General features: G+C 60.5%; 211 protein-coding genes (1 of these 211 running past the window's edge). 127 read left to right on the top strand and 84 right to left on the bottom strand.

Annotated elements, in window-relative coordinates:
• On the bottom strand, positions 1-1,407 hold the 5' portion of the coding sequence (locus LDN90_RS20090; protein WP_223946846.1) for a bifunctional 3'-5' exonuclease/DNA polymerase. 285 nt of this gene lie to the left of the window's left edge; the window shows 1,407 of its 1,692 coding nt (coding positions 1-1,407); its start codon is at positions 1,405-1,407; the stop codon falls past the left edge of the window.
• A gap of 124 nt (positions 1,408-1,531) precedes the next feature.
• Between LDN90_RS20090 and ssd the strand changes: the two genes are divergently transcribed.
• The 7 genes from ssd (at position 1,532) to LDN90_RS20055 (ending at position 6,879) form a co-directional block, all read left to right on the top strand.
• The gene (ssd, locus tag LDN90_RS20085) at positions 1,532-2,650 is read left to right on the top strand and encodes a septum site-determining protein Ssd (RefSeq protein ID WP_346346993.1); all 1,119 of its coding nucleotides are present in this window, start codon (positions 1,532-1,534) and stop codon (positions 2,648-2,650) included.
• Positions 2,647-3,942: a TadA family conjugal transfer-associated ATPase gene (locus LDN90_RS20080; protein WP_223946845.1), complete on the top strand. Its 1,296-nt coding sequence runs from the start codon at positions 2,647-2,649 to the stop codon at positions 3,940-3,942. Before ssd ends, LDN90_RS20080 begins: the two co-directional genes overlap by 4 nt.
• 167 nt (positions 3,943-4,109) lie before the next feature.
• Entirely contained in the window at positions 4,110-4,751 is a 642-nt protein-coding gene (locus tag LDN90_RS20075) for a hypothetical protein (protein ID WP_346346992.1), read from the top strand.
• Entirely contained in the window at positions 4,751-5,338 is a 588-nt protein-coding gene (locus LDN90_RS20070; protein ID WP_223949342.1) for a type II secretion system F family protein, read from the top strand. The genes LDN90_RS20075 and LDN90_RS20070 overlap by 1 nt, the downstream gene beginning before the upstream one ends.
• A 163-nt stretch (positions 5,339-5,501) precedes the next feature.
• A complete protein-coding gene (locus LDN90_RS20065; RefSeq protein ID WP_216927029.1) occupies positions 5,502-5,936 on the top strand; it encodes a DUF4244 domain-containing protein in 435 nt (144 codons plus the stop codon).
• A 98-nt stretch (positions 5,937-6,034) separates the two neighbouring features.
• Complete coding sequence (locus LDN90_RS20060) at positions 6,035-6,490, top strand: TadE family type IV pilus minor pilin (RefSeq protein ID WP_263426270.1); 456 nt, start codon at positions 6,035-6,037, stop codon at positions 6,488-6,490.
• Between the two features lie 26 nt (positions 6,491-6,516).
• Entirely contained in the window at positions 6,517-6,879 is a 363-nt protein-coding gene (locus LDN90_RS20055) for an Rv3654c family TadE-like protein (RefSeq protein WP_216927030.1), read from the top strand.
• 40 nt (positions 6,880-6,919) lie between these two features.
• Here LDN90_RS20055 and LDN90_RS20050 read toward each other — a convergent pair whose 3' ends face one another.
• Both LDN90_RS20050 and LDN90_RS20045 read right to left on the bottom strand, forming a co-directional pair.
• Entirely contained in the window at positions 6,920-9,262 is a 2,343-nt protein-coding gene (locus LDN90_RS20050; protein WP_223946843.1) for a DEAD/DEAH box helicase, read from the bottom strand.
• A gap of 83 nt (positions 9,263-9,345) precedes the next feature.
• Positions 9,346-10,041 (bottom strand): GNAT family N-acetyltransferase, encoded by a 696-nt coding sequence (locus LDN90_RS20045; protein WP_216927032.1) that lies wholly within the window; start codon positions 10,039-10,041, stop codon positions 9,346-9,348.
• 171 nt (positions 10,042-10,212) lie between these two features.
• On the opposite strand from LDN90_RS20045, the gene LDN90_RS20040 reads away from it, so the two are divergent.
• Positions 10,213-11,109, top strand: a complete 897-nt coding sequence (locus LDN90_RS20040; RefSeq protein WP_223946842.1) for a rhodanese-related sulfurtransferase — start codon at positions 10,213-10,215, stop codon at positions 11,107-11,109.
• 13 nt (positions 11,110-11,122) lie between these two features.
• Here the strand turns inward: LDN90_RS20040 and LDN90_RS20035 are convergent, their stop codons facing one another.
• Both LDN90_RS20035 and LDN90_RS20030 read right to left on the bottom strand, forming a co-directional pair.
• Positions 11,123-11,656, bottom strand: a complete 534-nt coding sequence (locus tag LDN90_RS20035) for a DUF6023 family protein (RefSeq protein WP_216927034.1) — start codon at positions 11,654-11,656, stop codon at positions 11,123-11,125.
• 52 nt (positions 11,657-11,708) lie between these two features.
• Positions 11,709-12,152, bottom strand: a complete 444-nt coding sequence (locus LDN90_RS20030) for a hypothetical protein (protein WP_223946841.1) — start codon at positions 12,150-12,152, stop codon at positions 11,709-11,711.
• Between the two features lie 93 nt (positions 12,153-12,245).
• Between LDN90_RS20030 and LDN90_RS20025 the strand changes: the two genes are divergently transcribed.
• The 7 genes from LDN90_RS20025 to proC all read left to right on the top strand — a co-directional run bounded on the left by LDN90_RS20025 (position 12,246) and on the right by proC (position 21,143).
• Positions 12,246-13,910: a methyltransferase gene (locus LDN90_RS20025; protein ID WP_223946840.1), complete on the top strand. Its 1,665-nt coding sequence runs from the start codon at positions 12,246-12,248 to the stop codon at positions 13,908-13,910.
• On the top strand, positions 13,907-14,617 hold the full coding sequence (locus tag LDN90_RS20020) for a helix-turn-helix domain-containing protein (RefSeq protein ID WP_346346991.1): 711 nt from the start codon (positions 13,907-13,909) through the stop codon (positions 14,615-14,617). Before LDN90_RS20025 ends, LDN90_RS20020 begins: the two co-directional genes overlap by 4 nt.
• 113 nt (positions 14,618-14,730) lie before the next feature.
• Complete coding sequence (gene topA, locus LDN90_RS20015) at positions 14,731-17,454, top strand: type I DNA topoisomerase (protein WP_223946838.1); 2,724 nt, start codon at positions 14,731-14,733, stop codon at positions 17,452-17,454.
• Between the two features lie 138 nt (positions 17,455-17,592).
• The gene (locus LDN90_RS20010) at positions 17,593-18,027 is read left to right on the top strand and encodes an SseB family protein (RefSeq protein WP_223949340.1); all 435 of its coding nucleotides are present in this window, start codon (positions 17,593-17,595) and stop codon (positions 18,025-18,027) included.
• 89 nt (positions 18,028-18,116) lie between these two features.
• The gene (locus tag LDN90_RS20005) at positions 18,117-19,238 is read left to right on the top strand and encodes a Ppx/GppA phosphatase family protein (protein WP_223946837.1); all 1,122 of its coding nucleotides are present in this window, start codon (positions 18,117-18,119) and stop codon (positions 19,236-19,238) included.
• A 1-nt stretch (position 19,239) separates the two neighbouring features.
• Positions 19,240-20,073, top strand: a complete 834-nt coding sequence (locus tag LDN90_RS20000; RefSeq protein ID WP_223946836.1) for a sugar phosphate isomerase/epimerase — start codon at positions 19,240-19,242, stop codon at positions 20,071-20,073.
• Between the two features lie 239 nt (positions 20,074-20,312).
• Positions 20,313-21,143: a pyrroline-5-carboxylate reductase gene (gene proC, locus LDN90_RS19995; RefSeq protein WP_223946835.1), complete on the top strand. Its 831-nt coding sequence runs from the start codon at positions 20,313-20,315 to the stop codon at positions 21,141-21,143.
• A 65-nt stretch (positions 21,144-21,208) separates the two neighbouring features.
• Here the strand turns inward: proC and LDN90_RS19990 are convergent, their stop codons facing one another.
• The 3 genes from LDN90_RS19990 to LDN90_RS19980 are packed head-to-tail and all read right to left on the bottom strand — an operon-like array spanning position 21,209 to position 23,502.
• Positions 21,209-21,895 carry a TrkA family potassium uptake protein gene (locus tag LDN90_RS19990; protein WP_223934424.1) on the bottom strand — a complete coding sequence of 229 codons (687 nt, stop codon included), beginning with the start codon at positions 21,893-21,895 and terminating at the stop codon, positions 21,209-21,211.
• On the bottom strand, positions 21,888-23,321 hold the full coding sequence (locus LDN90_RS19985; RefSeq protein WP_216927043.1) for a potassium transporter TrkG: 1,434 nt from the start codon (positions 23,319-23,321) through the stop codon (positions 21,888-21,890). Before LDN90_RS19985 ends, LDN90_RS19990 begins: the two co-directional genes overlap by 8 nt.
• A 43-nt stretch (positions 23,322-23,364) precedes the next feature.
• Positions 23,365-23,502: a hypothetical protein gene (locus LDN90_RS19980; RefSeq protein ID WP_223946834.1), complete on the bottom strand. Its 138-nt coding sequence runs from the start codon at positions 23,500-23,502 to the stop codon at positions 23,365-23,367.
• Between LDN90_RS19980 and LDN90_RS19975 the strand changes: the two genes are divergently transcribed.
• Positions 23,501-24,649 (top strand): acetoin utilization protein AcuC, encoded by a 1,149-nt coding sequence (locus tag LDN90_RS19975; RefSeq protein WP_223946833.1) that lies wholly within the window; start codon positions 23,501-23,503, stop codon positions 24,647-24,649. The two genes, LDN90_RS19980 and LDN90_RS19975, sit on opposite strands and share 2 nt — an antisense overlap.
• Positions 24,650-24,667: 18 nt before the next feature.
• Here the strand turns inward: LDN90_RS19975 and LDN90_RS19970 are convergent, their stop codons facing one another.
• Positions 24,668-25,144 (bottom strand): hypothetical protein, encoded by a 477-nt coding sequence (locus LDN90_RS19970; RefSeq protein ID WP_216927045.1) that lies wholly within the window; start codon positions 25,142-25,144, stop codon positions 24,668-24,670.
• Between the two features lie 156 nt (positions 25,145-25,300).
• Here LDN90_RS19970 and LDN90_RS19965 point away from each other — a divergent pair, with 156 nt between their 5' ends.
• Both LDN90_RS19965 and gdhA read left to right on the top strand, forming a co-directional pair.
• The gene (locus LDN90_RS19965) at positions 25,301-25,879 is read left to right on the top strand and encodes a metalloregulator ArsR/SmtB family transcription factor (RefSeq protein WP_216927046.1); all 579 of its coding nucleotides are present in this window, start codon (positions 25,301-25,303) and stop codon (positions 25,877-25,879) included.
• Positions 25,880-26,097: 218 nt separating this feature from the next.
• Entirely contained in the window at positions 26,098-27,435 is a 1,338-nt protein-coding gene (gene gdhA / locus LDN90_RS19960; RefSeq protein WP_223946832.1) for an NADP-specific glutamate dehydrogenase, read from the top strand.
• A 75-nt stretch (positions 27,436-27,510) separates the two neighbouring features.
• Here gdhA and LDN90_RS19955 read toward each other — a convergent pair whose 3' ends face one another.
• Complete coding sequence (locus tag LDN90_RS19955; protein ID WP_275963565.1) at positions 27,511-28,842, bottom strand: alpha-hydroxy acid oxidase; 1,332 nt, start codon at positions 28,840-28,842, stop codon at positions 27,511-27,513.
• A gap of 91 nt (positions 28,843-28,933) precedes the next feature.
• On the opposite strand from LDN90_RS19955, the gene LDN90_RS19950 reads away from it, so the two are divergent.
• Positions 28,934-29,632 carry an FCD domain-containing protein gene (locus LDN90_RS19950; RefSeq protein ID WP_223946831.1) on the top strand — a complete coding sequence of 233 codons (699 nt, stop codon included), beginning with the start codon at positions 28,934-28,936 and terminating at the stop codon, positions 29,630-29,632.
• 70 nt (positions 29,633-29,702) lie between these two features.
• Here LDN90_RS19950 and LDN90_RS19945 read toward each other — a convergent pair whose 3' ends face one another.
• Positions 29,703-30,731, bottom strand: coding sequence for a LacI family DNA-binding transcriptional regulator (locus LDN90_RS19945; RefSeq protein WP_216926809.1), 1,029 nt, complete (start codon positions 30,729-30,731; stop codon positions 29,703-29,705).
• Between the two features lie 179 nt (positions 30,732-30,910).
• Between LDN90_RS19945 and LDN90_RS19940 the strand changes: the two genes are divergently transcribed.
• Genes LDN90_RS19940 through LDN90_RS19920 form a run of 5 tightly spaced genes read left to right on the top strand, consistent with a single transcriptional unit; the run spans position 30,911 to position 36,827 of the window.
• Positions 30,911-32,332, top strand: coding sequence for a Gfo/Idh/MocA family oxidoreductase (locus tag LDN90_RS19940; protein WP_223946830.1), 1,422 nt, complete (start codon positions 30,911-30,913; stop codon positions 32,330-32,332).
• Positions 32,333-32,361: 29 nt separating this feature from the next.
• A complete protein-coding gene (locus LDN90_RS19935) occupies positions 32,362-33,360 on the top strand; it encodes an NAD(P)-dependent oxidoreductase (protein WP_223946829.1) in 999 nt (332 codons plus the stop codon).
• The gene (locus LDN90_RS19930; protein ID WP_223946828.1) at positions 33,357-34,262 is read left to right on the top strand and encodes a 5-dehydro-4-deoxyglucarate dehydratase; all 906 of its coding nucleotides are present in this window, start codon (positions 33,357-33,359) and stop codon (positions 34,260-34,262) included. Before LDN90_RS19935 ends, LDN90_RS19930 begins: the two co-directional genes overlap by 4 nt.
• Positions 34,262-35,395, top strand: coding sequence for a mandelate racemase/muconate lactonizing enzyme family protein (locus LDN90_RS19925; protein ID WP_223946827.1), 1,134 nt, complete (start codon positions 34,262-34,264; stop codon positions 35,393-35,395). The genes LDN90_RS19930 and LDN90_RS19925 overlap by 1 nt, the downstream gene beginning before the upstream one ends.
• Complete coding sequence (locus LDN90_RS19920; protein WP_223946826.1) at positions 35,376-36,827, top strand: aldehyde dehydrogenase (NADP(+)); 1,452 nt, start codon at positions 35,376-35,378, stop codon at positions 36,825-36,827. The genes LDN90_RS19925 and LDN90_RS19920 overlap by 20 nt, the downstream gene beginning before the upstream one ends.
• Positions 36,828-36,912: 85 nt before the next feature.
• Here LDN90_RS19920 and LDN90_RS19915 read toward each other — a convergent pair whose 3' ends face one another.
• The 3 genes from LDN90_RS19915 to LDN90_RS19905 are packed head-to-tail and all read right to left on the bottom strand — an operon-like array spanning position 36,913 to position 41,332.
• Entirely contained in the window at positions 36,913-38,043 is a 1,131-nt protein-coding gene (locus tag LDN90_RS19915; RefSeq protein ID WP_223946825.1) for a M24 family metallopeptidase, read from the bottom strand.
• The gene (locus LDN90_RS19910) at positions 38,040-40,112 is read right to left on the bottom strand and encodes a DUF6807 family protein (RefSeq protein WP_223946824.1); all 2,073 of its coding nucleotides are present in this window, start codon (positions 40,110-40,112) and stop codon (positions 38,040-38,042) included. The genes LDN90_RS19915 and LDN90_RS19910 overlap by 4 nt, the downstream gene beginning before the upstream one ends.
• A complete protein-coding gene (locus LDN90_RS19905) occupies positions 40,109-41,332 on the bottom strand; it encodes an acetylxylan esterase (protein WP_223946823.1) in 1,224 nt (407 codons plus the stop codon). The genes LDN90_RS19910 and LDN90_RS19905 overlap by 4 nt, the downstream gene beginning before the upstream one ends.
• A 374-nt stretch (positions 41,333-41,706) precedes the next feature.
• On the opposite strand from LDN90_RS19905, the gene LDN90_RS19900 reads away from it, so the two are divergent.
• The 3 genes from LDN90_RS19900 to LDN90_RS19890 all read left to right on the top strand — a co-directional run bounded on the left by LDN90_RS19900 (position 41,707) and on the right by LDN90_RS19890 (position 45,087).
• Positions 41,707-42,651, top strand: a complete 945-nt coding sequence (locus LDN90_RS19900) for a sugar ABC transporter permease (RefSeq protein WP_216926818.1) — start codon at positions 41,707-41,709, stop codon at positions 42,649-42,651.
• Positions 42,644-43,576: a carbohydrate ABC transporter permease gene (locus LDN90_RS19895; protein ID WP_216926819.1), complete on the top strand. Its 933-nt coding sequence runs from the start codon at positions 42,644-42,646 to the stop codon at positions 43,574-43,576. The genes LDN90_RS19900 and LDN90_RS19895 overlap by 8 nt, the downstream gene beginning before the upstream one ends.
• Positions 43,577-43,719: 143 nt before the next feature.
• Positions 43,720-45,087 (top strand): extracellular solute-binding protein, encoded by a 1,368-nt coding sequence (locus tag LDN90_RS19890; protein ID WP_216926820.1) that lies wholly within the window; start codon positions 43,720-43,722, stop codon positions 45,085-45,087.
• A gap of 190 nt (positions 45,088-45,277) precedes the next feature.
• On the opposite strand, the gene LDN90_RS19885 is transcribed toward LDN90_RS19890, so the two are convergent.
• On the bottom strand, positions 45,278-47,281 hold the full coding sequence (locus LDN90_RS19885; RefSeq protein WP_223949338.1) for a beta-galactosidase: 2,004 nt from the start codon (positions 47,279-47,281) through the stop codon (positions 45,278-45,280).
• 272 nt (positions 47,282-47,553) lie between these two features.
• Between LDN90_RS19885 and LDN90_RS19880 the strand changes: the two genes are divergently transcribed.
• The 5 genes from LDN90_RS19880 to LDN90_RS19860 all read left to right on the top strand — a co-directional run bounded on the left by LDN90_RS19880 (position 47,554) and on the right by LDN90_RS19860 (position 52,808).
• Entirely contained in the window at positions 47,554-48,840 is a 1,287-nt protein-coding gene (locus LDN90_RS19880; protein ID WP_223946822.1) for an ABC transporter substrate-binding protein, read from the top strand.
• Between the two features lie 48 nt (positions 48,841-48,888).
• Positions 48,889-49,842 carry a sugar ABC transporter permease gene (locus LDN90_RS19875; RefSeq protein ID WP_223946821.1) on the top strand — a complete coding sequence of 318 codons (954 nt, stop codon included), beginning with the start codon at positions 48,889-48,891 and terminating at the stop codon, positions 49,840-49,842.
• A complete protein-coding gene (locus LDN90_RS19870; RefSeq protein WP_216926824.1) occupies positions 49,839-50,756 on the top strand; it encodes a carbohydrate ABC transporter permease in 918 nt (305 codons plus the stop codon). Before LDN90_RS19875 ends, LDN90_RS19870 begins: the two co-directional genes overlap by 4 nt.
• A gap of 34 nt (positions 50,757-50,790) precedes the next feature.
• The gene (locus LDN90_RS19865; protein ID WP_223946820.1) at positions 50,791-51,450 is read left to right on the top strand and encodes a Poxvirus protein I5; all 660 of its coding nucleotides are present in this window, start codon (positions 50,791-50,793) and stop codon (positions 51,448-51,450) included.
• 131 nt (positions 51,451-51,581) lie between these two features.
• The gene (locus LDN90_RS19860; RefSeq protein ID WP_223949337.1) at positions 51,582-52,808 is read left to right on the top strand and encodes an MFS transporter; all 1,227 of its coding nucleotides are present in this window, start codon (positions 51,582-51,584) and stop codon (positions 52,806-52,808) included.
• A 17-nt stretch (positions 52,809-52,825) separates the two neighbouring features.
• Here LDN90_RS19860 and LDN90_RS19855 read toward each other — a convergent pair whose 3' ends face one another.
• Positions 52,826-54,859 (bottom strand): DUF6807 family protein, encoded by a 2,034-nt coding sequence (locus LDN90_RS19855; RefSeq protein WP_223946819.1) that lies wholly within the window; start codon positions 54,857-54,859, stop codon positions 52,826-52,828.
• Positions 54,860-55,213: 354 nt separating this feature from the next.
• Here LDN90_RS19855 and LDN90_RS19850 point away from each other — a divergent pair, with 354 nt between their 5' ends.
• From LDN90_RS19850 to LDN90_RS19800, 11 genes are all read left to right on the top strand, one after another.
• Positions 55,214-55,945 carry a DUF624 domain-containing protein gene (locus tag LDN90_RS19850; RefSeq protein WP_223946818.1) on the top strand — a complete coding sequence of 244 codons (732 nt, stop codon included), beginning with the start codon at positions 55,214-55,216 and terminating at the stop codon, positions 55,943-55,945.
• Positions 55,938-56,180 carry a hypothetical protein gene (locus tag LDN90_RS19845; protein WP_223946817.1) on the top strand — a complete coding sequence of 81 codons (243 nt, stop codon included), beginning with the start codon at positions 55,938-55,940 and terminating at the stop codon, positions 56,178-56,180. Before LDN90_RS19850 ends, LDN90_RS19845 begins: the two co-directional genes overlap by 8 nt.
• Positions 56,181-56,183: 3 nt before the next feature.
• Positions 56,184-57,713: an extracellular solute-binding protein gene (locus LDN90_RS19840; protein ID WP_223946816.1), complete on the top strand. Its 1,530-nt coding sequence runs from the start codon at positions 56,184-56,186 to the stop codon at positions 57,711-57,713.
• On the top strand, positions 57,692-58,684 hold the full coding sequence (locus LDN90_RS19835; RefSeq protein ID WP_223946815.1) for an ABC transporter permease subunit: 993 nt from the start codon (positions 57,692-57,694) through the stop codon (positions 58,682-58,684). Before LDN90_RS19840 ends, LDN90_RS19835 begins: the two co-directional genes overlap by 22 nt.
• Positions 58,684-59,556: a carbohydrate ABC transporter permease gene (locus tag LDN90_RS19830; protein ID WP_216926833.1), complete on the top strand. Its 873-nt coding sequence runs from the start codon at positions 58,684-58,686 to the stop codon at positions 59,554-59,556. Before LDN90_RS19835 ends, LDN90_RS19830 begins: the two co-directional genes overlap by 1 nt.
• Positions 59,557-59,579: 23 nt before the next feature.
• Positions 59,580-60,251 carry a rhamnogalacturonan acetylesterase gene (locus tag LDN90_RS19825; RefSeq protein WP_223946814.1) on the top strand — a complete coding sequence of 224 codons (672 nt, stop codon included), beginning with the start codon at positions 59,580-59,582 and terminating at the stop codon, positions 60,249-60,251.
• Positions 60,248-60,925, top strand: a complete 678-nt coding sequence (locus LDN90_RS19820) for a DUF1961 family protein (protein WP_223946813.1) — start codon at positions 60,248-60,250, stop codon at positions 60,923-60,925. The genes LDN90_RS19825 and LDN90_RS19820 overlap by 4 nt, the downstream gene beginning before the upstream one ends.
• 50 nt (positions 60,926-60,975) lie before the next feature.
• Positions 60,976-61,983 (top strand): acetylxylan esterase, encoded by a 1,008-nt coding sequence (locus tag LDN90_RS19815; RefSeq protein ID WP_223946812.1) that lies wholly within the window; start codon positions 60,976-60,978, stop codon positions 61,981-61,983.
• A 219-nt stretch (positions 61,984-62,202) separates the two neighbouring features.
• Positions 62,203-63,360 carry a 3-deoxy-7-phosphoheptulonate synthase gene (locus LDN90_RS19810; protein WP_223946811.1) on the top strand — a complete coding sequence of 386 codons (1,158 nt, stop codon included), beginning with the start codon at positions 62,203-62,205 and terminating at the stop codon, positions 63,358-63,360.
• Between the two features lie 151 nt (positions 63,361-63,511).
• Positions 63,512-63,724, top strand: coding sequence for a helix-turn-helix domain-containing protein (locus LDN90_RS19805; RefSeq protein WP_017199160.1), 213 nt, complete (start codon positions 63,512-63,514; stop codon positions 63,722-63,724).
• Between the two features lie 171 nt (positions 63,725-63,895).
• Positions 63,896-63,994 (top strand): AURKAIP1/COX24 domain-containing protein, encoded by a 99-nt coding sequence (locus LDN90_RS19800; RefSeq protein ID WP_003792170.1) that lies wholly within the window; start codon positions 63,896-63,898, stop codon positions 63,992-63,994.
• Positions 63,995-64,230: 236 nt separating this feature from the next.
• Here LDN90_RS19800 and LDN90_RS24305 read toward each other — a convergent pair whose 3' ends face one another.
• Positions 64,231-64,812 carry a DUF559 domain-containing protein gene (locus LDN90_RS24305; protein ID WP_346346990.1) on the bottom strand — a complete coding sequence of 194 codons (582 nt, stop codon included), beginning with the start codon at positions 64,810-64,812 and terminating at the stop codon, positions 64,231-64,233.
• Between the two features lie 535 nt (positions 64,813-65,347).
• Positions 65,348-66,163 carry an HAD-IB family hydrolase gene (locus LDN90_RS19790; RefSeq protein WP_223946809.1) on the bottom strand — a complete coding sequence of 272 codons (816 nt, stop codon included), beginning with the start codon at positions 66,161-66,163 and terminating at the stop codon, positions 65,348-65,350.
• A 229-nt stretch (positions 66,164-66,392) separates the two neighbouring features.
• On the opposite strand from LDN90_RS19790, the gene LDN90_RS19785 reads away from it, so the two are divergent.
• Positions 66,393-66,647, top strand: coding sequence for a glutaredoxin family protein (locus tag LDN90_RS19785; RefSeq protein ID WP_216926839.1), 255 nt, complete (start codon positions 66,393-66,395; stop codon positions 66,645-66,647).
• A gap of 83 nt (positions 66,648-66,730) precedes the next feature.
• Positions 66,731-67,438, top strand: coding sequence for a redox-sensing transcriptional repressor Rex (locus LDN90_RS19780; RefSeq protein ID WP_216926840.1), 708 nt, complete (start codon positions 66,731-66,733; stop codon positions 67,436-67,438).
• Positions 67,439-67,486: 48 nt separating this feature from the next.
• Here the strand turns inward: LDN90_RS19780 and LDN90_RS19775 are convergent, their stop codons facing one another.
• The 3 genes from LDN90_RS19775 to LDN90_RS19765 all read right to left on the bottom strand — a co-directional run bounded on the left by LDN90_RS19775 (position 67,487) and on the right by LDN90_RS19765 (position 70,057).
• Positions 67,487-68,251 (bottom strand): hypothetical protein, encoded by a 765-nt coding sequence (locus tag LDN90_RS19775; RefSeq protein ID WP_223949336.1) that lies wholly within the window; start codon positions 68,249-68,251, stop codon positions 67,487-67,489.
• Between the two features lie 380 nt (positions 68,252-68,631).
• Positions 68,632-69,312 carry a hypothetical protein gene (locus tag LDN90_RS19770; RefSeq protein ID WP_216926842.1) on the bottom strand — a complete coding sequence of 227 codons (681 nt, stop codon included), beginning with the start codon at positions 69,310-69,312 and terminating at the stop codon, positions 68,632-68,634.
• A gap of 193 nt (positions 69,313-69,505) precedes the next feature.
• Entirely contained in the window at positions 69,506-70,057 is a 552-nt protein-coding gene (locus LDN90_RS19765) for a YceI family protein (RefSeq protein ID WP_216926877.1), read from the bottom strand.
• A gap of 215 nt (positions 70,058-70,272) precedes the next feature.
• On the opposite strand from LDN90_RS19765, the gene LDN90_RS19760 reads away from it, so the two are divergent.
• From LDN90_RS19760 to ccsB, 5 genes are read left to right on the top strand one after another with little or no spacing between them, the layout of a single operon-like run.
• Entirely contained in the window at positions 70,273-70,938 is a 666-nt protein-coding gene (locus LDN90_RS19760; protein ID WP_223946808.1) for a histidine phosphatase family protein, read from the top strand.
• 4 nt (positions 70,939-70,942) lie between these two features.
• Positions 70,943-71,548, top strand: a complete 606-nt coding sequence (locus LDN90_RS19755; RefSeq protein WP_216926844.1) for a TlpA disulfide reductase family protein — start codon at positions 70,943-70,945, stop codon at positions 71,546-71,548.
• A gap of 5 nt (positions 71,549-71,553) precedes the next feature.
• Complete coding sequence (locus tag LDN90_RS19750) at positions 71,554-72,309, top strand: cytochrome c biogenesis CcdA family protein (protein WP_223946807.1); 756 nt, start codon at positions 71,554-71,556, stop codon at positions 72,307-72,309.
• On the top strand, positions 72,309-74,021 hold the full coding sequence (locus LDN90_RS19745) for a cytochrome c biogenesis protein ResB (protein WP_223946806.1): 1,713 nt from the start codon (positions 72,309-72,311) through the stop codon (positions 74,019-74,021). The genes LDN90_RS19750 and LDN90_RS19745 overlap by 1 nt, the downstream gene beginning before the upstream one ends.
• Positions 74,021-75,088 carry a c-type cytochrome biogenesis protein CcsB gene (gene ccsB / locus LDN90_RS19740; RefSeq protein ID WP_223946805.1) on the top strand — a complete coding sequence of 356 codons (1,068 nt, stop codon included), beginning with the start codon at positions 74,021-74,023 and terminating at the stop codon, positions 75,086-75,088. The genes LDN90_RS19745 and ccsB overlap by 1 nt, the downstream gene beginning before the upstream one ends.
• 79 nt (positions 75,089-75,167) lie before the next feature.
• On the opposite strand, the gene LDN90_RS19735 is transcribed toward ccsB, so the two are convergent.
• The gene (locus LDN90_RS19735; RefSeq protein WP_223946804.1) at positions 75,168-75,779 is read right to left on the bottom strand and encodes a hypothetical protein; all 612 of its coding nucleotides are present in this window, start codon (positions 75,777-75,779) and stop codon (positions 75,168-75,170) included.
• Positions 75,780-75,784: 5 nt separating this feature from the next.
• Positions 75,785-76,228, bottom strand: coding sequence for a PLD nuclease N-terminal domain-containing protein (locus tag LDN90_RS19730; RefSeq protein WP_216926849.1), 444 nt, complete (start codon positions 76,226-76,228; stop codon positions 75,785-75,787).
• 87 nt (positions 76,229-76,315) lie between these two features.
• Between LDN90_RS19730 and LDN90_RS19725 the strand changes: the two genes are divergently transcribed.
• A complete protein-coding gene (locus LDN90_RS19725) occupies positions 76,316-76,627 on the top strand; it encodes a DUF4229 domain-containing protein (RefSeq protein WP_223949335.1) in 312 nt (103 codons plus the stop codon).
• A gap of 6 nt (positions 76,628-76,633) precedes the next feature.
• Here the strand turns inward: LDN90_RS19725 and LDN90_RS19720 are convergent, their stop codons facing one another.
• The 4 genes from LDN90_RS19720 to LDN90_RS19705 all read right to left on the bottom strand — a co-directional run bounded on the left by LDN90_RS19720 (position 76,634) and on the right by LDN90_RS19705 (position 80,471).
• Positions 76,634-77,515, bottom strand: a complete 882-nt coding sequence (locus LDN90_RS19720) for a 1,4-dihydroxy-2-naphthoate polyprenyltransferase (protein ID WP_216926850.1) — start codon at positions 77,513-77,515, stop codon at positions 76,634-76,636.
• 60 nt (positions 77,516-77,575) lie between these two features.
• Positions 77,576-78,715 (bottom strand): AMP-binding protein, encoded by a 1,140-nt coding sequence (locus LDN90_RS19715; RefSeq protein WP_223946803.1) that lies wholly within the window; start codon positions 78,713-78,715, stop codon positions 77,576-77,578.
• A gap of 9 nt (positions 78,716-78,724) precedes the next feature.
• Positions 78,725-79,675 carry a 1,4-dihydroxy-2-naphthoyl-CoA synthase gene (locus LDN90_RS19710; protein WP_223946802.1) on the bottom strand — a complete coding sequence of 317 codons (951 nt, stop codon included), beginning with the start codon at positions 79,673-79,675 and terminating at the stop codon, positions 78,725-78,727.
• A gap of 67 nt (positions 79,676-79,742) precedes the next feature.
• A complete protein-coding gene (locus LDN90_RS19705) occupies positions 79,743-80,471 on the bottom strand; it encodes a CPBP family intramembrane glutamic endopeptidase (RefSeq protein WP_223946801.1) in 729 nt (242 codons plus the stop codon).
• 51 nt (positions 80,472-80,522) lie between these two features.
• Here LDN90_RS19705 and LDN90_RS19700 point away from each other — a divergent pair, with 51 nt between their 5' ends.
• The 16 genes from LDN90_RS19700 to LDN90_RS19625 all read left to right on the top strand — a co-directional run bounded on the left by LDN90_RS19700 (position 80,523) and on the right by LDN90_RS19625 (position 96,293).
• Entirely contained in the window at positions 80,523-81,467 is a 945-nt protein-coding gene (locus tag LDN90_RS19700; protein ID WP_223946800.1) for a metal ABC transporter substrate-binding protein, read from the top strand.
• A complete protein-coding gene (locus tag LDN90_RS19695) occupies positions 81,464-82,198 on the top strand; it encodes a metal ABC transporter ATP-binding protein (protein ID WP_223946799.1) in 735 nt (244 codons plus the stop codon). Before LDN90_RS19700 ends, LDN90_RS19695 begins: the two co-directional genes overlap by 4 nt.
• A 3-nt stretch (positions 82,199-82,201) precedes the next feature.
• Entirely contained in the window at positions 82,202-83,065 is an 864-nt protein-coding gene (locus LDN90_RS19690; protein ID WP_223946798.1) for a metal ABC transporter permease, read from the top strand.
• A gap of 164 nt (positions 83,066-83,229) precedes the next feature.
• Complete coding sequence (locus tag LDN90_RS19685; RefSeq protein ID WP_223946797.1) at positions 83,230-84,879, top strand: ABC-F family ATP-binding cassette domain-containing protein; 1,650 nt, start codon at positions 83,230-83,232, stop codon at positions 84,877-84,879.
• 142 nt (positions 84,880-85,021) lie between these two features.
• Positions 85,022-85,369, top strand: coding sequence for a molybdopterin oxidoreductase (locus LDN90_RS19680; RefSeq protein WP_216926857.1), 348 nt, complete (start codon positions 85,022-85,024; stop codon positions 85,367-85,369).
• Complete coding sequence (nirB, locus tag LDN90_RS19675; RefSeq protein ID WP_223946796.1) at positions 85,369-87,837, top strand: nitrite reductase large subunit NirB; 2,469 nt, start codon at positions 85,369-85,371, stop codon at positions 87,835-87,837. The genes LDN90_RS19680 and nirB overlap by 1 nt, the downstream gene beginning before the upstream one ends.
• Complete coding sequence (locus LDN90_RS19670) at positions 87,834-88,142, top strand: Rieske 2Fe-2S domain-containing protein (RefSeq protein WP_216926859.1); 309 nt, start codon at positions 87,834-87,836, stop codon at positions 88,140-88,142. Before nirB ends, LDN90_RS19670 begins: the two co-directional genes overlap by 4 nt.
• A 278-nt stretch (positions 88,143-88,420) precedes the next feature.
• Complete coding sequence (locus LDN90_RS19665) at positions 88,421-89,884, top strand: amino acid permease (RefSeq protein WP_216926860.1); 1,464 nt, start codon at positions 88,421-88,423, stop codon at positions 89,882-89,884.
• Between the two features lie 142 nt (positions 89,885-90,026).
• Positions 90,027-90,485, top strand: a complete 459-nt coding sequence (locus LDN90_RS19660) for an SRPBCC family protein (RefSeq protein WP_223946795.1) — start codon at positions 90,027-90,029, stop codon at positions 90,483-90,485.
• Positions 90,485-91,141: a pentapeptide repeat-containing protein gene (locus tag LDN90_RS19655; protein ID WP_223946794.1), complete on the top strand. Its 657-nt coding sequence runs from the start codon at positions 90,485-90,487 to the stop codon at positions 91,139-91,141. The genes LDN90_RS19660 and LDN90_RS19655 overlap by 1 nt, the downstream gene beginning before the upstream one ends.
• A 130-nt stretch (positions 91,142-91,271) precedes the next feature.
• Positions 91,272-92,498, top strand: coding sequence for an acetyl-CoA C-acyltransferase (locus LDN90_RS19650; RefSeq protein ID WP_223946793.1), 1,227 nt, complete (start codon positions 91,272-91,274; stop codon positions 92,496-92,498).
• Entirely contained in the window at positions 92,499-93,296 is a 798-nt protein-coding gene (locus tag LDN90_RS19645; RefSeq protein WP_223946792.1) for an enoyl-CoA hydratase/isomerase family protein, read from the top strand.
• On the top strand, positions 93,293-94,156 hold the full coding sequence (locus LDN90_RS19640) for a 3-hydroxyacyl-CoA dehydrogenase family protein (RefSeq protein WP_223946791.1): 864 nt from the start codon (positions 93,293-93,295) through the stop codon (positions 94,154-94,156). Before LDN90_RS19645 ends, LDN90_RS19640 begins: the two co-directional genes overlap by 4 nt.
• A gap of 22 nt (positions 94,157-94,178) precedes the next feature.
• Positions 94,179-94,775 carry a GNAT family protein gene (locus LDN90_RS19635; RefSeq protein ID WP_223946790.1) on the top strand — a complete coding sequence of 199 codons (597 nt, stop codon included), beginning with the start codon at positions 94,179-94,181 and terminating at the stop codon, positions 94,773-94,775.
• Between the two features lie 87 nt (positions 94,776-94,862).
• A complete protein-coding gene (locus LDN90_RS19630) occupies positions 94,863-95,243 on the top strand; it encodes a hypothetical protein (RefSeq protein WP_223946789.1) in 381 nt (126 codons plus the stop codon).
• 147 nt (positions 95,244-95,390) lie between these two features.
• Positions 95,391-96,293 carry an SGNH/GDSL hydrolase family protein gene (locus LDN90_RS19625; RefSeq protein ID WP_223946788.1) on the top strand — a complete coding sequence of 301 codons (903 nt, stop codon included), beginning with the start codon at positions 95,391-95,393 and terminating at the stop codon, positions 96,291-96,293.
• An 88-nt stretch (positions 96,294-96,381) separates the two neighbouring features.
• Here the strand turns inward: LDN90_RS19625 and LDN90_RS19620 are convergent, their stop codons facing one another.
• From LDN90_RS19620 to LDN90_RS19590, 7 genes are all read right to left on the bottom strand, one after another.
• On the bottom strand, positions 96,382-97,536 hold the full coding sequence (locus LDN90_RS19620; protein ID WP_223949334.1) for a Gfo/Idh/MocA family oxidoreductase: 1,155 nt from the start codon (positions 97,534-97,536) through the stop codon (positions 96,382-96,384).
• A gap of 20 nt (positions 97,537-97,556) precedes the next feature.
• Positions 97,557-98,705 (bottom strand): Gfo/Idh/MocA family oxidoreductase, encoded by a 1,149-nt coding sequence (locus LDN90_RS19615; RefSeq protein ID WP_223946787.1) that lies wholly within the window; start codon positions 98,703-98,705, stop codon positions 97,557-97,559.
• Positions 98,702-99,478, bottom strand: coding sequence for a ThuA domain-containing protein (locus tag LDN90_RS19610; protein WP_223946786.1), 777 nt, complete (start codon positions 99,476-99,478; stop codon positions 98,702-98,704). The genes LDN90_RS19615 and LDN90_RS19610 overlap by 4 nt, the downstream gene beginning before the upstream one ends.
• Positions 99,479-99,504: 26 nt before the next feature.
• Complete coding sequence (locus tag LDN90_RS19605; protein WP_223946785.1) at positions 99,505-100,368, bottom strand: carbohydrate ABC transporter permease; 864 nt, start codon at positions 100,366-100,368, stop codon at positions 99,505-99,507.
• A 7-nt stretch (positions 100,369-100,375) separates the two neighbouring features.
• A complete protein-coding gene (locus tag LDN90_RS19600) occupies positions 100,376-101,377 on the bottom strand; it encodes a sugar ABC transporter permease (protein WP_216926872.1) in 1,002 nt (333 codons plus the stop codon).
• A gap of 10 nt (positions 101,378-101,387) precedes the next feature.
• Complete coding sequence (locus LDN90_RS19595) at positions 101,388-102,626, bottom strand: extracellular solute-binding protein (protein WP_216926873.1); 1,239 nt, start codon at positions 102,624-102,626, stop codon at positions 101,388-101,390.
• Between the two features lie 115 nt (positions 102,627-102,741).
• Positions 102,742-103,764 carry a LacI family DNA-binding transcriptional regulator gene (locus LDN90_RS19590; RefSeq protein ID WP_216926874.1) on the bottom strand — a complete coding sequence of 341 codons (1,023 nt, stop codon included), beginning with the start codon at positions 103,762-103,764 and terminating at the stop codon, positions 102,742-102,744.
• A gap of 243 nt (positions 103,765-104,007) precedes the next feature.
• Between LDN90_RS19590 and LDN90_RS19585 the strand changes: the two genes are divergently transcribed.
• Together LDN90_RS19585 and paaZ are read left to right on the top strand one after the other, a co-directional pair.
• Positions 104,008-104,712, top strand: coding sequence for a tyrosine-protein phosphatase (locus tag LDN90_RS19585; RefSeq protein ID WP_223946784.1), 705 nt, complete (start codon positions 104,008-104,010; stop codon positions 104,710-104,712).
• A gap of 214 nt (positions 104,713-104,926) precedes the next feature.
• Positions 104,927-107,026, top strand: coding sequence for a phenylacetic acid degradation bifunctional protein PaaZ (gene paaZ, locus LDN90_RS19580; RefSeq protein WP_223946783.1), 2,100 nt, complete (start codon positions 104,927-104,929; stop codon positions 107,024-107,026).
• Positions 107,027-107,107: 81 nt separating this feature from the next.
• Here the strand turns inward: paaZ and LDN90_RS19575 are convergent, their stop codons facing one another.
• The 4 genes from LDN90_RS19575 to LDN90_RS19560 are packed head-to-tail and all read right to left on the bottom strand — an operon-like array spanning position 107,108 to position 112,704.
• On the bottom strand, positions 107,108-108,133 hold the full coding sequence (locus tag LDN90_RS19575) for a LacI family DNA-binding transcriptional regulator (RefSeq protein ID WP_223946782.1): 1,026 nt from the start codon (positions 108,131-108,133) through the stop codon (positions 107,108-107,110).
• Positions 108,120-109,091 carry a nucleoside hydrolase gene (locus LDN90_RS19570; protein WP_223946781.1) on the bottom strand — a complete coding sequence of 324 codons (972 nt, stop codon included), beginning with the start codon at positions 109,089-109,091 and terminating at the stop codon, positions 108,120-108,122. The genes LDN90_RS19575 and LDN90_RS19570 overlap by 14 nt, the downstream gene beginning before the upstream one ends.
• Positions 109,092-109,095: 4 nt before the next feature.
• Entirely contained in the window at positions 109,096-111,312 is a 2,217-nt protein-coding gene (locus LDN90_RS19565) for an arylsulfatase (protein WP_223946780.1), read from the bottom strand.
• Positions 111,313-111,348: 36 nt separating this feature from the next.
• Complete coding sequence (locus LDN90_RS19560) at positions 111,349-112,704, bottom strand: MFS transporter (protein WP_223946779.1); 1,356 nt, start codon at positions 112,702-112,704, stop codon at positions 111,349-111,351.
• Between the two features lie 318 nt (positions 112,705-113,022).
• Between LDN90_RS19560 and LDN90_RS19555 the strand changes: the two genes are divergently transcribed.
• A complete protein-coding gene (locus LDN90_RS19555; RefSeq protein ID WP_216926360.1) occupies positions 113,023-113,430 on the top strand; it encodes a VOC family protein in 408 nt (135 codons plus the stop codon).
• 244 nt (positions 113,431-113,674) lie between these two features.
• Here the strand turns inward: LDN90_RS19555 and LDN90_RS19550 are convergent, their stop codons facing one another.
• The 3 genes from LDN90_RS19550 to LDN90_RS19540 are packed head-to-tail and all read right to left on the bottom strand — an operon-like array spanning position 113,675 to position 116,136.
• Complete coding sequence (locus LDN90_RS19550; protein WP_223946778.1) at positions 113,675-114,277, bottom strand: TetR/AcrR family transcriptional regulator; 603 nt, start codon at positions 114,275-114,277, stop codon at positions 113,675-113,677.
• Between the two features lie 53 nt (positions 114,278-114,330).
• A complete protein-coding gene (gene paaK / locus LDN90_RS19545) occupies positions 114,331-115,659 on the bottom strand; it encodes a phenylacetate--CoA ligase PaaK (RefSeq protein ID WP_223946777.1) in 1,329 nt (442 codons plus the stop codon).
• A gap of 9 nt (positions 115,660-115,668) precedes the next feature.
• Positions 115,669-116,136 carry a hotdog fold thioesterase gene (locus tag LDN90_RS19540; RefSeq protein WP_216926363.1) on the bottom strand — a complete coding sequence of 156 codons (468 nt, stop codon included), beginning with the start codon at positions 116,134-116,136 and terminating at the stop codon, positions 115,669-115,671.
• Positions 116,137-116,255: 119 nt separating this feature from the next.
• On the opposite strand from LDN90_RS19540, the gene LDN90_RS19535 reads away from it, so the two are divergent.
• Entirely contained in the window at positions 116,256-116,819 is a 564-nt protein-coding gene (locus tag LDN90_RS19535; protein ID WP_216926364.1) for a GNAT family protein, read from the top strand.
• Positions 116,820-116,875: 56 nt separating this feature from the next.
• On the opposite strand, the gene LDN90_RS19530 is transcribed toward LDN90_RS19535, so the two are convergent.
• On the bottom strand, positions 116,876-118,432 hold the full coding sequence (locus LDN90_RS19530) for an EAL domain-containing protein (protein ID WP_223946776.1): 1,557 nt from the start codon (positions 118,430-118,432) through the stop codon (positions 116,876-116,878).
• 2 nt (positions 118,433-118,434) lie between these two features.
• Positions 118,435-119,487, bottom strand: a complete 1,053-nt coding sequence (locus LDN90_RS19525; RefSeq protein ID WP_223946775.1) for a hypothetical protein — start codon at positions 119,485-119,487, stop codon at positions 118,435-118,437.
• A 105-nt stretch (positions 119,488-119,592) separates the two neighbouring features.
• Between LDN90_RS19525 and LDN90_RS19520 the strand changes: the two genes are divergently transcribed.
• Positions 119,593-119,766, top strand: a complete 174-nt coding sequence (locus LDN90_RS19520) for a hypothetical protein (RefSeq protein ID WP_216926367.1) — start codon at positions 119,593-119,595, stop codon at positions 119,764-119,766.
• Positions 119,767-120,009: 243 nt separating this feature from the next.
• Here LDN90_RS19520 and LDN90_RS19515 read toward each other — a convergent pair whose 3' ends face one another.
• Positions 120,010-121,653 (bottom strand): ATP-binding protein, encoded by a 1,644-nt coding sequence (locus LDN90_RS19515; protein WP_223946774.1) that lies wholly within the window; start codon positions 121,651-121,653, stop codon positions 120,010-120,012.
• A 239-nt stretch (positions 121,654-121,892) separates the two neighbouring features.
• Between LDN90_RS19515 and LDN90_RS19510 the strand changes: the two genes are divergently transcribed.
• Positions 121,893-122,276: an STAS/SEC14 domain-containing protein gene (locus LDN90_RS19510; RefSeq protein ID WP_216926369.1), complete on the top strand. Its 384-nt coding sequence runs from the start codon at positions 121,893-121,895 to the stop codon at positions 122,274-122,276.
• 19 nt (positions 122,277-122,295) lie between these two features.
• Positions 122,296-123,099, top strand: a complete 804-nt coding sequence (locus tag LDN90_RS19505) for a class I SAM-dependent methyltransferase (protein WP_223946773.1) — start codon at positions 122,296-122,298, stop codon at positions 123,097-123,099.
• A 26-nt stretch (positions 123,100-123,125) separates the two neighbouring features.
• Here the strand turns inward: LDN90_RS19505 and LDN90_RS19500 are convergent, their stop codons facing one another.
• Complete coding sequence (locus tag LDN90_RS19500; RefSeq protein WP_223946772.1) at positions 123,126-124,049, bottom strand: nuclear transport factor 2 family protein; 924 nt, start codon at positions 124,047-124,049, stop codon at positions 123,126-123,128.
• Between the two features lie 51 nt (positions 124,050-124,100).
• On the opposite strand from LDN90_RS19500, the gene LDN90_RS19495 reads away from it, so the two are divergent.
• Positions 124,101-124,739 carry a TetR/AcrR family transcriptional regulator gene (locus LDN90_RS19495; RefSeq protein WP_223946771.1) on the top strand — a complete coding sequence of 213 codons (639 nt, stop codon included), beginning with the start codon at positions 124,101-124,103 and terminating at the stop codon, positions 124,737-124,739.
• A gap of 20 nt (positions 124,740-124,759) precedes the next feature.
• Here the strand turns inward: LDN90_RS19495 and LDN90_RS24230 are convergent, their stop codons facing one another.
• The 6 genes from LDN90_RS24230 to LDN90_RS19470 form a co-directional block, all read right to left on the bottom strand.
• Positions 124,760-124,894 carry a hypothetical protein gene (locus LDN90_RS24230; protein WP_263426269.1) on the bottom strand — a complete coding sequence of 45 codons (135 nt, stop codon included), beginning with the start codon at positions 124,892-124,894 and terminating at the stop codon, positions 124,760-124,762.
• A 200-nt stretch (positions 124,895-125,094) separates the two neighbouring features.
• Positions 125,095-125,565: a type II toxin-antitoxin system Phd/YefM family antitoxin gene (locus LDN90_RS19490; protein ID WP_223946770.1), complete on the bottom strand. Its 471-nt coding sequence runs from the start codon at positions 125,563-125,565 to the stop codon at positions 125,095-125,097.
• 62 nt (positions 125,566-125,627) lie between these two features.
• Positions 125,628-127,853, bottom strand: coding sequence for a S9 family peptidase (locus LDN90_RS19485; protein ID WP_223946769.1), 2,226 nt, complete (start codon positions 127,851-127,853; stop codon positions 125,628-125,630).
• A 63-nt stretch (positions 127,854-127,916) separates the two neighbouring features.
• Positions 127,917-128,846, bottom strand: a complete 930-nt coding sequence (locus tag LDN90_RS19480) for a diguanylate cyclase (protein ID WP_223946768.1) — start codon at positions 128,844-128,846, stop codon at positions 127,917-127,919.
• Positions 128,843-132,214 carry a response regulator gene (locus tag LDN90_RS19475; protein WP_223946767.1) on the bottom strand — a complete coding sequence of 1,124 codons (3,372 nt, stop codon included), beginning with the start codon at positions 132,212-132,214 and terminating at the stop codon, positions 128,843-128,845. The genes LDN90_RS19480 and LDN90_RS19475 overlap by 4 nt, the downstream gene beginning before the upstream one ends.
• 249 nt (positions 132,215-132,463) lie before the next feature.
• Positions 132,464-134,113: an alkaline phosphatase D family protein gene (locus LDN90_RS19470; protein ID WP_223946766.1), complete on the bottom strand. Its 1,650-nt coding sequence runs from the start codon at positions 134,111-134,113 to the stop codon at positions 132,464-132,466.
• 353 nt (positions 134,114-134,466) lie between these two features.
• On the opposite strand from LDN90_RS19470, the gene LDN90_RS19465 reads away from it, so the two are divergent.
• Positions 134,467-135,411, top strand: a complete 945-nt coding sequence (locus LDN90_RS19465) for a LysM domain-containing protein (protein ID WP_223946765.1) — start codon at positions 134,467-134,469, stop codon at positions 135,409-135,411.
• Between the two features lie 13 nt (positions 135,412-135,424).
• On the opposite strand, the gene LDN90_RS19460 is transcribed toward LDN90_RS19465, so the two are convergent.
• Positions 135,425-136,021, bottom strand: a complete 597-nt coding sequence (locus LDN90_RS19460) for a low molecular weight phosphatase family protein (protein WP_223946764.1) — start codon at positions 136,019-136,021, stop codon at positions 135,425-135,427.
• Between the two features lie 200 nt (positions 136,022-136,221).
• On the opposite strand from LDN90_RS19460, the gene paaA reads away from it, so the two are divergent.
• The 7 genes from paaA (at position 136,222) to LDN90_RS19425 (ending at position 142,653) form a co-directional block, all read left to right on the top strand.
• Positions 136,222-137,217, top strand: a complete 996-nt coding sequence (gene paaA, locus LDN90_RS19455; protein ID WP_216926377.1) for a 1,2-phenylacetyl-CoA epoxidase subunit PaaA — start codon at positions 136,222-136,224, stop codon at positions 137,215-137,217.
• Positions 137,214-137,600, top strand: coding sequence for a 1,2-phenylacetyl-CoA epoxidase subunit PaaB (gene paaB / locus LDN90_RS19450; protein WP_223946763.1), 387 nt, complete (start codon positions 137,214-137,216; stop codon positions 137,598-137,600). Before paaA ends, paaB begins: the two co-directional genes overlap by 4 nt.
• Positions 137,600-138,517, top strand: a complete 918-nt coding sequence (gene paaC, locus LDN90_RS19445) for a 1,2-phenylacetyl-CoA epoxidase subunit PaaC (protein ID WP_223946762.1) — start codon at positions 137,600-137,602, stop codon at positions 138,515-138,517. Before paaB ends, paaC begins: the two co-directional genes overlap by 1 nt.
• A gap of 5 nt (positions 138,518-138,522) precedes the next feature.
• A complete protein-coding gene (gene paaD / locus LDN90_RS19440; RefSeq protein ID WP_223946761.1) occupies positions 138,523-139,083 on the top strand; it encodes a 1,2-phenylacetyl-CoA epoxidase subunit PaaD in 561 nt (186 codons plus the stop codon).
• Positions 139,084-139,091: 8 nt separating this feature from the next.
• Complete coding sequence (gene paaE / locus LDN90_RS19435) at positions 139,092-140,297, top strand: 1,2-phenylacetyl-CoA epoxidase subunit PaaE (RefSeq protein ID WP_223946760.1); 1,206 nt, start codon at positions 139,092-139,094, stop codon at positions 140,295-140,297.
• Positions 140,298-140,305: 8 nt separating this feature from the next.
• Entirely contained in the window at positions 140,306-141,085 is a 780-nt protein-coding gene (locus LDN90_RS19430) for an enoyl-CoA hydratase-related protein (RefSeq protein WP_223946759.1), read from the top strand.
• Positions 141,086-141,189: 104 nt separating this feature from the next.
• The gene (locus LDN90_RS19425) at positions 141,190-142,653 is read left to right on the top strand and encodes a protein adenylyltransferase SelO (protein WP_223946758.1); all 1,464 of its coding nucleotides are present in this window, start codon (positions 141,190-141,192) and stop codon (positions 142,651-142,653) included.
• A gap of 30 nt (positions 142,654-142,683) precedes the next feature.
• Here LDN90_RS19425 and LDN90_RS19420 read toward each other — a convergent pair whose 3' ends face one another.
• Entirely contained in the window at positions 142,684-143,241 is a 558-nt protein-coding gene (locus tag LDN90_RS19420) for an NAD(P)H-dependent oxidoreductase (protein WP_223946757.1), read from the bottom strand.
• Positions 143,242-143,686: 445 nt separating this feature from the next.
• Here LDN90_RS19420 and LDN90_RS19415 point away from each other — a divergent pair, with 445 nt between their 5' ends.
• From LDN90_RS19415 to LDN90_RS19400, 4 genes are all read left to right on the top strand, one after another.
• Positions 143,687-144,160 carry an SRPBCC family protein gene (locus tag LDN90_RS19415; protein WP_223946756.1) on the top strand — a complete coding sequence of 158 codons (474 nt, stop codon included), beginning with the start codon at positions 143,687-143,689 and terminating at the stop codon, positions 144,158-144,160.
• Positions 144,161-144,195: 35 nt separating this feature from the next.
• Positions 144,196-145,074, top strand: coding sequence for a hypothetical protein (locus tag LDN90_RS19410; RefSeq protein WP_223946755.1), 879 nt, complete (start codon positions 144,196-144,198; stop codon positions 145,072-145,074).
• A 67-nt stretch (positions 145,075-145,141) separates the two neighbouring features.
• Positions 145,142-146,188, top strand: a complete 1,047-nt coding sequence (locus LDN90_RS19405) for a LacI family DNA-binding transcriptional regulator (protein ID WP_223946754.1) — start codon at positions 145,142-145,144, stop codon at positions 146,186-146,188.
• Positions 146,189-146,236: 48 nt separating this feature from the next.
• Positions 146,237-147,235 carry an aldo/keto reductase family protein gene (locus LDN90_RS19400; protein ID WP_223946753.1) on the top strand — a complete coding sequence of 333 codons (999 nt, stop codon included), beginning with the start codon at positions 146,237-146,239 and terminating at the stop codon, positions 147,233-147,235.
• A gap of 1 nt (position 147,236) precedes the next feature.
• Here the strand turns inward: LDN90_RS19400 and LDN90_RS19395 are convergent, their stop codons facing one another.
• Positions 147,237-147,449 (bottom strand): hypothetical protein, encoded by a 213-nt coding sequence (locus tag LDN90_RS19395; protein ID WP_223946752.1) that lies wholly within the window; start codon positions 147,447-147,449, stop codon positions 147,237-147,239.
• Positions 147,450-147,604: 155 nt separating this feature from the next.
• Positions 147,605-148,981, bottom strand: a complete 1,377-nt coding sequence (locus tag LDN90_RS19390; protein ID WP_223946751.1) for a HAMP domain-containing sensor histidine kinase — start codon at positions 148,979-148,981, stop codon at positions 147,605-147,607.
• 670 nt (positions 148,982-149,651) lie between these two features.
• Here LDN90_RS19390 and LDN90_RS19385 point away from each other — a divergent pair.
• The 10 genes from LDN90_RS19385 (at position 149,652) to LDN90_RS19340 (ending at position 157,755) form a co-directional block, all read left to right on the top strand.
• Complete coding sequence (locus LDN90_RS19385; protein ID WP_223946750.1) at positions 149,652-149,873, top strand: hypothetical protein; 222 nt, start codon at positions 149,652-149,654, stop codon at positions 149,871-149,873.
• A 218-nt stretch (positions 149,874-150,091) separates the two neighbouring features.
• The gene (locus LDN90_RS19380; RefSeq protein WP_223946749.1) at positions 150,092-150,337 is read left to right on the top strand and encodes a Flp family type IVb pilin; all 246 of its coding nucleotides are present in this window, start codon (positions 150,092-150,094) and stop codon (positions 150,335-150,337) included.
• An 88-nt stretch (positions 150,338-150,425) separates the two neighbouring features.
• Positions 150,426-150,800, top strand: coding sequence for a TadE family protein (locus tag LDN90_RS19375; protein WP_216926392.1), 375 nt, complete (start codon positions 150,426-150,428; stop codon positions 150,798-150,800).
• Positions 150,788-151,816: a Tad domain-containing protein gene (locus LDN90_RS19370; RefSeq protein WP_223946748.1), complete on the top strand. Its 1,029-nt coding sequence runs from the start codon at positions 150,788-150,790 to the stop codon at positions 151,814-151,816. Before LDN90_RS19375 ends, LDN90_RS19370 begins: the two co-directional genes overlap by 13 nt.
• A gap of 31 nt (positions 151,817-151,847) precedes the next feature.
• Positions 151,848-152,624, top strand: coding sequence for a Flp pilus assembly protein CpaB (cpaB, locus tag LDN90_RS19365; RefSeq protein WP_223946747.1), 777 nt, complete (start codon positions 151,848-151,850; stop codon positions 152,622-152,624).
• Complete coding sequence (locus LDN90_RS19360; RefSeq protein WP_223946746.1) at positions 152,621-153,817, top strand: AAA family ATPase; 1,197 nt, start codon at positions 152,621-152,623, stop codon at positions 153,815-153,817. Before cpaB ends, LDN90_RS19360 begins: the two co-directional genes overlap by 4 nt.
• 173 nt (positions 153,818-153,990) lie before the next feature.
• Positions 153,991-155,331 carry a CpaF family protein gene (locus LDN90_RS19355; RefSeq protein ID WP_223949333.1) on the top strand — a complete coding sequence of 447 codons (1,341 nt, stop codon included), beginning with the start codon at positions 153,991-153,993 and terminating at the stop codon, positions 155,329-155,331.
• A gap of 7 nt (positions 155,332-155,338) precedes the next feature.
• The gene (locus LDN90_RS19350) at positions 155,339-156,271 is read left to right on the top strand and encodes a type II secretion system F family protein (protein WP_223946745.1); all 933 of its coding nucleotides are present in this window, start codon (positions 155,339-155,341) and stop codon (positions 156,269-156,271) included.
• A gap of 8 nt (positions 156,272-156,279) precedes the next feature.
• Positions 156,280-157,164: a type II secretion system F family protein gene (locus LDN90_RS19345; protein ID WP_223946744.1), complete on the top strand. Its 885-nt coding sequence runs from the start codon at positions 156,280-156,282 to the stop codon at positions 157,162-157,164.
• A 117-nt stretch (positions 157,165-157,281) separates the two neighbouring features.
• Positions 157,282-157,755, top strand: a complete 474-nt coding sequence (locus LDN90_RS19340; protein ID WP_223946743.1) for an Hpt domain-containing protein — start codon at positions 157,282-157,284, stop codon at positions 157,753-157,755.
• On the opposite strand, the gene LDN90_RS19335 is transcribed toward LDN90_RS19340, so the two are convergent.
• Complete coding sequence (locus tag LDN90_RS19335) at positions 157,752-158,525, bottom strand: response regulator transcription factor (RefSeq protein ID WP_223946742.1); 774 nt, start codon at positions 158,523-158,525, stop codon at positions 157,752-157,754. The two genes, LDN90_RS19340 and LDN90_RS19335, sit on opposite strands and share 4 nt — an antisense overlap.
• Before the next feature lie 213 nt (positions 158,526-158,738).
• Between LDN90_RS19335 and LDN90_RS19330 the strand changes: the two genes are divergently transcribed.
• Together LDN90_RS19330 and LDN90_RS19325 are read left to right on the top strand one after the other, a co-directional pair.
• Positions 158,739-160,421, top strand: coding sequence for a HAMP domain-containing sensor histidine kinase (locus LDN90_RS19330; RefSeq protein ID WP_223946741.1), 1,683 nt, complete (start codon positions 158,739-158,741; stop codon positions 160,419-160,421).
• A gap of 378 nt (positions 160,422-160,799) precedes the next feature.
• A complete protein-coding gene (locus LDN90_RS19325) occupies positions 160,800-161,630 on the top strand; it encodes a hypothetical protein (protein WP_223946740.1) in 831 nt (276 codons plus the stop codon).
• A 48-nt stretch (positions 161,631-161,678) separates the two neighbouring features.
• Here LDN90_RS19325 and LDN90_RS19320 read toward each other — a convergent pair whose 3' ends face one another.
• The 3 genes from LDN90_RS19320 to LDN90_RS19310 all read right to left on the bottom strand — a co-directional run bounded on the left by LDN90_RS19320 (position 161,679) and on the right by LDN90_RS19310 (position 164,013).
• Complete coding sequence (locus LDN90_RS19320) at positions 161,679-162,122, bottom strand: SRPBCC family protein (protein WP_223946739.1); 444 nt, start codon at positions 162,120-162,122, stop codon at positions 161,679-161,681.
• Between the two features lie 104 nt (positions 162,123-162,226).
• Positions 162,227-163,015, bottom strand: coding sequence for a phosphatase PAP2 family protein (locus LDN90_RS19315; protein ID WP_223946738.1), 789 nt, complete (start codon positions 163,013-163,015; stop codon positions 162,227-162,229).
• A 59-nt stretch (positions 163,016-163,074) separates the two neighbouring features.
• Positions 163,075-164,013 carry a LysR family transcriptional regulator gene (locus LDN90_RS19310; RefSeq protein WP_223946737.1) on the bottom strand — a complete coding sequence of 313 codons (939 nt, stop codon included), beginning with the start codon at positions 164,011-164,013 and terminating at the stop codon, positions 163,075-163,077.
• 240 nt (positions 164,014-164,253) lie between these two features.
• On the opposite strand from LDN90_RS19310, the gene LDN90_RS19305 reads away from it, so the two are divergent.
• The 5 genes from LDN90_RS19305 (at position 164,254) to LDN90_RS19285 (ending at position 169,041) form a co-directional block, all read left to right on the top strand.
• The gene (locus LDN90_RS19305; protein ID WP_223946736.1) at positions 164,254-165,399 is read left to right on the top strand and encodes a PrpF domain-containing protein; all 1,146 of its coding nucleotides are present in this window, start codon (positions 164,254-164,256) and stop codon (positions 165,397-165,399) included.
• A gap of 30 nt (positions 165,400-165,429) precedes the next feature.
• Positions 165,430-166,878 (top strand): SLC13 family permease, encoded by a 1,449-nt coding sequence (locus tag LDN90_RS19300; RefSeq protein WP_223946735.1) that lies wholly within the window; start codon positions 165,430-165,432, stop codon positions 166,876-166,878.
• A gap of 283 nt (positions 166,879-167,161) precedes the next feature.
• A complete protein-coding gene (locus LDN90_RS19295; protein WP_223946734.1) occupies positions 167,162-167,488 on the top strand; it encodes a metalloregulator ArsR/SmtB family transcription factor in 327 nt (108 codons plus the stop codon).
• On the top strand, positions 167,485-168,201 hold the full coding sequence (locus tag LDN90_RS19290) for a cation transporter (protein WP_223946733.1): 717 nt from the start codon (positions 167,485-167,487) through the stop codon (positions 168,199-168,201). Before LDN90_RS19295 ends, LDN90_RS19290 begins: the two co-directional genes overlap by 4 nt.
• 24 nt (positions 168,202-168,225) lie before the next feature.
• Positions 168,226-169,041 (top strand): alpha/beta hydrolase, encoded by an 816-nt coding sequence (locus LDN90_RS19285; protein ID WP_223946732.1) that lies wholly within the window; start codon positions 168,226-168,228, stop codon positions 169,039-169,041.
• A gap of 25 nt (positions 169,042-169,066) precedes the next feature.
• On the opposite strand, the gene LDN90_RS19280 is transcribed toward LDN90_RS19285, so the two are convergent.
• Positions 169,067-169,768 carry a DUF6270 domain-containing protein gene (locus LDN90_RS19280; protein WP_223946731.1) on the bottom strand — a complete coding sequence of 234 codons (702 nt, stop codon included), beginning with the start codon at positions 169,766-169,768 and terminating at the stop codon, positions 169,067-169,069.
• A 353-nt stretch (positions 169,769-170,121) separates the two neighbouring features.
• On the opposite strand from LDN90_RS19280, the gene LDN90_RS19275 reads away from it, so the two are divergent.
• Together LDN90_RS19275 and galU are read left to right on the top strand one after the other, a co-directional pair.
• Complete coding sequence (locus tag LDN90_RS19275) at positions 170,122-170,691, top strand: hypothetical protein (protein WP_223946730.1); 570 nt, start codon at positions 170,122-170,124, stop codon at positions 170,689-170,691.
• 185 nt (positions 170,692-170,876) lie between these two features.
• A complete protein-coding gene (gene galU, locus LDN90_RS19270) occupies positions 170,877-171,770 on the top strand; it encodes a UTP--glucose-1-phosphate uridylyltransferase GalU (RefSeq protein WP_223946729.1) in 894 nt (297 codons plus the stop codon).
• On the opposite strand, the gene LDN90_RS19265 is transcribed toward galU, so the two are convergent.
• The 15 genes from LDN90_RS19265 to LDN90_RS19195 form a co-directional block, all read right to left on the bottom strand.
• Complete coding sequence (locus tag LDN90_RS19265; protein ID WP_223946728.1) at positions 171,767-172,213, bottom strand: VanZ family protein; 447 nt, start codon at positions 172,211-172,213, stop codon at positions 171,767-171,769. The two genes, galU and LDN90_RS19265, sit on opposite strands and share 4 nt — an antisense overlap.
• Before the next feature lie 276 nt (positions 172,214-172,489).
• Positions 172,490-173,110 (bottom strand): LPXTG cell wall anchor domain-containing protein, encoded by a 621-nt coding sequence (locus tag LDN90_RS19260; RefSeq protein WP_223946727.1) that lies wholly within the window; start codon positions 173,108-173,110, stop codon positions 172,490-172,492.
• 173 nt (positions 173,111-173,283) lie between these two features.
• Positions 173,284-174,924, bottom strand: coding sequence for a DUF4012 domain-containing protein (locus tag LDN90_RS19255; RefSeq protein WP_223946726.1), 1,641 nt, complete (start codon positions 174,922-174,924; stop codon positions 173,284-173,286).
• A gap of 228 nt (positions 174,925-175,152) precedes the next feature.
• Complete coding sequence (locus LDN90_RS19250; RefSeq protein ID WP_223946725.1) at positions 175,153-176,466, bottom strand: UDP-glucose/GDP-mannose dehydrogenase family protein; 1,314 nt, start codon at positions 176,464-176,466, stop codon at positions 175,153-175,155.
• Positions 176,467-176,527: 61 nt separating this feature from the next.
• The gene (locus LDN90_RS19245; RefSeq protein WP_223946724.1) at positions 176,528-177,916 is read right to left on the bottom strand and encodes a sugar transferase; all 1,389 of its coding nucleotides are present in this window, start codon (positions 177,914-177,916) and stop codon (positions 176,528-176,530) included.
• A gap of 112 nt (positions 177,917-178,028) precedes the next feature.
• Positions 178,029-179,003, bottom strand: a complete 975-nt coding sequence (locus LDN90_RS19240) for a GDP-L-fucose synthase (RefSeq protein WP_223946723.1) — start codon at positions 179,001-179,003, stop codon at positions 178,029-178,031.
• Positions 178,996-180,030: a GDP-mannose 4,6-dehydratase gene (gmd, locus tag LDN90_RS19235; RefSeq protein WP_223946722.1), complete on the bottom strand. Its 1,035-nt coding sequence runs from the start codon at positions 180,028-180,030 to the stop codon at positions 178,996-178,998. The genes LDN90_RS19240 and gmd overlap by 8 nt, the downstream gene beginning before the upstream one ends.
• A gap of 159 nt (positions 180,031-180,189) precedes the next feature.
• On the bottom strand, positions 180,190-180,810 hold the full coding sequence (locus LDN90_RS19230; protein ID WP_223946721.1) for an acyltransferase: 621 nt from the start codon (positions 180,808-180,810) through the stop codon (positions 180,190-180,192).
• 8 nt (positions 180,811-180,818) lie between these two features.
• Positions 180,819-182,171 (bottom strand): hypothetical protein, encoded by a 1,353-nt coding sequence (locus LDN90_RS19225; RefSeq protein WP_223946720.1) that lies wholly within the window; start codon positions 182,169-182,171, stop codon positions 180,819-180,821.
• Between the two features lie 9 nt (positions 182,172-182,180).
• Positions 182,181-183,062, bottom strand: coding sequence for a glycosyltransferase family 2 protein (locus tag LDN90_RS19220; protein ID WP_223946719.1), 882 nt, complete (start codon positions 183,060-183,062; stop codon positions 182,181-182,183).
• A complete protein-coding gene (locus LDN90_RS19215; protein WP_223946718.1) occupies positions 183,059-183,913 on the bottom strand; it encodes a glycosyltransferase family 2 protein in 855 nt (284 codons plus the stop codon). Before LDN90_RS19215 ends, LDN90_RS19220 begins: the two co-directional genes overlap by 4 nt.
• On the bottom strand, positions 183,843-184,373 hold the full coding sequence (locus LDN90_RS24225; RefSeq protein WP_263426302.1) for a glycosyltransferase: 531 nt from the start codon (positions 184,371-184,373) through the stop codon (positions 183,843-183,845). Before LDN90_RS24225 ends, LDN90_RS19215 begins: the two co-directional genes overlap by 71 nt.
• A gap of 555 nt (positions 184,374-184,928) precedes the next feature.
• Positions 184,929-186,074, bottom strand: coding sequence for a polysaccharide pyruvyl transferase family protein (locus LDN90_RS19205; RefSeq protein WP_223946717.1), 1,146 nt, complete (start codon positions 186,072-186,074; stop codon positions 184,929-184,931).
• Positions 186,052-187,137 (bottom strand): glycosyltransferase family 4 protein, encoded by a 1,086-nt coding sequence (locus LDN90_RS19200; RefSeq protein ID WP_223946716.1) that lies wholly within the window; start codon positions 187,135-187,137, stop codon positions 186,052-186,054. The genes LDN90_RS19205 and LDN90_RS19200 overlap by 23 nt, the downstream gene beginning before the upstream one ends.
• A gap of 100 nt (positions 187,138-187,237) precedes the next feature.
• The gene (locus LDN90_RS19195) at positions 187,238-188,767 is read right to left on the bottom strand and encodes a polysaccharide biosynthesis tyrosine autokinase (RefSeq protein ID WP_223946715.1); all 1,530 of its coding nucleotides are present in this window, start codon (positions 188,765-188,767) and stop codon (positions 187,238-187,240) included.
• Positions 188,768-189,566: 799 nt separating this feature from the next.
• Here LDN90_RS19195 and LDN90_RS19190 point away from each other — a divergent pair.
• Positions 189,567-189,758, top strand: a complete 192-nt coding sequence (locus LDN90_RS19190; RefSeq protein ID WP_223946714.1) for a hypothetical protein — start codon at positions 189,567-189,569, stop codon at positions 189,756-189,758.
• A complete protein-coding gene (locus LDN90_RS19185; RefSeq protein ID WP_223946713.1) occupies positions 189,758-191,023 on the top strand; it encodes a hypothetical protein in 1,266 nt (421 codons plus the stop codon). The genes LDN90_RS19190 and LDN90_RS19185 overlap by 1 nt, the downstream gene beginning before the upstream one ends.
• Before the next feature lie 449 nt (positions 191,024-191,472).
• Here LDN90_RS19185 and LDN90_RS19180 read toward each other — a convergent pair whose 3' ends face one another.
• Positions 191,473-191,658 (bottom strand): hypothetical protein, encoded by a 186-nt coding sequence (locus tag LDN90_RS19180; RefSeq protein WP_223946712.1) that lies wholly within the window; start codon positions 191,656-191,658, stop codon positions 191,473-191,475.
• 421 nt (positions 191,659-192,079) lie between these two features.
• On the opposite strand from LDN90_RS19180, the gene LDN90_RS19175 reads away from it, so the two are divergent.
• The 3 genes from LDN90_RS19175 to LDN90_RS19165 are packed head-to-tail and all read left to right on the top strand — an operon-like array spanning position 192,080 to position 196,846.
• Positions 192,080-194,104 (top strand): CDP-glycerol glycerophosphotransferase family protein, encoded by a 2,025-nt coding sequence (locus LDN90_RS19175; protein WP_223946711.1) that lies wholly within the window; start codon positions 192,080-192,082, stop codon positions 194,102-194,104.
• Positions 194,104-196,002, top strand: a complete 1,899-nt coding sequence (locus tag LDN90_RS19170; protein WP_223946710.1) for a hypothetical protein — start codon at positions 194,104-194,106, stop codon at positions 196,000-196,002. Before LDN90_RS19175 ends, LDN90_RS19170 begins: the two co-directional genes overlap by 1 nt.
• A complete protein-coding gene (locus tag LDN90_RS19165; protein WP_223946709.1) occupies positions 195,992-196,846 on the top strand; it encodes an acyltransferase in 855 nt (284 codons plus the stop codon). Before LDN90_RS19170 ends, LDN90_RS19165 begins: the two co-directional genes overlap by 11 nt.
• A 76-nt stretch (positions 196,847-196,922) precedes the next feature.
• Here the strand turns inward: LDN90_RS19165 and LDN90_RS19160 are convergent, their stop codons facing one another.
• Positions 196,923-197,978: an LCP family protein gene (locus LDN90_RS19160; RefSeq protein ID WP_223946708.1), complete on the bottom strand. Its 1,056-nt coding sequence runs from the start codon at positions 197,976-197,978 to the stop codon at positions 196,923-196,925.
• Between the two features lie 65 nt (positions 197,979-198,043).
• Positions 198,044-199,783 (bottom strand): DUF4434 domain-containing protein, encoded by a 1,740-nt coding sequence (locus LDN90_RS19155; protein ID WP_223946707.1) that lies wholly within the window; start codon positions 199,781-199,783, stop codon positions 198,044-198,046.
• A gap of 261 nt (positions 199,784-200,044) precedes the next feature.
• Here LDN90_RS19155 and LDN90_RS19150 point away from each other — a divergent pair, with 261 nt between their 5' ends.
• The 10 genes from LDN90_RS19150 (at position 200,045) to LDN90_RS19105 (ending at position 212,015) form a co-directional block, all read left to right on the top strand.
• Positions 200,045-200,608 carry a hypothetical protein gene (locus LDN90_RS19150; RefSeq protein WP_223946706.1) on the top strand — a complete coding sequence of 188 codons (564 nt, stop codon included), beginning with the start codon at positions 200,045-200,047 and terminating at the stop codon, positions 200,606-200,608.
• 3 nt (positions 200,609-200,611) lie between these two features.
• Positions 200,612-201,883 (top strand): glycosyltransferase family 4 protein, encoded by a 1,272-nt coding sequence (locus LDN90_RS19145; RefSeq protein ID WP_223946705.1) that lies wholly within the window; start codon positions 200,612-200,614, stop codon positions 201,881-201,883.
• A complete protein-coding gene (locus tag LDN90_RS19140) occupies positions 201,880-203,610 on the top strand; it encodes a glycosyltransferase family 4 protein (protein ID WP_223946704.1) in 1,731 nt (576 codons plus the stop codon). The genes LDN90_RS19145 and LDN90_RS19140 overlap by 4 nt, the downstream gene beginning before the upstream one ends.
• A gap of 21 nt (positions 203,611-203,631) precedes the next feature.
• On the top strand, positions 203,632-204,519 hold the full coding sequence (locus LDN90_RS19135; protein WP_223946703.1) for an ABC transporter permease: 888 nt from the start codon (positions 203,632-203,634) through the stop codon (positions 204,517-204,519).
• On the top strand, positions 204,506-205,399 hold the full coding sequence (locus LDN90_RS19130; RefSeq protein WP_216926430.1) for an ABC transporter ATP-binding protein: 894 nt from the start codon (positions 204,506-204,508) through the stop codon (positions 205,397-205,399). The genes LDN90_RS19135 and LDN90_RS19130 overlap by 14 nt, the downstream gene beginning before the upstream one ends.
• 1 nt (position 205,400) lies before the next feature.
• Entirely contained in the window at positions 205,401-207,290 is a 1,890-nt protein-coding gene (locus LDN90_RS19125; protein WP_223946702.1) for a glycosyltransferase, read from the top strand.
• A 15-nt stretch (positions 207,291-207,305) separates the two neighbouring features.
• Positions 207,306-208,598 carry a UDP-N-acetyl-D-mannosamine dehydrogenase gene (wecC, locus tag LDN90_RS19120; protein ID WP_223946701.1) on the top strand — a complete coding sequence of 431 codons (1,293 nt, stop codon included), beginning with the start codon at positions 207,306-207,308 and terminating at the stop codon, positions 208,596-208,598.
• Positions 208,599-208,732: 134 nt separating this feature from the next.
• Positions 208,733-209,686: an FkbM family methyltransferase gene (locus LDN90_RS19115; RefSeq protein WP_223946700.1), complete on the top strand. Its 954-nt coding sequence runs from the start codon at positions 208,733-208,735 to the stop codon at positions 209,684-209,686.
• Between the two features lie 98 nt (positions 209,687-209,784).
• Positions 209,785-210,648, top strand: coding sequence for an SGNH/GDSL hydrolase family protein (locus LDN90_RS19110; protein WP_223946699.1), 864 nt, complete (start codon positions 209,785-209,787; stop codon positions 210,646-210,648).
• 98 nt (positions 210,649-210,746) lie between these two features.
• Positions 210,747-212,015, top strand: a complete 1,269-nt coding sequence (locus LDN90_RS19105; protein WP_223946698.1) for a hypothetical protein — start codon at positions 210,747-210,749, stop codon at positions 212,013-212,015.
• Between the two features lie 99 nt (positions 212,016-212,114).
• On the opposite strand, the gene LDN90_RS19100 is transcribed toward LDN90_RS19105, so the two are convergent.
• From LDN90_RS19100 to LDN90_RS19075, 6 genes are all read right to left on the bottom strand, one after another.
• On the bottom strand, positions 212,115-214,049 hold the full coding sequence (locus LDN90_RS19100; protein ID WP_216926436.1) for a glycosyltransferase: 1,935 nt from the start codon (positions 214,047-214,049) through the stop codon (positions 212,115-212,117).
• Positions 214,050-214,091: 42 nt separating this feature from the next.
• On the bottom strand, positions 214,092-216,998 hold the full coding sequence (locus tag LDN90_RS19095; protein WP_223946697.1) for a glycosyltransferase: 2,907 nt from the start codon (positions 216,996-216,998) through the stop codon (positions 214,092-214,094).
• Positions 216,999-217,065: 67 nt separating this feature from the next.
• Entirely contained in the window at positions 217,066-218,226 is a 1,161-nt protein-coding gene (wecB, locus tag LDN90_RS19090; protein WP_223946696.1) for a UDP-N-acetylglucosamine 2-epimerase (non-hydrolyzing), read from the bottom strand.
• A gap of 630 nt (positions 218,227-218,856) precedes the next feature.
• Complete coding sequence (locus LDN90_RS19085) at positions 218,857-220,434, bottom strand: hypothetical protein (protein ID WP_223946695.1); 1,578 nt, start codon at positions 220,432-220,434, stop codon at positions 218,857-218,859.
• Positions 220,435-220,723: 289 nt separating this feature from the next.
• Complete coding sequence (locus LDN90_RS19080) at positions 220,724-221,293, bottom strand: YdcF family protein (protein ID WP_223946694.1); 570 nt, start codon at positions 221,291-221,293, stop codon at positions 220,724-220,726.
• Between the two features lie 59 nt (positions 221,294-221,352).
• Complete coding sequence (locus LDN90_RS19075) at positions 221,353-221,817, bottom strand: Lrp/AsnC family transcriptional regulator (protein ID WP_223946693.1); 465 nt, start codon at positions 221,815-221,817, stop codon at positions 221,353-221,355.
• Between the two features lie 171 nt (positions 221,818-221,988).
• On the opposite strand from LDN90_RS19075, the gene pdhA reads away from it, so the two are divergent.
• The 6 genes from pdhA to LDN90_RS19045 all read left to right on the top strand — a co-directional run bounded on the left by pdhA (position 221,989) and on the right by LDN90_RS19045 (position 230,681).
• Positions 221,989-223,206: a pyruvate dehydrogenase (acetyl-transferring) E1 component subunit alpha gene (pdhA, locus tag LDN90_RS19070; RefSeq protein WP_223946692.1), complete on the top strand. Its 1,218-nt coding sequence runs from the start codon at positions 221,989-221,991 to the stop codon at positions 223,204-223,206.
• Positions 223,203-224,291, top strand: coding sequence for an alpha-ketoacid dehydrogenase subunit beta (locus LDN90_RS19065; RefSeq protein WP_223946691.1), 1,089 nt, complete (start codon positions 223,203-223,205; stop codon positions 224,289-224,291). Before pdhA ends, LDN90_RS19065 begins: the two co-directional genes overlap by 4 nt.
• Before the next feature lie 2 nt (positions 224,292-224,293).
• On the top strand, positions 224,294-225,757 hold the full coding sequence (locus LDN90_RS19060; protein ID WP_223946690.1) for a dihydrolipoamide acetyltransferase family protein: 1,464 nt from the start codon (positions 224,294-224,296) through the stop codon (positions 225,755-225,757).
• A gap of 229 nt (positions 225,758-225,986) precedes the next feature.
• A complete protein-coding gene (locus tag LDN90_RS19055) occupies positions 225,987-228,398 on the top strand; it encodes a S8 family serine peptidase (RefSeq protein ID WP_223946689.1) in 2,412 nt (803 codons plus the stop codon).
• Positions 228,399-228,507: 109 nt separating this feature from the next.
• Positions 228,508-229,395, top strand: a complete 888-nt coding sequence (locus LDN90_RS19050) for an MBL fold metallo-hydrolase (protein ID WP_223946688.1) — start codon at positions 228,508-228,510, stop codon at positions 229,393-229,395.
• Positions 229,396-229,511: 116 nt separating this feature from the next.
• Positions 229,512-230,681, top strand: a complete 1,170-nt coding sequence (locus tag LDN90_RS19045; protein WP_223946687.1) for a hypothetical protein — start codon at positions 229,512-229,514, stop codon at positions 230,679-230,681.
• Positions 230,682-230,686: the final 5 nt, after the last annotated feature.

Here is a 230,686-nt window from a genome sequence, read left to right as displayed (position 1 = left end):
CGTGAACCGGCCACGAGAGCGCGCCAGGTTGTCGGCTCGCCGCTGCTCCTCGGCGGTGGTGGACTGTTGGCTTCGCAACCAGCCGTGGGACGGGGGTGGGCTGCTTCGCCCCAAACGGGTGGTGACGGTCCGGCCTGCCTCGCCTTCTCTGGCTGCTTGCTCCACAAAGCCCACCGCTCGCGGGTACGTGCGTGCCAGTTGCGGCATGAGCCTGCCCGATTCACCGGTGGTGGCGCCGTAAATGGCGCCGAGCAGCGCCACCTTCGCCTTGGACCGGTCCCCACCGAAACCTTGGGCCGCGATACCGGCGTAAAGGTCCTTATCGCGCGCGGCCTCGGCCATTTTTGTGTCCTGGGCGAGCGCTACAAGGACGCGCGGTTCCAGCTGGGAGGCATCGGCAACAATGAGCTTGTGGCCAGGGTCCGCACGAACTGCGGCACGGATGTTTTTGGGAATCTGCAGAGCACCTCCGCCGCGGGATGCCCACCTTCCGGACACCACGCCTCCCACTACATACTCGGGGTGGAACCGGCCATCCTGGACCCACGCATCCAGCCAGGCCCACCCATTCGCGGTATGCAGGCGGGAGAGCTTCTTGTACGCAAGCAGAGGCTGGATCGCAGGGTGTTTGGACTCCTGGAGCTCCCATTGGCGGGTGCTTTTGACTTCGATTCCGTTCCGATGGAGGGCCCGCATAAGGTCTTGAGGGGAGTCCGGGTTCAGGCTTGGTGAAGTGAGGATCTCCCGCAGCTCGTTGCACAGCATCTCAAGTGCCCGCGGCCTATGGCCAAGTGGCGGACGGGGCCCGAGTACGTCGGCAAGGATCTGCTCGTGCACCTCTTCCCGCCAGGGAACGCCGGAGTGTTGCATTTCCACCGCAACGATTGCACAGGCAGACTCGGCCGCGAGCAGCAATTGCAAGCGTTGCTTCCGTTGGTCGTCATCAGGTACCTGGGCGATCGCGTGCTGTTGCGCAGCAAACTGATCCCTCAGTTCAGCCAGCCCGGGACTTTTGGAGGCCGGGGTGAAGTCGTCAAAGAGTGCCCCTTGATCGGCTGGCGGGGGTGGGGGCTGCAGTGCCCGCGGCGGCGTTGAATCGTCGTCTTGCGTGAGCTTTTCTGCGTTCTTTGCGTAGTCTGTGTGCGCCGTGAAAGATGAGTGCGCCAGGATGGCTCCGCAGAGGGCGAGGTCGTGGCAGCGCTCCAGTTTCACGCCGCTCCTCAGGAGTTCCGGGTAGCAATCCTGCGCGCGATGCCACACCCAGCGGGGCCGCTGGCTTTCCAGTTCACGGACGACGCCGGGTAACTCAGCTCGCGCCACGACGCGAGGGTCCGTGGTGGCCTTCCCCGTCGGAGAGACTCTTTGTATGGCTGCGCCGTCCGGATGGGCGGCGAGCAGCAAATACATGGTTTCCATTCTGCCCTGTGGGAACACATCAACTGTTCCTCCACAACCCTCGTTTGGGCAGGGTTGTCCACATGGGGCGTTTGAGAGCTTATGTTGCAGGCTTCGACGCCGGGAAAGTGGCTTCATGAGCAAGCGACATTTTGGGCGCAGACGGTCCAGCAACGAACTCTTGGGGCAGGCTGCGGACGAATCATGGATGCCCGGGGAAGCTGCCGAAATCTTACTCGTCACCGGCGATGCCTACCTGCAGGAAGAGGCGCGAAGAATCGTCGCTGCCGCCGGTGGCAGCCTCGAGTTGGCCGCCGACGTCGGAGCGGCAATGCATGGCTGGGATGGCGCCGACGTTGTTCTGGTGGGCAGCGACATCCGCGAGCTGCCGCCTCGAAGGCAAGCGCCCACTGTCTTACTGGGCAGGTCTGTTGAGGGCGATGGGTTGTGGCGGCTGGCTGCTGTCCTGGGCGCAGAGCGTGTAGCTGTCCTTCCCGAGGCCGCAAATTGGTTGGCCGAGTACTTGAGCGTGTCCGGTTCGCCGGAACCTGGCGGTTTCGTTATCGGGATTGTGGGAGGCTGCGGTGGGGCTGGAGCCTCCACCACAGCAATTTGGCTTGCCCAGGCAGCGGCAGGCCACGGCATCAGCACTATCCTGATGGACGGCGATCCTTGGGGTGGTGGCCTGGAACTGGCGATCACCGTTCAAGATGTGGCTGGCTTGCGCTGGCCGGACTTCGCCGAAACGCGGGGAAGCATTGATCCCGTCCAATTCAGGGACTCCCTGCCGGTGGCTGGTGGCTTCGCGTTCCTGTCGTGGCCGGGTACGCGTGAAGCGTTCACCACACCGGATGCCGGTTCTGTGGCCGCTGTCATGGATGCCGCGCGACGAAGTTTCGAACTCGTCGTGGTGGACATTGGGCGCAGTGAGGAATGCCTGCGAACCTTCGCGTGGGACTGCGAGAGGATCCTGTTGATGACCACAGCCCACCTGAAACCGGCTGTTGCCGCGGCCCGCATCCTCAACGAGCTGCCACCCTTGGACACGGGATTGGTGGTCCGGGGCGGTGGCCCTTCGGCCGTTGATGCGCAACTCATTGCCGAGTCGTTGGGACTGCCGCTGTTGGGGATTCTTCCGGAGATTCGAGGAGCGGCCGCGGGGACCGAACTCGGTCGGCTCCTTGATCTGGGGCGTCGCAAGTCCGTGAACCGGTTCGCCCGGGGCGTGCTGGAATTGAACGGCACGATTGAATGAGCCGTCAGGACAGAAGCGCGCAAGCCTGGCCCCGGACATCCTTCACCGCTGGGCGCCGGAGTCAGAGCCGTCGGTTGGACTCCGTCCTTCTTGAAACCGTCCGGGAGTCTGTCCTCTCGGGAAACGGGCCAGTAACACCCTCCACTGTTGCGGCCGCCGTACAGGCCAGCGGCAAGCTGTTGGGTACGGCCGGAGCACTAGAGGCCGCGGAATCCATTAATGCGGAATTGAATGGTCTGGGGCCCCTGCAGCAGCTTGCACACGATCCCTCGGTCACAGACATCTTCGTCAATGGCCCCGGGTCCGTCTGGCTCGACCGCGGTCGGGGCCTGGAACGGTCCCCGGTGCAGTTCGATTCTGAACAGCAAGTCAGGGCGCTGGCCGCAAGGCTGGTCTCTGCAGGTGGTCGCCGGTTGGACGACGGCTCTCCCTGCGTAGATGTCAGGCTCAAAGGCGGCTATCGCGTACATGCAGTTCTGGCGCCTATATCAACTGCGGGGACTCTGTTGTCGATTCGAATTCGGCGCGAAGAAACCTTCACAATGGCTGAATTGCGCGACGGTGGCATGTTCGACCAGCACATCGAGGCTCTTCTCCGCGCAATTGTGGAGCAGCGCTTGAGCTTCCTGGTCAGCGGTGCCACGGGATCAGGGAAGACCACACTCCTGTCCACCATGCTCGGGCTGTGCAACCCGTCCGAACGATTGGTATTGATCGAAGATGCCGCTGAACTCAATCCGGTCCACCCGCATGTACTCACCCTTGAATCCCGCCATGGAAACCTTGAGGGAGGTGGAGCGCTGGACCTTGGCGAGTTGGTCCGTCAAGCCCTGCGTATGCGTCCGGACCGGCTCATTGTGGGAGAGTGTCGCGGCGCCGAAGTCCGCGAGTTACTCACCGCGCTCAATACCGGTCATACAGGCGGCGGAGGAACAATCCACGCCAACACGGCGGAAGCAGTTCCGGCGCGGCTGACGGCTCTCGGCGCGCTCGCAGGGTTGAACGCCGAGGCCGTTCGGTTGCAGGTCTCAAGTGCATTGGACGTTGTGATTCATGTGGAACGGACGCCGTTGGGGCGGAAAGTAGGCTCGATCGGTGTGCTGACTGACTCCTTGCACGGCCAACAAGTGGTGACCGCACTGCGATGGAGCCCCGAGGGCCTAGCGCAGGGACCAGCGTGGGCGGAGCTGAGTTCACGGCTTTCTCCTGGGGTATCCGGGGAGGCGGACGGATCTTTGCAGGGCCTACCCGTCGGCCCGGATGCACTCACTGTGATGGGCCTGGACTTGTGATCCCCACCCTGGTGCTAGCACTGGCGCTGGCGGCATTGCTCCAGCTCAAGCCGCCCCAAGCCGGCAGCCGACGAATGCGGGCAAGACTCGCCAAGCCCTCGTCCCTGAGTGGGACCGGTGTTCGGAAAGAGCATGCAATACCAGGAGTGGGCAAAAGGCCGTGGCGCATGTGGCGCGCAAAGGTAGAGCCCTTATCCCTCGTGGTGTTGGTGCAGCAACTCGCTGCACTTTTGCGAGGAGGACGCGGACAATCGCAGCTTTGGGAAGAATTATGGCTCGTCCATGGCTCCGGACCGGGCCTGGAGGCTTTGCCGAGGACCACAGCCCACCTGCCGACTCCAGGAATCTCAGTGGAATCCGTCAGGGTGCTGGCCTCCGCACGGGCAGCCTCAACCATTGGAAATTCCCCAGCAGAAGCTATTCGCAACAGCTCCGCGAAGGTCTATCCAGGCCGGGGAAGCACGGAACGCCGCATCTGGATGGAATTGGCCGCATGCCTTGATGTAGCCCAAACCAGTGGTTGTCCACTCGCAGAGCTCCTCACCAGGTTCGCAGCACAACTCGAAGCTGAGGAAGATTCTGAAGCAGCACGTCAAACTGCCCTCGCTGGACCCAAAGCCACGGTGAGGTTGCTGTCCTGGCTCCCGGTCTTTGGCTTGGTGCTCGGGATGGCCCTCGGAGTGGACCCGTTGGGAATCCTGCTGGGTAATGTCTTCGGAGTGGCCACTCTGATCATTGGCCTTCTGCTGACCGTCGCAGGGCGTGTGTGGTCCTCCCGGCTCGTCGCTTCGGCGGTAGGCTCCACATGATGTCTCTTGCGCTCGTGGCGGTACTGGCTCTGGCGGCCTTTGTGGGATTCGCCAGGCCAGCAGGGCTTCGCGGCCGGTTGTACACAAGTTTGGCCGAGGAGCGTAACTCCAGGGACGACTCCAGCCTTCGACCAGAGGCCGCCACTGCGGGGGACGGGCTTCGGGACACGGCGATGATGCTGGAACTCGTAGCTTCCATGCTGGATGCAGGCGCCGGAATCGGGCGGGCACTGGAACTGATTTCCCTTAGCGCCGCACCGAAAATCAGCCAGGATCTCCGTCCCGTCGTCGCTGCGCTTGCCATGGGGGCCGACTGGGACGCTGCCTGGCGAAACCCTGCCCAGCATCAGCCCGAGGTAGCGCGCTTGAAGGATGCTCTGGCTTTCGCCGCATTGACCGGTGCGCCCTCGGCTTCCATTCTTTATGCCCAAGCGGCCAGGGAGCGCCGCGAGCAATTCCGTGCCGCCGAGAAGCGAGCTGCCGCCCTGGGAGTGAAGCTTGTGGTTCCCCTGGGCCTTTGTTCCTTGCCCGCCTTCATTTGCCTGGGAATCGTGCCCGTCCTCATCGCCATGCTTCCGGCTGGATAGCGAACGTTATCAGCGCATGCCCGGCAGCCGTCTCTTCCTCCACAACCAGTCCCAGCGGGTGGTTATCCACTTGGCTGAACCAGGGGCTTCAGCGGCGGCCGGAGTCAGGGAAGAGTCGATTTCACCCCTGCAGACCTGTCGGCTTTCTTGAAAGGAACACACTATGGAAACTCCCTCCAGCACCCTCCCCGCCCGGCGCTCCGAGCGACGGAACGCCTCGCGTGCGCTGGCAGCAACTCTTGCCGGTCTTGCATCCGTGGGGCATGGCAGCGGCACGGATGAGGCCCGGCAACACAAGAGTGGCAACCGCGCGGTTGTGCAGTTCGGGATTGAACAGCATGGGACGGAGCAGCTGGAGATGGAGCTGTTCAACCGGGTAGAACCTCATGGCCCGGCCACAATCCAGCAGTTGAACAGGCAGATGACCCTCAGGCGAACCCCGCTCATGGGGTCCGAAGGCGGTATGGCAACAGCGGAATACGCCATAGCAACGCTCGCGGCCGTGGGGCTCGCTGGTTTGCTGGTGGTTATCCTGCGCAGCGAGGAAGTTCGAGGATTCCTGCTCAACCTGGTTCGCACCGCGTTGTCCTTGCCATGACCTCGCCGGTGCCTCTCCCCATCAAGCCCGTGCCTCTCCCAATCAAGCCGGCGCCTCTCCCCATCAAAGTGCCAGCAAGACAGAACCAATGTGGTGCCGTGACAGCCGAGTTCGCAGTTGCCCTGCCAGCGGTGATTTTGCTGTTCGCCTTCTTGTTGGCTGCCGGTGCAGCAGGGATAACACAGCTGCGGTTGGAGGAGGCGGCCAGGGCCGGTGCTCGCAGCCTTGCGCGGGGCGAGAATTCCGGCGAAGTGCAGGGCATCGTCAAGCGCTTGGCGGGCGAGGGAGTCACAACGGGGGTGGCAAGCGACGGCGATTGGGTGACTGTGACAGCCTCCGCAGCAGTAGGAGGTTCGTTGGGCTCACTGATCCCCTGGACTTTGACGGCTTCGGCGTCGGCCCGCGATGAGACACCCGGGGCATCTGTTCGGAGCGACGTGAGCCACGTGCCGGGTGCCTCGGTGGCCGGTGTAACGCAAGTGGCAACACGGCGGAACATGGCACCGGGGGATACCGCCTTTCGGGTTGCGGTGAACTCTTGGATTCCCTTGTGAGGGTTCGCTGCCTATGGCGGCGAACCGTGAAGCGTCCTCCTTTAGGGTCACACCCTGAGCAAGGATCCGGCACGGTTCTGGCGCTAACACTGGGGTTCGCTGTCCTGGCATTGCTTGGCGGGCTGCTAGTTCTGGCCCAAGCGGGGGTCATGGCGTCGCGGGCTGCGTCGGCAGCAGACCTGGCAGCCCTCGCGGCGGCCGATGCTGCGCGTGGAATAGCCTCGGGTGAGCCATGTGCCGTGGCGGCCGGCGTGGCAGGCCAGCAGGGCGCCACAGTGACAGCCTGCGACGTCGTCCGGGGCGAAGTCGTGGAGGTCGCCACGGAACTGGAACAACCGTTCCTCTTCGGCAGGGCCACGGGCAGGGCGCGGGCTGGGCCGCCTCCTTAGCCAATGGAGCTGGGGCGGTATTGGTTGGGACTGCCCCGGGCTAGACGGCGTCTTTCAGGAGGACATCCAGAAGTGTGATGGCGGCTGCCTTGTCCAGTGGGTTGTTCTTGTTGCCGCATTTTGGCGACTGCACACAGGACGGGCAGCCGGCTTCGCATTCGCACGCCTTGATGGCTTCCCGGGTGGCTGTAAGCCAGACCTTGGCCTTCTCAAAGCCGCGCTCGGCAAATCCGGCGCCACCGGGGTGCCCGTCGTAGACGAAGATCGTTGGTACCCCAGTGTCGGCATGCAGGGCGGTGGAGACGCCGCCAATGTCCCAACGATCACTGGAGGCCACCAACGGAAGGAGACCGATCGCCGCGTGTTCCGCCGCATGCAAAGCGCCGGGGAACTGCGCTTCCACCAGGCCGGCGCCATGTAGTGACCTGTTGTCCACAACGAACCACACCGCCTTGGTAAACAGATCCCTGGCCCCGAGATCGAGCGGCTCTTCGCCCAGAATCTCGTTCGATATCAATGCCTTGCGTTGGAAGGAAACCACTTGGGTTGTGACCTTTACGTCCCCAAAGTGCGCAGTGATGTCGCCCCACTGGACCGAGCGCAAGGTTTCCAGGACTTCGATCTGCGTTACATCCCGTGCTGTGGTGTAAAAATCAGGGTTCACGCGCCGCACCATGACGCAGTGGTCGGCCTCGTTGAGTTCCTCCACCAGGTAGCTGTCCCCTTGGTGGACGTAGATTGCACCGGTGTGGGCCTGATAGTGGGTTTGCGGTGAGTCCATCGTCCCCAAAAGGGAACCTGTCCCGGCGTCGACGATGCTCACGGGTCCACCACCGTCGGCCCGTAGATTTACCATCCCGGCTGCGCTCTCCGGGTGGGTCCAGAACCATCCGGCCGGGCGTTTTCGGAGATATCCCTGCAGGACCAGCCGGTCAAGGAGGCTTTCAGCTGTGGGCCCGAAGAGGTCGAGTTCAGCCGGACCCACAGGCAACTCCGCTGCCGCCGCGCACAAGTGAGGTCCCAGGACGTACGGGTTTCCCGGATCAAAGACTGTGGCCTCGACCGACACATCGAAGATGGCTTCCGGATGGTTCACAAGGTATGTATCCAAGGGGTCGTCGCTCGCCACGAACGCCGCTATGGCGTCCTGACCAGCCCTTCCTGCGCGTCCAATTTGCTGGAAGAGCGAGGCCCTGGTCCCAGGCCAACCGGCGACCAAAACCGCGTCAAGCCCGGAGATGTCGATGCCGAGTTCCAAGGCAGAGGTACTGGAAACCCCCAGCAGCTGTCCGGACCGCAACGCTTTTTCCAAGGCACGCCGTTCTTCAGGCAGGTATCCGGAACGGTAGGCCGCCACGCGGCTGGGCAAGCTGGGATCCACCTCGTCCAGGAGCCGCTTGGTGATGGACGAAATCGATTCAGCTCCGCGCCGGGACTTGATAAAGGCAATGGTCCGTACCCGGGAGGAAACAAGGTTTGCCAGGATGTCGGCTGTTTCGGCCACCGCAGTCCGCCGTTGCTTCGCTCCGTTTTCGCCCTTGACGTCTGTCAGGGCGGGCTCCCAGAAGGCCACGGTGGTAGAGCCATGCGGAGAACAGTCTTCGGAAACTTCCCTGACCGGAGCACCGATGAGCCGGCCGAAGGAGACGGCGGGCTCGGAAGCAGTGGCAGAAGCGGCGATGAATACGGGTTCAGGGAAGGAGCTCCCGGCGCCGTAGTAGGCACAGATCCGGCGAAGGCGCCGCATGAGGTTGGCTACGTGCGAGCCGAAAACACCCCGGTAACTATGCGCCTCATCCACGATCACATAGCGCAGCCTGCGGAAGAACCGTGCCCACCACGTGTGGTTGGGCAGAATGCCAAAGTGCAGCATGTCCGGGTTTGCCAGGATGAAATTGGCATGATCGCGGATCCAGCGGCGCGACGCAACGTCCGTGTCGCCGTCGTAGGTTTCTGCTCGAACGGTAGGGAGCTTCAGCGAACGGATAGCCGCCAATTGGTCCGCCGCCAGTGCCTTGGTGGGGGACAAATAGAGTGTCACGGCACCGTCGTCGTGGATCTTTCCAGGCTCGGACAATACCCGCAGCTCCGAGCGGTGGATCGCGTCCAGTGCGGGTAGTTGATATGCGAGCGATTTCCCTGAAGCGGTGCCCGTTGCGATCACCACATGCTGGCCTGCCTGGGCAAGATTGGCGGCCTGGACCTGGTGTCGGTACGGTTCGTGGATGCCCAGGGAGACGTAGGCCTGGACGATGTCCGGGTGCACCCATTCGGGCCACGGTTCGTTGACGGCCTTGCGGGCGGGGATCGTGTGGACATGGCGCAGCTGCTCCGGGTCCGGGGTCCGGCCCAGCAGAGAGATCAACGAATTCGGTGCTGCCACCAAATCATTCTGTCACTCTGCGGCGGCGCCAACGGCGGCACCCGAAGGGACCGCCGTCGACGATGGCCGCTAAGCAAGCGTTCTCACGCTACGGAGAGGTCGGAACCTTGGTTGCTGCTGATGGACATCATCAGAACGTGGCACACCACGTCCCACCCAAGGTGGGAGTAGAGCTTTTGGCCGTCCAAGGATGCCAAGAGAAGTCCGTTCTGGACATCGTGCTCGAACGCTTGGGCGGCGAGGGCCTTCATGATGAAACTCCCGAGGCCTCGGCGCTGGAATTGAGGCTCAGTGACGATCTTGTCGAAAACCGCGGTGCCGTTAACTACGAATACGCGGCCGCTGGCGGCCACGTTCTCGCCCGAGTGGACCACCGCATAATGGACGCCGTTGGTTTCGGAGGTAGCGAGTTCGAGGTCATCGTCAGGGAGCCAGGGGTCCTCGGAATCCTGGGTCTCCATATCCACGATCATCATTGTCTGTGAGGCGGAAGTGACGTTCAGCCCGTGCTGCTCGGCCAGGTACTTATACCGTTGGACGTCGTTGGTCAGCACGGTCAGAATCCGTGTCTCGGCTTCCGCGGTCTTCGCGGCGAGGTCGGCGAACTCTGCATCGGACGGATCGTGGGCGAAATACTCCCAGTCACCCGTCTTATCGGCGCGCAGCGCGGCGGGAAAGCGTCCCTCTTGACGTGACTCGTAGCCCCGGCAGCCGGACCAGCCGGCCACCCAGACTTCCAAGAGGTGCGCGATGTCTTCAACCAAGGCGTCTGGACTCATGTAGAGAGACTATGCCAGCGCCCCGGGAAGCAACAGAGCCCGGTCAGGGGAAGAATCCGTGCTTATGAAATTGTGACTTCGAAGCCTGGAGCGTGTCTGGTTTCCCCAGGGTCCTCGGTGCGTCTGTAAGCGGGGCACCGCAGATTTTAGTACACCCAGTACCCTTTAATAGTGGCTTTAAACCGAATTGTGCTTTTCTATGGCTTTACCCCGATCGCCGACCCCGACGCCGTGCGTCTGTGGCAGCGTGCCCTCTGCGAGAAACTGGGGCTCACCGGCCGGATCCTGATCTCCAAGGACGGTATTAACGCGACGGTTGGCGGCGAGCTTAACAACATGAAGCAGTACGTGAAAACCACGCGCGAATACAAGGGCTTCCACGACATCGACTTCAAGTGGTCCGAGGGCGGGGCTGCCGATTTCCCACGCCTGAGCGTTAAGGTCCGCGACGAAATAGTTTCCTTCGGAGCTCCCGGCGAGCTGAAGGTCGACGAAAAGGGCGTAGTGGGCGGAGGCAAGCATCTCCAGCCTGAGGAACTTCACTCCCTGGTGGACGCAAAGAAAGCGGACGGGGAAGACGTGGTGTTCTTCGATGGCCGCAACGCCTTCGAGGCGCAGATCGGCAAATTCAAGGACGCCATCGTTCCGGACGTCGCCACTACGCATGACTTCATCAAGGCACTCGAGTCCGGCAAGTATGACGCCCTCAAGGACAAGCCCATTGTCACTTACTGCACGGGCGGCATTCGCTGCGAGGTGCTTTCAAGCTTGATGGTCAACCGCGGTTTCAAAGAGGTGTACCAGCTCGATGGTGGCATTGTTCGCTATGGCGAAACCTTCAAGGACAAGGGACTCTGGGAGGGCTCGCTCTACGTTTTCGACAAACGCATGCACGTAGAGTTCAGCGACGAAGCAAAGACCATAGGCGAATGCGTTCGCTGTGCCGCTCCCACCAACAAGTTCGAGAACTGCTCCAACCTGAGCTGCCGGACGCTGACTCTCTACTGTGCAGAATGTGCCTCAAGTCCTGAAACCCTTCGCTGCCCCGAAGGCTGCGAAGCCGCCTGAGCGCCAACCCCCGTCAGAGCCTGCTGACCCGGTACGCGAAGTTCGCGTCTGATCTGGCGCCCACTGTGATGGCCAGGATGGCGTCTTTTTCCAACTGCACCACGCTCACCCGGGCATTGGCGCATCCCAAGGTCAGGTCAACCAAATCCGTCTCGCCTACGCTGACTGCGAATGAGACGCGGCGAGTGCCGCGGCACGCCAGCGTCACGGCGTAAGTTCCGCCCGGCAACTGCACAGTCTGCTCGGTTCTGGACTCGCCGGAATTCAGGAAGCCGCTGCTCGAATAGAACGACTGCCCCTGCGATTCCGGCAAAGCCGCTTTGGCCCACTCCTTCAGTGCCTCACCCGTAACGGTTTGCTCCAAGGCTGGGTCAGGAGGAAGCACGACATTGCTGCCGCTAGTGTCTGTGGGGCTGGAATCCGCACGGCCGCCATCGTCATAGGTGTACTCGCACGCCGTCAGCGCGCCACCCAGAACGAGCAAGAGCCCGACGGCGGCACTTGCCAGCCGTCTGGACACAACGGAGCCAGCCACCTTGCTGCCCATACGTTGACTTTACGCTGGCCTGGAAGCGCACCATAGTGCTGCCGGAAGGGGGTTAATTAGCGGCGGGCACCAGCTGGTAAGCAAAAATCAGCGGGGCATCCACGCTACTCGTGGAGATAGTGAGGGCGGCGGTGGCGGGGACTTTGATCTTCGCCACTTCGAGGCTGCCATTGCAGGCGGCTCCCGCATCGGCAATTTGCTTTCCACCGGAAGAAACGGCGAAGAACACCTTTCCTCCTCCATCGCAGGCCATCGTCAGTGTGTAATTCCCGGCGGGAACGCTCGGTGACTCCTTGACCAGCGGGTCCCGGTTCAGGATCTTGCCGGAATCCTCCATCGTCACGGTGTTGGCTGAGGGAAGAATTTTGTCTTTCCATGCCGGTACATCGGCATGTTCGACGCTGACCGGACCCTGGCAGGCTGAGGCCGCCAGTAGCGTCCCGGCAGCAATGACAACAAGGCCTGCGCGACGCCTTGTGGAGGAGAGGTTGAGCATGCTTCCACGCTACCGGGTCCCACAGCAAGGTTTTGTCCACATAGCCCAAACCACGGACCGCTGCCATGAAGCAGCCCCCCATAGACTTGCAATGTGACTCAAACCCCCGAAATAATTACCGAAGGCAATACTGACGGTGCTCCGCGCAGCGACCATCCTGAGCTCCTGGCGTCTCTCGCCTCTGACCTTCGCGCCATCTCATACACGGTCGACGGCGTGGCGGAACTTCTGGGGGAATCCGCCTATGCCGCACTGAACAGGGACCAGATAATTCCAGCGTTGTTGGTGAGCGAACGCTTGTCCAAGAGCGGAGTGGAAACCACCCGGGCGCTGTCCGTCATAGTGCGGCTGTGGTTGCTTGCCGTCCCACAGCCCCAGTCCGACGTTGACCTTGCGCTCCCCACTATCGGCGCCCAAGGCCTCGCCCGGCTCGGACTGATCACCCTCGAAGCTGGCGTTGCCACGGCCAAGGTGGATCTGCGTCCCTATGGCTGGGAGGCCAATGCAGACGGCAGCGGGGGAGCGGAGCTCTGGGTAGCCAGCGATCTCGCTGCCCACCAACAAGCGGGGGTCCTGAGGCACGATCACGTGCTGGGGATAGGACGGGCATCAACAACCTTGGTCCAAACAACCATCAGGCAGCACACGCACCGTGCCCTGGACCTCGGGACAGGCTGCGGCATCCAGACGTTCCACTTGCTGCATCACTGCGAACACGTAACGGCGACGGACATTTCTGAAAGGGCGCTCGCCTTCACTCGTTTTAACCTGCTCCTCAACGCTCCAGAACTGGACCTGGATCCGAACAACCTGGAAGCCCGCGTCAGCCTGCGCCTGGGCTCGCTCCTGGAACCCGTGGCAGGGGAACGTTTCGGCCTCGTCGTCTCCAACCCGCCCTTTGTCATTACCCCGCGTAGCGCTGGGGAGTCCAGGGCTGATCAATTTACATACCGCGACGGCGGTCTGCCCGGTGACGAGATCGTCGCCTCGTTGGCGCGGTCTCTGGCGGGCGTCCTTGAACCCGGCGGCACAGCCCAAATGCTCGGCAACTGGGAGATCCGCGAAGGGACACCATGGCATGACAGGCCTTCCTCATGGCTCAAAGGTTCCGGCCTGGACGTTTGGTTCATTCAACGTGAGCAGCTGAACCCGGAGCAGTACGCAGAGACCTGGCTCCAGGACGCCTCTGAGAACCGGGACCGCGGCCATTATCAGAAGTCGTACGCCGCGTACCTCGACGACTTCGCATCGAGGGATGTTGAAGGAATCGGCTTTGGCATGATCTGGCTACGCCGCCCGCAAACGTCAAACGAGGCACGCATCAGCCGGTTTGAGGAAATTACTTACCCCATTGAGCAACCTATCGGTCCCCATCTCGGAGCGGCAGTGGAGCGCGCCGACTGGCTTGCCGGCAGTACTTTGCCGGAAGCACACCTTGTTGTGGCCGAGGACGTCACCGAAGAGCGCCATCAGCGTCCCGGGGCTGTGCATCCAGGCGTGATCCTGCTCCGGCAGGGGGCAGGCCTTCGTCGAACAAACCTGCTCAGCACAGAACTGGCGGGCTTTGTGTCTGCTTGTGATGGCGAATTATCCGTACGGCAGATTGCCGGAGCCCTGGAAGCACTTCTGGGAGGCGCAGACGACTTCAATTCAGGATCCTTCCGCGAAGGGCTTCTTGCCGAAGTGCGGAATCTCGTCCTGGACGGGTTCCTCCTCCCGGATTCGCAGGAAGCGTCTACGCAAGAGGCGTCCGTATGAACGGTGCACGGCCGCCGCGCCCGCTCGGTAGCAACTCCCCGGTAAGTGACCCTGCTTACACTGATGAAGTGATTGCGAACAACGAGACATCCCAGGCGTCAGGCGATGCCCCCCGGCGCAAGAGGGCCGAGAAAACGGTTGAGATAACCGATCCCAAGGCTATCCGTGCATTGGCGCACGCCGCCCGTCTCGAGGTCATCTCCGAGCTCTACGCAACACAGGTAAGCCACACGGCTACTGAGCTCGCGGCCCGTACCGGCCTGACGCCCAGTGCCATGAGCTACCACCTCCGTGCGCTCCAGAAATGGGGGATCGTTGCTCCGGCGGAAAATGCGGGTGACGCAAGGGAACGCCGTTGGAAGGCTGCTGGAACGGACTTCAGGATTTCAGGCGGCAGCGTGGCCAGCCCGGAGATCGCAGTGGTCGATCTTGAGCTGGATGCCTTCCGGCGCAGGGCTTCGGCTTTTGCCAAGGCCCGGGGAGAACGCAGGCAACGTGGCGAAGCGGCGGAAGAGCCGGCGTCGGTGGTGCTGGCGAGCAATTTGCTGTACTTGACCAACCAGCAGCGCAAAGAGCTTTCTGAACGGATCCGGGAGGTCCTGCGGGAGTACGAACTGGAAGACCCTACCCAGATTCCGCAAGGTGCCGAGCGTGTTGCTACTCTGTGGTCAATGATGCCGGATGACCGCATGGCACCTGGGCACTAGGGGCCCGGCCAGCCCTTCGGATTTCCGCGCCAGAACGCAGGATTCTGCAATCTATGGTGAACTAGGCCAATATGGGCACCAGCCCAATTACACATTTTTTCTGTAGGAGCACCGTGCCCAGCAAGGCAAAAACCGGCAAGAAACTCGTGATCGTGGAGTCTCCGGCCAAGAGCAAGACCATCGCCAAGTATCTTGGCGAGGGCTTCATCGTCGAGGCTTCCATCGGCCATATCCGGGATCTCCCGCAGCCATCGGACCTCCCTGCAGAACTCAAGAAGACTTCGCTGGGTAAGTTCGCCGTGGACATCGAAAACGACTTCAAGCCGTATTACGTCGTATCCCCGGACAAGAAGAAGAAGGTCGCCGAGCTCAAGGCCCAGCTGAAAGACGCTGACGCGCTCTATCTCGCAACCGATGGGGACCGCGAGGGCGAAGCCATCGCGTGGCACCTGCTTGAGGTCCTTAAACCCAAAGTTCCCGTGTATCGCATGACTTTCGGTGAAATCACCAAGGAAGCGATTCACCGTGCCATGGATAACCTGCGGGACGTCGATACCGCCCTGGTTGATGCCCAGGAGACCCGGCGCATCCTGGACCGGCTCTATGGCTATGAAATCTCTCCGGTTCTGTGGCGCAAGGTCGCCAGGGGGCTTTCCGCGGGACGTGTGCAGTCCGTGGTTACCCGCATGGTGGTTGACCGCGAACGCGAACGCATGGCTTTCCGGGCCGCTTCCTACTGGGACCTGACCGGACAGTTCGGAGCCGACTCGGGATCTTTCAAGGCAAAGCTTGCCGCGGTGGACGGTTCCAAGGTGGCCAGTGGCCGTGACTTTAACGACAATGGCCAGCTCACATCCTCCAACGTGGTTCACCTCAACGAGGAACTCGCAACATCATTGGCCGCAGGTCTGCAGAACGCCGATTTCCGCGTCCGTTCTGTAGATACCAAGCCGTACACGCGCCGTCCTGCCGCACCGTTCACCACCTCCACGCTGCAGCAGGAAGCCGGACGAAAGCTCCGCTTCTCCTCGAAGAGCACCATGCAGGTTGCCCAGCGCCTGTACGAAAACGGCTACATCACTTATATGCGTACGGACTCCTCCGCCTTGAGCGATGAAGCTGTCACGGCAGCCCGGCGCCAGGCCGCGGAGCTCTACGGCCCCGAGTACGTTCCCCAAAGCCCACGCGTGTACGCCAACAAAGCTGCAAATGCGCAAGAGGCCCACGAGGCCATCCGCCCCGCAGGTGACTCCTTCCGCACGCCCGCGCAGGTGGCCAAACAGCTCAGTGGAGACGAATTCCGCTTGTACGAGCTCATTTGGAAGCGCACGGTCGCGTCCCAGATGGCCGACGCCAAGGGCTCCACAGCCACCATCCGGCTGGGTGCCGTGGCAGCTGACGGACGAGACGCTGAATTCTCTGCCTCGGGTACCGTCATCACCTTCCCCGGCTTCCTCGCCGCATATGAGGAGGGCAAGGACGAGAGCCGCGGAGATGAAGACTCCGATGAAGCGCGCCGTCTGCCCAACGTGGCCAAGGATGACTCCCTGAAGGCCTCGGACATCGTGGCAGTGGGCCACGAGACTTCACCGCCTCCGCGCTACACGGAAGCCTCGCTGACTGCTGAGCTGGAAAAGAAGGGCATCGGCCGTCCGTCGACCTATGCCTCCACGATTTCCACCATCCAGGATCGCGGCTATGTACGGAAACAAGGTTCTGCTCTGGTTCCCAGCTGGATCGCTTTCTCGGTGATTCGCTTGCTTGAGCAGCACTTCACGGATTACGTCGACTATGAATTCACCGCCGACATGGAAGGCGATTTGGATAAAATCGCCAACGGCCAAGCCGCGGGCGCAGCGTGGCTGAAGCACTTCTACTATGGTGAAGACGCTGATCCCGGGCTGTTGAGCATCGTGAACAACCTCGGCGAGATTGACGCCCGCGAGATCAACTCCGTGCCCATAGCAGAGGGCATCACCTTGCGTGTGGGTAAGTTCGGCCCCTACCTGGAAAGCAGCATCCCCACCGTTGATGAGAAGACCGGTGAAGTGGTGGAGTCCGCACGGGCCAACGTCCCGGAGGAACTCGCTCCGGACGAGTTGACAGCCGCCAAGGCAATCGAGCTCATGGAAACTGCCGCTCCCGAGGAACGTGTCCTGGGAACCGATCCACACACGGGCCATACCGTGGTTGCCAAGAACGGCCGATACGGCGCCTACGTCACCGAGATCATCCCCGAGATGACCGAGGAGCAGCTGGCAAACCAGCCCGTTGAGTACTACAAGAACGGCAAGCCCAAGCCTCCAAAGAAGCCGGTGAAAGCCAAGCCACGCACAGGTTCGCTGTTCAAGTCCATGACCGTGGACAGCGTTACCCTGGATGAGGCCCTGCAGCTCATGAGCCTGCCCCGGGTGCTTGGCGAGGACGCTGAAGGAAATGTCATCACCGTCCAGAACGGCCGGTTCGGACCTTACCTGAAGAAGGGTACGGACTCCCGTTCAATCGGGTCCGAAGAAGAAATCTTCACCATCACCCTGGAACAGGCCTTGGAGATCTACTCCCAGCCCAAGCAGCGTGGTGCCCGGGCCGCCGTGCCGCCTCTGGCCGAGTTCGGTCCGGACCCCGTGTCGGAGAAGAACATCGTGGTGAAGGAGGGCCGTTTCGGTCCGTACATCACTGACGGCGTCACGAACATCACGGTTCCGCGCTCAACTTCGCTTGAGGAGCTGACCCGGGAACGCGCCGTCGAACTTCTTGCCGAGAAGCGGGCCAAGGGCCCCGTCAAGCGGACGACTACGCGCAAGGCGCCAGCCAAAAAAGCCGCCGCCAAAAAGTAATGCCACAACAAGGCAGGGTGCCGTCCGGGAAGCAAGCGAATTGCGTCCCGGACGGCATCGTGGTCGAGTAGAACCATGACTGAACAGACGGCTTCACCGGACAACGGACCCTTGAACGACCTCGAAGCGAAGCTCGCCTTGGCTGAACAGACGGCTTCACCGGACAACGGACCCTTGAACGACCTCGAAGCGAAGCTCGCCTTGGCTGAACAGCCGGACGCCAACCCGGTAGACGTAATCCTTGCGTTCCTGAACAACGAGGTCTACCTCATCAGTTCCGAAGCAGTGGACGGACCGGATTCTGCCGTAGAGCCATTGGTCCTTTCGAACGCCGATGGACAGCCCGTTCTGGCGGTGTTCAGCCACCCGAGCCGCGTGGACGAGCGTTTCCTGGAAGCGGCCCCGCACATTCTGGGCACCATGGGCTCGGCGATCCTCGGCAACATCGGCGACGAACTGGGCATGGTCATCAACCCCGGAAGCGAATATGGCTTCGAAATCGATCCTGAGGGGATCGCCAACATCCGCCGCGACTTCAAACGGGCAGACGAAGTAGGGGAGCCAACGGAATAGCTGGCATCCTGGGCACGGGACGTCTGCCTGTCAGCGAAACGTGGACGCCAAGTTGCTTCCCCGGCTTCGAATCAGTGAATAATGGCAGAATGCGTCTTGGCGTTCTCGATATCGGTTCAAACACCGTCCACCTGCTGCTCGTGGACGCCCATCCCGGCGCCCGCCCAGTGGCTTTTGCCTCCCACAAACGGCCACTTTCCCTGGTCCAATACCTCGACGGTGATGGCAACATCAACGATGCTGGCCAGACTGAGCTGATTGAGTTCGTCCTGGAGGCATGGGAGTTCGCAGCACGCCACAAGGCCGAGGATTTGCTCGCGTTTTGCACCTCGGCTATCCGTGAGGCAACCAACGGTGCCGAGGTCCTGGCCCGGGTCAAACACGAGACCACGGTGACTCTCCAGGAGCTCACTGGAAGCGAAGAAGCGTCAATGACCTTCTTCGCCGTTCGTCGTTGGTATGGCTGGGGTGCCGGCCCGATCCTGGATCTGGACATTGGAGGAGGATCCTTCGAAATGGCCTACGGCACGGACGAACTCCCGGAATTGGCTACCTCCGTTCCGTTGGGAGCCAGCAGGCTGACGCGGGATTGGCTCCATGAAGATCCACCCAGCGCCAAGAGCGTCAAGGAGTTGAGGCGGTACATCCGCTCGACGCTCAAACCTGTTGTCCGCAATTTTCACGAGCTTGGCCGGGCCAACCTGGTGGCGGGTACCTCCAAGACGTTCCGCTCCCTTGCGCGGATCGCTGGTGCTGCCCCCAGCGGGGCCGGTCCCTATGTGAAACGGGAACTCCACGCCGCCGATCTTGGTCTGTGGGCCCAGCGCATATCCGCCATGAAAGTTGAGGACCGCCTATACCTCCCGGGTGTTTCAGATGCGCGTGCCCGCCAATTGTTGGCCGGGGCTTTGGTGGCGGAGGCCGCGTTGGAGCTCTTCGAATTCCCTAAGATGGAAATCTGTCCGTGGGCTTTGCGGGAAGGGCTGATCCTTCGACGCCTGGACCAGTTGGTCTTCGATGATGCCGTGGATCCCGCGCCGCACGTCGGAAAGCGCAAGAAGGACAAGTCCAAGAAAAAAGCAGTCAAGGAAGGCGACAAGAAGACGGACAACGTCGAGCCCCAATCCACGTTTGAGGAGTTCCCCGTGCCGGTGAACAACCCTGCCCCTGCACCAATTCCCGCCCCTGTGGCAGGCGGGCTGGCTTCCTGAGATGAGCGCCGACGTCGAGCCCTTTGCAAATAACCGCCACATCCCGGTGGCGCTGTCCAGTGCCTCCGTTTATCCGCTGAGCGTCCATGATGCTTTCGCGGTGGCCCAGGACCTTGGTTATGAAGGCGTTGAGGTCATGGTCACCAACAACGCCGTGAGCCAGAATCCTGACGCCCTCATCCAGCTGAGCCATCGTTACCACCAACAGATCGTCTCCATTCACGCGCCCACATTGCTGCTCACCCAGCAAGTCTGGGGAGCTGCATGGAACAAGATCGAGAAGTCCTGCCAGATGGCCAGGGAGGTCGGCTGCGACACCGTGGTGGTCCATCCGCCGTTCCGCTGGCAGTCGAACTACGCCGAGAACTTCGCTGCAGGTGTTCGGGAGATCGCTGCGATGTACGAAGTGCACATCGCGGTGGAGAACATGTACCCGTGGCGCGTCCGTGGACGGGAGGCTGTTGCCTACCTGCCGCACTGGGATCCCTTGGGACAGGATTACGACGACGTCACGTGGGACTTCTCGCATGCGGCAACCGCGGGGGCAAACAGTTTGGAAGCAATCCAGGCACTGGGCAGCAAACTCCGCCACGTTCACCTCACGGATGGTTCAGGTTCCGGGAAAGACGAGCACCTGGTGCCGGGCACGGGGACGCAGCAATGCGCGGACGCCCTCCAACACCTTGCTTCCAACGGCTTCAGTGGTGTTGTGGTGGCGGAGATTTCAACCCGCAAGGCCAAAGTGGCGGGTGAGCGCGAGGAAATGTTGGCGGAGACGCTTCGTTTCGCACGGCAGCACCTCAGCATCCCGCTGGTGCGGTCACACGATAATTAGAAACCAACGCAATTAAATGCGAAAGCACCGGCGGCCGAATCGGGAAATGGGGGAAAACCCGCCCCGGCCACCGGTGCTGTTGGCGGACATCCCCATGCCCGCCTCATCACTCGCACCCTCAATGAGGTAACTACTAAGTTACGGACCAAGGTTGGGTGCTGCCTGCAATATTCTTGGGAACAAGCTGTGAATCCGGACAGCGTTCGACCCCTCCATGGGCAAACTGCCATGATGGTGCAATGAGCAACCGAATCGCATTCCTTGGCTGTGGATCCATGAACGAGGCAATTCTGGCCGGTCTCCTTGCCGCCGGGACCGACCCATCCGATGTCGTCGCCACTGTCCGACGTGCCGAGCGTGCAGAAGAGCTTGCGCAGCGGTACGGCGTTATGGCGATCGCTGGCGAGGAAGAACCGGACAACAACAAGCTTGCCACCAAGGGTTCCCGCATCGTCATCCTTGGGGTCAAACCAGTTGGCATCACGGAACTCGCACGGGAAATCAGCCCGGCACTCGCTAAGGACACCGTCGTTGTGAGCGTGGCCGCTGCGGTTTCCATCGCGCAGATTGAGGCCGCCCTCCCGGAGGGGCAGCCGGTGATCCGCACCATGCCGAACACACCCGCAAAGCTGGGTCGCGGCGTCGTTTCCGTCTCGCCCGGGACGCACTGCACGCCGGAACAGTTGGAGAAGGTGAAGGCAGCGCTGGCAGGTGCCGGCAAGGTTGTGGAGGTGCCCGAGGAACAAGTGGACGCCTTGTCCGCGATCAGTGGATCCGGTCCCGCCTACGCGTTCTATTTGGCCGAGGCCATGGCCGCCGCTGGTGTCGAGCTGGGGTTGGACGCCGAACTGTCGGTCATGCTTGCCCGCGAAACGGTGGCGGGCGCCGGTTTCATGCTGGCGGAGCCAGGTGCGGACCCCACTGCACTTCGCGTTGCCGTAACCAGTCCCAACGGCACCACCGAGCGGGCGATCGCAGCATTCGACGACGGCGGGATCCCCAGGATCATCGCTGAGGGAGCCCGTGCGGCTGCTACGCGCGCGGCCGAGATCACCAAGCAGCTGGGCTAGTCCCCAACCGCTCCCTAACCTCGCAAGCTCGGCCAGGGAACCATGCGGTCGTGGGCCCAGGAATGCTACGGCCGCGCTGCGAAGCGCTCCAAGAGATCGACGTGTCCGGACACGATCAGCATGTCGTGTCCGGACACCTTGGTTTCCGGCCGCGCATACGTGAAGTCCTCTCCCGGGGTCTTCACGCCGACGATCGTCACGCCGTATTTGGACCGCACCTTGGATTCCTCCAAGGTGAAGCCCACAGTTTCCTTGGGCGGATACATCTTCACGATTGCGTAGTCGTCGTCGAACTCGATGAAGTCAAGCATGCGCCCTGACACCAGGTGCGCGGCACGCACGCCTGCGTCGGCTTCCGGGTAGATCACGTGGTTTGCGCCGATCCGGCTGAGGATCTTGCCGTGGGATGGGGTGATCGCCTTGACCCAGAGGTGTTGGATGCCCAGGTCCACAAGGTTCACTGTGATGAGCACCGAGGACTCGATGGACGTGCCCACGCCTACCACGGCGGAACTGAATTCCTGGGCCCCCAGCTGGCGCAAGGCATCGATGTTGGTGGCGTCCGCCTCCACCACGTGGGTGAGCACGGGCGCCCATTTCTGGACGAGCGTGCGGTCACGTTCAATCGCCAGGACTTCCCGGCCCTGCTTGACCAATTGCTCGGCCGTGGCCGACCCGAATCGGCCAAGGCCAATGACCAGCACTGGTGCGTTGTGGGCGGGACGGTTGGCCGCCCCAGTGGTACTAGCCAATGATTGGCCTCTCTTCCGGGTAGTGGTACAGCTGGCTGCGCTGGCGCAGGGCCAAGCCGGCAGCGAGGGTTACGGTGCCCACACGGCCTGCGAACATTAGTGCGGTCAGGACGTAAACGCCCGACGGCGGCAGCTCGGCGCTGAGGTTGGTGCTCAGTCCCACTGTGGCAAAGGCGGAGATGGTTTCAAAGAGCACCCTGTCCAGTGTCGCCCCGCTGATGGAGAGCAGCAGGAATGCCGCGACCGATACAAGGGTGGCACCGGCAACAATCACCGAGATGGCCACCCGCATGGTGCCTTGGGGAATCGTGCGTCCGTAGACTTTAACATCGGCATCGCCACGGGCCTCGGCAACGATGGCGAGGAACATGACCGCGATAGTAGTCACCTTGATGCCGCCCGCTGTGGACGCTGAGCCGCCGCCGGCAAACATGAGGGCATCGGTGAGCAGCATGGTGGTGGATTCCATGTGGTTTTGGTCCACCAGGTTGAACCCGCCTGAGCGCGTCATCACTGATGCAAAGAGGGAATGGATGAGCTTGTCGCCAAGGTCCATATGCGCGATTGTCCGCACGTTGTCCCATTCCATGAGCGCCCACAGGACCGTGCCGGCCAGGAGCAGGATGAAGGACACCTGGATGGTGAGCTTGGTGTGGAGGTTCCACTTCTTCCAGTTCAGGCCGTTCTGTTGCAGAACCATCACTACCGGGAAGCCGAGGCTGCCAAGGAACACGCCCAGCATGAGTGGAATAAGGATCCAGAGGTCGGTCTCGTAGGGGACGATTCCGTCTGAGTGCGGCGTAAATCCGGCATTGTTGAAGGAGGAGATCGAGTAGAAGACCCCGTGCCATACCGACTGCAAGAATGGCTCGCCGAGAAGCATGAAGCGGGGGATCAGGGCCAAGGCGAGTGCGCCCTCGATCACCACCGAGGTCACGATGACGATGCGGAGCAGCGTACCCACTTCACCAAGTCTGCCGGCGTTGTTCATGGCTTCCTGGGCGATGAGCTTGCCGCGGACACCAAGCCGCTTGCTGACCATGAGGGCCAACAGCGAAGCCAAGGTCAACGTGCCAAGGCCGCCCACAAAGATGCCCACCAAAATAATGAGCTGGCCAAGGAAGGACCAGTGGGTAGCGGTGGAAACCACGGTCAGGCCCGTCACGCAGACACTGGAAACTGCCGTGAACATGGCCTGGTGCAGAGGAGTAGGCTCGCCCGAAGCCGAGGAGAACGGCAAGGACAACAAGCCTGTGAAGAGCAGGATCACGGAGGCGAAAGCGACCAGGGCCAGACGGGCCGGGGACGTGTTGGCGATGTTGTCAATGAAGTCGCGCGCACGTGTGAAAATCCACAGACCTTCACGTTCCTGCTGGCCGGGTTGCCAGTGGGCCGGGCTCGCGGAGCGCGACTGGCTTTGAGACATGGGTTCTTCCTCGGTTGAACATGCTTTCCTGAGTAGTAAACCACTATTCCTGCGGCGTAACCGGGCGGTACAGCCCCGCGGCCTCAGGTAGCCTGTTCTGGATGAACTCCAGGCTTGGAACAACTGCTTCCAGCATTACGCGATCCGCACTGCCAACGACGGTGGTGTGGGATCCAGCCATGACTGCTTACAACTTTGGTCCCAGCCATCCTATGGCCCCGCAGCGGCTGGAGTTAACCGCGAGGCTCGCAGAATCCCTTGGTCTTTTCAACCACAGCCATGTGGCGGTGGAGTCGCCGGACGTGGCCACCGACGTCGAACTTTGCTCGGTGCATAGCGCCGACTATGTGGAGGCCGTGCGCCGCGTCAGCGAGGACCCGACCCAACCCGAAGAAGACCGCGGACTGGGTACGGAAGACGATCCCGCCTTTGCAGGCATGCATGAGGCCAGCGCCCGGCTGGCCGGTGGTTCTTTGTTGGCCGCGGAATCGATCCTGTCCGGCAAAGCCATTCGCGCAGTAAATTTCAGTGGTGGAATGCACCACGCGGCACGTGACCGCGCCAGCGGCTTTTGCGTCTACAACGACGTCGCCATTGCCATCCAGCGGCTTCTGGACGGCGGTGTGAGCCGCATAGTCAGCATCGACGTCGACGCCCACCACGGCGATGGAACGCAAAGCATTTTTTGGAATGACCCCCGCGTCATGACAATTTCCCTGCATGAGTCCGGACTTACCCTCTTTCCGGGAACGGGTTTCGCCAATGAAACCGGCGGCCCGGATGCGCACGGCACGGCTGTCAATGTCGCGTTACCGGCGTTCACGGGAGATGCCGCGTGGCTTCGCGCCTTTCATGCGGTGGTACCGCAGCTGGTTGGAGCCTTCAATCCCGAGGTGATTGTCAGCCAGCACGGCTGTGATTCGCACCGCCTGGATCCATTGACGCACCTCAACCTCAGCGTGGACGGTCAGCGGGAGGCGGCCAGCGCCGTCGCCAGCCTCGCCGCGAGGTATTGCGATAACCGGTGGGTGGCCACAGGCGGGGGCGGCTACGACGTTACGGGTGTTGTGCCACGTGCTTGGAGCCATCTGATCGGAATGGTGACGCAGCGGCCGGTGCCGTTGAGCACGCCCGTGCCAGAAGCCTGGCGCAACTATGTCAGGGAGGCTTACGGCGTGTGGGCTCCGGAGTCGATGAGCGATGACGTGGATGTCTGGTGGCGTTCCTGGGAAGTTGGCTACGACCCCGCGGACGAGGTGGACCGGACCGTCATTGCCACGCGCAAGGAGATCTTCCCTTTGTACGGGCTGGATCCCTGGTTCGACTAGCCGGTCTTGACCCACCACCTATGGTTCTGATTTCTCCGTCTGGAAGACCACGCCCGCCGCACCCACGAGCCAGCCCAGCAAGGACAACGCAAATGCTCCGATGAGGTCCGTGGACGCTTGGCCCTTGAACAGCCAGAGCACCAGGACCAGCAAGCCCATGGTGATGTAAACCATGATGGCAAAGATCACCCGTCCCGATAACCGCAGGGCAACCTCCGCCGGGCTGACAAGGGGACTGGATTCGCCAGCGTTCGCGCTGTCCCGCTTAACCTCCGAAATGGTGAACCCCAGTGCGGACGCCGTTAGCGAACTCAGGGACGTGGCAAGGACGCCCGCCGCGGTAACGAGGGCTCCGTTCAGCTCAGGGGCCGTCAGATCACCTGTCGGAACCCAGGTGCCGACCCGAAGGAGCACTGCACTCCACACGAAGACGAATACGGCAAGGAACACACCGGCGATGATGTTGAAGATTTGCCGCCGAAGGAAATCAGTCATTGCCCCGCACCCCGTGCTTTTGGCGGCCGGGGCCTCGAAGCCCGGACGGACCGTGAATCCGTTTTAGCATTGGCTCTGGAAAGGGTCAACGATCCAGCGCCGTCGCGGCGCGAAACAGGGATGCCATTTGGCGTATATGTCGCTAGGGTGGGAGGCATGGTGACTGACGACGTATTTGCCGTCATAGCTGAGGCAACCAGGCGCGACATCCTGGTTTCACTCCGCTCTGGGGATAAAGCTGTAGGCGAACTGGTGGAAGAACTGGCTGCAAGCCAGCCCACTATCTCCAAGCATCTGAAGGTGCTCCGCGAGGCTGACCTCGTCAGCATGCGCGCCCAGGGGCAGAAGCGCTACTACGCGCTGAACCCGAAGCCGCTGGCCGGTGTGGCCACCTGGCTGGAAACCTTCGACGTCGGACCCTCGGCTACTGCCGCCGTCGCACCTTCCGTGGAAGCAGCGCCGCAAACGGTGGCTCCCGCTGGCGTGGGCGCCGCAGCGTCGGTTGTGCAACCCGCCGAGACTGCGCCGGATCTCGTTGCAACTCGTGCCGAGGCCGTAAGCAAGGCCGTAAAAGTCCACTCAGATGGGATGCCCGTCTCGTTGGATCTGGCATCGGACGATACTGTCCCGCAGCAGATTGGCCGGACTGTTGGCCGCGCTGCCACTAAAGCGGCGGACCTGCTGGCCAACCTCCCGAACCTTCCCAACCTCCCGAAATTCGGTCGCAAGCGCTAGTGGGCTACGCCCGGATCAATCTAACGTGATCTTCAACACCTTGTGAGGTTTCGTTAAGGTCAAGGTTCCTTGCGTTTACGGGGTTTTTCTACGGTTGAGTTAACTCCGGGCCGATGGTCACAATCCCATCGGATGGAGATCCTACCTCCGTTGGTGCAACCATGAGCGGGACTGTATCGTCTCGCCGCTGGCCGGCGCACTGAGGGATAGGAAGACGCATGGATTCGAGGCTCGAAGCTGTCAGGAACACCGTGTTGGCGCGGAATCCCGGCGAGAAGGAGTTCCACCAGGCTGTCACCGAGGTCTTCGAAAGCCTGGGGCCCGTTCACGACCGGCATCCGGAATTTTTGGAGGGTGCCGTGTTGGAGCGTCTCTGCGAACCCGAACGGCAGATCATCTTCCGCGTACCGTGGACCGACGACTCTGGCTGCGTCCACGTAAACCGGGGTTTCCGTGTGGAGTTCAACTCGGCGCTTGGTCCCTACAAAGGTGGGCTGCGGTTCCACCCTTCCGTCTATCTGGGCATCGTCAAGTTTCTCGGCTTTGAGCAGATCTTCAAGAATGCCCTCACAGGCATGCCGATCGGCGGGGGCAAGGGCGGTTCCGACTTCGATCCGCGCGGACGCTCGGATGCCGAAATCATGCGGTTCTGCCAGTCGTTCATGACTGAGCTATACCGTCATATCGGTGAGTACACCGACGTCCCTGCCGGCGATATTGGCGTGGGCGGACGCGAAATCGGCTTCCTCTTCGGCCAGTACAAGCGCATCACCAACCGTTACGAATCCGGGGTCCTCACCGGCAAGGGGATTTCCTGGGGTGGCTCGTTGGTCCGGCCGGAAGCCACCGGCTACGGCACAGTGATCTTTGCCCAGGGGATGCTCAAGAGCCGTGGCGCCTCCTTTGACGGTCAGCGTGTTGTGGTGTCCGGTTCCGGAAACGTGGCCATCAATGCGATTGCCAAAGCGCAGTCTCTCGGTGCAACAGTGGTGGCCTGCTCCGACTCCGCCGGTTACATCGTGGACGAGGCGGGAATCGACGTCGAGCTCCTGCGCCGGATCAAGGAAGTGGAGCGCGCCCGGCTTACTGAATACGCGCTTCGACGGCCTGGATCCAGCTACGTAGCGGGTGGCTCGGTGTGGGACGTGAACGGCACGGTCGCACTGCCTTGCGCCACCCAAAACGAGCTCGACGGCGATGCTGCCGCGAAGTTGGTCAGCAACGGCCTGATCGCGGTGGCCGAGGGAGCCAACATGCCCTCCACGCGCTCGGCAGTGGCAGTGTTCCAGGAGGCGGGCGTTCTGTTCGGTCCGGGTAAAGCCGCCAACGCCGGAGGTGTTGCTACATCCGCGTTGGAAATGCAGCAGAACGCCAGCCGTGATTCGTGGTCATTCGAGCACACGGAACAGCGGCTTACCGAGATCATGGTGGGCATCCACGACCGTTGCGCAGCAACCGCCGAAGAATATGGTTCGCCCGGCAACTATGTGGTGGGCGCCAATATCGGCGGTTTCGTAAAAGTAGCCGACGCAATGCTGGCTCAGGGCCTGATCTAGCGTCCATTACCCAACTGAGTCGCAATAGTGCGCGTTTTGAACGTTCAAAACGCGCACTATTGCTACCTACATGGGTTAGCGCTGGAGCAGCCGCACGTGATCCGGGTTCAGTTCCGATACCTTGCTGACGCCCAGGAGCGCCATGGTGCGGGTCATGTCCTTCTCGAGGATCTGGATAGTGCGGTCCACGCCTTCGCGTCCGCCGGCCATGAGGCCGTAGAGGTAAGCCCGGCCGATCAAGGCAAAGTCCGCCCCCAAAGCCAGGGCTGCCACGATGTCGGCGCCGCTCATGATGCCTGTGTCCAGCATGACGGCAGCCTTGCTGTTGTCAGCCTTCAGCGCCGAAGTGACCTCGGGAAGCAGGCGGAACGGGATGGGTGCACGGTCCAGTTGGCGGCCGCCATGGTTGGACAGGACTATGCCGTCAGCGCCGTGGTCCACCACTTTACGGGCGTCCTCAACGGTCTGGATGCCCTTGACCACGAGCTTGCCCTTCCAGGTTTCGCGCAGCCAGTCCAGGTCCTCATAGGTCAGGGTGGGATCGAACATTGAGTTGATGAGGTCCGCCACGGTTCCGGTGTAGCGCGAGAGCGAGGCGAACGTCAGCGGCTCGTGGGTCAGGAAGTTGAACCACCAGGCGGGTCGGTAGGACGCATCCAGGACCGTCTTGAGCGTCAGGGCCGGCGGGATGGTCATGCCGTTGCGGACATCCCTCAAACGAGCCCCCGCTACGGCGGTATCCACGGTCACCATGAGGGTATCGTTGCCTGCTTTGGCGGCCCGCTCGATCAATTCGAGGGAACGGTCACGGTCTGTCCACAAGTACAGCTGGAACCAGTTGCGGCCGTTCGGAGCAGCCGTTGCGACGTCTTCGATCGATGCTGTGCCCATCGTGGAAAGCGTGTAGGGGATGCCGGCAGCTTCTGCGGCCTGCGAGCCAGCGTATTCACCTTCGGACTGCATCATGCGGGTGAATCCGGTGGGCGCGATGCCGAAGGGGAGGCGCGATTCCTTCCCCAAAATGTCGGTGCGGAGGTCAATCCTGGAAACATCGCGAAGGATCCCGGGGCGGAATTCGATGTCCTGGAACGCCTGGCGTGCCCTGCGCAGCGTGATTTCTTCCTCCGCGGCGCCGTCCGTGTAGTCGAAAGGTGCTTGTGGGGTGCGACGCTTCGCGATGTCGCGCAGTTCCCAGATGGTGCTCGCCCGTTTGAGGCGGGCGGCTTTGCTGAATTCGGGCTTCTTGAACTGCATCAAAGGAGCCAGATCGGCAACTTTGGGTATGCGCCGCTTCAGTGCCGGAGGTTGCACGACGGCGGGCGTCGGCTGCGGCGGCCGGCTGACGGTTTCGTCGCTGCCAGCATTGGCGGGGGCGGCGGTGATCTTCGGATCGAGGGTGTCGGTCATGCGGTTCTCCCTTGAAATTCTGTGGTCCTACCACTGTGGTCTAACCACACTGTAAGCCATGTGGTTGGACCACATCAACTAGTATTCCCGTATGCGTACCCACGAACTAGTCCTGCAGTGGATAGAAAAGCAGCTATCCGACGGCGACCTCGCCCTCGGCGGACGCCTCCCCGGAGAGCGGGCCATGGCCGAACAGCTCCAGGTATCGAGGACGTCTGTGCGGGAGGCAGTGCGGATCCTTGAAGCAATGGGTGTTGTGCGCGCGGGAGTTGGCTCGGGCAAGGACGCGGGAACTGTAGTGATCGCCGAGCCTGGCTCTGCGCTGGGCTCTACGTTGCGCCTCCACGTGGCAACCCGCCATCTTCCCGTGGCCGACATCGTGGAGACACGGGTGTTGCTCGAATCCTGGGCGGCTGCCCGGGCCAAGGTTGGCGCCCCGGCCCTTGATGAGGCGGCGGCGCTGCTCGAGCAAATGGACGACAGCCCGGACATCGAGACGTTCCTGGCGCTTGATGCCCGGTTCCATGTGGCGCTGGCACAGGCTGCCGGCAATACAGTGGTCAGTGCCATGATGGCGTCATTGCGGGGTGCAATTGAAAATTACGCCGGGAAACTCACCGGAAACCTACCTGATTGGAAGGCCACGTCGGACAGGCTTCGAGCGGAACACCGAGCGATTCTTGCAGCCGTCAACGCGGACGACGGCGGCCGGGCGGCAGATCTTGTGGCAGCCCACATCCAGGGCTTCTACAAAGAGGCCGGAGTGGGCTCGCAGGCTTCTGGAAGATAGAGCAACGCGGGGTCACTTATGGCCCATGATGGCCTTCCGGATGGGCCGTAAGTGACCCCGCGTTGCATTTCTAGGCGGGCTTCAGGGCCGGCGCCGCGGTGCTCTTCCGGATTTCCATCCGCGGCGAGAACTCATCCTGGGCTTGCGTGGTGGGTTCCCCCGCTTGCTGGATCTGCTCACGCATCCTGCGCCAGGCCAGGCTCCCAAGTTCATTAATGGGAACGGCGGCGGTGGTCAGCGGGGGAGTGGTGTACTTGGCGAACGGGATGTCGTCGAACCCCGTCACCGAGATGTCCTCTGGAACCCGTAATCCGTGCTCGTGCAGGCCGCTTAGCAAACCCATGGCCACGAGGTCATTGAAGGCCAGGATGCCCGTTGCGCCACTGGCGATGATGGCCTCTGTGGATTCATGTCCGGAGTCGAAGTTGGAGCCGCCATGGAGCATTTGGAGCTCAATCTCCGGGTGCTCCTTCCGGAATTTCTCCAGGCCCACCAAGCGCTGCCGGTTGGATGCACTGTGCTCCGGGCCGGAAAGGAAGGCCAGCCGCCGGTGACCCAGGCCCACCAGGTGCTGGGCGAGTTCCTGGATGCCTTGGCCGTAGTCCACGCTAAGGCTTGGGGTGTTGGTGGCCACCGTGGTGCGGTTGATGAGTACCAGCGGATGCAGGGTAGGTGCCAGCTCTTCAAGTTCGGCATCGCCCATTCGGGGTGCGCAGAGCACCACTCCATCGCAGCGGCGACGGGCTTCTCCGGCGAGGATTGCTTCCTCGCTGGTTACCTCGGATGAGTCCGCGATCAGGACGCGATACCCGTCCTGGGACGCCGCAATGCTGAGTCCGCGAAGGATGGCCTGGAAGGTGGGGTTGGCCAAGTCCGGGACAACGATGCCGATGGTGTCTGTCTTGCCCAAGGCCAGGCTTCGTCCAACGGGATTCGGCTGGTACTTGAGTTCGGAAGCTGCAGCCCTGACGCGGGCAGCGATGCCGGGATCCACGGCGGCGTTACCGTTCATGACGCGGGACACTGTGGCGTGCGAGACGCCTGCCTTCTCCGCGACATCGGCAATGCCAATCCGCCGATTGGTGTTCCTCCGTGCCATGTTGCCCCTTCCGGTTGGCTGTCCGCGTGCTGCCCCGGCGTTGGGGCAATGGTTGACGGAACCGCCACAGTCTTGATACAAAGCTTATAACGCTCTGAGAAAACGCTTTCTCATGATTCTTCCCAGATCACGCCGGGCCGTCAAGCGGTTCACTCCTGCCTTTTGAAAGGGGCATTCCCATGGTCAACGTTGACACCGCCAGGACCCATTCAACGGCGGCGGACACTTCCGGATCCGCCGCCGGAGGCACTGACCCTCATCGGACCCGCATTGCCCTCATCGGGACCGGGGGCCGCTCGGAAATGTACATTCGCGCAATCTATGGACAACACGCCGACGTAGCTGACCTCGTCGCTTTGTCCGACGTGAACCAAGGACGCGTGGAGTTTTACCAGGAACTCATCAAGGATTTGGGCGGCCCGGGGCCAGTGGCATCCTTTGAGCCAGCGAAGCTCACAGAGTTTATCCAGGCCAACGGCATCGAGCGCGTCATCGTCACAACGCCCGACTATACCCACGCGGACTACATCGTCGAGGCACTCGAGGCGGGCGCCGACGTCGTGGTTGAAAAGCCCCTGACCATCGATGTTGAGGGCTGCCGCCGCATTACCAACGCCGTGGCGGAAACCGGACGGAACGTCGTAGTCACCTTCAATTACCGTTACTCGCCGCGCAACACCGCGCTTAAGGAGATCATCCAGAACGGCGTGATCGGCAAGGTCACGTCCGTCGACTTCACCTGGGTGCTGGACACCGTGCACGGCGCGGACTACTTCCGCCGCTGGCATCGTGAGAAGAAGAACTCCGGTGGCCTGCTCATCCACAAGGCCTCGCACCACTTCGACCTCGTCAACTGGTGGATCAATGACGTCCCCGAGCGCGTTTTCGCCTCCGGAGGGCTCCGCTTTTATGGCGACAAGAATGCTGCCGAGCGCGGTCTGGGCGCCCGCCCCGAACGCGGCACGGTTGATGGCTTGGCGCGTGATCCGTTCCGCCTGGACATGCGGGAAGACGAACGCCTGAAGGCCCTGTACTACGACAATGAAAAGTTCGACGGCTACCTCAGGGACCAGGACGTCTTCACTGAAGGCATCACGATCGAGGACAACCTGGCCCTCGTAGTGGACTACCAGGGCGGTCCCACGCTGAGTTACTCGCTGAACGCCCACAGCCCGTGGGAGGGCTACAGGGTCAGCGTCAACGGTACGGAAGGCCGGGCCGAACTCGAAGTGGTTGAGCGCGCAGCGGTCCAATTCAGCACTGACAAGAAGACCGTGGTGGACCCAAGCGCGACGCCCATCGAAGAAGAAGACGCTGTTCGACGAAACGGGGAGCGCCTGGTGGTCCAGCGCCACTGGGAGGCGGCCTACGAGGTGCCGATCGTCAACGGGGAGGGAGGCCACGGAGGCGGCGACAACCTGCTGCTCTCGGACCTCTTCAACGGCCCGGGCGTAGACCCATTGGGCCGCCCGTCGGGGTACATCGACGGCCTCCGTTCCGTCTCAGTCGGCATCGCCGGCAACCAGTCCCTGGACACCGGATTCCCTGTCCGCATCAGTGAACTTGGCCTCGGCGTCGATCTCAGCCGCGGCCAGGCGTAGCGGCCCACCACTTACACAAGGACAACACCATGAGCAGGATTTTCGTCACCGGCGGTTCCGGCCGGCTAGGCCGCAGCGTCGTTGCCAGCCTTGCCCAGGCGGGCCACGAGGTGGTCTCGGTTGATCGCGACGCCATCCCGGCGGAGCAGTTGCCCACTGGCGCAGTGCAGCACACGGCGGACCTTTTGGCCCCGGGAGAAGCGGAGCGGCTCCTCCGGGAAACAAACCCCGACGCCGTCATCCACCTCGCTGCTATCGCCGTACCTTTCAGCGCTCCTGAGGAAGTCATCTTCAGTACCAATACCCGGCTCGCCTACGCGGTCATCAGTGCAGCCACTGATGCGGGTATTCCGAAGATTATTACGGCAAGCAGCCCCACCGCCCTGGGCTACGGCTCACCCGCAGGTTGGCTGCCGCCGTCGTTCCCGTTGGACGAGCAGACGCCGCCTAAGCCCTGGAATGCTTACGCGCTGTCCAAGCTGATCGCCGAGCAAACAGTGCAGATGTTTGCGGCGGCGCAGGGGGACAAGATCCGCTACGCGGCATTCCGGCCCTGCTTTGTCATCTCCCCGGAGGAGTGGCAAGGAGCGCCAACACAGCAAGGACACACTGTCCGCGAACGCCTTGCCGATCCGGCACTTTCAGCCCCGGCGCTGTTCAACTATGTCGATGCCAGGGACGTGGCCGACTTCCTGGACGTGCTGCTGGAGAAGATGGATGCAATCCCCAACGGGCAGGTCTTCTTCGTCGGAGCGAAGGATGCCTTGGCCACTGCTCCGCTCGCTGAGCTGTTCCCGCGTTTTTTGCCGGGCAGCGGCCTGCTTACCGAACACCTGTCCGGTACCAGCCCGGCGTTCTCCATCGGGAAAGCGCGTGACCTTCTTGGCTGGGAGCCCAAGCGCAGTTGGCGAACCGAACTTACGCCGCCATATGAAAGCGCAGATTCAGCAGCATCAGAGCAAGCACTACTCAACGACGAGAATCACGCCGGCCTGGTCCCGGCGGGAGCAACCAAGGAGACACCATGAACTTCGACGGCGTACTGTTTTTCCCCGTCACACCCTTTGCCGAAGACGGCTCGGTGGATGTGGCCCTTCTGAAGGAGCACATCACCTCGCGCCTTCCTTACGGCCCCGGAGGTGTTTTCCCAGCGTGTGGCACGGGTGAATTCCACGCCCTCTCCCTGGATGAGATCCGCACCGTGGTGGCTGCCGCCGTCGAAGCTGTTGCTGGAGCCGTCCCGGTAGTCGCAGGCGCCGGCGGCCCGTTGGGCCACGCCCTGGCTGCCGCCAGGGTTGCCGAGGAGGCAGGCGCCGACGCCCTGCTGGTTCTCCCGCCGTACCTCGTTACAGGGCCAACAGACGGCGTCGTTGCTTACGTCGAGGCCATCGCCGACGCCAGCAGTCTGCCCGTGATCGTTTATCACCGTGGCACGGCGAAGTTCACGGCCGCAGCCATGAGCCGCCTCACCGCGAACCCGAAAGTCATCGGCTTCAAGGATGGGATCGGGGACGTCGGCCTGGCGCAGGAAATCGTATCCGCCATCAACGCCAGCGGCCGAACCGACTTCGCACTTTTCAATGGACTCCTCACGGCAGAGCTGACCCAGGGTGCTTACCGCGGCCTCGGGATCCCGCTCTACTCCTCGGCAGCCTTTGCCATGGCTCCGGAGATCGCGAAGGCCTACTACGACGCATACGTCTCTGGTGATGAGGACCGTCGGAACGCCCTGCTTGAGGGCTTTTATGCTCCCCTCGTGAGGCTTCGGGACCAGACTCCCGGCTTCGGCGTTTCTCTCATCAAGGCCGGGCTACGATTGGCAGGGTTGCCGGTAGGCCCTGTCCGCCCGCCACTGGTGGACCCCACGGAGGAACAGCTGCTGGAGCTGAAGTCGATCCTGGCCAAGGGCCACGAGTTGGCGCTCAGCTGATGACAGCACGCATTACCGGCCTCACCACGCGTTTGATCACGGTTCCGTTGCTGCGTAGCTGGGGGGCTGAAGCTCCCGAGAACCACGTGATCGTCACCGAACTGAGTACTGACGGCGGCGGCGTGGGCCACGGTTTCTCGTGGACACCTACTATTGGTCCCCAGGCAGTCAAAGCACTTCTGGACTACGACATCGCCCCCTTCATCCTTGGGTTGGAACCGAATCCCGAAGCGGTGTGGGACCAACTCTGGAAGCGTCTGCACGAGGCAGGTGGGGGAGGCCTGACCACTATCGCAATGGCCGGTGTGGACCTCGCGCTGTGGGACCTTAAAGCCCGTCAGGCCGACACCTCCGTCACTGCTCTCCTGGGTCAACGCCAGGAATCAGTGGAGGTCTATGGCTCGGGCGTGAATCTGCACTACTCCTTGGAACAGCTCGTGGAGCAGGCACAGCGCTGGGTTGCCGCTGGCCATAAGGCTGTGAAGATCAAGGTGGGAAAGCCTGAGCTACGCGAAGACGCTGAACGGGTTGCCGCGGTCCGGCAGGTCATTGGCCCGGACCGCCTGCTCATGATTGATGCCAACCAACGCTGGGACCTGGCGCATACCTTCCGCGCCTTGGATGTTTTGGGGGAGTACGGATTGGAATGGCTTGAAGAGCCAATCCGTGCTGACGATTTGTGGGCCTACCGGCGCCTGCGCAAACACTCTCCCGTGCCGATCGCGCTTGGCGAGAACGTCCACACTATCTACCGTTTCCGCGACTTCATCGAAGCCGAAGCCGTGGATATCATCCAACCCAACATTGTCCGGGTGGGCGGCATTACGCCGTTCCGCAGGATCGTGGAGTTGGCCCGCGCGAACAGCATCAGGGTGGCTCCGCACCTTCTTTCGGAACTCTCCGGACAGTTGGCGCTCACCTTGGCCGAGGCCGTGAGCGTGGAAGAAGTGGAAGACGCTTCCTTCGAGCAGCTCGGCATCCTCGCCGAGCCCTCTCCCATCCGAATCCGCAACAGCAGGCTCAGCTCGGCAAGCCGTCCAGGCCTTGGCTTCGACTTTGCCCAAAAGCCGGCCGCACGTGAGAGCTCCGCCCCTGAGAGTAAAGGAAACCACATTGAGTACAGCAACTCTTGACCTGACCGCGGTGACGGGGGCTGCCGCCGCAGCCTTCAAAGTGACCGCCGCAGCGTCCGACGCCGAGCGCGCAGCCTGGCTGACCGCCGTCGCCGACGCCCTGGACGCCAACGTGACGGAACTGGTGGCCATAGCTGACTCCGAAACCAGCCTTGGTACGGTTCGGCTCACAGGTGAGGTGGCCCGGACGAGCGGCCAACTCCGACTGTTCGCGAAGGTGATCACCGAGGGCTCGTACTTGGAGGCAGTGATCGATCACGCGGATCCTGCCGCCACGCCGCCCAAACCTGACCTGCGCCGCATCCTGCGTCCGATTGGACCCGTGGCCGTGTTCTCGGCGTCGAACTTCCCGTTCGCGTTCTCGGTGGCCGGTGGCGACACTGCATCGGCGCTCGCTGTCGGTTGCCCGGTGATCGTCAAAGCACATTCCGGCCACCTACGCCTGTCCGAGCGGACTGCCGAGATCGTGACCGAAGCCTTGGCCAAGGCCGGAGCTCCGGACGGCATCTTCGCCCTCGTGAGCGGACGCGAGGCAGGTACCGCATTGGTGCAGGATCCCGCCATCAAGGCTGTGGGCTTCACCGGTTCCATCCCCGGCGGCCGCGCACTGTTCGACCTCGCAACTTCCCGCCCGGAACCGATCCCCTTTTATGGCGAACTGGGCAGCCTGAACCCCGTGGTCATCACGGATGGTGCTTTGGCCGAGCGCGCTAAGGAACTTGCTGCTGGCCTGGCTGGTTCGTTCACCCAGGGAGCGGGGCAGTTCTGCACAAAGCCCGGACTCGTTTTCATCCCCTCGGGCACCGACTTCGCTGCCCAAGTGGCAGAAGCGAGCAAGGACAAGCCGACCGCGGCCATGCTGACTGAGCGGATCGCGGAGGCCTACCCTTACGGCCTGCGCAGCGTCGCGGAGCAGCCGGGTGTTGCGGTGGTGAGCGGCACCGTGGATCAGGACAGCCTGGCCGACGGCGCAGCTCCGGTGGTGTTCTCGACAAGCGCCGCCAACGTGCTGGATTGTCCTGGTGAGTTGCTGGAAGAGTGCTTCGGCCCCACCACGCTCCTCATTGAGTACGCCAATGAGGAAGAGCTGTCACAGGCCCTCGCCAAGGTTCCAGGCAGCCTCACCGGCACCGTGCACGCGCAGCCAGGGGAGGACGTTTCAGCGCTTGTGGAGCAGCTGAGTGAGCTTGCAGGTCGCGTGTTGTTCGACGGTTGGCCCACTGGCGTTGCAGTGAATTGGTCGCAGCAGCACGGAGGACCGTACCCCGCCACGACATCGCTGTTCACCTCAGTGGGCGCTACCGCGGTTCGCCGCTTCCAGCGTCCCGTGGCTTACCAGGACGCTCCGGAGAACATCCTGCACCCTGCCCTGCGCGAGGCGAACCCGTTAGGCATCCCGCGCCGGGTGGACGGCGTGCTAACCCTGGGCTAAGGGCGCCAAGCAGGATTGCAGTACGCGAAGGGCGGGGTCACCGTGATGGTGACCCCGCCCTTGGCGTTTTGTGGTTGGTTACGCGTTACAGCCGCAGGGTGATTGGACGACGGCGGCCGTCCACTTCCGTCGTCGGCCAGCGCTCGTCGACGGTCAGCACCTTGACTCCGCCTTCTGTGAGCAGCACGGTGTCTTCGATTTTCACGCCCGGTCCGGAGGGGTTCCACGTGAACGGCTGGTCGAGGACGATCCTGTCCGTCACGTCCGCGGTGACGCGGGGATCACGGCCGGCGTAACCTGCCGGGCCACCCTGGTGATGCAGGGTCCATTGATCGGGACCAAACCGGTGGCGCACATAGGCATCCTGGATAGCGGCGAAGACCTCATTGAGCTTGGCACCCGGCACGGTGGCCCGGAAGATGTCCGCTTCAACAGCTGCGATGCGTGCTTCGGCGTCGAGCTCCTGTGGAGTGCCGGCGTCGAACGCTACCCAACGGGTCACGTTGGCCACCAAGCCATGACGGCGGGCGCAAACCACGGCCATTGCCCTGCGACCGATGGGAGCATGCGTTGCCAGCGGGTGGCGGAAACCGCTTCTGGAAGCACCGCTGCAGAGCAGGACAAGGGGCTCGGCGCCCACTGCCACAATCCGGGCTGCCAAGTCCGAGACAAGCTCAAATTCGGTTGTCCCGGGTGTTGCTGCCGTGAGGACGTCGGTCATCGCCTTGGCGGCATCTGCGGACAATTGGGCATAGCGAGCTGTTTCTGCGGGCAGGAGTTGTTGTCGCGCTGCCCGTAATTCCCCCGCGACAGCGGCTTCCATCAGAGGGTTTCCGTCGTCGGCCAGCCCGGCCGCAGATGCATGCAGTTGGCCGTGCCACGGAATACTGTGCAGGTTGACGCCCTGGGGAAGTTCCTCGGCCTCGATCCTGCCGGCTTCGTTGTTGAACGTCACAAGATGATCTCCGGCTCGATCCACCAGGAGGGCGGCGATGGGATCCCCTGCCAGGCTGATATGGACACGACTGCCGTCCAGATACCAGGTGAGTGCCGTGTTGCTCGTGAGCAGAAGCGAATCTCGACCCGAACGGTCCAGGATGTCCATTATGCGGCGGCGCTTCACCACACGGTCGGCGGCATTGCCGGGGGCCGGGGACGCAGCGCCGGATGTCCGTGCGGCGTCCGGCGTTACTGCAGATTGAGTCGGAGCGGTCATGCTGGGTCCCCCTGGGTTGAGATGAGCTGTTCAATGTCTTGAGTGGCTAGGAAGCCGTCAGCGATGAGCACCCTGACGGTGCGATGCACAGGGTTACCGGGTTCTGCGGGCACCGGCGACTCCCACGCCAAGGACAGCCCCACACCCGGATAGCCCGAGTGCCGAACGAACCAGGGGTCCGCTGCTTGGGGGGAAGCCAGGAAGACGAGCGTGGCCGGATGGCCCAAGCCCGGATCGCCCGCACTATGGCCGCCGCCCGTTCCGGCGTCGAAAGTTCCTGACCAAGCCAGCCAAGGCGCGACGCTGCCATGGACGGCATCTTCCCCGCGCGACTCAGGGGTCCAAATGGTCGCGTCACTGACCCTGGGCAGCCGCCAGAAGAAGCCACCATAACCGCCCTGCGACCGTCCGTTGGAACCGGGGCTGCCCAGCAGCACCGGGCGTCCCGTGGCGGATTCGAGCGTGAAGTGCAGCGTCAATTGCCAGACGGAATTTCCGACGGCGGCCCAGCGCCACTCGCGCTGTTCGCGGAGGACAAGGGAACCGTCAGGGCCCACCCAGCTCAATAGCTCGTTCCGCTGTCCATCCCTATGTTCCGCGGACGCAAGGACCACGCGGCCGTGGTCCTTGCGCCAGACGTACGCACCGGCGTCGCGCGTGTAGGTCCGGCCACCCCAGAAATTGATACCGTCCACGTCCTGGATGGCGACCCCCGCTCCAAGGTGCCACACATGGTCCTCCGGAATGTGGTCACTTACGATCGTGCCGGCAAGGGTGCGGACGGGGTGGAGGTACGGGCGCGGCGAGGAGGTTGGCCGGATGCGTGAGCCGTCCTGCATAGTGGCGACGGCTCTGCCGTTGACCTTCAGCTCTGGCTTGGTTGCTCCATCGGTAACCGCAGCTTTTTCAACCCACGGCGCCCCGAGTTCCGCGAACGTTGCTTGGCCCAGGGTGGCGCGGCGAATCCACCTTTCGATGTCCTGCACCACGGCATGGGCGTCCTCGCCTTCGCCCAGCCACGTCACATGGTCCGGATGGATGAGCCGGGGTGCGTCCGAGGTTCGGACCGCTTCCAACACGGACATGTAGGCGCCGGCTCCACTCAATGGGCTGAGCAGATCCTGTTCCGTCCGTGCTGAAATGAGGTTTTCCAACAGGTCCGTCCGCCCGAAAATCTCATTCCGGATCCCGTCCGGAGTAGTGATCTCCAGGCTGTCTTCGGTGTAGGAAAGCGTGATCTGCCCGAGCGTGCCGTAGACGGTCACCGATGGCGCCGACTGCACGGGCGCGCACAACGTCAGCCCGCAGGTCAGCACGGTGCCTGTCGCCGTCCGGACCCTGATCACGGAAGTGTCATCGCTTTCGGTGTCATTCGCCCGGTAAAGGTCGGTTTCGACCAATTCGACGTCGGCAACGCTCCTGGCACCTGCGAGTCGCAGCCCGGTAGCCACTGCGTGTGCCAAGGCGTTCGTCGCGACGCCGTCCACCACATCCGTACCGTTCAGGCTTCGCTTACCTGCCCAGCGGGAGCGCTTGAAGTACCCCTTTGTCCGGAGCCACTGGCCCGTCGCGCTGATGCCGCGGACCTCGCCGATCTCACCAGATGCCACAAGCTTTTCTGTGGCGGGAAGGGCACGCGAACCAAGGCTCTGGAAACCGACTTGTACCATCCGCCCGGCGCTCGCCGCCGTTGCGAGGACGCTTTCGTACTGCGCCATGGAAGCCACGGGAGGCTTCTCGAGGTAAACGTTGGCGCCGGCCCCCAGCGCGGTGAGGGCGAGCGGGGCGTGGGTTTGGATAGGAGTGGAAATAATGACGACGTCGGGGGCACTTCCCGCAGCCAAGAGGTCATCCAAGGAACTGTAGACGCCCACGTCAGGCGGCAACTGGCCTTGGGCTGGTGGCTGTGGATCGGCAACCGCCACCAGTTCAAGCATTCCGGCGGAACCGAGTCGATGGAGGTTTTCAAGGTGTCGTTCGCCGAATCCGTGAACGCCAACGAGTGCTACTCGTGGCAGTTGGTTGTGAATGCCCACGATTGTGTGTGGGGCCGTTGAAGGCAAAGTCATAGTGCTGTCCTAGCGGGATCAGTTGCGGGGAAACCAGGGGCTTCATTGGCCTGGAGGTTGGAGGAGAGAAAAGCTGCCGCCTCTTCTTGCATGCCGGTGGAAAAAACGTGGGGCCCGGGCCAAAAGCTGCCAGCGTACCGCCCAGCCGGCATCCGCTCCGAAAGGTGGGCATCGGCGTCGCGCATTCCTGCTTCCGGAAACAGCTGGTCAGCTAGTGCGTACTGGACCAGGACAGCGCCGGCAGTTGAACGCATTACCAGATCGGGCCAATCTCCCAGCCTTGACAGGCCAGGGGAGTGGAGCAACCAGGAATGGGCATCGAGGTAGGCAGGGAGGAGGGACGCGAAGGTGGTCATCATGCACGTGACCACATAGCTGCGGATCAGTGGACTGAGGGCGGCGAGCACCATGGCCCGGCCGCCTCCACCTGAAAATCCGGTGCATCCAAGGCGGTCCGGATCGACTCCGGGGAGGGACGCCAGGATGCCTAGCGCCGCGAGGTCGTCATGCGCCACCGTCCCGGCGATGCTGGTGCCAAGGAGCGTTGCGGCTTTCGCCACGGTTTCTTCATGATTGGACGCTGCTGCGTTGTAAAGATCCGCCGGGGAAGGCTCGACGCCGGCCTCCCGCCACAGTGCCTGCTGGCCGTTGACGGACTGGGCCGTCCGCCAAGGCTGGGTTTCCAGGCCGAAGCCGCGACTGCCCCACATGAAGGCGTCGTGTGCCAGGACGGCGAAACCCTGCTGGGCAAGCCATGTAGCCCAGTGGCGCCCGCTGTAGAGCTTTTCCCGTAATTGGACCGGTATACGACCGAAGCCAGCCGCAGTGGTGGTGGCCCCGGCGTCGTTCTCTTCTTCTCGTGGAAGTAAGACCAGCCGCTCCGCGCCATGGGATTTGATCCCGCCATGGCAGTGAAGAGCCAGTATCCCGGGCAGGGGGCCAGTGGAGCGGGCTGGCCGCACGAACCAGGCCGAGGTCCTTGGTCCGAAACCAAGCTGCCAGGACAAGCGGGAGGTGATGACGCCGTCGTGCTCTGTTTGGGTTTCCACCCTGTATTCAGTAACCGGCGCAGTGGCAGGGACCCCGAGCGTGTCCACCAGCTGCTGGGCACTTGGAGAGGTTGCCGCGAAGTGATGCCGGGCGGCGTAAGCGGGCCAATCCTCGTAGCGGCCAAGAGCGCTGGGGCGGATGGGCATTCCTGCCATGTCAGCAGTGGTCATGGCAGTCGCCGTGCTTGGGGAACAATGGTGTCCTGCCTTTTCGGTGCGGATGATGTGCGAAAGCGCACACCGGGCTTCTTCGGCGTGTGTAAATCGGGTATTGGCGGCTTCCTCAGAAAACGCTTTCTCAAAAATTAGCAAAAGGCTGTACATGGGTCAAGAAAGCGTTTACTTTGGTACGGAGCCGCTGATCACCAGGATCCACATCCCGGCGAGTCAAGGGGTGCCGCCGAGTGAACGGCGGCGTCCCGGAAGGCAAGCATCAACCACACTCGTACTCCGTGGATGGCCACGATGACCAAAGGAGACCACATGGCCGCTTATGAACATACGGGGACGCCGAAAGGCGTTCGCGGTCAGGCAGGAGGGAAGCGATGAGCGCCATCGGCGAACTCTCCACAATGACCCGCCGCAAGGGGCCCATGACCAAGGAGGAGAAGAAAGCGAACGGTCGCGACAACAAGGCCGCCTATGTTTTCCTGCTTCCGTGGCTGATCGGCCTCGTGGTCATCACCGTGGGTCCGATGCTGATGTCGTTGTACCTGTCCTTTACGGACTACAACCTTCTGCAACCACCGCAGTGGGTGGGAATCGACAACTTCGTCCGCATGTTCGGCGATGCTCGACTCCATAATTCCTTGCGCGTTACCTTCACATATGTGCTGGTAGGCGTGCCGCTCCAGCTGGCTGTGGCCCTGGTGATCGCGCTGGTCCTGGACAAAGGGCTTCGTGGCCTTCCGTTCTACCGTTCCATCTTCTATTTGCCGTCGCTGCTGGGCGGATCTGTGGCTGTCGCGATTCTTTGGAAGCAGATCTTCGGCACCACCGGCCTGGTGAACCAGGTCCTCGCCATGATCGGCATCCAGGGGCCTGGATGGATCTCGGATCCAAACACGGCGCTCGGCTCCATCATCCTGCTGCACGTCTGGACATTCGGCAGCCCGATGATCATCTTCCTGGCGGGCCTGCGCCAGATCCCGAACATGTACTACGAGGCCGCCGAAGTTGACGGCGCCACCACTTTGCAGAAGTTCTGGCGGATCACGCTGCCGATGCTGAGCCCCATCATCTTCTTCAACCTGGTGCTGCAAATCATTGGTTCGTTCCAGTCGTTCACGCAGGCGTTTATCGTCTCCGGCGGAAACGGCGGACCATCCGACTCCACCATGTTCTTCACGCTGTATCTGTACCAGAAGGGCTTCGGTCAGTTCGATATGGGCTACGCCTCGGCGATGGCCTGGTTCCTGCTGGTCATTATCGGCGCCTTCACTGCCATCAACTTCATCGCTTCAAAGTATTGGGTGTTCTACGATGACTAAAATCCAGACCCTGCCGCCCGCAGCTGAGGGCCAAAGCAGCAAGACCAGCAAAAGCCCGCGCCGCCGCGAATCGCCAGGAAACCTGGCCTTCAGCCGCAACGCCCGCATCAAAGGACTCATCAAGCACGCCATCCTGATCCTGGTTGGCGGGATCATGATCTATCCGCTGCTATGGATGGTTGTTTCCTCGCTGCGGCCCAATGACCTCATTTTCCGCGAACCCGGCCTTTGGCTGAACAACCTGGAAATGAGCAATTACACCGATGGCTGGTCTGCGCTGACGCACCCCTTCGGGCATTACATGATCAACTCTGCGATCGTCGTACTCGGCTCGATCGTCGGAAACCTGATCTCATGCTCCATGGCCGCCTATGCCTTCGCCCGGCTGCAGTTCAGCGGCAAAAAGCTGTTCTTCGGAATCATGCTGCTGACCATCATGCTGCCCTTCCATGTTGTGATCGTGCCGCAGTACATCCTGTTTTCGCAGATCGGTTGGGTGAACACGTTCTGGCCGCTGATCGTGCCGAAGCTCCTGGCAACGGACGCGTTCTTTGTGTTCCTCATGGTGCAGTTCATCCGTGGCATTCCGAAGGAATTGGATGAGGCTGCCCGCATTGACGGCGCCGGGCATCCGAGGATTTTCCTCCGGGTCATTCTGCCTTTGATGGTTCCGGCCCTCGCCACCACCACGATCTTCACATTCATCTGGACGTGGAACGACTTCTTCGGTGCACTCATCTACCTGACTGATCCGGACATGTTTACTGTCCCCGTAGCGCTTCGCGCTTTCGTTGACTCGCAGTCCGCTACCAGTTGGGGATCACTCTTCGCGATGTCCATCGTGTCCCTGTTCCCCGTCTTCCTTGTCTTCCTGTTCGGCCAGCGGTTCCTCATCAAGGGCATCGCAACTACCGGCATCAAATAGGGCAGTTGGGAGTCCCAGGGCTTTCGCCCGACAAGTTATACAAGCTGAGATCTTGTAATACAAGATTGTGGCTTGTAGCATAAAATCCACGCAAGAAAACGCTTTCTCATTCGCATCAAGATCAAAGAGGATCGGAGACAACAGTGCCGGTATTTCCAAAGGGTGAAGGAATCGCCCCTGCAGGTGCTTCCAAAGCCCGCGCAACGGCCGCGCGGTCCAAGCGGCGGCTTCGCGCCTCGGCCATTATCGCTGCCACAGCTGCAGCCGTTCTGGCGCTGAGCGCTTGTGGCGGCGGAGCAGAACAAAAGAGTGCCGACGGCAAGGTGGAGCTCCGCTTCTCCTGGTGGGGTGGCGACAAGCGTGCGCAATTGACGCAGCAAGCCATCGCGGCTTTTGAGGCCGAGAACCCCAACATCAAGATCAAGGCCGAGTATGGCGACTGGAGCGGCTACTGGGACAAACTGGCCACTCAAGTTGCTGCCAACGATGCTCCGGATATCATCCAGATGGACGAAAAGTACATCACCGAGTACTCCACTCGTGGGGCGCTCCTGGACTTGTCCAAGTATAAGATCGACACCTCCAAGATGGACGAAGCCGCGTTGAATGCCGGCAAGGGTTCCAAGGGGCTCACTGGCATTGCAGCTGGCATCAACGCTGCCACCATCCTGGCCAACCCGGCGGTCTTCAAGGCTGCGGGCGTCGCACTTCCGGACGACAAGACCTGGACGTGGGAAGACTTCGAACGCATCGCGGCTGAGGTCACCAGCAAGTCGCCGAAGGGAACCTATGGCGCTGCTGCATACGGCACCGACGAGGCGTCCCTGGGTGTGTGGCTGCGCCAGAACGGCAAGTCCCTTTACACCCAGGATGGCAAGCTTGGCTTCGAACCCTCGGACATCGCGGGCTACTGGGACTTCCTGAAGGAACTCAGCGAGAAGAAGGCCGTTCCGTCGGCATCCGAAATTGTTGAGGCCGAAGCTGCGCCGCTGGATCAGAGTGGCCTGGCAACCGGCAAGAACGGCATGGCGTTCTGGTGGTCCAACCAGTTGCCGGCGCTCGAGAAAGCTGCGGGCGGCGAACTGCAGATCCTCCGCTTCCCGTCCAAGACTGGCAAGGCCGCTGATACGCAGCTTTGGTACAAGGCTTCCCAGTTCTGGTCTGCATCCTCCAGGACCAAGCACCCTGAAGAGACGGCTAAGTTCATCGACTTCCTGACGAACAACGTCAAGGCCGGAGAAATTCTGCTGGCTGACCGGGGCGTATACCCCAACTCGGACGTCCGCGAAGCAATCGCTCCCAAGCTGGCGGCGCCGGACACCAAGGTGGTCAACTTCATCAGCGAGATCCAGCCCGAACTCGGCGAAGCCCCGGCCGCACCGCCGAAGGGCGCAGGTGCCATCCAGGAAATCATCAAGCGCTACTCCTCGGAAGTCCTGTTCAACAGGCTCTCCACAGAGGAAGCCGGTAAGAAGGCCGTGGACGAGATGAAGTCCGCGATCGGAGCCTAGCTTTCCGGAAGCAACTCACCAAGAGAACCGCTGCACCAAGAGAACCGTCGCACCAAGAGAACCGCGCCCCGGGCGAATCATTCGTGATCCGCCTGGGGCGCGGTTTTTGCGCGCGCGCACCCAACTGGGTAGCAGCAGTGCGCGTTTTGAGGGGTCTAAACGCGCACTGCTGCTACCCAGTTGGGTTGGGTTAGTCTTCCGCGATAACTGCCACGGCTCCGGCGGGGACCACACAGCTGAAGCGCGCTCCGCTCAGCAGCTCGTCGCCGTCGGCCTTCACCGTCACGTCCGCGCGGCTGTGGTTGATGGCGAAGAGGAAGCTACTGCCATCCGCGGATCGCCGCCGGGCGAGTTCGACGCCGGCAGAAGCCTCGGCAACGGCCGTCACCCCAGCTTCCTCCAGCAGCCGGGCAGTGAGTGAATCGATGCCGTCGGCGTCGGGTAGTGTCGCAAGGTACCAAGCCGCCCCTGCCCCGGTGGGTCTGCGCGTGACGGCGGGGACGCCGTCGAGCGGGTAGTCCGTAAAAGTAGCCAAGACCTCGGCTGGTCCGCCGCCAGATTCAGCTACGTGAACGTGCTCGCTCCACACGGAACCAACTGTTCCATCGCTGAGGGTGACTGTGCTGCCGGGGAAGAGCGGATGGAATTCCTCGGTTCGGATGCCCAGTAGTTCGCGGAAAGCGCCGGGGTAGCCACACAACCGAATGTGGTCCTGCTCATCCACGATGCCGCTGAAGTAGCTGATGAGGACCGTTGCACCGCCTTCTGCTGCGGCGGCGATAGAGGCGGCCGCGGAATCCGTGACGGCGTAGAGGGTGCAGACCAGAATGAGATCGTAGCCGGAGAGGTCGGCGGAGGGGTGGACGAAGTCCGTACTGACACCACGCAGGTACAGAGATCGGTGGAAAGCCCGCATGGTATCCAGGTACTTCAGGTCCTGGCTTGGGTGCGAGTCCAGCTCGGAGGCCCACCATGCTTCGTAGTCAAAGACGAAAGCAACCCTCGACTCCACGCGGGAACCCTTCACGGATTCCATCTTGGACAGGGCATCGCCGAGCTCCACCACGTTGCGCCAGACCTGGGTGTCGCGTCCGCCGTGCGGAACCATGGCTGAGTGGAATTTTTCAGATCCAGCCTTGCTCTGGCGCCACTGGAAGAACATGACGGCGTCGGCGCCGCGAGCCACATGGGCCAGCGAGTTGCGGAGCATTTCCCCGGGCATCTTTGGCTGGTTACGGGGCTGCCAGTTGACCGCCGATGTGGAGTGTTCCATTAGGATCCACGGTTCACCCCCGGCCACGCCGCGCGTGAGATCAGCGCTGAAGGCGAGTTCGATTTCCCGTTCAGGATCGGCAGCCACCAGGTAATGGTCGTTCGCGATCACGTCCATGTCCTTGGACCAATCGAAGTAGTCCAAGGTTTTGGTGGCACTGGAAACCATGAAGTTGGTGGTGGCCGGGACGTTCGGTGTAACTTCACGGATTACTGCCAGTAGGGCGCGGTAGTAATCGATGAACGCCCACGAGTTGAACCGTGCAAAGTCCAGTTGCTGTCCGGGGTTGAGGGTGGTGGGTGCGGCACCGGGCGGGATGATTTCCTCGAACGAAGCGTAGTGCTGGGACCAGAACGCGGTTCCCCATGCGTCGTTGAGGGCTTCGATGGATCCGTACCGGCGTTCCAGCCAGGCTCGGAATGCGGCAGCGTCTTCTTCACCGTGGAACTCGCCAACATGGCAGCCGAGCTCATTGTCCACATGCCACAATGCCAGCGCAGGGTGGTTCTTGTAGCGTTCGGCGATGACCCTGGTCATCGTGGTTGCGTACCTGCGGTACACCGAGGACGATGGCGTGTAGTGCCGTCGCGAGCCGCGTTCCAGCCTTGTTCCTTCCGCTGTCACAGGAAGGATTTCGGGGTGTTTCCTGGCCAGCCAGGCCGGCGGTGATGCGGTGGCCGTAGCCAATGCCACTTTGATGCCGGCTTGGTGGAGGTTGTCCATGACGTCGTCCAGCCAGCCGAAATCGTACTGGCCTTCCACCGGTTCCAGCAGGCCCCAGGAGAAGATGGCGACGCTCAGGAAATTGACCCCCGCTTCCTTCATCAGCTCGATATCTTCACGGCGGACGTCTTCGGGCCATTGCTCAGGGTTGTAGTCGCCGCCGTAGGCCAGGCCATTGATGCTGTCCCATACGGACAGGGTTCCGAACGGGCTTTCCGAGGGGGTTTCGGACGGGCCTTCGGATGGGCCTCGGGAGAGTTCAGGGGAGGGCAAAGGGACTCCTTGGTCAGGTTCGGCAGTGCGGGATAACTGTGGAGCTTGGCTGCTATCAGGTTAGGCGAGGATCTTGGAAAACGCTTGCCCAGATTCCCGATTGAGGATATTGTATCGATTCAGAACGAGTGTAAGCGAGGTCACTCTCCCTGTGGGAGAACCGAACAGGCTTGCACCAACTGAGCAAGGAGGCTCTCATGATCAACAGAAGGAATTTCCTCACCACGGTGGCCCTTGGCACTGCATCTGCGGCGTTCCTCTCCGCCTGCGGCCAGTCTTCATCGTCCAGCAAGACGGGTTCTGCCGAGAATCCCGTGACCATCACGTACACCTGGTGGGGCAACGATGACCGCGCCGAACGCACACGCAAGGCCATTGCACTTTTTGAGTCCAAGAATCCGGATGTCAAGGTCAACGGCAACTTCACGGACTTCGCTGGGTACTGGCAGAAGCGCGCCACGGAAGCTGCCGGTGGTGGCCTGCCGGACGTTATGCAGTGGGACCTGTCCTACCTGCGCGACTATGGCCAGCGGAACCAACTACTGGACCTGGGCACGGTAAAGATCAACACGGATGCCTTCGACAAGTCACTCCTGCCTTCGGGCCAGATCCGTGGAAAAACTTACGGTATCCCCACCAGCACCAATGCGTTCGCTGTCTACTACGATCCCGCCAAGCTCAAGGCCATGGGCATCGCCGAGCCTGACGGAACGTGGAACTACAAGGAGTTCAACTCTTTCCTTGCCGAGGTGGGGCAGAAGGGCAACGGAACGTTGTTCGGCGGCACGGACTACACCGGTGTCTGGTGGATGTTCAACATCTGGCTGCGCCAGAACAACATTCAAGCCTTTACGGACGAAGGCAAGCTCGGGTTCTCCAAGGACGACCTCAAGAAGTGGTGGAACACCACCGCCCAGCTTCGGGGAACCTCGGCGATCGTTGGCGAAGACAAGACGACGCAGCTGCTGCCGAAGTCCCCGTTCGGCTCAAACGTCACTGCCACGGAAGTCACGTGGGACAACTTCATGGCCGGTTACCTCGGCGATAGTGGTGCCAAGGAACTCAAGCTTGTGCCGGTTCCCTCCGATAACTCCGACAACTTGGGACTCTTCCTCAAGCCGTCCATGCTGATGGTGGCCAGCGCCAAGACCAAATACAAGGATGCTGCTGCCCGTTTCATCGACTTCATGGTCAACGATCCCGAGGTAGGCCAGATCTTCAAGACCTCCCGTGGTGTTCCTGCGTCCAAGACCCAGCGCGACGGAACCACCTTTGAAGGCACAGACAAGCTGGTGGTGGACTACGAAAAGTCGATCGAGAAGTACCTCAAGGATGCTCCGGAGCCGCCCATCGTTGGTTTCGGCACGCTTGAATCCTCATTCAAGCGCGTCAGCTCGGACCTTAACTACGGCAAACTCACCATCGACGGTGCTGCAGATGCCTGGTTCAAGGAAGCCGAAGACCTTATCAAGCAGAATGCCTGATCAGACATTCGTGTCTGGCCCAGGCTGCCCAACCGACGGACTGATCTCGTGACTCAAAGCCCAACCCTGAGCAGGCGCTCCCAGTCGACCGCTCCCTTGCAGCAGCGCCCATCGCGGCGGCGAGGGGCGGACGCCCGCGCCGGCTACACCTTCCTGCTTCCTTGGCTGCTCGGATTCATTGCCCTGACCGTGGGTCCGATGATTTCCTCGCTGTACCTCTCCTTTACCAACTACAACCTCTTCGATCCCCCCAAGTGGATAGGCCTGGACAACTACGCCACGCTCTTCCAAGACGAACGTTTCCTGCAGTCCGTGGGAGTAACCCTCAGCTATGTAGTGTTCGGTACCCCTTTGAAGCTCGCTGCGGCCCTGGCGATCGCCATGCTGCTGAACAGCAAGCGAAAGGGACAGGGGTTCTACCGTTCCGCGTTCTACGCTCCCTCCCTGATCGGTGCCAGTGTTTCCATCGCCATTGTCTGGAAGGCGATGTTCGGCGATTCCGGCCCCGTGGATGAGGGCCTGTCCTTCTTCGGGATCAACCTCGGCGGTTGGGTGGGCAATCCATCCATGACGATGCCCATGATGATCCTTCTGACGGTCTGGCAGTTCGGCGCTCCGATGGTGATTTTCCTGGCCGGGCTCAAGCAGATTCCTGCCGATCTCTACGAGGCAGCCTCGATGGACGGCGCCGGTCCGGTCCGTAAGTTCTTCAACATCACCTGGCCCATGCTTTCCCCGGTGATTTTCTTCAACCTGCTGATGGAAACCATCCACGCGTTCCAGATCTTCGCCTCTGCGTACATCATCTCCAATGGTGAAGGCGGCCCAGCAGGCTCCACCCTCTTCTACACCCTCTACCTGTACTTGCGCGGTTTCAGCGACTTCCGGATGGGCTACGCCTCGGCCATGGCCTGGCTCCTGGTGATCGTGGTCGGCATCATCACGCTGATCTTCTTCAAGACCTCCAAGTCCTGGGTCCACTACAGCGGTGATTCAAAATGACAACAATGGCAACCCCTACCCAGTCCACGCCCGCCACTCCAGCCCCGGTGTACAACCCGAAGTCCGAGTCGGGCACGGCCAAGCGCATCAAAAGCATCATCTTCCACATCGTTGCCTTGGCGCTGGTAGGGGTAGTCCTCTACCCGGCTCTGTGGATGGTGGCCTCGTCCTTCAAACCGAACTCCGAAATCGGTGGTTCCACCACCCAGCTATGGTCCAACAACTTCAGCTTCGACAACTTCGTCACGGCCATGGACGGCATCGGCGGAGTGTCCACCCTGACGTTCTTCACCAACTCCCTGATTCTGGCCGTCGGCGCAGTAGTCGGCACCATCCTTTCAGCGAGTGTCTCAGCGTACGCTTTTGCCCGCATCAACTTCCCTGGCCGCGGAATCTTCTTCGGCATGATGATTGCCACCTTGCTGCTCCCGTTCCACGTGGTGATCATCCCGCAGTACATCGTGTTCCAGCAGCTTGGCCTGGTAGACACCTATGTGCCGCTGTTGATCGGTAAATTCCTGGCCGCCGACGCGTTCTTTGTCTTCCTGATGGTCCAGTTCATGCGCAACCTTCCGGCAGAACTGGACGAGGCCGCCCGCATCGACGGCGCCGGACACGTCCGCATCTTCGGCTCGATCATGCTCCCGCTCATGAAACCGGCATTGATCTCGACCTCGATCTTCTCCTTCATCTGGAGCTGGAACGACTTCCTGGGCCCGCTTCTTTACCTGAACACCCCCGAAAAATACCCGCTGCCACTGGCTTTGCGGCTCTTCGTGGACCAGACCCAGAGCTCGGATTATGGGGCGATGATCGCGATGTCGGTTCTTGCGCTCCTGCCCGTGTTGGTCTTCTTCCTGGTCTTCCAGCGCTACATCGTAGAAGGCGTTTCAACACAGGGCCTCAAGGGCTGACGGACACGGAAGGCTGAAGAACAGAATGAGCGTCATGGACACAACAGGAAAGTCCTCCTCGGAGAAGCCGGCCATCTCGGTCAACCGATTTGCCCTCTTCTCCGAGACCATCCTCGCGGGAGTCATTGTGCTCCTCCTATCCGTCCCGTTGGTAACGGCGCCAGCCGCCTATGCCGCCGGCGTCGCGCATCTTGAACGGCACCTCAGTGGCAGGGATGATTCCCTTCGGAGCCTTTGGGGCAACTTCCGCCGCGCGCTTCCCGGCAGTTGGAAGATCGGAATCACGACGGCGGCAGCCGCCGTCGTGATTGTCCTGAACCTGTTGCTCGCACTGGTGGGGCAACTGCCCGGGCGGGCACTGATCCTGCCCGCGACCTTGATCCTGGCGGCCGCAGCCGCCGTGCTCCTGCTCAGGATCGCCGGCAACTGGAGCGGCGGAGTGATCTGGGCGGGGGACGCCGGCGGCAAGTCCACGGATCTTCCCGGTCCACAGCAGCGGTGGCGGCTTGCCTACTCGCAAGCCAAAGCTGATTCGTTCCGTGATGGGAGCGGTTCGCTGTTGCTCCTCGCCGCGGTTTTCGTGGCAGTCGTTTTTGTGTGGATGCTGCAGGCGCTCTTCGTCATTGTTCCCGGCATGCTGATCCTTGCCGCGGCTGCCGTCAAGATCAGGGCCGCCAGCCGCACCCAAATCTGAGAGTGCATCCGACAACCTGCTGAATCGAGCTGACCACCCCCGTGTCACCGCGTCCGTTGCCACCGCGCCGTCCCTCTGACCAGACCTCGAACTCCGCCGGCAAAGACGCCGCCTCGCCAAGGCCCCGCTCCATCGAAGCGTGGCACTACCCACTCCGCCACCACAATTACCGGATCTTCGTGACGTTGTCGCTCGTCGGCAGCGGCGGTGTGTGGATGCAACGACTCGCCCAGGACTGGCTTGTCCTGCAGCTCACAGGAAGCCCGGCTGCGGTGGGATTGGCTGTGGCACTTCAATTCCTGCCCATGCTGGTGGTTGGTCCTATCAGTGGTGTGCTGGTAGATCTCTTTCCGAAGCGCCGAATCCTCATGGTGTGCCAGTCCGTAGCTGCACTGCTGGCCGCTGGACTAGCTGCTTGGAATGCCATGGGCGGCACGGACGTGTGGGTTGTCTATGGCTCCTGCATTGCTTTAGGAATTACCAGCTCCATTGATGGGCCCGCCCGGCAAGTCTTCGTCAATGAGGTAGTAGGTGATGCCGGACTACCGGCGGCGATTGGCCTCAACAGTGCGATAGGTCAGCTCGGTGCCATGCTCGGTCCCGCCTTGGCCGGCGTCCTCATTGCCCAAGCTGGCCCAGCCGCTGCGTTTGCGACGAACGCGGGGATCGGGCTGGCCGTTTTGGTGATGATCGCTCTTATCCGGCCAGCTGAGCTTCATCACGCACACGACCCCGACGGCCCACCCCGGGGTAAGCGTGGACAAATCCTGGCCGGCTTCAAGTATGTGAGTGCCAGGCCGCAGCTTCTTCTCATCATGCTGTTGGCCGGCCTCTTGGGAGCATTCGGGATGAACGGTCCCGTGGTCCTCGCAGCATTCGCTGACCGTGTGTGGCACAGCGGTCCCGCCGGATTTGGGCTCTTCAACATGGTCAGCGCCTTGGGAGCCTTGGTGGGCGCGTTGGTGGCCAGCCGTATCAAGCGCTTTGGGCGCAAGGGCATTGTTGCCAGCGCCGGGCTCTTTGGCCTGGCCCAGTTACTCGCTGCTCTGATGCCCACGCAGGAGTCATTCGTGGTGATGCTCATTGTGGTTGGCTTCATGACGCTCATGTTCCTCACTAGTGCAGCCACCAGCGTCCAACTCGAAGCCGGTGCAAGCGTGAGGGGCAGGGTCTTGGCCCTTTACTTTCCACTTCTCTTGGGTGGGCACGCCCTGGGAGGCTTGCTCGCCGGCTGGCTCACGGAAGAATTCGGCGTCCGGGCGGGCCTTGTGGTGACGGGAGCTCTGGGTATGGTGTCAGCGGCAGTGGTAGGTGCGATCCTGTGGCGCCAGCGCGTTGCTGCGCGAGATGACAGTTGAGACGGGAAACATTGCCATCAAACGCCATCTCGGCGAACCAACTCCTCAATAGCCTCCACGCCCAGGGTTCCGTCACTGATCCAGACCGTGTTTGTACGCGTGAGTGACGTACCGGCAGCAAGTTCCACTGCGGTGTCCCACGCCAGGGCGGAACCCACGGCGGGGTACTCACGGCAGCGAACAAACCACGGGTCCGCCGCTTCGGCAGGTGCGGCAAACACCAAAGTGGCCGGGCCGCCGTCGAACTCTCCAGTCCACGCAAGCCACGGCGCAACCGAACCATGCACAGCAGCCTCACCTTCCGCAGCGGCGGAGAAGACGCGTGGGGAATCGTTGGTGGGGAGGCGCCAGAAGAAGCCGCCATAACCACTGCCCGCGGCACCATGCGAACCAGGACTGCCCAGTGAGACATCCACGACGGCGGTGAATTGCGTCTGGATATCGAGTCGCCAGGTGTTGGAGTCCAGAAGCGTTCGCTGGTAGCTCCGTTGCTCTTCGAGGAGGAGGGGGCCGTCGGCCGCGAGCCAGTGGAGGTCAAGCGTGGTCTTTTCATCTTCGCGGCGCAGGCCACTGACCTCGATGCGGCCGTGGTTCCGCAGATCCATGTATTTGCCAGCGGCGCGCCGATAGCTTCGACCACCCCAGAAGTTGTTTCCGTTGACATCCTGAAGGGCGAACCCGGCACCGAGATGCCATACGTGATCCACAGGCATATGTTCAGTCACTACGATCCCTGATGGCGTCGTAACAGGGTGGAGATAGGGACGCGGCGAAAGCTCTGGCTCCAAGGCGTCGCCAGCGCGGAAGACTGCAGAGGGAGAGTCGCTACGTGCGCCGAAGAGGGGCTCAGCGGTAGCGTCCTTCCGCGCCCAGGGAAGCCCGAGCTCGGAGAAGGTTGCATGAGCGCGGGCTGCCCGCTCCAGGATTTCTTCTATCCCATGAATCACGGCATGCGCTTGTTCGCCTACGCCTACCCATTCCACGTATTGCGGAGGAATGAGTGCCGGTGCCTCAGCGGTGCGGATGGCCTCAAGGACGCGCATGAAAGCGCCGCTTTCATCCAAGGGACTCAGCAGCGCAGTGCCGTGGGACAAATGGTGGAGCAGGTTTTCGGTGAGGTCTTCACGTCCGAACGTGTGCGCCATTTCGCCCGCTTCGGTGCGGACGGTCACCCGGTCTTCGGTGTAGTGGAACACGGCCGTTCCTTCAGTCCCATGAAGCGTGACGTAGGGTTCAACGGACTCTGTGGCGCACAGCGTCAGGGCGCACGTGATGGGCAGCCCGTCCACTGTCCGCATGCGAATCACCGAGGTATCGTCTGCCTCGATGTCGTTGGCCCGGTAGAGATCCGTCTCCACGGTGGCGAGGTCTTTTGCAGTCCGGGCTCCGGCTATCCGGAGGGCAGTGGCTATCGCGTGGGCCAAGGGATTGGTGGCGACGCCGTCCACTACGTCAACTCCGCCGAGGCTGCGCCTTCCGGCCCACCTCGAGCGTTTGTAATATGCGCGGTCCCGGACCCAGCGCCCTGTGGCCGTAATGCCTTTGAGCGACCCAATGCTGGGGAGTTCTGCCGAAGCCTCCCCGCTGGCCAGTTTTTCCAGCCCGATCAGTGCATGGGAGCCCAGGCTTTGGAACCCGATCTGCACGCTCCGGCCAGCTGTTGCGGCTGCCTCCTGGAGCCGGATGAAGTCGCTCATGGAAGCGACGGGAGGCTTTTCGAGATAAAGGTCTGCGGAGGAAGCCAGCACGGAAAGAGCCAACGGGGCGTGTGTCTGGATCGGAGTTGCCACAATGATCACGTCCGGCTGATGGCCTCCTCCAAGCAGCTCATCCAGATCGGAGTGGACGGCCGTGGAAGGCGGCAACGTGCCTGGGGCTGGGGGATTCGGGTCTGCGACTGCAACGAGATCCACCACGCCCTCCGAACTGAGCCTTTCCAGGTTCTGGAGGTGATGGGCGCCGAAGCCATGAACGCCTACCAGGGCGATCCTTGCCGGTGCAGTCCTGAGGGTGCCGGGACTTTTGGCGGACCCGGCGGAAGTGGTTTCCATGATTCTCCTCTGCTGGCTGGCAACTGCTGGCGACTACCTCAAGGCGTGCTCGATAAGGCGTTTCTCAAGAGGCCCGGCGCTTCAGGCTATCTCCCGCAAGGTACACTCGGCAAGCGCTTTCCGATAGCTGGTTCTGCAAGTGTAGCGCGATCCTTCCTTGAATGTAACGATTCAAATCAAACCTTGACCGGACGCGGCCGGTCAGTCTAGATTGCGGTGAAACCGTTTACTTGTGATGTGGCGCACCCGGTCAAGTCCCGATTGGCTGGGATCGGTGACCGAGGCGAGATTGCAAGGTGATCGCCGGCGCCAGATATTTGGGTGAGTTCTGCAACGATGGAGATAGGGAGCGCCATGACTTCTGGGGGATTTGGCTTTAGGGCCTACACGTTCTTCGACACACTCCTGTGGATCGCCTGCCTGAATATGCTCTGGATCGTCTTCACACTGCTGGGTGGCGTGGTGCTGGGTATAGGACCGAGTACCGCAGCGGCCCACATCCTGGTTCGTGAGAAGGTGCAGGGAAACGCCACGCCTTTGATGCGTCGCTATGCCAAGGAGTACTTCAAGAACTTTGCGAAGGGCAATGCCCTCGGCGTTCCGGTCTTGGTAGTTGCAGCGGCCTTGGCCCTGAACTGGGGCTATTTTTCTGCTGGCTGGGATCTGGGTTCGCAAGTGGCATCGGCCGCGATCCTCCTGGCTGTCCTCTTTGCGGCCGGAACGTTGTGCTACCTCTTTCCGATGTTTGCCAGATACGAACTCACGCTTCCCCAGTACTTTGTGATGTCGTCCCGGTTTGCCATGCGCCACCTCGCGGGGACCGTCATACTCCTGTTCGTAACGGCGGCCGCCGTATTCGCCTGCCGCTCACTTCCCGGCCTGGTGCCGTTCTTCGGTGTTGGTGCCTGGCTCTATCTCACCGGCTGGTTGTGCGACCGGTTCTTTGCTGCCAATGACGACGCCATGGCTGCCAAGGAAACGGACCCTGCGGCAGCAGTTGTCCTCGTCTCTGGCGATCAAGCGACCATCACGGCAGCCAGCTCCCTGACCGCCCCTTCCACTGACAAGGAGACCAGTCTTGTTTGAGGCCAGTCGCCAAGGTCCGCCCGCAGGCGCGGGCCGTGTCCTCCATCGATCCCTTGATATCCAAGGGCATGCCGAACTTGTCCAAGGAGGCCCCGAGCTGGGCGTAGATTCTCCTGGCGTGAGCATTAATGAAACGTATCAAGACGCGAACGGCCGTCACCTGTGGAGCCTGAAACGCTTCCCCGGCGTGGCCCCGGAATCGTCAATCGACAACAACCCCGAAGAAGTGGAGTAGGAAATGATCCGTAGAAAACCAACCCTGGCGGCCGCCGTCGTTGTCTCTGCCGCCTTGGCCCTGACCGCCTGCGGTGGCGAAGCGCCGGCGTCGGACCTCTCATCCGTCAAGATCATGGCGCCCTTCCTGGAAGCGCAGCCGCCAACCCCGGACGGCGCTGTGCAGAAGAAGCTTGAAGAGCTCACAGGCAAGGACATCAACATCTCCTGGGCGCCCAACGCCTCCTACGAGGACAAGATGAACATCACCTTGGCTTCCTCCGACATCCCGCACGTCCTGGTGGTGCAGGGCAAGTCGCCGGGCTTCGTGAAGAACGCCGAAGCCGGGGCGTTCTGGGACCTTACCGACAAACTCAAGGACTACCCGAACCTCAAGACGACCTTTCCCGAAGTCCAGCAAAACGCCAGCGTCAACGGCAAGGTTTACGGGGTTTTCCGGGCTCGTAATCCGATCCGCGCCGCCGTGATGTTCCGCCAGGATTGGCTGGACAAGTTGGGCCTGAAAGCGCCGCAGACCACAGAAGACCTCTACAAGGTGGCCAAGGCATTCACCGAGCAGGATCCGGATGGCAACGGCCAGAACGATACCTACGGCATCACGATTCCCAAATGGGGCGCACTGGGCACCAACAGCCCCTACGACATGATCGAGACCTGGTTCGGCGCCGGAAACCGCTGGACCGAGCGGGACGGCAAGCTGGTGCCGAGCTTCGAAACCGAGGAATTCCTGCAGGCTGATCGCTTCATCAAGAAGATGGTGGACGAGAAACTCATCAACCCCGACTTCGCCACCTTCGATCCCACCAAATGGAATGAGCCCTTCTTCAACGGCAAGGGCGGCATTATTGTCGACGTCGACTCCCGGGTCAGCGTGCTGATCAACCTTTTCAAGCAGGCCAACCCGAGCGACTTCCAGAACAAAGTGGGCTTCGTGGGCAGCCTGAAGGGCCCGGATGGTGAGCTGCACGCCCACCCGACCGATGGTTACTCCGGCTTCCTTGCCATCCCCAAGTCCAGCGTCAAAACCGAAGCCGACCTGAAGAACGTCCTGACATTCCTGGACAAACTCAACAGCAAGGAAGTTGCCGTCCTGATGAACAACGGCATCGAGGGAGTCAACTTCACGGTTGAGGAGGGGCTGGCGGCCACCATCAAGCCGGAAACGCCGGAGGGCAAGGTAGTCAACACCGACATCAAGAGCTACGCACAACTTGGAACCAACGTCACGGGGAACAACTTCTACCCAGTGAAGCAGGCGTCCGAGTACGAGCAGAAGGTCTTTGACGATCGCGTTGCAGTGATGGCGAACGACCTCAAGAGTGCCGTGTACAACCCGGCCGCAGCCTTCGTTTCGCCCACGTATGTGGCCAAGGGCGCGCAGCTGGACAACATCGTGGCCGACGCCCGCATCAAGTACCTGGCTGGCCAGCTGGACGAGCAGGGCTTAAAGGATGCCATCAAGCTGTGGAACACCAGCGGCGGTGACAAGGTCAAAGAAGAGATAAACAAGCTGTGGCAGGACACCAAGAAGTGACCGCCCCGGTCGTCGAAGCCAAGGCCCCGGGGCGGGCGGCAAGCACGCCGCCCGCCCCGGCGCGGCGACGCAGCTTTGCAGTCCACTTCGCGCATTACAAATGGTTGTATCTACTGCTCCTGCCCGGCGTGGCGTACTTCGCAGTGTTCCGGTACGGTCCCATGTACGGTGTTTCCATCGCCTTCAAGGACTACGTTCCGTTCCTGGGCGTCAACGGCAGTCCTTGGGTGGGTCTAACCAACTTCACCGACTTCTTCGCCAACCCGGACTTTCCGCGGTTGCTGGGGAACACACTGATCCTGGCGTTCCTGAACCTGGGGATCGCCTTTCCGCTGACCATCGTCCTGGCATTGCTGCTCAACGAGGTCCGGCTTTCGGTGCTGAAGCGAACCGTCCAGACACTCGTCTACATCCCACACTTCCTGTCCTGGACCATCGTGGCGTCGCTGAGCTTCCTCCTCTTCGCCTTGGACATCGGACCGTTGTTCCAGTTCGTCAACGGGTTGTTTGGCACCAATGTGGACATCCTGTCCGATCCCAACTGGTTCCGGCCGCTGATTGTGCTTCAAGAGATCTGGAAGAACACCGGTTGGGGAACCATCATCTTCCTGGCCGCACTGGCTACCGTGGACCAGGACCAGTATGAGGCCGCAATTATCGACGGCGCCGGCAGGTTCCGGCGCGTCTGGCACATCACCTTGCCCGGCATTCGGTCCACCATCATCGTGATGCTCATCCTGGCCATCGGGCAGATGCTCAACACAGGCTTTGAGCAGATCTACCTCATGACCAACGCACTCAACCGCAGCGTGGCCGACGTCTTCGATACTTACGTGTACTTCGTAGGCATCACCCAAGGCGCCTACAGCTACAGCACCGCCGTCGGGCTTTTCAAGTCTTTGGTGGGCATAGTACTGATCTTCGGCACCAACTGGCTGTCCAAGCGGTTCAACCAGAGCGGACTTTTCTAATGAAGATTCACAACACGCGTGGCGGTCGGATTTTCGATGCCGCCAACTACGTCTTCCTGACACTGATCGGCATCATCACACTGTTGCCTTTCGTCTACGTCCTGGCAGGATCCTTCGCCAACGAAGCGGAAATTACCCGGCGGGCGTTCTTCGTTTGGCCCGAGCAATTCACGCTGGGGGCGTATGAGTACATCTTCTCCACGCCGTCCTTTACCAAAGCCCTGATCACCACCGTGCTGGTCACGCTGGTTGGGACGCTGGTGCAACTGGTCCTCACGGTCACCATGGCCTACCCGCTGGCGAAACGTGGACTTCGTGGCCGGAAACTGATCCTGTCCCTGGTGGTTTTTGCCATGGTCTTCTCAGGCGGCATGATTCCAACGTTCCTGCTGGTCAAGGACCTGGGCTTGCTGAACAGTTACTGGGCTCTTATCCTGCCTGCGGCCATCAACCCGTTCAGCCTGATCATCATCAAGAACTTCTTCCAGGAGCTCCCTGCCGAGCTCGAGGAATCAGCCAAGATGGACGGAGCTACGGAGATTGGAATCCTCTGGCGGATCCTGCTGCCGCTGTCCAAGCCGGTATTGGCCACGTTTGCGCTTTTCTACGCTGTGGGTATTTGGAACGACTTCATGTCCCCGCTTTTGTACCTCAGCGACAACAACATGTGGACGCTTCAGATGTACCTGCGTCAGGTCACCGCTGCATCGGATCTCCTTGGCACCGGCAATGTGGATCCGTCATACATCCCGCCCGAGCAAGGCATCAAGTTCGCCGTGATCGTGGTGGCAACCTTGCCCATCCTCATCTTCTACCCCTTCCTGCAGAAGCACTTTGCCAAAGGAATGCTGATCGGTTCGGTTAAGGGGTAGCAGCTCCTGATGAAAGGAAACTCATGAAAATACTCCTCGCGGGCGACTCCACCGTGGCAGCCTGCCCGAGTTACGAATACCCGATGAGTGGTTGGGGAGCCCACCTCGCCTCCGAAACCTATTGGTGGGCTGCCGTCCACAATTACGCGAAGGGTGGTGCCACCACGGAGTCGTTCCGCGATGAAGGCCTTTGGCATCAGCTGCTGGACCAGACCGTTAAGGGCGACTTCGTGCTGGTCCAGTTCGGGCACAACGACCAGAAGCGGGAGCACCTCGCCGCGCGAACGGGCTACACCGACAACCTGAAGCGGATGGTGGCCGATGTCCGTTCCAAGGGTGGTGTTCCCATTCTTTGCACGTCGGTGGAGCGCCGGAACTTCCTCGATGGAACGCTGCAGGAGACGCTGGGTGACTATCCCGCCGTCGTGCGTGAACTTGGCGTGGAGCTGGGGTTGGACGTCTTCGACCTCAACCAATGGACCCGTGCGCTGTACGAGGAGCTGGGGGAGGAGGGGTCCAAGGAGTTGTTCTTCCACTTCGCTCCCGGCGAGCATGCGCATTGGGCCGGGGGCCTTGAGGACAACACGCATTTCCACGAGACGGGTGCGCGCCGGATTGCGGTTTACGTCGCGGAGCAGCTCGAAGCGCTCGGCTACGGGCTGGCCGCTACCCTCAAAGCTGGAGTGGGCGCTTGATCTACTCCAACCCTTTGCGGGGTCCTTCGGATATCGCTGGTTGGGTCGCCGAAGGGCCGGTCCAGTATGGAACGTACGACGACGGCGGGCCGGCCTGGGGCGGCGACGGAACCAGCGCGCTTCTCCTTTCCGGTACCCTCGACCCGGAGGAACATGGAGACCACGCGCACTGGACCCTCTGGTGCCCTGAGGAACTCCCGGACCATGTCCGGATCAGGTGGGAGTTCCTTCCGATTGAGGAACCAGGCCTGGCCATGGTGTTCTTCTCCGCGCGGGGGCACGACGGCGAGGATCTGTTCTCCACTTCGCTGGCTCCGCGGACCGGTTACTACCCGCAGTACCACTCAGGGGATATCAATGCCCTCCACATCTCCTACTTCCGCCACAAATACGCCACGGAGCGGGCCTTCAGGACGTGCAACCTGCGCAAAAGTGCCGGCTTCGAACTCGTAGCGCAGGGAGCGGACCCGCTTCCTCCAGCCGATGACGCTGACGGCTTTTACAGGATGGAAGTCATCAAAGATGGCCGCCGTGTTGCCTTCTCGATCAATGGATTGCCCCTATTCGATTGGTTGGACGCGGGCCAGGAACCCTTGGCTGGCGGCTACTTCGGAATCCGCCAAATGGCCCCTCTACGGGCGGCTTACCGAAACCTGTCCATTACTCCCTTGTAGTTCCCCGTCCTGGTGACCGGCGACACAACCCTATGACGTAGGATGTCCTCATGCCTCTCTTTGACCTGCCCCTTGAGCAGCTCCGTAACTACACCTCCAGCGCAGTTCCGCCTACTGATTTCGAAGCCTTCTGGGACCGCACCATCGCCGAGGCCAGGGCCTTGCCGCTGGACGCCGTCTTCGAACCCGTCGACAACTATCTCGCCGTGATCGACACCTTCGATGTCACCTTCTCCGGCTTCGGGGGAGATCGCATCAAGGGCTGGCTGCACGTTCCCTCACACCTGGAAGCAGGGCAGCAGATTCCTGTCGTCGTGGAGTACATCGGTTACTCCGGCGGACGCGGGCTGGCCAACCAGAACACCCGGTGGGCGCAGGCTGGATATGCCCACTTCATCATGGACACCCGCGGTCAGGGCTACGGCGGCGTCTCCGGTGACACCCCGGATCCGCATCCATCAGCTGGTGAAGTCAACTATGCCGGGCTCATGACCCGCGGTTCGGGGCACCAGGACGATTACTACTTCCGCCGGGTCTACGTGGACGCCTTCCGTGCGGTAGAAGCGGCGCAGAGCCATCCCGCCGTCGACCCCTCCAAGGTGGTGCTGACCGGCGTCAGCCAGGGTGGCGGCATCACGGTGGCGGCTGCCGGGCTGGCCGGCGGAAGGCTCGACGGCGTGATCGCCGCGCTGCCCGACGTCCCCTTCCTGCAGGACTTTCCCCGTGCGATCGACATCGCGCCCCGCGGGCCCTACCCCGAAATTGCCGGCTTCCTTGGGCGGCACCGCGAAAAGTACGAGCCCATGCTTGCCGTGCTGAACTACTTCGATGGCGTGCATCTCGGCCGGGCTGCCACGGTGCCTGCGCTCTTCTCGGCAGCGCAAATGGACGATATTTGCCCGCCGTCAACGGTCTTTGCAAGCTTCAACAATTACGGTGTTGCAGGAGGTGCGCCCGCTAAGGACATCGAGGTATACCGCTTCAACAACCACGAGGGCGGCCAAGAACACCACTGGATCAAGCAGCTCCAGTTTCTCCGCAAACTTTTGTCATCATGACGGACCCAATTTGCCCGGTTTGACGAACCGCGGTTATGGTGTGGCTATGACTAACCGTTGGTATGCGTATTTTTCGTTGGCTCTGGAGGGGCCCGCGTCTAACTGACACGCATCCAACTTTCCTTCAGAGCCAGCAGGGCAGAGATCATTCTCTGCCCTTCGCCATATCCGGCGGGTTCTGAAAAGGGGCCCGCTCCGCATCCGGAACAGGACCCAGAAATGACCAGCATCGCTGCAGAATCCACCGAGACACTCGATAACGAGGCACTCCCCGCTGCCGGGAAAGCTTCCCAGCCCGCCACCTCCAACCTGCGGGTGGCCCGCTTCGAGCCGCTTCCGGCCCCTCAGGACCTCATCGCCGAGCTGCCGCTGGACGCCCGCTCAGCTGCCGTCGTCGACCGTGGCCGGGATGAAGTCCGGGCCATCATGGACGGCGTGGACGACCGCCTGCTGGTAATCGTCGGGCCTTGCTCCATCCACGATCCCAAGGCCGGTCTGGAATACGCGCGCCGGCTGGTCAGCCAGGCGGAGAAGCACAAGGAAGACCTGCTGATCGTCATGCGGACCTACTTCGAGAAGCCGCGCACCACGGTCGGTTGGAAGGGCCTCATCAACGATCCCCACCTGGACGGCAGCCACGATATCGCCGCCGGCCTGCGCGCCGCCCGCGGCTTCCTCAAGCAGGTCACGGCGCTGGGCCTGCCCACCGCCACCGAATTCCTGGAGCCCATCAGCCCCCAGTACATGGCGGACCTCGTCTCCTGGGGTGCCATCGGCGCCCGCACCACCGAAAGCCAGATCCACCGGCAGCTCGCCTCCGGGCTGTCCATGCCCATCGGCTTCAAGAACGGAACCGACGGCGACCTCCAGGTGGCGATTGACGCATGCGGCGCATCCGCCGCTGAGCAAGCCTTCCTGGGAATCGACGACGACGGACGCGCGGCTCTCGTGGCCACGTCCGGCAACCCGGACACCCACGTGATCCTGCGCGGCGGACGCAAAGGCCCCAACTACTCGCAGGAAGACGTTGCCGCTGCCTCATCCAAGCTCGCCGCCAAGGGACTGAACCCACGCCTGATCGTGGACGCCAGCCACGCCAACAGCGGCAAAAGCCACCACCGCCAGGCCGAGGTTGCCTTGGAAATCGGTGCGCAGCTCGAAACCGGTACCTCTTCTCCTGTTGCCGGCGTGATGCTGGAGAGCTTCCTGGTAGGCGGGGCGCAGAACCTCGACGTGGCCAAGCAGCTGGCTGGTGAGCAGGAACTCGTCTACGGCCAGAGCGTGACCGATGCCTGCATGGAATGGGATGTCACCGCTTCAGTCCTGGAGCAGCTCGCTGCATCGGCTCGGAAGCGCCGGCTGGTTTCGGGGGAGTAGCCGGGGAGTAGAGTCCCACTTAGCCGAAATGCTTTCACATTAGTCACTTCAGCCTCTAGAGTATCTAGCACATGGTTGTTTGATGGCTCAGCATCGGCACACCGTTCTACTGGGGGTGTCCTGTCCGGCTGAGAGCAAAGGAATATGGGAAATGTCCGCGGAGACTAACTTCTCGAATGCGCGTTTCATGACTGTGGCTGAAGTAGCCGACGTCCTGCGTGTTTCCAAAATGACTGTGTATCGCCTGGTTCACTCAGGGGAAATGCCTGCCGTTAGGTTTGGCCGCTCCTTCCGGGTGCCTGAGGAAGCCGTGGCCCAGTACCTCAAGGGTGCTGTGGTCGACGGACAATCGGAGACCGCCTGAGGGCGCCGCAGTCCGTCCCGCGGACCGTGGTCACGGGGTGCCCCTTTGAAGCGGTACTCTGTTAAGGAACGTTTTACGTCAATGTAAGAATCTGTCAGTTGTACTGTCTGCTGCTAGTCCGCGGATCCGTTCCAACAGACAGGACCTTCATCTAGTTTGTAAGGAACTTTCGTGGGTTCAGTTATTAAGAAGCGCCGCAAGCGTATGGCCAAGAAGAAGCACCGCAAGCTGCTTCGCAAGACTCGCCACCAGCGCCGCAATAAGAAGTAGAGATACTTCACCAAGCGTGAATGCCCGTTGCCCTCCAAGGCGGCGGGCATTTTTGCATCCCAACGCTCTCTCACATCCTGCGGCATTTTGGCTGTTCCTCTCTCACATCGGGACGCTTCTGGCCGGATCTTCTCTCACATCCTGCAGGGGGTGTGGCCGGATCTTCTCTCACGTCCTGCGGGACGCTTCTGGCCGGATCTTCTCTCACATCCTGCGGGGTGTGGCCGGATCTTCTCTCACGTCGTGTTCCTGGCAAACCCGGATGCAACGGATGGATCTACCCATGCAGTCCGTAGCGCCCTCTTGATCTGCCGAACAGCGTTGCCAAAATTGTCCGCCTGGTCCTCTTTTCCAAAGACAAGGACAGTCCAACCGGCTGCCCTAAATGCTTTATCCCTGCGCCGATCGCTATGCATCTGCTCCTCCTCAAGGTGATGGCCGCCGTCGTACTGGATCGCGAGGCGACGGCTCTTGAAACCCAAGTCCGCTGAAGGCGAGAAGGGGTCGTTCGGACGGAGCATCACCTGGAGCTGAGGTTCCGGCAAGTTGGCATCAAACATGGCCAAACGAAGCAAAGTCTCGGGAGCCGAGTCGGCCCCGACGCGCATAAGGTCCAGGGCTTCCCGTGCCCGGACGACGCCTTGGCGGTTTTTGTGCCGTTCGACCATGCACCGAAGCTCCTCGGCAGTAGCGAACGGCGCATCGCGCCCCTCAAAGTCGGGCCGTGGAATGCGAATCAACTGATCTGCCACGCATACGAGGTCATGAAGGGGAAGGCGACGCGCCAAATCCAGCCATGTTCGGGCTCGAGTGCTCATCCAAATCCCTTGGACTTGCTCAATCTCTCCCTCGAAGAGCGTTTGGGTGTGCCCGATGATGCCTTTGCGCCGGACCGACGGCAGACGTCGCGGTTTGCTCAAGTGCAATTCGTTTGAATCCGATAGCCACGCTGGCAAGACCAAGCCATGGAGCCTGGCGGCAGTTGTGTGGGAGATCCAAGCGCCAGGGCTGGCTGAGGAGAGGGAACGGGCCGCTGACGCAAGGTCGAAATCCCAATCACTTGGCCGGTATAAGCCACGGCTAACGGGAACGATGTTGCTATTGCGCCAAATGACTGAGGGATCGATGCCCGCTGCTTTGGCTTCGTTCAGGCTGAAGGGCCCCAAGACCGGGCTTGATGGGTTGAGTAGCGAATTCTGCATACCCGCATTGTTCCTTGGAAGCAGCTGAGCGTGCAGAAGTTATCCACAGGCCTCCGACTGGCGGGTCGGGATGTGAGAGAAGAACGGTGGAAACGGGTCGGGATGTGAGAGAAGAACGGTGGAGACGGGGCGGGATGTGAGAGAAGAACGGTTAGCGGGGGCCTCGGAACTTTGAGAATCCACGCCACAGCCCATAAATGGCGCCACCCACAGTTGCCGCCTTCAGCCCGAGCGTTGCTGCACGGCGTCCGGACCGGAAATCGTAGACCGGCCAGTTGTTGTCGCGGGCATGCCGGCGCAGCTTGGAGTCGGGGTTGATCACCACGGGGTGACCCACCATGGTGAGCAGCGGGATGTCGTTGGCGGAGTCGCTGTAAGCCCAGCAGTGATCCAAGTCCAAGCCTTCCTGCTCAGCCACTAGTTGGACCGCGATGGCCTTAGCCGGCCCGTGCAGGATGTCGCCTACTAGCTTTCCGGTATACATTCCGTCATGGACCTCACCCACGGTTCCCAGCGCGCCTGTCAGACCGAGCCTCGTGGAAATGACTGTGGCAACCTCAATCGGCGTGGCGGTCACTAGCCACACCCTCCGGCCGACACGAAGGTGCTGCTCCGCAAGGGCCTTCGTCCCAGGCCAGATCCGGGACTCGATCATTTCGTCATAAACTTCTTCGCCCAGGGCTTTGATGTCCTCGACGGTGATCCCGGCCGCCAGGGTCAGAGCGGAATCGCGCACGGCATGGACGTCGTCCATGTTCTCGCCACGCATCACAAACTTGAACTGCTTCCAAGCGAAGCCAGCCGCCTGGGACAGTGTGAAGGCCTTGCGTTCGTACATCTTGCGAGCCACGTGGAAGAGGCTGGCGCCCTTCATCAGCGTGTTATCGACGTCGAAGAAAGCGGCTTCGCCTGTGTGCTGCTGCACTTTGGCGTCAGCGAGCACAGCGGCGTTCTTCTCGTCGGGCATGCCTTGAGTCTAGTCAATCGCCAGAGTCCAGCGTTGAGGGCGCACGGTGGGCGCTGCCCTAGAGGATGTGAGAGAAGGATGGCGGGGAGGGGGTTGGGATGTGAGAGAAGGATGGCCGGGAGGGGGTGGGATGTGAGAGAAGGATGGCCGGGAGGGGGTGGGATGTGAGAGAAGGATGGCCCGGAGGGGGTGGGATGTGAGAGAGCGTTCGGGCGGTTACCGTTGTGACATGGCTATTCCCGACGTCGTTCTCCTCACCAAAGCTGACTGCCACCTATGCACGGAGGCGCGTGCCGCCGTCGAGCGCGTTACCTCGGAACTGGGCGTCCCGTGGACCGAGCAGGCAATCGACGGTAACGCAGAACTGCAGCAGCGTTACGCGGAGGAAATTCCAGTGGTGCTGGTGGATGGGGTCCAGCGCGACTTTTGGAAGATCGACGAGCAGCGCTTGACCCGTACTTTGAAAAGAGTCCTCGAAGGCTGAGGGCCAGAGGACTCTGTTACCCGGAAGTACCGGCTTTTGTTGAGTCCGGCCAAGGGCCATAGAGTGGAACAACAAGCGACGCAATGGAGAAAACCGTGACTGCGCTGGAACCGTCCCCGGGGGCAACAAGCGGGGACCACGAACCTGCCGCCAAGCAGATCCCGCCCGCGGCTGTGGCCCGGATGACTCTCTATTTGCGCGCGCTCAACTCGCTCCTGGCAGAAGGCGTGGAACGCGTGTCATCGGATGCGTTGGCCGAGGCTTCAGGCGTCAGCTCCTCCACACTGCGTAAGGATCTCTCCTACGTCGGTTCGTACGGGACCCGCGGCGTGGGCTATGAAGTCCAGTACCTCAGCCGTCACATTGCCGCCGCTCTTGGCCTGACGCACGACTGGAAGGTCGCGATTGTCGGTGCCGGTAACCTCGGCAAGGCGCTGGCGCGGTACGGCGGCTTCGAGTCCCGGGGCTTCGACGTCGTGGCTATTTTCGATGCAGACCCCATGGTGATCGGCAACGAGGTGGGTTGGTTGCGGGTCAGCGATTCAGCGGAACTTGAACGTGTGCTGGAGCGCACCCATACCAACATGGTGGTGCTGGCTTTGCCCGCCACAGTGGCCCAGGAAGTCTGTGATCGCGTCATCGCTGCCGGAATCCGGAGCATCCTGAGCTTTGCTCCGGTTCTCCTGCAGGTTCCGCCGCACGTGAACCTCCGCAAGGTGGACATGGCCACCGAGCTGCAGATCCTGGCGTACCACGCACAACGGGCGCAAACACCGGGTCAGGCTGTCTAGCCTTACCGGGTCCGCGCCCGCTGACGTTATGACAGGAAGCTTGTTGGCTTAGCGGCCGTAAGGGTTCTGGTAAGGGTTGCCGAAAGGCTGCGGCTTGCGGAAGTACGGAGCCGACGCCGGCAGGTACAGCAGGACGATTGCGGCAACTCCCAGCAGGATCACCAAGAGCTGCAGGATGCCGTACGTGGCACCGAACTGGAACAGTCCGGCGAGGCCAAGGACAGAGATCGCCGCGAAGACGGTGCCCAGGATCCTCGCCCAGTTCTTGCCCTTGCGGACTGGGAACGCAACCAAGGCGTATAGGCCAAGGGACACGATGGCCCCAACGATGGCGGCAACGACAAGACCGCCACGCATGCCTTCCAGGGAGCCTGGGGGGAATTCCGTTCCCTGCTGTGCGGCCTGCCGCATCATCGAGTTGATGAAGGCATCCGAGCCGGTGGTGGCCAGGATCAGCGAGCTGATGGCGGAGAGGATGCCCGCCGCGATGATCATCCAGAAGGAGATGTTGACCATCTGGGGAACGGTGGTAGGCCCTGGCTGCTGGCTGGGCCAGTTGGTGTCCTGGCCGTATTGCGGGGCCTGCTGACCGTAGGGAGACGGCTGCTGACCGTAGGGAGATGGCTGCTGGCCAAACTGGGGAGCCTGCTGACCATATTGGGGAGTCTGCTGGCCGTACTGGGGAGCCGGGGGCTGACCATATTGCGGGGCAGCCGGGGACTGCTGACCGTACTGCGGAGCGCTCGGCTGCTGACCATATTGGGGAGTCTGCTGACCGTACTGCGGTGCCGAGGGCTGACCGTACTGTGGCATGGATGGCTGGCCCGGCTGCTCAGGCTTGTTGGCGTCGCCCTTGTTGGCATCACCGGTGTTGGCATCGCCGGGATTGGCGTCCCCGGCATTGGACGGCGGGTAGGGAGGGTTGCTCATGGCATTCCTTTGCTTGTTCGACTGCTGGTACGGCTGCCGGGATCAGCAAAAAGACCCTGCCCCCAGCCTGGTTCTGCTTCCACCGTACCTCCGGGGTCCGGTGCTGCGGATGATCACACGCAGGAATTTCCTGCTTGAGCTGAAATCATCACGATGGCGTACGCCTTCATGATGAAAGCCGTGGTGGTCCAATGGACCACCACGGCCTTGTTCACCTGTCAGGGCGGCTTGGATGAGAGCCCGACGCCGGTACTTCAGGAGGGTTAGACGGCGCCCTTTACTGCCTTGAACCACAGCTGCGAGTTCGGCAACCACATCAGCACAACGGCGACTGCGCTGACCAGGAAACCAAACCAGTTGCCACCCAGGCCCGCACCGGGTCCGCCGGCGTTGATGGAGCCAAAGATGGCGAGCAACAGGGAAACCGCGGCAAGGACGGTGAGGGCAAGGCGTGCCCATTCCTTGCCTTCCTTCATCTTCATGGCGAGGACTATCTGGGCGGCTGCAACAGCAAGGCTGATGATCAGGAGAACCAGAAGGAGTGCCGCAACTCCTGGCATGAAAGCGAACGCAGCGATGATGGCGAAAAGTCCAATGAGGCCAAAGAGGAGGCCCAGGAGTCCCGAGATGACCCAAATGAAGTAGGACACTTTGAGCTCGGTGGGCAGGCCCATGGTCTTGAAGATGCCCGAGAAACCACCTTGCGGAAGGACATCGTTGAAGTTGCGGGGTCCGTCGGTGGGCATTTCGAAGTGGAAACCACCTGGCTGGCCCTGCTGACCCGGTCCGGGCTGCGAATACTGGCCAGGTTGCGACGGCGGCTGGTAGCCCTGCGGTGGTTGGTAACCCTGCGGTGGTTGGTAACCCGCAGGAGGAACATTGCCGGGCTGCGGAGGCTGGGAGCCGGGCTGCTGAGGCTGTGGTGCTTCGTCTGGGTTACTCATGGCATCACTTTAGACCGCAGGTTGAAGGATGCATAGGAGATTTGGAGCCGGTTCGCAGCTAACTACAGGGTGTTTGCCGAATAATCGCAGGGTGACTTCTGAGTACGCGAAACGGCGCCCCCACAGCGGAACTGTGACGGGGCGCCGTTTACTCGGGACTGCCGTGCAAGCTCCCGTGCAAGCTGTTGTGGATCTAGGCAGCTGCCGGAGCGATGAACGCGAGTTCCAGGTTGATGACAACCTTGTCGCTGACCAGGACGCCGCCGGCCTCGAGCACTGCGTTCCATGTCAGGCCGAAGTCCTTGCGGCTGATGGTGGTTTCGCCGGAGACGCCTGCACGGGTGTTGCCGAAAGGATCCACGGCGACACCGTTGAATTCGGTCTCGATGGAAACTTCCCTGGTGATTCCCTTGATGGTGAGATCGCCCACAAGATCGAAGCCGTCGCCGTTTGCCTTGACGTGGCGGGAGACGAAGGTGATCTCCGGGAACTTCTCCACATCGAAGAAGTCTTCGCCCTTGACGTGGCCATCGCGGTTGACATCGCCGGAGTCAAAGCTGGCCGTCCGGATGGTTGCGGTGACCTTCGAGTCAGTCAGCGTCTCGCCAACTTCGAGGGTAGCGTCGGCGTCCTTGAAGACACCGCGGACCTTGCTGATACCTGCGTGGCGGACCGTGAAGCCGATCTCGCTGTGGGAAGCGTCGAGGGTCCAGATGCCGGTGGTGACGTTGGCGGGAAGGGTCATCATGATGTTGCTCCTGTATGTAGTGGAAGGTACCGCTTGCTTGCCCGGCCGACTGGTTGATGCATTTACTTGAAACGTCAACCGAGCTTCGTGTCTAGTATAAACATGCATATGCATCTTTTATTCCAACTCCACGGAACATTTTGAGAAAACTTTGAGTTCTACTAGCGGTAGAAGATTTCGGATCGCCCCGCTTCTTTGAGAAACTGGTAAACATGCCCCAAGCAACTGTCCATCTGCTTCGCCATGGCGAGGTCCATAATCCCGATGGCGTCCTCTATGGCCGGCTGCCTGAATTCCATCTTTCCGAGCGGGGCCGGGAGATGGCCCGCATGCTGGCCGAGCACTTCGCTGTCCGTGCGAGCGAGGGTGCCAAGATTGTCCACTTGGTCGCCTCGCCGCTCACGCGCGCCCAGGAAACGGCACAGCCCACTGCTGAGGCGCTCCATCTCGACATCCACACGGACCCCAGGATCATCGAAGCAGAGAACCACTTCGAGGGACTCCACCCCACGCGCAGCGAATTCCTGAAACCCAAGCACTGGCTCTACTTCCGGAACCCCCTGCGGCCGTCCTGGGGCGAGCCCTATAAAGAGCAAGCAGCGCGGGTCCTGGCTGCCGTTGAAGACGCACGCGTCAAGGCCATCGAACTGGGTGGCGACGGCGCTGAAGCGATCCTCGTCAGCCATCAGCTTCCCATCTGGTCCACCCGCCGGTCCGCCGAGGGCCGTCGGCTAGCGCACGACCCCCGTAAGCGTGAGTGCACTTTGACCTCCCTGACATCCCTGGTCCTGGACGACGACGGCAAGATTGTGCGGGTCGAATACAGCGAACCTGCTGCGGTGCTCCTTCCCGGTGCAGCAAGCACCCCGGGGGCGTAGGCACATGGACAACAACCTTTCGCGTCGTGGCGTCCTTACAGCCGGTGGTGTCCTGTTGGCAGGACTTACCATGGGCCTGTCAGCCTGCGCCCAGAAGGACTCCCTCGCAGAGCAGGCCCGAAAAGGCGACAACAAGAACTATGTGGCCGGGGACGGTTCCGTCACGGAGTTCGCCAAAGCGGACCGCGCCGCACCCGTGGCGCTCAAGGGGACACTCTTCAATGGAGACACGGTCAAGCCCGAAGACCTTAAGGGTAAAGTCACGGTCTTGAACTTCTGGTTCGCGGCCTGCGCCCCGTGCCGCGTCGAAGCTCCCCAGCTTGAAGCCCTCCACCAGGACTTCAAGGACCAAGGCGTTCAATTCTTCGGCGTTAACCTGCGTGACGAGAAAGCCACCGCTGACGCCTTCGACAAGACCTTCAACCTCACCTACCCGAGCTTCAACGACAAGGACGGGGCCGTGCTCCTGTCTGTGTCCGGGATCGTGCCTCCGGGTGCGGTGCCCACCACCTTGGTCCTGGACAAGGAGGGCAAAGTTGCCTCCCGCGTCCTGGGCGAAATTGAGAAGAGCACTTTGAAGGCCCTCATTACGTCCGCAGTGGCTGAGTAGTACCAATGAACAGTCCTTTCGCCGAGACGATCCTGAATGGATCACTGCTGCTTGCCGTGCCGGTTGCGCTGCTGGCCGGACTCGTCTCATTCCTTTCGCCGTGCGTGCTGCCGCTCGTCCCCGGTTACCTTGGCTACGTCACGGGACTGACCGGGGTCGACCTCCAAAAGCAGCGGCGGGGCCGCATGCTGGCAGGTATCGGGCTGTTTGTGCTGGGCTTCTCGGTGATCTTCGTCCTCCTGGGCGGTGCGTTCGGCCAACTCGGGACCCTCCTGACAGGCCCGCAGAACGCCTGGATCACCCAGGTGCTGGGCATCCTGGTCATCCTCATGGGCATCGTCTTCATGGGTGGCTTTGCTTGGCTGCAGCGCGACGCCAAGATCCATGCCAAGCCTCCGGCCGGCCTGTGGGGCGCGCCGCTGCTGGGGCTGACGTTCGGCCTGGGGTGGGCTCCATGCATCGGGCCCACATACTCCGCGGTACAGTTGCTGAGCCTGTCCGGCGGATCCTCGGCGACAAAGGGTGCGCTTTTGGCCTTCGTTTACAGCCTTGGCCTGGGTATCCCGTTCCTCCTGATCGCCCTTGCCGTCCGGCGGGGCATGGGTGTCATGTCCTTCTTCCGGACGCACCGCCTGGCGATCCAGCGGTTTGGCGGAGGCATCCTGATTTTGCTCGGCATCCTGATGGCCACCGGTGTGTGGGGAACCTGGGTGACCGAGTTGCAGTACTGGTTCCAAACCGATGTGAAGTTGCCAATCTGATGAGCGAGTCCGTGAAAGCCAAGAAGAAGTCACCAGCCGCTGAAAGCACCAAGACAGCGGAAGGAAAACTCCAGCAGGCCAAGTCCGAGGCCGCGCTGCCCTCCTTGGGCATCCTGGGCATGCTTCGGTGGGCCTGGACCCAGCTGACGAGCATGCGGACGGCGCTGTTCCTGCTGCTCCTGTTGGCTGTGGGCGCGGTGCCGGGGTCCCTGTTCCCGCAACGCCCTGCGAACCCTGCGGTTGTCACCCAGTACATTAAGGACAACCCGTCTTACGGCCAGCTACTCGATGCCCTGCAGCTTTATGACGTCTACTCGTCGGCCTGGTTCTCGGCCATTTACATCCTGCTGTTCATCTCCCTGATCGGCTGCGTCACCCCGCGGGCCATTGCCCACTACAAGGCCATGAAGTCACAGCCCCCGCGCACCCCCAAGCGCCTTTCGCGCCTGCCTGAGTACGGCACCCTGGCGCTGCCCGCCGACGCCGGGATCCCGGCGTCGAAGGCCATCAACGATGCCGCTGGACTGCTCAAAAGGCGCGGCTACCGCGTGGAAGTCAGGGACGTCGACGGCGACCTCCCGTCCCTGGGTGCCGAGCGCGGTTTCCTGAAGGAAGTCGGCAACCTGGTCTTCCACACTTCACTGATCGGCGTGTTGGTTTCCGTGGCTATCGGCGGCCTGTTCGGATACAGCGGCCAGCGGATCCTGGTGGAGGGTGAGACGTTCGTCAATACCTTGGTGGGCTACGACCAATTCACCCCGGGCACCAACTTCCAGAGCAGTTGGCTCCAGCCTTACTCCATCCAGTTGGACAAGTTTGAGGCCACCTTCGATCGCGAATCGCCAAAGAAGATCGGTCAGCCCATCGACTACACCGCCGAGGTCACCACCAAGGAAAATCCGGATTCGCCGGCGAAGAAGGAAATCCTCAAGGTCAACGATCCCATCACTCTGGGTGGCACCAGCCTGTACCTCACCGGAAACGGCTATGCCCCCGTGGTGACGGTCCGCGACGGCGAGGGCAACATTGCTTTCCAAGGCCCGGTCACGGCCAAGGTCCAGGGCGATAACTACTACTCATCCGTGGTCATCAAGGTGCCGGACGGCAAACCGGACCAGCTGGCATTCCAAGGCTTCTTCCTGCCCACCGCCTTCAAGTCCGAGGAGGGCATCTCCTTCAGCGCAAGTCCCGAACTCTTCAACCCACAGTTGAGCCTGGATTCCTACTTTGGGGACCTCGGCCTGGACAAGGGCGTACCCCAGAACGTGTTCGAGCTGGATGTCAGGAACCTCCAACAGCTCAATGGCCGAAAACTTGAAGCCGGCGGAATCACGCTGGCCCCGGGGATGACCAAAACACTGCCGGACGGCAAAGGCAGCATCAGCTTCGACGGCGTCAAGAAATACATCGGCGTGGACGTCCACCACAACCCAGGCCAGCTGTACGCCTTGATCTTCGGCCTCCTGGCTGTTGCCGGCCTGGTGACTTCGCTCTACGTCAACCGTCGCCGTGTCTGGGTCCGCACGGGGACCCACCAGGACGGCCGCACCATGGTGGAATATGGCCTGCTGGCCCGAGGCGAAGACCACCGGCTCGCGGGCGAAGCAGCAGCCCTCCGCGAACTCCTTACCCGGGAATGGCAGATCCCCTCTGACTCCGGTAACCCGTCAGCAAACCCCACAGTCTCTTCCCCAACCTCGAAGGACCAGTAATGCCCGTCATCAACGAAACCCTGGGCCAGTACAGCGAGCTGTTCATGCTGCTGGCCGCCGGCACGTACACCGTGGCGTTCATCGCGTTTGCCTGGGACCTGGCCAAGAGCAGCAAGGCGCTGCGTGCCATCGACGAGAAGGCTGCTGCCAGCTCCCCGGCACAGAAGGTGGCTGTGGCGGCTGGTCGCGGCGGCGGGGGCTTGGGGGTCGTCGACGCCGGTGGGCCGGCTGGCCGTGCCGAGCGTCCGACGTCGGGCCTCACCGTTGAGGGTGGCACCGCCGCCGGCGACATGAAGTACTCCGCCGAACGCCGCGTGCCTGCGCGGGTGGCTGTGGCACTCACAGTCCTGGGCGTGCTCATTCATGGTGCGGGCGTTGTGACCCGTGCACTGGGCGCAGGCCGGGTGCCGTGGGGCAACATGTACGAGTTCCTCACCACCGGCGCATTCGTCGCCGTGGCAGTCTTCCTGATCGTGCTCATCCGCCGTGACCTGCGGTTCCTTGGTACGTTCGTCATCGGCCTGGCCATCATCATGCTGGTGGCTGCCTCGGTATCGTTTTGGACGCCGGTTGGCCACCTGGTTCCGGCCCTCCAGAGTTACTGGCTGATCATCCACGTCTCCATCGCGGTCCTGTCCTCGGCCCTGTTTACTTTGACGTTCGCCATGTCCGCGTTGCAGTTGGTGCAGTCGTACCGGCAGAAGAACCTGGCCGCGGGCCGCGCGGACAATCTTGGCTTCATGCGGGTGGTTCCGAATGCGCTGAGCCTGGAAAACCTGTCCTACCGCATCAACGCGATCGCCTTCATCGGCTGGACGTTCACCCTCATGTTCGGTGCCATCTGGGCTGAGAAGGCCTGGGGCAGGTTCTGGGGCTGGGACCCGAAGGAAGTGTGGACGTTCGTTATTTGGGTGGTCTACGCCGGATACCTTCACGCCCGGGCCACCCGTGGTTGGACCGGAACCCGCGCAGCGTGGTTGTCGATCGTTGGCTACGCGTGCGTGATCATCAACTTCACACTCGTGAACACCGTTTTCAACGGCCTGCACTCATACTCCGGGCTCTAATACTCGGGACTCTGACCAGGCCGCTTTACAGGCGCCAGGCACTCACGGCCTCGCTGGCGTTTAGCCGCGGTGGACGCGGCTAGATTTCCGTCGCGCGCCGTCGTCCGCTCATCAGCCACGCCGTGGTGGAGGGCAGGAACAACAGGATCAGGCCTGCTGCAGCCAAGACGTACTGCACGGCTAGCAGCATTGTGGATAGGAGACCTTCGCCTCCCGGCGCCACGACGAAATCGGCTGTGATCACTGTGACCACGGCGTGCAGGAGGGCCACCGGTGCCAGCAGCCAGCGCGCCCAGCTGCGGCGCTTGAAGGCCACAGCCAGCAGGACCGCTTCCATCGCGACCACCAGCGCAAGCATGGCCAGGCTTCCCAGGAACACGACGGCGGTTGCACCCTCGATTGCCTGGGCGTCGCCATCGGGGAGCTTGTTCGCGATAACGCCCTTCAGACGGTCCAGGTGCGAGTCGCGGGCAAGGAAAGTGGTGACGACTACTGCGATTCCTGCGACAAAGCTGGCTACCCACAGCCACCTGGACAGCAGTGCCGGGCCCGGTGGCCGCACGACGCCGTCAAGGGACGGTGGAGGAGACAGGGAAATGCCGGAGCTCGAAGGCGGCGTAGACCTGGGTGGCCCGCCGATGGGTGACGCGGTAGCAGACGACTGCCGTGATCCATCAGCTTGCTGGGCCATGTTCCCTACTTCAGTTCGTCGGTGCCATGGGTATCGGGCTCGCCGCGCTTGGCATCGCCGGACTTGTACCCAGGGGCTTTATTGCCCTGGCTGCCCTGCGCTCCATCAGTACCATTGAGCTTTCGCTCTTTGGCTTCCAGTTCTGCCTTGAGCTTCTTGAGGCGCTCTTCCTCGGCGGCGTTCCGGCGGCGGGATTCGAGATTGCGGAGAAACTCGGGATCGTCGTCCGGGGCGGTGGGGTGGCGGCGGATCGGCTGCGCCGAGGCCTTGCCGTAGGGCCTGCCGAAGATGAACCAAAGGACGGCACCGAGGAGGGGCAGGAGGATCATGACCACGATCCACGCGGGCTTGGAGATGCCGCGTGTGTACCTGCCATCGGTACGTATCACGTCCACGAGGGCGTAGACGAAGATAACAAGGACGACGACGACGCCAACAACCCGGAGCATGCACCAAGTCTAGTCGCCGGAAGGCATTCACTGGACGCCCGGTTCCGGCTGTGATCAGAGTGCAACCATCCGGGCGGCTAAACTTGGATAGTGGCTTTCCTGAAGTATTCCCTCATCCGTATGGCGCTGTTCGTGCCGTTGTTCATCCTTTTCGCCCTTTTGCAGGTGGGCTGGATCCTGGCGGTGGTCTTCGCGGGGCTGATCGCGTTCGCCATCAGTTACCTCTTCTTCCAGAAACAGCGCGACGCCGCCACTGCGGCCATGCGGGAACGCTTTTCCGGCCGGGCCAAGCCCATCCGCACCGCTGGTGAGGTTGAGGACGCCGAGGCAGAGGATGGCCTGGTGGAGCAGAACCCGGACATCGCCGTCAACAACGACAAACGCCCGGGTTCCAAGTAGGAAAACCTAGAAGCCGCGGTTCAGGATCAGGCCGAGCGAGAACAGCAGGCTGTAGCCGAGGTTGATCAGGCCGGTCTGCTTGAGCACGGGAATGAGGCTCTTGCGCTTCTTGCCGTTGACCATGAGCCAGGCAGGCATCAGGCAGGCGGGGATCAGCAGGAGAACGATCAACATCCATGGCTTGGTGGGTGCCAGAACAATCACCAGCAGGATGGCGACGGCCAGCATCAACACGTAGCTCTCGCGGGCATGCCTGTCTCCAAGACGCACCGCCAAGGTCCGTTTTCCGGCCGCCGTGTCCGTGGGAATATCCCGGACATTGTTGGCCATGAGCAGGGCGCAGGCGATGAGTCCGGTGCCGATCGCGCCGATGACCGCTGCAAGGCTAACCTGCCCGGCTTGGGTGTAGGTTGTGCCGAGCGTTGCCACCAGGCCGAAGAACACGAAAACGAAGACGTCGCCCAAGCCAAGGTAGCCGTAAGGGTTCTTGCCGCCCGTGTAGCCCCAAGCTGCCAGGACGCAACCGAGGCCCACCAGGATCAGCCACCAGGTTTGGGTGATGATGACCAGGATCAACCCGCACACCATGGCAGCGCCGAACAGACCGAAGGCCGCCCACTTCACTTGCTCGGGCTTGGCGAGTCCGGAACCAACCAGGCGCAGCGGCCCCACCCGGTCCTCGTCCGTCCCGCGGATGCCGTCCGAGTAGTCATTGGCATAGTTGACGCCCACTTGGAGAAGAAGCGCCACGAGCGCCGCCAGGATCGCATTCGGCAGCCGGAAAGCATGGAGCTCGTACGCCGCTGCCGAACCGATCAGTACGGGCGCGATTGCCGCGGGCAGTGTGCGGAGCCGGGCTCCTTGAATCCATTGTGCAGCTGTCGCCACGTGTAGTACCTCGTGTATTTCGCGTTGATCTTTGGTCGGAGTCATGAGGGCAGAACGTGTCTATTGTCCCTGATGCGCGGCGGAAAGCTGTTCGATCATGGCCAGCCGGTCAGGTTTTCCGTTTGGCAGCATGAGCAAGTCTTTCTCGGCAACCACAGTCTTGGGGGCCAAAACCCCCAACGCTGCTTCGTGGCGGGCCGTGAATCCCTTCAGCTCTTCCGGCGAGGGATCAGTCATGGCCACGTACGCTGCCACGGCCTGGCCCCATTCACGCGACGGGACACCCGCGACGAAAGCCGCGGTGACGCCGTCGAGCTCTTCCAGTTTGCTTTGGATATATCCGGCGGAGGCCTTCAGGCCCCCGGTGATGATGACGTCGTCGGCCCGGCCCAGGACGGTGAGCTTGCCGTCGTCGGTAACTTCCCCGAGGTCGCCGGTGACGTACCAACGGACGCCGTCCTCCTCGAGGAACGCGGCATTTGTGGCCCGCGGGGCGTCAAGGTAGCCCCCCGCCACGGTGTCGCCGCCCAGCAGGATGCGGCCTTCCAGTTCGCCCTCACCGATGCGGACCTCGACGCCGTCCAGCGGCTCGCCGTCGTACACGCACCCGCCGCACGTCTCGGCTGAGCCGTAGGTGGTGACCACGTGCAGCCCTTCCGCCTGGGCGTTTGCCAGCAGCTCATCCGACGCCGGCGCGCCGCCCAGCAGGATCGTATTGAAGCGGCGCAACACGGCAAGGGTCTCCGGTGCGGGGGAGTCCAGGAGCCGCTGCAGCTGGGTGGGGACCAGCGACGTAAAGCGGATCTTGTCCGTCAGTTCCTCGGCCGCAGCTGTGAATGCCTCAGGCGTGAAGCCGTTTGACTGGTCCATCACCCAGGGCCGCGTCCCAGCGTAGAGGGAGCGAACCAGGACCTGGACACCGGCCACATACTGCAAGGGGAGCGCCAGCAACCATTGGCCTTCGCCGCGCAATGCCATTGCCGTCGCCACAGAGGACGCCGCCAAGGCATCCACAGTGAGGACAGTCGCTTTTGGCGTGCCGGTGGAGCCGGAGGTTCGGACCACCACTGCGGCTTCTTCCACGCCGGTCTCTACCGGGACTGCTTCCGGCTGGCCGTCCTGGTGAACCACAATTTCGACGGCGGGACCCTCGCCATGCAGGGCAGCGGCCAGGGCTTTGAGTACGGGATCGATGTCCACGGGGGAGTCCTAGAAGTAGTAGGGGAAGTTGGACCAGTCGGGGTCGCGTTTCTGGAGGAAGGCTTCCTTGCCCTCCACGGCCTCGTCCGTCATGTAGGCCAGCCGCGTGGCTTCACCGGCGAAGACCTGCTGCCCGGCAAGGCCGTCGTCGGCCAGGTTGAAGGCGAACTTCAGCATGCGGATGGCCTGGGGGGACTGGCGGGCGATATCAGCCGCGTACTCCAGCGCGACTTCCTCCAGCCGCGCGTGGTCCACGGCCTCGTTCACGGCTCCCATCTTCACCATGTCCTCCGCCGAGTATTCGCGGGCCAGGAAGAAGATCTCCCTCGCGGCTTTCTGCCCTATCTGGCGGGCCAGCAGCGCAGAGCCATATCCGGCGTCGAAACTTCCCACCGTGGCGTCAGTCTGCTTGAACTTGCCATGTTCGCGCGAGGCGATGGTGAGGTCGCTGACCACGTGGAGGGAATGTCCGCCGCCGGCCGCCCAACCATTGACGACGGCGATGACCACCTTGGGCATGGTCCGCATCAGGCGCTGGACTTCCAGGATGTGGAGGCGGCCTGCCCGGGCGGGATCGATGGTTTCCTGGGTGTCGCCTTCGGCGTAGCGGTAGCCGTCCCTGCCGCGGATCCGCTGGTCGCCGCCCGAGCAGAACGAGTGCCCGCCGTCCTTTTCCGACGGTCCGTTGCCGGTGAGCAGCACTGTGGCGACGTCCGGAGTCATGCGGGCGTGATCCATGGCCCGGTACAGCTCGTCCACAGTGCCCGGACGGAACGCATTGCGGACCTCGGGGCGGTTGAAGGCGATGCGGACAGTGGGGAGGTCCTTGACTGTGCCGTCTGCGGAACGCTCAACCTGCCGGTGGTACGTCATGTCCTTGAAGTCGTCGAAGCCGGAAACGGTACGCCAGCGCGAGGGGTCAAAGATGTCGGAAACCTTGGCAGGGAGTTGGTTGTTCACAGTCCGAGTCTAGTAATGGCCTTGGCTGATGCAGAACTCGTGGTCTTGGCGGCAGGTCCCGTCTTGCCTAGTGGGGGAGGAAGTCCGGCGGGATCGCATATATGAGAACCACGGCCAGGAGGTTCTTGGCCGCATGGACGAAGTAGGAGAACATCAGGTTCTTTCCCGTCCACACATAGACCGCCACCAGCACAAGGGCCATGCCGAGATACGGCGCAAGGGCGGACAACACCAACCCCTCCCTGCCCACAACATGGATCGACGCGAAAACTCCTACCGAAATGGCACAGCAGATCCAAATGTTCACGTACTGCGACAACTTGCCGATCAGTAGGTGCCGGAACAAGTACTCCTCCACGAATGGCCCCAGAACCACCAGCAGGGGCACCATGAGCCAAGCCGGCACACGCTGCAGGAGGCCTTGGATGCCCAACTGGTTTTCGGAAGTCTGCGCCGTACCGAGCGCCCCAACCAGGAGAGCCGTGATGATCAGCATGACCACCACCGCAAGGGGCACCATGCCAAGAGTGAACCAAGGGCGGGTACCCAGGATCTTGACGTCGCGGCCAACTATGCGCCAAGCGGACGCCAAGGCAAAGACCCCGACGGCGGCATAAAAGAGCGCATTAACGGCATATGAGGCGGTGGCAGGGTCAGAAAAAAGCTGGAGCATCATTCGCTCCACCGATTCGCCCGCAAACGTGAAGTAGACCGTGAAACCCACGTAGGCGGCCACGGCCACGGCGTCCAAGGCATTGAATCGGTAAAGCCTCGCCCGCGTCGAAATGGTGCCCATATGACCAGACTATCTTTGCTGGGTGGCCCCCGCTTCGCTACAATTTTCGGTATGCCTAACATTTCGTTTCGGTGCGCCAAAGTTGTCCGCCGATTCGCTGCCCTACTGACCGCATCCGCTCTGGTGCTCGGGGTCTCCGCTTGCGGAGGGAATTCCTCCGCCGGAGGTGATGACAAGCCCGTTGTCCTGACCACCTTTACCGTGTTGGCCGACGTCGCCAAAAACGTCGCCGGTGACAAGCTCCGGGTGGAATCCATCACCAAGGCCGGGGCCGAAATCCACGGCTACGAGCCCACTCCCGGAGACATTCGCAAGGCTGCCCAGGCCGACCTCATCCTGGATAACGGTCTGAACCTTGAAGCATGGTTCTCCCAATTCGTGGAGGGGCTCGATGTGCCCCACGCCGTGGTGAGCGACGGCGTGAAGGTCATGCCCATCGCAGAAGACTCCTACCAGGGCAAACCGAACCCGCACGCATGGATGTCCCCCAGCAACGTCCAGATCTACGCCAACAACATGGCCAAGGCTTTCGCCAAGCTGGACCCGGCCCACGCCAGCGAGTTTGAAGCCAATGCCAAGGCTTACAACGCCAAACTGCAGACCGTCCAGGATGAGATGGTCTCCAAGCTCTCCGTGCTGCCGGAAGCACACCGGGCGCTGGTGACCTGCGAGGGTGCATTCTCATACCTCGCCCGGGATGCCGGACTCAAAGAGGTCTACATCTGGGCCGTGAACGCGGAGCAGCAGGCCACGCCCCAGCAGATTGCGCGGGCCATCGAATTCGTCAAGGACAACCAGGTGCCTGCCGTGTTCTGCGAATCCACCGTCTCCGATGCCCCCATGCGCCAAGTCGTCGGTGCTACCGGGGCCGCATTCGGTGGCGTCCTCTACGTGGACTCGCTATCAGAAGCAGACGGTCCTGTTCCCACGTATTTGGACCTTATCCGCCACGATGCGAAAACCATCACCACAGCACTGGCAGGAGGAGCGTCATGACCAGTCCCGCGATCGTCGTTGAGAATGTCACTGTCCACTACGGCGAGGTGCTGGCGCTGGACTCCGCATCCCTCACCCTGGACCACTCCAGAATCTGCGGTTTGGTCGGCATGAACGGCTCGGGCAAATCCACCCTGTTCAAGACCATCATGGGTATGGTCAAGCCCGATTCAGGCAGGGTCCTCATCAACGGTCACCCGCCCATGAAGACCCGAAAAGAGGCCGGCATCGGCTACGTCCCGCAAAGCGAGGATGTGGACTGGGCCTTCCCCTTGTCCGTCCGGGACGTAGTGATGATGGGCCGTTATGGGCACCTCGGTTTCACCCGCCGTCCACGGAAGGCAGACAGGGACGCCGTCGAACAGGCCCTGGAACGGGTGGAGCTTGGCGAGTTTGCCGACCGCCAAATTGGCCAGCTGTCCGGCGGGCAGAAGAAGCGTGCCTTCGTAGCCCGCGGCATCGCCCAAGGGGCCACCATGATGCTCCTGGATGAACCCTTCGCCGGAGTGGACAAGCGGTCCGAAGCCACTATTACCAGGCTGTTGCGCGAACTTGCCGCTGACGGCGCCACCATCCTCATCTCCACCCACGACCTCCACGCGCTGCCGCAGCTCTGCGACGAAGCCGTGCTCCTGATGCGGAAGGTGCTGATGCATGGCAGCCCGGACGTGGTGCTGCAACCCGAAAATCTGGCCATGGCATTCGGCCTCGACGTCATGAACAGGGGCTAAGCCGTGGAATTCCTGCTTGAACCATTGAGCTACGACTTCATGGTGCGCGCGCTTGCCACCACGGCGATCGCCGCCGTCGTTTGCGCCGTCCTTAGCTGCTGGCTCGTTCTGATCGGCTGGTCCCTCATGGGCGACGCCGTATCGCACGCGGTGCTTCCCGGCGTCGTGCTCGCCTACATTGTGGGTGCGCCTTTCGCACTCGGTGCGTTGGTGTTCGCCCTGATCGCGGTGACGTTGATTGGGGTGGTGCGGAACACGAGCCGGGTCAAGGAAGATGCGGCCATCGGCATCGTGTTTACTTCGCTCTTTGCGCTGGGCCTGGTGCTGATCTCCGTAACGCCGAGCCAGACCGACCTGAACCACATCATCTTCGGCAACCTGCTGGGCGTCAGCGTCCCTGACCTCATCCAGGTTGTGGTCCTTGGCGTAGTGGCTTTCGCAATCCTGATCCTCAAGCGCCGGGACCTCACGCTCTACGCGTTCGATCCCACGCATGCCCACGCCATTGGCCTGTCGCCCCGGCGGCTTGGAGCCCTGCTGCTCGGCCTGCTGGCGCTGACATCCGTGGTGGCTTTGCAAACCGTGGGCGTGGTGCTGGTGGTGGCCATGCTGATCATTCCCGGCGCCACCGCGCACCTGCTGACGGACCGGTTCTCCCGGATGCTGCTGATCGCCCCTGTCATCTCGGTAGTGTGCTCCATGACCGGCATCTACCTCAGCTACTACCTGGACACGGCATCAGGTGCCATGGTGGTGGTCACCCAAGGCGCCGTGTTCGCCGTCGTCTATCTGTTCAGTCCCAGGCAAGGACTAATTGGTACGCGCCTGGCGAAGGCCCGGCGCAAGCGGGCGGTGGCCGCGGCCTGACACTTGACGGGCGCCTGTTCTTGACGTGCAAGCGTTCGCCGGGCAGTCTGGAGCGATGAAGTCTTGAGAGCAGCCCTTCCATCCGGCTGCATCCCCAGTACCCCACAACGGCAGTACCCCAAGCGGTTTCCTGCCATTCACTGCGGACTTTGCGAGGACACCTCTTGACTGACCACCTTCACCTTTCCGGCGTTTCCCATGGCTACGGGGACCGCGAACTTTTCCACGGCGCTGATCTCACCATCGATCACGGCGAGCACGTTGCCATTGTCGGAGAAAACGGGGCGGGCAAATCCACCCTTCTCCGCTTGCTGGCCGGCGTAGAAACGCCCGACGACGGCACGGCAGGTTTGGTGGGCAATGCCGGCTATCGCGTGGGTTATCTCGCCCAGACACACGGACTTCCGGCCTCGCTCACTGTGGGGGACGCCATTGACGCGTCGCTTACTGCGTTGCGGGCGCTCGAGGCCAGCATCACTGAACTGGAGCGGGACCTTGCGGATGCCGACTCCGAAACCTTGGAACGCTATGGAAGCCTGCAGACCCAGTACCAACTCCGTGAGGGGTATGCCGCCGAATCCCGGGTGGAAGCAGCGCTGGACCGGCTGGGGCTGGGAGGCTTGGACCGGCGTCGAACGCTTGGATCTTTGTCCGGCGGCGAGCAGGAGCGCGTGGCCCTTGCGTGCCTACTGGCCGATCCCGCCGAAGCCCTGCTCCTTGACGAGCCCACCAACCACCTGGACGCCAACGGCACGGCGTGGCTGGAGTCGAGGTTGGCTGCGCACCGAGGGACCGTTGTGGTGGTTTCGCACGACCGTGTCTTGCTGCGGAAGGTAGCCAGCACCGTCATCGAAGTCGACGCTGAACGCCGTTCGGTCAATCGGTACGGCAATGGTTACGAAGGTTACCTGCGCGAGAAAGCCGCCCAGCGAGCCCGTTGGGTGCAGCAATACGAGGAATGGCTCGACGCCATGGCCGCTGAGAGGTTCCAGGCCGCCACGGTTTCGGGCGGCATGGGCTATGGCAGAGTGCGCGACAACGACAAATTTGCCACCGGCTTCAAAAAGGGCACCTGGCAGCGCGCAGCCACCAGCAAAGTTCGCAACGCCCAGGAACGCCTGCGACGGCTCGAAGAGAACCCCATTGACCGGCCACCCGTGCCGCTGAAGCTAGCCGCGCAACTTGACGTTCAGCTGGAGGAAGCTGCTGGACCGGCCATCGAAGCACACGGCATTAGCGTGCCCGGGCGCCTCAAACCAACGGACTTCCGCGTCGAAACCGGGGAAAAGGTCCTCATCACCGGTCCCAACGGTGCAGGAAAATCAACGCTGGTTTCTGTGTTGGCCGGGACGCTGGAGCCAGCAGCCGGGACCGTGGCCGTTCAGGGCACGGTGGGGTACCTGCAACAGGAACTCGACGTACCGCCCCGTCCAGGCCTTCGGCTGCTTCCCGCTTTTGCCGCGGGACTGGGCGGAAACATCGACGAACACGCCGAGGCCCTGCTGCGCCTGGGCTTGTTTCGGCCTGCTGAATTTCATGTTCCTGTGGGCAGCCTCTCGGCCGGACAGCAACGCAGGCTCGCTTTGGCCAGACTGCTTCTGGGCAGTTACGACACCATGATCGTGGACGAACCCACCAACCACCTTGCGCCAGTGCTCGTGGAGCAGTTGGAAGCTGCGCTCGCAGGCTTCGCCGGGACGCTGGTCATCGTGAGCCACGACCGCGCACTGGGGGAGTGGTTCGATCGCTGTGCCGCGGCCGGCTCGGTGGGTAGCTGGGTCCGGTACGGAATGCAGGATGGCGAGTTGCTCTAACCCCCGCCGCCGCCCCTGCCGCCGGGGTGAGTTGTTCGCAAAGCGATCGTTACGCTGTGTCCTGCGAATGGAAACACGGCACCAAGCGTCCTGAAACATCGGCGGAGCACCATGGAGGGAAGCCGGCCGAAAGGATCTTTCCGTGATTTCCAAGAACCTCTTCCTCCAAGGCATTTTCCCGTTTGAGGGCATCGGTATGGAAAAGCCGGTTCCCCTTCATGGCGAGCTCGCGCACTTTGTCCCGGACGGCGTCGTGAACCAGACGCTCTACTTCCGCGGCGGTAATTCCAGCTCCGAACTCATCGCGGTTGTCCTCATGCGCGACGGCGTCCCGATGCGGTATTTCCCCATTGGGGCCAAAGGCGACGTGCACGTCCCGCTGCGGGTTGTGGAAGATATCGAGGGCGGCTCGATGATCGAGTTGTTCATCGCAGCGCCGGCCGGCGTCCGCGGTTCCGTGGTGGTGGACCTGGGCATGGTGGAGCACTGATGGCCAGGCGGCTGGTGGTCATCGGCAACGGCATGGCCGGTGCCCGCGCTGTGGAGGAGATCCTGGCCCGCAGTGGCGGAGACGCTTTCGACATCACCATGTTCGGCGATGAGCCGTACGGAAACTACAACCGCATCATGCTCAGCCACGTCCTGTCCGGCGAGGAAAGCGATGCGGACATCTTCCTCAACGCCCTGCCGTGGTACCGGGAAAACAACATCACCCTGCACGCCGGGGTCCGGGTGGAGCGCATAGATAAGTACAGCAAACACGTCTTCGCGGCAGATGGCAGGGTGGTTCCCTACGATGTCCTGGTCATCGCCACCGGAAGCCACTCATTCCTTCCGCCGATGGATGGCTTGTACACGCCCAGCGGGTCCGTGCGTCACGGGGTCTTCACGTTCCGGACCATGGATGACACCCGCAAGATGGTCCAGTTCGCCCAGCAGGAACATCACCGGCGGGCTCTGGTGATTGGCGGTGGACTGCTGGGGCTGGAAGCTGCCCGCGGCTTGCAGGCCTACGGACTTGACGTGGCGGTGGTCCACTCCGGCGGTCACCTCATGAATGCGCAATTAGGGCCCGACGGCGGCGCAATACTGCGGCGAAGCGTGGAGGCGCTGGGCATCGAGGTCCATACAGGAAGCCGGACCACCGCGGTGTTGGGCAAGGACCGGATCACCGGTGTGCGACTTCGCGATGACACAGAGCTGGGCTGCGACATGGTGGTTGTTACAGCCGGTATCCGGCCCAACGTGGATGTGGCGGTGGTGAGTGGACTGGCGGTTGAACGGGCCATCGTGGTGGATGACCACCTGCGCGTCATGGACGAAGAGGACATTTATGCCGTGGGGGAATGCGTTCAACACCGGGGCGAGGTTTATGGGCTCGTTGCTCCTTTGTGGGAGCAGGCCGCTGTTCTGGCAGACCAGATCACCGGCGTGGATCGTTCATCGGTTTACCTTGGATCCCGGACCGCCACCAAACTGAAGGTGGCCGGCGTCGACGTCGCTTCCATGGGCCTGCCGGGCCCGGAACTCGACACGGATGAGCATATTGTTTTCTCGGAACCGAGCCGGGGCGTGTTCAAGTCGATCGTGATCCGGGACAACAAGATGGTGGGCGCTACCCTGCTTGGTGACAGCCGCAAGGTTGCCTACTTGACGCAGGCCTTTGACCAGGGATTGCCGCTGCCGGAGGAGCGGCTCTCGCTGATGTTCGATCTCGGTTCGCCTGCAGAGGAGGAGGGCGTGGCAGAACTGGCTGACTCGGCGCAGGTCTGCAACTGCAACGGAGTCTCCAAAGGGGCACTTGTCTCGGCCGTGCAGGGTGGGTGCCGTTCGGTACCGGCCGCCATGGATGCCACCCGTGCAGGCAAGGGGTGTGGTGCATGCAAATTGCTGGTCACGCAGGTGGTGGAGTGGGCCGCCGATGGTGCCGTGGAAGATGACCCCGCAGCCAGCTACTACGTCCCAGGAATCCCGTTGGACAAGCCCGCGTTGATGTCCCGGATCCGGGAGCTTGGGCTGCGCTCGGTTTCGCAGGTCTTCGCGGCCCTGGCGCCGGACAGCGTGGAGGACGCCAAATCCAAGATGGGCCTGGCCTCGCTCATGAAGATGATGCTGGCGGAGAAGTACATTGACGAGCGCGACGCCCGCTTCATCAATGACCGCGTCCATGCGAACATCCAGCGCGATGGCACGTTCTCCGTGGTACCCCAGATGAAGGGTGGGGTGACCTCCGTGCAGCAGCTCCGGAGGATCGCCGACGTCGCGGAGAAGCACAAAATTCCCATGATCAAGCTGACCGGTGGTCAACGCATTGACCTCCTGGGCGTTGCCAAGGAAGACCTCCCCACAGTCTGGGCTGACCTGGACATGCCGTCCGGCTATGCCTATGGCAAGAGCTTCCGCACGGTAAAGACCTGTGTGGGGAAGGATTACTGCCGTTTTGGGACGGGTGATTCCACTGGTTTGGGCATTTCGCTTGAGTCCCGCTTCCAAGGAATTGAGTCGCCGGCAAAACTGAAGCTCGCAGTTTCCGGGTGTCCGCGGAACTGTGCGGAGTCTTTGGTCAAGGACGTTGGCGTGGTGGCCGTGGAGGGTGGCCGCTGGGAAATCTACATCGGGGGAGCTGCCGGCGCCCACATCCGGAAGGGGGACTTGCTGGTCGCAGTGGATACGCCTGAGGAAGTCACACTGCTGGCGGGCCGTTTCATGCAGTACTACCGGGAAAACGCGAACTGGCTGGAACGGACATACGCGTTTGTTCCCCGGGTAGGGATTGAACGTATTCGCAGCGTCATCCTGGATGACTCCGAGGGCATCGCTGCCCGCTTGGATGCGGCGATGCAGGAGTCCGTGGACAACTACGTTGATCCGTGGAGTGAGCGCGATGATCCACCCACCCCTGGCCAATTCCGGACCTCGCTGCCCTTGACGGTGCTCCCGCAGGTGCCGGTCCGATGAAGATTCCACACGTCGTAGGTCCGGTGGACCAAATTCCGTTCGGCGAAGGCAGGGCGTTCGGGATCGACGGCGAGCAGGTCGCGGTCTTCCGGCTTCGGGATGGAACCTTGCGGGCTGTGTCGGCAGTGTGCCCCCACAAAGGAGGACCCATCGCGGACGGAACCATCGATCAGCGCGTGGTGATGTGCCCGCTCCACCAGCACTCGTTTGAGCTGGAAACCGGGTGTTCCACCACAGGCGCCAAGCCCCTGCGGACGTACGAAGTCTTCGCAGATGAGGGGCAAAACATCGTCGTCATTCCCTGAAGCAACCCGGGGTCACTTACGGCCCATCTGAGCGGCCAACATGGGCCGTAAGTGACCCCGCGTTGCTGTATTCAGGAAGGGTGCTGTTGCCTGCGTCACGGGCATTCCCGTTAATCCCGTAAGATAGACGGGTTGCGCGAACCTTCGGCGTTCTGCGTTCTTTGTCACACTTCGGGGTCCTCAAGCGAGGAAAGCTCGAATTTTGTGTGGCAAAGGTGCCCATGTTCCGGCATGGGCGTAAACACCTACAGCAATACCCCAACCCACAAGGAACAGCTGTGCCGCAAAGTACCCCCACAGATCTCCAGAACCCCACGGCCACACCCACCGCCGTCGGTTCCACCCTCAGCGCTGAGGGTTACCAGAAGACCCTGAGCCGGCGCCACGTCACCATGATCGCCATGGGTGGCGCAATCGGCGTCGGCCTGTTCATGGGCGCCGGCGGCCGCTTGGCCTCCACCGGTCCGGCCCTGATCTTCTCCTACGCAATCGCCGGCGTCATCGCTTACCTGCTGATGCGCGCGCTCGGTGAACTCATCATGTACCGCCAGACCTCGGGCTCGTTCGTGAGCTACGCCGGTGAGATGTTCGGCAAAAAGGGCGCCTTCCTTTCCGGTTGGATGTACTTCATCAACTGGGCCATGACAGGCATTGCCGAGCTCATCGCGATCGGCCTGTACTTCCAGTTCTTCTTCCCCAACGTTCCGGTTGAACTCTCCGCGATTGCAGCGCTGGTGCTGCTCGTGGCCGTGAATCTGTTCAGCGTCAAGGCGTTCGGCGAGTTCGAATTCTGGGCCTCCTGCCTCAAGGTCGCAGCCATCCTGATCTTCCTTGCAGTTGGCACCTTCATGGTTGTCACCAACGCGCAGGTAGGCACCGGCCACGCCTCGGTGGGCAACCTGTTCCACGAAGACGGCGGCATGTTCCCCAAGGGCGGCCTGGTCATGATCCTGGTCCTCAACGCCGTGATCTTCGCCTACAACGCAATCGAACTCGTTGGTATTACCGCTGGTGAGATGGAGAACCCGGAACGCGAAGTTCCCAAGGCGATCCGCGCCGTCGTGATCCGAATTATTGTCTTCTATGTCGGTTCCGTGATGCTGCTTGCGATGTTGCTGCCGTCGGACCAGTACAAGGCGGGCACCTCGCCGTTCGTAACCGTGTTTGGCCAGATGGGCCTCGGTTGGATGGGCGACGTCATGAACATGATCGTCATCACCGCCGCACTGTCCTCGTGCAACTCGGGCCTGTACTCGATCGGCCGCATCTTCCGGACCATGGCCAACAACGGACACGCCCCGCAGTGGCTCACCAAAATGTCCTCCCGCCACGTGCCGTACGCGGCCATCCTGGCGATCGGCGGTGTGTACCTGGCGGGTATCCTGCTCAACATCTGGCTGGGTGGCTCCCACGCGTTCGACCTCGCGCTGAACACGGCCTCCATCGGTGTGATCTTCACCTGGGGTTCCATCTTCGCGAGCCAGATTGCCCTGCGGAAGAAGCGCGGCAACGTCTCCAGCCTGCCGATGCCCGGTTCGCCGTGGACCAGCTGGCTTGGCCTCGTTGCCTTGCTGGCCATCACCGTACTGATCGGCTTCGACACCATGACCGATAAGGCAACCGGCGAGGTCTTCCTGCTGGGTCTCTGGACCCTGGCGACCATCCCGTTCTTCGCCCTGGTCCTGTGGCTTGGCTGGCAGAAGGTCAAGAACAACGAGCCCAAGAGCGAGCTGTTCAGCTAAGGCTCTCTTACCAACGCTCGACGGCGGGTGCCTCCTTTCCGGGGGCACCCGTCGTTCGCGTGTCCCCGACCAACCGCCGGCTGAGAACAACCACTAATGCCAGTCAGTTGGGAGTGTCAGTGCCCCGGTCTAGGCTCGATGTATGGATCACACCACCACCCTGACGCAGCACATCAACGCCAGCCCGGAGAAAGTTTGGGCGGTCCTCTCGGACATTCCGGGCTCGGCCGGCACCCTTTCGGGCATCAACGCAATCCAGATGCTCAGTGAGGGTCCCTATGGGGAAGGCACCCGCTGGAAGGAAACCCGCACCATGATGGGCCGGCAAGAAACCGTGGAGATGTGGGTGTCAGAGACCGACCCGCCCCGCAGCACCACGGTTAAAGCACTTCAGGGCGGCGCCGACTACACCACCCGCTTCAGCCTGAACGAGCGCGACGGCGGCACTGACCTCACGCTGACATTCGGCGCCGAGGTCCTTAAACCCACGCTCGTGAGCAAGGTCGCCATGGCCTTGTTCGGGAAGATAGGCATGAGTATTACCCGAAAGGCCCTCAGCAAGGACCTCGCCGAGATCGCTGCAAAGGCGGAATCCCTCTGATGGCGGCTGCAAAGGTGGCGGCCCCCAAGATCTCGCCGGTGCGGTTGGAAGAACTGCGCGACGACGACGCCCCGGACTTCCAGCGTGGCGAAAGGTATGACGGCATCAGGTTTACCCGCGTGTCCGCCGATGGGGAGGAACTGAGCGGTGCTGACTTCATTGAGTGTGAGTTCACGGGAGTCTCGTTCAATGAGGCCCAGTTGCGTGGTGCCACGTTCCGGGAGTGCATCCTTGCGGAGCCGTATGCGCCAGTCTTCACTGCGGCACGGACTTCGTGGCAGGACGTGGAGATCAGCAATCCGAGGTGGGGGTCAGCCGAGCTGTACGAGGGCACGTGGCGTTCGGTGCGGATCGAGGGCGGCAAGCTGGACTACGTGAACTTGCGCGGTTCCAAGTTGATGGATGTCCAGATTTCCGACTGCATCATCAACGAGCTCGATCTGGGCGGCTGCACCGGTACCCGGGTGTCGTTGAAGAACTGCACCATCGGCACCCTGGACGTCACAGGTGCCAAGCTCAAGGACGTGGACCTGCGGAGCTCGGAATTCCGGGGGATCAACGGTTTGGCCGGGCTTGCCGGAGTTGTTATTGACGAATACCAGTTGAGTCTGATGGCCCCGTTGCTGGCTGGTCATTTGGGCATCCGGGTGGTCTGAGGCCCTGGCTGGGCTGCGGGGGAGATGACTTCATCTGTTGACCCGGACGGCAGGCCGTGTAATCTTTATAGAACGAACGGTCGGTATATTATTCCGTGCCGGTCCCTTTCACTTCGCGAAGGATGTTCTCATGGTCGAGGCTTTTCTTGTTGGCGGCGCACGGACGCCGGTTGGTCGTTACGGCGGGGCATTGTCCTCCGTCCGTCCTGACGACCTCGCCGCGCTGGTGGTCCGTGAGGCAGTGGCGCGTGCCGGCGTCGATCCTGACTCCATTGATGAGGTAATCCTCGGCAATGCCAACGGCGCTGGCGAGGAGAACCGCAACGTGGCCCGCATGGCGACCATCCTCGCAGGACTTCCCCTCCACATTCCGGGCATCACTGTTAACAGGCTCTGTGCCTCAGGCCTGAGTGCCATCATCATGGCGAGCCAGATGATCAAGTCCGGCGCCGCGGACATCGTGGTGGCCGGTGGCGTCGAATCCATGAGCCGGGCACCCTGGGTCCAGGAGAAGCCCACCACTGCATTCGCCAAGCCGGGCCAGATCTTCGATACGTCCATCGGTTGGCGCTTCGTCAACCCGCTCTTCACCAAGGGCGAGCTCTCCCGTGACGGCAAGATGACCTACTCCATGCCTGAAACGGCCGAGGAAGTGGGCCGCGTGGACAACATCTCCCGCGAGGATGCAGATGCTTTCGCTGTCCGCTCGCACGAGCTCGCGCTGGCAGCCATTGCAGGCGGCCGGTTCAAGGATGAGATCGTTCCGGTCACCGTCAAGACCCGTAAATCCGAGACCGTGGTGGACACCGATGAGGGTCCCCGCGAAGGCACCACCATGGATGTCCTGGCTGGGCTTCGGCCCGTAGTCCCGGGTGGCTCCGTCGTCACTGCGGGCAACTCCTCCAGCCTCAATGACGGTGCCTCTGCGATCATCGTCGCCTCCGAAGCAGCCATCAAGAAGTTCGGCCTGACGCCTCGCGCCCGCATCATCGATGGCGCTTCGGCGGGCTGTGAGCCGGAAATCATGGGCATCGGTCCTGTCCCGGCAACGCAGAAGGTCCTTGCCCGCACTGGCCTTACCGTGGACCAGCTCGGCGCAGTGGAACTCAACGAAGCTTTTGCCACCCAGTCCCTTGCCAGCATGCGGCGCCTGGGGCTGGACCCGGGAATCGTCAATAACGACGGCGGTGCCATCAGTTTGGGGCACCCGCTGGGTTCCAGCGGGTCACGTCTGGCCATTACCCTTCTGGGCCGCATGGAGCGGGAGCTTGCCAGCAACAATGGACCGAAGCTTGGCCTTGCCACGATGTGCATCGGCGTGGGCCAGGGCACGGCAATGCTGCTGGAAGGCGTGTAAATGGCACTGAACCAGAAAGACTTCAGCACCCTTCTCCTCGAGGAACGTGACGACAGGCTCACTGTTCTTCTTAATCGTCCCGAAGTACGCAACGCGATAGACCAGGCCATGGTGGACGAGCTTCACCTCGTCTGTGCCGAACTGGAGCGCAACCCCAAGGTCCTGATCATCGCGGGCACGGACGGTGTCTTCGCCTCGGGCGCGGACATTGGACAACTCCGGGAACGCCGGCGCGATGACGCACTGCGGGGGATCAACTCAACTATCTTCATGCGCATCGCCAAGCTGCCGATGCCCGTCATCGCAGCTTTGGACGGCTATTGCCTGGGCGGCGGTGCGGAGCTTGCCTATGCCGCAGATTTCCGCATCGGGACCCCAAGTGTCCGGATCGGCAACCCCGAAACAGGACTCGGAATCCTTGCTGCAGCCGGTGCCAGTTGGCGGCTCAAGGAGCTTGTGGGTGAACCAAAAGCCAAGGAGATCCTCCTCGCCGGCGCTGTGTTGCGGGCCGAGGAAGCGCTACGGATCAGCTTGATTACCGAGATTCACGAGGCCCCTGAGCTCATGGAGGCCGCGCACAATCTGGCTGACCGGATCGGCCGCCAGGACCCCCTTGCTGTCCGCATTACCAAGTCGGTGTTCCACGCTCCAGCGGAAGCACACCCACTGATCGACACCCTCGCCCAGGGGATTCTGTTCGAATCCCAGGCCAAATTTGACAGGATGCAGGCTTTCCTGGACAAGAAGAACACAGGCAATTCATCCGCGACTGCCAACGACGACAGGATTCAGAAATGACAGCAGTTCCCGCGATTCCCCACGTTGTTGGAGTCCTTGGCGGTGGCCGGATGGGGGCGGGAATCGCGCATGCTTTCCTGATCAAGGGGGCCACCGTGATCGTGGTGGAGAGGGATCATGAGGCAGCCGCCGGAGCGCAGGGCCGGGTGGCAGACGCGGTGGCCAAGTCCGCTGCCCGCGGCACCCTGGGCGAAACCCCTGAAGAAGCCATGGCCAGGTTCAGCACGTCGACAGACTACGAATCCTTCATCCACTGCGGCCTGGTGGTAGAAGCTGTGCCCGAGGATTACGATCTCAAGGTCGCTGCGTTGAAAGCGGTGGAGGACCACCTTTCCGCGGATGCATTCCTTGCCTCAAACACGTCGTCCTTGTCCGTGACGGGCTTGGCGGATGAACTTCGCAGGCCAGCCAACTTCATCGGGCTGCACTTCTTCAACCCGGTGCCCGCCTCCACCCTCATCGAAGTGGTGCTGGCCAAAAAAACCTCGCCCGAACTCGCCCAAGCGGCGAAGAACTGGACCGAGGCACTCGGCAAGACCGCCGTCGTCGTTAATGACGCACCCGGCTTTGCGTCCTCAAGGCTGGGCGTCGCTATTGCCTTGGAGGCAATGCGCATGGTTGAGGAGGGTGTGGCATCAGCGGAGGACATCGACGCCGCCATGGTACTTGGGTACAAACACCCCACGGGGCCGCTCAAGACCACCGACATCGTGGGTTTGGATGTTCGTCTGGGCATCGCGGAGTACCTGCATTCCACGTTGGGTGACCGCTTCGCTCCGCCGCAAATCCTGAGGGACAAGGTGGCACGCGGGGAGCTTGGCCGCAAAACAGGCAAGGGCTTCTTCGACTGGAACGACTGACCACACCGGTTAGGCTAACCGGGTGACCTCGATTGAACCCATAACCCTGACCGGCAAATTCGTGACACTGGAGCCCTTGCGGCCAGATCACCACGACGACCTTGTGGAGGCGGCCAAGGACGGCGAGCTCTGGAAGCTCTGGTACACCTCCGTACCCACGCCGGAGGGCATGGCTGCCGAGATTGAGCGCAGGCTGGGCCTGCAAAGCCAAGGTTCCATGCTGCCCTTCGCCACCAGGCTCAACAGCACTGGCAAGGTCATCGGAATGACGACGTACATGAACATCGATGCAGCCACCCCGCGCGTGGAGATCGGTTCCACCTGGAACGCAGCGTCCGTGCACGGCACAGGCACCAACCCCGACTCGAAGCTGCTGCTTCTTCAGTATGCCTTTGAAACCCTGGGCTGCCCTGCCGTCGAATTCCGCACGCACTGGCTCAACCACCAGTCCCGCGACGCGATCGCACGCCTCGGCGCCAAGCAGGACGGCGTGTTGCGGAACCACTCGCGCACCAAGGACGGAGTGCTTCGCGACACCGTTGTGTTCTCCATACTGGAGCACGAGTGGCCAGCGGTGCGGAACGGCTTGGAGTTCAGGCTGGCCAGGTACGGCGCGTAGCTGGCCAACAAGATGACGCTCTTACCGGCAAACCAGGAAATACCCCGCAGGCCCCGGTTCAGTCTTCGCACGGCCATTATTGCAATCGTGCTTGGAATTCTTTGGCTGCTCCTCTTCCATAACGCACCGCCGCGGGAGAGCACTGTGGCAGGGCACGGAATCGTGGTTGACCAAAAAATCAGTACAAAAGGCCTCTGCGAGCCTATAGCCGACGTCGTGATCGATGGTGCCACTTACCGAACTCCTCCGGGGACCAGCGATGAACCCTGCGCGTACGGGATCGGCGACTCCATCGATGTCACCTACCACCCTGATGACGTTGCCGGCACGCTGGAGATTCCTTTGGAAGGACCATCTAAGAAGGCTGTGGCGCTCCTTCCCTTGATAGGCGTCGCGCTGCTTATTGGCGGCACAATCTCGCTCGCGGGAAACATCAATTACCGCCGGAAAGTGAACGCCCAAAAATAGCTTGGCCATGGGTCTGTACCGCGTTGGCTGCCGGGCGTAATCTGGCCAACACATTGCCCCGGACGCGGCCGACGGGTGGGCGAGCCGCAAAGTGATCCTTTTGACGGACCACCGGAGCCCCAAACAGCTGTACGAAGGGGAAGCATCATGGCAACTCATCGAGCACGACGCCGGAACTTGGCTTTCGCAGGCGGACTCGCCGCCTTGGCGCTCACGTTAGGATTCACGGCCAGTCCGGCGACCGCCGCACCGCCATCACCTGTCAATTATGTGGCCCTCGGTGATTCGTATACGGCGGGGACCGGTGCCGGGGACTTGTACCGTCCACCGGTAGCCTGTTGGCAGAGTAGTCCGGGCTATGTCGATGATGTCGCCGAGACAGGGCGGGTCGCTCTAGTGGCCAATTTGGCCTGTCACGGAGCCGTCCTGTTCCCGGCCGGACCCTTTTATGACGGAGTGACGCCGTCCGTATTTCAACAGATCACCAGCAGTGCAGGGCAATCCGCGCTCCAGAATGCCGGGTTGGTGAGCATTACCGCTGGTGCCGTAGACGCCGGCAGTTTGCTCGCTTTGCAGAACTGCTCGACGCCGGACACACAGCTTTGTGAGGGCACCGTAAGCGGGATCATCGCCAATCTTCCCGTGATTGAGTCCGGACTTGAGATCATCTATCAAAACATCCGAGCCTCGGCTCCGGAGGCGACCCTCACTGTCATGGGCTATCCTCGGCTTTTTGATCCCGCCAATGGTCTCCCGGTGATCCCACCGGCGAACCAATCCCAGGTGAATCTGGCCGTCGATGCCCTCAACGCGACAATTGCCAAGGCGGTGGCTGACAGCCGGACCAACGCCAAGTTCATCGATGTCACCAAGAAGTTCCTCGGGCATGCAGCGAATTCTGCAGATCCGTGGCTTGTGATGATCCTGGCGCCCGTACCCCCGTTTGATCGGCTGCCCGACGCCAACTTCCATCCGAACGAGGCAGGGCATCTTGCCTACGCCGCAGCCCTACTGTCCGCCGTCAAACCTGCGCAGCTCGCCAAGCGTTAGACCACTAGGACGTTGCGAACCCGCTGTTTCGTTGTTGCCCAACAACGAAACAGCGGGTTCACAACGTTCATGCAAGCCGGCTGCACGCTCACACCTTCTGCCAACGGCTCTCAGCCTCGGCGCTGGCCTCCACTGCCGCCAGCACCTTCTGTACCTGCAAGGCATCGGAGAACGACGGCGCGGGCTGCTCCCCGGCGCTGATGGCGTTAACGAGGTCCACCACCTGATGCGTGAATCCGTGCTCATAGCCCAGGCCATGTCCGGTGGGCCACCAGTTTCCGACGTAGGGGTGCGATGGTTCCGTCACGATGATCCGCCGGAAACCGGCGTCCTCGTGGGCGGCATCGTAGAAGGACAGCGAATTCATGTCCTCGAAGTCGAAAGCCAACGATCCGAGCGTGCCATTGAGTTCCAGCCGCATGGCGTTCTTCCGTCCCAAGGCAAACCGCGTCGCCTCGAACACGCCGATCGGGCCGCCGTCGGATGTCTTTCCGCCGAAACGTGCCGTGAAGATCGCTGCGTCGTCTACCGTTACTGGACCGCGCGGACCGTCGGTACCACCATGCCCACCGAGCCCTATGAAGTCACCGCCGATCGGCCGCTCCTTCACGAACGTCTCCATGAGGGCCGAAACCCCTGTGATGCTGGACCCGGTGATCCACTGGGCGGCGTCGATACTGTGGGCACCGATATCACCCAGCGAACCAGAGCCGGACTTTGACTTGTCCAGCCGCCACGTCAGCGGAGCGTCTGCGTCGGACAACCAGTCCTGGAGATACTGGGCCCTGACGTGTCGGAGTTCGCCCAACCGGCCGTCGTCCACCATCCGCTTTGCCAGGGCCAGTGCGGGAGTTCGCCGATACGTGAAACCGCACATCGAGTACACGCCCCGCTCGGCAGCCGAGGATGCGACAGCGGTCATCTTCTCGGCCTCAGCCACACTGTTGGCCAAGGGCTTCTCGCAGAGTACGTGTTTGCCGGCTTCCAGGGCGGCAATCGCAATCTCGGCGTGCGTGTCTCCGGGGGAACAGATATCGATCAGGTCAATGTCATCGCGCTCGATCAGGCGACGCCAATCCGTCTCCACGGAATCCCAACCGAACTTGTCCGCGGCTACCTGAACGCCGGCAGCATTTCTGCCAGCCAGCGCCGTCAGCTCGGGCGCAAATGGGAGATCGAAGAAGCGTGGCGCCGTTCGCCAGGCATGCGAGTGGACGGCGCCCATGAAGGAGTAGCCCACCATGCCTACCCGCAGCTTCCGCGTCACCGCCGAATGCCTTCCCCCGCAAGCGCACTGCCTCCCGAAAGCGCACTGCGAACCGAGGTCCAGGACTTCAAGACCTCCAACACGGCGGGGTCCCGCTCGGCAAGGAGTGCTTGCTGGTACGAGTCCTCAAGCAGTGCGTCTACGGAAGCCCTGGCCCCGGTCGAGGCACTCAGTATGGCCGACTCCACCATGGCAAGGCTCATGATGTTTTGGTGCACCTGGCCCATTGGGGTGCTTCCCGTGCGGACCGCGGATACAAAGTCGCGCAGGGAGCCGGCGATTTCCTGGCCCGGATCCGGAGCGTCGGATCCCAAGGGAATGGCTGCCGAGGAAACAGGTTCATTATCGCCATCCCACAAGACCGTGCCGTGCTCGCCGCTGATCCGCCACGAGGCGTTCCATGAGGTTTCCTGGCCCGGGCTGCACCAGCTTCCGTTGAACACGAAGCGCTCGCCGCCGGTCATTTCGAACACGGCCGTGGCCCCGGCATCACCGCGATACCAACTCCACGAGGGGTTGTACTCCTCGCAGAAAACAGAGACGGGATCGGCGTCCAGCAGGAACCGGGCCATGTCGAATTGATGGATCGCCATGTCCAACAGCAGGGGATGGTCCATGGCATCGCGGAAGCCGCCAAAGTGGGGCGCCTTGAAGAACTCGGCAGAGACAATGCCCACAGCACCCAAGGACCCGGACAGCCGCTTGGCTTCAAAGAGCTGCCGGTTGTAGCGCCGGGATTGACTGACCATGAACAGCTGGCCGTGAAGCTCAGCAGCCGCTGCCAAAGAAAGCCCTTGAGCCACGGTGGAGGCCACGGGCTTTTCGCCAAGGACCGGCAGGCCCGCAGCAAGCGCCTCGGTAGTGACCGGATGATGCGCGGCAGGAACCGTGACGTTGATGACCGCTTGGGCTCCGACGTCGGAGGCCAGTGACGCTGTACCGGCACCTACCGGAAGGTCGGGACGGCCCAGCGAGGCTGCCGCTTCAGAGGCCGTGGCAAGGTCCAGGTCCACGATGCCTGCAAGCTCAACCAATGGTGACGACTCAACGGTTCGAAGCCAGGCGCGGCCCATGCCCCCAGCGCCGACCACGACGACGCGAAGGGGAGTGCCGTCGTCGGGGATTGTGGCGAAAGGTGTGCTCACGCGTTTGCTCCTTGGTAGCTCTTGCCGTTGAAGAAGTCGTTGGTTTCATAGCGGAGCAGCTCTGGGACGGCGCGCTCGGGACGGTCTGTGACGGCCCACTCCACGGCGTTGGCGATGACCCGGCGGATGTCTTTGTGGTGATAGACGGGGTAGTCCTGGTCGCCGGGGCTGAAGAAGAAGATCTTGCCGTGTCCGCGCCGGAACGTGCAGCCCGAACGGAAGACTTCGCCTCCGCTGAACGAGCTGATGAACACCAGTTCCTCCGGCGTGGGGATGTCAAAAAATTCGCCGTACATTTCCTGCTCAGGGATCACGATGGGGTGCGGCACGCCCTTGGCAATGGGGTGGGTCGGTTCAACTGTCCACACGAGCTCGCGGTCATGTTCCGAGCGCCAGCGCAGGGTGCAGGTGGTGCCCATGAGCTTGGTGAAGATCTTGGACCAGTGCCCGGAGTGGAGCACAATCAGGCCCATGCCCGCGAGAACGTGGCGGTGGACGCGCTCCACGATTTCGTCCTCAACATCGGCGTGGGACATGTGTCCCCACCAAGTGAGGACGTCGGTGTTGGCGAGGACTTCCTCGGTGAGGCCATGCTCGGGTTCGTCCAGTGTCGCGGTGCGGACCTCGACGGCGGAACCCAGGTTCTCCTCGATGCCCGCCTTGACGGCGCCGTGCATTCCTTCCGGGTACAGGCGAGCCACGAGTTCGTCCCGCTTCTCGTGCCGGTTTTCGCTCCAGACGGTGACGCGAATGGGCTTGCTTGTTTCAGGCATGATTTTTCCTTCTGATGAGTGACGGTCTACTTGACCGCGCCGCCGGTGGTGCCCGCGGCGATGTATTTTTGGGCCGCGACCAACAGGACGATGGCCGGGATCGAGGCGAGTACCGCCGTCGCCATCACTGAACTCCAGTCGTTCACGTAGGCGCCGATGTACTGGAAGATGCCCAGGGTGACGGGACGGACCGCTTCCGTGGTGGTCAAGGTCAGGGCGAACAGGAAGTCGCTCCAGGCGAACAGGAACGTAAAGAGTCCTGCGGTGATCAACGAGTTCCGGCTCAGCGGAATCACGATCGACCAGAACGCCCGGACGTGCCCCGCCCCATCCACCCGCGCTGCCTCGATCACGGATGCCGGCATACCGTTCATGAACGCCCGGATGATGAGGATGGCAAAGGGAATTCCGTGAGCCGAGTCCGCGAGGATCAGGCCTGGAATGGAGTTGAGCAGTCCGAGGTCGTTGTATGCCGTGTACAGGGCGTTGGCCACCACGATGCCCGGGATCATCTGGCTGATCAGGATGGCGAAGAGGACAATGCCTGCGCCGCGGACCTTGAAGTAGGCCAGCGCGTAGGCCGCCGGTGCTGCGATTGCCAGGCTCAATGCCACGCTGCCCAGGGAGATGATCAGGCTGGTGCCAAGGTTCCGGGCTTGCTCTGTGATGGCTGTGGCATAGCCTGTGAAATCGGGCTTCAAGGGCAGCCACGAGGTTTCCAAGGTAGTGCCGTTTGGCTGCAGGGAGGCGTTGATCATCCAGTAGACCGGGAACAGCATGATGGCCAGGAAGAAGATAGCCAGCGCAGTGTAGCCCCAGTTCTTGCGGTTGCTTGCCGGTGCATTTGCCCTGCTGGGCCGGAGTGTGGGTGCTTTCAGTACGGTTGTCATGGTTTCCTCACTCATCCACAGCGCGTCGGCTTGCCCGCAGGTACAACACTGCGAACACCAGGGAAATGATCACCAGCACGTTGCCCAGGGCCGCGCCTTCGCCGAATTTGAATTCGTGGAAGGAGAGATCGTAGGACTGGGTGGCGATGGTCTGGGTCGAGTTCGCCGGGCCACCGTTGGTCAGGCCCAGGATGATGTCCAGCACTTTGAGGGTGTAGACGACGCCGAGCACCAACACCACGCTCACCACGGGACGGAGCATCGGCCACGTGATGTGCCGGAACGCCTTCCAACCCGTGGCGCCATCCAGGGACCCGGCCTCGTAAAGCTCGTCCGGGATCTCCTGCAGGCCGCCATAGAGGATGGTCAGATTGAACGGGATGCCAATCCAGATGTTCACGCCCACCACTGCGATCAAAGCCAACGAGGTACTGGTCAGCCACGGAACACCAGTGTTGATGACGCCCAGATCGCCCAGGAAACGGTTGAGGGCTCCGCTGTCCTTGTCCAGGATCCAACGCCACACGGCACTCGAAACGATCAGCGGCAGTAACCAAGGCAGCAGTAGCAGCGACCGCAGGATTCCGTTGAGCGGGAACTTGCGCTGGAAGAAGATCGCCAACGCCAGCCCGATCACGAACTGGCCCAGGATGGAACCTATCGTGAACAGTGCGGTGTTCAGCAGCGAGGTGGAAAACAACGACGACGACAATACAGTTACGTAGTTGGCCAGCCCTACCCATGGGGCTTCTCCGGTGAAGAAGGTAGCCGTGGTGTAGTCCTGGAAACTCATGACGACGTTCTTGACCACCGGGTAGCCAAAGAACAACGCCATGTAGACCACGGCAGGAACCAAGAAGAGCCACTGGAAGATGCGCTCGCGGCGTTGGCGGGTGCGCCGTCGTGGTGCTTGCGCCTCTGTAGGCGGGCCAGCCGGACGGCCGTGCTTGCGGCTGGCCTTTCCGCTGGAAGGAGCCGCTGTTTGCGACAAATCTGTTGTCAATGACATGGTTCGCTGCTTACTGGCCTTGCGCTTGCTTGAGGGCATCGGCCGGAGAGGCGTTACCGGTCAGGGCTGTCTGGATAGCGGTGTAGATCTTGGTTGCCTGGGCCGGCCAATCTGCACCGAGCTCGCCGGTGCGGGCACGGGCGGTCTTGATCAGCTCAGTGAACGTAGCGAGCTTGGGGTTTTCGGCCGCGAACTTCTCCGCCAACGTGGTCTTGGAAGGAATGGTGTTACGGACCTTGGCCATGGACATCTGGTTCTCGTCGCTGTTCAGGCAGGCAATCACTTCCGCGGCCTTGGCCTGGCGTGCCTTGTTTCCGGTTTGAGGGACTGTCCATACTTCGCCGCCCAGCGGGGCAACGGACGTCTGGCCGGCTTCACGGACGGGGATCTTGACCACGCCGTACTGCAGAGTGGGCTGCTTATCCAGGGCCGGGATCTGCCAAGGGCCGTTGACCATCATGGCTGCTTTGCCGGCCATGAACTGGTCCTTGACATCGGCCTGGGTCCAGTTCAGGGCCGAGGAAGAGACGGAGCCGCTCTTTACCAGGTCGGTCCAGAGCTGGAGTGCCTGCTCGGTCTCCTTGGTGTCGATCTTCTTCTCGTCACCGCCGTTGGACCACATGACCGGGAGGAACTGCCAGGTGCCTTCATACGTGGGGTTGGCATTGAACGCGAGTCCGTACTGCTCGCCGGCGGTGAGCTTGGCGGCTGCTGCCTTCAGTTCGTCCCAGGTGGTGGGCGGGGTTACTCCAGCCTTGTCCAGGATGTCCTTGTTGTAGAACAGGGCAATGGTGTTCACGGTTGGAGCCAGGCCGTACACCTTGTCCTTGTAGGTGCCCGCGCTCAGCACGCCCTCGGCAAAGTTGTCAGTGCTGATCTTGAAGTCTGACAAGGGAGCCAACGCGCCGGTGGCGGCAATCTGCTGCAGGTCCGGATTATCCAGCATGAGCACGTCCGGAAGCGTCTTGGAGGAGGACTGCTGGAGCACCTTGGAGATCAGGGACTTGCCTGGGACGGTCTCCCGCTTGATGGTGACACCTGCCTGGGTGCCGCACTTGGTCAGGGCGTCGCCGATGAAGGACTTATCCGGCTCGTTGTTGTAGTAGTCCATCACGGAGATTTCCGTGACAGCCTCCGACGACGAAGCCGCAGTGGAGGTCCCGCAGGCTGAGAGGGCCAAGGGAAGGCCGACCAATGCAGCGACGGCGAGGGCAAGAGGACGACGGGTTGTCCTTTGTGCTGACTTCATTGTCTGTTCCTTTTTCTGGGTGTGATTATCGATTTTCTGGGTGTGATTATCGATGCGTATCGACGATGCGTATCGATAAATTCGGAAACTGTAATGCAGGGTGCTTTGAGAGGGTTTAGCTGCCGTGGGGTGGACGGAGCGTGCTGGCACGGTGCGTAATGACCGTGGGTACCAATTCCAGGGATTCGGTTGGTCCCTGGTTCTCGGCTTCGAGGAGATCGCAAATAATCTTCACCGCACGGCGGGATACTTCGGCCGGGCGGAGGTCAATGGTGGAAAGTGGGATGGGCTGTAGCTCAGCCAGGGTGGGGGAGGCACTACCGATGACAGAGACATCCGTACCGGGCGTCAGGCCGCGGCTGGTGAGGACGCGTCGAAGAACGTCCTGAACGGTGCCGTCCGGAGCGATAAAGGCAGGTACTCCAGTGGTCTCCGCCAAGGCTTTGTCCACGGATTCGCCGATAACCTCGCGATCAGTTCCGCCGGGCAGGTGCAGCACTTTTACGCCGAGGGTCTCCGCGGCCTTGTTGGTGCCGGACATGAAGCGCTCCACGTAGTTCACGTGGCGGTCGACCACTTCCGGCTGCCAATCCAGGACGGAGATTACGGTGTGGCCAGCGGCTGCCAGGTCCTGCACGCACTGTTCGCCGGCCATTTCAAAGTCGGCATCAATGCAAACCAACCCGGAAGGATCATGCGGGATGCCGATCAGCACCACTGGAACGTGAAGGCTGCGGACTACCGGGAGGCGTTCGTCGTCGCCTTCCACTTGCATAAGGATCAGGCCGTCGCAGATTTGCTGTCCCACAACACGCTGCAGCCCCGGTGCGCCCTCGTCCTCGGTGACCAGCAGGATGTCGTGGTCATAGAGGCGGGCGGTGTTGGCGATCACGGAGACGAACTCCATGATCGATGCCATGTGCAGCTCCGGGATGAACGGGATGACGAGGCCGATCACGCGAGTCCGGCGACTGGCAAGCGCGCGGGCTCCGGCATTTGGCTGGTAGGTCAGCTGCTGGATGGCGTCCTCTACCTTTTTCCGCGTCTTCTCGGAGATGGGTCGCTTGCCGCTAAGAACATAGGAAACCGTGCTCTGCGCAACGCCGGCGGCCTGGGCAACGTCCTTGCTGGTGGGCATGTCCTGGCCTCCTTGCGCTCTCTGCTGAAGGGGTACTTTTTGACGGCTTCTGCCAATCGTCGATACGTATCGTCGATGCGCATCGAGAACGAGTATGACATGAGTCACTTGCGCCGCGCAATACCACCAATCCGTCCCTCTCTCACATCCACCGGCTTTTGGGCGGTTCCTCTCTCACGTCCAGCGGCTTTTGGGCGGTTCTTCTCTCACATCACTGCGGACGAATGTGCTTAGCTGGCTCCTATGGATGGGACAGCTCCGCAGTTAGGCGTCCACTGGGATGGCGCTGTGAACGCTTGGCGGATCGCGGGGGACGTGTACAGGATGGGTCGCCACGAGTGGGTTACCGAAGTCGGCTGGCGCCAAATGTACGACGACGGCGTCCGCACTGTCATCGATCTGCGCGCCTCGGGCGAGCGGCGGCAACGCGACACCGATCCCGAGGTGCCGGACGACGTGAAGGCTCGGATCGACGTCGTACATTGCCCCACGGAGGACCCTGGCCATAGCCATTTCGGCGAGCTCTTCGGCCCGTATCTGAAGGATCCGGCACAGTATGGCGACTATGTGAGGCTGTTTGCGGGAAAGGTTGCGGCGGTCTTCAAAGCCATCGCGGCCGCGCCTGGCAAGGTTGTGATTCACTGCTCGGCCGGCAGGGATCGCAGCGGGGTGATCGCACTCATGTTGCAACGTTTAGCCGGTATAGGTGATGACGAAATCCTGCGCGGCTACGAACTTGCGGCCCGGGGGATTAATGAACGGCACCGAACCCACGGGGCACCGCATGCGCACGATCCCTACCTTTCGGACGATGAGTTTGAGGCCTGGTTGGAGCACAAACGTGCGGGCGTGCGGACATTCTTGGGTTCGCTGGATGTCGAATCGTTCCTGGCGCGGAATGGAGTCACGGACGCAGAAGTGGCGGCGATCCGCGCCAAGCTGCGGTGATGTGAGAGAAGGATGGCCCGAACCGGGCGGTATGTGAGAGAACGATGGCCCAAATGGGGCGGTATGTGAGAGAGCGTCGCGAAAATTGCTGCTGTACTCCTCCGGGCATTCATGTACCCTGTATATATTACCGAACGGCCGGTCAGTAATGTTTGCGGTCCCGCAGACCCAATGACCGAGCCGATTTCACGTGCCTTGGAAGGACCCGTCGACGATGACCACTACCGCAGTCGCCCCGGAAACCACAGCCGTTGCAACCGTCCCCAGCTATGTCCAGGATGCCTGGTGGACGCCCGCTCCTGATGCCAAAACCGTCCCGGTCCGTGATGCCAGCACCGGAGAAGTCCTGGCCAACGTCAGCACCGACGGACTGGACTTTGCCGCCGTCGTAAATCATGGCCGCACCACGGGCCAAGCGGAACTTGGCAAGCTGACTTTCCACCAGCGCGCGCTCAGGCTCAAAGAGCTTGCCATGTACCTCAACGGCCAGCGTGAAGAGCTGTATGAGTCCTCGTCGCAGTCCGGCGCCACCAAGATCGACAACATGATCGACATCGACGGCGGCATCGGTGTGCTCTTCACCTTCGGATCCAAGGGGCGCCGTGAACTGCCCAACTCGCAGGTTGTGGTGGACGGCCCAATGGAGGTGCTGTCCAAGGACGGATCATTCGCCGGTGAGCACATCTACACGCGTATTCCTGGTGTTGCGGTCCAGATCAACGCCTTCAATTTCCCGGTCTGGGGCATGTTGGAGAAGTTCGCGCCCGCCTTCCTGGCCGGCGTTCCAACCATCGTCAAGCCGGCCACGCCGACGGGTTACGTTGCAGCTGCCGCCGTCAAGGCGATCGTCGAGTCCGGCATCCTGCCCGCGGGCTCCCTTCAGCTGATTTCCGGGTCTGCCCGGACCATCCTGGACGAACTGGATTACCGCGACCTCGTCTCCTTCACGGGCTCGGCGTCTACTGCCAACTCCTTGAAGGGCCATCGCAACGTGGTCCAGGGTGGCGTCCGTTTCACGTGCGAAACCGACTCGCTGAACGCCGCGATCCTTGGCCCCGACGCCGTTCCCGGCACTCCGGAGTTCGACGCGTTTGTCCGGGCTGTCGTCACCGAAATGACCGTCAAAGCCGGCCAGAAGTGCACCGCCATCCGCCGCGTGCTCGTCCCCAAGGAACTCACCTCCGAGGTCGCCGCAGCCATCGGAGCGCGCATCAACGAGCGCGTGGTGGTTGGTGATCCTCGTGCCGAGGGCGTCACCATGGGCGCGTTGGCTTCGCTGGAGCAGCTCGCGGACGTTCGTGCGGCCGTTCAGTCAATGCTCGACGCCGGTGGTGAGCTTGCGTACGGATCCCTCGATTCGCCGTCGGTCACCTCGGTTGGCGGCACAGTGGGGGTCGTGGAGGACGGAGCGTTCATGTCTCCTGTGCTCCTCAGCTGGGCCGACGCGGAAGCCGAAGAAGTCCACTCGCTTGAAGCTTTCGGCCCCGTCTCCTCGGTGATCGGATACTCGGATCTCGCCGACGCCATCCGCCTCGCTGCCAAGGGCTCGGGCTCGTTGGTGGCGTCCGTGTGCACCAACGATCCTTCCGTGGCACAGCAGCTGGTACTCGGAATCGCAGCGCATCACGGTCGCGTCCACATGCTCAACCGCGAGGACGCCCGTTCCTCCACCGGCCACGGCTCGCCCGTACCGCACCTGGTCCACGGCGGTCCCGGCCGCGCAGGTGGCGGCGAAGAATTGGGCGGTATCCGCTCGGTCCTGCACCACATGCAGCGCACTGCCATCCAGGGCTCGCCGAACATGCTCACCGCCGTCACCGGTCAATGGCACACGGGCGCCGACCGCAACTTCACGGTGGAAACCGAAGGCGAGCACCCTTTCCGGAAGCACCTCTCGACGCTGAGGATCGGCGACGCCGTTCGTTCCGATCTGCGCCAGGTGACCCTCGAGGACATCACGGCCTTCGCCAACTCCACGGGCGATACGTTCTACGCCCACACCAACCAGGAAGCAGCCGAGGCCAACCCGTTCTTCCCGGGCATCGTCGCGCATGGCTACCTGCTCCTGAGCTGGGCTGCCGGGTTGTTCGTTGAGCCCGCGCCGGGTCCCGTTCTGGCCAACTACGGCCTGGAGAACCTGCGCTTCATCACCCCAGTGGCTGCCGGCGACTCCATCCGCGTCACGTTGACCGCGAAGAAGATCACTCCCCGCGAGACTGACGAATACGGCGAGGTTGCCTGGGACGCCGTGCTCACCAACCAGAACGATGAAATCGTAGCAACGTACGACGTCCTGACCCTCGTGGAAAAGTAACCCCAACTTAGAAGCAACGCGGGGTCACTTGCGGCCCATGTTCACAGCAAACATGGGCCGTAAGTGACCCCGCGTTGCTGTTTAGCGGGCGCTGGATTCCCGGAGATTCAACTGGGGCACCCAATCACGGCTCTCGGCGGAATTGCCCTGGATGGCATCGATCAACGCGTCCGCCATTGCAGCGCCCTGAAGGTCGAGTTTGGTGCCCACAGTCGTCAGCCTGGGCCGCAATTGCTCAGCCAGCAGGACTTCTTCGCAGGCCACCAGACCGATTTGCCCCGGGGTTCCCAAGCCGGCGTCGGCCAGTGCGGACATTGCCCCCAAAGCTACGGATACGCTGGAGGCCACAATGCCTTCCGGGCGGACGGGGCCGGAGAGCAAGCCCTGTGTCGCAGCGCGGGCGGCGTCCGTGCTGTACTCCGTCACGGCGAGTATGGCGTCGGCCTCTGAGCGCCCGGCCTCTGAACAGGCCCGCAGATAGCCCTGCTTCAGGAGCGGAGAAAGGACCGACGACGCACCCCCGCCCAGCAGGGCAACCGGCCATCGTTCCTGGTCCAGCAGGTGCTTGGTGGCTTGATAGGCCACGGATTCGTAATCCGTGGTCATGACCAGTGTCGCGATCCCGGCCAGCTGGGGAGTGCCGAGCAGGACCTTCGTATCGCGCTCCTCGGCTTCGCGGATCGCAGCCCGCACGGCGTCGGTATCGATGTCGTCACCCGTTGCCAGAATGACCCCGTCAACACCCTGCAGAGGCAGGGATTCGAGAAGCCGCTCCAGACGGGTGATGCTGTGGTCCAGGTCGCAGAGAAGGACGCTGTATCCGCGCCCTTCAGCGGCGTGGGCAACAGCCTTGGCGAGCTGGCTGTGGAAGGGCTGGGCGATGTCGCCCACCAACAGCGCGATGGTGTTGGAACGACCGCTGCGTAGGCTGCGGGCCGCGCTGTTCAGCACATAGTTCAGCTGCGCGACGGCGTCCATCACCTTGGTGCGCGTCTCCTCTGCAACAGAAGATGGCGCTGTAAAAACACGCGAAACTGTAGCGCGGGAGACGCCGGCCGCCCGCGCCACATCGAGCATGGTTGCTGGCGCCGCGCTACTTACCGTCATGGGATCTGATGGTATCGAGAAACAGCGACGCGTAGCGACGTCCGTCAACACCGAGAGCGACGTCAATGCTGTCCCGGCTGAGGTAGCCGTGCGCGAGCGTTGCCTCCGAGGCCTTCGTCCTGCGGTCCACCACGGTCTGCCCCCGGGTCAGAGGGTTTGAAAGGCTGACCTCAACCCGGTGGCGATGGGTCACCAATCCTTCAGGATCAATCACAGCGCACACAGCACCAGCGTCGCCGATGCCCGCCGACCCGGGCGAGGTCAGCCGGAAGTCATCCGCATTGACCTTCGCCAGATGGGTCAGAAGGTGACCGCTCAGGCGGCATCCGGCGTCGTCCGATTCCCTCAGCAGCTCAATGTCAAGTGCCTCGATCGCCACGGAATAGAACACGTCCAGTCCGTACATGGTGATCGGCAGGCCGCTGCTGATCACGATCTGGGCAGCCTCGGGATCGTGCCACACGTTGAACTCGGCTACCGGCGAGGCATTGCCCACGGCCGCTGAACCGCCCATGAAAACGATCTGCCCGATGTTCGCCGCGACTTCGGGGTACGTCCGCAGCAACAGCGCGATGTTCGTCATCGGGGCCAACGGCACCAAGACAACAGGCTCAGGACTCGCCAGAATCTCGCGGCGTAAAAGCTCGACGGCGTGAATCGCCTCGGGCTTTCTGGCCGACGGTACCCAGCCAAGATCGGCCAGCCCGTCCCCACCATGGACGTGGCCGGCGTCGCGGGTTTCTTCGAGCAGGGGCCTGGCGGCCCCTGCTGCCACTGGAACACTGGTTGCGCCGACGGCTTCGAGGACCGTCAGGGTGTTGCGGACTACGCCTTCCAGGCTGGTGTTACCCGCCACGCAGGTGACGGCCCGGAGGTTCCAGCCCGGGTGACGAGCGGCCAGCATCAGGGCAAGGGCGTCGTCCACTCCGGTGTCCACATCAAGAATCAGTTGTCCCATATTTCTACTCCGTGGATTCAATGAGTTCGGCGAGGTCCTCGAGGTCCGGGGTGTCCCTGAACCGCAACACTACGCGGTCCATCGCTGCCTCGGGGAAGGCGAACGGTGCCTCGTACTCCGCGGAAACCGTACTGACCGGGTCTGAGCCGATGTCCATTCCCCAGAATGACAGGTGGCTGGATGTGGCGCTGATGGTTGTAGCAGCAACCACCTCGTCCTCGTGAAGCAGCTCCGCCAGCGCGGCTTTGTCGTCCCCTGGAGTGAGGCGTAGGCCCACGGTCTGCGGTCCGGTGGGCAACACAGTGTCCGACTTCACCACATCCCGGACGCCCAAAGCATGGTGCTCGAAGATCAGGACATCGTTGCGAACGTAGAGCACGTAGCCGCCTTGCTGGTTGCCGCTGGAAACCAGGACTCCCTCCATGCCCGGGCTGAAGTCGTCCAGGTGGATGGTGAACTGAAGGGCGCGGTCGCTGCCTGTGATCGCGCTGGCCAAGGGAATGTGGCTCTGCCCCGGCCGGAAGACGATCTCCTTGCGATTGACCAAGCCAGCGGGACCCCGGGCGGTGAGCAGTTCCACCAAGGTACGGTCATCCAAGGGGAAGGCCCCCACCCGCTCGGCTTGCTGCCACCACAGTTCCTGCAAGGCCTGCAGCTGTTCCGGTTCAGTGGCTGCGAGGTCGTGCGCCTCGGCGAAGTCTTCCCGGGTGTTGTACAGGCGCCAGTCGTCCCGGCTGTAGTCCTCGCCATGAACGTGGGCTGTGACGGCTTTCCAGTTGCCTTGGCGGATGGCCCGGTGGCCGAGCATCTCCCAGAATTGCGTTTCGCGGGGTTCCTTCGCCTTGGCGTCGACGAACGTCGCAACTGCCGATCCGCCGTCGAACGTTGTATCCGTTTCTATGCCCGCGGCCTCCAGCAAGGTGGGCATGATGTCAATGGCGTGCAGGAACTGGCCTCTGACTTCTCCGGCCTTCTTGATCCCCGCGGGCCAGGAAACGACCAGCGGCGAACGCACGCCGCCAAGGTCAACGAACTGCTTGTAGCGGCGGAACGGCGTGTTGCCAGCCATGGCCCAACCCTCGGGATAGTGGGCGCCCCCCAGGGGACCGCCGAGCTTCGGCAGCAAGCTGACTTGCTCGACGGCGGGCCTGCGGACACCCGAGTACGGCGCGTTGCAATCGACGTCGCCTGTGGGGCCGCCTTCGCGGGAAGCTCCGTTGTCCGACATCACCAGGACGATGGTGTTCTGGTAAAGGTCCATGGCCTTCAGCGCCTCAACAACGCGCCCAATCTGGGCATCAGCGTGCTCCAGGAAGCCAGCGAAAGCCGCCTGTAGGTGGGTGAAGACGTCCTGTTCGGTGCTGTCCAAGTCCTCCCATGCCCGGACCTCTGCCAAGCGTTCCGTCAGCGCTGTACCGTCCGGCACCACGCCCAGTTCCACTTGCCGCTTCAGCCGATCGCTGCGGGTGGCGTCCCAGCCTTTGGTGAAGACGTCGATGTACTTTTCGATGTACTCCTTGGGCGCCTGGAAAGGAGCGTGTGTGGCCCCCAGCGCGAGCTGCAGGTAGAAGGGAGCGTGTGGCCGGTAGGTGGTGTGGTCCTTGAGGAAGCGGATTGATTGCTCGGCCAGGTCCTCGCTGAGGTGGTAACCGTCCCGGTCGGGCGGCTGGATGCTGTGGTTGTCGGCAATCAGTTCGGGGGAGTATTGGTCAGTGCAGCCGTCGAGGAACCCGTAGAAGCGGTCGAACCCGCGGCTCAGGGGCCAGTTGTGGAAAGGGCCGGCGGGGGTGAGCTCGTTCAGGGGCGCCAAGTGCCACTTGCCGGCAAGGAAGGTGCCGTAGCCGTTGCTTCGGAGGAGCTCCGGGAGCATCGGCACGTCGGGACGAACGCAGCCACGGGAGTTGGGGAAGCCGGTATCCGCATCGGCCAGGAAGCGCATGCCCACGGAGTGGTTGTTGCGGCCCGTGAGCAGGCTGGCCCTTGTGGGAGAGCACAGCGGCGTGACGTGGAAATTGGTGTACCTGAGTCCCTGCCCGGCCAGTCCATCGATTGCGGGAGTGTTGATTTCCGAGCCGAAGCAGCCAAAATCGGACCATCCCGTGTCATCAAGGATGACCATGAGAATGTTGGGTTGTGAGCTGTTGGCTCCGTGCTGCTCGGGCCACCAAGCCTCGGATTCGGCAACTGTGGTGCCGATGCGGCCGAGAAATTCGTGCTGCATTACTGCGGTTCCGTTCTGTTTCGGGACGAGATTGCTTTAGAGCTGGGAAGCAGCCACGGACTCGGGGGACGGCTGGGAAACGTTGGCCAGCCGGGTCTTGCGGGATGTCAGGTACAGCGCACAACCGAGGGCGATCAGCGCCACGAGCATGAGATATCCGGAGATGCTCCAGGTGGCGCCGCCAGCGTTGTTCTGGAGGGCTTGGGCGATCAGCGGACCAAAGCCGCCGCCGATCACAGTGGCTACCTGGAATCCAATGGACATGCCCGTGTAGCGGACCTTCGGATCCAGCACCGCGGCAAAGAGCGTGGCCTGCTGGCTAAAGAGCATTCCAACGATCAGGCCGTTGGCGGACATCACCAGGAACAGTGCCAGGACGCTCTTGGTCTCCATGAGCCAGAACATGGGGAAGGCCCAGAGTGCCAAGGCCGCGGTGGCGGTGACCAGGACCCGTCGTGGGCCGAAACGGTCGGAAATGATGCCTGAAATTGGCGTGATGATCAGATTGGTAATGGAGGACGCAATGTTGGCCATCAAGGCCACGGTGGGACTGATGCCCAGGGTAGTTGTGGCGAAACCGATGATGAAGACGCCCTGCATGAAGCCGAGTGTTGTATCGCTGACGTGCACGCCGATCATGGCGAGGATCTGCTTGGGATACCGGCGCAGCGCCACAATCAGTGGCAGCTTTTCCTTGGCGGCGGGAACCGCCACGGTCTTCTCAAAGTCCGGGGTCTCCGTGATCTTCAGACGCAGGATGAGTCCAAAAATCACCAGAACGACGCTCAGCAGGAACGGGATGCGCCAGCCCCAGGCGAGCAGGTCTGCCCGGGATAGTGTGCCCGTGAGGATGGCTACGACGCCGCTGGAGAGAATGACGCCAATGGGAGCACCCGCCTGGACGAGGCTGCCAAAGAAGCCGCGCTTGGCTTCGGGTGCATGCTCGACGGCGAGCAGTGCTGCACCGCCCCACTCACCGCCGAGGCCAATTCCTTGGAGGAAACGGAGCGAGACCAGCATGATCGGTGCCCAAACGCCCACTTGCGCGTAAGTGGGCAGGAACCCGATGCCTACAGTAACCAGGCCCGTGAGGAAGAAGGTGAAGAGGAGCATCTTCTTACGACCAACGCGATCGCCCAGGTGGCCGATGACGATGCCGCCAAGCGGCCTTGCAACGAATCCGACGGCGAACGTGCTCAGTGAGAGGACTGAGGCAAGGCCGGGATCGCCACTGGGGAAGAAGACTGCTCCGAAGACGAGCGCAGCCATAGGGCCGTAGACGAAAAAGTCGTAGTACTCCAGCACCGAACCGATAGTGCTGGCGGTGGCGGCGGTCCATGGCGATGTCTTGCGTGGAGCCGTGGACGGGTGCTTCGAATGTGGGGCGTTCATGTTAGTCCTCGTCGATTAACAGTATCTTTGGGATCGATCTCATTCATGTCCCCAACGAAAGCAATGTATGGATGGGATCGATCTCATAAAGATAGGTGACGCCCGTCACGCGTGTCAAGGGGTGTGCGTGAGGCTTAAAACCGGTCCTCTCTCACATCCTGCGGGTTTTTCCCGGTTCCTCTCTCACATCCCGACGTGTTCCGGCGCTTCTTCTCTCACATCCCGACGCGTTTTGGCGGTTCCTCTCTCACATCCCGGTTCTGTAAGGTCCCAGGGGTCCTTCCAGGCGTAAAATTTTCTGCGTAGGAGGTGGCCCAAATGCATCTAGCCCTCAACACAGCCACTACTGTCCTGCCCGTCGATGACATGAGCCGTGCCCGCATGTTCTATGCGGAGAAGCTCGGCTTGCCGCACCGCGGCAGAACCTGGGATGGAAATGATTTGTTCGGCTACGACGGCGGTCCCATGCTGCAGTTGTTGCCAGTTACGGACGGTAAGCACTCCGGTCACACCGCCCTCAGTTTCGAGGTACACGACATCGAGCGTCTGGTTCAGGAGATGGAAGGAAAAGGCGTAGTTTTCCAGGACTACGACGAAGCCGACATCAAAACGGAGAACCATATCTGCACCACGGACGCCGAAAAGTGTGCCTGGTTCATGGATACCGAGAACAACGTGCTCTGCATCCATGAAACTCTTGGCCAGCAGGCCGAATACCAGCTCTGAACGTCAAGTCAACAAACGCGAAACGCTTTCCCGCATTGGGCGGGGAAGCGTTTCGCGTTTATGGGCTTGGATGTGAGAGAAGAACCGGGAAAAGACGTCGGGACGTGCGAGAGGAACCGGGAAAAGACCCGCGGGATGTGAGAGAGGAACCGGGAAAAGACGTCGGGATGTGAGAGAAGAACCGGGAAAAGGCGTCGGGATGTGAGAGAGGAACCGGGAAAAGACGTCGGGATGTGAGAGAGCGTCAGGCGGCGGTGTGGAGGCCCTCGAATGCCATGCTGATGACGTCGTCGGCTAGTTTCTCGGGGGAGAGTGAGCCGCCCGGCTTGTACCACTCCACGATCGAGTTGATCGTGCCGAACAAAAGCCGGGTGACCGTGCGGGGATCGATGTCCTGTCGCAGGGAGCCGTCTTGCCGGGCAGCGGCTATGAGCGCAGCAACTTTGTGGTCGAAGGCGCGCCGGCGTTCAAGGGCATCGCGTTCGATCTCGGTATTTCCCCGCAAGCGCAGCAGCAAGGTGACGAACGGCAGCCTGTCCACCAGCACCGCGATGGTCTGCCGGAGCACGAACTCGAGTCTCGCATCGGCCGGCCCGGAAGTTGCGGCCGGCTCGTCCAGGATGGCCTCCAAACCGCCCAGGGCGTGGTCCAGGGCGAGCTTCAGCAGATCGCCCTTGGACGGCACGTGGTGGTAGATGGCTGACTTGGAGATTCCGAGGTTCTCGGCCAGGATGCCCATGGACGTTGCATCGTACCCGTGGCGGTTGAAGACGTCGACGGCGATGCGGAGCACCGACTGCTGGTCGTAACCGGGCCGTCCGCGCTTGGTGGTTGTCTCAGTAGGCATGGTGGCATTTTCTCACGATCTCTAGACGGGCTGCCGTTCAGCGACGCTGCATGTCAGCCCTTTGGCCGCAGGTCGTAGATCCGGCGGAGCTTCCCGTTGGAACGCTCAAGGGAACCGGGGTCTACAACTTCAACTACGCAAGAAGACCCCACGTGAATCTTGATCTGTTCGCGCAAGGTGCGGGCCGCCGTCGTGCTTGTCTCTGCGGGGACGTTTTCGCGCCGCTCGATTTTCACAGTTAGCGAATCCATGCGCTTGCCTTCGGGGCGGGTGATTTCGAGCTGGAAGTGCGGGCTGAGCTCGGGGATGCGCAGGGCGATTTCCTCGATCTGGGAGGGGAAGAGGTTCACGCCGCGCAGGATGATCATGTCGTCGCTGCGGCCGGTGATGCGGCCCATCCGACGGTGGGCCGGGCGGGCGGTTCCGGGGAGCAGGCGTGTGAGGTCCTTGGTGCGGTAGCGGATGATCGGCAGCGCTTCTTTTGTGAGGGACGTGAAGACCAGTTCGCCGGGTTCGCCATCGCCCAGGACCGTGGAGTGATCGAACGGATCGATGATTTCGGGCCGGAAATGGTCCTCCCAGATGTGGCAACCGTCTTGCGTTTCAACAGCTTCGCCAGCCACTCCCGGGCCCATGACTTCGGAGAGTCCGTAAATGTCCGAGGCCTTGATGTTCATGGTGGTTTCGAGTTCGTGGCGCATCTCTTCGGTCCACGGCTCGGCGCCTAGCACGGCGAATTTGAGTGAGGTGGAGGTGGGGTCGATGCCCTGGTGCGCCATCGCGTCGGCAATGGTCAGCAAGTAGGTGGGCGTGGCCAGGATGGCGTCAGGCTTGAAGTCCTGGATGAGCTGGATCTGGCGTTCGGTCTGGCCGCCGGACATCGGGATGACCGTGCAACCGAGCGCTTCAGCTCCAGCGTGTGCCCCGAGGCCGCCGGTGAAGAGGCCGTAACCGTAGGCATTGTGGACCTTCATGCCTGGACGGACGCCGGAGGCGCGCAGGGAACGGGCCATCAGGGTTGCCCAGTTGGCGAGGTCGTTTTTGGTGTAGCCCACCACGGTGGGGCGTCCGGTGGTGCCGGAGCTCGCGTGGATGCGCGCCACCTGGTCCTGCGGGACGGCGAACATGCCAAACGGGTACTCCAGGCGGAGGTCTTCTTTAGTGGTGTACGGGAACTTGCCGAGGTCGCTCAGCTCGCGGAGGTCGGTCGGGTGCACGCCGGCTTCATCGAACTTGCGCTTGTACAGCGGCACGCGATCGTAGGCGTAGGCCACCGTGTGCTGTAGGCGGCTGAGCTGAAGTGCTTCAAGCTCGTCGCGGGACATCGTTTCTTCGCGGTCCAAGATGGGGGAGGCGGGCGCGGCGACGGTGTTCTGGGTCATCTGGAGTTCCTACTTCTTGGAGATGGTGCGGCTGCGGCCCCGGAACTCTGCAATGAGTTCTCCGGGATCTTGATCGGGGGTGGCGCCCGCGGCGCCGGGTGAAGCCGCGTAGATCTGGATGTCGTAGAGGCCGCTGCGGCCGGTACTCGCGCGACGGTTTGCGACGGCGGTAATCACCTGGCCTTCGAACGCGGGCTTGATGAAGTTGATGTCGACGCCGGACGCCACCGTGATGTTGGCGGCTTGCTTTGGCGTGGGGTTGGCCGGGTTGCAGGCCAATGCGAAGGCTGTGTCCGCGAAGGCGAAGATCATTCCGCCATGGGCCATCCCGAATCCATTGAGCATTTCCTGGCGGAGGTGCATGCGGATGGTGGCATGGCCGTCGTCGATCTTGAGGACCTCAATGCCCATCCATTCAGACGCGTAGTCGTTCGTCAGGATGTGGTGCGTTGCACCGGAGAGGGTTGTTTCAACCATGCGTCATTGCCTCCAGCTTTATTTACCGAATGTTCATTAGGTAATCCCAGATCGGCCCAACTGTCAAGACTGGACAAGCTCGGGGCGAGGATTTGGTCGAGGCTAGTAGCCTCGTAGACATGCCCGAAATTGAGCTTCCGATCACGACCGAACGACTCATTCTGCGGCGTTTCGAGGCCGAGGACCTTGAGCGGTTCCACGCCTATCAGTCGCTGCCGGAAACCGCCCGGTACCTGTTCCGAAACGAACTGAGCAAGACGCAATCCATGGAGGTCCTGGGCCGCTACGCGAATGCAAAGTTCATGCATGAAGGCGACTGGGCCTGCCTCGCCATCGAACGCCAGGACCGCCCGGGACTCATGGGCGAGATCGTGCTGAAATGGCTGGAGGGAACAGGCCAGGCTGAGCTTGGCTGGATCCTCCACCCCGAGGGCAGGGGGCAGGGAATCGCCACGGAGGCGGCGGAGGCCGTCATGAAGTTGGCTTTCGGCCAGTTGAACTTCCACCGCATAGACGCGAAACTCGACGCGCTAAATACGGGGTCCGCCGGAATATGCAAACGCTTGGGGATGCGGCTGGAGGCCACGCTTGTGGACAACTGGCACTACAAAGGCCAGTGGGCCACCGAGAACATTTATGCGATCCTCGACTCCGAATGGCGGGCGCGCCAAAAGGGCGCCTGACACGGCCGAAACAGCCACCAGGCCGCAGACCCAAGCCAGCCCACCGCCGTCGTGCGTTAATCCTGGATCGGCCAGGTCTTGTGGTGCTTCAGCTGTTCGGTAAGTTGTGCTTCCGGTAACGGCCGGCTGAAGTAGTAGCCCTGCCCGCTGGTGCACCCGATGCTGAGCAGGAAGTCTGCCTGCTCGGCGGTTTCGATCCCCTCCCACACAGCACCGAGGCCGCATGCACGAATGAGTTGCAGGACTGCCGCGAGGAGGGCGGGCTGCGCGGGGTCGCTACCGAGTGCCGAGAGGAGCGTTCGGTCCACCTTGACGGCGTGCACGGGCAAGCGGCGGAGGTAGTCAATGGAGGAGTAGCCGGTGCCGAAGTCGTCGATCTCCATCTCGATGCCCAGCCGTCGGAGGCTGTTCAGCGTGTAGCGGTCAAGGTCGTTGCCTTGAATGACAGCGCTTTCTGTCAGCTCCAGAACCAGCAGCGAGGGGTCCAGCCCGGCCGAGGTCAGGGCTTCGCGGACGTCCTCCACGAACTCCAGCCGCTGGAGGTCTGCGGCGGACACGTTGATGCGCATGTTGAAGTCGTGGCGCCCCGTCAGGGGGTCGCTGCGCCACCGCTGCAACTGCTCGACGGCGGTGCGCAGCACCCAACCGCCGAGATCGGAAATCATCCCCGTTTCCTCGGCAATGGGGATGAATTCATCGGGCATGATCATGCCGCGAGTGGGGTGGTTCCAACGGACCAGGGCCTCGACGCCTTCAATTCCCCGGGTGTCCAAGCGGATGATTGGCTGGTAGTAGAGCACCAGCTGCGAACCGGCGATCGCTTCCTTGAGCTCACCCACGAGTTGGTTGCGCAGTTGCCGGGCAAGGAGCATGTCCGCGTCAAAAACCTTCAGTTTTCCGCGCCCATCCGCCTTGGATTCATACATGGCGATGTCCGCTTCCATCATCAGTTCCTCGGCGCTCTTGCCGGGATCTGCCATCCGAAGGCCCATGCTGGCGCCGCATCGTACGTGCTGGCCGTCGATCTCCATCGGATCGTCCATGGCAGCGAGGATCCGATTACCGATGGAAGCCGCCTTGGCCGGGGTAACGTCCTGCAGCAGGACCGCGAATTCGTCGCCGCCCATGCGGGCCACCATGTCCTCCTCGCGGACGGCAGCGCTGATGCGGGCTGCCACCGTTTCCAGCACTTTGTCTCCGATGCTGTGGCCAAGGGAGTCATTGACGCCCTTGAAGCCGTTCATGTCCATCAGCAGGATGCCTGGCCGTTGGTTGCCATTGGGGTCCCGGTCGAGGGATTCGGCTAGCGCGGCGGCGAAGGCGGAGCGGTTGTGAAGGCCTGTGAGGGGATCGGTCATGGCCATATGCTGCATTTCGCGGTGGGCCTCGTGCAGCTGCCGGGTGCGGGCTGCCACCCGCTGCTCCAGCTCTTCATAGACAATCTGGAGGTCCTCGGCAAGGAGGTTGGTACCCATGATCACGGCGTCGATCTCGTCGCGGGCATCAGAAATTTCAATCCTGGTGTTCAGGTCTCCCGCGGCAAGCCTGACGATGCCATCAAGCAGCCACCCCAGGCGTGGATCTGATGCGGCATTCGACTTTTCCTCGGACATGGTTACTCCCCGTGCGGTTCGCCTCGCTGATCAACCATATCCCGGAGGTACTCGCGAACGGCCGAGCTTCGATCAGGCAGCGCTGCCTGATCGAAAAGGCTTGCGGTTTCGCTGAAGGTCGCCACGGCTTCTTCCCTACGGCCCAAGGCAAGCAAGGTTCTGGCCAGAAGGAAGTGCGACTCCGCGGAGGTTTGGGTGGCGAGGATGGAAGACCTCGCGCACAAGGGCTCAAGGATGGTGAGGGCTTCCTGCATGTCGCCGTTGAGATAGTTCCAGTGGGCGCGGACCAGGGACATTTCCAAATGGTCCCGCTCGGAACCGCCCACGATGTCTGTGGCGAGCTCGGCCCGCTCAATGCAGCGAAGCGTGGCGGCATCACTCAGCCGGGCCTGAAGACGCATTTCCGCCGAGGCGCGATTGAAGCGGGCCCACAAGTCCACGTCCTTGGATGGAGACAGCCGTTCTGACGCAAGATCGTGGTACCGGCTGCCATCCTCAACCCGGTTTGCCAGGAAGGCGACATTGCCGATCACCCAATAGCCCTTGCCCGCGGTGTCTTCGTCAATGTCTTCCGTCAGTAGGGATTCGAGCTCCAAGCACTCACGCCAGGCATCGTCCAGCAAGCGGCTTTCGGCAAGGGAGGCAATGAGTGCACGCTGTGCCAGGATCTGCACGTACACCAGGTCCGCGTCCCGGGCCGCCAGTTTGGCAGCGTCCGCGGCCATGGCAGCAGCCTCCGCCAGACGCCCCAGCCCCTGCAGGGCGACGGCGACCATGGTCCCGGCTTTGGCCCCAAGCTCAGGCGAGGACTCCGTGAGCTCGTGCTCGTTCAGTTCCAGTGCCAATGCCAGGTATTCATCGATCCGGCCTTGGTCCCGGAGGCATTCCGCCTGCAAGTAACGCATGTTCCACCAGGCCACTTCATCCCCGGCATCAGCTGCAAGCTCTGCAGCTTCACCGGCTAAGCGAAAGGCCTCGTCAAAGTGCCGTTCTTTCCATTTTGTGCGCGCATTGAGTCCGGCTACAAGATGGGGGGTTAATTGTGGACTCTGCATGTGCCCATTATCCATGTCCTTGGAGAAGAAAAGCTCGTATAGTTTGTCTCGTGACTTTATTCAAGTCACACCGGTAATTCGCATCAGTATGAAAGGGCATAGCGGATGAAGAAATTTGCGGCAACACTGCTCATGGCAGCAGTCCTGGCAGTAACGGGGCTCGCTGCTCCGGCTAATGCCGAGCCTTCGCAGGACAGCAACAGCACGGCAATCGGCTGGTGGCCGAACAGCACTACCACCAAGACGGAAACCACCACCATAGGTTGGTGGCCGAACTAAATTGGGGGAGCGCCTTTCAAGGCCACATGACTCAAACTGATGCCTCGGGCCATTGCTCGGGGCATCAGTTTTGTTGCGGACTGTGTCGCGGATTAGTGACTTTGCGGGTCAGGTTCCGGCCAACGGTTGACCGGCCTGTCATGGCAGGGTTCATGGCGTCACGAGGCCGTCAAGTGGCAAGGAATGCGCAGTCAACTGGCAATTTGAGGGCGTCAAGGGCCCTTCGGGGACCGTTCAGGGCCCCTAGGGACCGCCTACCGGCAACTCGACCGACACCGTAGTCCCGGAGCCCAAGGTTGAGTCGAAGACCATCCGCCCCATATGCCGGCTGATGATGTCCTGGGCGATCGCCAGCCCCAGGCCACTTCCGGGAACAGCAGCTGCCGTGGCGTTGGAGGCACGGTAGAACCGCGTGAAGATGTGGGGAAGATCGTGTTCGGGGATGCCCAAGCCTGTATCCGCCACTTTGACCAATGCTGCACGGCCACCATCTGCCGAGGCAAACATCGAACTCGTGATGCCAACCCGCCCACCTGCCGGGGTGAACTTGATGGCATTGGCGACGATGTTGGTGAAGACCTGTTCCAGCTTGGCTTCATCGGCGGTGACCTCGACGTCCTCGGTTCCCTCGGTGAAGGACACAGCAACGTGCCGGGACTCTGCCAGAGGCTGCAGGGTGGCCACCACCACCTGGAGGAGCTTGGCAATGTCCACAGGTTTGAGGTCCAGGTTGCTTCCGTCCTGCATGGACACCGTCAACATGTCCTCGATGAGCCGGCGGAGCCTGTCGGAGTTCCTGGCGATCACGTCCAGCATCTTGCTGATGCCCTCAGGAACTGGGCCGCCCGAACCGTCCCTGATCATGTCCAGGTAGGCCGTGATCGAGGTCAGGGGTGTCCGGAGTTCATGGTTCACCGTCGCGAGGAAGTCCGTCTTGGCCTTGTCCAACTGCCTGAGCTGGTGCAGTACGCGTTGCTGGGCGCTGATGAGGTGGCCCTGAATGAGTCCGTGCGCCACGTTGCCGGCGACGTGCTGCATCAATGCGATCTCAGGCCGGGTCCACTCGTGCCGTTCCTCCACCGTGGTGAGAAGGATGATTCCCAAAGCTGCCCCACCTTCGCCCACAGGTAGGAGCACGGACGAGACCGGGTTGAGCTCGCAGGACCATTCCTTGAGCGCCTGGGTAATCCTGGATTCCGGCTGGGTTCGGTGGTCTGTCACAGCAAGAACGTCAGCTTCGGCCCATAGCCTGTTGGCTGCCTCGACGATCAGCTTCTCGCTGTCACCCAATCTGGCGGGGAGCATCGGCGTGCCGGGGCGGTTCCATTGGGCGCGGATCGAGGGAACGCGTTCGTCCCGGAAGGTCGCAAACCAGACGTGGTCCACGCCGAGGGCTTCGCCGAAACCTCTCACCACGTGGTCAGCAATGAGCTGGGGATCGTTGGTTTGCCGGATGGCGGATGACACGTTCCGGAGGCTTTCGCGGAGTGCTTCTACTTCTCCCCGGGACCGGGCACGCTCCCGGGATCTGCCAATCAAGGTTTCTACGCGGTAGACAAGTTCATCGGCACGCACCGGGTTGATCACATAGTCCACGACGCCCCACGCCTGGGCTTCTTCGAGGTCCAGGGATTCGCCGGCATTGAGGAGCAGTAGCACTGGAACGCCAGGACTACGAAGACCATGTGCCAGCGAGTTCTCCAGCACCAGTACAGCGGGACTACCGGCTTCCAGCCGCGCGGCGATCGAGGCGGCGTCTGCCGTGGCGAAAACTTCGAACCCTGCAGCGTTAAGCGCAGCCGTTGTTAAGGCCAAACGACCAGCGTCTGAATCCGCCACAACGGCGGAGCGGGAAACGTGCTGCACATCGGCCCCGTTCTTAGCCACTGAGCCCCCTCCGTTACAACGTTCGTTCACCGTAATTCCAGATTTGGCAACACACTATCAGCGCCACCGCGGGCTTCGGCCCCGCAGGGGCAATTCGTGCTCATTTACGTCGCCGTACGGGGCATTGCGTCAGGGAAGGGAGCCTTTACATTCGGAGCCGGATTCGACAGCCTAGAGGGTGAAAGCCCATGGGGAGGCTTCGTCCTCCTGCCGTCCGCGAGGAAACGCCAAGGAGATCAGTGAGCCAGCCAGCAGCACCGCAAGACCACCAAGAGGTGACGTTCGAGCTGGAACTCGAAGACTCAGGAATCCTCCGGCTAACGTGGCCACGCGGTTCCAGGATCCAGCAGGCGGACGCGCAACGGGCGATGGACCGGGTCAACGAGATCTGCGGTGAGGCGCGCCACCCGATGATTGTGGACATGGCCACAACGGCAGACGTCACCAGGGGCGCCCGTTCCGTGTTCGCCAAACCCTGCCAGGCCTCACGGATCGCCCTCTGGGGTTCGTCTCCCGTGGACAGGGTCATCGCCAATTTCTTCATTGGGATCATGAAACCGCCGTGCCCCACCAGATTCTTCACGTCCGAAACAGAAGCCCTGCTTTGGTTGAAAGAGCAGTAGCGCCACCTATATTTGGAGCATGCTCTCCGCGCTCCGGAAATACCTGCTTATTCCTCGCCTGATCAGGCTTTCCTCGGCCGCGCCCAAGGACCCACTCACAGCATGGGATCGCTATTGGGGCAACGTCCGCTCCACCGGGGCAACCGGGGATGTGTTGTGGGACTCCGGCAGCTCTCATGAACTTGAGGGTTACCTGCCCAAATTTGCCCGGATGGATCAGTCCCTCCCGGTGGTGGACGTGGGGTGTGGCAACGGCAGCTTCACACGCCTGCTGGCCCAGCATTTCCCCCACGCCCTTGGGCTCGATTACTCCGCGAACGCCGTAGACCGCGCACGGCAAGAGTCAGGGGAGATCACGACGGCGTCATTCGCCGTGTGCGACATGACGGCACCTGACGCTGCGCGGACTGTCGTGACGGCCCTTGAAACTGCGGGCTGGACAGGTGATGCCAACGTGTTCATCCGGGGCGTACTGCACGTCCTGGACTCCAAAGGAAGGGCAGCGCTGGCCGCAAACCTGCTGCCCGTCGTCGGATCGCGCGGCAGCGTGTTCCTGGCAGAAACCAACTTTCCCGGCACCCCCGTAGATTACGTTAGCCACCTCGGTGCCACGCGCGACTCCATTCCTGCCCCCTTGGAGTGGGCCATCAAGGGCTTGCCGATGCCGGGCCGCTTCGGCGCCGCCCAGCGCGCCAAGGCGTTCCCGACGGCGGACTGGAACCTTCTGGAGGAGGGCGCGACGAGCATCGAGACCCGGCCGCTGAGCAACCCTTCAGACCCAGACCTCATTCCGGGATACTTCGCCCTGCTCCGCGCCCGGTAACACCGGGCGCTTGGGCACCACGCCCGCTAACAACGCTCCCGCGAGCAACGCGCGCCGCCGCAAGGAGCGGCACTGGGGTCACCGGGGATGTTGAACTGGAATAGATCCGAGTGCCGGTGAACGATCCGCCAGGCGCCGTCCTCGCGGCGGTAGACGTGCGTCGTTCGCATCGTGTAGTCGGCCGGAACGCCATCAACAACGGCGTGGCTGTGCTCCAACCCAACGGTGTAGGCGAGGCTACCGCTGGTACCGGCCGCGACGACCTCGAACTCGAACCCGGTGGCGCCGGCGAACCGGGTGGCCTCCTGGCGGAACTTGGGCTCGAGATCGGTCCAGCCCACTCCGGAGATGTGCGCACCGAACAGGGTGGTGGGGTCCGTGTGCGACCACAGAGCGATGCGTGCTGTCACGTCGCCCTTGTGCAGGGCAACCGTCATGTCCCGCTGCTTCGGCAGGATCTCGGAAAGGAAGGCCTCGGTCTCCGTTCCCATGGCCTGTCGCTCGCCCAACATGGGGCCAGTCCGGCCAGAGGGCAACGGAACGCTGGCCTCTTCAGCCGGAAAATCCGCGTGACGATGCACAATCCGCCAAGTGCCGTCTTCACGACGATAGACGTGGGTCACCCGCAAGTTGTATTTCCTCGGTGTGCCATCGACAGTGGTGGTGGTGTGCTCGTAGCCGACCGTGTAAGCGAGGTCCGCGCTAGCACCGGCTGCGATGATCTCAAGATCGAACGAATCCGAGTGCGAGAACCACGAGGCGACGTTGTGGAACATGGGCTCAAGCTCTGCCCGGCCGCTACCGCTGAGGCTCGCACCGAAGAGCGTGAGCGGATCGTGCTGCGACCACAGCGCGAGACGCGGGCCGGCGTCGCCATCGTGGATTGCGCCGTCCGCGGCTCGCTGCTTCGGAACCATTTCGGCGAGGAAAACATCGGTCTCAGTAGACATGACCAACTCCATTACAGTGAGACTGTTTTGAATACTGTTAGAATGCATCCAATGGGCGCAAAAATCAAGAGGCCGTACGACTCCACCCGCCGCCAGCAGCAGGCTGCGGAGACACGGCGAAGCATCATCGCGGCGGCGAACGAGCTGTTTATCTCGCAGGGATACGGGCAGACCACGGTCAAGCAGGTGGCTGAGCGGGCGGGCGTCGCCGTCGAAACCGTCTACGCAGCGTTTCGCACGAAGGCTGCGCTGCTCCGGCACGTTTGGTACGTCGATTTCCGCGGCGACGAGGCAGAGGTGACCCTATATGACAGGGCGGAGATGCAGGCCATCCTGGCCGAGCCGGACCTGCGCGCCCGGATCCGACGCCACGCCGCATTCGTGACAGCGAGCAATCGGCGGATTGCCCCGCTCCTTGAAGCCCTCACGGGAGCAGCTGCGAGCGAGCCCGACGCCGTCGCCATGCTCACCGAATGGGCCGACCGCCGCTTGGATGTGGCGACGCGTTACGCACACGCCGCGGCCGCCACCGGGCAGCTTGGCGTTGCGGAAGAGGAATGCCGCGATGTGCTGTTCGCGACCATGGACGGAACGCTCTGGAGCCGGATCGTAGGGCAGCGCGGCTGGAGCGATGAACGGTTCTCGGACTGGCTAGCTGCGATGTGGATCAGCATGCTCGTCCGGGAGTAGCCACTAATCCCTCAGGTGTTCTACTTCGTGGCGTTGGGGTGGTGGGTGTGGACGTCGAGCAGGATGACGTTCCCTGCCTCAACGTAGAACCAGATTCTCGCGCCATGTGAAAGCTCGTACTGCCTTCGGCGGTGGCTCACACCCTTGTGTGTCACGAACTCGAGATCACCTTTCATGCCATGGCATGTGGGGTCATCTGCCAACGGATCGGAAGTAAGCCGTTCCCAGGCCTGTACGACGATGTTTCGTTGCACAGCGAGAACGTCAATCCAGCCCTTCCGGGCGTTTGTCGTTCCAAAGATAATTTCGTGTTCGGAGCGGCGCAGTGGGCGAGGGACTGCTTCCTTCCCCGGCGTCACTCGCTGGCTCGGGGATCGTCGACAGCTTCGGACTCGTCCAGCCAGTCAAGCTGGTCATCGGGCGTGTATCCGGAAGCGACAGCCTCAGCCGTTGACCTCCACTCAGCCAGAACGACGAACAACCTTTCAAAGCTCGAAATAGCAGCACAGGCGCGAGCTACTTCCACAATTTCAGCTGCAAATTGCTCTCGCTGGCTATGCGGCAGGAATCCCAGCCAAGGGAACGGAACGAGGAGCCTTTCAGCGAAACTCAAAGCGCCAGGGGCAAGGGAGGCGGCAACGAGGCTCGCTGCCAAGCGCAGCGCCTCATGTTCCCGTTCCACTGTGCTGGACCTGATCAGCGTCAATGGCTCACCGTCACGACGCGTAATCGTGACGGGCCCCTCTTCCGCTGCCCGGAACACCTGAGCGGGGTTCCGGGAAAGGTCCGAGGAGCTAGCTGTGCGGCTGTGCGCGATGGCGGTCATAGACCCATTATTCTGATTATGTTCAGAAGTTGCAATGTGCAGGGTCTCCAGGGAGCGGAGCGCTACTTGAGCCCCGCCCCAGAAAGAAGTTCCGTGGCGTCCAGGGAGTCGGCGACGAACGCGTAGTCCCAAGCCCGCTCCCGCCACTGAACGTACCGGCCTGACGCTCCGCCGTGGCCTCCGTCCATCTCAATCTTCATGACGATCGGTTCCGAGCCAGTGGATGCCGAGCGCAGTGCCTGCACCCACTTGGCCGGTTCCACATACAGCACGCGGGTGTCGTTGAAGGACGTCACGGCGGCGATCTTGGGGTAGGGCACGCTCCGCACGTTCTCGTACGGAGCGTAGGACTTCATGTAGGCATAGGCCTCGGGATCGGTGATCGGGTTGCCCCACTCTTCCCATTCCAGGGCCGACAGGGGAAGCTCGGGGTCCAGGATGCTGGTCAGTGGGTCCACGAACGGCACCTGCGCCACCACTGCCGCATACTTTTCCGGAGCCATGTTGGCAATGGCACCCATGAGGAGGCCGCCAGCGGAACCACCCATGGCAGCAATCCGGGAAGGTTCCACCCAGCCCGAGCCGGCCAGCCAGTCGGTGGCTGCGATGAAGTCGGTGAAGGTGTTCTTCTTGGTGAGCTTCTTCCCATCCTCGTACCAATGGCGGCCCAGCTCCCCGCCACCGCGAATGTGCGCAATGACCATGACGATCCCGCGGTCCAGCAGCGACAACCGCGAAACCCCGAAGCTCGGGTCCATGCTCAACTCGTACGAGCCATAGCCGTACACCAAGCCAGCGGCCGTGCCGTCCTGCTGTACCGAAGCGTGGCGCAGCACGGACAGCGGAATCCGGGTGCCGTCGTCGGCGATTGCCCACTCACGGGCCGCCACATAATCCTGTGGGGAGTAGCCGCCCAGGACCGGGCTTTCCTTGCGCAGCAGTAACTGGCCCGCGGGCTTCCCGGCAGTGGGCAGAACGAAGTCGTAGACGCGGGACGGTGTGAAGTACGAGGTGTAGCCCATGCGAATCACGGGGGCCTCGTAATCGGAACTGGAAACACCGGCCGTGTAGAGCTCTTCGTCGAAGGCCGGCTCCACCGGCGCCTGCTGCTCCGGCGTGCCCAGCCCCGCGAGCGGCAGCACCTGAACACGCTCGATGGTGTCCTTCCGGATGGACAGCACCAAGTGCGTGGACGTGACACCCGCGCCATTGACCCTCACGTCGTCGGAATGCTCGACGACGGTCCGCCAGTGCTGCTCTGCCAGCGGCTTGTTGAGCTCGGCCGGGTCAACCAGGCTCACCATCGAATTGATGGCGTCCTTGTTGTGGGTCAGGAGCAGGGTTTCCTGGCCATCCAGGAGGAAAGGCTCGGCCTCGTAAAGAATGTGCTCCTCGCGAGGGATGACTGTGCTGAGACCGGCGTCGTAATCGTCAAAGCGGAGCAGCCGGGTCTCGCTGAACTCCGAGCAGCCGATGCTGAGCACAAGGTGCCGGCGGTCCGAGGCGAGATCGAAGCCCAGCCACATGGCGACGTCGTCCTCCTGGTAAAGAACCTCATCCTCGGCAACCGGCGTGCCTAATACATGGGCCTTGACTTGGTAAGGGCGCCAGGAATCGTCCACCACGGTGTAGAAGAGGCGGGTGCCGTCCGGGGAGAACGCCACCCCATAGAAGATGTTCTCGATGACGTCCGGCAGTAGTTCGCCCGTGCGGAGGTCCTTGATGCGCAGGGTGAAGCGTTCGTCGCCGGAGTTATCCACCGCATATGCGTAGAGGTTGCCGTCGATGGTCACGGCAGCGCCACCGACGCTGAAGAACGGCTTGCCCTCGGCTTCCACGTTTCCGTCCAGAAGCACCTGCTCACCCGGGATCTCCACGCCCGGCTCAACGGACGGCGGAGTCCAGTCGGCTACGGGGTCACCCGTATTCTGTGCCACCACGCGGCAGTGGATGCTGTATTCCTTGCCCTCCACCGAACGGCTGTAATACCACCAGCCATCCTTGCGATTGGGCACTGACAGGTCGGTTTCCTGGGTGCGGCCCTTGATCTCCTGGAAGATTGCTTCGCGGAGCGGTTCCTGATGGGCCGTCACAGCTTCCTGATAGGCGTTCTCTGCCTTGAGGTGATCCACTACCTCTGCGGATTCCTTGTCCCGGAGCCACTCGTAATTGTCCACGAAGACATCGCCGTGGTGTTCGCGGCGGCTGGGGACATGTTTGGCAACAGGCGGCCGGGGTGCTGAACCGTTGGCAGGGGCAGCGGCAGGCGCGGAGGAAGTGTGGCTCATATGGCAACTCTATAGACGGCGTCTGACACGTAACCAGCGATTTCGCTCAGAGCGCCCAGACGCTCAGTCCACGCCCTGCGAAAGCGTGCTGGCCAGCGTCACACGGTTCCGGCCCGAAGCCTTTGCCGCGTACAGGGCAAGGTCCGCTTCGCGCAGCAACTGCTCCGTCCCCGCGCGGTGCCCATCGGCGAAAGCAGACACGCCCGCGCTGATCGTGAGTATGCCATCGGGGTCGCCGGAGTGCTCGATCTGCAGCGCATGCACAGCTGCCCGGACCCGTTCCATGACAACTTCGGCCCCGGCCGCTGTTTGCTCCCGAAGGACCAGGAGGAACTCCTCGCCACCGAACCTGTACACGCCATCGGACTGACGGACCTCACCGGCAAGGGTCGTGGCGATTGCCACCAGTGCGGCGTCTCCCGCCTGGTGGCCGTAAATGTCGTTGTAGCTCTTGAAATTGTCCACATCCACCATCGCCAGGCAGTAATCCCGCGAGTAGCGGTCACTCCTGCTGTGCAGCTGGCCCAGGTCTTCCGTCAGCTTAAGCCTGTTGTGCAGCTTGGTCAGGGGATCTGTGCGGGCCTGTTTGGTCAGCGCTGTCCGGTACTTTGCGAGGTCAGCATGCAACGAGGTGATGCGTTGCGCGGCCAGTAGGCGGATGTGCAGGTTGAAGGGGTCCAACGGTTTAGTGACGTAATCGTCCGCGCCCGCCTCCATGCCCGCCAGGACGTCCTTACGCGAACCGTGGGAGGTCACCAGGATGACGTACGTATAGGTGTCCTGCTCGCGCTCGCGGATGGCCCGGCAAAGATCCAAGCCGTTCAGGCCCGGCATCATCAGGTCCGTCACCACCGCTGCGGGGGCATGTTCCTGGTATAGATCCCAGGCCGAATCGCCATCCACTGCCACGATGCAATCATGACCGGATTGCTCGACGGCGGCCTTGGTGATCATGCGTGAGATCTGGTCATCGTCGGCGATGAGTACTTTCATGGGGCTCCCATTAATGTGCGCTCGAGTGCCCCATCCACCCGTGCGAGTTCCGAATTTAGTTGGTCGAGTACATGCGTTCCCTGCGCTGCAACATCTGGGCCCGCCTCACGGCCCAGCCGTTCCAAGTCCTTGGCCAAGGCTGCGGCACCTGTAGCGCCGATGTTGGCTGCGGCGCCCGCCAATTTGTGCGCGGCCGCCTCCAGCGCGTTGGCCTGTCCGCTCTCCAGGGCCGAACGCAGCTTCTCCTGGGCGCGCTGGGCTTCCTCGCGGAACGCCCTGACGGCGTCAGGCAACAGGCCCATACCGTCCGCCGGTCCAAGGTCGCGCAGGATCTGCAGCCTGTCCTCATCGAGGACGGTGGCGTCAGGGTCAGCAACGTCAGCGTCATCAGGACCGGCAGCGTCCAGAACAACAACGTTCGACGGCGGTGCTTCCGCCCGCTGCTCCTGGGGCACCCACCGAGCCAGGATGTCACGGAGCTTGTCCAGATCCACGGGCTTGCTGATGTAGTCGTCCATGCCGGCCGCGAAACAGCGCTCGCGGTCCTCGTTCAGGGCCCCGGCCGTCATGGCAATGATGGGGATCCTCACGGTTTTGGAGTCACGCAATCGAATGGTTTTCGTCGCTTCAAAACCGTCCATCACAGGCATGTGGCAGTCCATAAGAACGGCAGCATAGTTTCCGGTGAGTGTCGCGGCAACGGCTTGCGCGCCGTCGTCGACGATGTCTACTTCGTAGCCGAGCCTGTTCGCCATCCCGCGCGCCACCAGCTGGTTGACTTCATTGTCTTCGGCCACCAGAAGCTTGCCCAACAAGAGTTCCGGATCCCGGGGTGGCAGCTCGGGCTGGGTTCCAAGGGGCGTTGGCTTACCCATCGTTTTTGTTGCCACGAGCCGTAGGAGCCGGTTGTAGAACTCGGAGCTCCGCACGGGCTTGGTGAGGTATTCGCGGATTCCCGCGGAGGTGAGATCGGCCTTGTCCACTTGCATGGTGGAGGTCAGGAGAATGATCCCCGGGCCGCCCGAGCCGTTGCTCTCTTCCTTGATTTGGCGGGCCAATTCCAAGCCGTCGACGTCGGGCATGCACATGTCCACCACAGCGATGTCGTAAGGGTGGCTCTCCGAAACAGCCAAACGGTACTCGTCCATTGCAGTGTGCGCATCTGCGACTGCCACGGGCTGCATTCCCCAGCTTGCAAGCTGGGTCTCCAGTACCAAACGGTTGGTGGCGTTGTCGTCCACCACGAGGACTTTGCGGCCGGCGAGGGAGGCGGGCAGGATTCCAGTGTCCGTGGCTGGTGGGCCGACAGGTAGTTCCAGGACAAACCAGAATTTGCTGCCCACTCCCACTTCGCTGTCGAGTCCGATCTCGCCGCCCATGACTTCGGTCAGGCGCCGCGAGATAGCCAGGCCGAGGCCTGTTCCGCCGTAACGGCGTGTGGTGGAAGCGTCTGCCTGGGCGAAGGATTCGAACAACCTGTGGTGGTCTTCGGCGCTAATGCCGATGCCCGTGTCACGGACTTCAAAGCGCAAGGAAGCTTTGTTCGAATCCTGGCTGACCACTGAAACCTGTATTTCCACCTCGCCGGCTGGAGTGAACTTGACCGCGTTGGATGACAGGTTCAGCAGGATCTGGCGAATCCGCCCGGAATCTCCCATGAGCCGTTCCGGCACATTCGGGTGGCAGTAGGAGATCAGCTCCAGTTCCTTGCTTTGGGCTTGCTCGGCTACCAGTCCAGCTACCTCTTCCACGAGCACCCGGGGATCGAAGGCTGTAATGTCCAGGTCCACTTTCCCGGCTTCCAGCTTGGAGAAGTCCAGGATGTCGTTGATGAGCGTCAGGAGGACCTCGCCGGCGCCCTTGACTCCCTGGGCGTACTGCCGCTGGACATCGTTCAGGCGTGTGTCCATCATGAGCGACGTCAGGCCGATCACGGCATTGAGAGGGGTCCGGATCTCGTGGCTCATGGTCGCCAGGAACTCGGACTTGAGCCTACTTGATTCCAGCGCTGCTTCCCGGGCAGCCAGGAGTTCGGCCTCAGACGCTTTGCGTTCGGTGATGTCCCGGGAAATCGTGGCCACGCCCCTGATGCCTGATTCGCCCCGGACGGGGGAAAGCGTTACGGAAACCGGAATGATGGTGCCGTCTCCACGTTGGCGAAGGGTCTCAAAGTTCTGTACGGCACCACTTTCGGCCGTCGTTCTGAGAGCCTCGTGTTCGTCCTCCCGAAACTCCTCGGGGATAAAGAAGTCGCTGTTCCTGCCTATGGCCTCCGCCGCCGTGTAACCAAAAATCCGTTCCGCCCCCGGATTCCAACTGAGGATCTCGCCCTCAGGCGTCTTGCCAATGATTGCATCGCCGGAGGAGTTGACGATTGCGCCCAAGCCCTCCAGCTCCACCGTGCGGGCGGCCACCTTGGACTCGAGGTCCCGCGTAAGCGTCACATTCTCGACGACGATCAGCACCTGCCGCACGATCACGAAGACCAGGACAGTCAGGCCCGTGATCAGCAGGATCGGGTCTGTCATGTTGATGGCTCGGCTGCGGTTGAACAGGACTGCGCCGAAGACGGGAACGTATGGAAGGAGCTCCAGGGCGGCAGCATACGTGCGTCCGTCCTTCTTGCTGCTGCTGGTCTCCGGAGCCAGAGGGCTGAATCCGACGAGGAGGAAGGCTGCTACCCAGCCGAGTGCCAAGGGGGAGCCCGTCACACCTGTGACGCCTTCGGTGGTGAGCCGCACGTAAGTGAGGTCGGTCAAAGCGAGCACCAGGAAGCCCAAGCCAAGGCACAACCACGGAAGGCGCCGGCCCCGGGCGGCCCGCATTGTCAGGACGATGAGCAGGGAGACCATCACCACGTCCACGAACGGGTAAGCCAACGTGGTCAGGAAGGCAAGGGTGTCCTCGTTGCCCGCCTCGATCACCGGCCCCAAGACTGCGCCCCATGCGATGAAGAGAACGGCGCTGGCCACCGTTCCGACGTCCAGGATGGTCCGGAGGACTGATATGCGGACACTGCCGCCCTTGGAGAGCAGGACAAGCCCGACGGCGACTGGCAGCGCATAACCGACGAACCCAATGTCGGAAGCCGATGGGAAGGGGTAGGCGTGGTCCAGCACTATGCCGTTGAAGGTCCAAAATGCTTGGCCACAGGACCAAAGAGCCAACCCAGCAACAACGAACCATCGGGCGGTTGTGTTGCCATGGCCGCGTAGGGCCGCACCTGTGTGTGTCATCAGCGCAGTCAGTGCGGCGGTAAGTATCGCCAAGTCGCCTGCCAGCTGCGCTGTGGGTGTGCCGAAACCGCTGCCGAGCCCGACGGCCAAAAGGACCGCGCACACTCCGACTGCTACGAGGAAAAGCGGCATTCCCTGCCTTGACCATGAGCGCACCGGAAGAACCTCGTGCTTCACTCCTGCCACTGAACCCCTGCCTTCAAAAGTGGCCCCACCAAAAGCGAACAACGCATCTTGCCTTTGCGCTGAGGAGAGCATACGCCGAAAGCGGGCTTAAGTGACCGGCAACACACAAAGGTGACGTCCCGTGAAACCCCATCTGATTGGCAGTAGTGGTTGTTCTGAGGGCTTCGAACAACCACTACTGCGAGCTGGTTGGGCTCAGCGCTCCGGGGTGAGGGTCTTTGAGAACAGCACAGCTCCGTTGGCGTTGCGCAGGCTCGCGGTGAAGGTGCCGTCTACGGCGAGGTCCACGTGCCCGAAATATTGGTTCTCGCCATCCCTCGGGGACTCACCCGGGAAGCGCCCGGCCTTTGAGAACACGACTTCGGGTCCAAACGTTCCGTCCATGTCATTCGGACCGAACGAGCCCGCGTTGATAGGGCCAGCCACGAACTCCCAGAAGGGATCGAAATCAGTGAAGGATGCACGTTCGGGGGAGTAGTTATGGGCTGCGCAGTAGTGCACGTCCGCCGTTAGCCACACCGTGTTCTTCACGCCGTACCGTTTGAAGGCACTCAATACGCCCGCGATTTCCAGTTCGCGGCCGAGGGGAGCACCGTTGTCCCGGTTGGAGAGGCTCTCTTGGTTCACAGGCCCATCCGGAACGATGATGCCCAGCGGCAGATCGGCTGCGATCACCTTCCACGTTGCCTTGGATTGGCGTACTTCCTTGATGAGCCAGTCCACCTGTTCCTGGCCCAGGATGTTGGTGGCGTACGGCTCCTTGCCGTCTGTGTTGGGGGACTTGTAGGTCCTCATGTCCAGGCAGAAGATATCCAGCTGCGGGCCGCGCGCAATCTTCCGGTAGATGCGCGCAGGTTGGTACTGCCCGGCGTCGAACGTTCCTGGGCGCCATAGCGCCGCGGAGTCTGCGATCGGCATGTTCTCCTGCCAGGCCTGGCGCCCGCGGGCGGCCAGGACGTTCACGTTGCGTTCGGTGTAACGGGAGTCGTCCAGGATCTGGCCGGGGTACCAGTTGTTGTGTGTCTCGTGGTCATCCCACTGGGCGATCACGGGAACCTCGGCGAACATGCTGCGCATATTCACGTCCAGTGAGTTGTAACGGTGACGACCCCGGTATTCCGTGAGTGTCTCGGCGACCTTGGAGACTTCCTCGGTGACGATGTTCCCCCACACTTGGCCGTCTTTCTCCGTGACCGTGGCGGCAATGGGGCCGTCGGCGTAGATGGTGTCGCCGGAGTGGATGAAGAAATCCGGGCGCGTTGCGTGCATTGCCTGGTAGCCACGCATGCCGCCGATCTCCTCGTTGATGCCCCAGCCCTGCCCTGCAGTGTCGCCGGTCCACACGAAGGACTGGGAGGCCGACGATGGCCTGCCGCCCCCGCGCGGGTCTTCGGGGCCGCCGTTCCCGGATGAGTCCGGCGCCGTAGTGAACGTTCCCTTGACTGAGTCGCCGAGGCCGTTCTCGTCCTCGAAGTTCAGTTCCAGGGCGAAGCGGGTCCCCGCAGGAAGTCCTTTGGCGTGGATCTTGGCGGTGAAGTCGCTGGCTTCGGTAGCGAGGGGGCCTTGGATGGTGCGGCTGAATCCGTAGCGTCCACGGAGGATTTCGCCCGCGCTATCCACTGCCTGCAGCCGGGCGCTCAAGCGGCCCGGGCCCGAAGCACGTGACCAGAGGACAGCGGAATCGGTGGTGACATCCCCGGTGGCGATTCCAGTCGGGAGTGTGAGGCGGTTGCGGACCAAGGGGATAGCAGCGGGGGCAGGCGCGGCGGTACCGGTCGCCAGGCCAGCCAATGCCAAGCCGGTTAAGGATGTTTTGACGAGGGTGCGGCGTGAGAGATCAGTCATGGCTCCACTGTTAACGGCTGCCGTGAACAGAGTGTGAGCCTCAGGTGAAGGAAACGGAACGAGTACCGGTGCTCGCCTAAACAAGTGGCTTATCCCGGAAAATTGCGTACTACCTAGTGCTAATTCAGGACATCAAAGAAAAAGACGAGTATCTGCTACTCGTGCGGTGCCAATGGCCGATTCTTAGCATTAAGTTCCCTAGGGTTTCTGAAATTCTGTTCCGCCGGCTCAGCGGTGGTTCGCTCCCTCGCACGTGACGAGTGGGGCTCCCATCACACTTCTGTGCTATCGCATACGCCCCTCCCTTGGGACTTCTGCGTGCTCAGACAACAGCCACGGATCTGGGACATCTAATGAACATTTACAATGACGAGCTTCAAACTACTCTGTCAAAGAACGCGCCCCGCGGTACCTTGCTGCCGGGGTCCCGCAAAAATAAAGTCCTGCTGATCGCAATTGCCATCATTGTTGTTATAGGACTAATTCCGTTGATTTTTGGGGTTCTTTCACAGGCAAACAACCCCGCAGCCGATGCGGGCCAGAATGTGTCCAGTGAACAACTGGCGACCCCCCAGGCCTCAGACTCCAGCCCGGCCACGCCCGCTGCGAGTGAAGCAGCAGCGACACCCGCAACCGAAGCCAAGGTTCCCGCCGTCGAACCGGCCGTGGCCGCGGCGCCGGCTGCAGAACCTGCACCGGCCGCACCCGCGCCGCCAGCGGTGGATACCAACCTCTATACGGTTGTCGCCGGAGATACCGTGGGCTCCATAGCTGCCCGGTTCGGGGTGAACATGAACGAGATGTTGGCTGCCAATGGATTGAGCGGCTACTCCGTCATCGTGCCCGGCCAAGTCCTGAAGCTTACTGGACCAGCGGTTCCACTGATCGAGCCGGCACCGGCGCCCGCTGCCGCCCCAGCCCAGGCCGCCGCGCAGGCCGCTCCGGCGCAAGCCCCTGCTCCCGTAGCCGCGGGCTGGACGATCTACGTGGCTGGATCGGGAGGCCAGAGCCTGGTGGACGCGTGCATAGGGCCGATCCATTACACTCCCACGGACGCCTACGCACTGTTCATCACCGAGCACGACTTCTGTGGAGGTTGGGCACGCTTCTCCGGCATCGGTGTGGGACAGACGGTGAACATCCCAGGCTACGGCACGTACACAGTGACCGGAAGGGGCCAAGTCCCCAACCCCGGAACCACCAACAATGTGGCGGCTGTCTTCGGCGGCTTCCCCGCGGTTGTCCTGCAGACCTGCATTCCCGGCACGAGCCAGATGTTGGTGATCGGACTTAACTAGTAAGGCAGCTAACCTAGGCCGGCGCCGTAAGGCGTGCAAAGCGGAGGATGCCCAGGATGGCCGGGGCCAACTCATCCTCCATCTGGTGGTAGACCTCTTCCGCTCGGCGGTAGGGGTCTACCACGTCGTTGTCGGCAGGATCGGCGGCGAGGGCAAGATGACGGACGGAAGCGGCACGGGCGGGAAGAGCCCGCCAGAATTCCACGATGTCGCCCTCCGGAACAACATCACCACGCGTCTCCAGGACGGCAAGCATCCTCGCAAATTCACGGATGGTGAACGTTCGCTTCAACAAGGAGGCATCCAGCTGAAGGACTTCGCCCCGGTGCCTGGACGTCATTGCCAGCACAAGGTCGGTTTCCCGGAGGATCTTCTGGTTGAGCTGCCTGGCCGCGAAGTTGTCGGGGCTGCCCCGGAAGGTGCTGATCATCTTGGCCGAGAGGGGTTGAATCGGCTCTCCGACCATGGCGCGTGTGCCGGCGCTGCGAACCTCGAATGATCCTGGGCTTGCGTGGTTGAGGCCCGCCTGCAGCAGCCGTTCCGCCACAGGGGAACGGCAGATGTTCCCTGTGCAGACAGTGAGGATCCTGAAGGGCTGGGGCGATTCCACGTGAGGCTCTTTTCTTGCGGGGGCTTGGGACGGCTCAGGTCCCATCCCAAGTTAACACGGGCAGCAAAGACCACCTTGTCACAACGCCCAGCTGCACCCATGCCCTCGTCATCAGCCCTTGATGTCTCACTGAACGCTTGACTGAAAACGTCCGCTCCGCATATTCTGAACGAACGGTCGGTAATTTATTAGGAGCAACCATGGCATCGCAGAATCTGCAATCAGTGCCCGCTGAGCTGTCCCCGGAAGAGCAGGAGCGGGAGGCAGCCGGGAAGGCGTACTTTGATCGCATCATTTCGGAAGACTCGCGCATCGAACCGCGCGACTGGATGCCGGAGGCTTACCGCAAGACTTTGCTGCGTCAGATCTCGCAGCACGCGCACTCGGAAATCATCGGCATGCAGCCGGAAGCCAACTGGATCACCCGCGCTCCCAGCCTGAAGCGCAAGTCCATCCTTATGGCCAAGGTCCAGGACGAGGCAGGCCACGGCCTGTATCTCTACTCGGCAGCTGAGACCCTGGGCCAGACCCGGGACAAGATGATGGAAGACCTCATTGCCGGCAAGGCCCGGTACTCGTCGATCTTCAACTACCCGGCGATTTCCTGGGCGGACATGGGAGCCATCGGTTGGCTCGTGGATGGCGCGGCGATCTGCAACCAGGTACCGCTGTGCCGGGCCTCGTTCGGTCCTTATGGACGCGCGATGGTGCGCATCTGCAAGGAAGAGTCCTTCCACCAGCGCCAGGGTTTCGAGATCCTGCTGGAACTGTCCAACGGCACGCCTGAGCAGAAGCAGATGGCCCAGGAGGCCGTAAACCGCTGGTACGCGCCGTCGCTGATGATGTTTGGCCCGCCGGATGATGACTCACCCAACTCCAAGCAATCCATGGCCTGGAACATCAAGAGGTTCAGCAACGATGAACTGCGCAGCCGGTTCGTCGGCATGATGGTGGAGCAGGTCAAGGTCCTCGGCCTGACCCTGCCTGACAAGGACATCCGTTTCAACGAAGAAACCAAGAAGTGGGAGCACGGACCCCTGGACTGGAACGAGTTCAAGGAAGTCTTGGCCGGCCGAGGCCCCTGCAACTCGCAGCGCATCGAGCGCCGCCGTGAGGCACACGAAAACGGTGCCTGGGTTCGCGAAGCCGCCGTTGCCTACGCCCGCAAGCAAGCACAGAAGGAACACGCAGCATGAGTCCTCACGGTAACCCGGAAGAACCGGCAAGCTCGGCCAGCGAGATCAAGCGCGAGGCCCCCAAGGTCGCGGCGACTACGCCGGCGGAACAGCAGCACCACGAGGCCCCGTGGTCCTTGTGGGAGGTCTTCGTGCGCTCCAGCCGTGGCCTGTCCCACGTGCACGCCGGGTCCTTGCACGCTCCTGACGCCGCGATGGCCCTCAGGAATGCCCGCGACCTTTACACGCGTCGTAATGAAGGCGTCTCTATCTGGGTGGTCCCGGCCGAGGCTATCTCCTCCAGCGATCCCGATTCCAAGGGCGCCTTCTTCGAGTCCCCCCAGGGCAAGGACTACCGCCACGCCACGTATTACACCAAGAGCGAAGGCGTGAAGCACCTGTGATGACTGACAAAGACACTGACTTCGCCATTGAAGGCCACGGCGACATCTCCGTGGGCGTCCAGGGAGCCGGAGCTTCCGGTGACGGTTCAGCCAGCGCTACCCGCATCACGCCGGGCAATGCCCTCCGCCCGGAGGACATCGCCCTCGAAGTACGGCGTGGACAGGTCAAGCCAAGCGAGGACGTGGCGGAATTTGCCCTGAGGATCGGCGACGACGGACTGATCCTGGCGCAGCGCCTGGGCCACTGGATTTCCCGTGCTCCTGAGCTTGAGGAAGACATCGCGCTCGGCAACATCGCGCTGGACCAGTTGGGCCACGCGCGCTCGTTCCTGACCTATGCGGGTGCCGCGTGGGACAAGTCCGAGGACGATCTGGCCTATTTCCGCCGTGAGCACGAGTTCCGTTCTGCGCACCTGTTCGAGCAGCCCAACGGGGACTTCGCGGTGACCATCGCCCGCCAGTTCATCGTGAGCTACTACCAGTACGAGCTCTACACGGCCCTCACCGCATCCAAGGACGCCACCCTGGCAGCCATCTCCGCGAAGGCCGTGAAGGAAGTGGATTACCACCGCGACCACAGTGCCCAGTGGGTACTGCGCCTGGCTGGCGGCACGGACGAATCCCGCGCCCGCATCATCCAGGGCTTCAAGCTCGTATGGCCGTACGTGGACGAACTCTTCGAAGACGATGAGCTGACCACCCGCTTGGCCGAGGCCGGCGTGGCTGTCCAGCCCTCAAGCCTGCGCGCTGGGTTTGACCGGCTCACCGGCGAGATCATGGCCGAAGCCGAACTGGACATCCCTGCGGTTCCGCAAGCACTGGGAGGCGGCCGCCGCGGCAAGCATTCCGAATTCCTGGGTTACATCATTGCTGAAATGCAGGTCCTGGCCCGCGAGCACCCTGGCGCGAGCTGGTGACCATCATGGCAACGCAGGTAAGGACACAAGAGCAGCGGGCGTGGGACATTGCGTCCACGGTCTGCGATCCGGAGATCCCGGTCCTCACCATCGAGGACCTCGGCATCCTCCGCGGCGTTCACGTCGTCGAGGCGACGGACGGGCAGCAGCTCACGGACAAAGCGGACGACGGCGGCACCTCACGTACCGCCGTCGAGGTCACCATCACGCCCACGTACTCGGGCTGCCCGGCGATGGACGCGATTGGTGACGACCTGCGGAGGGCCTTCGAGAAGGAGGGCTACGCAAGCGTGCACATCAACCTGGTGCTGTCCCCAGCCTGGACCACCGACTGGATGACGGAGTCCGGCAAGGCCAAGCTGCAGGAATATGGGATCGCGCCCCCTACGGGCCGTGCTGCCGCCGGCGGGCATTCAGGTCCCGTTCGTTTGAACCTGGCCGTGAAATGCCCACAGTGTTCTTCGCTGAACACCAAGGAGCTCACCCGCTTTGGTTCCACGTCCTGCAAGGCGTTGTTCGTCTGCCAGGACTGCAAGGAACCGTTCGACTACTTCAAAGTCCTCTAAGGAATTCCATGACCACCGAAACCCAGACGGCCAGCCGCCGTCGTGCGTCTTTCCATACCCTGACCGTCTCGGACGTCCGGCGCCTTACGGACGACGCAATCGAGGTGACGTTCGCTGTTCCTGCCGAGCTGGCCGGTCAGTATGACTACCTCCCTGGCCAGTACGTCGCGCTGCGCACCACGCTGCCCGATGAGCAAGGTCAGCCGCACGAGGTCCGCCGCAGCTACTCGATCTGCGCAGAGCCGCGCACTTTCGCGGATGGCAGCAGCGAGATTCGGGTGGCCGTCAAGAAAGACCTTGGCGGTGTCTTCTCCACGTGGGCCAATGCCGAGCTGAAGGCCGGCGACGTCCTTGACGTCATGAGCCCGCAGGGCGCGTTCATTTCACGGCACGGCAAGGACGGCTCGTCAGTCCAGCACAACGTCATGAACTCCATGAACCACCCGGAGGAGTTGGCGGGAGAGCCCGGGAACTTCGTTGCGATCGCTGCGGGTTCAGGCATCACGCCCGTCATGGCGATTGCGCGGACGCTGCTGGCCGCCAATCCCGAGACCACGTTTGACCTGATCTATGCCAACAAGGCCGCAATGGACGTCATGTTCCTTGAGGAGCTGGCGGACCTGAAGGACAAGTACCCGTCGCGCCTGGCGCTGCACCACGTTTTGTCCCGCGAGCAGCGGATCGCCCCGTTGATGACCGGCCGCATTGATTCGGAGAAGCTGCAGGCCTTGCTGAGCAGCGCCATCCATGCCGAGGATGTGGACGAATGGTTCCTCTGCGGACCGTTCGAGCTGGTCCAACTGTGCCGCGACACGCTTGCTGCCCGCGGTGTGAAGCCCGAGCACGTGCGCTTCGAGCTGTTCACCACTGGTCGTCCGGACCGTCCTGAGGGTAACGCCGGCCGTCCCGTTGTGGAGGACGAGTCGAAGGAAACCTACAAGATCACGTTCAAGCTGGATGGTTTGACCGGCGATGTCGCCAGTCCCACGCACGCCCGCGAGTCCATCCTCAACGCTGCGCTGCGTGTCCGCCCAGACGTTCCGTTCGCATGTGCAGGCGGGGTCTGCGGCACCTGCCGCGCCAAGCTTGTGAGCGGTACGGTTTCCATGGATGAGAACTACGCCCTAGAGCAGGATGAGCTGGACAAGGGCTACGTCCTCACCTGCCAGTCACACCCCACCAGCGAAGAAGTTACCGTCGACTTCGACGTCTAAGGAGTCCCATGATCGAGCTCTCCATTGCCAACGGCATTGCCGAAATTGTCCTCAATGCCCCCGAAAAGCTGAACTCGCTCAACGAGGACGCGCTTGCTGAACTGGATAAGGCGTACGACGACGCCGCTGCCGCCGCCTCGCGCGGTGAGGTGCGGGCGCTGCTGCTTCGCGGAGAGGGACGGGCCTTTTGCGCAGGCCGCGACATTGCTGGCGTCACCCCCGAAACCGACGACGCGCAGGCGTACCTCGGCGGGCTGGTGGAACCGCTGTTGAAGAAGATGGCCGCGTTCCCGGCGCCCACTTTTGCTGCCGCACACGGAGCTTGCCTGGGTGTTGGTTTGGGGCTCTTGCTGGCCACTGACGTGGTGTACGTGGCGGAGAATGCCAAGTTCGGTTCGCCCTTTGCCAAGCTCGGCGCCACCTTGGATTCCGGCGGGCACTGGTACTTTACCGAGCGTCTGGGCATGCACCGGACACTGGACCTGATCTATACGGCCGACCTCATCTCTGGATCGGAGGCCGTGGAGCGCGGAATGTTCAGCCGGGCGATGCCGGATGATTCGTTGCTTGCCATGACCCGGGCGATCGTCGAACGCGTGGCTACCGGTGCGACCGGTGCTTTTGTTGCCTCCAAGGAACTTGTGGCCCACATCCGCGATCAGCGACTGGGCCTCTGGGCGTCAATGGCCGAGGAAAACACCGAGCAGGCGCGCCTCTGCAAGACCGACGACTACGCCGAGGGCTTCCGGGCCTTCCAGGAGAAACGGGCGCCGGTTTTCAAGGGGTAATCCCGAGCCCCTGCCATGGATCCCACACTTGTTCGCCCTACTCAGCGTTGCACGGGGAGTAGGGCGAACAAGGGCATCATCGGTCAGCGCCGTATCCTTGAACAATGAGCGAAATTGCGCATCCCACCGTCGCGCTTGAGGGCTATTTCGCCCGGGACTTCCCGGAGCTGGCTATTCCTTGGCGGGCGGAGGAGGCTCCTGAGCCGCAGCTTTTGGCACTGAACGAGCCCCTCGCCGTCGAACTCGGTTTTGACCCTGATTTTCTCCGCAGCCCGGAGGGCGTTCGGCTGCTGATCGGCAATGCCCTCCCGGAAGAGGCAACCCCGGTGGCCCAAGCATATTCGGGCCACCAGTTCGGCTGGTACTCACCCCGTTTGGGGGATGGCCGTGCTCTTTTGCTGGGGGAGATCGCCGGCGCTGACGGGAAGCTCCGCGACGTCCACCTTAAGGGCTCGGGGCGGACGCCCTTTGCCCGCAATGGTGATGGCCAGGCAGTGGTGGGTCCCATGCTTCGCGAGTACATCGTGAGCGAAGCGATGCATGCGTTGAACATTCCCACCACAAGGTCCCTGGCAGTCGTCGCGACGGGCCGTCCGGTTCAGCGTGAGACTCTCCTGCCGGGCGCCGTTCTGACCCGGGTTGCCAGCAGTCACCTGCGAGTGGGCAGTTTCCAATACGCCAGGGCCACCAATGACATGGATCTGTTGCGCCGTCTTGCCGATCACGCGATCGAACGCCACCACCCGTCCGCGGCGGAGGACGTCAACCGCTACCTCGGGCTTCTAAAAGGCGTCATTGCCGTCCAAGCGAAACTGGTGGCCCAGTGGATGCTCGTCGGTTTCGTGCATGGTGTCATGAATACCGACAACATGACCGTGTCTGGCGAAACCATCGATTACGGGCCGTGCGCCTTCATGGATGGCTTCGATCCGGGAGCGGTATACAGCTCCATCGATGAAACCGGACGCTACGCCTACCGCAACCAGCCGCCGGTTGCGGAGTGGAACCTTGCCCGTTTCGCCGAATCACTCGCTCCCCTTATCCACGAGGATGAAGAGCAAGCGGTGGCCCTTGCCGTCGAGGCACTGAATGGGTTCCGCCAGCAGTACAGCGCTACCTGGTTCGACGGCATGAAGGCCAAACTTGGGCTACCCGAGGGAATCGACGACGACGTTGCCTCACCTTTGGTGGATGACCTGCTTGAGCTGGTTCAAGAGTCACGTGCGGATTACACCTCGTTTTTCCGGAGCCTCGGCAAGGCAGCCCGTGGGGAGGTTGAACCCGCGCGCGGCCAGATCCTGGACCTGGCAGCGTTCGATGCCTGGCTGGAACGCTGGCGCGCTGTGACGCCGGAAGCTGACGCCATGGACCGGGTCAACCCGATCTACATCCCTCGCAACCACTTGGTGGAGGAAGCTCTTTCGGCCGCCACGCAGGGGGAGATAGGGCCAGTCGAGCGTTTGCTTGAAGCACTGGGTTCTCCGTACTGCGAAAGGCCGGGGCTGGAACTCTATGCATCGCCGGCACCGGAGAGCTTCGGGCCCTACCGGACGTTCTGCGGCACTTAGGTCTGTATTCATCTCCTTCTAACCGACGTGTTAGCGACGGATGGTTTTTAGGGCCGTTGACCAGGCAACGATTTGCTCAATGAGGACGTCCAGGTTTTCTTCCGCCGTTGCACTCGGGGTGAACGTCGTGAAACCTTCAAATTCTGTAGCAAAGGGCAGCGCCACTTGTGCCCTGACGTCTGCCATTTGGAGTTCGCCGGATATCAGGCGGAGGTTTTCCACCGCGCGCACCCCACCGGCACTTCCGTAGGAGACAAAGCCGGCAGCCTTGTTGTTCCATTCGGCGTAGAGGAAGTCGAGTGCATTCTTCAATGCCCCGGGAACGGAGTGGTTGTATTCGGCCGTGACAAAGATATAGCCATCGAATTCGGCTACGGCCCGTGCCCACGTCTTGGTGTGCTCGTGTTGATAATTCCCCATTGATGGAGGCATTGGCTCATCCAGCAGCGGCAGTTTGTAATCGGCCACGTCAAGCAGTTCGTATTCGGCACCCCCTTTGGCCGCCGCACGTTCAAGCACCCAATCGGCCACCTGCTTGCTTCGCCGTCCCGGACGGGTGCTCCCGACAACAACCGCGATCTTGACCATTTCGATCACATCCTTCAAAAGGGACTTTGAATGGACTTTTAAGTTCTCAACAATGGGGCAGGCCTCTTTCATCCATCGGAGCCGCAGTTGGAAACCTGTTCCGCAGTGAACTGAAAATTGCTGCTGAAGAAGGGACTTCTGCCTCCGCGCGCCAGGCCTCGTCGGGTCCTTGCCCCACAACATATCGAGGTCTAGCCTAAAAGCGGAAGCACGGTCCAGAGGTGGGCAGCAGCCTCCCTTTCTCGAGGAAACAGTCGATGTCGATCATCTCTGATCCCTACGTTACCGGCGATTTTCCATCGCCCGGACGAAGTCCATCCGACTATCCTCAGGCGCTCCACTTCCCGGAGATCACACCCATTCTGAACCGACACGTACTCCAGCGCGCCTCGCAAAGCCTACTGCTGTCCGCTGTTTGCGGGCCGCCCCAACAATAGGAGGAAAAATGGAAACCGTTGAAGAAACCATTGATGTCGCTGTCCCAGTGCACACTGCCTATAACCAATGGACCCAGTTTGAGTCCTTTCCCCAGTTCATGTCCGGTGTGGAGGCCGTGACGCAGCTGAGTGACACCACCAATCACTGGGTCACCAAAATCGCTGGCGTAGAGCGCGAATTCGATACGGAAATCGTGGACCAAGAGCCTGATGACCGGATCGCCTGGCGCAGTACGGACGGGAAGTCCCATGCCGGCGTCGTGCGGTTCACCCGGATGGATGATAACCACACCAAAGTTGACGTCCATTTCGAGTGGGCACCGGAAACGTTCACGGAGAAGGCAGGCGCCGCCCTGAAGATCGACGAGATGCAGGTTAAAGCCGATCTGCGGAAATTCAAGGACTTTATCGAGTCCCGGGGAACGGAAACAGGTGCCTGGCGCGGTGAAGTGGAGGATAGCGGTCCGGGCGGACAGATTTAGAAATCCCTTTCCAAAGCCGAGGAAGGCAGCATCTGATGCGAAGAGTTCCAGCGCTTGCAGTATTTGCAGTTGCCACAGTGGCTTTGGCGGGGTGTAGCGGAGGCGGGGGCAGCGCAGCAAGTCCTTCATCTGCCGCTACCTCGTCAGCCTCCGCGTCGACGCCGGCCCAGGAGAAGGTCTACAGCGAGGATCAGTTGCGCGAGCTAATCTCCGGTATGAGGGATGGAGATGGCAACGAGTTCAAGCTCTATTCCAAGTCGCAGGTAGACCAGGGTGGCAAGATCGCAGACCTCCTTTTGAGCACGGCCAGCGTGGATCCTGGGGATTGCAAGGACATCGCCACGGCGGGGCTGGTAGACAAGGTTGCACACGGAGATGTTGCTGTGGCCCTGTCTGACAGTGACCAGCCCAGGTCCCTGTCCGCGCAATCCGGTAGCGAAGGTCCGGACGCGGAAAAAGTTCTCAAGGACATCAGCGGCAAAATGGACAAATGCGCAAAGTTCACTGTGAAAGCCGTGGGCCAGGCATATGAAGTCTCCAGTGAGAAATTAGACGCGAAGACGAAGGCAAACGAAACGTTCGGAACAATCAGCACCCGTTCCGGTGAGAGCCAGAAGAAGCTCATGCAGGTCTCCGCGGCCGACGGGAGGTTGCTGGTTGTCGCCACTAAGAGTGGGCCAAGCCTGGGCGATCCCGACCAGAAGGAACTCGAAGACCTGATCAACAAAGTGCTTGAGAAAGCCGCGGGCGGTAGCGAAACTCCCAGTGAAATGATGACCAGTTCGTCTAGCAGCATGACCAGTACGGCCACTTCGTCCAGCAGCATGACGAGTTCGCCGTCGACATCGACACCCAGCATGAACACCTCGGAGGGCAGCGTTACTTCCTCATCGTCGCCAAGCACATCTCCTTAAACCGTCCAGTTAGGATCCGGTTCGCAAGCGCTTGCGTTAATCTTGCGTCGCGGCTACCGTCGTTCACATGTCGTCAACAGTGGATGCGGTTGCGGAACGCGCAAATGTCTCGGTATCAACAGTCTCGCGTGCCTTGCGGGATATGCCAGGTGTTTCGCAAGAGACGCGCAAGCGCGTGCATCGAATTGCCCAAGAGCTGGGTTATGTTCCCTCGCTGGCTGGTTCCCGCTTGGCAACTGGCCGCACGGGAGCCATCGCGATTGTCACTCCCAACCTCTCCAAATGGTTCTTTGGGCAGGTGCTGGCATCAGCGGGGCGGGTGCTTCGCCTAGCAGGCTTTGACGTCCTGTTGTACGAACTTGCGGATACTGCCGCGCGGGAGCGTTTCTTCGCCGGGTCGAGCCTCGCAGGGCGGGCTGATGGCGTGTTGGTCTTTGCCTTGCAGCCGACTCCGGAGGAGTTGGCCACCCTTGAATCCCAGAACTTGCCGCTCGCGTTTTTGGGGTCGGGAACTCCTGGAAGGTCTGGAGTTCGGGTAGACGATCACGCGGCGGGGCGGGCAGCAGCCCGGCACCTCATCAATTTGGGGCACGAACGCATCGCCTTCATCGGAATTCGCGAGGCTGCGGACAGCACCTTGGGTGGCGTCCCGCCAGCAAACCGTTTGAAGGGCTACCGCGAGGCCCTGGCTGAAGCTGGGCTGGAGCCCGGCCAGGAGCTTGAGGTCCACGAGGAGAATTCAATGGCTGGCGGCTCAAGGGCCATGTCCCGGTTGTTGTGTGCGGAAGTCGCCCCTACCGCAGTCTTCGTAGCGTCCGACGAAATGGCTTTTGGCGTGTTGCGGACCCTGAAGGCGGGCGGAATCGATGTTCCGGGCGACATGTCGGTCATTGGCTTCGATAACCACGAACTCTCCGAGATTCTTGACCTGACCACCATGGACCACTCGGTCGCCCTGCAGGGGTCCGAAACCGCGCGTCGCTTGCTGGCTTTGATAACGCCCGACGCCGGTGCGGAGCCGGATTTGGTGCTGTCCGCCCAACTGATTGTTCGCGGCACTACAGCGCCGCCATTTCCCTTGCGAGGCAGGCGCACTGTCACACCACCTGCCTAAATCAAACCCCGAAGCCAACAATCACACTTTTTGAAAGGGACCTACCCCATGGAATATCGCAAGCTCGGCGCCTCCGGCATGTACATCAGCGAACTGGCCTACGGGAACTGGGTCACCCACGGCGAACAGATCGACCAGGAGGCGGCAACATCCTGCGTACGGCAAGCACTGGATCTTGGGATCACTACGTTCGATACTGCCGACGCTTACGCGGGAACCCGTGCAGAATCTGCCTTGGGCGAAGCCCTGAAAGGGGTCAGGCGTGAAGGCTTGGAGATCTTCACCAAGGTCTACTTTCCCACTGGCGAGGGAAAGAACGATCGTGGGCTCTCGCGTAAACACATGATGGAGTCAATCAACGGCTCGTTGCGCAGGCTCGGTACGGATTACGTTGACCTTTACCAAGCCCACCGCTACGACTATGAAACGCCGCTTGAGGAGACGATGGAGGCATTTGCAGACATCGTCCGGGCCGGCAAAGCACTCTACATCGGTGTATCGGAATGGACCCCGGACGAGATCCGGACCGGCGCCAGACTCGCCAAAGACCTTGGTATCGGCCTGATTTCGAACCAACCCCAGTACTCAATGCTGTGGCGGGTCATCGAGGAGGAAGTCGTTCCCGCCAGCGAGGAGCTGGGCTTGGGACAGATTTGCTGGTCCCCGTTGGCCCAGGGCGTCCTTACAGGCAAGTACATTCCCGGCAAGGGTGCGCCCACCGATTCGCGCTTCACCTCCGAGGAAGGGACTCTGAAAGACGACCACAAGTTCATGCGTCCGGAGGTGCTGGAGAAGGTCCAGGAATTGCAGCCGATCGCCAAGGAAGCAGGACTATCCATGGCAGCCTTGGCGGTGGCCTGGGTGTTGCAGAACAGGAACGTCTCGGCAGCGATCGTGGGAGCGTCCAAGCCAGAGCAACTGGTGGACAACGCCACGGCGTCGGGCGTGAAGATTGATGCTGAACTGCTCCAAAGGATTGACCAGGTCTTGGAGCCGGTTATCGAGCGCGATCCGGGCAAAGTCGAATCGTTCCTGACCCGCCCCTAAGCTACATGCCCTTCAGCTTCTCTTGAATCGCCGTTCGGAGCGATTCCAGATCCGGCAAGCCTCGGGGGCCGTCGCTGGTTGGATAGATCCGGCAGCTCAGCGCGGCGTCTCCGAGGACCGGAAAGAGGTCCTGTTCGTCGATCTGGAACGTGGGTGAGCCGTGGAAACCGAGCGAGGCTGCTTCCTCCTCGGAGTCCACCACTAAGTGCACCATGCTGGAAATCCCGGCTAGCCTCAGTGCCCTCTCGAAGAGCTGCTGAGCGGCCGCAGCATGGGGACATTCAGGAATTGTAAGCAGCTCAGCGCCCATACTCGATTATCCAACGTGCGGCCCGCACGGGAGCCTGCGGATCAGGAGCAAGTCTGCAGCTAGCGCGGAACGGTGACCGTCACGGTGGTGCCGGCCCCTGGCCGGCTGTTCAACCCGATCGTTCCACCGTGGGCTTCGATGATTGCTTTGCTGAGGGGCAACCCCAGGCCGGCCCCGGGTATTGCTGATTCCATTGCCTGATCGGCCCTGAAAAACTTGGTGAAGGCCTCGTCTTGTTCTTCTTCGGTCATGCCGATTCCGTGATCCATGACAGAGAGTTCTACCTCGCCGTTATTTCCCCGCAGACCGATGACCACCTGGGTGCCTTCGGGAGAGAACTTGATGGCGTTGGATAGCAATTGGTCAATGGCTTTGGAGAACTGGCCAGGGTCAACATCTGCCGCTACGTTTCCGTGGATTCTCATAGCAATGGTGATGCCCCTTGCAGCAGCCGCTGGCTTGGCGTTCCTCACCGCCTCCTGAAGCAATTCGGAAACGTTGGTGGGCCGGCGACGCAGTTCGAGGTCTTCGGAGGCGACAAGCAGCAGATCGTTGACAAGTGTTAATAGGCGTTCCGCGTTCCGTTCGATGATGCCCATGAACGCAGGATTTGGCTGACTGTCGAGCATTTCCAGGTAACCAAGGATGGACGTTAGTGGCGTTCGAAGTTCATGGGACACCGTGGCAACGAACTTATCGCGGGCCGTTTGCGCCTTTAGCAGGGCTGTGACGTCAGTGAAAGCGATGATGGAACCCTTCAACTGGCCCGCTTCCCCGAGCAGGGGACGTGCGGCGGCCGAAAAAGTCCGTTGCTTCTCCCCATCGCCTACCCGGACAAGTCTGTTGGTGAAGCTGGCCCCTCGAACGGCCAGATCCGCAGGATTGTTCCGTTCTTCGTCGGACGGCTCAGTCACTACAGTGAACGGGTTCGCGGCGTTCGTCGACTCTTGAACCCACGAACGGTCGGCCCGAAGGCGACGGTTGGTAAGAATGTCGGCACCATTTGCGTCCATGGCCCAGACACCAACGTTGACCGTTTCCAGGACTGTATCCAGGAGTTGGGCGTGTTCTTTGGTAGCACCATGGAGACGCACCAGTTCGCGATCCTTACGGTCCAGCCTCTCGCCATGTTTGATCAGCCCGCGGGCAACAGCATGCCCGGAGAGGGCCAGACCGGCCATGATGGCGGGGAAGATAATCATACGGATCAGCTCTGACCGTTCAACCTCGTGCCCCAGCACGAATGGTGAAGCAACGGTCGCGCAAAGGGGTGCCAGGATAGCCACGGCCACGCGGATCTTGCTGGCACTGACTGACAGCCAGATCACAGGGAAAGCCATGGCAAGCCCCACCACGCTGAGCACCGGACCGCCGACCTCGCGCAGGAGGCCCACCGCGAGACAATCCAGCACCGGGATGAAAACGAAGCTCCACATGGGAAGACGGTTCCATGGAAGAACGACGCATGCCCCCAGGATCACGACCTGCAGGAGAAGGACTGGGAAGAAAGCCGGGTGTAAGAGGCTTGCGGGATTAAAGAGAACCGCCAGGAAAACAATGAAGGCCACCGTGGCCACCAATGGCAGCTGGCATAAGACAATCGCCTTGCGCGCTCCGATTCTGCTGAAATAATCCTCCAGCGGTAAGAAAACGCTATCCCCCATAGCCAAGCACCTTCCATCCCCCGGGATCTGAAAAAACAAGCCCTGCTGCCAGCATAGTGATTTACATATGAGCTGAGACAAGGCGGCGGCACGTAAGCACAGGAATTTGTGGAAAGTCCTGCCCTCCAAGACCAAGTACCCGGCAAGCAACCGAGTAGTCGGGCCTGCCGGAAACGAGTACTCACTACTCGTGACGGGTACCTCCTGCAGCCGATTCAATGGAGCACAGAGGATCTGAAATGACGTTTTGTTGGAGGGGATTACGTTGAGTACAGGAATGGAATCGGCAGCAATGTTCGCAGGGTCGCTGCCCGGGCTTCTCCTTATGTCCGTGGGACAAATAATGGTAGTGGTGTGCCTGTGTTTTGATATGGTGCGTGCGCTGTCCATACCCAGTTCGCGCCCCCGGTACGTGGCAAATACCATTTTCAGGACCTTGGCGGTGCCTTCCATCCTCGTGATGGGGATCAGCGCGCTCGCTGAAGCGGTCACCTGGTCATGGCTTCAGGTGGCCATGTGTATGGCCGTGCTGGTGATGATCATCTTCCGCTGGCACTCCGACAAGGATGAAGACAACTGGTGGAAGGGCAAGGGCAAGAAGTTGGCCCGTTGGGCGCGTAAGCAGCTCTCGCCACCACCCGTGGTTGCGCCTGCAATGGGCTGACAAAACTTCACAATAAGGCCGTGCCAATGGTGGCGCGGCCTTATTTTTTTTGTGGGCAAAGCCCGGGAATTCCTAGGTTTAGCGCAGGAAATGCGCAGGTTCCAGAGGCTTTCCACAGGAAGTCCCAAGGACTCCGAAATGGGGTTCACTCCGTTGCTACGTTGTTAGGGAGCTGGTATCGGGCCAGCCCAAATCCCCAACTCGCTCAGGAGTTTGAAATGCTTGTTTACCTCTCCAACATCGCATCCCGTGGCCGTCGTGAAGAGAACGGCGCTACCGCCGTCGAATACGGCATCATGGTTGCGCTCATCGCCGTGGTCATCATCGTTGCTGTAACCCTGCTCGGCGGGAACCTCGTCGAGACCTTCAACAGCTCAGCCTGTGCAGTCAAAGGCGGCACGTGGACGTCTTCCGCGGCCGCTACGTCTACTACGTCAGCTGTCGTCGGCAGCTGCTCCAAGTAGTCCGGCTCAGGGAGGGTATCAGGGTGGGTGGGTTGGTGGCCCCACCCACCCGTTCCTCTTTCCACTTTCGATAAGAAGGCAGATCCACATGCACAGGACATCAGAACGGGGTGCGGTAGCGGTCGAGTTCGCGTTGCTCGCACCCGTCCTGATCCTCCTGGTTCTGGGGATCATGGAATTCGGACGGGCCTACAACGCGCAGGTATCGCTCACGAACGCTGCCCGCGAAGGCGTGCGCGTGATGTCGATTGCGAATGATCAGTCCGCGGCCAGAACCGCGGCGAAAAACGCGGCTGTAACCCTGAATCCCAAGCTCGCAGACGCGAACTTCACCTTCAGTGCCACCAGCTGCACGTCCGGCGCGCAGATGTCCGTAACCGTCAAGTACACACTCAGCACCCTCACGGGAATAGCAGGACCATTCCCGATGCAAGGCGTAGGGGTGATGGTATGTGGCGGATAAAGGCCAATGACGACGACGAACGCGGGGCCGTTGCGGTCCTCATAGCTCTGATTCTGGTTGCGTTACTTGGCTTTGCCGCTCTCGCTGTGGATGCTGGAATGCTCTACTCGGAAAAGGCACAAGCGCAGAACGGATCCGATGCCGCGGCCTTGGCCGTGGGGGAGAAATGTGCCGCCAGCACCAGCGACCCGGATTGCTCGAGTACGTCCCAGATAGCCAAGGACATGGCCAACAAGAATGCTGTGGACGGTCTTGGAAACATCAACTCGGTTAACCTCGATCTGACTAACCGGAAGGTAACCGTGTCCGCCGGCTCCCAGCAGGCCGGTGGGTCGCCAAATGCCGTTTCACTGGTCTTCGGTCGTGTCCTGGGCATGAATTCCGCCGACGTTGTGACTTCATCCACCGTTCAGTGGGGCAGTCCTCGGGCTGGAACTACTCCATTTCCCCTGGCGTTTTCGATCTGCCAGGTGCAAGGGTACGTCGGCGGTGTCCAACAGCTTTTGCAGGCTCACGGCAGCGGCGCCAACCCCAGCTGCAACTACGGGCCTTCAGGCGCGGCAGTAGAGGGCGGATTCGGATGGACTGTCCAGGATGCAGGCCTGTGCGGTGGCACCATTGACCTGGCGCTGAACGAAGGTGGCAGCGCCCCCGGGAACAGTGTGGCGCCAAACTGTTCAACCACCCTTAACAAGTGGGCAGCCACCATCAACGCCGGAAAAGACGTTATTGTTCTGCTTCCCGTTTTCAATTCCGTCACGGGCACAGGTACTGGAGCCATTTACCATCTGGTCTCGTTTGCAGCCTTCAAGGTGACGGGATGGAAGTTCACTGGCAACAGCAGCCTCCCGGACACATTCCATAACGAGAGTCCCTATGTTTCTTCCTCGCTGTCCTGCACCGGAAATTGCCGGGGGATCGTGGGGAGATTCGTCAAGTATGTATCGCTGGCAGACGGCTATTCCTTGGGACCGGTGGATGCCAATGGAGTCACCGTAGTGCGCCTGACCAACTAGTCTTTCCATTTTTTGAGCACAGGAGTGTCAAGTGAAATCACGCTTATTGGCAGGATCGGCAGCAGCGCTGCTGGCGGTCATAGGGGTGATCCTCGTGTTCGTCTACGCGCAGGGCGCGGATCAACGGGCTGTCCAGAATCTTTCCCCTGTTGAGGTCTTGATGGTCAAGGCTCCGATTCCCGCCGGCACACCGGTAGAGGCCATGAAGGCTTCCCTGGCCGCGCAGCAGCTTCCGGAGTCTTCTGTCCCCGCATCAGCGCTGAAGACGTTGGGCGATTCGGCGGGCAAGGTGGCCGCTGTGGACCTCGTTCCGGGCGAGCCATTGGTGGCCGAGCGTCTTGTAGCTCCGGAGGCACTGAAGACTCCGGGAAACGTTGCAGTTCCTCCCGGAATGCAGGAGGTCTCGTTCCAGTTGGACCCCGTGCGCGTTGTGGGGGGACGGGTGGTTCCTGGTGACCACATCGGGATTTTCATTTCCATGGCGAACGGTGGAATTGAGTCCAAGCCGGAGAAGGAAACTACCCAATTGTCCATACACAAGGTGCTTGTGACCGCAGTGCAGCGTGCCCCCGAGCCAGCAGCCACGGGCCAGCCCAGCCCTGCGCCGAGCCCCGGGACGACAGGACCTGATCCAAAGGAAAGCACCCTGCCCACCGGTTCCCTGCTCCTGACCGTTGCAGTGGGCGACTCGGACGCAGCCAAGATCGTTTTCGCCAACGAGTTCGCCAAAATCTGGCTGAGCAAGGAGCCGGTGGACGCCCAGGAGAGCGGACCCAGAATCATCCAAAGGAGCGAGGTGTACAAGTGAGCCGGTTTGCCCTGATAACCCCCAGCGCGGAATTTGATCAGCGGTTGCGTCAAGCCGTTGCCGGAGGCCTCCCGGGATCTGTGCAGACGTTCTTCACCAACGTCCTGCCTGTTGACCCTGCTGAGCTCTTCGGCGCTTTGGACCAGGGACAACTCGAGGTGCTGATCCTGGGTCCGGAAGTACCAGTGGAGGATGGGATGCGCCTGGCCACTGTCCTGAATGTTCAAGCGCCGGAGCTCAGCGTGCTTCTTGTAGCCGAGCCGCAGCCAGAGTTCATCCTCCAGGCCATGCGATCCGGCATCCGCGACATCATGAGCCCAACCGCGGACATGGCGGAGATCAGGATTACGTTGGAGCGGGCGTGCCAGTCCTTCGCCACCCGCCAGCGGACTTCGGAACCGAAGCCGTCCGGTGCACCCAAAGGCCTGGTGATCGGCGTCTTTTCTCCCAAAGGCGGTGTGGGCAAGACAACCATCGCCACGAACATCGCCGTGGGGCTGGGCAAGATAGCGCCCATGAGCGTGGTGATCGTAGATTTGGATTTGCAGTTCGGGGATGTCGCCTCGGGACTCTACCTCAATCCGGAACACACTGTTACTGACGCTGTCACGCCTTCGGCCAGCCAGGATTCCTTGGTGCTAAAGGCGTTTCTTACGGTCCATCCTGCGAGCATTTATGCTTTGTGCGCACCTAAAACTCCCGAAGAGGCGGATGAAGTTACTCCGGACCAAGTTGCTCGGCTGCTTGAGCAACTTGCCGAAGAGTTTCAGTACGTGGTGGTTGATACAGCTCCTGGCCTCCCGGAAATTGGCCTCGCAGCCTTGGAGCAGTGCACCGATGCGGTGTGGGTGTCAGCGATGGATGTGCCAAGCGTGCGAGGCCTGCGTTCCGGCCTGGACATCCTTCGCCGGCTGAATCTGCTACCGGAAACCCGCCATGTGGTGCTCAACATGGCCGATTCCAAGTCCGGGTTGTCCGTCCAGGACGTTGAATCGACCGTTGGTGCCCCGGTTGATGTGAGCATTCCCCGGTCAAAAGCAGTCGCACTCTCCACCAACCGGGGAATTCCGGTGCTGCAAGAGGGGGCGAAGGATCCAGCAATAAAGGGATTGAACCATCTCGTTGAACGCTTCAACCCCGCATGGCGGGCCTCGTCCCAGCGAAAGCTGCACAGAAGGGTGGTAGTTCAGTGAAGCTGTCCGAACGCCTGCACGACGCCGAGGAAAAGTCCGCGGGTCCAGGGCCTGCGCTTGGGCAAGGACCAAAGCCACTCTCGACGACGAACCCCACTTTTGCGCAGGCCGCGCAGCAGGTTAAGCCAAATCTCCAGGTGAAAGCTACGGTTGCGGCGAACCCTCACACTTCAGTGAAGCTGGCTGATCATCCGGACGCTCCTCGACCGAAGGCCCAGCAGCCGGTGGATGCCTTCGCTGCGCTGAAGCGGCGCGCCGCAACCGCCTTGTTTGAACGCCTGGGTGCGAGGTTCAACGACTCAACGTTGAGTGAGCAGGAACTGCGAACTGCTGCCCGCGAAGAGCTCACCAGGATCATCGACTCTGAACAGGTGCCGCTCTCTCCTGAGGAGCGTAGCCGGCTTGTGGCGGATGTGGCCGACGACGTCCTGGGTTACGGGCCACTGCAACGCCTGCTGGATGATCCGGAAGTTACGGAGATCATGGTCAACAGGATGGACCAGATTTACGTCGAACGGCGAGGCAAGCTGACACTCACTGATTCCGGATTTAGCTCGGAAGACCATCTAAGAAGAGTCATCGAACGCATCGTCTCCAAGGTGGGACGCCGGATCGATGAATCGTCTCCGCTGGTCGACGCGCGGTTGGAGGATGGCTCACGCGTCAACGCCGTGATTCCGCCCCTTGCTGTTGGTGGTTCGTCCCTGACAATCCGAAAATTCAGCAAAGTGCCTTTGACCATCAGGAATCTGATCGATTTTGGCACGCTCACCCCTGAAATAGCCGAACTGCTTAATGCGTGTGTCAAAGCGAAATTGAACATTATCGTTTCCGGAGGTACTGGTACCGGTAAAACCACGCTGTTGAATGTCCTGTCTTCCTTCATTCCGGAGGACAACCGGATTGTCACCATTGAGGATGCCGTGGAACTGCAGATCCAGCAACAGCACGTTGTCAGGCTCGAGAGCCGGCCGCCAAACACGGAGGGCAAGGGTGAAGTCACCATCCGGGAACTCCTGAGGAACTCCCTCCGTATGCGCCCGGACAGGATTGTTGTTGGCGAGGTGCGCGGGGGAGAGTCGCTGGACATGCTGCAAGCCATGAATACCGGTCACGACGGTTCCCTCTCCACCGTCCACTCGAATTCTCCGAGGGACGCCGTAGCCCGTCTGGAGACGCTGGTTCTGATGGCCGGAATGGACCTGCCGCTGCGTGCCATCCGTGAGCAGATTGCCTCCGCGGTGAATCTCATCATCCAAATTTCCCGTCTTCGCGATGGAACGCGCCGCATCACCCATGTGACTGAGGTTCAAGGTATGGAAGGAGACATTGTCACACTTCAGGACGCTTTTGTTTTCGACTACTCGGCCGGCGTCGACGCTCACGGTATGTTCCTCGGCAGACCAGTATCTACGGGTATCCGTCCGCGGTTCATCGATCGCTTCACGGATTTGGGCATTCATGTTTCTCCGGAGCTTTTTGCGGCTCCACTGACATCGACGCCGAGAACGTGAGCGCGCCATGATTCTTTTCGTCGGGCTGGCCCTCATGCTGTCAGCCATCGTGCTGTTCGGGGTAGCCGTCATTCTGCCAAAGACCCCCGAGGTTCCGCTGGACCGGCGGAGGCCCTACCAGATAGGTCCAGGTTCCCATCTGACTCGATTCACCGGGTCCACAACTGACGTACTTCATCGTGTGCTGACGCAGCGCAACGTTCGGCTTTTCAACCGCGAAGAGCTGGACAATGCCGGCGTACGGATGAGCCAGGCGGACTTCGTCGTCCTGGTGATCGCAGGCGCGGTGGTGGGAGCCTTGATTGGGCTGGTTGTCGGGGGGATCATCGGAGCCATTCTCCTCAGTGTTTTGGCGCCCTTCGTGGCCCGGCTGGTGCTGAAGTTCCGGGCGGGGAAAAGGCGTGACAGGTTCGATGATCAACTTGGCGACACACTTCAGCTTCTTTCCGGTGGCCTACGGGCTGGCCACAGCATCCTGCGCGCCATCGACGCCGCTGCCACGGAATCAGTCAGCCCCACATCCGAGGAAATGCGCCGGGTGATCACGGAGACAAGTCTGGGACGGGACCTGCAAGCTTCCCTGAACGATACGGCGGAGAGAATGCGGAACGAGGATTTCGTGTGGATAGCCCAAGCGATCCAGATCAACCGCGAGGTGGGCGGGAATCTCGCAGACGTGCTGGACCAGGTGAACGACACCATTCGCGAACGCAGTGAAATCAAAGGACACATTAAGTCCCTGGCTGCCGAGGGTAAGTTCTCCGCGTACATTCTGATGGCTCTTCCGGTGGGAATCGTCATCATGCTCATGATCGTCAACCCCGGCTATATGAACGTGATGTTTACCAATCCGCTGGGTTGGGGCATGATTGCCGGCTCGGCCGTCCTTATGACCATCGGCGGTCTCTGGATGCGTAAGATCATCGACTTGAAGTTTTGAGGTGAACCTTGCACCCTTTCCTGCTCTTATCCTTGTTGCTCGTTCCGCTGCCGAGCGCGTATTTCGCATGGTCCCTCCTCTCAACTGACCGGAGGACCCCGCGGGCAGTCCGCGAGCTGCTCTCGCGGGGCCAGATCGCGATTGAGGTAGAGCAACAGCGCAGGAGCGGGGCCTTGGAGCGCCTGGGCTATAGGTTGACCCCTGGAAGTTACGTCCAGAAACTGGACAGGCTCCTGGCTTTGGCCGGCCGGCCGACCTCACTCCCTCTGGGACGTGTCCTGGCCGCCAAGCCTGCGCTTGGCCTTCTCGGTGCGATTTTCGGTTTGTTCATAACTACCAGCAGCCCCAGTGGACTCATCAAGCTTGTGGGGATCTTTGTTGTCCTGCTGGGATATTTCATTCCGGACCTGATGCTTTACAGCAAAGGGCAGGAGCGGCAAAAGAAAATTCAGTTGGAACTTGCCAACACCATGGACCAAATGCTCATCTCAGTGGAGGCCGGCCTCGGCTTCGAAGGAGCCATGGCCCGCGCCGGAGAAAACGGCAAGGGGCCGCTGGCGGAAGAAATTGTAAGGACACTCCAGGACATGCAGGTTGGCAGGAGCCGCCGCGAGTCCTATCTCGCGTTGGCCCAACGGACCAACATTCCTGAACTGAGAAGCTTCGTGCAGGCCGTTATCCAGGCGGACACGTACGGGATTGCCATTAGCCGGGTGTTGAAAGTTCAGGCGAAGGTCATGAGGGTTAAGCGCAGGCAACGCGCCGAGGAGAAAGCCATGAAGCTTCCGGTAACAATTCTCTTTCCCCTGCTATTCTTCATCTTTCCGGTCCTGTTTATTGCCATCCTGGGACCAGCGGTCATCAACACCATAACGACGCTCAGTGGTGGATAAGCGGAATAACTAAATGGTGCAATAAAGAGAAACTCAAGAAATCAGGGGGAGCTGAGGATTTGCTCAAGATCGGCACAAGATCGGTTTTAGACTGAGTTCAGGAAGTAGCATCGAGTTATGTTCAGTTCAGATTTCAGTGAGGTCGACGAGCGTGGGGACTCTGACCGTACCGGCCCAGCCGAGGATTCCACGTGGAAGCCCGACGCCGATCGGCGGCCGATACTTGACCTCGCGGAATACCAACTCTTGGAAGATCAAGTGGGCGATCCGGGCATAGCGCGCATTTTTGCAAGCGACTTCGCGAAGCTCTGGCCGACACGGTACGAAAGCCTCGCGGCCGCCGTCGAACGCAGTGACGAAGCGGCGGCCCTGGACACGATCCTTAGCCTGAGAACATCTTCAGCCATGGTGGGGGGCATTCGCCTTTCGGTTCTCGCAGCCAGGCTTGAGGAACAGGTTCTGAACGGGGAATTACGCAACGCCCAGCCTCTCCTTGATGCGATTGCCGAGTGTGGTCAGCGCACTGTCAAGGAACTCAGGGAAAGCTACGTTCTGAGGAATGAACGTCCTGAACCCGAGCCCATCTCCTAATCGTGTCTCTTCGGTGCGAGTCGATAACCGACTCCCCGGATCGTCTGCAGAAACCGGGGAGATTGTGAATCTTCGCGCAGCTTTCGGCGAAGATTTCCAATGTGGGTTTCAACAGCCCGTTCGTCGGCCTCGCTGATGTAAGCGTCGTCGTCGTAATAGTCACCGCGGGCAGCTCGAACCAAGTCAGCCCTTGTGCGCACTTCCTCCGGGTTGCGAAGCAAATCCAGCAGCAGATCGAATTCGCTTCTGGTCAAGGTCAGGGGAGAACCATCAAGGGCAACTGCCCGGGATTTGTAATTCAACGACAATCCGTTGTGTTCAATGACCGCATCATGGCGTCCGTTCGAACGGACCAGGCCATTGTCGCCGGCATCCTCTGGCAACGACAACCCAACGCCCACACGTGGGCGCCGCATCATCGCAGTGACCCTTGCCCTTAGCTCGCGTGGCAGGAACGGCTTTTTAACGTAGTCGTCCGCACCCGTCAGGAAAGCGGTTAGAGTGTCCGGTTCGTCTTTGCGCGCGGTGAGCATGACAACGTAGGCATCGCTGAATTGTCTGATTCGCCGCAAAACCTCGTGACCGTCCATGTCTGGAAGCCCGACGTCCAGTGTCACCGCCACGGCGTGATGATGTCGGACAACTTCGACGCCTTCGCGTCCAGTGGCGGCGGAATGGACCACAAAACCCGCCTCTTTTAGGATGGCGCCCACCAAGTTCCGGACGTCTTCGTCATCCTCAATGACTACAGCAACCCCAGGCTCGCTCATTGATTCCCTCGAGTCGGCGCACATCCCCGCAAGCCCAGCGCAAAGCGGGAAGCGTCACCCATTACGTACGATACAAGCATTCATGTTTTATAGCACCTAATATGTGCAATATGCGCCGTCCCAACGTTCCGGTTTTACGCTCTGCCCCCCGCTCTTCCCGGAATCGGCGCGAAACGATATTTGGTCCGTGTCCCCCAAACGAAGGATTCTGCCTTGACTGAGCAGCCTTTGCTTCGCACAGCCGCCCGCATCTTTAGAAAACTGACGCCCAGGGCCCGGGTAGCCGTCTGCGAATTGCCTTTGACTCTGGTAGTCGGAGGATTGTTCGTCTCTGCCCCTGCCCTTTGGCCAAATCTCATGCAGAACGGGTTGTTTGTCACCGGAATCCTCATGCACGGGATCCTTTTCCTGAGTTGCTTCCTGGTACCGTGGGAGCGCCTTGCACCGAGCGCAAGCCTGGCCATTCCGGTCCTCGACCTGGTTGCCCTCGCATTCACGCGAAGCGGTGCCTATGGCTCGCTGCCAGGCCTCGTGGTTCTCGCACTTTTTCCTGTGATCTGGTTATCCGCCTCAGGTCTGCGAACCAGGTCCAGCCTTATCATCAGCTTCCTGGGTCCCCTCATAATTGCCCTCCCTCCGTTCATTTCGCACTTGCCAAAGCCCCCTTCCTCCGACATGTTCTCGGTTATCGTCTTGCCCCTGGTGATGTTTGCTGTTGCACTCACCATTCGGCTCTCCGGCTCGAATGCAAGGATCCAGCAACAGCGTGTCAGGCAGCGTGACCAAGCTTTGCGGCAATTGCTGGCGGCGAGCAGGGATCGCGAAATGTTGCTTGGAACGATCCTGGACACAATCGACGTCGGAATTGTCGCCGTCGATTCCAAGGGCGAGACGCTTTTGACCAACAACCAACAAAAAGAATTCCATCGCGTGGCAACTCCAGCCCTGTCCGGAGCAGCCCACACCCGGGACGAGCTTTTGATCTTTGGCCAGGATCGGCTGACACCGCTTCCGCCCGAAAAGAGCCCCACTCAAAGGGCAGCGCAGGGGGAGACGTATTCGGATTACCTTGTGTGGTTCGGTACAGGGGCAGAACAGCGGGCCATTTCCACAGCCGCACGCAGCATGAAATATGGCGTCGACGAAGGGTTCGGCGGAGCTGTGATCGTGTTTCGCGACGTGACCGACGTCGTCCAGGCCCTCGCGGCCAAGGATGAACTGGTTGCCAACGTTTCGCACGAATTCGGGTCCCCTCTGACCTCGATCCTGGGCAACCTGGATTTGGTGCTCCGCGGGGATGAAGAGCTCTCGGATAGGGCGAGGACCCGCTTGGAAGTCGCCGAACGCAATGCGGAGCGGCTCCGCGTTTTGGTGGACGATCTGCTCATGTCAGCCGCCGCAGTGGAGAGTATTCACCTGCGGCGTACAGACGTCGCCGGCTTGGTTGAAAACAGCTTGGTTTCAGCCCATGCACAGGCCGATTTTGCCAATGTGGGCCTCGTGGCCGATGTACCTTCACCGCTGTGGGCCGATGCAGATCCTCTGAGGTTGGGACAGGCCCTGGATAACCTCGTGTCCAATGCCATCAAGTACTCCCCGGGTGGCGGACGGGTGACCGTGAGGGCCGCCCGGAACGATGGGTGGATCCAGCTGGAAGTTCAAGATACCGGCATGGGTATGACCACCGAGGAGACGTCGAAGATTTTCACGCGGTTCTTCCGGACAGGTGCTGCTCGGCAGGCTGCCATTCCAGGCGTAGGCCTGGGTCTGTCCATCACCAAGTCCATCGTGGAACGGCATGGCGGCAGCATCACCTGCACAAGCAAACCGGGCAGAGGCAGCACCTTTACGGTGTCGCTTCCGGCTACGCCATCCGAGGAGAACATGAAGGCATAGGCCCGATCAGTGCATGAAGCCGCTACCGTCCCAGTCGCGGTCGTACTTACCGCACCGAGTGCATCTTCTATAACGGCCGCTGCCATCTTCTGCCGATTCCACGTGCCAGGCGTGACTCAAGTTCAGTTTGCACATGAGCATCTTGAGCATGGCGCTCTCCGTTCCTAAGCACGGGCAACCTCGCAAACCGTGATTGCTTGGTGTCCCCTCAGTTTAGGCCGCGCGCCTTTTCCATCGGTAGGCCAAATTGCGTTCAGGCGTGCCCGGAAGATGTCCTGAAAAGCCCATGATGTTCGGGCCTGGTGTCGTAGTGTGATGCGTAGTCGGGCCCGTTGCTGAGGAACGCGCCATGCCGGTTACTTTCATGTGGGGGAATCAATGACGAATGACACGGATGGTCCGGCATACGGTCAGACGGACGTGCCGGAGATGCCCGGGCAACAGCCGCAGCCATTTGCGCCACCGGGCGTGCCTCCATACGGGTCGCCGCAGCCTTTTGCAGCACCGGCTGCAGTGCCGGCGCCACACCACTACCAGCAGCCACCTTTGCCGTACCAGCCCTACTATCAGCAACAGCCATTCCAACATCCGGGCTTCGGACCTCCGCCTTTCCCGCAGAACCCTCCGCGGGAGAATTGGTCCAGCGGTTCCACGAAGCGCTTCGGCCCATCGTTTTGGATCGTGGGCGCATTGCTTGCCGTACTTGCCCTGGCCAATGCTGTTACAGGGAATGGCGAATCCATCCTGATCTTCATCGGCCTGGCAGCGGTGTTTACTGGTCTCTATTCGCTCCTTTTCAAGAGGCCTTCTTGGGCTGCGCTAACAGGCAAACAGGCCGCGATTGTGGTTGCCGTCGCGGGAGCGGCATCACTTTTCCTGGGAGTGGTTGCTGCCGGGACTGAAGCCGTTCGTGATTCAGCCGTTGCCGCTGCTCGGCAGGCTCCGAGCACCACCCAGGACGGGACCATCCAAGACGGGACCATCCAAGACGGGACCATCCAAGACGGGACGTGGATTGTTGGGAAGGATATCGCCCCCGGAACGTACCGAACCACGCATGACGTCTCACGCTCCTGCTCCTGGCAAATCACGCGCCCGGGCAGCATTGACAGCTCCGAGGGAGCTGTCACTAGCGGATTCCCAGTGGTGAAACTGGTTCGTGGCCAGAGGTTTATAAGCGAAGGCTGCGGAGGCTGGGTGAAGCGATAGGCTCCGCCAGCAATAGCGGTGTCCGCGAACTCCTCGACCCCAGGGCTGCTATCCGTCCGCCTCGAGCCGCTCCTTGAGCCGCCTGTGGCTCGCTGGGGCACCCCGAGCCGCGAGTTGACGTACCGCGGGCACGAGGGCCTTGCCGAAGCCGTGGCCCTCGAAATCGAGCTCGAACGTCACGCGGGACCTTGCGCCGTCGTCGAGCGGTTCGACGTCGATGCTCGCGTGAGGGCGAATCGGGCCGTCAACCCCATGTGCGGCGAATCGATGGGGCGGCCGGTCCTCCGTGATCTCCTGGGTCATCGTGCGCTCGTTGGGTCCGATCCGGCGGGTGGTGGTGAACCGCGATCCGACCTTCCTGCCGCCCGCGCCCTCGAAGTGCACCTCCAGGACGTCAGCCTGCCACTCCGGGAAGTGCAGCGGGTCGCTCGCGTACGCAAAAACCTCATCTGGTGGGCGGTCGATTTCTATGGTGTGCGTGAGTGCTGACATGGCTCCTCCTTCCTCCATCGTCTCTCAGCCCAACCGAATTCGACCCGGCGAATATCATTCAACTCTTGTTATGGACATACCCAAGACGTGATCCCCGCTGCAAATCAGCCGCGCTTTTTCGCAGCCATCTCTTCCGGCCCGGGCAGCGCCTTGGTGGTGCGCCACGTGTCCAAGGCAATGACTGCGGCCAGCACAATCAATGACAAAGAGATGGAAGCGAGGACGTCCGTCAGCCAGTGGTAGCCGAGGTAGAGCCTGCTGACGGCTTGGGTGGCGATCCCTGCGACGGCGGCACTGAAGCCGGCAATGACAGCACCTATTTTGCGGCGGCGAGAAAAGACGAGGAATGCGCCAACAAGAAGGAAGTCGGATGCGCCGAGTACGTGGCCCGACGGAAAAGAGTAGGTGCTGTCAGCGCCGAGCACCATCAGATCCACAGGCGGTCTTGGCCGTTCGACCAACCGTGTAATGACCTGGGCGAGGATCACGCCGGTCAGCATGGCCCCGGCAAGCAAGAGGGGTCGCCAGAGCTTTCGCGCCCTGAGTATCCAAATTCCGGTCACGGCCGCCACGATGATGGGCATGACTATTGGCCCAAAAATGGTGGCAAGGACACCCATCACGGTTGTCGCCGTCGGTGAGCGTTGGCTCACGAACCACGAGCTGACTGAGCTATCCACCGTGGCCAGATCTATTTTTTGCTGTACTTCGGCGAGGATGAGGAAGAAGGTTCCGGCGCCAACCACCGCGAGGACAACCGCGATGACATAGAGGACCTTTTGACTCCGCGGTGCAACGTATCGTTCCGGGATGGTGAGCTTGTCGTGAAGGACCCCGGATGTATCTCCAGGGTCTCCGGGTGCGTTCGACGGCGGTGTGTCCGGGATGGGCATAACAAAGGATATCCGTTGCAGCGGCCAAGGGATGGTCTCGCTGGGATCCAGTGACGGCCTTAGAGGTAATCCCCAACGTGGTCCCGGGCGATTTCCAGCAGTGTTGTGTGGAATGCAACCTCGGCCGGGGCGTAGACCTTGTCCTGGCGCTGGGCCAGGAGAACCCGCCGCAGTGGGGCAGCAGCGCCGAGGCTCAGCACCCTGACGTCCGGATGTTGAAGAGCGACGGCGGTTTTGGGCACCATGGCGACGCCCATTCCGACGCTGACCATTGCCTGCGCTTCCTGGTAGTCGTTGGCCAGGAATCCGATGGTCGGCTCGAAGCCGGCCTCGTTGGCAGAGCGCCGGAGCACTTCCACCACGGGATGAGCATCCGCACGCACGATCCAGGATTCCTTTTTCAGGTCCTCCATCTTTACTTCGTCGAGGTCGGCGAGGTGGTGTCCCTTGGCCACGAGGATGACCGTGCTTTCCTGGAAGACTTCGGTTGTCCGGATGGCGTCGTCATGGAAGCGATTCCAGGGGTAGTCCCAGAGCAGGCAAAGGCCGGTCTCTCCGGATTCGAGGTCTGATACCAGTTCCTCAAAGCGCGCGCTGCGGACTGAGAGGCTGATGGCCGGGTATCGCTTCTTGAATGCACGGATAACCAGCGGCAGGAACGATCCCGCGAGGGTGGGAAACGTGCCCACCGTCAGGGAGCCGCGACGGAGTCCTGCGATCTGGTCTAGGTCGTTCCGGGCGGCGCGCATCTGCCCCACCATCTTGCGGGCGTGCCCGGCAAGCACTTGGCCGGCTTCTGTCGGCACCACACCGCGGGAGCGGCGGGTAAGAAGGGGCTGCCCTACTTCCTGTTCGAGCTTCCGCAATTGTTGGGAGACCGCCGATGGCGTGTACAGCATCAGATCGGCCGCAGCGGTGATGGATCCCTGCTCCACCACCTCAACCAGCAGAGCCAACCGCCGAATGTCGAATAATTCCTGGCCGTGATCATTAAGCATCAGTTAACTCTCCTCTGACTTTGGTTCATTCTATGCAATCTTGCGCGATTTCCCCTATCTATCGCTCAAGCCAAAACCAAAATTGCGAGACTAGACAAGACCCAGACACGATAACCACAGTGAATGAAGCATCTCTACATGCCCCATCAAATATCCAACATTGTCTTCATTTGTGATCCGGATCATTCTCTTTATAGGCCCCTGAAACCCAGCGCGGCATGAGGAGATGGACGGATTGCCATGAAGATTGAAGCGGAATGGATGCGTGGAGGCACCAGCAAGTGCTGGGTCTTCGAAGGTGAACACCTGGACGAAACCCGTAAGGACCTGGACTCTTTGCTGCCCCGGCTTTTCGGAAGCCCGGACCACCGCCAGATTGACGGCGTCGGAGGCTCAACCTCCACCACCAGCAAGGCCATGATTCTGCGCCGTCCCGCCGACCCGGATGTCGACGTCGAGTTCACCTTCGCTCAGGTCGGCATCGAGGAAGCGGCCGTGGACTGGGGGAGTAACTGCGGAAACTGCTCAGCGGTTGTTGGCCTTTACGCGATCGAGAAGGGCTGGGTGACGCCCAACGGCGACAACACCCGGATCGTCACGCGCAACACAAACACCGGCCAGATCATCATCCAGCGCGTTGCCACCCCAGCGGGCGCTTTGCCGATCGTTCCGGATGCGCAGATGCCCGGCGTCGTATTTCCCGGCTACCGGGTGGGTCTGGGTTTCAAGGATCCCGCCGGAAAGACGACCGGGAAGTTGCTGCCCACCGGTGAACCAACGGACACGATAAGTGCCGGCGGTACGCGCTGGACAGTTTCAATGGTCGACGCCGGAGCTCCAGTTGTGATCGTCAAGGCTGAGGAACTGGGCCTGGACACCGCACGATTCGAAAGCTGGCAGGCCGGAGTGATGCTGCAGTTGGACACCCTGGACCAGATCCGGCGGCAGGCCGCAGTCCGCATGGGCCTGGCGTCAACAGTCCAAGATGCTGCCCGCGCTATCCCCAAACTCGCAATAGTCGGCGCCCCCGGATCAGGAGACACCGGTACAGCGGACACCGGCACAGCGGACACCGCCGATGTCAACGTCATGATGCTCTCCATGGGCAAGCCCCACCCGGCCCTGGCCATTACCGGAAGCATCGCCCTGACGCTTGCAGCAAGCACCCCAGGAACTGTCCTCAACAGCATCACTGGCAGCGAACCCCGTTCCATCCTGCGGCTTCGGACTCCTGCGGGCGTGATCGAGACTTGGAGCGAGGAGCGCGACGGGTCCCTGTTGGTCGGGGTGGACCGGACGGCACGCACCATCGCCACCAGCACCCTGCATCTCCCGGAACTCCTCGGCAGCGCCGTCGAGCCTTCCTTCGTATCAGCCGCCCAGTGACATCAGCCCACTCAACGAGGAGTAAAGATCATGACTAAGACCGATTTCCAAGCCCCCTCCACAACAGTGGATGATGTCCAGGAGGCTGGTTCCAAACGTCCTAACCGCAGCCGCCGTATCCTGCTGATAACAGCAGCCGTGATTGCTGTCCTGGGTCTGGTCGCTCTGATGTTCGGAGGCGCCGTCTTCAACCCGGCGGCCACCTCGGGAACGGAGTCGACCTTGACCGCTACCCAGATCATTCCCTTGGTCGTCCTCGTGCTCATGTTCGTTGTCGCTACCAAGTGGCCCCTGAACATCGGTGTGATGGGGCTGGTAGCCTCGTTCGGCGTCGGGTATTTCATGCTTGGAATGTCCGATAAGGAGATCCTGGAGGACTTCCCGGCCAGCATCGTCCTGACGATCATCGGTGTGACGTACTTCTTCAGCATGGCCAACCGCAATGGAACCATCGATATCATCGTGCAGAATTGCGTGCGCCTCGTCAGGGGTAAGACGATGTTGCTGCCGTGGGTTTTCTTCCTCATTGCAGCCGCGCTGACTTCCCTGGGCACGTTCTCGCCTGCCGCCGTCGCACTTCTGGCACCTGCCGCCATGGGGTTCGCTTACGAGTCGCGTATCCACCCCGTCCTCATGGGCGCCTTCGTCATCAATGGCGCACACGCAGGTGGATTCTCGCCACTGTCCGTTGCCGGCGTCCTGGTCCACAACATCGCCCACGATAATGGTTTCCCTATTTCCCAAGGCGGACTCTTTGCGGCGAGCTTCGCTATCAACCTGCTTCTCTCGGCGCTCTCCCTGGCTTTGTTCGCAGTCTTCGGAAAGCTGAAGGACGGCGCAGGGGTCCAGAACATGGACCTCGAAACTCCCCGTATCACGCGGCCTCACGGCCAGCAGATCCTGACGCTCGTACTGATCGCTGTAATGCTCGTCTGCACCCTGGGCTTCCGGATGCCGATTGGCTTTGTTGCTCTTTCCGCTGGCCTGCTGCTGGCGCTCATCAACATCAAGGAACACCGGACCTTCATCGGCGGCGTTTCGTGGTCCACCGTCCTCCTGGTGGCCGGCATGATCACCTACGTCTCCCTGCTGCAGCACGTGGGCGTTATCGACACGCTTGCGGAGATGGCTTTGGCTCTCGGCGCACCGCTGCTGATCGCGTTGGTTCTCTGCTACGTCATCGGCGTGGGCTCAGCATTTGCCTCGTCTACCGCGCTTCTGACCGCGTTCATCCCGCTCGCCGGGCCGCTGCTGGCCTCCAGCACGTTGAGTGCATCAGGAACGGTCGCAGCTCTTGCAATCGCAGCAACCGTGGTGGATGTTTCGCCCTTCTCCACCGACGGCGCACTGATCGTGGCCAACGCACAGGAATCGGACCGTCAGCGCGTCTACAAGCAGCTGATGATCTACGCCGGTGGAGTGGTCCTGGTGGCGCCTGCAATGGCTTGGGCCCTCCTGGTTCCGACAGGCATCCTCTAAACCGCAACTTTCACATGACTGCCGGCAACTCCAGGTCGGTACGCGGAAGGACCCACCCTGCATACCAACGCAACAGGTAACCCGAATGACGGGCGCAGGACTGGATAATCCCAACGCACCAGAGGCGGGGCCACCTGACAGGGTGGCTCCGCCTCTGCCATGTCGTCGGCAACGCGCACGACGGCGGTGCTGCCGCCTTCGCGCGCGGAAGGGCGCGGCATTTGTTTCGCTCGAGATTCAGTACACGATTGCGTGAATACAGCAACAGCTGTACTTTAACGGTATGGAAACCCTCACCCACGCTCCGGTGCTTGCCCGGTTCGGCTATGCGATCTCGGACGCCACCAGGGCACGCGTACTCCTGGCCCTGGCTGGCGCGCCGGCTTTCCCCTCGGAGCTTGCAGATTCCCTGGGTGTTTCCCGGCAGAGCATGTCCAACCACCTAACCTGCCTGCGCGGGTGCGGCTTGGTTGTCGGGGTTCCCGACGGGCGAAGGACCCGCTACGAACTGGCCGACGCACGCCTGGGTCACGCCATCAAGGACTTGATCGGTGTGGTCCTGGCTGTGGATCCCAACTGCTGTGCTCCTGACGGGACATGCGTGGCATGACCACCGCCCTGCTGGAAGCCTCGGAACGCCGAGCCGTCCTGACACGTCGGATAAGACTTTTCGCTGCTGCCACCATCAGCTACAACGTGATCGAGGCGGCAGCGGCGCTCTGGGCTGGCGGCGCGGCGGATTCCTCGGCTTTGATTGGCTTTGGGCTGGATTCGGTAATCGAGGTAGCCTCCGCTGTGGCATTATCCTGGCAGTTCTCCGCCAAGGACCCGGAGCGCCGCGAGCACTTAACCCTCCGGATTATCGCGATTTCCTTCTTCGCCTTGGCCGCCTTCGTCACGTTCGATGCCATCAGGTCCCTTACCGGTGGGGGAGCGGCCCAGCACTCGACGCAAGGCATCGTCATAGCGGCCCTCAGCCTGGCGATCATGCCCGTCTTGTCTTGGGCCCAGCGCCGAGCCGGACGTGAACTCGGTTCCAAGACGGCCGTAGCTGACTCCAAGCAGACTCTGTTGTGTACGTATCTCTCTGCTGTGCTGCTCATAGGTCTGGTCCTGAACAGCACGTTGGGTTGGTGGTGGGCCGATGCCGGCGCAGCTCTGGTGATTGCCGCCGTCGCTGTGCGCGAAGGAATCAACGCGTGGCGTGGCGACGTTTGTTGTGCTGTGCCCCCTGCGGCCGTCATTGATGAATCCTCCGAAGACTCGGGATGCTGCGCGGAATGCCAGACGGCAACGGATTCAGCCAGGACGGTCGTGCAGTAGCCAGCGCGGGCGTACGCTGGCCGCATGGAGTCCGAGGTTAGGACCGTCGCTTTGCGTACCGGGATCAGCGTGCCCTGTTTTGTGCAGGGTCACCTTGGTGAAGCGAACGACGACGGCGGCGCGCCCTTGGTCTTGTTGCATGCGTGGGGTGAATCCTGGCGGAGTTTTGAGCGGCTGATTGCCTCGCTACCGTCCTTTACTCTGGTGGCGCCAGACCTGCGAGGCCATGGTGGGGCCGACAAGCCTGAAGACGGGTACTCACTGACAGCGGTTGTGAAAGATGTAGTCGCAGTGTTTGATGCCTTGGGTATAGCGCGGGCTCACGTATTGGGTTCATCCAGCGGCGGATACGTCGCCCAACAACTGGCCGTGATGCATCCGGAGCTCGTGGCATCGCTGATTCTGGTGGGATCTCCATTGAGTCTGCAGGGGAAACCACCATTTGCGAGCGAGGTGGAGGCGCTCACTGATCCGATTTCAGAAGACTGGGTTCGGGAATCCCTGTCCTGGTACCGGCTGCTGCACACCGTTCCCGCTGCCTACATCGAGGACAGGGTGCAGGACGGTTTGGCCATGCCGGCAGCCGTTTGGAAGGCGTCCTTGCGTGGCTACTACGATGCTGTCCCGCCAACGGAAGCCGGAACCATCTCGGCCCCGACGCTTATCCTGTGGGGCGCTCATGACCACCTGATCCCGCGGCACCATCAAGCAACCCTTGCCAGCCGTATTCCTGGAGCTCAGCTGAAGATCTACGAGAAGACGGGTCACTTGGTGTTGTGGGAGTGCCCGGAAAGGGTTGCTGAGGATGCGGAAACTTTTCTGTCTGGTGTAGCGGGGTAGAGGGCTTGTTAGAGCCATCCCTCGTTTAGACCTTGGTCAAACGTGAAAGCTCCGAGAGGAAATGATCGTTTGAAACTTCGCTGTAGTGGAAGGGTTGTCGGCCCCACCCATGCTTGTCTGCGGCCAAGGGGGCTCCGCCCGGGTAGTCGATAAACCGGATACCCGGCGATTTCTCGATCTCTTTGTACAGGTCATAGAGCAGGCGGTTATTACGATCGAACCACCGGGAACGTCCGAAAGGTTGCCCGGAAGTGTCAATAGTCGCCCAGTAAACGCGGTTGACGATGATCTTGGATGGGTCCACGAGTCTCACAAGAGTATGCAGGCCTTCGACGCGGTTGGACCATCCGGTTTCACTCCACGGCTCATGCACAGTGGCGGGATCAACTGCGAACTCTATGGTCTTGAGCTCGTCTGATTGGGTAATTGTTGTCCCGCCGAGCTCGATCGTATTCATACGTTCGTCGATGAAATCCACAACGAGCCAGTCGTACTCAGTAGTGGTCAGGGACTCCGCAAGATTCTTGTGAATGTCAGACTGAACCATCCGTTGCTGGAACCGGCTCGCCAACGCATCCATGTTCGGTAGCGGGGTATCTGCGGTGGGCGGCTGGCGGAATGCGCTGCCCAGTGACGACCTGGCGAAGTAGCCCTTCAGTTCGAATTCGTTTGGCTTTTCGAAGGGATCTCGGGAAACGCAGCTCCCATATATGAAAACAGAAGGCACCTAGGTAGCCTACAGGAGCCGTCGAGGGTGGCGCTGGAGCCGCTCAGGCGCGGATTGCCTCGTCAAAGAGTGCACAACCTTACTGACGGGCTACCTCACGGCGTTGTCATTTATGGCAAGTCTAGTGTCAAAAATAGTCGATAATCGGTCAATCAGTGACTCCGTGCCTGCAAATCGGCCAGATAGACGGCAGGTTAACCCTGCGTAACTACTGTGAAGTAGCCCTGCTGTGAGCGAGCCGTGAATGATATCGTCGTCCCTGGATAGACATTTGGGATTTGGGAACGCTATTCCATGGGGGATCTGCATCCGCAACATCACACGAATTTCGTAATTAGTCTCAGGGGGGACAATTGAAGAAGTCTATTGCAGCGCTTGCACTTGCAGGCATAATCGCACTGGCCGGGACGGCTCCGGCCGTGGCATCGACCTACCCGGCGCCGGGCAACGAGCAGGGGACCGTTTCCGACGGCACCATAGCTGCCGGCGAATCCATCACTTTCGCAGGCACTGGCTACATCGGCGGCGAAACCATCAATGTTACGTTCGAAAGGACCGGCGGCAAGAAGGACTCGGAAGGCGAGCGGCCCGCTCCGTCCAGCTTCAGTGTCATCGCTGACGGCACCGGCGCTTTCGCCACCTCTATTACCTTCCCCGATAGCGGTAGGTACACAATCAGCGCCGTTGGCGCCACGTCCGGCAACACCCGCTGGGCAGCCGTCACTGTTAATGCCGGCCAGGGCGGCGGCAAGGGCAATTCGGGATTCACTGGTGCTTCCAGCGTTACCGCGGTTGGCGCAACCGGCCAGGCCAACACCGCTGCCGATTCCAGCCTGGTCCTGTGGTCGCTTGTTGGCGGAGGCGCCCTCGCTGCCAGCGCAGCATCGGCAGCGCTGATTCGTCGCGCCAAGGCAAAGGCCTAGGCTTCAGCAAGTAATACGTCTTTTCAGGAGGGCAGGTGCTTGCCGGGAAACCGGAAAGCACCTGCCCTGACTTGACCAAAGTTGAAGCGGCTTCCGAACCAAAAAGGGTGGACGCGCCGTAAGCCCTTAACTAATATACGTATATCAAATTTCGTAATTCCCGCAAGGGTTTATAGGGTTTGCTCATGACTACATGGGGGAATATTGTGCGCAAGGCTGTAATTCCGGCTGCTGGACTGGGTACGCGTTTTTTGCCCGCCACCAAGGCAATGCCAAAGGAGATGTTGCCCGTTGTTGATGCCCCGGCCATCCAATACGTAGTGGAGGAAGCCGCCAATGCGGGCCTGAGCGACATCCTCATGATCACGGGCCAAAGCAAGCGGGCCCTGGAAGATCACTTTGACCGGACACCGGCGCTGGAACGGTCATTGGAGCTGAAGGGCGATCAAGCACGCCTGGATGCCGTCCAGCATGCCTCAGGGCTAGGGCCGATCCATTACGTTCGCCAGGGTGAACCGAAGGGGCTGGGACACGCTGTACTTTGCGGTCGCCAGCACGTGGGCGATGAACCTTTTGCGGTTCTTTTGGGAGACGACCTCATCGATGAGCGCGACGAACTCCTAACCACAATGATGGAAGTTCAGAAGAAGACCGGCGGCTCGGTGATCGCTCTGATTGAGGTGGAGCCGGCGCAGATCAGCGCCTACGGCTGTGCCAACGTCTCCGCTGTTGATGGGGAAGTGTACGTCCGAGTGAATAACTTGGTGGAGAAACCCAAGGCGGAAGATGCGCCGTCGAACTTGGCCATTATTGGCCGCTATGTCCTCCACCCGGCTGTATTTGAGGTTCTGGAAAACACCGAACCTGGCCGTGGCGGAGAAATCCAACTCACGGACGCGCTCCAGACACTCGCGGTAGGGGAGGGCGACGGCACAGGTGTCTACGGAGTGGTCTTCCGCGGTCGACGCTACGACACTGGAGATAAGCTCAGCTACCTGAAAGCCGTGATCACATTGGCGTCCGAGCGCCCCGAATTCGGCGAGGATCTGAAGACTTGGATGAAGGGCTTCATTGGTTAGGAAGTGCCTTGGGGACTGGCGAACTTTGTACGCCTCCTCCGGGCAAGCAGCTGCATCGCTGCGACGCCAATGACAGTCCCCAGGGTGTTCATGACAACATCAACCACGCTTGAAAAGCGGGCTGTAATAAACAGTAATTGACCAAGCTCCATACATGTGGAAACCAGGATTCCAAGCCCAGTGAGGACCCACCAAGCTCTTGTTGGGAAGGCCATAGCTGCAAAGATTCCGAGGGGAATGAACATGGCTACGTTTGCCGAGGATTCCACCACATGGTAGTCGAACCAATGTGGTACACCGTGCCGGTGCAGGAAATTCAGCACCGTCGCAAGTGTTCCTTGGATAGGTTGGTCCACCGGAGTAGGCCAAAAACCAATAACACCCAAGCTCCCCAAATATGCGACTAAAGCTATCCTCCAGGGGAGTGTGTTTTTCAATTGCATCTCAGGAAGTTCGGATGAGTGCCCAAGCGCTGACGCTGGCGGCGGCAACTGCCAGCAGTGCCAGGAGAACGTATTGGGGAAATTCCTGGGGGAGCGTCGGTAAGCGATATGAGGGCAAACGTAGCTCGAAATGCCTCCGTCGCCTACTCCAATGTCGCCCCATAATCATATGAATACCACAGAAGCTCTTGGACTAGGAACGCGAAACAGAAAAGGGTGGCTTATCGACGAAACATCTTCGTCGACAAGCCACCCTTGGCTTGAAGCGTGGTGCCTTTAGGCAGCAGCCTCGGTGTTCTTGGCGCGGCGGCGGGCGACCACCACGGATGCGGTACCAGCGGCAAGCGCGCCTGCGCCCACGAGGGACCAAAGGATCAGAGTGGAGTCAGCGCCAGTGTTTGCCAGCGGAACACCGCCAGTGTTCGCCAGGCCCGTGCCCGTTCCGGTGCCGGAGTTGCCGCCAGTGTTGGAAAGGGCGGTGCCTCCGACCACTACGGTGACAGGACCAACCGTGTGGCCCGACGTGTTGCCGGTAGCGGTCAAGGCGTATGCACCCGGAGTGTCAATGACGATCGGCGTTGCAAAAGCACCGTTTGCGTCAGCTACGGTAGCCAAAGTTGAAGGTGCCAGCGGAATGCGGCCCGAGACGGAAAGGCTACCGGCAGAAACGCTGCCGCCGCTAGCTGCCGGTGTGCCGGTCGGGGTGACGGTGATAGTAATACCTTCACCCGGAGTAAAACCTGTGCCACTAAAAGTAAATGCTTCTCCCGGTGCAACCGATGCGTCGGAAACTGCAACGCTGGAGTTCGGTGCTGGGTAGTTGGTTGCGACGGCTGGAACTGCGCCGACAAGTGCGATGGAACCTGCGAGCGTAAGCGCTGCAAGAGATTTCTTCATTTGTGTCCCCCTGAGACCCGATGTGGTACCACGTGTGTGTTGGAGATTTCCGAGGCCCTGAGCGACCCTAAGGCGAAATCTCATGTGTTGCCCAGATAAAACTTACCATTCGTCGGCTAGTCGAGCAAAGAAAATCCAATCCCGTTACAAAGGATTAACCTTCCAGTCTCGGCTTATTCACAAGCCGGGACTGACGGCGCCTTGATGACATCCTTGACGAGCTGTGTTGTGGGTGTGACAACGATTTGGGGTGCAGCATGCTGGACGATGTGTCCAAAAGTGAATTCGACGCTACTGCTTTGGCCTGGGGCTAGCTGGATGGTAGCTGTTCCGACGGCCCTCTGGCCGTGGCGCTGCGCTGCAAACGGGATTTTTGCTCCATCTTTGACAACCGTGTCAATATTCGACTGTGCCGGGCCGTATGCAACTAGGTTGGTTTGCACTGATCCGGCAGGAACGCCATATGCCCCGTCACCAGTCACATATCGCGGGAGAGTTCTTGCTGCATCGCTCGGCGCTGTGTTGGTGTTCGTGACCCGTACGGTCATTTCGCGATATCCATCCCGCGTACAGTCTTTGACCACTTGAACCGTGCGCTTCATCCAGTAGTCCATTTTCGCCCCGGTGCCGTCATTGAAGTAGACACCAAATTGGGCTGGGGAAGTGGCGGCGCCGGCTATCAATCCGCCGAGGGTGTACTTGCCGATGGTGGCTTGTTCGTCAGTCGATGCCGACCACAGAAGGATGCGGCGTTCCTGTACACCACGCGAGACGGAGTCCATAAGTTTCTTCGGATCGGTTTTTCCCGACGAAAGGGCAGAGAAGATCTCTTGCGCCGCGCTTGCGAAGTAGACGTCCTGGAGATCGGGCTTGTCGATCTTCGCATAGGAGTCGGACAACAACGTCCGCACCACGTTCTCCGCTGTCAGTTGGGCGGGAAGGCTACTCCCGATTTCCTTCACTAAAGGGTCCGTCATTTGTACTGGCCCAGTCGCTTCCAATATGAAGCTGAGCGCAATTGGATCAAGGGAGAGGACCCCATCTAAGTGCTCGCCCGTGCGCTTCTCCCACATTGCCTGGGCCGTGGTTGCGGTGGTCGGGAAGTCCGGCGTGAGGTTGACGTCTTGCATGAACTTGCCAACGCGGGCAGAGTAAATCGCCTGCTGCTCGGAGTCGATGGCCACTGGCGGTATGAAAGCTCCCAGGGCTGTCGCACTCGTTTGTGCCTCCAGCTTCAGATTTCCTTTGTCAATTTTTAGGACGGCCAGTGCGCCCGGAATTCCGCCTGAAGCCCGGGCCTCCGCATTGTTCTGCATAAGGAGCAGGTAGCGGCGAGGGGCTTCGGCGCCCAACATGTCGGGCGCGAGACTTGCTGCATCTGCGGCTGATTCCAAATCTCCTTGTAGTGAAGACAGTTTCTCTCTTGCTTCAATGAGCGGCGCTGAAACCTGAGGGAGGAGACCGTCAACATCTATGCCATTAAGGCGTTGCGCCGATTCCCTGACTGTGTAGGCGGCTGACTCTACCTGTGGTGCCGCGGACTGAAGGGGCGTGAGGTCCATGCCCCCGGGACCGGGGGTCAGCGCTTTCCAGTTGAGCGATTCGAATGCTCTCACGAGTGGAACTGCTCCTAGGCGAGCCACGTCGTCCGCAGAAGTAGCAACTTCACTGGCGGCCTGCATGTTTGGTCCCACGAACGGGAGAACTGACGCGGCCTTCCACAGGGGATCGTTTGCAGCATCCCGAGCAGCGCCGGTGTGCAGCACGAGGGCTTCAACCGTTCCGGCAGCTGCGCCTGCGTCATTGGCTGCCATATCCGTTTTTAGGTTGGGCAGTAAAGCTGTCGCCGCTTTCAACTCGGACTGGATGGTTACGGCTCTCGCTCCCAGCCAGGCAACACAGCCCAAAACGATGATTGTCACCACTATTGACCAGATGCCTGCGACCAAGAGCCGGCGCCGGCGTTTCTGGGTTGATCGACGAGTTTTGCTGCCGGTACCCGAGCGTCGGGCATGTGTGCTGACGTGATCGCTGCTCATCGCTTACGGCCGTCCGAGTCCGCGGTATTGCCAACCGGCTGCGCGCCACTTTGCTGGGTCAAGGACATTACGGCCGTCCAGAATGCGTGGCGTCGCAACAGCATTTCTCAGCACGTGCGGATCGAGTTCCTGGTATTCCTGCCATTCCGTGAGAAGCAAGACAATGTCGGCGTTTTCGAGAGCCGATTCAACGTCTGGGACATACTGAAGCTCAGGAAAACGTCGCGCGGCGTTGGCCAGCGCTTTTGGGTCGGTGACGGTGACCACTGCGCCTTGCAGTTGCAGCTGTGCTGCAATGCTAAGGGACGGGGAGTCGCGCACATCGTCGCTTTCCGGTTTGAAGGCCGCACCCAAAACAGTTATGCGCTTGCCGAGGAGGCCATCACCACAGAGTTCTCGAGTCAGCTCCACGACTCGCGTTCGGCGACGCATATTGATGGCATCAACTTCCCGCAAGAACGTCAGGGCTTGGTCGGCTCCTAATTCACCTGCTCTGGCCATGAAGGCGCGGATGTCCTTGGGCAGGCAGCCGCCGCCGAAGCCAATGCCAGCGTGCAAGAATTTACGACCAATCCTTTCGTCCATGCCAATTGCATCAGCAAGACGCGTCACATCGGCCCCCGCGGCATCGCAAAGTTCGGCCATGGCGTTGATGAACGAGATCTTGGTTGCAAGGAAGGAATTTGCTGCCGTCTTGACAAGCTCGGCTGTTGGAAGGTCTGTGATCAGACGCGGTGTTCCGTTAGACAGCGGTGCCGCATAGACATTGTCCAGGATATCGACGGCTATGTGATCCTCAGAACCATCGCTAACGCCGTAGACGAACCGGTCAGGGTGAAGGGTATCGGCGACTGCGTGACCTTCCCTCAGGAACTCGGGGTTCCAAACTAAGTGAGCGTCAGGCTGGCGCTCGGCGACTAATCCGGCAAGTCGTGCCGCGGTGCCAACCGGGACCGTGGATTTGCCGACGACGATGTCGCCAGGGGCCAAATGGGGGATCAGTCCCAGAATAGCAGCGTCGACATAGGTCAAGTCCGCACCGTTTTCGCCCTTTTTCTGCGGGGTCCCAACGCAGATGAAATGAACTTCGCTACCGGCCGCCGCAGCCATATCGGTAGTGAATGTGAGCTGCCCTGTTTCCTGTACGTCTGCGAGCAAGGCGTCAAGACCGGGTTCATAGAAAGGAGCTTTAGCCGACGATAAGTCAGCGATCTTACTCTCGTCTACATCGATCCCTACGACTTCGTGACCCAGTTTCGCCATACAGGCCGCATGGACGGCACCGAGGTAGCCGCAACCTATGACTGAAATACGCATGAAACTGCCTTCCGATGACTGCATACTTTGTGGTCGACCAAGGCCGACCATTGGGGTTGAATTAGACGGCACCGCTGCTGGTGAAAACTGCCTTGAAGGTTTTGATGAGAATAAGGACGTCTCCCATCAGCGACCAATTCTCAACATAGTAGAGATCAAGTCGGATGCTCTCCTCCCATGTGAGATTGGAGCGTCCACTGACTTGCCATAGCCCACTCATGCCTGGACTGACGTAGAGCCGTCTGTATGCTGCATCGTCATAAAGTGCAACTTCGCCATCTCGCTGCGGCCGTGGCCCGACCAAACTCATGCTGCCGCCAAGGACATTCAGCAACTGTGGCAGTTCATCGAGAGAGTATTTACGCAAGATTCGACCCACTGGAGTGATTCGAGGATCGTTCTCCACTTTGAACAGAGGTTTGTCCCCTGTGCCCTGAGACTCCAGCAACGCAAGGAGTTCCGAATCAGCATTCGGCTTCATAGATCGGAACTTATACATGTCGAATGTTGTACCCCGGAGCCCGATCCGTTCTTGACGATAGAGAATGGGTCCTGGCCCGCTGAGCCTTACAAATGCTGCGATAGCAAGGAGCAAAGGCGTCAGGAAAAGCAGGAGAGACCCTGCGATTGCAATGTCGAAGGTTCGTTTTGCGACTCGCTTTCCACCCGTAAGTTTCGGCGTCGAAACGTGTATCAGCGGAAGGCCTGCAACTGGTTGAGTGTGAATGCGTGGACCGGCCACATCAGTGAGCGCCGGGGCCAATATCATGCCGATGTCACGAGCGGCGAGTTCCCAGCCCAATCGTCTGAGATCTTGAGGGTGTATGCTCACGCCCGCTGAAATTGCGACAGCATCTACTCCGGTCGCCAGTATGGCGGACAGGATGGAACCGAAATCATCCTCGACGCCTGTCAGGGGAACGCTCAGCTGGGCTGTAGGTTCCGAATCGTAGGCGCCGCCAGGTACGTGGGCGGCAACAGGCAGGTACCCAGCGTGGGGTGCGCTGAGTAACGAACGAACAAGGTGCTGAGCAGAGTATTGGCCGCCGATGATCAGCACTCGAGACATGCTCCGCCCGCGCTGTCTTTCCAGGCTTAGGTGCTGACGGACAAGCCATCGCGCGGCGAGAAGAGCCATAGCGCCAGCTGGGAAGGCCAAACCGACGTAGCCTCGTGCCGTATCAATCTTAAGCGCATAGGAGAATATGGCTACGAAACCAAATAACCAAGCTGACGCTGCTATAACGCGCTTGTACTCCTCGCTGCCGGATCCGAGGATTTTTGCCTCTCGGCTTCCCCAGAATTCCAGCATTAGCCACCAAGCTATAGCCAGGACTGCTGAAAGAACGATGTAATCAGAGTCCTTCACTTCCTGAGTATTGATGTCGCTGAAGCCAAAACGAACACCAAAGGCCCCGATTACAGCCCATACGATCACCGCTGCGTCCACAAATCTCAGGCGTCGCGCATACCTTACACGCCACCCGGGCAACAACCCTCCGGTCTGCTCAGCCGACCTAGTCTCCGATTTGGTCACGCCGCCCCCATTCAACTGCATATTGTCAATTTCTAATGCGTTCGACGTTATTCCTGTACCAGTCAACGGTTGACTGAACGCCCGAAACAAGATCAATCTTGGCTGTCCAGCCTGACGCGGTCAGCTTCGATACGTCAAGCAGCTTACGCGGCGTCCCGTCTGGCTTGGAGCTGTCCCAATCAATTTCGCCCGCGTAACCAACTGCCTTTGCGACGATGCCTGCTAGTTCCTTGATCGTCACGTCCTTGCCCGTTCCGACGTTGACTTGTTCCGGTCCGTCGTAATTCTCCAAGAGATGCAGGCACGCTTCCGCCATGTCGTCAACATGGAGGAATTCTCGTCGAGGGGAACCTGATCCCCAGTTAGTTACCGTGCGTGAGCCCGATGCAGATGCTTCATCGTAGCGGCGGATGAGGGCTGGAAGCACGTGTGAACCTGTGGCGGAAAAGTTGTCGCCCGGACCGTACAAATTGGTCGGCATAGCCGATATCCATGGCAAACCATACTGACGCCGGATGGCCTGGACATGCATGATTCCTGCAATCTTCGCTATTGCGTAAGCATCATTTGTGGGCTCCAAATGACCAGTTAGCAGGGAATCTTCACGTATAGGCTGCTCGGCGAACTTGGGGTAGATGCAAGACGACCCCAAGAATAGCAATCGCTCCGTACCATGTTCGCGTGCAGCATCCAATACGTTGACTTGGATTCTCAAGTTGTCGCTCAAGAAATCCACTGGATACGTGTTGTTTGCCAAGATGCCGCCTACCTTTGCGGCGGCCAGCACGACATAGCGGGGCGCATTCTCAGCGAAAAACGCAAAAACCGCTTCGCGATTCTTCAGGTCTAGCTCGGCGGATGTTCGGCCCAGCAGGCCGGTAAAACCGGCGGAACTGAGCGTGCGCCAGATGGCGGACCCTACTAGACCCTTGTGACCAGCAACATAGAATGCCGCGTCGCGGTCGAGCGGACCGGCCTGAAAGTTAGAGGGATCAGCCATTGGTCTTCCATGTCGCCAGGTCAACGGAGTCGATCCAGTGATTTCCGGCATGTGTAAGTGCCTGGATGTCTGCGTCCACCATAATGCGAGCGAGTTCCGGGGTCTGAACTGTCGCTTTCCAGCCCAACTTTTCGTGTGCCTTCGAAGCGTCCCCAACGAGAGCATCAACTTCCGTAGGACGGAGATATCGCTCGTCGAACCGGACGTGTTCCTCCCAGTCCAGTCCTGCGTGATCAAATGCGATCTGGAGAAAGTCCTTTACTGTGTAGTTTCCACCTGTAGCAAGGACGAAGTCTTCCGGCTCATCTGCCTGCAGCATGCGCCACATGCCTTCGACATACTCTGCTGCGTAGCCCCAATCCCGTACGGCATCAAGGTTGCCCATATAGAGGTGGTCTTGGCGGCCGGCTTTGATGGCTGCGATCGCCCGGGTGATCTTCCGAGTTACGAACGTTTCGCCGCGACGGGGGGATTCGTGATTGAAAAGGATGCCGTTCACTGCGAACATTCCGTAGGCCTCACGGTAGTTCTTGGTGACCCAGTAGCTATAGACCTTCGCAGCGCCATAAGGAGACCGGGGATAGAACGGAGTTTCCTCGTTCTGCGGCGGGGGTGTTGCGCCGAACATTTCCGAAGACGACGCTTGGTAGAATCTGGTTTCTATGCCGGACATTCGGACCGCCTCAAGGAGTCGGACGGAACCAATTCCTGTAGTGTCCCCCGTATGTTCCGGCTCGTCAAACGATACCCTTACGTGCGATTGGGCTGCCAAGTTGTAGACCTCGTCAGGCTGGATCTCCGCCAAGAGGGTAACTAGCCGGGCACCGTCACTCAGATCTCCGTAATGCAGGAATAGCTTCGCAGAGGGATCGTGGGGATCGACGTACAGGTGGTCAATCCTCGCAGTATTAAATGTCGAGGCGCGGCGGATGAGACCGTGAACTTCGTACCCTTTTTGGAGGAGCAATTCTGCCAAGTAGGATCCGTCTTGCCCGGTGATACCGGTTATGAACGCGCATTTTGTCATTTTTTCCCCGTGTTGTTAAAGTCGTCAATCGCAGAGCCAAGCGGCTGTGCGTCGATGCCAAGCTTTGTATAGGAAATAGCATATGTCTCGGGCTGTATGACTTGGAAATCACTGCCTCAAGTATGCGCCTGCATTACTAGTCAGCGCACCGTTTCGGGGCTAGGGTGTCGTAAGACTACCCTGTTTCCCTAGCGCCTTCTCAGAACTCACGATGCCGACGGACGCAGCAGGGTTACCCGCAATAATGCTATCGGGCCCAAATTCGCCACTAACCACCGCGCCGGCGCCCACTACAGAATTGTCGCCTATCCTAGAGCCCTTGAGGATCATGGCGTTGGCGCCTATGAATACGTTATCGCCTATGACTATGGAATGCTTTTGCTGCGGTTTGGGTAGCGGTAGATAGCGTCGATCGGACGAATGGACTTGGTGAAAGTCGGTGTCGACAACCATGGCGTTGGCGCCAATAAGACACCCATTCCCTATCCGGATTGATCTCGCTGCTACAATCGTTGCTCCGCTAACCCCACAGTCCACGCCGATATCTACTTCCGCTCCCCCCTGCACGGTACGAATGATTGTTGGGTGATTGACCCCGATTACCTGCATGCGTGACCAGGAAACGGCAACAAAATTATCGCCGATATTGATGGTTGAGCCTGAACGAAGAGTCACCACCGGAACGCCTATAAATCGTGCACGATGGAGTCCGGAAACCCCCTTCTGTCGGAGGAAAGCACTGACAAAACGAGTCAGTATCGTAACGATCAAGTTCCTCATAAGATCTCCTAACGCAGGCTGAAGCGCGCCTGATTTCGCGATGGTGATGATTGCTGATTTATTCGTCTGTAGGCCATGCGAATACTGGGGATAACTTGCAGTACGAACATGCATGCGGACATGCAGAGGTAGGGCGCAGCCGCCCCAAGGTAAGGAACGCTGAAGATGATGAGTGCCACCGTAGTGGTCGCTACAAGAACCACGCAGGCAGCCTGGAACCACAGGCCCTTGGAATCGTTCAATAGCATCGCACTCGGTTGATGAATCGCTGTGACAACTAAGTAGGAGCCGGCACCTAGGATAAGAAGCAAGGGCGGCGAGACCTGCGCCCCCGAGACCAGATCGGCTGCAGGCGCCGCTATGAAAACGAGTGCAATTGCGAAGAACAATCCAATAAACACGAAGATCATCAAATGATTCTTGTATGATGCAGGAGACAAACTGTTGTCATGCAAATCCCTGCGATATCTCGCCCACAAATTTTGACCCACCACCCCCGTTACTGCAAGAAGTGGACCAAGAAATTGTGCCACTAGCGAGTATTCGGCAACGCTTTGAGGACTGCCAAAATGGGATAGAAGAATTCGGTGGCTCTGGAAGCCGATGGTCATGCCTACCGAGACAATTAAGAAGGGCGCCGCGGTGCGCCACAGCGATGGACCCTGCGCACTCCCGGAGAACAACGCCGAAAACGGGAGATTCATGCGGAGGCCGTGTCTGCGCCTCGCTAGCCAATAACCGGTCGCTGCTGTGGCCAGATAGGCTGTGCCTGGACCCCAGAAGTACGCATATGGAGGGGCGTCCATAATCATTAAGGGAACATATATGCATACTTGAATTACCGGACCGACTAACCCCATGCGAACGACGTCGATCATTCGGCCGAGGCCTTGAAGGACCCGGCCTCCTAGGCCTAGTGGGATTGAACACGCAATGCAAGCAAACGTGTAGGCCGTGGCCTCGTCAATCCCAGGTGTGCCGGAGAGGTTTCCTAGAAGCGGATCGAAGGACACCACGTAGTACGCGAGGGCCGTAAAACCAGACAAGATCAGCATGAAAATGATCATCCAGTCTCGAGCTTTCGAGACTTGATGCCGGAATTGGCCTCGACTGAGTTTGCCAGCCGATCGATCAGAAGTGGCATTGACTATACTTGCACCCAAGCCCAAATCAGCAAAAGGCAATAGATTAACCAGAGATGCCACAAGGGCAAACGCCGCATACTCAGAGGCGCCGTGTTGACGCGACAATACCGCAATCGCAAGGACGTTCGCTCCAAACCCGGCAAAAAGGGAAATAAAGCGGAAAAGTGCTACACCACCGAGATCGATTTCTCTAGCCCGCAATAGTAAAGTCGACATGTTGAATCGCTAGTACCTGGTCGAAATAAGTCTAAAAACGCGGATACAAAATTTGCGTAATACGAGATGCGGTGCGGTGGCCACGGAGCGGAAAAGCCAGGCCGAGGCTGAAATTCGCCTGTTGTTGGCCCAAGCAGTCCGAGCCGCGCGAGTAAATGCCGCTCCCTTTATCTCCGTTGCCGACATAAACTTAACCTGCATACCAGTTGCGTTGGCGTAATGAATCCTAATTGATTCTTTGTCGCTGATCGCCGCCGTGGGTGCGTGGCTCGATTTTCCAGTGTAAAGACGATACTTTGTGCAGGGCTCGTCGTGCGTTCCGATCTGTCCGATCATGGATAGGCGGATTATCAACTCAAAATCCTCAGCATATCTAGTGTCCAGCTGTGGAATAGACATGAGGTTTGCTTGGTCGAACGCAGTCTTCCGTATTACGGAGGCAGCGGGTGGCCAGGGCCCGAACCCCGTCAAAAGTAGGTCTTCAGTCGAAACGGTTTCGTAATGGCGATTCAGAAGGTGCTCGCGGCCGTTTGGTTCGATTCCGATGACACGCCCACCTACGACGCAATAGTCGGGGTTTGATTGGAGCATCTGAATGGACTTAGCAACTCCTGCTGCAATCAGTTCGTCGTCGGCGTCTAGCAGTGCAATGAAATCTGTTGCGCAATATTTTATTCCGTGTCGGCGGGCATGCGATGCTCCAGCATTGGTTTGGCTGAGCACTTCGGCGCCGGCCTCTCTCGCCACTAATGCAGTTGCATCCGTTGATCCGTCGTCGACCACAATGATTCTGCAGTTGGCAATAGAACGGCAACTGTCAATCGCCCGGCGGATCGTGGACTGCGAGTTATACGCAGGAATCACTACTGTCAAAATGTCAGTTTGACTCACCGCACTACTCCCGTAGCTTGAGAGGGATTTGCTTGGCGAAGCGGCCTTCTGAGAAGTCGCTCGAACATTGTGAAGCAGGCAAAGAATACGGAAAGTCCTGTATCGATCTTGGGCCATTTTGTGACCGAAATCTTTGCAGATTCCCTAGCTCGAATCATGTCCTTGTAGTGGGCCCAAGCATTTCGCGTCGAGCCTGCACCCAATGCATCAAAATCACACAATACCTCCGCCCAGACTTCCGGAAGGGCCCGCATGGAGCACTTCATCATGAACAGTTGATCCGCTGTTAGCCCGAATGTTGTGTCATATCCATCTAATTCCCAAAATAGTTTCCGAGAGAAGATGGTCGCCTGATGTGGAACTATTCGTCCGCCGATGAGGAATCGAGCGTGTTCGAAGGGGATTTGGCCGCCAATTCCGATTGATTGGTTGTCTCGAACGATATTGCTCAAGCCGTATCCCCATTGGAATTCTGATTCAGCGTATTTCGATGCCACAAAGGCAGCCGAGTCAGGGGCATGGAATGTGTCCGAGGAATGCAAGAACCACAGCAGTGAGCCAGTGGCCATTCTTGCGCCTTTGTTCATAGCATCGTACCGGCCATCGTCTGGCTCACTCACCCAGCGGACTGTCGCGTCCAAACCGGCAAGGTAATCGGCTGTGCCATCTGTGGATCCACCATCGACTACTATGTGTTCAATTTCCACCCATGTCTGACTCCGGACGCTGGCAATTGTCTTTTTGAGGCCCTCAAGATCGTTCCAGGCGATCGTGATAACACTAATTCTCAATGGAGTCCCTCTCGACTCGGCGGCCAGGCCTATGCAGATGTGTGGTAATTGCCTCGTCATATGCTTCCCGGAGGAGGCGACGCGCTTCGTGAACGGTGTGTTGTTGAGCGACTGCTTCCGTCTTGTCTAGGACAAATTTTCGGTGGTTTGCGTTGGTGAAGAACCTGTCGACACTTTCAGCTATTTCCTGTGCAGACCCGTTGACCGTGTAGTAGCCAAGTGAGCTCATAGCCGGAATGGCGCGGGCTATTACGGGCGTGCCAAGCGCGGCCGCTTCTATGGCTGAAATCGGCGCAGCTTCCCAGGCGCCGGTGTGAACGTAAAGATGTGATGCAGCCACCATGCGACGTACCTGTTCCGGAGAAATCCACCCACTGACACGTACTCCAGCCTTGAGAAGACGATCCTTCATCGCAGGGTCCCCGTCTCCCACCCATGTGAAATCTATTTTCGTTGTCACGAGCTCAGCGACTTGGGCGAAGAGTTCTGGATCTTTTTGCCAGCCGATTCGACCGACCATGGTCACGCTTGCCTGCTGGTCTCGGTCCGACGAGGGCTGATGATCTGGAACCGTGTTGGGTACGTAATGTACCGACATTCGTGAGTTGAGCTGGGATCCCAAGACGGCCTCATGCGGGCTAACAGCCACAAGCGTTTGTCTTCGCATAGCAAGAGCTCGTTCCGCCAATCGTAGGGCAGTCAGCCACGCTTGCGGTTTATCCCGTCGCTCGAATGCATAGCAGTGCGGCGAGTACACTATTGGGCTTGTTGAAGGCGCCAAGACGCGTGCGAGTCCGGCTAAACTTGAATGGACATGAACAATGTCGGGTCTTTCCCTCTTTATCATTTGGCGAATCTCGAGTAGGTATTTGACGAGTGGACCACTGTACTCGACGACGCGAGTGTTGGCCGAAAACTCGCCTGCTGATTCTCCGGAGCGAGGTCGCCCGAACACGACGTGCTGATCCGAATATAACATTTGTGCATATTTAGATATCGCATTCTGGACACCTCCTCCCATGGCTTCTGTCACATGCAGAATTTTCATTAGCTATCCCGTGTTTCGGCTCAGAGACTAATTGAAATGGTCCGAGGAGCGTGAGGTGGTTCCGGCAACAATCGATTTAATTGAGTCCAGGAGGCGAGCTTCAACGGTGCGGATCTCTGCCTGCTTTGCTCGAATACGACTCCAGAACTCCTCCGGGTCCGTGCGAATGCGTTCCATCAGAGCCGTAACTTGGGCCATTGTTGCGTCGCGTGCATTAAGTACGTAGTCGCCCAAGCCGATATCTTCGTAGGCGCCCCAGCCCTTCCGCTCATAGCTAAGGTGGATTGCCGGGAAGCCGGCAATTAGGGACGAGAGGGCCCCGTGTAGTCTCGTGCTAACGACTATCCTTGGCTCAGAACCGGCCAGAATTTTGGCCATGGGGCGTGGAGTGCTGCCTCCGAGCCGCTGAGTAAGAGGGAGATCATCGTTTCCTCCCCCAGTGGACTGGAGGGCCCATTCGAATTGCTTCGATTGACTTGCCTCATTCAGGAACTCATAGTAATTCCGTGGTTTGGAGATCTCACGGGCAACAAGAACTGGCCGTTCCGCAATCAGGCCATTCTGCTGGGCCTCAAGCGGTTGCCTGGCTAGTTCGAGGACTGCTAGGTCAGGCATCCTTGAGATAGATGCTACATTTGCGAATTCCGCAACAGATCTGTCGTCGCGAACGCAGACGGTTGTGATTTTGTTCAACTGACGTGCAATCGAGCGCTTGTAGGGTCCGCGGAAGGGTCCAATGCTCTGCGAAAGGTAGATTGTCTTGTGACCGTGTTTGGCGGCCAACTTCAGCTGTCCATAGTGAGCGCCCCAACTCTTGACGGCTGGGCCGAAGCTACCGCCGCGGAGGTATCCTCCTCCGACAGCGACAATCAAATCTGCTTCGTTCGCTAATTCAGTGATTTCTCTGCACGCTCCAAAGAGACCAGTGGCCAGCATAGCCAGTCTGCGAAACATGCCTCTTGACTCTCCCAGCAGTCGAGCCCGCCATTGGATGTATCCCGGCCCGTCGAATGCTTCGGCCTCGGAGGCAACGACGCGGAAGTCCGCTTTGCCCAAGGCGCGCAATACTGTTGTTTTTGCTAGCTCGACAAGTAGTCCGTCGCCCGAGTTTTTTGGACTGTATGCGTGGAGCAGGAGAACTTTTGGGGAGCTAGTTTCCCAGATAGTCGACAATTGCACTCCTCGTACTCAGGTTCTGTGATGATTCGAGTGCCTGGTGAAAGGCAATGACGCGAACGTCGGGTTGTGCAGCGAGCGTGGAGAGAATGCCTTTGAACTCATCGGCGTCGTCGAAGAGCCAGAGGGGTCCGCTGCTTGATAAGTCTTGAAAAGCCGCAATGCGACTTCCGATAGTTGCTCTCCCTCGGGCTCGTGCTTCCCACACGATCAAAGGGTTGAGTTCCCATCGGCTCGGCATGAACAACGCATCTGCCCAATCAAGATGTGCCCCCACGTCTTCCACATGGGGAAACAGTTCGAGCGTATGCATTGCATTCAGTCGGTTTGGGAGGTCAGCGATTGATTCCCGTTCCTCCCCGTCACCCAGGTATCTGACATGCACGGGTATTTTTACGTTGGCCAAGAGCTCGGGAAGCCGGTCGAGCCCTTTCTGCCTAGAGAGCCTACCTGCGAAAACGAGCCTAACTTCAGCGAGTATGCCGGCCCGAGGTCTCACCGGCGGGGCATCTGGCAGTTTGATAATGTTGTGCTCAACTTTGATTGCCTGCGCAGGTCCGTAGTTTCCATCAATTAGCTCCTCAACCGCGCGGGTGGAGGGCGCTGTGATCAAGCCGGCATGGCGTATGCCTCGCCTGACTAGGACATCTTCTAGTTGTCCTATTGCTCCCTTAGCGTCTTGAGATGGCAATTGGTGGAAGGTCGCGGCCAGCTTCTTACGTTTAAGCAGTCGAACCGGAAGCATGCCGAGCACTAGGTGGCTTCCCCTCATCAGCGAATAGACTGTTTCCGCTTTGCGGATGTGCGGTAGAAGGCGCAAGGCGGCCTCGAGTACTCCGATTGGACTCCTCGGCAAATCAAGTTCGATAGTTCTACCCGCAAGTCGTTTGGCAGAGTCGTGATTGCGATTCCCACGGAACAGTATCAACAGTGTCGTCTTGGTCGGGGTAAGCTGCCGGAGGATTCCTTCTAGGGCACCTTGGGCTCCGCCGCCTTCAAGCCACGGCACGATAACGAGCGTCTTGGCTGTGAAGGAATGTTCTTGCTGTGCGTCGGGCATATTGGAGTCACTTTCTTGTCGCGCACCACTTCTGATAGAACCCTGACCTGGAGCATTGTGGGGTCTTGGTCCGTCTAACAAGAAACTTTGCGAATGGCCACTACTCGGCGAGTTGCCGGCTGAGTGTCGCGGCTCGGGATCCGTTGGAGTCTTCCGACTGGTCTGCTTGTTGTTCCAGTTCGCACGAGTCTGAGGAAGCGGGGACAACCTTGCCAGCGACTGAATTAGAAGGGAATACTTGGGCGCTCCGCGATTGGGTGGCCCCATCCGGTTGACGGTGGCTTCCGTAGTTCATGTACGAATACGAGTACGCATCCGGGCCTTTGGTCGGGAGGCGGTTCAGGACGACGCCAAGAATATTCGCCTCAACAAGACGAAGCGCACCTAGCGATTTTTCCAGATCTTGGGAACGGGTTTTTTGGGCACTTACAACGACAACAACGCCTCCGGCGTGTTGGGACAGGACGGCAGCATCTGTTACCGGGAGCAAAGGTGGCGCATCGATAATCAGCGTGTCGAAGACTTGCTCCAGGCGCTCAACGAGGCCCTTCATTTCGTTAGAACCCAAAAGTTCGCTCGGGTTCGGAGGAATCTGACCTGATGTGAGCACGTAGAGGTCATTTGGTCCCCAAGGCTGAAGGAGGTCAGTCACGTCGGCCGACCCTACCAGCGCAGTGGTGAGGCCCGCACTTCTCTCCAAGCCGAGATACTCGGCGACCATTGGCCGCCGTAAGTCGGCGTCGATTAGACAGACACTTTGTCCAGCCTCGGCCAACGCGATCGCAAGATTTATTGCCGTGGTGGTCTTCCCCTCACCTGGGAGTGACGAGGTAACAATGAAGCTCTTCGCATGTCCTGCTACATTCGCAAACTGCAGGTTTGTTCTCAATTGCCGGTAGGATTCGGCGCGCGGACTCTGGAAGGCTGCCTGAGTGAGTAGGGGCTTTCCGGCGGCGTCAGGTTCAAAGGCTATGCCACCTATCAGGGGCTCATCACACACATCCCGCAGGTCCGACTCGCTCTTGATTCTCGTGTCTAGCAGAGACCGAAGCGCCGCGAAGCCAAATCCAAAAGCGACTCCCACGAGCACGCCAATGCCGAGATTGAGTTTCGTGTTGGGGGCAGATGGAGATGTCGGGGCTACGGCCGGCGAAATGACCGAAAGGCTGATAGGGGAAGTTCCTCCGGTTTTCGGTCGTTCGAGTGTATCGACTGCGTTCACCAAGCTTGAGGAGATAGCCTGAGCAATTGCGGCTGCCTGCACCGGCGACGAGTCTGAAGCCTCGATGGTGATCAGGACGGTGTTGAGGTCAGAGGAGGCTTTTACGCGTTGACTGAGTTCTTGCGGGGTTATTGCGAGGCCGAGCGCATCAATCGCAGGTTGTAACACCACGGGAGTGGCCACGGTCTTTACGTATGACTGGACCCGTGCCTGACTAAAGGTGTTCCCCTGTTGCAATTCTTGAACAGACCCCGAACTTTGTATTGCAACGAACAGTTGTGTTTGCGCAGTATAGGTGGGCTTTGCTGCTACAGAGACTCCTCCGCCAACGGCTAGTCCAGCTAGAGACGTGGCAAGTAATAACATCCAGTTACGGCGAAGGATTCGAAGGTAATCGCGAAGATCCAAATCATGGCCCCCTATTTCGCATTGTGAAAACTTGCCGCAAGGCACGTTCCCAGAACGGCACTTTTCTGCGGTCCCCATGATTCTACCCGTTGGGGCCAGGGCGCGCGCTTCGATAATGGTGCATCACAGAGTGTTACGTGAAGCCAATGGCTGCCCTTGAAGCAGGCCCATGGCGAATGAAGATCTCAATTCAAACTCTCACCGTCCGATTTCCGCGCTAGCCAGACACTTCATCTCAGCGCCGAATGCCTCTACGGTCCTTGTCTGACGACTCCGAGGCTTTGGCGGTCGTGTGGAGGATCCTGTCATCCTGCTGTAGTTTTGTGGGCACGCCAAACGCATTCTTGGACAACTGTCCAGCCCGCCGAGAGGGTTTCGGCATCCAAGAAAAAACCCGACAATGCGTTTTGTAGACCGCGCCATGGTGTTCGAAATTCGAGGGTGATCTTTGGTCACCAATCTTTCCCTCGTTGTTGACGCCAATGACTTCAGGCCGCACTCATCGTCGCCGGAACAGGCAACGAGGGACAATCAAGCCCTGGCGCATCCAAGAAGCCCTGCGGACCACGCGTCGATCACTGCAAGCAGCGTCACTACGGAGGCCGTCACCACGGTGAGCCGAAGTCCGTCGCGGGTCAGCGGGCACTGTCCTTGCCGACCTAGCCGGTCGATAGCCTACGGCTCCACAAAGCGGCACAGGTCCGCCCGCCCGCCGAGGAGGGGCTTTGTTACGTGAGCGCACTAAGCCAAGTCTCATGGGCCCCCGGTATGCTTGGGGAAACACTTAACTGGGGGGCCTATGTCCGGACGCAGCGAGACAGGCTCGCAGGCTCGAAGGAATATTGTCATTCTGTTTGTACTGGGCACCACCATAATGTCGCTGGTCGGCTGGTGGCTGGACAACGGTGCGGGCAGCAATGCGCTGGCAGTCCTGCTTCTTGGTGTCACGGGCATTGTTGCAGCTGGCCTGATCGGCCGAGGGCAGCAATAGTGCCAGAAGAGAAGCAACCACGGACGTGGGTCAGGCGCTTCACGGGTGTAGGGGCCATGGTTGCCAGCCCCGTTTACGGGTTCGCTTTTCCCTTGGCGGCTATCCCGGCGGTGGCCATGTTGTTCGTAAAGCCGCTAGCAGGCTTCCCGAAACTAACTAAAGCGATCGCTTGGTGGTCGGCAATCGGGATAGTTGCGCTTACGCTCAGCGCCTTCCTTCAAGACGAGCCTGTCAGCGGAAACATTCTTCACTATGCTGCCATGCTTCTGTTCGTGATCGCTGGGGTCAAGATGACATCAGACGCCTCGACGGCAGCGAAGCTGCTGGCTTACGTCTCCATCGGCAGCGCCATGTTCTACTTGATCTTCCGGCCCACAAACACGGATACCTTCGAACATCTTTGGAAGTACGGCCTCGGCCCGTACGTTGCAATCGCAATCGTCTGGTTTCTGTGCGAACGAACTGACCAGCGGATCATACCGCTGACGGCGCTGTTCGTCGTCGGATGCTCGAGTCTTTTCCTTGGCTTTAGATCTCACGGGTTGGTTTGCTTCGTCGTGGTTGTCATTATCCTGGTTCGAGGTGACACCAGAGGCGCTGCTGGTAAGGCGTTCAAGGGCGCCATTGCGGCTGTTGCCCTCTATGCGCTCTCCAAGGTACTGCCCATGGGAATCGCGGCAGGCTGGTTTGGTCAAGCCGTCCAAGCCCGGACAATGCAGCAATTGGGCGACAACGGACCTGATATTCTCGCGGGTCGCGTGGAACCGCCACTGTCACTGGCAGCTATCCTGAAACACCCTTGGATCGGCTGGGGCAATCTCAACGCCATCGACAACCACACGATGAGCGTTGGCGCTGATATTGCATACACCTTGGGCATGGTTCCCGATGACTACATGAGGCTGTGGATTCGGGCAGATGGCAGGGTGTCCCTTCATTCAGTCTTTGCTGAGGGTTGGGCGGAGGGCGGCATTCTCGCGGTGGTTATGCCTGCACTTCTATTTGGCCTGTTTGTCGTCGCCATTTTCAAAGCCCACGGTCGGTTGGCTCCGTTGGTAGTTCTCGTAGCAATACAGGGCATTTGGGATGTCTTGTTCTCAACATGGGGGTACAACCGCGGCCTGACGTTGGCCGTATCTGCTGTACTCGCAGCGTGGGCTATCACTCACTCGTCCCAAGACCAGTCCGGGGTAGCCCACGGAGGGCGCTTCATCGAACCGGAAAAGCCCGGCCTCTCTCGCACCAGCTCGAGCCGTCATGAATGAGAGTGATCGAGTCGCGGAAAGGCATTAGTCGATGCGGCAGGGGCCGTGCCGCTGGAGAACTTGAGGCCGGCAGGCCACACGCGCGGGTGTGGCCTCCCGTCGGATCCTGCCACCAATCCAGTGTTAGCCTTTGCCCTGTCCTCGGATTGAGGATTGCGGACGATGCCGTGTTAGCGCTCAGAGCGCGACCGCCACAACGTGCAGAAGCTGTGACACAGCACCTCCTGTAGCGCGCCCTTACTACTCAAAGGAAACACGACGGAGGCACTACCCACCCTCACAGCCGAGACCAACACCGGGACTGCTACTTCCCCGCGATGGACCTGACCGTCACCGTCCGAGAGTCCATTGAAGTCCGCGTTAAGGTCACTTTCAGCCATGACACAACAGTCTGGACTGTCAGGGCAACTCCACCGGAGGCTATCGCTGCGTTGTTCTTGGCCTCACTCTTACCCGGGATGTTCACCCAGGTAGCGGGCATGATGTAAATCGCGAACACGTTCTTCCGGTCGGCAGGAATATGGGCCCCGCTTCAGCGTGTCCCTGCGCTGTTCAGTCGCTGCGGTGTCCTCGGTATCCAGGTCGCAGTCCGGGCTCTTGGCCTTGCCCATGACCAGGATGTTCATCGCCCCCATTGCCGTTTTCGGCGGCCGGGTGGACGCATCAGGGAATGCGGACTCGATCTTGGTGGTCCCGGCTTGAACGTTTGGGCCAGATTGAAAATCTAGGCTCCGCGAATGCGGCAGGCCACGAGCACCGTTGCCCGAAGCCGAGAAGCACACTCCGTGCGGTCTTCTGCGGACCCTTCCCGCCGCGACGTGGTCGCTCGGCCGCGGTCGTTTCTTGGTCAGCGCGAAGGACATGTGTTCCTTGGATTGGCTGGCAACTGCTAGCGAGGGCTCTTTTCCACGACAGACCACGGTCCATGCCGGTCCAGAAATCCAGCAATCCGCGTCACGATCCTGCTTGAGTCCGCACTGTGTATCTGAACTACAAGTAGGCATGAGGGATCTGCGCCCAAGGGATCTTCCGTGCCATCGATTCCCTAGGACTCAAATGCCCGACTCAATCCACCTGGTCACCATCGTCCTCGAGGCCCCCGGAGGTGTTGACCGAGAGTCCGTGATGTACCGGAGACTCATCGCCGCAAGGCTGCGGTATGAAGCGCAGTTCTTGATACTCCAGGTTGATGAACCTCTCACAACGGAGAAAATCACACGGCTTAGTGAAATTGTCGAAACCAAATACGTAGTGTTCATGAGGACGTCGCATCAGCTTGCCCCCACCTACATGACCACCATGTTGGATTACCTACGTCCGCGCACGGTCTATCTCGCTGAGCCGGTCATGTACACAGGCGTGATCTCCAAAAACGTGGCCGCCACCAAAATCGATGACGCGTATCGCTACGCCCGGGATACTGACGTTTTCGGTGTTGTTTTCAACACTCGTCGGCTGAGGGATGCGTTGGAAGCAATTGGCGACGTCGATCGCTCGGCCCTGTATCTCAGTTACCGTTTGTACTGGTCCATCGGAACGGTAAAGCCTCTCGCTACAGGCTTCTCAGTCGCATCTGACACGAAAGCAGCCATTGGCCTGCAAATAGCGCAAGACGTCACGCGGCTGGTCCCACTGATCCCAGCGGCTTCGAGGGAAGTCCGACTTCACTTGGTGCGATATCTTGCGTTGTTCCTTCGCGGGATGCGGGCTGGGAAGGTGACACAGGTTGCCCTGGCTAATCTCCGGGATGTGGTCCGTTCCTACGGTCTGGTCGAGATGCTCCGATTCGTTGAACCGTTGCAGCCGGTGGAGGCGTCCTGGATTCGCTGGTTGTCCGATCCGGAATCCGACACCCATCTCTACAAGCAGCTGAGCGACAGTGATTCATATTTATCCTTCACCGAAGGGGAGCGCGCGGAAGGGGCCCAGCCGCCCCTCTACGAATTGCACTTCGGTGGGGCCACTGTGGTCATAGAGAAGTCTTACCGGCCGCGAGATCTACGGCCGGGATATTCTCGGGCTGCCAGCTACGACTTCTATAGCCGACCTATCAGTCCCTTGTCAACCATGATCTTCTTTGATCGGCCGCTACAGGCAGACGACAATGCTGAGCACCTGTACGAATATTTCAGGGCGAACCATGGGGAGTACACAGAGGCGTACTTTGCGTTGAACCCAAAATCGCCGGACTGGGAAAGGCTGCAAGCAAAGGGCTTCAAACTGATCCCAATCTTCACTACTGAGTTCTACGAGAAATTCCTCATCTCGGACCTGGTGGTTTCGTCCCAGATTTACAACATCAGATACCGAGGCAAGTCGTTCGCGAACTCCCGCTTTGTGTATCTGCAACACGGCATCCAGTTGAACGATATGACCGACTGGATCCTCTCCAAATACTTCGACGTGTTCGTTGCCACCGGCCAACTCGAAGCCGATTATCTGCGCAAGCTTGCTCCCGTCGAGACCTTGAACTCAGGGCTGCCCCGCTTCGAGGCCCTGACCAGAACGCCACATGAGCCACAGCACCTGCTCTTCATGCCAACGTGGCGTTTCAACCTGCACCAAGTGTCCACCGAACAATTCGCCCAATCTGAGTACTTCCGTGCAATCGACGCTGTCCTCGCGGATCCGAAGCTACTGGCATTCCTCGAAGAAACTGGCCGGACTCTCCACGTAAAACTCCATCCAAACGTGGAAAAGAGAGCCGGCCAATTCAGGTTCTCCAGGAACGTCGTCAGGACTGATTTGAGCTATCGCGAAGCCATCGCCTCCGCAGAGATGGTATTCACCGACTACAGCTCGGCAGTCCTGGATGCGGCGTTCATTGGGACGCCGATTGCCTACTACCACTGGGACGCAGCGGACTTCTTCCATGAGCAACCTTACGAGGGCCGAGTGGACTACCGCGATGATGGCTTGGGCCCGGTCTTTGAGGAGCATGCAGAGCTGGTCAACCACATCGTCCATGAGCAGTACCTCCGGCCTCATGAACTATTCAATGCCCGTCGCGAACGCTTCTTCCAGGGAGTGGACCCCCAAAGAATCAATGCCAAAATCGTGGAGAGGATGCTGAGTCTTTAGTGAGAAAGATACGAGCCATAAAACGCACTATCACCGGAATCGCCGTCGATGCTGCCTACTCGCAAGCCGGCACCGGCATCGCCCGCAAACTGATGGCATCCTCAACCAACGGACCAGCGCGGCGATTTATCAACGCAAAAGGCCTGGAGAGCAGCATCCGCAGGTTGGCGTCCGAAAACCTGCCGCAAGGAACGTACTTTGCAAAACTCACTATTGCAAAGTGGCACGTGCATAAGGGCAGGGGTTTCAGACTGCTCCAAGATGGCGAAGTGGTCTATGGGAACAAGATAGAACCCCCAGCTCGCGGATTCCCGCTTGAATATCGCAACATCATCGTCACGTCGAAGGACCCGAAGCGATTTACCTTGGACATCGACGCACCCTATGAACTGAAGATCGGTCGCGGTGCTTTCACTACTCCCCAGCAGCTGAAATACGATCACCAATACGGCGTGGAGCAGCACGGGGACACCTACTATTCGCTACGGGGCAACACCACCAACCCCAAGAAGCTCTTCATAACTTTCCCGGGATTCGGGCCGTCAACTTCACGGATCTCGTACGCCGTCAGCTACCTCAAAGCTATTAGCAATGCAGACCTGAAGGACACCCTGATGGTGTGCTTTCAGGACCGCTACCTTGCCGCAGGCTCGTACATGATGGTGGACAACGCGGGCAGGCCTTTGTACGGCCGGGTTTGGCAGACCATCGACGATCTGCGGACCCGCTTCGCTATCGACCCAGCACAGATGCTGTTCTTCGGAGCGTCCAAAGGCGGCAGCATAGCCATCCACTATGCAAGGGACTTCCCGGCTGCCCAGCTCCTGCTAGCCGTGCCTCAAATGAATTTGCCTTATTACTTCAATAAACCGTTCTTTCGAGACAACCTGTTCCGGAACCGTGCACTCCACGACGTGCAGCAGCCCGAGGACAGCCTGCGCGAATACTTCGCCGAGGAACGAAGAATCGATTATTTCTATACGAACTCCGATGAACTCAGCAACCACTCGCTCATCGAGCTTGTTCAAGACGTTCCGAACCTCACGAAATACCGCATCGATGGTGTCCACTCTGATGTGGCAAGGGCCGCCTTGCCCGCCATGCTAGGCATCATCCGCGGGTTCCTGGGCGGCGGTCAGCAGCATCGGGACATTGGCGCCGATGAAATACGTTCTTTCCCCCAAGAGAACGGCATTCAAGTGCAGGTTCGGGTTGATTCTGCCGGTTCCAAGATTAACCGCGCCAACTGGTTCATTGAAGGCTGGCTGGGCCGTACCCGATTCCTGCAGTCGATGTCCGAGCATTCCTACGAATTCCTGAAGTTCACTTCCGATAAACAACAGCTCTATCCGGCCTACGATCCGATTCAGCATCTTTCAGCGGTAGTAGCGATCGAAGCCAACGGAACTCAGTGGACTGGCACTCTGCCCGGTTCTTTGATGCACGGTTCGAACCAGGAAGTGCAGCGCTCAATGAGTGCATCTGCTCTGAGCCTCCGTGCAAAGCACCCAGAGACGTATGTGGTCCTGGACGGTGACCGTTTCGCCCGTTTTCGGTATCGCAGCTACGGCGCAGACACCGAGGGCGACACGATGGAGGTCCACTTCGTGAGCAACGCCGAAATCGATGTGACCGGCGAGACCCTTGACCGTGGCGAGCATAAGGCTTCGCATGTTGCCGTCGTGGAGCCTCTGGATGGCTGGGCCATGGCGGACCTGCTCGCCTTGAGATTCGTCATCGCTGCCAAAGCCGAACGTCTGTTGATCGTGGTTCATGCTGCCGGTTCGGCTGACGAAGCCGTGGATACCTTTGGAGCAGTGGACTGGAAGGCCTCAAGTGTTATTGCCATCGGGGATGAAGCGCCCTCCTCGCATGAGGTGCCGGTAAATGTCAGCTAGCGACTCCGTCGTTGGCTCCGGAAGACTCGGGCAAACCCAAATTATTCGCTCTTACGAGGATGCCGTCGCCGTTCGGGACAACGTGATTCACCTCAACCAGACACACGATTCGGAATTTATCGATTCCTCAGTCGAGTTTGCGGGGACTGGAAATGTGCTCTACGTAGAGGACGGAGCCAAGCTGCGTAATTCTCGGCTTCGGTTCCTGGGCAATAACGCGGTGATTCATGTCCGCACTTCGCCCCTCTATTTGCGGTTACTTGCCACTGTTTTCCATGAGTCGGTGTTCTACTTGGGCCCCGGAGCATCGTTTACTTCCGAAGCGCGGTTCCTGCCAACGGAACGCAAACACATCATCATCGGCAGCGATGCCATGTTTTCATCGCGGGTAGTCTTTCGAACGGCGGATCCGCATCTGATCTATTCGGCGAGTAACCACCAGCGAATCAATCCCAGCGCATCCATCTGGGTAGGGGACCATGTGTGGCTGGGCGAAGACACAATGCTGCTCAAGGGGGCACGTGTCGGCTCTGGGAGCATTCTGGCGGCCCGAGCTGTTGTCACCAAGAGCGTGCCGGCAAACGCAACGGCAGCGGGCGTCCCCGCACGAATAGTTGGCAGCGGCATTTTTTGGACGCGGCCCTCGGTACATGCCTACACGTCTGAGCAAACCGAACAGAGCTTGATGAACGCACAGGACGACTTCATCTACACACGCGATCAGCATGTTTTGGATGTTCCCCAACTGGAGGCCGCCTTGGATGCGGCCTCTTCAGGTTTGGAGCGCGCTGAGTGGTGCCATGAGTTGGATCGAACTGAGCGGAAGAACCGCTTCTTCATCTGATCAGCATCCAACCTGACCAAGGGCCAAGGTGAGCAGCATTTAGGCGTCACCTTGACCCTTGAAGCAGCCGAGGTAGCTAGCTTCCCAGCCCCTTGGCCGTGACATAGGCGGCAAGCTGGTCCTTACCAATGGCCGCAGCAATCTCCGAAATGGCGGCATTGTCCGCCAACACGATCGACTGTCCATCGGTCGAGGTTCCCACGCCCAGGTTGGGCAGGGTGAACATGATGGTGTCCTTCTCACGAAGGTCCTTGAACTGCAATGCCAGCCCACCGATCGTGGCGGCGTCGAAGTCCTTATCCACGCTGATGTACGGCGAGATCGCGTCAACCATGTTGTTGACCTTGACGGGGTTGGTGAGGGTATCCCGGGAGATCGTCTTGCTGATGACAGCCTTGAGGAAAAGCTGCTGGTTTTTTACGCGTGTGTAGTCAGAATCAGGGAAGGACTTGCGCTCACGGACGAAGGCCAAAGCCTTCTCTCCATCGAGCATGTTCTTACCCGCCTGGAACGTCACTTTGCCCTTGAGCACGCTGGGCGTAAAGCCCTGCTTGATGTTGACTTCCACGCCACCCAACGCGTCTGTGAGTCCCTTGAATCCCTCGAAGTCCACCATCGCTACGTGGTCGATGCGTTGCTGGAAGAGCGACTCGACAGTTTGCACGGTCAGGGCGACCCCGCCTTGGGCCATCGCGGCGTTGATTTTCGCCTCACCGTGCCCGGGAATGTTCACCCATGTGTCACGCATGATCGAAACGGCGAAGACGTTCTTCCGGTCTGCGGGGATGTGGACCCAGATCAGAGTATCGGTGCGTTGGTCGGTGGGCGCGGAGTCGTCCGTGTCTACCGATCGGTCGGCGTTCTTGTCCTTACCCATAACCAAAATGTTCATGGCACCGGTGACGTTCTTGGTGGGTCGCGTCGCCTCGTCCGGGAAGGCATTCTCGATCTTTGTGGTCCCGGAGTTGAAAGTCTGGGCCAGGTTATAGATGTACGCACCACAGACCAGGCCAATGATCACCACTGCTGCCGCGAAGCCGAGGAGGACGTTTCGAGCCGTCTTTTTGGAGCTTTTTTGACGTCGCGGACGGGAGTCCGTCGCAACGGCTTCGGTATCAATAGGGTGCGTCATGTATTCCTAGAGTTGGCAGCAGCAGAGTCGATTCTAACAAATGGACAAACACGCCAAGTCCGGCGCTAGCCTTTGGAGCCCCGGGAAGACTGTGCTGTATAGATGCGTTGCGAATAGAAAGCATCGTTTTCCGCACCCCAGCGATTGGTGACATTGACGGTGTAGTAGCGGCCGGCAGCCAGGGTTGTTTTACCCACGTTCACCAGGATCATTTCCAATTTTGGGTTCATACCGCTCTGGACCCCGTATGCAGTATTTGTGCTCGTGGGCTTCACGGTTTTCACGAGGCGTTGTCCGCCTTTTGCGGTCCACTTCACTTGGGCGTTGCCACCCGAAAGATTGAAGCCTGTTATCCGCACTTGGCCGGCGGCTGCGTCAAAAGTGGCGTCCGTAATGATGGGTGTTGCAACTCCGTACTCCATCTGCGCCTTCAGGGGAACACCCGTACCAACACACGTGTAATACGAATCCCACATAAAGGAAATGACCTTCTGTGCGTTGGCAAGCTGTTGGAGCTGCCGGTCGATCCTGGCTTTTGAGCTTTGCCCACGCAGACTGTCCCCGCAAGGATTGGAAGCCGTGGCAGGAGCCATGCCCTCCAAGTTCGCCCACAGGACGGCGCCGGTTCCGGAAATGCCCGCAGCAGCTGCCAGGAAATACTCCCGGACGGGCGCCACGTACTTGCTGCCCCACGAACCCTTGCCCACAATGCTCTCCGCATAGCGGTCCACCGCCGAGTTCGCCTCGTTCGACTGAAACGCACCACCTTTACCTGTACCCATGCCGTCTTGGATGGCGATGTTCAGAACCAGCCCGCTGGCCGTCTGGGCAATTCTTCGGATCCCGTTTCGGGCCTGATTCAGGCTGATACTGAAGGCGCTGACCCGCGCGTCAAGGTAGGGACTAACGATCGCGCTGCGAGTGGGGAAGTTTCGATGGATGGCTTGGTTCTGCATGCGATACAGATCCAGGATGGGATCAAAAGTGTGGCCATCGGTCAGAGGCATTTCGGTGTGGTGATAGAAGCCAGCCAGTCCTGTCACGTTATATACAGCAGCTTGATACTGAAGCAAGCGCTCGGTGAAGAGGCCAAGGGTCCCTTGGTAGGAAACGTCGGGGAGGTACGCCTTATCAGTTCTCTTCACCGGAGCAGGTAGGCCGGCATAGAACTTCATGCCCAGTTTCGTTGCCGCCACAGCCATTGAAGTTGCTGGATCTGTGCCATCGGCTGGGCCACCGCCCGCCACCACGACATCGTACTTACCGTTCGTGGACGTGCAGCCGCTGCCTTGAGCAGGGAGGACCAGCACAACAAATGCCTTGCCTTGGCTGGTGATCCTGCGGTCATTGGGGCATTTCACGGCTTGGTTGCCCCAGATGCTTCCATCGGAGTACGTGAAATAACGGTTGACTTCCAGAGCTCCTGCAGCGGCCTTGGCGCAGTTCACTGCGTTAATGACGCATTCCTTGGGAAGAGTCGCCAAGCTAGCTGGCACGAGGGAGGTTCCAAAAGTGATGACGGTGTCAGCGCCTGCTGCCTTAATTTCGCTGAGCTTCTGGAGGTTCCGGGAACTGCTCGGAGTGGCGTAGACGAAATAGCCGCCAATTGGGTAGGTTGCCGGTTTCGGCGCCTGGACAGCCGGTGTTTTCTTCGCGGCCGCTGGTGGCTGTTTCTCCTGTGCCGGCTGTTCCGCCTGGATGCTGTGGTTGGGCGCAACCAAAGCGGTTCCTCCAACTCCGGCTATGAGCACAAGTGCCGCGAGGAGGACTTTGATGCGTGGACGGCTTCCGCGAATGAGCGTCATGAATTCCTTGGGGTCGGCATCAGCAGACGATCCTACGGAATCAAATGACTGTTATCCATACGCTAGACTAAACCGGGCTGCCCTCCTGCTGTTGGTGGCCGCGCCTACCCTCATTCAGGTGGACGCGCTGGAACGGACGCTGCTGGCGTTTTGTACGACATATTAACGGGGGGAAAGTTGGGCACCGGAATCAGACGTGTTCAAGCCGCACTTGTGGTCATCTTGCTGGCCATTCTCGGGTTTTTTGGTACCCAGCCGGCCATGGCCACCACGGTAACCAACCCGGACACTGACACGCAACAGCCGTCGGACCCATCGCCGACACCCGAACCTACTTTTCCGGTTGTCATCCCACCGATCATTCAGCCGACCTCGCCGCCGGCCACTCTGGAACCTGTTCCTCCGGCACCTGCCCAGCCAACCGAAGAACCAGCTCCAGCGCCCGTGGTGCCGCCCGTCGTCGAGCCTGTCGCTCCGCCCGTGGACGTGGCTGCTGTGACTCCTCCCGCTACATTGCCCGATCCTGCTGTACCCACTGATGTTGCTATCGAGAACTTCGTTGTAGAGCCAGAGGTTCCCGCGGAGACCACCACGGCCACAGCGGAGGCAACGCCGACGCCCACACCCACTCCTACCAAAACCGAAGCCCCGCCAGTTGTCAGCGCAGACATCACCGGCCCCTTGAAGGTGGCCCTTGCCCCAGTGGCGGAGAACAACCCCCTTGTCCAAGGCTTGACGGTCCTGGTGTTGCTGCTGCTGGGCATTGCGTACTTCCGTGCCCTGCGCTCAAAGGGGATCCGCGGACCCCGCCTCAACGGCAAGTAGTCCATGGATACTTCCCTCCCCAGGGACGCGGCTGCCGTAAATCCTGCATTCCCGTTGCGTCTAATGCTTCTCACCCACTCGTATTGGCCGGAGCACAGCCCGCCGCAGCGCCGTTGGCTGTCCCTGACCCGGGAATTCCGGAAAGCAGGCTGGGACGTCGACGTCGTCGCTCCCGTTGCGCACTATCCCAACGGCAAACGGGATCTGCCCCGGCGAAAGGCCGGATTCGCTTTTGCCCACCAGGAAGGCCCGCACGGCGAAACCATCAGGCGCGTGCCGTACCTTCGGCATCTTGGCACCTCGCCACTGGCACGTTTCGTTGACCAACTCTTCTCCGCGGTGATGTCCGTTCCGATAGGTTTGGGCGGCAAGAAACCCGACGCAATTCTCGCCACCGCTCCGAGCCTCCCGACGCTGGCTACTGGGTACGTACTTTCCCGGCTTCGCAGGGTTCCTTTTATTGTCGAGATGCGGGATGCTTGGCCGGACCTGGCCCGCGACGCCCGAATCGTGCAAGGCAGTGTCAAAAGCCTGGTGGAGCGCGTGGTCGAGTTCGTCCAGCAGCGAGCGGACCTGGTTGTCACAGTTACGGACGGGTTTGCCGAAACGCTGCGGGACCGCGGCATCAAGAACGTCGTTACCGTGAGTAACGGCCTTGATTTGAACTCGATGCCTTTCCTTGAGCCCCCGGCCTTGGAACGCGACGTCTTCCATGCCGTCTACCTCGGAAATCATGGTAAGAGCCAGCGCCTGGACATCCTTATCAGGGCAAGCGCGCTGCTCGGCGAGGGATTCCACCTCACGCTCGTGGGACACGGCACCAGCCGTCCGCAACTGGTGAAATTGGCTCGCGAGCTCAACGCGCCCGTGACCTTCTTCCCTTCGTTGCAGGGTCAAGCAGTCATGGAGAAATACCGTGAGGCGGATACGTGCATCGTCTCCCTCCGTGATGACTGGAAATCGTTCGAGACCACTGTCCCGTCCAAGACCTACGAGGTTCTGGCCATTGGCAGGCACGTCACGGCGGTAGTGCGCGGTGAAGCGGAGCGCATCATCATTGAAGCCGGGGGAGGCGACGTCGTCGCTGCGAACGCCGAAGCAGTGGCGCAGCTGTGGCGGGAGCTTTCCGAGGACCGAAGCCGGCTGGCCTCGGGAACCAGCGGACGCGACTGGGTCCGGGACAACGCTGACTACGCCCAACTGGCTCTGCGATACATGGACTCGATATCCTCCTTGGTCAATCCGGAGTCAGCCGATGCCCGGGGGATCGCGTGATCCAACTCCTCAAGAACATTGCCTTGACTGCAGGGACCGTGTTGGAGCATCTCACTGAGTCGCCCGTTGTGTTGTTCCTCCAGGTCCTTCGCCGCCTGCCGTCCAGGATTGTTAGGCCGCTGGCTCGTTTCGTGGCCAGGCTTGCGCCCAATTCCATCCGTCCACTCTTCTTGCTGGCCAGCCACGCGGCGGGGGACACGGCTGGGCTTACCCATCGGTTTGAGCATGCGGTCCGTGCCGGTCTTGACGGCGACCGCGCCCGCAAGGCCGCAGAAGTAGCCATCGCTGCCGGGCAGCCAGCGTGGGCGGATGTTTTCCTGCCCCTCGCCGCAGGGGCGACCCGGACTCCGGCGACCCTCGCAAGACGCAAGTGGTACGACGGCGACATGAGCGGCGCCGTCGTCGTCCTCGCTGGCGAGCGGGGCGGCATGGCAAAACAGCGGCAGCGGCTTGAGTCCGAAGTCCGCGTCTTCCAAGGGTGGCGTCCATCGCTGACGGCATCCGCGGTGAAACCGCAACCGCGCAAGGTTCTGCACCTGCTGACGAACTCCGTACCGCATACCGGCAGCGGCTACGCCCGGCGAAGCCATTCCATCCTGACCGCCCAACAGGACGCCGGCTGGTCAGCAATGGCTATAACGCGCCTGGGTTACCCCGTGCAAATCGGCGCGTTGACAGCGCGGCAGCACGACGTTGTTGACGGCGTGCGCTACGAGCGCCTCCTGCCCGCGCGCATGGAGCCGTCCATGCATGGTCGCTTACAGCAGCAGGCCGAAGGCATTTTGTCCCTCGCCCGTGACTTCCGGCCGTCGGTCCTCCATACCACCACCCACTTCGTCAACGGCCTGGTAGCCCGGGAAGTCGCAAACGCCTTGGACGTCCCGTGGGCCTACGAAGTTCGAGGACAACTGGCTGACACGTGGGCGTCAACGCGCGGCGAGGAAGCCCGCCGGAGCGAACGGTACAAGCTCTTTACCGAACGGGAAGCCGACGTCATGCAGAGCGCGGACCTTGTAGTGACGCTCGGCGAATCCATGAAACACAACATCGTGGCCATGGGCGTCCCGGACAGCAAAATCCTGATCTGCCCGAACGCAGTGGGCGGCGCGTACCTGTCTGAACCGCTGGATCATGGCGCGGCCCGGCTTGCTTTGGGCCTGGACCCGAACGGGCTCTATATAGGGACAGTAAGCAGCCTTGTGGACTATGAAGGCCTTGACGATCTGGTCGCAGCATTTGCGCTGCTTGCGCCACGACTGCCACAGTTGAAGCTGGTTTTGGTTGGGGACGGCACTGCCGCGCCCACGCTTCAGGACCAAGTCCGGCGCCTGGGACTATCGGAACGGACCATCTTCACGGGGCGTGTTCCTCCGGAACAGGCCCGCCTGTACCACTTGGCGCTGGATATTTTTGTGGTTCCACGCAAGGACCTTGCTGTGACCCGGGCCGTGACCCCGCTCAAACCTGTGGAGGCACTGGCCTCCGGCCGGCCTGTGGTGGCCAGCAACCTGGACGCCTTACGGGAGATAGTGCACGACGGCGTAAACGGCAGAGTGGCGAACGCTGAAGATCCCGGGGGACTGGCTGAGGTGTTGTACGAATTGCTTGATGATGAAGGTTTACGGAAGCGGCTTGGCGCCGCTGGTAGGCAAGAAGTATTGGCCACGAGGACGTGGCAAGCAAATGCCCGAGCATACATCCGGGCATATGAAAATTTGGGCGTCTAACAACGTAAGGAGGGTCAGCTGATGTCGGCGAAGAAAGCAAAGCTTCCGCCGCCCGCGGCCATCCAACCGATGTCCGTGGACATGCGGAAGTTGTCCAGGGTGGGTTCCAGACCCGGATTCCTGGATTACTTGGTAAGGCTGTGGGATTACCGGCAGTTCATCTTCTACGATGCCCGCGCCCGAGTGCAGACGGGAACCCGAAAAGACCGGTTGGGGAGCGCCTGGCTCCTGCTCAACCCGGTCTTCAACGGGCTCACTTACTACGTGATTTTCGGCATGCTGCTCAACACGAGCGGTGGCATCGAAAACTTCATTGGGTACCTGATCGTCGGCATCTTCATGTTCCAATTCAGTTCCGGCGCAATTACGGAAGGTGCCCGCTCCATCCGGAACGGAAAGTCTGTTGTTCAGGCCTTCAATTTCCCGCGTGCCGCCCTACCGCTCGGCGCAAACATCAGGGAGCTCCTTTCGTCTGTTCCGCTTGTTCTGGGCATGCTCTTGTTGATCGTAGTGTTGCCTCCTGCGGAGAAGATCAGCTGGCATTGGGTGCTGATCGTACCTGCCCTACTGCTCCAATTCATCTTCAACCTCGGAATCGGAATGATCCTTGCGAGAATTATTTCGATTGCCCATGACGTAACGCACCTCTTGCCCTTCGCGATCCGCGCGTGGATGTACGGCTCCGCTGTCTTCTACTCCTATGAACGCTTTGTTCATGAGCCCACGTTGCTGGCCATCATGAAGTTCAATCCACTGTTCAACGTCATTGATATCGTCCGGAGCTGCGTCCTCTATGACCGGGTTCCTGCGTGGGAATCATGGGCCACGTTGGCCGTAGTTTCATTGGCGGCCCTGCTGGTTGGATTCATCTTCTTCTGGAGAGGGGAAGAGACCTATGGTCGCGATTGATGAGGCTGTGTTCCTGGACGGCCCGCCCTGCGTAGTGGTGGACCGGGTGAAGATGACCTATAAGGTGCCTTCCTCCATTGAACGTTCCACGTCCACCCGGAAAGGTATCCGGGGAAGTCTCCGGAAGCTTCTGGGACGCGAGAACCTGGTGACGGTCAGCGCACTGAAGGAACTCTCGTTGGTGGTGGAGCGAGGCGAATCCGTAGGCATTATCGGCCGCAACGGCTCCGGTAAGAGCACCCTGATGAAGCTGATCAGCGGACAGGCTGCACCCACGGATGGGGCGGTGTACGCGTCAAGCACGCCGGTCCTCCTGGGTGTTCACGCCGCGCTTGTTCCCGATTTGTCAGGCGACCAGAACGTGGTCCTTGGTTGCCTTGCCATGGGTATGGACATGGATGAAATCGATCAGCGCTTCGAGAGCATCGTTGAAGTGTCAGGCTTGGACTCCGCGATCTACCTTCCCATGAAGTCCTACTCATCGGGCATGGCCTCGCGGCTTCGTTTCGCCATTGCCGCCGCAGTCAACCCGGAGATCCTCCTGGTCGACGAAGCTTTGAATACAGGCGATGCTCAATTCAACGACCGTAGCAAGGCACGCATGGATGAGTTGCGGGCCCAGGCCGGCTGTGTGTTCATTGTCAGCCACAGCCTGGACACCATCCGAAACATGTGCACCCGTGTGATTTGGCTGGATAAGGGCGAATTGATCATGGACGGCTCGTCGGAAGAGACCACCAACCTGTATCAGGAGTTTTCCTCGAACCTCTCAAAGGGCAACAACATTACTGCCGCACGGATCAGGGACGAAGCAAGGGCAAATCTCGTGGCCACTCAAATCATGGAGAGATCCAGCGGACGCCGAATGGAAGGGCGCTGAGATGAAAATGATGGTTGAAGCCCGCAAGGCCGTGTGGCATTTGCGCGAAGGCGGACTGGATCAATTCAATGAATGGCTCCGTCGAAAAAGGATAGACCGACGCATCAACGGAAACCGATCAGTGGGCCAACAGGCAGAACAAGATGGGCCTCCAATCTTTGGCCCGTACCGCGTTCCTGACCGGGAGCCGCGGCGCTCGGACTTGACCGTCGGCGTGATCCTTGACGACTTTTCGTCAGCGGCATTCTCGTTCGAGTGGAATCTGCTCCACCTCCGCAAAGATCGCTGGTTGCAGCAACTCGGCGAGACTGAGATCGACTTCCTCTTCGTTGAATCCGCATGGAACGGAAACCAAGGTTCATGGAAGTATGAACTTGCGGGAACATCCGGCCCCAAGCCTGAATTTCTGGCACTTCTGGAATGGTGCCGTAAGCGATCAATTCCCACAGTCTTCTGGAATAAGGAAGATCCACCCCACTACGAAGACTTCCTGCCTGCGGCGCGTCAGTTCGATGTGGTCTTCACCAGCGATTCCGGCCGGATCCCGTTCTACAAGGAGGATCTGGGCCACGACCGGATCCAGGCTCTTCCTTTTGCTGCACAGCCAGCCATCCACAACCCCATACGCGTGGGGCAGGGACGGCACTCCCGGGGAGTGGCGTTCGCGGGCATGTATTTCGCGCACAAGTATCCGGAACGCCGGCAGCAGATGGACATGCTCCTGATGGCCGCTCGGGATGCATCGGCCAAGTCCGGCCCTGTCCTCGAGATCTTCTCACGGCAACTGGGCGGGGACTCGAACTATCAGTTCCCGGTTCCGTTCTCCGAGAACGTTGTTGGAAGCCTGGACTACGCCACCATGCTCACGGCCTACCGGGCCTATAAAGTCTTCCTCAACGTGAACTCGGTGGTGGACTCACCCAGCATGTGTGCGCGTCGAATTTTTGAAATCACCGCTTCAGGCACGCCAGTCGTCTCTGCTCCGAGCACTGCCATCAGACGATTCTTCGAACCGGATGAAGTGTTTGTAGCCGAATCCCAAGGACAAGGCGAGCACCAGATTCGCATGCTGGCGCGAAGCCCGGAGCTCAATGATCGGGTAGTCCATAAGGGCCAGCGACGCATTTGGGCAGGAAATACATATGCGCACAGGGCCGAGACGATAGTGGCTTCTGCCCTGCCGGATCGCAGCCGGCCCGTCCGGCTTCCTTCTGCCAGCGCCTTGGTACCAACCATTCGGCCTCATCAGCTTGAGCATGTATTCGCTACGGTTGGAAGCCAAGTAGGAGTGGATCTTGAGCTGGTGTTGCTGACTCACGGATTTGAGATCACATCCGAACGTGCGGCTTCATTGGCGGCAAAGTACGGCGTGGAGCGTTACACGGTGCTGACGGAGCCCCGTGGGACGACGCTGGGGGAATGCCTCAATCTCTGTGTCGCCGCAGCTTCAGGAGACGTCCTGACCAAGATGGATGACGACGATTACTACGGTCCGAACTACCTTGCGGACATGCTCCACGCGCTTGACTATTCCAAAGCTGATGTCGTTGGGAAGCATGCGCACCACATGCACTTCGTTTCAACCCAAGCCACGGTTTTGCGTATGCCACACAAGGAGCATCAGTACAGCAGGTTCGTGATGGGTCCAACCATCACGGCCCGCAGCGAAGTTTTCAAGGCGCACCCATTCGAGCCTCTCAACCGGGGTGAGGACACCGCCTTCTTGAAATCAGTTGCCACCGCTGGCGGCTCTATCTACGCCGCCGACAGGTTCAACTTCTGCCAGATGCGTCAGGCAGAAGGTCACACTTGGGACATCTCGGACGATGAATTGGCGGCGTCTGGCGAAATCAAGTTCTTTGGCGATCCCAAAGAACACATCACCGTTTAAAAAATAGGGGACAAAATGACCACCACCAGTAAGACTGTCGCAGTTATCGGACTGGGCTACATCGGCTTGCCCACTGCAGCCATCCTTGCCACTAACGGCATTAATGTCATCGGTGTTGACGTGAATCAGAACACCGTCGACGCCGTAAACCGTGGCGAGGTTCCCTTCGTTGAGCCTGATCTGGGTGTTCACGTTGCCGGGGCAGTCAGCCAGGGCAATCTGCGGGCGACGACGGAAACTCCAGCAGCGCAGGCTTACATCGTGGCTGTGCCGACACCCTTCCGCGAGGACCACTCAGCGGATCTCAGCTACATCGAGGCCGCGGCCCGTGGGATCGCACCGCAGCTGGTCGGAGACGAACTCGTCATCCTCGAATCCACGTCGCCTCCGCGTGCGACGCGCCACTTGGCCGAGTACATCCTGGCCCTGCGGCCGGATCTCTCTTTGGATGGGGCGGGCGGAGCACCCGTTATCCACTTTGCGCACTGCCCGGAGCGAGTACTCCCTGGCCGGGTCATGATCGAACTTGTGACCAATGACCGCATTGTCGGTGGCATTACGTCTGCAGCGGCTGAGCTGGCAAAGGACCTCTATGCTGTCTTCTGCCAAGGCGAGATCCTGGTGACGGACGATGTCACTGCTGAGATGGCAAAGCTTGTTGAAAATTCTTACCGCGACGTAAACATCGCCTTCGCCAACGAGCTTTCCGTGATCAGCGACAAGCTGGATATCGATGTCTGGGAGCTGATTCGATTGGCGAACCACCACCCGAGGGTTAACATTCTTCAGCCTGGCCCTGGCGTCGGTGGGCACTGCATCGCAGTTGATCCTTGGTTCATCGTGGCCGCCGCACCCACTGAATCCAAGCTGATCCGTACCGCACGCGAAGTCAATGATTCCAAACCTGAATGGGTAGTGGAACAGGTCCGCAAAGCGTCAGAATCCTTTGGCAGCGAGGCCAAGATCGCTACGCTCGGGTTGGCTTTCAAGGCCAACATTGATGACCTTCGTGAATCTCCGGCCATTGGGATCACGGCCGCTTTGGCAGATGAATTGCCCACCGCCAAGGTCCTTGTTGCTGAACCGCACGTCGAGGCGCTGCCCAAGGCACTCGCCAACCGTCGCAATGTTGAACTTGCAAACACGGAAGATGCGATCGCGCAGGCAGATGTCGTCGTCGTCTTGGTAGACCATGACGAATTCAAGAGCGTCGATTCAGGTCTTCTTGCAGGCAAGGCAATCGTTGACACAAGGGGAATCTGGCGCGAACTGACGTCCAAGGGCGTCGAGGCCGCTATTACTCTCTAGAGGCTTTACCGCGTCCGGGTACTCCGCCCGGACGCGGTTGTTGATCCACAGCTGCAGACGGGTTCTGAATTCGGCGGCTGGTTGTGAGAGAATCCAGCAATAACGCGGGATATGTTTTATCGACGAGAGAAACCATGGACAGTTCGACTGAATCAATCGCAACAACGTCGCTAGCTATTGAACATCACGGCAAACGAATCCTCATTGAAGCCGTGGCGGGCGACCACATCGCTGCCATGATTGACGCGTCGAAAAAGTTCTACGAATGGCAGTACCTTGGAACGTTGGCCGAGTACCTTAATCCCGGGGACTTAGTCCTGGACGTCGGCGCAAATATTGGCAACCATAGCCTGTACTTCGCCGCGGTATGTGAAGCCAAAGTTATCTCGTTCGAGCCACTGCCTCTTGCGGCAGATATCCTGCAGCGCAATGTCGATAGTAATTCGCTGCAAGATCATATTGAAGTTCGCCGAGTGGCGCTGGGGGAGAAGCCTTCACGAGCCACACTGGATAAACTCGACCTCAAAAACGTTGGTGCGACTACGTTCGCGGTGTCCTCGGACGGCGAATATGCCGTGAGCGCCATTGACGTGGAGGAGATCCGGCAACGGGTTGCCCTCATTAAGGTTGATGCCGAGGGAATGGATGTGGCGGTCCTGAAGGGCGCGGTCGATTTGATCGCCAGGGACAGGCCGATCATTGCTTGCGAGGCCGCCACAGCCGTTGAGCAGGCCGAGCTTGAGCAGTTTGCATCCGAGTCGGGCTACTCCTTCGTGGCGCAATTCAACGCGACGCCCACTTACATCTTGGTTCCTTCCGCGACGCCACTTGAACGTGCCCACATGGAACGCAGAGCGGCCGGTCTGATAACGCGAACTAACTGGGCCACCAGGGATTTGTACTATCGCTTAGGACTTGTCAACGGCGAATTGAAGTCAATCAAGGACGGGTTGTCTACGGCGCCCGCTGAACAGGATGCGAGCACCGCGGTCGCGGAACTGTCCGAACGCGTCAAACAACTGGAAGTGCTCCTTGGCGAACTCAGCAACCGCCTGGAGGACCGCGACCCTAACGCCGCAGGAGCATAGGTCCACAGAAGGCCTCTGCATCCGTCTAATTAACTGCCGGCGGTGCCCAACCGATAGGATTTATAGGTTGTCATCCGTCGTACCCTTGGGGAGCCATAATGTCAGAGCGCCGTTACATCAGGCTGAAGGAATCTACGCCTAACCTGGATGGCATGCGGAACCGCCCCGACGGTTACCTCGAAGCAACTGACGGAACCATCGGTGATGGGCCATGGCGGGTTCGGACGGACGAGCACGGTTTCATCACGACTGGCAACGAGACCGCAGACGGTGCCCCACCGATTGCGTTTCTCGGTGACTCCTTTGTGGAGGCAACTTTCACGCCGGAAGACGTCCGCTTCGTGTCTCAAGTGGAACGTCACTTGGCTAGCGACGGCCTAAAGTTTCGCTGCCTGAACGGCGGGTATTCCGGGGCTACCACCCTGCAGCTTTTCAATGTTTTCCTCAACAAGATCGTTCCACTGGTCGGTCGTGGTGGCACGGTGGTATTTTTCCTGCCGCAATCGGACCTCCCCATCTACTTCCGCCCGCACAGCTACTGGTACCCGACAGACAGATATGCACCGTTGCTCCCGCCGGTACAGCCTGAGGCATCAGACCTTCCACGAGGTTCCGGTGCCCTGACCTCGATCCTGGGGTTGGCCGTCTGGGCTGCCAAGGAATTCGGCATCGACCTGGTGCTTGTAACGTCGCCCCACCGCAACGCACAGTGGGCCACCGACTCGTATTACCACCGAATGATCTCTGAGGACCAGCACACTTCACTTGTGCAACGGCGTGCGGATATACGCGGGGCCGTGCAGCGATTTGTCGCCGATAGCGGCGTCAAATTCATCGACGCCGACGCTGAATTTCTGGATAAGCCGTCAGCCTTCTACGACGAACTTCATCTGAATGACGAAGGACATGACATCTTTAGTGCTTGGTTCGCGGATCAGCTTCGTCTTCTCCTGGACCGTTAGTCGGGTTAGCCCGGCGACGGTGACGGATCGGCGGGCCTTGACGTTACCCGTTGGTATGATTGCTTGTCAAACAGATCCTTTAAGCTCAGGTTAAATTAATGTCGATGAAAATCGCGGCCGCATTGGACGCAACCCGAACACTCTTCGAGGTGTCTCCTGACTTGGAATTCTCTTCGGTGGATCGTGTTATCACAGGGAAGACGGCCGGCGGTCTCCGCATTGAAGCCTATGGGAGTTTCGCAGAGAATCCCCAGAAATTGTTGTGCTTCCTGCCGTCAGCACAACCGTCGAGCACTCCTCCCAAAGTGCCCTTCTACCCACGCTGGTCGTGGGCAGCGGCGTTCGCGGACTGGGATGTCGTTTCATTGAGTGATCCCATGCTGAATTATGCTCCTGATTTGGCTGCCTCTTGGTTTGCTAGCTCAGATGAGGATATTGTTTCCGAGCTCGCCACCTTCATTCGCCTATACTGCGACCGCAGAGGGATCACGTTGGATAACGTAATTCTCTATGGCAGCTCCATGGGTGGCTTCGGGTCGTTGATGATTGCAGCCGAGCTTAGAGTCGCACATGCTGTTGCTGAGGTCCCTCAGCTTGATTTGTTGCGATATCCCGTGAAAAGTTCCCTGGCGGACGTTGAGAGACTTGCCCTTAACGGGCGGGCCTTAGCGGACTTGGCTGGTGAACACCCAAACCGCACAGATGTCTATTCCAGATTCGAGTCATCTCGGTGCATTCCTCCCATAACTATCGTTACAAACCGTGGAGATAGCGCTTTTGAGGAAACCCTTAGCTTCGTAGGCAGACTTCAAGGCCTGGCTGCTAGCGTTGACTCCGTCGGCTCGGTTTCGCTTCACCAGACCTCCCGTAATGAGGGGCACGCAGTTCAGCCAACGCCTTTCATGATCAAATTCCTGAAGTCAGTCGCTGAGATTCAGTCGGTCCCGACCGCCTACTATCCGTCTGCCGAACATGAATCTCAAAGGTTGGAATTTCCCCACTGTCATGTCGAGAATGATGGCTCATGGGGAGAGCGGGAACTTCAGGAAGCTGTTACATGGATCAAAACGGCAGGGGACAGCGAGATTACAGTTGAATTCAAGGCCGTCAACCCTGCGTCGGGCAGTAACAAGGGTCTCGTTTTTTGTGCGGCTGTTAGGGGAAGTACACGCGAGATGCTTAGCCAGCAAGGCTTCTCCTATTCGTCGTACCGGAATATTGGTTACTACAAATACGTGGGCTTGGGCGAAGGCATGTCTTCACACGTCATTCAACTTAGATTTGCCCCTGAAGTGTCAGTTGATGCAATTGGATTAGCGTCTTGGGATGTAAAGGCGCCGACGATCTACGACCTCCAATTCTCGTAGACGCCGACAACCCGTCGAGAGTCCAAACCACAAGGAGGACTTCAACGGGCCTTACTAACGCGCCCCTGACGCAGAAGCGCCGGCTCTGGCGTCGTCCGTCTAGACCTCTTCGAAGGCTTCCTGAACAAGGGAGATGAAAGCCTCGAGCGAGTACCGTTCACGAACAAAACGCTGGCCTGGCTCTGCATTCTTATTGAATACGTCCAGATCCTGGTTCTCGAGGATGTAGTCGCGGATGCCGAAGACATCCTCGAAAATGTAGTCCTCGGGGTAAACGTAGTCCACGCCGTGCCAAGGAAGAAAAACTCCCTGGTTTCCTGAGGCGAATCCCTCTCCAGGGGCGACGTGGAAACTCTCCAAGTCACTGAGGGACAGAACAAAGCCAAAGTCAGCCAAAGCCGTCTTAGTGTCCACCCAGCCGGAAAAGGTGACTTTTTCGGCTAGGTTGTGATCCACAATGTACTGCTCACATTGCTCGTAGTACTCGCGTTCCACAGGGTTCTTGTAGACCCACGGGAGGTCATGCGGCCCTTTCCCAAAGACGGTGAGGGAGTACTCGCCGTGGGCATTCAAGTAATGGAGAAGTTCAAGTGCGCGGTGGTAGCCCTTCAATTTGGGCAACATGCCCACCATTGCCAGCTTCTGGGTCTTGCTTGGATCGTTACTGGTTTTGTAGGCGTTGACGTCGAGGTAGTTCGGGATGATTCGAACCTTCGTTCGGTCCATGCCGAACGTGCGGATCATGTCTTCGCTGGTGTGAAGTGACACAGAGATGAAGCAATCCACCTTGGATTGATCCACCAGATGCCCGAACCTCGCATTGAGTTCAAATCGATGGAGCCGGACTATCAGACGTTGGTGCGCCTTCTTGTGGTTTGCGTACCAAACTGCGTTGCCCAGTAGCCATTCGCAGAAGATGACGTCTGCCCACTCCAGAAGCTCCCGGCTTTGATTCTCATCGTGGGAATCATGCCCGGTCCACTCGTCCAGCTTCACATCGTAGTGCTCGCGAAGGGATGGAATAGCAGGAGAAATGAATTTCAAATCCATACCGGCGATGAGGACACGCTGTTTAATGTTCTGCTGAAAGCCTTCGTAATTGCCGCTGTTGATAATTTCGAGCGTCTCACGGATTCGGGCGCGATATGGCTTGCCGCTGATGGCCTCCCAGTTGTCTTGGACAAGATGGGAAAGCTTTGAGAACAGACCGGCATCAATGTCACCACGGTTGAACCTGTAAATGGATTCGAGCGCAACCCTAAGCGCGACGTGGCCTCTGATCTCCATGTAGCTAAGACCAACGTGTGCGAGGGTGGACTCGGCGCTCTCCCATACTTCGAGATGCGAAGCCAGCTCGCGAGCACCGTATTGCTGCGTTGTGGATCGAACAAATCCGATGGTCTTGTGGTAAATGATGGCTGGTTCATCAAGGTAGGAAATGTTCTGAGATACAGACAGGACAGTATTGAGAAAAACAGTGTCTTCTCCCATGTGCAGATGCTCCGGCCAGATGATGCCGTTGTCGATGAGCAGACTGCGACGGATCAACGACGAGTTTGTCGTACTTTGATCTCGCACGATCTTGGCGATCTTCTCAGTCCTGGACGCTGCAGTGTGAAAGCCCACCACCCTGTTAACCAGTTGGGGTTTCTTTCCTCGTTCCACCGTGTACAAGGAGGCCCGGACAATGTCTGAATCTTCCTGCGAGGCAAGTTCCAGCTGCTGCCGAAGTGCGTCCGGCAGGATCTCGTCGTCCGAGTCAAGGAAGAACACGTATTCCCCGGCAGCTTTGGACATACCAACGTTGCGGGGGCGTGAGGGCGAACCACTGTTGGAGGTCAATGCCACGACCCGCCAGTTTGAATGTGCCCGTGCCCTCTCCTCGAGCAAGGCAAACGTTCCATCGGTGGAGTGGTCGTCCACAAAGACAACCTCGAAGGAGTCTTCAGGAAGATCGATGCCCTCCAACGACTCCAGGCAGAGGCCGATCTTGGTTTCTGCGTTGTAACAAGGGACAACAATGCTGAGCTTCATATCCGGAGAATCCTCAAGGATTTGCAATGGCTGATTCAACCCCTAGACGAGGTAGAAATTGTCAGAGATGGTTTTACCGTAGTTGACGACGGCTTTCTTGAAGAAGGCCGGGCCCGCGACAATGTCCTCGACGGCGTGCTGGGCGCTGAAACGGTACGGTTCCCCGGACTGGATCACCACGGGACCGTCGACGTAAGCGCGATGGAGTGAGGCTTCGTAAATTGCCTTTGCGCTGACCGTCGAATCAGGTGAAATGAAGGCAAACGAATCGCCGCTGATAAACGTGCTGGGGTCCAGAGATTCATTGACAGCCCAGGCCCATGACAGAATCACGACACCAAAGCGGCCGTACTTGGCCTGAAAATAGGATGCGTCGCTCTTCTGGAAGCTCCGTCCCAGAACGATGACCACCCGATCGACGACGTCGACATACTCACCTTGGCGGGCGATAGCCTGGTTGAGTTCAGCTTCGCTTTCCACTGGACAAACCAGGGTGATCATGCGGTGCGATTTGGCGTAGTCAAAGCCGATGCTGTCCAGGATCTGTTCGAAACGCCGTTCATACGTGTGATGTGCAAGAACGTCATGGAGGGCGGCGTGCCTGACGCGATCCGCAGTTGCCGCGTCCAGGTCCTGAACGTCTGAATGGCCGTCACCGGCAAACAGTATCCGGCCCTTGAAGAATTCCGCGACGCCTTCGGAGTAGTTGGAGACAACCAAAGTATTGCAGGACATGAGTTCAAATATGCGGCGCGCAAACATAGTGGGCGACGAGGTCACGGTGTTGATGTTGAGACCAAGCGTCGTCGACTTGTAGGCGTCGGCGATTTTTGAATGGGGAACGGCAGGGTTGGTGAAGGGACGATAGCGCTCGGGGAAATGGTGTAGCTCATCCTCCGATCCCCAAAATCTATCGAAGATGCGGAGGTCCATGCCGGCATCGAGGATCTGGTCGAAAATGACTTCCATCTCTTTGGAACGGTCAAGGTGGTTTGCGTACCAACTGCCTGCGAACGAGACTCCTTGGTCCCTCGGGGAAGTCTCTATCGGATTGAAAAGCTTTGGTTGTGTAGCAAATGGAAGGCAATGAACACTGGAGTGTCCGTACTCTTCCTCATAGCGGGGAACGCAGGTCACGTCAGTGGTAAAAACGTGATCGAACCTCACCGCTGTGTCGATGAAGTTGTGGACCTTGTCATCGAAATGCGTGGGGTCTTCTTTGTTCCAGAAGACAGTTGGAATGTCCTCGTTGTCGCACCACTCCAGAATCTCAAGGAGTTCGGTACGGTTCTCCCGGGCAAAGTTGGAGCTCGCATAGATGCGGCCCTTCCACGGCCGCTTTTCACTGTCCACGCCCGACCATGCAGACTCACAGAAAAAGATATCGGGCCGGTCTGCCTCAAAACGCTCACGCCAGTTGTGAGGCTCGATAACGATCGGGTTGAACTCGTATTTGAAGCAGTTATAGGTGAATTCGTCTGCAATCAGGGCGACCTTCAATTCCCTGGCCCGCCGTGGTGCCTCGTCTGCGTCATCGATTACGGCGACTGTGGAAGTACCCCCGGCCTTTTTCTTGGCTGGAACCTGCTTCGACGCTGAAAGTGCCTTTACCCAAATCTGATTGCTCGTCAGCAGCTCTCCCGCGGCCGCCTCCCAGAGCACCGTACCTACACGAATCTCTGTAGCGCCTCGAGGGACGGTTAATGTCAGTGACACATCGTTTGGGCGGCGCCCGTCGATGTACTTGTAGGCATACTCCTCGGATGTTGGGAGGCCGGCGGGGCAAATCCGGCCACCGTCCTTGTCAGCAAATTCCAGGAGTGCCAGCGCGCTCTTCCTGGACAACCCTTCGACTTGAGGAATTACCGAGAATTGAACCTGGATCTGGGGGCCCTTTGTGTCGGCCAGTGGAATCCTCGCCCATCGAGCCCGGGAAGTCACCGCCACGTTGGCTCCGAGCTCATGCAATCGATTGAACTGCAACGCTTTGCCATTGGTCTGGGGAGGACCGAAGCCTGGGCGGAGATCGTCAGCGGATTCTGCCCCCAACTCGACGATGTCCAAGGCATTCAAGATCCTGAGTTTGCCTGGCTCCGCATGCCAGGCCGCGAAAGCAATCCGTACAGTGGCGCAATCTGAGGGGGCATGGACCTCGAACGAAAACGCACCAGAGGAATCCGGCACCAGATAGATGTATTCGCCGACGGGACCACGGGGAATGTCCGTCAAACTTCCCACTTCAGCCCCGTGTTTATCGGCGAACCTGAAGAGGGCCACGGCATCCCTGAGCCCAACCGGCTCGGAACCTACGAATTGGCCTTGGACTCTTAAGTGCTTGGCGTCAAGTGTCGAAATGTCGAGGCTGAGCGGCTCCCTGCCCAGACCCACTTCGGACGCAGTGCCGTGCTCACGGGAGACGGATATCCGATTCGACCGGAGATCTCCGGCGCCGGATTGGCGGGATTCCGAAAAGGGCGGGAGGACGTTGTGTCGTACGCGAACTGCGTTTGTCAAGGACAAGCTACCGGCATAGCCCTTCCAGAGTGCGAAGCCGAGTACTACTTCGGTGCAGTCCATAGGGATGTACAACGTAGTTTCAGAGACACCGAGAGCGTTCGGAACGATGTAGACGTAGTTGCCCTGGCGGCCCTTGCTGATTCGTCCCCTGCTAGGGACCTCAGTGCCGCTCGAGTCAAGGAACTTCACCCAGATAATCCCGGATTTAGTGCCGTGCTGATCGGGATTGCTGACTGTTTGGAAGGTGGAGGTCACTTCCGAGCCTGGAACCACCTGCAGGCGCACTTCATAAGGCCGTTTGCGCAGCACCAAGTGGGCGTCGGGGTCGCTGTTTGAGTCGAGCAGCACAAAAGATCGCGGCTGAGCTGTGTCCTCGCCGGTCCAGATGCTGTGCGGTTGTATTTCCTGGCGGTCAAAGAGTTTGCGTAGCAACGCTTGACTCCAATTTCTGGGTTTGGGGGAGTGATCTAGATTGTTGGCGAGGGGCATCGCCGTCGATCTAGCGGACTATCTGGATTTCGGTGCCGAATTCCGGCACTCTGGTCCCTACTCCCAGGAGCTCCGCCACTGCCGCAACCGTGCGTTCGGCAGCTTGGCCGTCACCGTAGGGGTTTACAGCATTTGCCATGGCATCAAATGCGTCCTGCTGATTAAGCAGCCGATCAACTTCCTTGACGATCGTCTCCTCGTCCGTGCCGATGAGAGTGACGGTGCCGGCGTGAACAGCTTCGGGACGCTCCGTGTTGTCGCGCATCACCAAGACAGGCTTTCCCAAGCTGGGTGCTTCCTCCTGAACTCCACCGGAATCCGTGAGGACTATGTGTGCGAGGGACAGCATCCGTGTGAATTCGCCATAAGCCAAAGGCTCAGTGACGATCACGTTTGCCTTACCTTCGATTGCCGGCAGGACTGCTTCTCTCACGACTGGATTCTTGTGTGCGGGAAGTACCACGACAAGATCCGGTTCAGCCTCGGCTATTCGGGCCAAAGCGCGTCCTACACCCCGCATGGCGTCACCTTGATTCTCGCGGCGGTGCGTGGTGACCAGAAGGATCCGGCGGCCGCTGGCTGCAAGCTCTTCGAGCTTTGGATCGGTGAAAGGGACATTCTTATTGACTGTGGTGAGGAGTGCATCGATCACAGTGTTTCCGGTGACGACGATGTCACCCTCGTTGATGCCTTCCGCCAGCAGATTGGCTTTACTGGTGCTGGTTGGGGCGAGATGCAAACTGGCGATCTGGCTGGTGATCTTACGGTTCGCCTCCTCCGGGAATGGAGAGTACAAGTCGCCGCTTCGAAGCCCGGCTTCGACATGAACAACAGGGATACCGTGATAGAAAGCCGCGATGGCGGCAGCAGTCGACGTCGTGGTGTCACCCTGAACGATGACAGCATCGGGTTTGTTGCTGCTGAATAATTTGTCCAGGCCATCGATGGTCCTGGTCATAATCGCCGACAGCGACTGACGCTGCTGAAGGATGTTCAGGTCGTGGTCTGGAATAATCCCGAAGAGTTCGTTGACCTGATCCAGCATTTCGCGATGTTGGCCTGTGACAGTCACTACGCAATCGAAATCGGTAGATTGTTGAAGGGCGGTGACGATCGGAGCCATTTTGATGGCTTCCGGGCGAGTACCGAAAATTGGCATGACGATTTGCATGGATTCCCCCGGGAAGGCAATGGCTGATCAACCGATGCTATCGCACAGCCAATCGAGGTGATTAATTGTGCGTGACGCCCAACATGCCTCAACCTGCAAACATCAAGGTCAGTACCAGTAGCGGGATGCTGATAGAGACGAGTATCACAATGGTCAGGGCTACCAGCCGCTTTTGCCGGGGGCTGGCTTTCCGTGATCCGGTACTAATGCTCGGTACAGAAGAAGCCGTGGGTTTGGGCGCAGTGCCACCGCCGGCAGGCCGCGCCGGCTTCGGAGAGGCTGAGAGCCTGGATTCTGAACGAGCGATATCTACGGTGCCCGGATTGCCGGACAAAGTAGATGTGGGAACATCCCCCAGGAATCGACGTTTGCGCATGTGTCGTGGGGACGGCGAAGGTGCCGCCGCTTGGCGGACAATATCTGTCACGTCTTCACTCCTCAGCTGCGTCCAGACGGAACATGGCCACGCACAATTGTTGCATCCGAGCAGCAAGGGACCATATTTGGGCAGACGAGGCCCTCCCAGCCGCACTGTCAGCGGCATGGATTATTTGTTTGGCGACAAGGCGCGAAGTCGCCATTGAAGGGCGGCTCGCACAAACTGTGCAAGCCGCCCGCTTCCGTAGGGATCTAGCCTCGATCAGAATACGGCGCGTCGTTTCTGACGCCGGAGCCGTTCGTCACGTTGATGTAGACATACTTTCCGGAGCCAAGACTTGTCTTGCCGAGCTTTGCCGTTACGGATTCCAAGCGTGGATTCATACCCAGTTGTTTGCCGTAGCTCGGGTTGTAACTCGAGGCAGGCACGGTCTTATCGAAGGTCCGTCCGTATGCATCTGTCCATTTCACTTGGATGGTGCCACCACTCAAGTTTTGACCTGTGACGAGTACATCGCCGTTGCCGTAGAAGACTGAGTCAGTAATGACTGGCGTCATGCTGCCAGCCCTCATCTGTTCGACCATCGGTGCCCAGGTCCCCTTGCAGGTGTAGAACGGATCCCACATATAGGAGATAACTTTGACCGGATAGTTCCCTATCTGCTGCAACTGTCGGTCATGTCGCGCTTTCGTGCTCTGGCCGCGGTAGTTGCCGTCGCAGGGGTTCTGGCTGGTGCCTGGCGCCATTCCTTCCATGTTGGCCCATAGCTCGACGTCGGTGCCTTCGACCCCTTCCGCCATTGCAAGGAAGTAATCGCGGGTTGGGGCGGCGTACTTGTTGCCCCATGTTCCACTGCCGACAATTGCGGCCGCATACTGGTCCACGCTATTTCCGCTCTCGTGGCCAAAGAACGATCCCCCCTTCCCGGTGCCCATCCCATCCTGAACGGCGATGGCCAGATGGACTCCATTCGCAGTCTCAGCAATATTTCTCACAGCTGCTCGAGCGTTATCCGGCGTGATATGCCCAGCAAGCTCCTTGCGTGAATCGATATACGGGCTCACCAGCGCGGAGCGACCTGGCTGATACTGGGCTATTGCTCGATTTTGGATGTCATAGACAGCGAGCGTTGAATCCCATATAGCGCCATTGGCTACGGGCATTTCCGTGTAGTGGTAATAGCCCGTCAAGCCTGGAACGTTGTTCACCTTTCCTTGAAATTGCAGGAACCGGTTGGTGAAAGCCGTGAATGTCGACTGGTATGACAAGTCGACAAGATACGTGATGTCTGTTCTCTTCACAGGAGCGGGCATTCCCGCGTAAAACTTCATCCCCAACGTGGTAGCGGCCTTGGCCACAGAGACAGAGATCGAGGCGGTCCCGCTGGTGATGATGACGACGTCATACAAATTATTGGACGAGTTGCATCCGGTTCCCTGGGTGGGGATAACCATGACCGTGTACACGGTGGATCCACTCGTCACAGTCTTGTCGCGGGGACACGCGAGAGAAGGCGCGCCCCATGTGTTGCCGTCGGCGTAGGTGAAGTATCGATTCACACTTACCCCAGAGGTAGCAGCAGTCACGCAGTTGACGCCCGAAATGGTGCAGCCTGCCGGCGCGGAAGCGGATGTTGCTGGTTTGATCTGAGAACCGAAGGTGATGATCGTATCCCCGCCGACGGACTTAATATCCGTCAGTTTCTTCAAGTTGGCGTCATCACTGGTACTGCCGAAAATGAAGTAGCCGCTTATGGGGTAAACCGGGGAGGGCGCGGCTTGGGCTGTGGATCCGTGAAGGAAACCCATCACCAAGACGAAAGCGGCCAAGATGCTGGCAGTTAGATGTCGGGCATTGCTCGTGCTGAAGTAGTACGTCTCTGCTTTAAACTTTGCCACGGAGGATCCTTGGGCTCGTAGGGCTGAGACCTTGGACCTATGGCAAAAGGATGACGGGCATGCCTGTCGAATTCAAGAACTTGACGAAATCCTTCACGTGCGAAGATGCGTCTGAAAGTCAACGAAATTTTGTGACAGTTCTCTTGCAGGGTTCCGTAGGAATTAACGAAGTCTGTCACATGAAATTTGTGCTTTAGAACCTAAATCCGCGAGTGTTCCACTAGTGAGAAGAACACTCCGGCTGCATCCACACGTCGATGAGGCCGCCTGTTTCGACGACGAATCGGTCCAGCCATGCTCCCGCCGAAAGGTCGGGTTGTGAGCCGACCATTTGGACCTCAGCAGACGTACATTGGCGCATGAGGGTGCCAGCGCGAAGGAGGTGATAGTCGGACGTAACCACGGTGACGGACTTCCATCCGTTCTGAGCAATCAGCTCCGAAAGGCCTCTGGCTTCACCTCGGGTGTTCAGCGGCGAGGGACGGAAACAGATCAAATCCGGGTCGTCGTCTTCATGGCACAAAGCATCACCCTCAACGTTGCCGGACAGGCCCGTCGTCGAGACCACGAAAATGGGGATGTCCAGGCTTTCCTGGAGTTCCTGAGCCACTGGAAGTCGTTCCTTACTTAACCCGCCCAAAACGACGATTGCGTCGGTGCGGTGAGGCACTGCTCTCGGAGGGCTGTAAAAGAACTGGAAAGCGGCAATCAGCCATAGCAGCGCGATAGCCACAACCGACACAGCAAGCCGCGCAGCGGCGCGTGTGACGGAGGCGGTTTTGAGGGGCACGGGGACAGTCTATGGTCCCCGAATGTGCGTTCGGTACGAGGCTCCTGCCGCTCGGGCAGTTACCGCGTATCGACGTCCTCAAAGACCAGGAAAGTCTGGGTATCCAGGACTCCCTCCATGGACTGCAATTGGTCGAAGATCACACGGCGTAGGTGAATGTTGTCAGTGGCCCGGACCAGCAGGATGACGTCAAAGTCGCCGCCCACCAGGGCGATGTGGTGAACCTCGGGAATCGCCCGCAGGTGCTCCTTCAGTTCCCGCCAAGAATGCTGCTGGACCTTGAGTGTGACGTAGGCCGAAGATCGCAGTCCGGCTTTGATCGGGTCCACCAACGCCGTGAACTTGGTCAAAACCCCCTCGCCGGTCAGCCGGGCAATGCGTGAGTAAGCGTGCGCCCGGCTGATGTGCACGTTCTCGGCCACTTGGGTGATGGACATCCGGCCGTCAGTTGTGAGCTCCCGGATGATGTCCCGGTCAACATCGTCCAGGGGAACGGCAGTCTGCTCCGCCTCGGTCTCGTTCACGTGGTCTCCAATTCGTCTACGGGACTGGCTCGTTACCCAGCTCACATTTGCAATTCGTCTTTCAGAATAACCACTTCCTGCATGCTCTTCCATGATTTGAGCGAAAGCTGGATACGAAACAGCTCCCCGGAACATACTGGAAGCACATAGTGGCTAGAGAAGGACGGACCAATGACGATCCACGCAGACCACACTGCGCCGGAAGCGGCAGTAGAGGACCAAGCTGCTGACGTTCAGAGAAAATTCGGCATCAGCGTTGAGGACTACATGCTGCCGGCCCGGCACCAGATTCAGATGGTGAATCCGGATGGGACCCTCCGCTCCCACGAAGAGCAGGGCACCGAACCCGGCCATGAGTACCCCACGCCAAGCGATGCTGAACTCATGGCCGCTTACGAGCAGCTCGTCGTCGGGCGTCGCGTCAACGATCAGAACTCTGCGCTCGTCCGGCAGGGCCGTATGGCTGTCTATCCCTCAAGCCACGGACAGGAAGCCTGTCAGGTGGCGGCTGCCATGTGCCTCAGCGAAGGTGACTGGCTCTTCCCGACGTATCGCGACGCCGTCGCAGTGATGACCCGTGGTGTGGATCCTGTCGAAGCGATGACGATCTTCCGCGGTGATTGGCACGGTGGCTACGACCCCAAGAAGCACCACGTCGGGATCCAGTGCACCCCGCTGACCACACAGCTGCTGCACGCCGTCGGCGTCGCGCATGCCGCCAAACTCCGCGGTGAGGACACCGTGGTGATGGCAATGTGCGGCGACGGTGCCACGAGTGAGGGTGACTTCCACGAGGCCCTGAACTTTGCGGCCGTCTTCCACCTACCGGTCATCTTCTTCGTGCAGAACAACAAATACGCGATTTCCGTTCCGCTCAGCCACCAGTCGGTGGCGCCGTCGCTGGCCCACAAGGCTGTCGGCTACGGAATGGCCGGTGAGCGAGTGGACGGCAACGACCTCGTCGCGCTCCTCGCCGTTATGGACCGGGCAGTGAAGCTGGCCCGCGAAGGCTCCGGACCCCTCCTGATCGAGGCCCACACCTACCGCATGCAGGCGCACACCAACGCCGACGATGCTACGCGCTACCGCCCGGACAGCGAGGTGGCCGAATGGCAAGCGAAGGATCCGCTGACCCGAATGAAGTCCTACCTCACCGGCAAAGGACTCCTGGACGACGCCGCCAATGAACGCATTGCCGAACATGCAGAAGCCGTGGCTACACAGTTGCGCGAAGGCCTCGGTGAAGACGTCCCCGTACAGCCGCTGGACCTCTTTAAGTACGTGTTCTCCAAGCCCACCCCGCAGCTGAGAGAGCAGTCTGAACTGCTGGCTGACGAACTCGCCCGCGCCGAAAGCGCCGAAAATCACGGAACGGAGAGCGCAAAATGACCGTCACCACCAACGTCAACGGCAACGTCAGCGCTGCCACCGCAAGCGCCGCCGCGTCCGCTGCAGCTACCGCTGAGGCGAGCGGCCCTCAGTCCATCACCATGGCCAAGGCGCTCAACACAGCAATGGCCGATGCTATGCGTGCCGATTCCTCGGTGCTGGTCTTCGGCGAGGATGTCGGCATGCTGGGCGGTGTCTTCCGTATCACCGACGGCCTCATGGCCGAGTTCGGCGAGCAGCGCTGCTTCGACACCCCGCTGGCAGAATCCGGCATCGTCGGCATGGCTGTCGGAATGGCCATCAACGGCATGCGCCCCGTCATCGAGATGCAGTTTGATGCGTTCGCCTACCCGGCGTTCGAACAGATCGTCAGCCATGTCGCCAAGATGCACAACCGAACCAAGGGCAAGCTTAAGATGCCCCTGGTCATCCGCGTTCCGTACGCCGGCGGCATCGGGGGAGTGGAGCACCACTGCGACTCCTCCGAGTCCTACTACGCCCACACCGCTGGCCTGAAGGTGTACACACCAGCCACCGTTGCGGACGGTTACCGCATGCTCCGCGAAGCCATCGACTCGGATGATCCCGTGATGTTCATGGAGCCCAAGAAGCTCTACTGGTCCAAAGACCAGGTGGACCTGGACGCCTTGCGCGCAGAGCACGACGCCGGCACCTCCACCGAGGGCCGCGCGGCTGTTGCTCGTCCGGGCACTGACGCGACCTTGATTGCGTACGGTCCCTCCGTTCCCACTGCGCTCGCAGCCGCGGCCGCTGCGGCCGAAGAGGGCCGTTCGCTCGAGGTCATTGACGTCCGAACTCTTGTCCCCTTCGACGATGAAACCGTCTGCGCGTCTGTGCGTAAGACGGGACGCGCCGTCGTGATCGCCGAGGCGCACGGCTTCGCCTCTGTGTCGTCCGAGATCGTGGCGCGTGTCCAAGAGCGTGCGTTCCACTACCTCGCCGCACCGATCCGCCGTGTGACTGGCTTCGATGTTCCGTTCCCGTCACCCAAGTTGGAGCACTACTACCTGCCAAGCGTCGATCGCATTCTCGACGCCGTCGACGACCTTCAATGGGAGGACTGACCATGAGCTCAGATATGCAGGTATTTCGCCTGCCGGACCTGGGGGAGGGCCTTACCGAGGCCGAACTCGTGAATTGGCTCGTCGCCGTCGGTGACGAAATCAAGGTCGATCAGCCGATCGCTGAAGTCGAAACAGCTAAGTCCATGGTGGAGGTGCCCTCGCCTTACGCGGGCACGGTGGCAGAGCTTCACGGTGAGGCCGGCCAAACCCTCGACGTCGGCAAGCCGCTGATCTCGATCGCTCGTTCGGGCGCCGCTCCCGCTGCGCCGGAGACTCCATCCTCTGCCGAAGATGCAGTCTCGACCGGGATCGTGGCCTCGCCCCAGGTTGATGCGGCGGCCGAGACGTATCGCACCGAGGAGAAAGCTGGTTCCGGCAACGTACTTATCGGATACGGCACTCCTGGTGGCGTGACCGGAGGCCGCACCCGCCCGCGAAAGGCGAGCGTCGGCGTCGTCGATCGCGAAAAGGAGACCCTGGCCGAGACTCCGGTTGCTTCGGAACCGGCAGTCGCCGGAACGCGCATCCCCGGCAAGCTGAGCGCGGTCATCTCGCCGCTCGTCAGGAAGATGGCCCGGGACCATGGTGTTTCCCTTGAGACTATCGAGGGTTCGGGGGCCAGTGGGCTGATCATGCGCCGGGATGTGGAAGCTGCTATCTCTACACCGGAAGCTCCTGCTGCGGCTCGTACTGCAGCGAAGGCGGAGGGTCGAGCCTCGGCCGCCGTTGCCGGGGGCGACCTCGATTCCCGTACGGGACTGGCTGTCGCGGCCCGGACTCCGGTTCGCGGAGTTCGCAAGGCAGTTGCAGCCAACATGACCAAGAGCCGCACGGAGATCCCGGAGGCGACGGTCTGGGTGGACGTGGATGCGACGGCTCTCTTTGAGATGCGGGCTGAACTGAAGAAGCGCGCTCCGCATGACACGCCTGGTCTGCTGGCCTTCATCGCCCGTTTTGTCACGGCTGGGTTAAAAAAGTACCCGGCCCTTAATACGCGCTTTGAAGTCGGGGAGGACGGCTCCCAGGAGATTGTCGGTTTTGACGGAATCAACCTCGGTTTCGCAGCACAGACGGATCGCGGTCTTGTGGTCCCGTCTGTCCGGAACGCGCACCAGTTGAGCGCCCGCGAGTTGGACGCCGAGATCCGGCGCCTCACCACCGTGGCGCGTGAAGGTAAGGCCACTCCAACCGAGCTCGGCTCAGGCACCTTCACCCTGAACAACTACGGTGTGTTCGGCGTAGATGGTTCGGCCGCGATCATCAACTACCCGGAAGTTGCGATGCTCGGCGTGGGTCGCATCATCGACAGGCCGTGGGTGGTAAACGGCGAACTTGCCGTCCGCAAGGTTACCGAGTTGACCCTCGCCTTCGACCACCGGGTGTGCGACGGCGAGACCGCCGCCGGTTTCCTCCGGTACGTCGCGGACGCCATCGAGAACCCTGGTGGAGCGCTCGCGGATATGTAAGCCCCAGAACGACGGCCACGCAGCAGGACCCCGATTCAGGTGATCGGGGTCCTGCTCTTTGTGGTGCAAATCCTCGGGAAATCCTCACAAAATACTGGCGGAGAGTGCCACCAACTCTGCGTACAATTTTCTGTGGGGGTCAGCTGGTGGTCTCCAGTTGCCCGCGACCCAGCCTTACCGTGCTCAGTCGCCGTTCTAGGATGCCCAACCCATGGTAAAAAACTCCGCAATGCGATCCTTGAGGACCGTCGGCTTCGCGTTGACCACGCTCCTCATTACCGGGGGACTGGCCGTTCAGCCAGCAGTAGCGGGAGACAATGACATCATCCCCAGCCCACCGCAATCACTGCGTCCGGCACTTGAAGTGGCGACGGACCAGTTCATTGTCGGGCTTCGGGACAACGTCAAGGCAGCCGCGGCTGCGGCGACGGCGGAGCAGGCTGCAGATCGCGCGGCCACCAAGCTCGGAGTGGCTGCCGAAAGCGCGCACCAAAACGCAGCGGGCGGGCAGGTCATCAAACTTGGCAAGGCACTTTCAGGGGCAACAGCCGAGCAATTCCTGAAAACCCTTCGTGCGGATCCGAACGTTGCCTACGCCGAAGCTGACGACATCATGCAGGTGGCTGCTGATCCGAACGATGCCTACTATTCAACGCAGTGGGATCTCTCAGAGGATTTGGCCGGCATTCGGCCTTCCGGGGCGTGGCAATACAATCACGGTGAAGGCGTAGTCGTCGCCGTAGTCGACTCCGGGATCACGAGCCATCCGGATCTCAACGCCAATGTGTTGCCCGGCTATGACATGAAGTCCGATGCCGCCGATGCAAGGGATGGGAACGGCAGGGATGCAGACCCTACAGACCCTGGCGATTGGTCTACGGCAAATGAATGCGGAGTGGGGAGCCCGCAGATAAATTCTTCCTGGCATGGAACCCACGTGGCGGGAACAATTGCAGCCATCGGAAACAACGCCACCGGAGTAACGGGCGTGGCGCCGAAGGCAAAAATCCTTCCGGTGCGGGCATTGGGTGCTTGTGGCGGCTATACGTCGGACATCGCGGATTCAATCATTTGGGCAGCAGGCGGCGTTGTTGCCGGGGCTCCAATCAACACCAACCCGGCACGCGTCATCAACCTCAGCCTTGGTGGCATCAAGCCGTGCTCTGCCACCTATCAAAACGCGATCAATTTCGCCTATAACGCTGGCGCTGCCGTGGTAGTCGCTGCCGGGAATTCCAATCGGCCCGCGGCAGACTCCAGCCCTGCAAACTGCCAGAACGTCATCACGGTTGCCGCCAGCGACAGGACAGGAGCAAAGGCGTCGTACTCCAACTACGGCAGCGTTGTGGATGTAACTGCTCCCGGCGGCGAGATGAGTTCCTCAGCCTTGAACGGTATCTTGTCCACCTACAACTCCGGGACAACCACGCAGGGAACGCCAGGCTACGCGTTCATGCAGGGTACGTCCATGGCGGCCCCTCACGTGGCGGGCCTTGCGGCTCTCCTTTATTCGGCTGAGGGCATCACCCTGACTCCGGAGCACTTGGAACAACAACTGAAGCAGACCTCGAGGCCACTTCCTGCTGGCTGTTCCGCCGGGTGTGGCGCCGGTCTGATTGATGCCACTGCAGCCCTCACAACGTTTGGTGGGCATCTTCCCGTGACGCCTGCAGCAGTCGTATTCATTGACCGGGACGGCACCTCGAACGATACCTACACGATTCCCACGTCGGCCGGCGTTGAATACTTGGTTGGCGGAAAGGTTCTTGCCGCTGGCACCTATGCCGGCAGCGGATCAGTGACTGTTACCGCCAGGGCTCTGACAGATTATTCGTTTGCTCTTGCGGCAGTGGCCGAGTGGAAGTTCACCTTCAAGACTTCCACCCAAAAAATCACTGATTTCGACGGTGACGGCAAGAGTGATGTTCTTGCCAGGGACACCGCCGGTGTTTTGTGGCTGTATCCGGGCAACGGTTCCGGTGGCTGGCTTCCAGCCCGCAAGATTGGTGCAGGCTGGAATGCCATGACGTCCATTGAGTCCCCCGGCGACTTCAACGGTGACGGCAAAATGGATGTCATCGCGCGGGATGCGAATGGTGTTTTGTGGTTGTACCCGGGCAATGGGTCCGGTGGCTGGTTTGCCGCCCGCCAGATCGGTACTGGCTGGAACGGGATGGCCGCGATCGAGGCACCCGGTGACTTCAATGGGGACGGCAAAGCCGATGTGATCGCCCGGGATGCCAATGGAGTTTTGTGGCTTTATCCCGGTAACGGTTCAGGTGGCTGGCTTGCTGCCCGCCAGATCGGTTCGGGTTGGAATGTCATGACCGCTATCGATGGTCCCGGAGATTTCGACGGGGACGGCAAAGCTGACGTTCTTGCTCGCAACTCATCCGGCGTTTTGTGGTTGTACCCCGGTAACGGTACAGGTGGTTGGCTTGCTGCCCGCCAGATTGGTTCTGGTTGGAATGTCATGACCGCGATGGAAGGCCCCGGCGACTTTGATGGTGACGGCAAGGTTGACGTCGTTGCCCGCAACGGGTCCGGGGTGTTGTGGTTGTACCCCGGTGACGGTTCTGGTGGTTGGCTTGCTGCCCGTCAGATTGGGTCCGGCTGGAACGTCATGACAGCCATCGTATAGTTCGGCCCCCGGGTTCACCTGCCGCCGGGTCATTCCGGCTTCTCCCAGCTGGGCATGGGTAGAATCGAGGCCTGAACATCGCCGGATTGCATTGGATACGGAGAACTCATTGTCAGCTTGGCACGAACTTGGTACAGACAACTACGTCTTGGAGACCGAGGGGTCCTTACTCAACACCGGGCTCGTGGTGGGCAGTGAGCTCGCCATGGTCATCGACACCGGATGTGGCCCGCGCCAAGGCCGCGAGATCCTCGCTGCTGTCCGCGAAAAGACCCAGCTTCCGCTGGTGGTAGTCAACACGCACGCCCATTACGACCACTTCTTCGGTAACGCTGTTTTTGCTGACGACGGCGTGACGGAGTTCTGGGCGCACGCCAACTGTGCGGCAACCATCGAACGTGACGCGGACAATCAGCGTCGCTTCGTCGCCACGAACGAACCGGAGATGGCCGCGGGGGAGGGTGACGCCGTCGACATCGTTGTTCCGAACGCGATCGTCGGCGACCAGCCTGTTCTGGTGGACCTTGGCGGAATTACCGCAACACTGTTCTACCTGGGCCGCGCCCACACGGATGGTGACCTTTTGGTGGGGACCAACTCGACCCTGTTCGTCGGGGACCTCGTTGAGCAGGGCGCACATCCTTCCTTTGAGGACTCGTATCCCGAGGAATGGGCGGACGTCCTCCGGCACATCTCAGCTTTGCGTCACCGCTACGAATTCCTGGTCCCGGGCCATGGCAAGCCTGCGAGCGACGAATTCGTCAAGACCATGGCCGACACCATGAGCACTGCAGTGCGGCAGGCAACACAGTCCATCCGCGACATGCCCAACGATGCAACCAAGGCCATCCCGGTGCTTCCTTATGGACCGGAGCAGTCGCGCTGGTTCATCAAGCGGCTCCAGGAGACCAACGCCCAGCACGGAAGGGCTGCTGGCGGATCCCTGGCAACCCCCGACGTTGGCCCCGGGAAGACTGGCTTCTATCCTTCTTCATAAATGAAGGTTCCTTATAAATTTGTCATCTTGATTACCGTCTCCCCATGGACTATTGGGTCAGACCAGTCCTAGGATGAAGTCGACCATCGGTTTGCGGCTACCTGGGGGGTGTCGAGATGAAGGCCATTCGCGTATTTCCGCGCGCTACTCAGATTCTCCGCTCCGTCATGATCGCTGGCGCCGGTACCGCAATTTGGATGGCATTGTCCGCGACGGCCGCCAGCGCCGATTCCGGGATCACCGATAACCACTCGCTGTTGGATGGAGTGACGTCTTCGGTGTCGTCAGTCGTTCCATCAACCGACAGCGTAAGCAAGCAAGCCAACAAGACTCTCAGTGCTGCAACGGGTGCGGTCAAGAAGGCGGCCGCGTCCGTTGCTACTTCCGTTGGGCCTAAGCCCTCCGCGCCCGTCGTCACTGTCCTGGTACCGAACGTACCCCTGCCGGCTCCCGCCAAAGCCGTGGTCCCGGCGCAACCGATAACCGTGCACGTTCCTGCTGTGACGCCGGTGGTTGAGCACGTCGCGGACTCCGCTGACAAAGTCATAGCCACAGTCCCCGTGGTTCATCGGGTTGTTCCCAGCGATACGGTCGGCAGCGTTGTGGAGACGGTAGTCAAACCTGTCACTGGCGCCGTTGACGACACCGTCGAGGCAGTTGTTCCTCCGGTAAATAATGTCCTGGAACCGGCTGGCCTCGACCCCGTGACGGACGTGAGCAACCCGGTTGTAGTCCCCATCGTTGGGGTCATCGACACTATCCTCGCGCCTGTCGGCAACGCCTTGCCTCCGATTGTTGGACCCGGGAACCTGCTTCCGCAGCTATTGGGGGGCGACGGAGCTATGCTCCCCACGACGCCCGGCGCGGGAGCTGTGCCGCCACCCGCCGTCGGGAGCTCAACAGGGACTTCAACGGCCGAAGGGTTGGCCACGGAATCTACTGGCGTGCCCCTCGGGACGACCCCGCCCAGCCTCAATGCCGACGTTTCACTGGCCTTTGTCCTGGCGCGAGGCTTTGCTTCTGCTTCACCCGGTGCGATAACCGGCGCCTCTGTCATCGTCGAACCTGACGCTCCATCCGAGCTGCCTGCCGATCCGGACGCGGCACCCTTTGGTGTCACGGGCGCGGGCTCGGGTACCTCACAAAATGGGCCACCAAGCCCTGCCGCAGCCTTCCTGCACGGTGCGCTAATCGTCCCTGCAGACACACTTTCTGGTCCAGCAGCGGCCAGCAATGAAGATCATCCAAAGCCGGTTTCTTTCGATCCCGGCTCATCTCCTGACTAGTTCCC

The organism is Arthrobacter sp. NtRootA1 (genome assembly GCF_019976975.1).
Taxonomy (GTDB): Bacteria; Actinomycetota; Actinomycetes; order Actinomycetales; family Micrococcaceae; genus Arthrobacter; species Arthrobacter aromaticivorans.
This window is presented reverse-complemented; position numbering and strand designations above follow the sequence as displayed.

Coding starts and splice junctions, on each gene's coding strand:
- LDN90_RS20035 (WP_216927034.1), bottom strand. CDS start 11,656: ATGGGCAGCAAGGTGGCTGGCTCCGTTGTGTCCAGACGGCTGGCAAGT.
- LDN90_RS19855 (WP_223946819.1), bottom strand. CDS start 54,859: ATGGAAACCACTTCCGCCGGGTCCGCCAAAAGTCCCGGCACCCTCAGG.
- LDN90_RS19540 (WP_216926363.1), bottom strand. CDS start 116,136: ATGGTTGAAACAACCCTCTCCGGTGCAACGCACCACATCCTGACGAAC.
- LDN90_RS19190 (WP_223946714.1), top strand. CDS start 189,567: ATGTCCGGACGCAGCGAGACAGGCTCGCAGGCTCGAAGGAATATTGTC.
- LDN90_RS19180 (WP_223946712.1), bottom strand. CDS start 191,658: ATGGGGGCGATGAACATCCTGGTCATGGGCAAGGCCAAGAGCCCGGAC.
- LDN90_RS19970 (WP_216927045.1), bottom strand. CDS start 25,144: ATGACTGATTTCCTTCGGCGGCAAATCTTCAACATCATCGCCGGTGTG.
- LDN90_RS19870 (WP_216926824.1), top strand. CDS start 49,839: ATGACAACAATGGCAACCCCTACCCAGTCCACGCCCGCCACTCCAGCC.
- LDN90_RS20020 (WP_346346991.1), top strand. CDS start 13,907: ATGAACGGTGCACGGCCGCCGCGCCCGCTCGGTAGCAACTCCCCGGTA.
- LDN90_RS19660 (WP_223946795.1), top strand. CDS start 90,027: ATGGATCACACCACCACCCTGACGCAGCACATCAACGCCAGCCCGGAG.
- LDN90_RS19840 (WP_223946816.1), top strand. CDS start 56,184: ATGATCCGTAGAAAACCAACCCTGGCGGCCGCCGTCGTTGTCTCTGCC.
- LDN90_RS19260 (WP_223946727.1), bottom strand. CDS start 173,110: ATGAAGAAATCTCTTGCAGCGCTTACGCTCGCAGGTTCCATCGCACTT.
- LDN90_RS19730 (WP_216926849.1), bottom strand. CDS start 76,228: ATGCTCCGGGTTGTTGGCGTCGTCGTCGTCCTTGTTATCTTCGTCTAC.
- LDN90_RS19490 (WP_223946770.1), bottom strand. CDS start 125,565: ATGACCGCCATCGCGCACAGCCGCACAGCTAGCTCCTCGGACCTTTCC.
- gmd (WP_223946722.1), bottom strand. CDS start 180,030: ATGACAAAATGCGCGTTCATAACCGGTATCACCGGGCAAGACGGATCC.
- LDN90_RS19340 (WP_223946743.1), top strand. CDS start 157,282: ATGTTCAGTTCAGATTTCAGTGAGGTCGACGAGCGTGGGGACTCTGAC.
- LDN90_RS20045 (WP_216927032.1), bottom strand. CDS start 10,041: ATGAGTCCAGACGCCTTGGTTGAAGACATCGCGCACCTCTTGGAAGTC.
- LDN90_RS19880 (WP_223946822.1), top strand. CDS start 47,554: ATGATCAACAGAAGGAATTTCCTCACCACGGTGGCCCTTGGCACTGCA.
- LDN90_RS19610 (WP_223946786.1), bottom strand. CDS start 99,478: ATGCCTGAAACAAGCAAGCCCATTCGCGTCACCGTCTGGAGCGAAAAC.
- LDN90_RS19940 (WP_223946830.1), top strand. CDS start 30,911: ATGGTCAACGTTGACACCGCCAGGACCCATTCAACGGCGGCGGACACT.
- LDN90_RS19945 (WP_216926809.1), bottom strand. CDS start 30,731: ATGGCACGGAGGAACACCAATCGGCGGATTGGCATTGCCGATGTCGCG.
- LDN90_RS19950 (WP_223946831.1), top strand. CDS start 28,934: ATGCGTACCCACGAACTAGTCCTGCAGTGGATAGAAAAGCAGCTATCC.
- LDN90_RS19530 (WP_223946776.1), bottom strand. CDS start 118,432: ATGTCCGAGGAAAAGTCGAATGCCGCATCAGATCCACGCCTGGGGTGG.
- LDN90_RS19505 (WP_223946773.1), top strand. CDS start 122,296: ATGCTCTCCGCGCTCCGGAAATACCTGCTTATTCCTCGCCTGATCAGG.
- LDN90_RS19780 (WP_216926840.1), top strand. CDS start 66,731: ATGGAGAAAACCGTGACTGCGCTGGAACCGTCCCCGGGGGCAACAAGC.
- LDN90_RS19465 (WP_223946765.1), top strand. CDS start 134,467: ATGAACATTTACAATGACGAGCTTCAAACTACTCTGTCAAAGAACGCG.
- LDN90_RS19390 (WP_223946751.1), bottom strand. CDS start 148,981: ATGTGGAGCTTCGTTTTCATCCCGGTGCTGGATTGTCTCGCGGTGGGC.
- LDN90_RS19895 (WP_216926819.1), top strand. CDS start 42,644: ATGACTAAAATCCAGACCCTGCCGCCCGCAGCTGAGGGCCAAAGCAGC.
- paaB (WP_223946763.1), top strand. CDS start 137,214: ATGAGTCCTCACGGTAACCCGGAAGAACCGGCAAGCTCGGCCAGCGAG.
- LDN90_RS19380 (WP_223946749.1), top strand. CDS start 150,092: ATGCTTGTTTACCTCTCCAACATCGCATCCCGTGGCCGTCGTGAAGAG.
- LDN90_RS19315 (WP_223946738.1), bottom strand. CDS start 163,015: ATGCCCATCCCGGACACACCGCCGTCGAACGCACCCGGAGACCCTGGA.
- LDN90_RS19480 (WP_223946768.1), bottom strand. CDS start 128,846: ATGAAAGTACTCATCGCCGACGATGACCAGATCTCACGCATGATCACC.
- LDN90_RS19650 (WP_223946793.1), top strand. CDS start 91,272: ATGGTCGAGGCTTTTCTTGTTGGCGGCGCACGGACGCCGGTTGGTCGT.
- LDN90_RS19590 (WP_216926874.1), bottom strand. CDS start 103,764: ATGCCCACCAGCAAGGACGTTGCCCAGGCCGCCGGCGTTGCGCAGAGC.
- LDN90_RS19930 (WP_223946828.1), top strand. CDS start 33,357: ATGAACTTCGACGGCGTACTGTTTTTCCCCGTCACACCCTTTGCCGAA.
- LDN90_RS19290 (WP_223946733.1), top strand. CDS start 167,485: ATGACCACCGCCCTGCTGGAAGCCTCGGAACGCCGAGCCGTCCTGACA.
- LDN90_RS19645 (WP_223946792.1), top strand. CDS start 92,499: ATGGCACTGAACCAGAAAGACTTCAGCACCCTTCTCCTCGAGGAACGT.
- LDN90_RS19765 (WP_216926877.1), bottom strand. CDS start 70,057: ATGACCCTTCCCGCCAACGTCACCACCGGCATCTGGACCCTCGACGCT.
- LDN90_RS19700 (WP_223946800.1), top strand. CDS start 80,523: ATGCCTAACATTTCGTTTCGGTGCGCCAAAGTTGTCCGCCGATTCGCT.
- LDN90_RS19335 (WP_223946742.1), bottom strand. CDS start 158,525: ATGAGCGAGCCTGGGGTTGCTGTAGTCATTGAGGATGACGAAGACGTC.
- LDN90_RS19060 (WP_223946690.1), top strand. CDS start 224,294: ATGAGCTCAGATATGCAGGTATTTCGCCTGCCGGACCTGGGGGAGGGC.
- LDN90_RS19240 (WP_223946723.1), bottom strand. CDS start 179,003: ATGGCTGATCCCTCTAACTTTCAGGCCGGTCCGCTCGACCGCGACGCG.
- gdhA (WP_223946832.1), top strand. CDS start 26,098: ATGGATTCGAGGCTCGAAGCTGTCAGGAACACCGTGTTGGCGCGGAAT.
- LDN90_RS19350 (WP_223946745.1), top strand. CDS start 155,339: ATGATTCTTTTCGTCGGGCTGGCCCTCATGCTGTCAGCCATCGTGCTG.
- LDN90_RS24225 (WP_263426302.1), bottom strand. CDS start 184,373: ATGGTCGGTCGAATCGGCTGGCAAAAAGATCCAGAACTCTTCGCCCAA.
- LDN90_RS19640 (WP_223946791.1), top strand. CDS start 93,293: ATGACAGCAGTTCCCGCGATTCCCCACGTTGTTGGAGTCCTTGGCGGT.
- paaE (WP_223946760.1), top strand. CDS start 139,092: ATGACCACCGAAACCCAGACGGCCAGCCGCCGTCGTGCGTCTTTCCAT.
- galU (WP_223946729.1), top strand. CDS start 170,877: ATGACTACATGGGGGAATATTGTGCGCAAGGCTGTAATTCCGGCTGCT.
- LDN90_RS19790 (WP_223946809.1), bottom strand. CDS start 66,163: ATGCCCGACGAGAAGAACGCCGCTGTGCTCGCTGACGCCAAAGTGCAG.
- LDN90_RS19770 (WP_216926842.1), bottom strand. CDS start 69,312: ATGAGTAACCCAGACGAAGCACCACAGCCTCAGCAGCCCGGCTCCCAG.
- LDN90_RS19655 (WP_223946794.1), top strand. CDS start 90,485: ATGGCGGCTGCAAAGGTGGCGGCCCCCAAGATCTCGCCGGTGCGGTTG.
- wecC (WP_223946701.1), top strand. CDS start 207,306: ATGACCACCACCAGTAAGACTGTCGCAGTTATCGGACTGGGCTACATC.
- ssd (WP_346346993.1), top strand. CDS start 1,532: ATGAGCAAGCGACATTTTGGGCGCAGACGGTCCAGCAACGAACTCTTG.
- LDN90_RS20030 (WP_223946841.1), bottom strand. CDS start 12,152: ATGCTCAACCTCTCCTCCACAAGGCGTCGCGCAGGCCTTGTTGTCATT.
- LDN90_RS19425 (WP_223946758.1), top strand. CDS start 141,190: ATGAGCGAAATTGCGCATCCCACCGTCGCGCTTGAGGGCTATTTCGCC.
- LDN90_RS19165 (WP_223946709.1), top strand. CDS start 195,992: ATGTCAGCTAGCGACTCCGTCGTTGGCTCCGGAAGACTCGGGCAAACC.
- LDN90_RS19320 (WP_223946739.1), bottom strand. CDS start 162,122: ATGTCAGCACTCACGCACACCATAGAAATCGACCGCCCACCAGATGAG.
- LDN90_RS19130 (WP_216926430.1), top strand. CDS start 204,506: ATGGTCGCGATTGATGAGGCTGTGTTCCTGGACGGCCCGCCCTGCGTA.
- LDN90_RS19850 (WP_223946818.1), top strand. CDS start 55,214: ATGACTTCTGGGGGATTTGGCTTTAGGGCCTACACGTTCTTCGACACA.
- LDN90_RS19215 (WP_223946718.1), bottom strand. CDS start 183,913: ATGACGAGGCAATTACCACACATCTGCATAGGCCTGGCCGCCGAGTCG.
- LDN90_RS19150 (WP_223946706.1), top strand. CDS start 200,045: ATGGCCACCACGGTAACCAACCCGGACACTGACACGCAACAGCCGTCG.
- LDN90_RS20070 (WP_223949342.1), top strand. CDS start 4,751: ATGTCTCTTGCGCTCGTGGCGGTACTGGCTCTGGCGGCCTTTGTGGGA.
- LDN90_RS19585 (WP_223946784.1), top strand. CDS start 104,008: ATGGATGGGACAGCTCCGCAGTTAGGCGTCCACTGGGATGGCGCTGTG.
- LDN90_RS19405 (WP_223946754.1), top strand. CDS start 145,142: ATGTCGTCAACAGTGGATGCGGTTGCGGAACGCGCAAATGTCTCGGTA.
- LDN90_RS19815 (WP_223946812.1), top strand. CDS start 60,976: ATGCCTCTCTTTGACCTGCCCCTTGAGCAGCTCCGTAACTACACCTCC.
- LDN90_RS19105 (WP_223946698.1), top strand. CDS start 210,747: ATGTCGATGAAAATCGCGGCCGCATTGGACGCAACCCGAACACTCTTC.
- LDN90_RS19805 (WP_017199160.1), top strand. CDS start 63,512: ATGTCCGCGGAGACTAACTTCTCGAATGCGCGTTTCATGACTGTGGCT.
- LDN90_RS19760 (WP_223946808.1), top strand. CDS start 70,273: ATGCCCCAAGCAACTGTCCATCTGCTTCGCCATGGCGAGGTCCATAAT.
- LDN90_RS19625 (WP_223946788.1), top strand. CDS start 95,391: ATGGCAACTCATCGAGCACGACGCCGGAACTTGGCTTTCGCAGGCGGA.
- LDN90_RS19100 (WP_216926436.1), bottom strand. CDS start 214,049: ATGAAGCTCAGCATTGTTGTCCCTTGTTACAACGCAGAAACCAAGATC.
- LDN90_RS19695 (WP_223946799.1), top strand. CDS start 81,464: ATGACCAGTCCCGCGATCGTCGTTGAGAATGTCACTGTCCACTACGGC.
- LDN90_RS20075 (WP_346346992.1), top strand. CDS start 4,110: ATGTGGCGCGCAAAGGTAGAGCCCTTATCCCTCGTGGTGTTGGTGCAG.
- LDN90_RS19175 (WP_223946711.1), top strand. CDS start 192,080: ATGCCCGACTCAATCCACCTGGTCACCATCGTCCTCGAGGCCCCCGGA.
- LDN90_RS19415 (WP_223946756.1), top strand. CDS start 143,687: ATGGAAACCGTTGAAGAAACCATTGATGTCGCTGTCCCAGTGCACACT.
- LDN90_RS19915 (WP_223946825.1), bottom strand. CDS start 38,043: ATGACCGCTCCGACTCAATCTGCAGTAACGCCGGACGCCGCACGGACA.
- LDN90_RS19775 (WP_223949336.1), bottom strand. CDS start 68,251: ATGCCACAGTACGGTCAGCCCTCGGCACCGCAGTACGGTCAGCAGACT.
- LDN90_RS19565 (WP_223946780.1), bottom strand. CDS start 111,312: ATGCAGCACGAATTTCTCGGCCGCATCGGCACCACAGTTGCCGAATCC.
- LDN90_RS19595 (WP_216926873.1), bottom strand. CDS start 102,626: ATGAAGTCAGCACAAAGGACAACCCGTCGTCCTCTTGCCCTCGCCGTC.
- LDN90_RS19045 (WP_223946687.1), top strand. CDS start 229,512: ATGAAGGCCATTCGCGTATTTCCGCGCGCTACTCAGATTCTCCGCTCC.
- LDN90_RS19065 (WP_223946691.1), top strand. CDS start 223,203: ATGACCGTCACCACCAACGTCAACGGCAACGTCAGCGCTGCCACCGCA.
- LDN90_RS19965 (WP_216927046.1), top strand. CDS start 25,301: ATGGTGACTGACGACGTATTTGCCGTCATAGCTGAGGCAACCAGGCGC.
- LDN90_RS19230 (WP_223946721.1), bottom strand. CDS start 180,810: ATGAGGAACTTGATCGTTACGATACTGACTCGTTTTGTCAGTGCTTTC.
- LDN90_RS19125 (WP_223946702.1), top strand. CDS start 205,401: ATGAAAATGATGGTTGAAGCCCGCAAGGCCGTGTGGCATTTGCGCGAA.
- LDN90_RS19955 (WP_275963565.1), bottom strand. CDS start 28,842: ATGACCGACACCCTCGATCCGAAGATCACCGCCGCCCCCGCCAATGCT.
- LDN90_RS19110 (WP_223946699.1), top strand. CDS start 209,785: ATGTCAGAGCGCCGTTACATCAGGCTGAAGGAATCTACGCCTAACCTG.
- LDN90_RS19400 (WP_223946753.1), top strand. CDS start 146,237: ATGGAATATCGCAAGCTCGGCGCCTCCGGCATGTACATCAGCGAACTG.
- LDN90_RS19475 (WP_223946767.1), bottom strand. CDS start 132,214: ATGCCGCTTTTCCTCGTAGCAGTCGGAGTGTGCGCGGTCCTTTTGGCC.
- paaC (WP_223946762.1), top strand. CDS start 137,600: ATGACTGACAAAGACACTGACTTCGCCATTGAAGGCCACGGCGACATC.
- LDN90_RS19925 (WP_223946827.1), top strand. CDS start 34,262: ATGACAGCACGCATTACCGGCCTCACCACGCGTTTGATCACGGTTCCG.
- LDN90_RS19200 (WP_223946716.1), bottom strand. CDS start 187,137: ATGCCCGACGCACAGCAAGAACATTCCTTCACAGCCAAGACGCTCGTT.
- LDN90_RS19975 (WP_223946833.1), top strand. CDS start 23,501: ATGACTGCTTACAACTTTGGTCCCAGCCATCCTATGGCCCCGCAGCGG.
- LDN90_RS19420 (WP_223946757.1), bottom strand. CDS start 143,241: ATGGTCAAGATCGCGGTTGTTGTCGGGAGCACCCGTCCGGGACGGCGA.
- ccsB (WP_223946805.1), top strand. CDS start 74,021: ATGCCCGTCATCAACGAAACCCTGGGCCAGTACAGCGAGCTGTTCATG.
- LDN90_RS19865 (WP_223946820.1), top strand. CDS start 50,791: ATGGACACAACAGGAAAGTCCTCCTCGGAGAAGCCGGCCATCTCGGTC.
- LDN90_RS19900 (WP_216926818.1), top strand. CDS start 41,707: ATGAGCGCCATCGGCGAACTCTCCACAATGACCCGCCGCAAGGGGCCC.
- paaA (WP_216926377.1), top strand. CDS start 136,222: ATGGCATCGCAGAATCTGCAATCAGTGCCCGCTGAGCTGTCCCCGGAA.
- LDN90_RS19825 (WP_223946814.1), top strand. CDS start 59,580: ATGAAAATACTCCTCGCGGGCGACTCCACCGTGGCAGCCTGCCCGAGT.
- LDN90_RS19370 (WP_223946748.1), top strand. CDS start 150,788: ATGTGGCGGATAAAGGCCAATGACGACGACGAACGCGGGGCCGTTGCG.
- LDN90_RS19670 (WP_216926859.1), top strand. CDS start 87,834: ATGAAGATTCCACACGTCGTAGGTCCGGTGGACCAAATTCCGTTCGGC.
- LDN90_RS19300 (WP_223946735.1), top strand. CDS start 165,430: ATGACTAAGACCGATTTCCAAGCCCCCTCCACAACAGTGGATGATGTC.
- LDN90_RS19265 (WP_223946728.1), bottom strand. CDS start 172,213: ATGCAATTGAAAAACACACTCCCCTGGAGGATAGCTTTAGTCGCATAT.
- LDN90_RS20065 (WP_216927029.1), top strand. CDS start 5,502: ATGGAAACTCCCTCCAGCACCCTCCCCGCCCGGCGCTCCGAGCGACGG.
- LDN90_RS24305 (WP_346346990.1), bottom strand. CDS start 64,812: ATGAGCACTCGAGCCCGAACATGGCTGGATTTGGCGCGTCGCCTTCCC.
- LDN90_RS20005 (WP_223946837.1), top strand. CDS start 18,117: ATGCGTCTTGGCGTTCTCGATATCGGTTCAAACACCGTCCACCTGCTG.
- LDN90_RS19375 (WP_216926392.1), top strand. CDS start 150,426: ATGCACAGGACATCAGAACGGGGTGCGGTAGCGGTCGAGTTCGCGTTG.
- LDN90_RS19810 (WP_223946811.1), top strand. CDS start 62,203: ATGACCAGCATCGCTGCAGAATCCACCGAGACACTCGATAACGAGGCA.
- paaZ (WP_223946783.1), top strand. CDS start 104,927: ATGACCACTACCGCAGTCGCCCCGGAAACCACAGCCGTTGCAACCGTC.
- LDN90_RS19745 (WP_223946806.1), top strand. CDS start 72,309: ATGAGCGAGTCCGTGAAAGCCAAGAAGAAGTCACCAGCCGCTGAAAGC.
- LDN90_RS20000 (WP_223946836.1), top strand. CDS start 19,240: ATGAGCGCCGACGTCGAGCCCTTTGCAAATAACCGCCACATCCCGGTG.
- LDN90_RS19620 (WP_223949334.1), bottom strand. CDS start 97,536: ATGGTGGGCTACTCCTTCATGGGCGCCGTCCACTCGCATGCCTGGCGA.
- paaD (WP_223946761.1), top strand. CDS start 138,523: ATGGCAACGCAGGTAAGGACACAAGAGCAGCGGGCGTGGGACATTGCG.
- LDN90_RS19535 (WP_216926364.1), top strand. CDS start 116,256: ATGCCCGAAATTGAGCTTCCGATCACGACCGAACGACTCATTCTGCGG.
- proC (WP_223946835.1), top strand. CDS start 20,313: ATGAGCAACCGAATCGCATTCCTTGGCTGTGGATCCATGAACGAGGCA.
- LDN90_RS19755 (WP_216926844.1), top strand. CDS start 70,943: ATGGACAACAACCTTTCGCGTCGTGGCGTCCTTACAGCCGGTGGTGTC.
- LDN90_RS19575 (WP_223946782.1), bottom strand. CDS start 108,133: ATGACGGTAAGTAGCGCGGCGCCAGCAACCATGCTCGATGTGGCGCGG.
- LDN90_RS19395 (WP_223946752.1), bottom strand. CDS start 147,449: ATGGTGCACTTAGTGGTGGACTCCGAGGAGGAAGCAGCCTCGCTCGGT.
- LDN90_RS19495 (WP_223946771.1), top strand. CDS start 124,101: ATGGGCGCAAAAATCAAGAGGCCGTACGACTCCACCCGCCGCCAGCAG.
- LDN90_RS19560 (WP_223946779.1), bottom strand. CDS start 112,704: ATGAACGCCCCACATTCGAAGCACCCGTCCACGGCTCCACGCAAGACA.
- LDN90_RS19160 (WP_223946708.1), bottom strand. CDS start 197,978: ATGACGCACCCTATTGATACCGAAGCCGTTGCGACGGACTCCCGTCCG.
- LDN90_RS19285 (WP_223946732.1), top strand. CDS start 168,226: ATGGAGTCCGAGGTTAGGACCGTCGCTTTGCGTACCGGGATCAGCGTG.
- LDN90_RS19305 (WP_223946736.1), top strand. CDS start 164,254: ATGAAGATTGAAGCGGAATGGATGCGTGGAGGCACCAGCAAGTGCTGG.
- LDN90_RS19985 (WP_216927043.1), bottom strand. CDS start 23,321: ATGTCTCAAAGCCAGTCGCGCTCCGCGAGCCCGGCCCACTGGCAACCC.
- LDN90_RS19250 (WP_223946725.1), bottom strand. CDS start 176,466: ATGCGTATTTCAGTCATAGGTTGCGGCTACCTCGGTGCCGTCCATGCG.
- LDN90_RS19600 (WP_216926872.1), bottom strand. CDS start 101,377: ATGTCATTGACAACAGATTTGTCGCAAACAGCGGCTCCTTCCAGCGGA.
- LDN90_RS19155 (WP_223946707.1), bottom strand. CDS start 199,783: ATGACGCTCATTCGCGGAAGCCGTCCACGCATCAAAGTCCTCCTCGCG.
- wecB (WP_223946696.1), bottom strand. CDS start 218,226: ATGCAAATCGTCATGCCAATTTTCGGTACTCGCCCGGAAGCCATCAAA.
- LDN90_RS19705 (WP_223946801.1), bottom strand. CDS start 80,471: ATGGGCACCATTTCGACGCGGGCGAGGCTTTACCGATTCAATGCCTTG.
- LDN90_RS19520 (WP_216926367.1), top strand. CDS start 119,593: ATGAAGAAATTTGCGGCAACACTGCTCATGGCAGCAGTCCTGGCAGTA.
- LDN90_RS20080 (WP_223946845.1), top strand. CDS start 2,647: ATGAGCCGTCAGGACAGAAGCGCGCAAGCCTGGCCCCGGACATCCTTC.
- LDN90_RS19605 (WP_223946785.1), bottom strand. CDS start 100,368: ATGACAACCGTACTGAAAGCACCCACACTCCGGCCCAGCAGGGCAAAT.
- LDN90_RS19905 (WP_223946823.1), bottom strand. CDS start 41,332: ATGACCACTGCTGACATGGCAGGAATGCCCATCCGCCCCAGCGCTCTT.
- pdhA (WP_223946692.1), top strand. CDS start 221,989: ATGACGATCCACGCAGACCACACTGCGCCGGAAGCGGCAGTAGAGGAC.
- LDN90_RS19980 (WP_223946834.1), bottom strand. CDS start 23,502: ATGGCTGGATCCCACACCACCGTCGTTGGCAGTGCGGATCGCGTAATG.
- paaK (WP_223946777.1), bottom strand. CDS start 115,659: ATGACCCAGAACACCGTCGCCGCGCCCGCCTCCCCCATCTTGGACCGC.
- LDN90_RS19470 (WP_223946766.1), bottom strand. CDS start 134,113: ATGACTGATCTCTCACGCCGCACCCTCGTCAAAACATCCTTAACCGGC.
- LDN90_RS19500 (WP_223946772.1), bottom strand. CDS start 124,049: ATGTCTACTGAGACCGATGTTTTCCTCGCCGAAATGGTTCCGAAGCAG.
- LDN90_RS19785 (WP_216926839.1), top strand. CDS start 66,393: ATGGCTATTCCCGACGTCGTTCTCCTCACCAAAGCTGACTGCCACCTA.
- LDN90_RS19115 (WP_223946700.1), top strand. CDS start 208,733: ATGGACAGTTCGACTGAATCAATCGCAACAACGTCGCTAGCTATTGAA.
- LDN90_RS19555 (WP_216926360.1), top strand. CDS start 113,023: ATGCATCTAGCCCTCAACACAGCCACTACTGTCCTGCCCGTCGATGAC.
- LDN90_RS19935 (WP_223946829.1), top strand. CDS start 32,362: ATGAGCAGGATTTTCGTCACCGGCGGTTCCGGCCGGCTAGGCCGCAGC.
- LDN90_RS19225 (WP_223946720.1), bottom strand. CDS start 182,171: ATGTCGACTTTACTATTGCGGGCTAGAGAAATCGATCTCGGTGGTGTA.
- LDN90_RS19295 (WP_223946734.1), top strand. CDS start 167,162: ATGGAAACCCTCACCCACGCTCCGGTGCTTGCCCGGTTCGGCTATGCG.
- LDN90_RS19055 (WP_223946689.1), top strand. CDS start 225,987: ATGCGATCCTTGAGGACCGTCGGCTTCGCGTTGACCACGCTCCTCATT.
- LDN90_RS19485 (WP_223946769.1), bottom strand. CDS start 127,853: ATGAGCCACACTTCCTCCGCGCCTGCCGCTGCCCCTGCCAACGGTTCA.
- LDN90_RS19325 (WP_223946740.1), top strand. CDS start 160,800: ATGACGAATGACACGGATGGTCCGGCATACGGTCAGACGGACGTGCCG.
- LDN90_RS19525 (WP_223946775.1), bottom strand. CDS start 119,487: ATGCAGAGTCCACAATTAACCCCCCATCTTGTAGCCGGACTCAATGCG.
- LDN90_RS19135 (WP_223946703.1), top strand. CDS start 203,632: ATGTCGGCGAAGAAAGCAAAGCTTCCGCCGCCCGCGGCCATCCAACCG.
- LDN90_RS19830 (WP_216926833.1), top strand. CDS start 58,684: ATGAAGATTCACAACACGCGTGGCGGTCGGATTTTCGATGCCGCCAAC.
- LDN90_RS19410 (WP_223946755.1), top strand. CDS start 144,196: ATGCGAAGAGTTCCAGCGCTTGCAGTATTTGCAGTTGCCACAGTGGCT.
- LDN90_RS19735 (WP_223946804.1), bottom strand. CDS start 75,779: ATGGCCCAGCAAGCTGATGGATCACGGCAGTCGTCTGCTACCGCGTCA.
- LDN90_RS19145 (WP_223946705.1), top strand. CDS start 200,612: ATGGATACTTCCCTCCCCAGGGACGCGGCTGCCGTAAATCCTGCATTC.
- LDN90_RS19570 (WP_223946781.1), bottom strand. CDS start 109,091: ATGGGACAACTGATTCTTGATGTGGACACCGGAGTGGACGACGCCCTT.
- LDN90_RS19255 (WP_223946726.1), bottom strand. CDS start 174,924: ATGGCAGCCAATGACGCAGGCGCAGCTGCCGGAACGGTTGAAGCCCTC.
- LDN90_RS19550 (WP_223946778.1), bottom strand. CDS start 114,277: ATGCCTACTGAGACAACCACCAAGCGCGGACGGCCCGGTTACGACCAG.
- nirB (WP_223946796.1), top strand. CDS start 85,369: ATGGCCAGGCGGCTGGTGGTCATCGGCAACGGCATGGCCGGTGCCCGC.
- LDN90_RS19750 (WP_223946807.1), top strand. CDS start 71,554: ATGAACAGTCCTTTCGCCGAGACGATCCTGAATGGATCACTGCTGCTT.
- LDN90_RS19430 (WP_223946759.1), top strand. CDS start 140,306: ATGATCGAGCTCTCCATTGCCAACGGCATTGCCGAAATTGTCCTCAAT.
- LDN90_RS19310 (WP_223946737.1), bottom strand. CDS start 164,013: ATGCTTAATGATCACGGCCAGGAATTATTCGACATTCGGCGGTTGGCT.
- LDN90_RS19910 (WP_223946824.1), bottom strand. CDS start 40,112: ATGACTTTGCCTTCAACGGCCCCACACACAATCGTGGGCATTCACAAC.